Origin of the sequence: Leclercia sp. 1548 (assembly GCF_050435045.1) — a bacterium.
Taxonomy (GTDB): domain Bacteria; phylum Pseudomonadota; class Gammaproteobacteria; order Enterobacterales; family Enterobacteriaceae; genus Enterobacter; species Enterobacter adecarboxylatus.
The window spans coordinates 57,672-284,065 of the sequence record NZ_JBNDJP010000005.1; the positions used below are offsets into that span (position 1 = coordinate 57,672).

General features: G+C 55.2%; 224 protein-coding genes, 3 tRNA genes, 1 other RNA gene, 1 pseudogene and 1 riboswitch (2 of these 230 cut by a window edge). Of the genes and pseudogenes, 99 read left to right on the forward strand and 130 right to left on the reverse strand.

Translation table 11 applies throughout. The features are described 5' to 3' along the window. The 3 genes in view from cpdA to nudF are tightly spaced (at most 27 nt apart) and all read right to left on the reverse strand, a layout consistent with a single transcriptional unit that may run on beyond the window. A protein-coding gene (cpdA, locus tag ABIE02_RS14755; protein WP_032614179.1) for a 3',5'-cyclic-AMP phosphodiesterase crosses the window boundary here: on the reverse strand, positions 1-820 show its 5' portion. The gene continues 8 nt to the left of window position 1, outside the view; 820 of the gene's 828 nt are visible here — the first part of the coding sequence; it begins with the start codon at positions 818-820; its stop codon lies beyond the left edge, outside the window. A gap of 27 nt (positions 821-847) precedes the next feature. Further along, the gene (locus ABIE02_RS14760) at positions 848-1,270 is read right to left on the reverse strand and encodes a DUF1249 family protein (protein WP_032614182.1); all 423 of its coding nucleotides are present in this window, start codon (positions 1,268-1,270) and stop codon (positions 848-850) included. Further along, on the reverse strand, positions 1,267-1,899 hold the full coding sequence (nudF, locus tag ABIE02_RS14765) for an ADP-ribose diphosphatase (RefSeq protein ID WP_032614184.1): 633 nt from the start codon (positions 1,897-1,899) through the stop codon (positions 1,267-1,269). Before nudF ends, ABIE02_RS14760 begins: the two co-directional genes overlap by 4 nt. Before the next feature lie 202 nt (positions 1,900-2,101). On the opposite strand from nudF, the gene tolC reads away from it, so the two are divergent. The 3 genes from tolC (at position 2,102) to ABIE02_RS14780 (ending at position 5,564) form a co-directional block, all read left to right on the forward strand. Further along, positions 2,102-3,550, forward strand: coding sequence for an outer membrane channel protein TolC (gene tolC / locus ABIE02_RS14770; protein WP_148569627.1), 1,449 nt, complete (start codon positions 2,102-2,104; stop codon positions 3,548-3,550). Positions 3,551-3,726: 176 nt separating this feature from the next. Further along, positions 3,727-4,401: a DUF1190 family protein gene (locus tag ABIE02_RS14775; RefSeq protein ID WP_336994978.1), complete on the forward strand. Its 675-nt coding sequence runs from the start codon at positions 3,727-3,729 to the stop codon at positions 4,399-4,401. A 2-nt stretch (positions 4,402-4,403) separates the two neighbouring features. Then, complete coding sequence (locus tag ABIE02_RS14780; protein WP_163604271.1) at positions 4,404-5,564, forward strand: glutathionylspermidine synthase family protein; 1,161 nt, start codon at positions 4,404-4,406, stop codon at positions 5,562-5,564. A 106-nt stretch (positions 5,565-5,670) separates the two neighbouring features. Here ABIE02_RS14780 and ygiD read toward each other — a convergent pair whose 3' ends face one another. After that, positions 5,671-6,459 carry a 4,5-DOPA dioxygenase extradiol gene (ygiD, locus tag ABIE02_RS14785; RefSeq protein WP_336994977.1) on the reverse strand — a complete coding sequence of 263 codons (789 nt, stop codon included), beginning with the start codon at positions 6,457-6,459 and terminating at the stop codon, positions 5,671-5,673. 196 nt (positions 6,460-6,655) lie between these two features. Here ygiD and zupT point away from each other — a divergent pair, with 196 nt between their 5' ends. From zupT to ABIE02_RS14810, 5 genes are all read left to right on the forward strand, one after another. Continuing rightward, entirely contained in the window at positions 6,656-7,429 is a 774-nt protein-coding gene (zupT, locus tag ABIE02_RS14790; protein WP_032614195.1) for a zinc transporter ZupT, read from the forward strand. Between the two features lie 420 nt (positions 7,430-7,849). Continuing rightward, on the forward strand, positions 7,850-8,425 hold the full coding sequence (locus ABIE02_RS14795; RefSeq protein ID WP_144883373.1) for a fimbrial-like protein: 576 nt from the start codon (positions 7,850-7,852) through the stop codon (positions 8,423-8,425). 162 nt (positions 8,426-8,587) lie between these two features. Further along, the gene (locus ABIE02_RS14800; RefSeq protein ID WP_419720660.1) at positions 8,588-11,029 is read left to right on the forward strand and encodes a fimbria/pilus outer membrane usher protein; all 2,442 of its coding nucleotides are present in this window, start codon (positions 8,588-8,590) and stop codon (positions 11,027-11,029) included. Positions 11,030-11,044: 15 nt separating this feature from the next. Next, entirely contained in the window at positions 11,045-11,779 is a 735-nt protein-coding gene (locus tag ABIE02_RS14805) for a fimbria/pilus periplasmic chaperone (protein WP_032614201.1), read from the forward strand. Further along, the gene (locus ABIE02_RS14810; protein WP_373407756.1) at positions 11,749-12,843 is read left to right on the forward strand and encodes a pilus assembly protein; all 1,095 of its coding nucleotides are present in this window, start codon (positions 11,749-11,751) and stop codon (positions 12,841-12,843) included. Before ABIE02_RS14805 ends, ABIE02_RS14810 begins: the two co-directional genes overlap by 31 nt. A 54-nt stretch (positions 12,844-12,897) precedes the next feature. Here ABIE02_RS14810 and ribB read toward each other — a convergent pair whose 3' ends face one another. Continuing rightward, a complete protein-coding gene (gene ribB, locus ABIE02_RS14815; protein ID WP_032614205.1) occupies positions 12,898-13,551 on the reverse strand; it encodes a 3,4-dihydroxy-2-butanone-4-phosphate synthase in 654 nt (217 codons plus the stop codon). Positions 13,552-13,655: 104 nt separating this feature from the next. After that, a riboswitch (FMN riboswitch) is annotated at positions 13,656-13,805 on the reverse strand. 120 nt (positions 13,806-13,925) lie between these two features. Between ribB and ubiK the strand changes: the two genes are divergently transcribed. Beyond that, positions 13,926-14,222 carry a ubiquinone biosynthesis accessory factor UbiK gene (gene ubiK, locus ABIE02_RS14820; protein ID WP_032614207.1) on the forward strand — a complete coding sequence of 99 codons (297 nt, stop codon included), beginning with the start codon at positions 13,926-13,928 and terminating at the stop codon, positions 14,220-14,222. A 129-nt stretch (positions 14,223-14,351) separates the two neighbouring features. On the opposite strand, the gene hldE is transcribed toward ubiK, so the two are convergent. From hldE to ABIE02_RS14835, 3 genes are read right to left on the reverse strand one after another with little or no spacing between them, the layout of a single operon-like run. After that, the gene (gene hldE, locus ABIE02_RS14825; protein WP_059307199.1) at positions 14,352-15,782 is read right to left on the reverse strand and encodes a bifunctional D-glycero-beta-D-manno-heptose-7-phosphate kinase/D-glycero-beta-D-manno-heptose 1-phosphate adenylyltransferase HldE; all 1,431 of its coding nucleotides are present in this window, start codon (positions 15,780-15,782) and stop codon (positions 14,352-14,354) included. A 40-nt stretch (positions 15,783-15,822) separates the two neighbouring features. Then, positions 15,823-18,681: a bifunctional [glutamate--ammonia ligase]-adenylyl-L-tyrosine phosphorylase/[glutamate--ammonia-ligase] adenylyltransferase gene (gene glnE / locus ABIE02_RS14830; RefSeq protein ID WP_151586435.1), complete on the reverse strand. Its 2,859-nt coding sequence runs from the start codon at positions 18,679-18,681 to the stop codon at positions 15,823-15,825. A gap of 18 nt (positions 18,682-18,699) precedes the next feature. Further along, positions 18,700-20,001, reverse strand: coding sequence for an inorganic triphosphatase (locus ABIE02_RS14835; RefSeq protein ID WP_336994975.1), 1,302 nt, complete (start codon positions 19,999-20,001; stop codon positions 18,700-18,702). A 238-nt stretch (positions 20,002-20,239) separates the two neighbouring features. On the opposite strand from ABIE02_RS14835, the gene ABIE02_RS14840 reads away from it, so the two are divergent. Together ABIE02_RS14840 and ABIE02_RS14845 are read left to right on the forward strand one after the other, a co-directional pair. Beyond that, positions 20,240-20,860, forward strand: coding sequence for a TIGR04211 family SH3 domain-containing protein (locus ABIE02_RS14840; RefSeq protein WP_032614215.1), 621 nt, complete (start codon positions 20,240-20,242; stop codon positions 20,858-20,860). Positions 20,861-20,921: 61 nt separating this feature from the next. Beyond that, positions 20,922-22,163: a multifunctional CCA addition/repair protein gene (locus tag ABIE02_RS14845; protein WP_165718351.1), complete on the forward strand. Its 1,242-nt coding sequence runs from the start codon at positions 20,922-20,924 to the stop codon at positions 22,161-22,163. Between the two features lie 10 nt (positions 22,164-22,173). Here ABIE02_RS14845 and bacA read toward each other — a convergent pair whose 3' ends face one another. Together bacA and folB are read right to left on the reverse strand one after the other, a co-directional pair. After that, positions 22,174-22,992: an undecaprenyl-diphosphate phosphatase gene (bacA, locus tag ABIE02_RS14850; RefSeq protein ID WP_032614219.1), complete on the reverse strand. Its 819-nt coding sequence runs from the start codon at positions 22,990-22,992 to the stop codon at positions 22,174-22,176. 106 nt (positions 22,993-23,098) lie between these two features. After that, on the reverse strand, positions 23,099-23,467 hold the full coding sequence (gene folB, locus ABIE02_RS14855; protein ID WP_336994974.1) for a bifunctional dihydroneopterin aldolase/7,8-dihydroneopterin epimerase: 369 nt from the start codon (positions 23,465-23,467) through the stop codon (positions 23,099-23,101). A 107-nt stretch (positions 23,468-23,574) separates the two neighbouring features. Here folB and plsY point away from each other — a divergent pair, with 107 nt between their 5' ends. The 11 genes from plsY to ABIE02_RS14910 all read left to right on the forward strand — a co-directional run bounded on the left by plsY (position 23,575) and on the right by ABIE02_RS14910 (position 32,975). After that, the gene (gene plsY, locus ABIE02_RS14860; RefSeq protein WP_032614221.1) at positions 23,575-24,189 is read left to right on the forward strand and encodes a glycerol-3-phosphate 1-O-acyltransferase PlsY; all 615 of its coding nucleotides are present in this window, start codon (positions 23,575-23,577) and stop codon (positions 24,187-24,189) included. A 110-nt stretch (positions 24,190-24,299) separates the two neighbouring features. After that, on the forward strand, positions 24,300-25,766 hold the full coding sequence (locus tag ABIE02_RS14865; protein ID WP_270735355.1) for an MFS transporter: 1,467 nt from the start codon (positions 24,300-24,302) through the stop codon (positions 25,764-25,766). A gap of 766 nt (positions 25,767-26,532) precedes the next feature. Next, positions 26,533-27,360, forward strand: coding sequence for an urease accessory protein UreD (locus ABIE02_RS14870; protein WP_165718353.1), 828 nt, complete (start codon positions 26,533-26,535; stop codon positions 27,358-27,360). 10 nt (positions 27,361-27,370) lie between these two features. Then, positions 27,371-27,673, forward strand: a complete 303-nt coding sequence (locus ABIE02_RS14875; RefSeq protein WP_032614226.1) for an urease subunit gamma — start codon at positions 27,371-27,373, stop codon at positions 27,671-27,673. An 11-nt stretch (positions 27,674-27,684) separates the two neighbouring features. Then, positions 27,685-27,999 (forward strand): urease subunit beta, encoded by a 315-nt coding sequence (locus tag ABIE02_RS14880; RefSeq protein WP_165718354.1) that lies wholly within the window; start codon positions 27,685-27,687, stop codon positions 27,997-27,999. Beyond that, a complete protein-coding gene (ureC, locus tag ABIE02_RS14885; protein WP_336994973.1) occupies positions 27,992-29,695 on the forward strand; it encodes an urease subunit alpha in 1,704 nt (567 codons plus the stop codon). The genes ABIE02_RS14880 and ureC overlap by 8 nt, the downstream gene beginning before the upstream one ends. 9 nt (positions 29,696-29,704) lie before the next feature. Then, positions 29,705-30,175, forward strand: coding sequence for an urease accessory protein UreE (ureE, locus tag ABIE02_RS14890; RefSeq protein WP_032614233.1), 471 nt, complete (start codon positions 29,705-29,707; stop codon positions 30,173-30,175). A 9-nt stretch (positions 30,176-30,184) separates the two neighbouring features. Continuing rightward, positions 30,185-30,724 (forward strand): HupE/UreJ family protein, encoded by a 540-nt coding sequence (locus tag ABIE02_RS14895; RefSeq protein WP_165718355.1) that lies wholly within the window; start codon positions 30,185-30,187, stop codon positions 30,722-30,724. After that, positions 30,724-31,395 carry an urease accessory protein UreF gene (locus ABIE02_RS14900; protein ID WP_144838445.1) on the forward strand — a complete coding sequence of 224 codons (672 nt, stop codon included), beginning with the start codon at positions 30,724-30,726 and terminating at the stop codon, positions 31,393-31,395. The genes ABIE02_RS14895 and ABIE02_RS14900 overlap by 1 nt, the downstream gene beginning before the upstream one ends. 9 nt (positions 31,396-31,404) lie before the next feature. Further along, complete coding sequence (gene ureG, locus ABIE02_RS14905; protein ID WP_429211309.1) at positions 31,405-32,022, forward strand: urease accessory protein UreG; 618 nt, start codon at positions 31,405-31,407, stop codon at positions 32,020-32,022. A gap of 305 nt (positions 32,023-32,327) precedes the next feature. Then, positions 32,328-32,975 (forward strand): LuxR C-terminal-related transcriptional regulator, encoded by a 648-nt coding sequence (locus tag ABIE02_RS14910; RefSeq protein ID WP_032614242.1) that lies wholly within the window; start codon positions 32,328-32,330, stop codon positions 32,973-32,975. Positions 32,976-32,992: 17 nt separating this feature from the next. Here the strand turns inward: ABIE02_RS14910 and tsaD are convergent, their stop codons facing one another. Further along, complete coding sequence (tsaD, locus tag ABIE02_RS14915; RefSeq protein ID WP_032614244.1) at positions 32,993-34,006, reverse strand: tRNA (adenosine(37)-N6)-threonylcarbamoyltransferase complex transferase subunit TsaD; 1,014 nt, start codon at positions 34,004-34,006, stop codon at positions 32,993-32,995. A gap of 236 nt (positions 34,007-34,242) precedes the next feature. On the opposite strand from tsaD, the gene rpsU reads away from it, so the two are divergent. From rpsU to rpoD, 3 genes are all read left to right on the forward strand, one after another. Then, positions 34,243-34,458, forward strand: a complete 216-nt coding sequence (rpsU, locus tag ABIE02_RS14920; protein ID WP_001144069.1) for a 30S ribosomal protein S21 — start codon at positions 34,243-34,245, stop codon at positions 34,456-34,458. A gap of 158 nt (positions 34,459-34,616) precedes the next feature. Then, positions 34,617-36,362, forward strand: a complete 1,746-nt coding sequence (gene dnaG, locus ABIE02_RS14925) for a DNA primase (RefSeq protein WP_032614246.1) — start codon at positions 34,617-34,619, stop codon at positions 36,360-36,362. Positions 36,363-36,469: 107 nt separating this feature from the next. Next, entirely contained in the window at positions 36,470-38,356 is a 1,887-nt protein-coding gene (rpoD, locus tag ABIE02_RS14930) for an RNA polymerase sigma factor RpoD (protein ID WP_336994995.1), read from the forward strand. 349 nt (positions 38,357-38,705) lie between these two features. Here rpoD and mug read toward each other — a convergent pair whose 3' ends face one another. Continuing rightward, entirely contained in the window at positions 38,706-39,212 is a 507-nt protein-coding gene (gene mug, locus ABIE02_RS14935; RefSeq protein WP_032614250.1) for a G/U mismatch-specific DNA glycosylase, read from the reverse strand. Positions 39,213-39,337: 125 nt separating this feature from the next. On the opposite strand from mug, the gene ABIE02_RS14940 reads away from it, so the two are divergent. Continuing rightward, positions 39,338-39,413 (forward strand) — tRNA-Ile (locus ABIE02_RS14940). 133 nt (positions 39,414-39,546) lie between these two features. Here the strand turns inward: ABIE02_RS14940 and ABIE02_RS14945 are convergent. The 14 genes from ABIE02_RS14945 to ABIE02_RS15010 form a co-directional block, all read right to left on the reverse strand. After that, positions 39,547-39,765 carry an ogr/Delta-like zinc finger family protein gene (locus ABIE02_RS14945; RefSeq protein WP_071886516.1) on the reverse strand — a complete coding sequence of 73 codons (219 nt, stop codon included), beginning with the start codon at positions 39,763-39,765 and terminating at the stop codon, positions 39,547-39,549. 68 nt (positions 39,766-39,833) lie between these two features. Then, positions 39,834-40,934, reverse strand: coding sequence for a phage late control D family protein (locus tag ABIE02_RS14950; RefSeq protein ID WP_059307188.1), 1,101 nt, complete (start codon positions 40,932-40,934; stop codon positions 39,834-39,836). Continuing rightward, complete coding sequence (locus tag ABIE02_RS14955) at positions 40,931-41,416, reverse strand: phage tail protein (RefSeq protein WP_059307187.1); 486 nt, start codon at positions 41,414-41,416, stop codon at positions 40,931-40,933. The genes ABIE02_RS14950 and ABIE02_RS14955 overlap by 4 nt, the downstream gene beginning before the upstream one ends. After that, on the reverse strand, positions 41,413-44,487 hold the full coding sequence (locus ABIE02_RS14960; protein WP_059307186.1) for a phage tail tape measure protein: 3,075 nt from the start codon (positions 44,485-44,487) through the stop codon (positions 41,413-41,415). The genes ABIE02_RS14955 and ABIE02_RS14960 overlap by 4 nt, the downstream gene beginning before the upstream one ends. Continuing rightward, positions 44,480-44,599, reverse strand: coding sequence for a GpE family phage tail protein (locus ABIE02_RS14965; protein ID WP_007848878.1), 120 nt, complete (start codon positions 44,597-44,599; stop codon positions 44,480-44,482). Before ABIE02_RS14965 ends, ABIE02_RS14960 begins: the two co-directional genes overlap by 8 nt. 14 nt (positions 44,600-44,613) lie before the next feature. Beyond that, on the reverse strand, positions 44,614-44,916 hold the full coding sequence (locus tag ABIE02_RS14970) for a phage tail assembly protein (protein WP_059307185.1): 303 nt from the start codon (positions 44,914-44,916) through the stop codon (positions 44,614-44,616). 54 nt (positions 44,917-44,970) lie between these two features. Next, the gene (locus ABIE02_RS14975; protein ID WP_059307184.1) at positions 44,971-45,486 is read right to left on the reverse strand and encodes a phage major tail tube protein; all 516 of its coding nucleotides are present in this window, start codon (positions 45,484-45,486) and stop codon (positions 44,971-44,973) included. A gap of 9 nt (positions 45,487-45,495) precedes the next feature. Further along, complete coding sequence (locus ABIE02_RS14980) at positions 45,496-46,668, reverse strand: phage tail sheath protein (protein WP_059307183.1); 1,173 nt, start codon at positions 46,666-46,668, stop codon at positions 45,496-45,498. Positions 46,669-46,872: 204 nt separating this feature from the next. Next, positions 46,873-47,289: a tail fiber assembly protein gene (locus tag ABIE02_RS14985; protein ID WP_059307182.1), complete on the reverse strand. Its 417-nt coding sequence runs from the start codon at positions 47,287-47,289 to the stop codon at positions 46,873-46,875. A gap of 1 nt (position 47,290) precedes the next feature. Next, entirely contained in the window at positions 47,291-50,233 is a 2,943-nt protein-coding gene (locus tag ABIE02_RS14990; RefSeq protein ID WP_059307181.1) for a phage tail protein, read from the reverse strand. Positions 50,234-50,238: 5 nt separating this feature from the next. After that, positions 50,239-50,760 carry a phage tail protein I gene (locus ABIE02_RS14995; protein ID WP_059307180.1) on the reverse strand — a complete coding sequence of 174 codons (522 nt, stop codon included), beginning with the start codon at positions 50,758-50,760 and terminating at the stop codon, positions 50,239-50,241. Then, a complete protein-coding gene (locus ABIE02_RS15000; protein ID WP_059307179.1) occupies positions 50,753-51,661 on the reverse strand; it encodes a baseplate assembly protein in 909 nt (302 codons plus the stop codon). Before ABIE02_RS15000 ends, ABIE02_RS14995 begins: the two co-directional genes overlap by 8 nt. Then, entirely contained in the window at positions 51,648-52,007 is a 360-nt protein-coding gene (locus ABIE02_RS15005) for a GPW/gp25 family protein (RefSeq protein WP_059307178.1), read from the reverse strand. The genes ABIE02_RS15000 and ABIE02_RS15005 overlap by 14 nt, the downstream gene beginning before the upstream one ends. After that, positions 52,004-52,582: a phage baseplate assembly protein V gene (locus ABIE02_RS15010; protein WP_059307177.1), complete on the reverse strand. Its 579-nt coding sequence runs from the start codon at positions 52,580-52,582 to the stop codon at positions 52,004-52,006. The genes ABIE02_RS15005 and ABIE02_RS15010 overlap by 4 nt, the downstream gene beginning before the upstream one ends. Positions 52,583-52,660: 78 nt before the next feature. Between ABIE02_RS15010 and ABIE02_RS15015 the strand changes: the two genes are divergently transcribed. After that, positions 52,661-53,689: a DUF5677 domain-containing protein gene (locus tag ABIE02_RS15015; RefSeq protein WP_059307176.1), complete on the forward strand. Its 1,029-nt coding sequence runs from the start codon at positions 52,661-52,663 to the stop codon at positions 53,687-53,689. Between the two features lie 3 nt (positions 53,690-53,692). Here ABIE02_RS15015 and ABIE02_RS15020 read toward each other — a convergent pair whose 3' ends face one another. From ABIE02_RS15020 to ABIE02_RS15075, 12 genes are all read right to left on the reverse strand, one after another. Further along, the gene (locus ABIE02_RS15020; RefSeq protein WP_059307175.1) at positions 53,693-54,139 is read right to left on the reverse strand and encodes a phage virion morphogenesis protein; all 447 of its coding nucleotides are present in this window, start codon (positions 54,137-54,139) and stop codon (positions 53,693-53,695) included. Further along, the gene (locus tag ABIE02_RS15025) at positions 54,132-54,563 is read right to left on the reverse strand and encodes a phage tail protein (RefSeq protein ID WP_059307174.1); all 432 of its coding nucleotides are present in this window, start codon (positions 54,561-54,563) and stop codon (positions 54,132-54,134) included. Before ABIE02_RS15025 ends, ABIE02_RS15020 begins: the two co-directional genes overlap by 8 nt. Next, positions 54,526-54,774 (reverse strand): Rz1-like lysis system protein LysC, encoded by a 249-nt coding sequence (gene lysC / locus ABIE02_RS15030; protein WP_223610369.1) that lies wholly within the window; start codon positions 54,772-54,774, stop codon positions 54,526-54,528. Before lysC ends, ABIE02_RS15025 begins: the two co-directional genes overlap by 38 nt. Then, entirely contained in the window at positions 54,659-55,084 is a 426-nt protein-coding gene (gene lysB, locus ABIE02_RS15035; RefSeq protein WP_059307173.1) for an Rz-like lysis system protein LysB, read from the reverse strand. The genes lysC and lysB overlap by 116 nt, the downstream gene beginning before the upstream one ends. Next, positions 55,084-55,461, reverse strand: coding sequence for a DNZ54_00345 family protein (locus ABIE02_RS15040; RefSeq protein WP_059307172.1), 378 nt, complete (start codon positions 55,459-55,461; stop codon positions 55,084-55,086). Before ABIE02_RS15040 ends, lysB begins: the two co-directional genes overlap by 1 nt. Before the next feature lie 4 nt (positions 55,462-55,465). Further along, positions 55,466-55,975 carry a lysozyme gene (locus ABIE02_RS15045; RefSeq protein WP_059307171.1) on the reverse strand — a complete coding sequence of 170 codons (510 nt, stop codon included), beginning with the start codon at positions 55,973-55,975 and terminating at the stop codon, positions 55,466-55,468. Continuing rightward, positions 55,956-56,171, reverse strand: coding sequence for an HP1 family phage holin (locus ABIE02_RS15050; protein ID WP_059307170.1), 216 nt, complete (start codon positions 56,169-56,171; stop codon positions 55,956-55,958). Before ABIE02_RS15050 ends, ABIE02_RS15045 begins: the two co-directional genes overlap by 20 nt. Before the next feature lie 3 nt (positions 56,172-56,174). Continuing rightward, on the reverse strand, positions 56,175-56,378 hold the full coding sequence (locus tag ABIE02_RS15055; RefSeq protein WP_059307169.1) for a tail protein X: 204 nt from the start codon (positions 56,376-56,378) through the stop codon (positions 56,175-56,177). Continuing rightward, complete coding sequence (locus ABIE02_RS15060; RefSeq protein ID WP_059307168.1) at positions 56,378-56,842, reverse strand: head completion/stabilization protein; 465 nt, start codon at positions 56,840-56,842, stop codon at positions 56,378-56,380. Before ABIE02_RS15060 ends, ABIE02_RS15055 begins: the two co-directional genes overlap by 1 nt. Before the next feature lie 93 nt (positions 56,843-56,935). Continuing rightward, the gene (locus ABIE02_RS15065) at positions 56,936-57,586 is read right to left on the reverse strand and encodes a terminase endonuclease subunit (RefSeq protein WP_059307167.1); all 651 of its coding nucleotides are present in this window, start codon (positions 57,584-57,586) and stop codon (positions 56,936-56,938) included. A 3-nt stretch (positions 57,587-57,589) separates the two neighbouring features. Then, positions 57,590-58,651: a phage major capsid protein, P2 family gene (locus ABIE02_RS15070; RefSeq protein WP_059307166.1), complete on the reverse strand. Its 1,062-nt coding sequence runs from the start codon at positions 58,649-58,651 to the stop codon at positions 57,590-57,592. Positions 58,652-58,667: 16 nt separating this feature from the next. After that, positions 58,668-59,501: a GPO family capsid scaffolding protein gene (locus tag ABIE02_RS15075; protein WP_059307165.1), complete on the reverse strand. Its 834-nt coding sequence runs from the start codon at positions 59,499-59,501 to the stop codon at positions 58,668-58,670. 142 nt (positions 59,502-59,643) lie between these two features. Here ABIE02_RS15075 and ABIE02_RS15080 point away from each other — a divergent pair, with 142 nt between their 5' ends. Both ABIE02_RS15080 and ABIE02_RS15085 read left to right on the forward strand, forming a co-directional pair. Continuing rightward, positions 59,644-61,410 carry a terminase ATPase subunit family protein gene (locus ABIE02_RS15080; RefSeq protein WP_059307164.1) on the forward strand — a complete coding sequence of 589 codons (1,767 nt, stop codon included), beginning with the start codon at positions 59,644-59,646 and terminating at the stop codon, positions 61,408-61,410. Continuing rightward, a complete protein-coding gene (locus ABIE02_RS15085) occupies positions 61,410-62,438 on the forward strand; it encodes a phage portal protein (RefSeq protein ID WP_059307163.1) in 1,029 nt (342 codons plus the stop codon). The genes ABIE02_RS15080 and ABIE02_RS15085 overlap by 1 nt, the downstream gene beginning before the upstream one ends. A 29-nt stretch (positions 62,439-62,467) precedes the next feature. Here ABIE02_RS15085 and ABIE02_RS15090 read toward each other — a convergent pair whose 3' ends face one another. From ABIE02_RS15090 to ABIE02_RS15145, 12 genes are all read right to left on the reverse strand, one after another. Continuing rightward, positions 62,468-64,120, reverse strand: a complete 1,653-nt coding sequence (locus ABIE02_RS15090; protein ID WP_059307162.1) for a P-loop NTPase fold protein — start codon at positions 64,118-64,120, stop codon at positions 62,468-62,470. Positions 64,121-64,344: 224 nt separating this feature from the next. Further along, positions 64,345-64,602, reverse strand: a complete 258-nt coding sequence (locus ABIE02_RS15095; RefSeq protein WP_059307161.1) for a hypothetical protein — start codon at positions 64,600-64,602, stop codon at positions 64,345-64,347. A gap of 69 nt (positions 64,603-64,671) precedes the next feature. After that, entirely contained in the window at positions 64,672-64,905 is a 234-nt protein-coding gene (locus ABIE02_RS15100) for a DinI-like family protein (RefSeq protein ID WP_059307160.1), read from the reverse strand. A gap of 10 nt (positions 64,906-64,915) precedes the next feature. Next, positions 64,916-65,104 (reverse strand): hypothetical protein, encoded by a 189-nt coding sequence (locus ABIE02_RS15105; RefSeq protein ID WP_059307159.1) that lies wholly within the window; start codon positions 65,102-65,104, stop codon positions 64,916-64,918. Between the two features lie 156 nt (positions 65,105-65,260). Then, positions 65,261-67,654, reverse strand: coding sequence for a replication endonuclease (locus ABIE02_RS15110; RefSeq protein WP_059307158.1), 2,394 nt, complete (start codon positions 67,652-67,654; stop codon positions 65,261-65,263). Further along, the gene (locus tag ABIE02_RS15115; RefSeq protein ID WP_059307157.1) at positions 67,651-68,505 is read right to left on the reverse strand and encodes a DNA adenine methylase; all 855 of its coding nucleotides are present in this window, start codon (positions 68,503-68,505) and stop codon (positions 67,651-67,653) included. Before ABIE02_RS15115 ends, ABIE02_RS15110 begins: the two co-directional genes overlap by 4 nt. Next, positions 68,502-68,729, reverse strand: coding sequence for a TraR/DksA family transcriptional regulator (locus ABIE02_RS15120; protein WP_059307156.1), 228 nt, complete (start codon positions 68,727-68,729; stop codon positions 68,502-68,504). The genes ABIE02_RS15115 and ABIE02_RS15120 overlap by 4 nt, the downstream gene beginning before the upstream one ends. Continuing rightward, the gene (locus ABIE02_RS15125; RefSeq protein WP_059307155.1) at positions 68,729-68,962 is read right to left on the reverse strand and encodes a DUF2732 family protein; all 234 of its coding nucleotides are present in this window, start codon (positions 68,960-68,962) and stop codon (positions 68,729-68,731) included. The genes ABIE02_RS15120 and ABIE02_RS15125 overlap by 1 nt, the downstream gene beginning before the upstream one ends. A gap of 67 nt (positions 68,963-69,029) precedes the next feature. Further along, positions 69,030-69,371, reverse strand: coding sequence for a DUF5347 family protein (locus tag ABIE02_RS15130; protein ID WP_059307154.1), 342 nt, complete (start codon positions 69,369-69,371; stop codon positions 69,030-69,032). Continuing rightward, on the reverse strand, positions 69,335-69,535 hold the full coding sequence (locus ABIE02_RS15135) for a phage filamentation protein Fil family protein (protein WP_071886414.1): 201 nt from the start codon (positions 69,533-69,535) through the stop codon (positions 69,335-69,337). The genes ABIE02_RS15130 and ABIE02_RS15135 overlap by 37 nt, the downstream gene beginning before the upstream one ends. A gap of 7 nt (positions 69,536-69,542) precedes the next feature. Further along, positions 69,543-70,052 (reverse strand): phage regulatory CII family protein, encoded by a 510-nt coding sequence (locus tag ABIE02_RS15140; protein WP_059307153.1) that lies wholly within the window; start codon positions 70,050-70,052, stop codon positions 69,543-69,545. A 34-nt stretch (positions 70,053-70,086) separates the two neighbouring features. Continuing rightward, complete coding sequence (locus ABIE02_RS15145; protein WP_059307152.1) at positions 70,087-70,323, reverse strand: hypothetical protein; 237 nt, start codon at positions 70,321-70,323, stop codon at positions 70,087-70,089. 88 nt (positions 70,324-70,411) lie between these two features. Here ABIE02_RS15145 and ABIE02_RS15150 point away from each other — a divergent pair, with 88 nt between their 5' ends. The 3 genes from ABIE02_RS15150 to ABIE02_RS15160 are packed head-to-tail and all read left to right on the forward strand — an operon-like array spanning position 70,412 to position 72,627. After that, positions 70,412-71,062 carry a phage repressor protein CI gene (locus tag ABIE02_RS15150; protein ID WP_071886413.1) on the forward strand — a complete coding sequence of 217 codons (651 nt, stop codon included), beginning with the start codon at positions 70,412-70,414 and terminating at the stop codon, positions 71,060-71,062. Between the two features lie 3 nt (positions 71,063-71,065). Beyond that, positions 71,066-71,605, forward strand: a complete 540-nt coding sequence (locus tag ABIE02_RS15155) for a hypothetical protein (protein ID WP_059307151.1) — start codon at positions 71,066-71,068, stop codon at positions 71,603-71,605. A 2-nt stretch (positions 71,606-71,607) separates the two neighbouring features. Further along, positions 71,608-72,627: a phage integrase gene (locus ABIE02_RS15160; RefSeq protein ID WP_059307150.1), complete on the forward strand. Its 1,020-nt coding sequence runs from the start codon at positions 71,608-71,610 to the stop codon at positions 72,625-72,627. Positions 72,628-72,664: 37 nt separating this feature from the next. On the opposite strand, the gene ABIE02_RS15165 is transcribed toward ABIE02_RS15160, so the two are convergent. Continuing rightward, complete coding sequence (locus tag ABIE02_RS15165; RefSeq protein ID WP_059307149.1) at positions 72,665-74,014, reverse strand: hypothetical protein; 1,350 nt, start codon at positions 74,012-74,014, stop codon at positions 72,665-72,667. Positions 74,015-74,622: 608 nt separating this feature from the next. Between ABIE02_RS15165 and ABIE02_RS15170 the strand changes: the two genes are divergently transcribed. From ABIE02_RS15170 to ABIE02_RS15180, 3 genes are read left to right on the forward strand one after another with little or no spacing between them, the layout of a single operon-like run. Then, a complete protein-coding gene (locus ABIE02_RS15170; RefSeq protein WP_117386370.1) occupies positions 74,623-75,114 on the forward strand; it encodes an Hcp family type VI secretion system effector in 492 nt (163 codons plus the stop codon). A 9-nt stretch (positions 75,115-75,123) separates the two neighbouring features. Beyond that, complete coding sequence (locus ABIE02_RS15175) at positions 75,124-75,519, forward strand: polymorphic toxin type 44 domain-containing protein (protein ID WP_117386369.1); 396 nt, start codon at positions 75,124-75,126, stop codon at positions 75,517-75,519. Then, a complete protein-coding gene (locus tag ABIE02_RS15180) occupies positions 75,497-75,934 on the forward strand; it encodes a hypothetical protein (protein WP_059307148.1) in 438 nt (145 codons plus the stop codon). The genes ABIE02_RS15175 and ABIE02_RS15180 overlap by 23 nt, the downstream gene beginning before the upstream one ends. Here the strand turns inward: ABIE02_RS15180 and ABIE02_RS15185 are convergent. The 9 genes and pseudogenes from ABIE02_RS15185 to ABIE02_RS15225 form a co-directional block, all read right to left on the reverse strand. Beyond that, positions 75,872-76,090, reverse strand: a pseudogene (locus ABIE02_RS15185) (hypothetical protein); the annotation flags it as partial. The gene ABIE02_RS15180 and the pseudogene ABIE02_RS15185 sit on opposite strands and share 63 nt — an antisense overlap. 110 nt (positions 76,091-76,200) lie before the next feature. Next, entirely contained in the window at positions 76,201-77,190 is a 990-nt protein-coding gene (locus ABIE02_RS15190) for a glycosyl hydrolase family 8 (protein ID WP_059307147.1), read from the reverse strand. Positions 77,191-77,199: 9 nt separating this feature from the next. Next, positions 77,200-77,667, reverse strand: a complete 468-nt coding sequence (gene bcsD / locus ABIE02_RS15195) for a cellulose biosynthesis protein BcsD (RefSeq protein WP_032614257.1) — start codon at positions 77,665-77,667, stop codon at positions 77,200-77,202. Next, positions 77,667-81,533: a cellulose biosynthesis protein BcsC gene (locus ABIE02_RS15200; RefSeq protein ID WP_336994972.1), complete on the reverse strand. Its 3,867-nt coding sequence runs from the start codon at positions 81,531-81,533 to the stop codon at positions 77,667-77,669. Before ABIE02_RS15200 ends, bcsD begins: the two co-directional genes overlap by 1 nt. 13 nt (positions 81,534-81,546) lie before the next feature. After that, the gene (bcsB, locus tag ABIE02_RS15205) at positions 81,547-84,030 is read right to left on the reverse strand and encodes a cellulose biosynthesis cyclic di-GMP-binding regulatory protein BcsB (RefSeq protein ID WP_336994971.1); all 2,484 of its coding nucleotides are present in this window, start codon (positions 84,028-84,030) and stop codon (positions 81,547-81,549) included. Then, positions 84,027-86,147: a UDP-forming cellulose synthase catalytic subunit gene (gene bcsA / locus ABIE02_RS15210; RefSeq protein ID WP_103792815.1), complete on the reverse strand. Its 2,121-nt coding sequence runs from the start codon at positions 86,145-86,147 to the stop codon at positions 84,027-84,029. Before bcsA ends, bcsB begins: the two co-directional genes overlap by 4 nt. Before the next feature lie 20 nt (positions 86,148-86,167). Then, on the reverse strand, positions 86,168-86,974 hold the full coding sequence (gene bcsQ / locus ABIE02_RS15215; protein WP_032614263.1) for a cellulose biosynthesis protein BcsQ: 807 nt from the start codon (positions 86,972-86,974) through the stop codon (positions 86,168-86,170). Next, positions 86,965-87,660: a cellulose biosynthesis protein BcsO gene (gene bcsO, locus ABIE02_RS15220; protein WP_230431033.1), complete on the reverse strand. Its 696-nt coding sequence runs from the start codon at positions 87,658-87,660 to the stop codon at positions 86,965-86,967. The genes bcsQ and bcsO overlap by 10 nt, the downstream gene beginning before the upstream one ends. Before the next feature lie 407 nt (positions 87,661-88,067). Continuing rightward, complete coding sequence (locus tag ABIE02_RS15225) at positions 88,068-88,370, reverse strand: hypothetical protein (RefSeq protein WP_336994970.1); 303 nt, start codon at positions 88,368-88,370, stop codon at positions 88,068-88,070. A gap of 238 nt (positions 88,371-88,608) precedes the next feature. On the opposite strand from ABIE02_RS15225, the gene ABIE02_RS15230 reads away from it, so the two are divergent. Further along, complete coding sequence (locus ABIE02_RS15230; RefSeq protein ID WP_117386364.1) at positions 88,609-89,778, forward strand: DNA repair protein; 1,170 nt, start codon at positions 88,609-88,611, stop codon at positions 89,776-89,778. Here ABIE02_RS15230 and ABIE02_RS15235 read toward each other — a convergent pair whose 3' ends face one another. Beyond that, positions 89,779-90,543, reverse strand: a complete 765-nt coding sequence (locus ABIE02_RS15235) for a siderophore-interacting protein (RefSeq protein ID WP_144883270.1) — start codon at positions 90,541-90,543, stop codon at positions 89,779-89,781. Between the two features lie 237 nt (positions 90,544-90,780). Between ABIE02_RS15235 and ABIE02_RS15240 the strand changes: the two genes are divergently transcribed. After that, positions 90,781-91,326 carry a PadR family transcriptional regulator gene (locus tag ABIE02_RS15240; protein WP_336994969.1) on the forward strand — a complete coding sequence of 182 codons (546 nt, stop codon included), beginning with the start codon at positions 90,781-90,783 and terminating at the stop codon, positions 91,324-91,326. Here the strand turns inward: ABIE02_RS15240 and ABIE02_RS15245 are convergent. Both ABIE02_RS15245 and ABIE02_RS15250 read right to left on the reverse strand, forming a co-directional pair. Next, on the reverse strand, positions 91,323-92,882 hold the full coding sequence (locus tag ABIE02_RS15245; RefSeq protein WP_032614275.1) for a methyl-accepting chemotaxis protein: 1,560 nt from the start codon (positions 92,880-92,882) through the stop codon (positions 91,323-91,325). The genes ABIE02_RS15240 and ABIE02_RS15245 overlap by 4 nt on opposite strands. A gap of 337 nt (positions 92,883-93,219) precedes the next feature. Continuing rightward, positions 93,220-94,740, reverse strand: a complete 1,521-nt coding sequence (locus tag ABIE02_RS15250) for a methyl-accepting chemotaxis protein (protein WP_103792811.1) — start codon at positions 94,738-94,740, stop codon at positions 93,220-93,222. A gap of 430 nt (positions 94,741-95,170) precedes the next feature. Between ABIE02_RS15250 and ygjG the strand changes: the two genes are divergently transcribed. Next, positions 95,171-96,550 (forward strand): putrescine aminotransferase, encoded by a 1,380-nt coding sequence (ygjG, locus tag ABIE02_RS15255; protein ID WP_186371766.1) that lies wholly within the window; start codon positions 95,171-95,173, stop codon positions 96,548-96,550. A gap of 89 nt (positions 96,551-96,639) precedes the next feature. Here ygjG and lsrG read toward each other — a convergent pair whose 3' ends face one another. The 6 genes from lsrG to lsrA are packed head-to-tail and all read right to left on the reverse strand — an operon-like array spanning position 96,640 to position 102,326. Next, on the reverse strand, positions 96,640-96,933 hold the full coding sequence (lsrG, locus tag ABIE02_RS15260; RefSeq protein ID WP_032614283.1) for a (4S)-4-hydroxy-5-phosphonooxypentane-2,3-dione isomerase: 294 nt from the start codon (positions 96,931-96,933) through the stop codon (positions 96,640-96,642). Beyond that, a complete protein-coding gene (gene lsrF / locus ABIE02_RS15265) occupies positions 96,930-97,817 on the reverse strand; it encodes a 3-hydroxy-5-phosphonooxypentane-2,4-dione thiolase (protein ID WP_032614286.1) in 888 nt (295 codons plus the stop codon). Before lsrF ends, lsrG begins: the two co-directional genes overlap by 4 nt. Positions 97,818-97,828: 11 nt before the next feature. Beyond that, entirely contained in the window at positions 97,829-98,830 is a 1,002-nt protein-coding gene (gene lsrB / locus ABIE02_RS15270) for an autoinducer 2 ABC transporter substrate-binding protein LsrB (protein ID WP_059307137.1), read from the reverse strand. Beyond that, positions 98,827-99,810: an autoinducer 2 ABC transporter permease LsrD gene (gene lsrD / locus ABIE02_RS15275; protein ID WP_077226332.1), complete on the reverse strand. Its 984-nt coding sequence runs from the start codon at positions 99,808-99,810 to the stop codon at positions 98,827-98,829. Before lsrD ends, lsrB begins: the two co-directional genes overlap by 4 nt. Then, the gene (lsrC, locus tag ABIE02_RS15280) at positions 99,811-100,842 is read right to left on the reverse strand and encodes an autoinducer 2 ABC transporter permease LsrC (RefSeq protein ID WP_077226331.1); all 1,032 of its coding nucleotides are present in this window, start codon (positions 100,840-100,842) and stop codon (positions 99,811-99,813) included. Beyond that, positions 100,839-102,326, reverse strand: coding sequence for an autoinducer 2 ABC transporter ATP-binding protein LsrA (lsrA, locus tag ABIE02_RS15285; protein WP_336994968.1), 1,488 nt, complete (start codon positions 102,324-102,326; stop codon positions 100,839-100,841). The genes lsrC and lsrA overlap by 4 nt, the downstream gene beginning before the upstream one ends. Before the next feature lie 214 nt (positions 102,327-102,540). Between lsrA and lsrR the strand changes: the two genes are divergently transcribed. From lsrR to ABIE02_RS15300, 3 genes are all read left to right on the forward strand, one after another. Further along, complete coding sequence (gene lsrR / locus ABIE02_RS15290; protein WP_032614299.1) at positions 102,541-103,512, forward strand: transcriptional regulator LsrR; 972 nt, start codon at positions 102,541-102,543, stop codon at positions 103,510-103,512. 32 nt (positions 103,513-103,544) lie between these two features. Continuing rightward, on the forward strand, positions 103,545-105,128 hold the full coding sequence (lsrK, locus tag ABIE02_RS15295; protein ID WP_336994967.1) for an autoinducer-2 kinase: 1,584 nt from the start codon (positions 103,545-103,547) through the stop codon (positions 105,126-105,128). Between the two features lie 659 nt (positions 105,129-105,787). Then, positions 105,788-107,809, forward strand: coding sequence for an NADPH-dependent 2,4-dienoyl-CoA reductase (locus tag ABIE02_RS15300; protein ID WP_204231515.1), 2,022 nt, complete (start codon positions 105,788-105,790; stop codon positions 107,807-107,809). Between the two features lie 234 nt (positions 107,810-108,043). On the opposite strand, the gene rlmG is transcribed toward ABIE02_RS15300, so the two are convergent. Then, on the reverse strand, positions 108,044-109,180 hold the full coding sequence (gene rlmG, locus ABIE02_RS15305) for a 23S rRNA (guanine(1835)-N(2))-methyltransferase RlmG (protein ID WP_144838469.1): 1,137 nt from the start codon (positions 109,178-109,180) through the stop codon (positions 108,044-108,046). Between the two features lie 210 nt (positions 109,181-109,390). Here rlmG and ABIE02_RS15310 point away from each other — a divergent pair, with 210 nt between their 5' ends. The 4 genes from ABIE02_RS15310 (at position 109,391) to sstT (ending at position 113,676) form a co-directional block, all read left to right on the forward strand. Beyond that, positions 109,391-109,879 carry a YgjP-like metallopeptidase domain-containing protein gene (locus tag ABIE02_RS15310; protein WP_032614308.1) on the forward strand — a complete coding sequence of 163 codons (489 nt, stop codon included), beginning with the start codon at positions 109,391-109,393 and terminating at the stop codon, positions 109,877-109,879. Between the two features lie 70 nt (positions 109,880-109,949). Next, positions 109,950-110,948 (forward strand): Gfo/Idh/MocA family protein, encoded by a 999-nt coding sequence (locus ABIE02_RS15315; RefSeq protein WP_077226326.1) that lies wholly within the window; start codon positions 109,950-109,952, stop codon positions 110,946-110,948. A 278-nt stretch (positions 110,949-111,226) separates the two neighbouring features. Next, on the forward strand, positions 111,227-112,195 hold the full coding sequence (locus ABIE02_RS15320; RefSeq protein WP_032614312.1) for a TerC family protein: 969 nt from the start codon (positions 111,227-111,229) through the stop codon (positions 112,193-112,195). 239 nt (positions 112,196-112,434) lie between these two features. Then, on the forward strand, positions 112,435-113,676 hold the full coding sequence (gene sstT, locus ABIE02_RS15325; RefSeq protein ID WP_059307129.1) for a serine/threonine transporter SstT: 1,242 nt from the start codon (positions 112,435-112,437) through the stop codon (positions 113,674-113,676). Between the two features lie 76 nt (positions 113,677-113,752). Here the strand turns inward: sstT and ABIE02_RS15330 are convergent, their stop codons facing one another. Together ABIE02_RS15330 and uxaC are read right to left on the reverse strand one after the other, a co-directional pair. Further along, complete coding sequence (locus ABIE02_RS15330; protein ID WP_148569606.1) at positions 113,753-115,240, reverse strand: UxaA family hydrolase; 1,488 nt, start codon at positions 115,238-115,240, stop codon at positions 113,753-113,755. Between the two features lie 18 nt (positions 115,241-115,258). Next, on the reverse strand, positions 115,259-116,671 hold the full coding sequence (gene uxaC / locus ABIE02_RS15335; protein ID WP_032614318.1) for a glucuronate isomerase: 1,413 nt from the start codon (positions 116,669-116,671) through the stop codon (positions 115,259-115,261). 479 nt (positions 116,672-117,150) lie between these two features. Here uxaC and ABIE02_RS15340 point away from each other — a divergent pair, with 479 nt between their 5' ends. The 11 genes from ABIE02_RS15340 (at position 117,151) to ABIE02_RS15390 (ending at position 124,511) form a co-directional block, all read left to right on the forward strand. Next, positions 117,151-118,449, forward strand: coding sequence for an MFS transporter (locus ABIE02_RS15340; protein WP_032614319.1), 1,299 nt, complete (start codon positions 117,151-117,153; stop codon positions 118,447-118,449). A 175-nt stretch (positions 118,450-118,624) separates the two neighbouring features. Further along, a complete protein-coding gene (gene exuR / locus ABIE02_RS15345; RefSeq protein ID WP_059307127.1) occupies positions 118,625-119,401 on the forward strand; it encodes a transcriptional regulator ExuR in 777 nt (258 codons plus the stop codon). Positions 119,402-119,752: 351 nt separating this feature from the next. Continuing rightward, positions 119,753-120,415, forward strand: a complete 663-nt coding sequence (yqjA, locus tag ABIE02_RS15350) for a DedA family general envelope maintenance protein YqjA (RefSeq protein ID WP_059307126.1) — start codon at positions 119,753-119,755, stop codon at positions 120,413-120,415. A gap of 4 nt (positions 120,416-120,419) precedes the next feature. Beyond that, positions 120,420-120,800 (forward strand): EnvZ/OmpR regulon moderator MzrA, encoded by a 381-nt coding sequence (mzrA, locus tag ABIE02_RS15355; RefSeq protein ID WP_032614323.1) that lies wholly within the window; start codon positions 120,420-120,422, stop codon positions 120,798-120,800. A 155-nt stretch (positions 120,801-120,955) separates the two neighbouring features. Continuing rightward, positions 120,956-121,324 (forward strand): DUF1090 domain-containing protein, encoded by a 369-nt coding sequence (locus tag ABIE02_RS15360; protein ID WP_103792803.1) that lies wholly within the window; start codon positions 120,956-120,958, stop codon positions 121,322-121,324. 28 nt (positions 121,325-121,352) lie between these two features. Continuing rightward, a complete protein-coding gene (locus ABIE02_RS15365) occupies positions 121,353-121,658 on the forward strand; it encodes a DUF883 family protein (RefSeq protein ID WP_032614327.1) in 306 nt (101 codons plus the stop codon). 2 nt (positions 121,659-121,660) lie between these two features. Continuing rightward, entirely contained in the window at positions 121,661-122,059 is a 399-nt protein-coding gene (locus ABIE02_RS15370; RefSeq protein WP_032614329.1) for a phage holin family protein, read from the forward strand. Further along, positions 122,056-122,370, forward strand: coding sequence for a YqjK-like family protein (locus tag ABIE02_RS15375; protein WP_032614331.1), 315 nt, complete (start codon positions 122,056-122,058; stop codon positions 122,368-122,370). Before ABIE02_RS15370 ends, ABIE02_RS15375 begins: the two co-directional genes overlap by 4 nt. A gap of 222 nt (positions 122,371-122,592) precedes the next feature. Beyond that, positions 122,593-122,985 carry a DoxX family protein gene (locus ABIE02_RS15380; protein WP_032614333.1) on the forward strand — a complete coding sequence of 131 codons (393 nt, stop codon included), beginning with the start codon at positions 122,593-122,595 and terminating at the stop codon, positions 122,983-122,985. 65 nt (positions 122,986-123,050) lie between these two features. Then, positions 123,051-124,037: a glutathione S-transferase family protein gene (locus tag ABIE02_RS15385; RefSeq protein WP_336994966.1), complete on the forward strand. Its 987-nt coding sequence runs from the start codon at positions 123,051-123,053 to the stop codon at positions 124,035-124,037. A gap of 108 nt (positions 124,038-124,145) precedes the next feature. Then, positions 124,146-124,511: a DUF805 domain-containing protein gene (locus tag ABIE02_RS15390; protein ID WP_032614337.1), complete on the forward strand. Its 366-nt coding sequence runs from the start codon at positions 124,146-124,148 to the stop codon at positions 124,509-124,511. A gap of 39 nt (positions 124,512-124,550) precedes the next feature. On the opposite strand, the gene yhaJ is transcribed toward ABIE02_RS15390, so the two are convergent. After that, the gene (yhaJ, locus tag ABIE02_RS15395) at positions 124,551-125,447 is read right to left on the reverse strand and encodes a DNA-binding transcriptional regulator YhaJ (RefSeq protein WP_032614339.1); all 897 of its coding nucleotides are present in this window, start codon (positions 125,445-125,447) and stop codon (positions 124,551-124,553) included. A gap of 104 nt (positions 125,448-125,551) precedes the next feature. On the opposite strand from yhaJ, the gene ABIE02_RS15400 reads away from it, so the two are divergent. Continuing rightward, positions 125,552-126,253: a pirin family protein gene (locus ABIE02_RS15400; protein ID WP_103792800.1), complete on the forward strand. Its 702-nt coding sequence runs from the start codon at positions 125,552-125,554 to the stop codon at positions 126,251-126,253. A gap of 38 nt (positions 126,254-126,291) precedes the next feature. On the opposite strand, the gene ABIE02_RS15405 is transcribed toward ABIE02_RS15400, so the two are convergent. From ABIE02_RS15405 to garP, 15 genes are all read right to left on the reverse strand, one after another. After that, positions 126,292-127,596, reverse strand: coding sequence for a serine dehydratase subunit alpha family protein (locus ABIE02_RS15405; protein WP_117386356.1), 1,305 nt, complete (start codon positions 127,594-127,596; stop codon positions 126,292-126,294). A 21-nt stretch (positions 127,597-127,617) separates the two neighbouring features. Further along, positions 127,618-128,949, reverse strand: a complete 1,332-nt coding sequence (locus tag ABIE02_RS15410; protein ID WP_032614345.1) for an amino acid permease — start codon at positions 128,947-128,949, stop codon at positions 127,618-127,620. A gap of 344 nt (positions 128,950-129,293) precedes the next feature. Further along, on the reverse strand, positions 129,294-131,588 hold the full coding sequence (pflB, locus tag ABIE02_RS15415; protein WP_077226321.1) for a formate C-acetyltransferase: 2,295 nt from the start codon (positions 131,586-131,588) through the stop codon (positions 129,294-129,296). A gap of 15 nt (positions 131,589-131,603) precedes the next feature. Beyond that, positions 131,604-132,812: a propionate kinase gene (gene tdcD / locus ABIE02_RS15420; protein WP_336994965.1), complete on the reverse strand. Its 1,209-nt coding sequence runs from the start codon at positions 132,810-132,812 to the stop codon at positions 131,604-131,606. Between the two features lie 30 nt (positions 132,813-132,842). Next, the gene (gene tdcC / locus ABIE02_RS15425) at positions 132,843-134,174 is read right to left on the reverse strand and encodes a threonine/serine transporter TdcC (RefSeq protein WP_077226319.1); all 1,332 of its coding nucleotides are present in this window, start codon (positions 134,172-134,174) and stop codon (positions 132,843-132,845) included. Positions 134,175-134,185: 11 nt separating this feature from the next. Next, on the reverse strand, positions 134,186-135,175 hold the full coding sequence (tdcB, locus tag ABIE02_RS15430) for a bifunctional threonine ammonia-lyase/L-serine ammonia-lyase TdcB (protein ID WP_032614354.1): 990 nt from the start codon (positions 135,173-135,175) through the stop codon (positions 134,186-134,188). Positions 135,176-135,275: 100 nt separating this feature from the next. Next, positions 135,276-136,214, reverse strand: a complete 939-nt coding sequence (tdcA, locus tag ABIE02_RS15435) for a transcriptional regulator TdcA (RefSeq protein WP_032614355.1) — start codon at positions 136,212-136,214, stop codon at positions 135,276-135,278. A 762-nt stretch (positions 136,215-136,976) separates the two neighbouring features. Further along, a complete protein-coding gene (locus ABIE02_RS15440; protein WP_071886411.1) occupies positions 136,977-137,240 on the reverse strand; it encodes a CPCC family cysteine-rich protein in 264 nt (87 codons plus the stop codon). Between the two features lie 5 nt (positions 137,241-137,245). Beyond that, positions 137,246-137,500 (reverse strand): DUF7683 domain-containing protein, encoded by a 255-nt coding sequence (locus ABIE02_RS15445; RefSeq protein WP_032614356.1) that lies wholly within the window; start codon positions 137,498-137,500, stop codon positions 137,246-137,248. Next, positions 137,497-139,035 (reverse strand): S-type pyocin domain-containing protein, encoded by a 1,539-nt coding sequence (locus tag ABIE02_RS15450; RefSeq protein WP_072010748.1) that lies wholly within the window; start codon positions 139,033-139,035, stop codon positions 137,497-137,499. The genes ABIE02_RS15445 and ABIE02_RS15450 overlap by 4 nt, the downstream gene beginning before the upstream one ends. A gap of 511 nt (positions 139,036-139,546) precedes the next feature. Then, an RNA gene (gene rnpB / locus ABIE02_RS15455) (RNase P RNA component class A) lies at positions 139,547-139,924 on the reverse strand. A gap of 32 nt (positions 139,925-139,956) precedes the next feature. After that, complete coding sequence (gene garK, locus ABIE02_RS15460) at positions 139,957-141,102, reverse strand: glycerate 2-kinase (RefSeq protein WP_032614357.1); 1,146 nt, start codon at positions 141,100-141,102, stop codon at positions 139,957-139,959. Positions 141,103-141,162: 60 nt separating this feature from the next. Continuing rightward, positions 141,163-142,053, reverse strand: a complete 891-nt coding sequence (gene garR, locus ABIE02_RS15465) for a 2-hydroxy-3-oxopropionate reductase (RefSeq protein ID WP_103792797.1) — start codon at positions 142,051-142,053, stop codon at positions 141,163-141,165. A gap of 24 nt (positions 142,054-142,077) precedes the next feature. Continuing rightward, positions 142,078-142,848, reverse strand: coding sequence for a 2-dehydro-3-deoxyglucarate aldolase (gene garL, locus ABIE02_RS15470; RefSeq protein ID WP_032614360.1), 771 nt, complete (start codon positions 142,846-142,848; stop codon positions 142,078-142,080). A gap of 15 nt (positions 142,849-142,863) precedes the next feature. Next, positions 142,864-144,198 carry a galactarate/glucarate/glycerate transporter GarP gene (garP, locus tag ABIE02_RS15475; protein WP_032614362.1) on the reverse strand — a complete coding sequence of 445 codons (1,335 nt, stop codon included), beginning with the start codon at positions 144,196-144,198 and terminating at the stop codon, positions 142,864-142,866. Between the two features lie 413 nt (positions 144,199-144,611). Between garP and garD the strand changes: the two genes are divergently transcribed. The 8 genes from garD to ABIE02_RS15515 all read left to right on the forward strand — a co-directional run bounded on the left by garD (position 144,612) and on the right by ABIE02_RS15515 (position 152,649). Beyond that, positions 144,612-146,183 (forward strand): galactarate dehydratase, encoded by a 1,572-nt coding sequence (gene garD, locus ABIE02_RS15480; RefSeq protein ID WP_336994964.1) that lies wholly within the window; start codon positions 144,612-144,614, stop codon positions 146,181-146,183. 176 nt (positions 146,184-146,359) lie between these two features. Next, positions 146,360-147,214, forward strand: a complete 855-nt coding sequence (locus ABIE02_RS15485) for a tagatose bisphosphate family class II aldolase (protein WP_336994963.1) — start codon at positions 146,360-146,362, stop codon at positions 147,212-147,214. 22 nt (positions 147,215-147,236) lie between these two features. Then, the gene (gene gatZ, locus ABIE02_RS15490) at positions 147,237-148,508 is read left to right on the forward strand and encodes a tagatose-bisphosphate aldolase subunit GatZ (RefSeq protein WP_186371767.1); all 1,272 of its coding nucleotides are present in this window, start codon (positions 147,237-147,239) and stop codon (positions 148,506-148,508) included. Positions 148,509-148,521: 13 nt separating this feature from the next. After that, complete coding sequence (gatA, locus tag ABIE02_RS15495) at positions 148,522-148,989, forward strand: PTS galactitol transporter subunit IIA (protein WP_336994962.1); 468 nt, start codon at positions 148,522-148,524, stop codon at positions 148,987-148,989. Between the two features lie 27 nt (positions 148,990-149,016). After that, complete coding sequence (gene gatB, locus ABIE02_RS15500; protein ID WP_032614370.1) at positions 149,017-149,301, forward strand: PTS galactitol transporter subunit IIB; 285 nt, start codon at positions 149,017-149,019, stop codon at positions 149,299-149,301. A 4-nt stretch (positions 149,302-149,305) separates the two neighbouring features. After that, entirely contained in the window at positions 149,306-150,679 is a 1,374-nt protein-coding gene (locus tag ABIE02_RS15505; RefSeq protein WP_148569599.1) for a galactitol-specific PTS transporter subunit IIC, read from the forward strand. A gap of 42 nt (positions 150,680-150,721) precedes the next feature. Further along, a complete protein-coding gene (gatD, locus tag ABIE02_RS15510; RefSeq protein ID WP_103792792.1) occupies positions 150,722-151,765 on the forward strand; it encodes a galactitol-1-phosphate 5-dehydrogenase in 1,044 nt (347 codons plus the stop codon). A gap of 110 nt (positions 151,766-151,875) precedes the next feature. After that, positions 151,876-152,649: a DeoR/GlpR family DNA-binding transcription regulator gene (locus tag ABIE02_RS15515; protein ID WP_336994961.1), complete on the forward strand. Its 774-nt coding sequence runs from the start codon at positions 151,876-151,878 to the stop codon at positions 152,647-152,649. Between the two features lie 81 nt (positions 152,650-152,730). Here ABIE02_RS15515 and rsmI read toward each other — a convergent pair whose 3' ends face one another. Next, positions 152,731-153,594, reverse strand: coding sequence for a 16S rRNA (cytidine(1402)-2'-O)-methyltransferase (gene rsmI, locus ABIE02_RS15520; protein WP_032614379.1), 864 nt, complete (start codon positions 153,592-153,594; stop codon positions 152,731-152,733). A gap of 62 nt (positions 153,595-153,656) precedes the next feature. Between rsmI and ABIE02_RS15525 the strand changes: the two genes are divergently transcribed. Genes ABIE02_RS15525 through dolP form a run of 4 tightly spaced genes read left to right on the forward strand, consistent with a single transcriptional unit; the run spans position 153,657 to position 157,357 of the window. Further along, positions 153,657-155,807, forward strand: a complete 2,151-nt coding sequence (locus tag ABIE02_RS15525) for a penicillin-binding protein activator (RefSeq protein WP_429211314.1) — start codon at positions 153,657-153,659, stop codon at positions 155,805-155,807. After that, positions 155,765-156,160, forward strand: a complete 396-nt coding sequence (locus tag ABIE02_RS15530; protein ID WP_032614383.1) for a YraN family protein — start codon at positions 155,765-155,767, stop codon at positions 156,158-156,160. Before ABIE02_RS15525 ends, ABIE02_RS15530 begins: the two co-directional genes overlap by 43 nt. Positions 156,161-156,181: 21 nt before the next feature. Continuing rightward, positions 156,182-156,772: a DnaA initiator-associating protein DiaA gene (gene diaA / locus ABIE02_RS15535; protein ID WP_032614385.1), complete on the forward strand. Its 591-nt coding sequence runs from the start codon at positions 156,182-156,184 to the stop codon at positions 156,770-156,772. Between the two features lie 9 nt (positions 156,773-156,781). Continuing rightward, positions 156,782-157,357 (forward strand): division/outer membrane stress-associated lipid-binding lipoprotein, encoded by a 576-nt coding sequence (gene dolP, locus ABIE02_RS15540; RefSeq protein ID WP_032614388.1) that lies wholly within the window; start codon positions 156,782-156,784, stop codon positions 157,355-157,357. Positions 157,358-157,394: 37 nt separating this feature from the next. Here dolP and ABIE02_RS15545 read toward each other — a convergent pair whose 3' ends face one another. Continuing rightward, complete coding sequence (locus ABIE02_RS15545; RefSeq protein WP_059307119.1) at positions 157,395-158,039, reverse strand: NAD(P)H-binding protein; 645 nt, start codon at positions 158,037-158,039, stop codon at positions 157,395-157,397. A gap of 126 nt (positions 158,040-158,165) precedes the next feature. Here ABIE02_RS15545 and ABIE02_RS15550 point away from each other — a divergent pair, with 126 nt between their 5' ends. Next, positions 158,166-158,684 (forward strand): type 1 glutamine amidotransferase domain-containing protein, encoded by a 519-nt coding sequence (locus ABIE02_RS15550; RefSeq protein ID WP_032614390.1) that lies wholly within the window; start codon positions 158,166-158,168, stop codon positions 158,682-158,684. Here ABIE02_RS15550 and ABIE02_RS15555 read toward each other — a convergent pair. Further along, on the reverse strand, positions 158,670-159,098 hold the full coding sequence (locus ABIE02_RS15555) for a YhbP family protein (RefSeq protein ID WP_032614393.1): 429 nt from the start codon (positions 159,096-159,098) through the stop codon (positions 158,670-158,672). The genes ABIE02_RS15550 and ABIE02_RS15555 overlap by 15 nt on opposite strands. Before the next feature lie 55 nt (positions 159,099-159,153). Between ABIE02_RS15555 and ABIE02_RS15560 the strand changes: the two genes are divergently transcribed. Further along, positions 159,154-159,453 carry a GIY-YIG nuclease family protein gene (locus tag ABIE02_RS15560; protein WP_059307118.1) on the forward strand — a complete coding sequence of 100 codons (300 nt, stop codon included), beginning with the start codon at positions 159,154-159,156 and terminating at the stop codon, positions 159,451-159,453. Here ABIE02_RS15560 and ABIE02_RS15565 read toward each other — a convergent pair. Together ABIE02_RS15565 and ubiT are read right to left on the reverse strand one after the other, a co-directional pair. Then, on the reverse strand, positions 159,440-159,943 hold the full coding sequence (locus ABIE02_RS15565) for a GNAT family N-acetyltransferase (protein ID WP_032614397.1): 504 nt from the start codon (positions 159,941-159,943) through the stop codon (positions 159,440-159,442). The two genes, ABIE02_RS15560 and ABIE02_RS15565, sit on opposite strands and share 14 nt — an antisense overlap. Further along, positions 159,937-160,461 (reverse strand): ubiquinone anaerobic biosynthesis accessory factor UbiT, encoded by a 525-nt coding sequence (ubiT, locus tag ABIE02_RS15570; protein WP_059307117.1) that lies wholly within the window; start codon positions 160,459-160,461, stop codon positions 159,937-159,939. The genes ABIE02_RS15565 and ubiT overlap by 7 nt, the downstream gene beginning before the upstream one ends. Before the next feature lie 221 nt (positions 160,462-160,682). On the opposite strand from ubiT, the gene ubiU reads away from it, so the two are divergent. The 3 genes from ubiU to ABIE02_RS15585 all read left to right on the forward strand — a co-directional run bounded on the left by ubiU (position 160,683) and on the right by ABIE02_RS15585 (position 163,661). Beyond that, a complete protein-coding gene (gene ubiU, locus ABIE02_RS15575; protein WP_336994959.1) occupies positions 160,683-161,678 on the forward strand; it encodes a ubiquinone anaerobic biosynthesis protein UbiU in 996 nt (331 codons plus the stop codon). 8 nt (positions 161,679-161,686) lie between these two features. Continuing rightward, entirely contained in the window at positions 161,687-162,565 is an 879-nt protein-coding gene (locus tag ABIE02_RS15580) for a U32 family peptidase (protein WP_262658800.1), read from the forward strand. An 88-nt stretch (positions 162,566-162,653) separates the two neighbouring features. After that, entirely contained in the window at positions 162,654-163,661 is a 1,008-nt protein-coding gene (locus tag ABIE02_RS15585) for a luciferase-like monooxygenase (protein ID WP_032614405.1), read from the forward strand. Positions 163,662-163,735: 74 nt separating this feature from the next. On the opposite strand, the gene mtr is transcribed toward ABIE02_RS15585, so the two are convergent. The 12 genes from mtr to ABIE02_RS15645 form a co-directional block, all read right to left on the reverse strand. Next, positions 163,736-164,980: a tryptophan permease gene (gene mtr / locus ABIE02_RS15590; RefSeq protein ID WP_204231522.1), complete on the reverse strand. Its 1,245-nt coding sequence runs from the start codon at positions 164,978-164,980 to the stop codon at positions 163,736-163,738. A gap of 142 nt (positions 164,981-165,122) precedes the next feature. Next, positions 165,123-167,039: a DEAD/DEAH family ATP-dependent RNA helicase gene (locus ABIE02_RS15595; protein ID WP_032614409.1), complete on the reverse strand. Its 1,917-nt coding sequence runs from the start codon at positions 167,037-167,039 to the stop codon at positions 165,123-165,125. Beyond that, positions 167,032-167,112 (reverse strand): protein YrbN, encoded by an 81-nt coding sequence (gene yrbN / locus ABIE02_RS15600; RefSeq protein ID WP_098946273.1) that lies wholly within the window; start codon positions 167,110-167,112, stop codon positions 167,032-167,034. The genes ABIE02_RS15595 and yrbN overlap by 8 nt, the downstream gene beginning before the upstream one ends. A gap of 106 nt (positions 167,113-167,218) precedes the next feature. Then, positions 167,219-168,103, reverse strand: coding sequence for a lipoprotein NlpI (gene nlpI, locus ABIE02_RS15605; RefSeq protein ID WP_032614411.1), 885 nt, complete (start codon positions 168,101-168,103; stop codon positions 167,219-167,221). Between the two features lie 110 nt (positions 168,104-168,213). Further along, a complete protein-coding gene (gene pnp / locus ABIE02_RS15610; protein WP_077226313.1) occupies positions 168,214-170,346 on the reverse strand; it encodes a polyribonucleotide nucleotidyltransferase in 2,133 nt (710 codons plus the stop codon). 241 nt (positions 170,347-170,587) lie between these two features. Further along, positions 170,588-170,857, reverse strand: coding sequence for a 30S ribosomal protein S15 (gene rpsO / locus ABIE02_RS15615; protein ID WP_032614416.1), 270 nt, complete (start codon positions 170,855-170,857; stop codon positions 170,588-170,590). 151 nt (positions 170,858-171,008) lie between these two features. Continuing rightward, positions 171,009-171,953 carry a tRNA pseudouridine(55) synthase TruB gene (gene truB, locus ABIE02_RS15620; protein WP_032614417.1) on the reverse strand — a complete coding sequence of 315 codons (945 nt, stop codon included), beginning with the start codon at positions 171,951-171,953 and terminating at the stop codon, positions 171,009-171,011. Next, positions 171,953-172,354 (reverse strand): 30S ribosome-binding factor RbfA, encoded by a 402-nt coding sequence (gene rbfA, locus ABIE02_RS15625; RefSeq protein WP_032614418.1) that lies wholly within the window; start codon positions 172,352-172,354, stop codon positions 171,953-171,955. Before rbfA ends, truB begins: the two co-directional genes overlap by 1 nt. A 103-nt stretch (positions 172,355-172,457) precedes the next feature. Further along, entirely contained in the window at positions 172,458-175,154 is a 2,697-nt protein-coding gene (gene infB, locus ABIE02_RS15630; RefSeq protein WP_032614419.1) for a translation initiation factor IF-2, read from the reverse strand. Positions 175,155-175,178: 24 nt separating this feature from the next. Further along, on the reverse strand, positions 175,179-176,666 hold the full coding sequence (gene nusA / locus ABIE02_RS15635) for a transcription termination factor NusA (protein ID WP_032614421.1): 1,488 nt from the start codon (positions 176,664-176,666) through the stop codon (positions 175,179-175,181). A 27-nt stretch (positions 176,667-176,693) separates the two neighbouring features. Continuing rightward, a complete protein-coding gene (gene rimP, locus ABIE02_RS15640) occupies positions 176,694-177,146 on the reverse strand; it encodes a ribosome maturation factor RimP (RefSeq protein ID WP_032614627.1) in 453 nt (150 codons plus the stop codon). 207 nt (positions 177,147-177,353) lie between these two features. Then, positions 177,354-177,430, reverse strand: a tRNA-Met gene (locus tag ABIE02_RS15645). Between the two features lie 286 nt (positions 177,431-177,716). Here ABIE02_RS15645 and argG point away from each other — a divergent pair. Next, a complete protein-coding gene (argG, locus tag ABIE02_RS15650; RefSeq protein ID WP_032614424.1) occupies positions 177,717-179,063 on the forward strand; it encodes an argininosuccinate synthase in 1,347 nt (448 codons plus the stop codon). A 194-nt stretch (positions 179,064-179,257) separates the two neighbouring features. Here argG and ABIE02_RS15655 read toward each other — a convergent pair. The 6 genes from ABIE02_RS15655 to rlmE form a co-directional block, all read right to left on the reverse strand. After that, positions 179,258-179,344, reverse strand: a tRNA-Leu gene (locus ABIE02_RS15655). Between the two features lie 13 nt (positions 179,345-179,357). Next, positions 179,358-179,690: a preprotein translocase subunit SecG gene (secG, locus tag ABIE02_RS15660; protein WP_032614427.1), complete on the reverse strand. Its 333-nt coding sequence runs from the start codon at positions 179,688-179,690 to the stop codon at positions 179,358-179,360. Between the two features lie 220 nt (positions 179,691-179,910). Next, positions 179,911-181,248: a phosphoglucosamine mutase gene (glmM, locus tag ABIE02_RS15665; RefSeq protein ID WP_336994958.1), complete on the reverse strand. Its 1,338-nt coding sequence runs from the start codon at positions 181,246-181,248 to the stop codon at positions 179,911-179,913. Then, positions 181,241-182,089 (reverse strand): dihydropteroate synthase, encoded by an 849-nt coding sequence (folP, locus tag ABIE02_RS15670; protein ID WP_032614432.1) that lies wholly within the window; start codon positions 182,087-182,089, stop codon positions 181,241-181,243. Before folP ends, glmM begins: the two co-directional genes overlap by 8 nt. A 96-nt stretch (positions 182,090-182,185) precedes the next feature. Continuing rightward, positions 182,186-184,120 carry an ATP-dependent zinc metalloprotease FtsH gene (gene ftsH / locus ABIE02_RS15675; RefSeq protein WP_032614434.1) on the reverse strand — a complete coding sequence of 645 codons (1,935 nt, stop codon included), beginning with the start codon at positions 184,118-184,120 and terminating at the stop codon, positions 182,186-182,188. A 102-nt stretch (positions 184,121-184,222) separates the two neighbouring features. Next, positions 184,223-184,849 carry a 23S rRNA (uridine(2552)-2'-O)-methyltransferase RlmE gene (rlmE, locus tag ABIE02_RS15680; RefSeq protein ID WP_032614435.1) on the reverse strand — a complete coding sequence of 209 codons (627 nt, stop codon included), beginning with the start codon at positions 184,847-184,849 and terminating at the stop codon, positions 184,223-184,225. Between the two features lie 122 nt (positions 184,850-184,971). On the opposite strand from rlmE, the gene yhbY reads away from it, so the two are divergent. Continuing rightward, positions 184,972-185,265 carry a ribosome assembly RNA-binding protein YhbY gene (yhbY, locus tag ABIE02_RS15685; protein WP_032614629.1) on the forward strand — a complete coding sequence of 98 codons (294 nt, stop codon included), beginning with the start codon at positions 184,972-184,974 and terminating at the stop codon, positions 185,263-185,265. Between the two features lie 152 nt (positions 185,266-185,417). Here the strand turns inward: yhbY and greA are convergent, their stop codons facing one another. Then, positions 185,418-185,894 carry a transcription elongation factor GreA gene (greA, locus tag ABIE02_RS15690; protein WP_032614436.1) on the reverse strand — a complete coding sequence of 159 codons (477 nt, stop codon included), beginning with the start codon at positions 185,892-185,894 and terminating at the stop codon, positions 185,418-185,420. 246 nt (positions 185,895-186,140) lie between these two features. Here greA and dacB point away from each other — a divergent pair, with 246 nt between their 5' ends. From dacB to pmrB, 3 genes are read left to right on the forward strand one after another with little or no spacing between them, the layout of a single operon-like run. Further along, positions 186,141-187,574, forward strand: coding sequence for a serine-type D-Ala-D-Ala carboxypeptidase (gene dacB, locus ABIE02_RS15695; RefSeq protein WP_032614438.1), 1,434 nt, complete (start codon positions 186,141-186,143; stop codon positions 187,572-187,574). A 2-nt stretch (positions 187,575-187,576) separates the two neighbouring features. Continuing rightward, positions 187,577-188,239 (forward strand): two-component system response regulator PmrA, encoded by a 663-nt coding sequence (gene pmrA / locus ABIE02_RS15700; protein ID WP_032614441.1) that lies wholly within the window; start codon positions 187,577-187,579, stop codon positions 188,237-188,239. Beyond that, positions 188,236-189,279, forward strand: a complete 1,044-nt coding sequence (pmrB, locus tag ABIE02_RS15705; RefSeq protein WP_130588176.1) for a two-component system sensor histidine kinase PmrB — start codon at positions 188,236-188,238, stop codon at positions 189,277-189,279. Before pmrA ends, pmrB begins: the two co-directional genes overlap by 4 nt. Before the next feature lie 36 nt (positions 189,280-189,315). On the opposite strand, the gene cgtA is transcribed toward pmrB, so the two are convergent. From cgtA to rplU, 4 genes are all read right to left on the reverse strand, one after another. After that, positions 189,316-190,491 carry an Obg family GTPase CgtA gene (cgtA, locus tag ABIE02_RS15710; protein ID WP_032614446.1) on the reverse strand — a complete coding sequence of 392 codons (1,176 nt, stop codon included), beginning with the start codon at positions 190,489-190,491 and terminating at the stop codon, positions 189,316-189,318. 15 nt (positions 190,492-190,506) lie between these two features. Next, positions 190,507-191,472 carry a DMT family transporter gene (locus tag ABIE02_RS15715; protein WP_032614449.1) on the reverse strand — a complete coding sequence of 322 codons (966 nt, stop codon included), beginning with the start codon at positions 191,470-191,472 and terminating at the stop codon, positions 190,507-190,509. Positions 191,473-191,568: 96 nt separating this feature from the next. Further along, entirely contained in the window at positions 191,569-191,826 is a 258-nt protein-coding gene (gene rpmA, locus ABIE02_RS15720) for a 50S ribosomal protein L27 (RefSeq protein ID WP_007673187.1), read from the reverse strand. A 19-nt stretch (positions 191,827-191,845) separates the two neighbouring features. Continuing rightward, the gene (gene rplU / locus ABIE02_RS15725) at positions 191,846-192,157 is read right to left on the reverse strand and encodes a 50S ribosomal protein L21 (RefSeq protein WP_015960603.1); all 312 of its coding nucleotides are present in this window, start codon (positions 192,155-192,157) and stop codon (positions 191,846-191,848) included. Between the two features lie 256 nt (positions 192,158-192,413). Here rplU and ispB point away from each other — a divergent pair, with 256 nt between their 5' ends. Together ispB and sfsB are read left to right on the forward strand one after the other, a co-directional pair. Beyond that, a complete protein-coding gene (gene ispB / locus ABIE02_RS15730; protein ID WP_059307108.1) occupies positions 192,414-193,385 on the forward strand; it encodes an octaprenyl diphosphate synthase in 972 nt (323 codons plus the stop codon). A gap of 229 nt (positions 193,386-193,614) precedes the next feature. Continuing rightward, on the forward strand, positions 193,615-193,899 hold the full coding sequence (gene sfsB / locus ABIE02_RS15735; protein ID WP_032614453.1) for a DNA-binding transcriptional regulator SfsB: 285 nt from the start codon (positions 193,615-193,617) through the stop codon (positions 193,897-193,899). 62 nt (positions 193,900-193,961) lie between these two features. On the opposite strand, the gene murA is transcribed toward sfsB, so the two are convergent. The 7 genes from murA to mlaF all read right to left on the reverse strand — a co-directional run bounded on the left by murA (position 193,962) and on the right by mlaF (position 198,747). Then, positions 193,962-195,221 (reverse strand): UDP-N-acetylglucosamine 1-carboxyvinyltransferase, encoded by a 1,260-nt coding sequence (murA, locus tag ABIE02_RS15740; protein WP_059307107.1) that lies wholly within the window; start codon positions 195,219-195,221, stop codon positions 193,962-193,964. Between the two features lie 51 nt (positions 195,222-195,272). Next, the gene (gene ibaG / locus ABIE02_RS15745; RefSeq protein WP_032614457.1) at positions 195,273-195,527 is read right to left on the reverse strand and encodes a BolA family iron metabolism protein IbaG; all 255 of its coding nucleotides are present in this window, start codon (positions 195,525-195,527) and stop codon (positions 195,273-195,275) included. A gap of 126 nt (positions 195,528-195,653) precedes the next feature. Continuing rightward, positions 195,654-195,947: a lipid asymmetry maintenance protein MlaB gene (gene mlaB, locus ABIE02_RS15750; protein ID WP_032614460.1), complete on the reverse strand. Its 294-nt coding sequence runs from the start codon at positions 195,945-195,947 to the stop codon at positions 195,654-195,656. Then, on the reverse strand, positions 195,944-196,582 hold the full coding sequence (gene mlaC, locus ABIE02_RS15755; RefSeq protein WP_032614462.1) for a phospholipid-binding protein MlaC: 639 nt from the start codon (positions 196,580-196,582) through the stop codon (positions 195,944-195,946). The genes mlaB and mlaC overlap by 4 nt, the downstream gene beginning before the upstream one ends. A gap of 3 nt (positions 196,583-196,585) precedes the next feature. Next, positions 196,586-197,140, reverse strand: coding sequence for an outer membrane lipid asymmetry maintenance protein MlaD (gene mlaD, locus ABIE02_RS15760; protein WP_032614464.1), 555 nt, complete (start codon positions 197,138-197,140; stop codon positions 196,586-196,588). Between the two features lie 4 nt (positions 197,141-197,144). Next, entirely contained in the window at positions 197,145-197,927 is a 783-nt protein-coding gene (gene mlaE, locus ABIE02_RS15765) for a lipid asymmetry maintenance ABC transporter permease subunit MlaE (protein ID WP_032614466.1), read from the reverse strand. A gap of 7 nt (positions 197,928-197,934) precedes the next feature. Further along, positions 197,935-198,747, reverse strand: coding sequence for a phospholipid ABC transporter ATP-binding protein MlaF (gene mlaF / locus ABIE02_RS15770; protein WP_032614468.1), 813 nt, complete (start codon positions 198,745-198,747; stop codon positions 197,935-197,937). 229 nt (positions 198,748-198,976) lie between these two features. Here mlaF and ABIE02_RS15775 point away from each other — a divergent pair, with 229 nt between their 5' ends. From ABIE02_RS15775 to npr, 11 genes are all read left to right on the forward strand, one after another. After that, a complete protein-coding gene (locus ABIE02_RS15775) occupies positions 198,977-199,954 on the forward strand; it encodes a calcium/sodium antiporter (protein ID WP_032614470.1) in 978 nt (325 codons plus the stop codon). A 13-nt stretch (positions 199,955-199,967) separates the two neighbouring features. Continuing rightward, positions 199,968-200,954: an arabinose-5-phosphate isomerase KdsD gene (gene kdsD, locus ABIE02_RS15780; protein ID WP_144838499.1), complete on the forward strand. Its 987-nt coding sequence runs from the start codon at positions 199,968-199,970 to the stop codon at positions 200,952-200,954. 14 nt (positions 200,955-200,968) lie between these two features. After that, positions 200,969-201,535 carry a 3-deoxy-manno-octulosonate-8-phosphatase KdsC gene (gene kdsC, locus ABIE02_RS15785; protein WP_032614474.1) on the forward strand — a complete coding sequence of 189 codons (567 nt, stop codon included), beginning with the start codon at positions 200,969-200,971 and terminating at the stop codon, positions 201,533-201,535. Continuing rightward, positions 201,532-202,107, forward strand: a complete 576-nt coding sequence (gene lptC, locus ABIE02_RS15790; protein WP_032614475.1) for an LPS export ABC transporter periplasmic protein LptC — start codon at positions 201,532-201,534, stop codon at positions 202,105-202,107. Before kdsC ends, lptC begins: the two co-directional genes overlap by 4 nt. Next, on the forward strand, positions 202,076-202,651 hold the full coding sequence (gene lptA / locus ABIE02_RS15795; protein WP_032614476.1) for a lipopolysaccharide ABC transporter substrate-binding protein LptA: 576 nt from the start codon (positions 202,076-202,078) through the stop codon (positions 202,649-202,651). Before lptC ends, lptA begins: the two co-directional genes overlap by 32 nt. Before the next feature lie 6 nt (positions 202,652-202,657). After that, positions 202,658-203,383 carry an LPS export ABC transporter ATP-binding protein gene (lptB, locus tag ABIE02_RS15800; RefSeq protein WP_032614478.1) on the forward strand — a complete coding sequence of 242 codons (726 nt, stop codon included), beginning with the start codon at positions 202,658-202,660 and terminating at the stop codon, positions 203,381-203,383. 47 nt (positions 203,384-203,430) lie between these two features. Next, positions 203,431-204,864: an RNA polymerase factor sigma-54 gene (gene rpoN, locus ABIE02_RS15805; RefSeq protein WP_032614481.1), complete on the forward strand. Its 1,434-nt coding sequence runs from the start codon at positions 203,431-203,433 to the stop codon at positions 204,862-204,864. A gap of 22 nt (positions 204,865-204,886) precedes the next feature. After that, positions 204,887-205,174, forward strand: a complete 288-nt coding sequence (hpf, locus tag ABIE02_RS15810) for a ribosome hibernation promoting factor (RefSeq protein WP_032614483.1) — start codon at positions 204,887-204,889, stop codon at positions 205,172-205,174. Positions 205,175-205,256: 82 nt separating this feature from the next. Further along, positions 205,257-205,748, forward strand: coding sequence for a PTS IIA-like nitrogen regulatory protein PtsN (gene ptsN, locus ABIE02_RS15815; RefSeq protein ID WP_032614485.1), 492 nt, complete (start codon positions 205,257-205,259; stop codon positions 205,746-205,748). Between the two features lie 45 nt (positions 205,749-205,793). Further along, the gene (gene rapZ, locus ABIE02_RS15820) at positions 205,794-206,648 is read left to right on the forward strand and encodes an RNase adapter RapZ (protein ID WP_032614487.1); all 855 of its coding nucleotides are present in this window, start codon (positions 205,794-205,796) and stop codon (positions 206,646-206,648) included. Beyond that, positions 206,645-206,917, forward strand: coding sequence for a PTS phosphocarrier protein NPr (npr, locus tag ABIE02_RS15825; protein WP_032614489.1), 273 nt, complete (start codon positions 206,645-206,647; stop codon positions 206,915-206,917). The genes rapZ and npr overlap by 4 nt, the downstream gene beginning before the upstream one ends. Here the strand turns inward: npr and mtgA are convergent. The 5 genes from mtgA to lptF all read right to left on the reverse strand — a co-directional run bounded on the left by mtgA (position 206,914) and on the right by lptF (position 213,168). Further along, positions 206,914-207,639 carry a monofunctional biosynthetic peptidoglycan transglycosylase gene (mtgA, locus tag ABIE02_RS15830; protein WP_155167431.1) on the reverse strand — a complete coding sequence of 242 codons (726 nt, stop codon included), beginning with the start codon at positions 207,637-207,639 and terminating at the stop codon, positions 206,914-206,916. The two genes, npr and mtgA, sit on opposite strands and share 4 nt — an antisense overlap. Further along, on the reverse strand, positions 207,636-208,289 hold the full coding sequence (gene elbB, locus ABIE02_RS15835) for an isoprenoid biosynthesis glyoxalase ElbB (RefSeq protein ID WP_151586562.1): 654 nt from the start codon (positions 208,287-208,289) through the stop codon (positions 207,636-207,638). Before elbB ends, mtgA begins: the two co-directional genes overlap by 4 nt. Positions 208,290-208,517: 228 nt before the next feature. Beyond that, entirely contained in the window at positions 208,518-210,851 is a 2,334-nt protein-coding gene (gene arcB / locus ABIE02_RS15840) for an aerobic respiration two-component sensor histidine kinase ArcB (protein WP_059307105.1), read from the reverse strand. Between the two features lie 134 nt (positions 210,852-210,985). Next, a complete protein-coding gene (gene lptG, locus ABIE02_RS15845; RefSeq protein ID WP_151586564.1) occupies positions 210,986-212,068 on the reverse strand; it encodes an LPS export ABC transporter permease LptG in 1,083 nt (360 codons plus the stop codon). Further along, a complete protein-coding gene (gene lptF, locus ABIE02_RS15850; RefSeq protein WP_032614497.1) occupies positions 212,068-213,168 on the reverse strand; it encodes an LPS export ABC transporter permease LptF in 1,101 nt (366 codons plus the stop codon). Before lptF ends, lptG begins: the two co-directional genes overlap by 1 nt. 266 nt (positions 213,169-213,434) lie before the next feature. Here lptF and pepA point away from each other — a divergent pair, with 266 nt between their 5' ends. From pepA to ahr, 5 genes are all read left to right on the forward strand, one after another. After that, the gene (pepA, locus tag ABIE02_RS15855; RefSeq protein ID WP_032614499.1) at positions 213,435-214,946 is read left to right on the forward strand and encodes a leucyl aminopeptidase; all 1,512 of its coding nucleotides are present in this window, start codon (positions 213,435-213,437) and stop codon (positions 214,944-214,946) included. Between the two features lie 119 nt (positions 214,947-215,065). Next, complete coding sequence (gene holC, locus ABIE02_RS15860; protein WP_059307104.1) at positions 215,066-215,509, forward strand: DNA polymerase III subunit chi; 444 nt, start codon at positions 215,066-215,068, stop codon at positions 215,507-215,509. Continuing rightward, the gene (locus ABIE02_RS15865) at positions 215,509-218,364 is read left to right on the forward strand and encodes a valine--tRNA ligase (protein ID WP_059307103.1); all 2,856 of its coding nucleotides are present in this window, start codon (positions 215,509-215,511) and stop codon (positions 218,362-218,364) included. Before holC ends, ABIE02_RS15865 begins: the two co-directional genes overlap by 1 nt. Positions 218,365-218,487: 123 nt before the next feature. Next, positions 218,488-218,991, forward strand: coding sequence for a GNAT family N-acetyltransferase (locus tag ABIE02_RS15870; RefSeq protein WP_032614505.1), 504 nt, complete (start codon positions 218,488-218,490; stop codon positions 218,989-218,991). Between the two features lie 83 nt (positions 218,992-219,074). Next, the gene (ahr, locus tag ABIE02_RS15875) at positions 219,075-220,094 is read left to right on the forward strand and encodes an NADPH-dependent aldehyde reductase Ahr (RefSeq protein ID WP_032614507.1); all 1,020 of its coding nucleotides are present in this window, start codon (positions 219,075-219,077) and stop codon (positions 220,092-220,094) included. Positions 220,095-220,189: 95 nt separating this feature from the next. On the opposite strand, the gene ABIE02_RS15880 is transcribed toward ahr, so the two are convergent. Then, positions 220,190-221,827: a dihydroxyacetone kinase subunit DhaK gene (locus tag ABIE02_RS15880; RefSeq protein ID WP_150872568.1), complete on the reverse strand. Its 1,638-nt coding sequence runs from the start codon at positions 221,825-221,827 to the stop codon at positions 220,190-220,192. Between the two features lie 137 nt (positions 221,828-221,964). On the opposite strand from ABIE02_RS15880, the gene ABIE02_RS15885 reads away from it, so the two are divergent. Further along, on the forward strand, positions 221,965-223,467 hold the full coding sequence (locus ABIE02_RS15885) for a helicase HerA-like C-terminal domain-containing protein (protein WP_150872570.1): 1,503 nt from the start codon (positions 221,965-221,967) through the stop codon (positions 223,465-223,467). A 17-nt stretch (positions 223,468-223,484) separates the two neighbouring features. Here the strand turns inward: ABIE02_RS15885 and ABIE02_RS15890 are convergent, their stop codons facing one another. Continuing rightward, positions 223,485-224,435 (reverse strand): TIGR01212 family radical SAM protein, encoded by a 951-nt coding sequence (locus ABIE02_RS15890; protein WP_150872874.1) that lies wholly within the window; start codon positions 224,433-224,435, stop codon positions 223,485-223,487. A 683-nt stretch (positions 224,436-225,118) separates the two neighbouring features. Between ABIE02_RS15890 and gltB the strand changes: the two genes are divergently transcribed. Further along, positions 225,119-226,394, forward strand: the 5' end (the start) of a protein-coding gene (gltB, locus tag ABIE02_RS15895) for a glutamate synthase large subunit (RefSeq protein ID WP_234548603.1). Its footprint extends 3,185 nt past the window's final position; only the first 1,276 of its 4,461 coding nucleotides appear in the window; it begins with the start codon at positions 225,119-225,121; its stop codon lies beyond the right edge, outside the window.

Below are 226,394 nucleotides of genomic sequence, written 5' to 3' on the forward strand. Positions count from 1 at the left end.
CTTCTGACGCCGTATCCGGGCGGAACTGCGTGCCTTGCAGGCGGCAGACTTCGGTCGTTACCGAGCCGTCGGCATGCAGGTCCAGCCAGCGCCAGCCAGGGGCAATGGTGTCTAAGGTAAAGTTCGCGCAGTGCGGTTTGAACTGTACGCAGGTGGACGGCGTAGCCAGCAGACGACGGCCGTTCCAGTCGAGATCCAGCTCCTGGTGAATATGGCCGCAGAGTAAATGTTTGACCCGCGGGAATTTCTCCAGCACCTGATCCAGCGCGGCAGAGTTGCGCAGGCTGTGCTGATCGAGCCAGCTGCATCCTGCCGGCAGGGGATGATGGTGCAGTAAAAGCAGGGTATGGCGATCAGGCTCTGCCTCGAGCCGGGCTTCAAGCCACTCCAGCTGAAAGTCGCTCAGCTCGCCGTGCGGCACGCCGAAAACCTGGCTGTCGAGGAGCAGGATTTGCCAGCTGTCACCCGAGTGAACCCGCTTCGCAGGCGAAATGCCCGCATCCTGCAGCGCGCTGTACATTGAAGGCTGAAAATCGTGATTACCGGGTAACCAGACGCAGGGCGCGTTAAAGCTCGCGATACCTTCAGCAAAATGCTGATAAGCCGCGGAGGTTTGATCTTGTGCCAAATCGCCCGTGGCGACAATCAGATCGCATTGGCGATTCTGAGCATGAATGGCTTCCAGAACAGCCTGATAACTCTCCCAGGTATTTACACCTAACAGGGTTTCATGCTTATTGGCAAACAGGTGAGTATCAGTAATTTGCAATACCCTGACTGGCGCCCCACCAGCAACAGTCAGGTTCAACAGGCTTTCCAAATGGTGTCCTTAGGTAGGTTTACGACGCTAACAAACCGGAATCGCCATCGCTCCATGTGCTAAACAGTATCTTAACCAATCGGCCAGAAACTGATTAATTTGATGCTTTTCGTCACGTTGATGCAACTTTTTATTTGGGTAATCATACCGCGCTTTGAAGCGGAAGATCTGCTGACTTGAACACACTTCAGCGACCATCGCGTCATGATAAAGCCGCACCGTCATTGACGGGAGGCTCCAGTAGCTGATGGACGGCGCGGTTTGCTCAATTTCCACCAGTGTGGTGTAACGGGTTGATTCAACAATGGTTAACCGATACTGCGCGTTGCTCACCTGATAGCTCACTGTTTCACCGACCGCATCGTTACGCGGCAGTAGTCGGCGCAATTGTGCGAAATTGGTCTCGCACAGGCGCATCATTTCAGGGAAGTCAGGTGTATAACGCTTCATTTTTTCCACTCGTTTCGTAAGTCCTGATAATGCAGCTGGAGCCATTGCAAAGCGATGACAGAAGCCGCGTTGTCGATTTTCCCCTCCTCTACCCATTGATAAGCCTGCTCCCGACTTACCACATGAACACGAATATCTTCGTTTTCATCAACCAGACCGTGAATCCCTTGTGCGGTCGTGGCGTCCACTTCGCCAACCAAAACGGAAAGGCGCTCGCTGGTGCCCCCAGGACTTGCCAGATAGCTGGTGATCGGTTTTGTGCGACCGACATTAAGCCCGGCCTCTTCCATCGCCTCGCGGCGGGCGACATCGTCCGGCGTCTCGCCCTCTTCCACCATCCCGGCCACCATCTCCAGCAGCCACGGGCTTTCGCTGGTATCCAGCGCGGCAATGCGAATCTGCTCTATCAGTACCACTTCGTCGCGCACTGGGTCAAAGGGTAGCAAGACTGCAGCATGCCCGCGCTCAAAAATTTCGCGTCTCACTTCGCCACTCATTTCGCCGTTAAACAGACGATGGCGAAAACGGTATAATTCCAGTGAAAAAAATCCGCTGTAGAGCGTTTCTCGTGCAATAATTTCTACATCGTTTTTTGTGAAAGTCACTGGCAAATTTTCTGGTTTATCCATTTTTGCATCCTGGTATAAATGGTGGCGTTAGGGTGAAATTCAATTCTGCTCAACTGCGGTTTCTACTACAGTATGGTAAATTGGTGCAAGTTACTGCCGCATGGCACGGAACGCCAACCTTTTGCAGTGGCGAAGTCTGCTAGAATCGGTAGATATTTTTAATTAGATCAGCGCTAACTAAGCTTCACAACAAGGAAAGCAAATGAAGAAATTGCTCCCCATCCTCATCGGCCTGAGCCTGACGGGTTTCAGCGCGGTGAGTCAGGCAGAGGACCTGATTCAAGTTTATAAGCAGGCACGTCTGAGCAACCCGGAACTGCGTAAGTCCGCTGCCGATCGTGATGCTGCCTTTGAAAAGATCAATGAAGCACGTAGCCCTTTATTACCACAGCTGGGTTTAGGTGCAGACTATAGCTATAACAACGGTTACCGTGATGCTAACGGCGTTGACTCCAATGTCACCAGCGGTTCACTCCAGTTAACCCAGACGCTGTTCGATATGTCTAAATGGCGTAATCTGAGCCTGCAGGAGAAATCTGCCGGTATCCAGGATGTCACCTTCCAGACCGACCAGCAGACGTTGATCCTCAACACCGCAACGGCCTACTTCCGCGTGCTGAGCGCAATCGATACGCTCTCCTACACCGAAGCGCAGAAACAAGCTATCTATCGTCAGCTCGATCAGACCACCCAGCGTTTCAACGTGGGCCTGGTTGCCATCACCGACGTGCAGAACGCCCGTTCACAATACGACAGCGTGCTGGCGAACGAAGTTACCGCGCGTAACGACCTGGATAACGCCGTTGAACAGCTGCGTCAGGTCACCGGTAACTACTACCCGCAATTGGCATCGTTGAACGTGGATCGCTTCAAAGCTGAAAAGCCGAAGGCGGTGAATGCCCTGCTGAAAGAAGCTGAAAACCGTAACCTGAGCCTGTTGCAGGCCCGTCTGAACCAGGATCTGGCTCGCGAGCAGATCCGTCTGGCACAGGATGGTCATCTGCCAACCCTGAGCCTGAACGCCTCCAGCAGCCTCTCTAACACCAGCTACAGCGGTTCCAGAACCAGCGGAGCCGCCGCCGGTCAGTACAGCGATAGCGATGTTGGCCAGAACAAAATCGGCCTGAGCTTCTCTCTGCCGATCTATCAGGGCGGCCAGGTCAATTCACAGGTGAAACAGGCGCAGTACAACTTCGTGGGTGCCAGCGAGCAGCTTGAAAGCGCGCACCGCAGCGTTGTGCAGACCGTACGCTCCTCGTTTAACAACGTGAACGCCTCTGTCAGCAGCATCAACGCTTACAAACAGGCCGTTGTCTCTGCCCAAAGCTCACTGGATGCGTCGGAAGCCGGTTATTCCGTAGGTACCCGTACCATTGTTGATGTGCTGGACGCGACCACCACGCTGTACAACGCCAAACAGCAGCTCTCCAACGCCCGTTACAACTACCTGATTAACCAGCTGAATATCAAATCAGCGCTGGGTACGTTGAACGAGCAGGATCTGGTGGCGCTGAATGCCGCGCTGGGTAAACCGATCTCCACGACGCCGGAATCCGTGGCACCAGAAAATCCACAGCAGGACGCCTCTGCTGACGGTTATAACGGCAATACTCTGACTCAAGCTTCGGCGCTTACCCCTGCCCGTAACTGATGCGAATACCCGGCCTGGGTTCTCCAGGTCGGGTTTATAAACGAGCAGCCCGACAAAAAAACGTAAGCCAACGTAAATATCCCCCTGTTTCGCCTCCGTCGCTTCAATTTCCACCACTCATCCTCTATTCTGAGCGTTATTTGCTGTGTTTTACCACTGGGTCCTGGAAGACAATTATGAAACGGACAAAATCCATTAATCACGCCTCGTTCCGCAAAAGCTGGAACGCGCGTCATTTCACCCCTGTCGCCCTGGCGCTGAGCGCCGCGTTTATGCTGGCAGGCTGTGAAAAAACCGACGAAACGGTTTCTCTCTATCAGAATGCCGATGACTGTGCGGCTGCTACCGGCAAAAGCGCGGAGTGTACAGCCTCGTACAACAACGCTCTGAAGGAAGCGGAACGTACCGCGCCGAAATACGCCAGCCGTGAAGACTGCGTGGCAGAGTTCGGTGAAGGCCAGTGCCAGCAGGCTCCGGCCCCGGCGCAGGCTGGCACCGCGCCAGCAGAAAACCAGGCGCAGGCGCAGTCCAGCGGTAGCTTCTGGATGCCACTGATGGCGGGCTACATGATGGGCCGCCTGATGAGCGGCGGCGCGGGCTATCAACAGCAGCCGCTGTTCAGCTCGAAGAACCCGGCCAGCCCGGCTTACGGCCAGTACACCGATGCCAGCGGCAAAGGTTATGGCGCAGCCCAGCCGGGCCGCACCATGAACGTACCTAAGACCGCGATGGCGCCAAAACCGGCCACCACCAGCACCGTGACCCGCGGCGGCTTTGGTGATTCTGTTGCCAAACAGAACACCATGCAGCGTAGCGCGACCGGCGCTTCATCACGCTCTATGGGCGGCTGATAATGGAACGAGTCAGTATTGTTGAGCGCCCGGACTGGCGCGAAAAAGCCACCGAATACGGTTTCAACTTTCACACCATGTACGGCGAGCCGTACTGGTGTGAAGATGCCTATTACAAACTGACCCTCGCCCAGGTTGAAAAGCTGGAAGCGGTGACGGCAGAACTGCATCAGATGTGCCTTAAGGTGGTGGAGAAAGTCATTGCCAGCGATGAGCTGCTGACCAAATTCCGCATTCCGAAGCACACCTGGAGCTTTGTACGTCAGTCATGGCAGACGCATCAGCCGTCGCTCTATTCGCGCCTCGATCTGGCGTGGGATGGCACCGGCGAGCCGAAGATGCTCGAGAACAACGCCGATACACCAACCTCGCTGTACGAAGCGGCCTTCTTCCAGTGGATCTGGCTTGAAGATCAGCTGAACGCCGGCCATCTGCCAGAAGGCAGCGATCAGTTCAACAGCCTGCAGGAAAAGCTGATTGAACGTTTCGCTGAACTGCGCGAGCAGCACGGTTTTAGCCTGCTGCATTTTGCCTGCTGTCGTGACACAGTCGAAGATCGCGGCACGGTGCAGTATTTGCAGGATTGCGCAGCCGAAGCCGAGGTTGCCAGCGAGTTCCTCTATATCGAAGATATCGGGCTGGGCGAAAAAGGTCAGTTCACCGACACCCAGGATCAGGTTATCAGTAATCTGTTCAAGCTCTACCCCTGGGAATACATGCTGCGCGAAGTGTTCTCCACCAAGCTGGAAGATGCGGGTGTGCGTTGGCTGGAACCGGCATGGAAAAGCATCATCTCCAACAAGGCCCTGCTGCCGATGCTATGGGAGATGTTCCCTGACCATCCGAACCTGCTGCCAGCGTACTTCGCGGAAGATGACTATCCGCCGATGGATAAGTATGTCAAAAAGCCGATTTTCTCCCGCGAAGGTGCCAACGTGGCGATTATCGAAAACGGTAATACCGTGGAAGCGGTAGAAGGGCCGTATGGCGAAGAAGGGATGATCGTCCAGCAGTTCTATCAACTGCCGAAGTATGGCGATAGCTATATGCTGATTGGCAGCTGGCTGATCAACGATCAACCAGCCGGGATCGGTATTCGCGAAGATCGGGCGCTGATCACCCAGGATCTGTCACGCTTCTATCCGCATATTTTTGTGGAATAAGCCATGGTGCCGGGTAGCGACTTCGCCTGCCCGGCCTACCAGTCGGGGTTTGTGCAGCCTGATGCCTTTACCTCACCCCTCTCCCACACGGAGAAGGGGCATCTCCTCACCCCACCTGCACCGACAACATACTCAAACTGCCCATCTCGATGCCATCCACCGGCGTGGTAACTGGTTCCTGACCATCCCACGCGCCCAGGATATAGAGCAGCGGCAGGAAGTGTTCCGCCGTCGGGTTCGAGAGCGAGCCGCCTTCGTGTTCCAGATAGTTGACCAGAGGATGTTCCTCTGCGGGCCCCTGCCAGGTCAGGTTCATCTTCACGTAATCATTGAATGCCGTCGCCCACGGATATGGCGTGTTTTCCCCGTGCCAGCGCGCTGTACGCAGGTTATGTACCACGTTGCCACTGGCTACCAGCATAATGCCCTCATCGCGCAGAGACGCGAGCTTACGGCCCATTTCCAGATGCCACGCCGCTGGTTTGGTGCTGTCGATGCTAAGTTGCACCATCGGGATGTCGGCATCCGGGTACATCTTGATCAACACGCCCCAGGAGCCATGGTCAAAGCCCCATGCCTCTTTATCGAGGGTGACAGGGACAGGCGCCAGCAGATCCACCAGCTGCTGCGCCAGTGCTGGCGAGCCGGGTGCCGGGTAGTGCGTATCGTACAGCGCCTGCGGGAAACCGCCGAAATCGTGGATCGTTTTCGGGGTTTCCATTGCGGTAACGCCGGTGCCACGGGTAAACCAGTGTGCGGATACCACCACGATAGCTCTCGGACGCGGCAACGTCTCTCCCAGATGACGCCAGGCGCGAGTATAGACGTTATCTTCCAGCACGTTCATGGGGCTACCATGACCCAAAAACAGCGCTGGCATACGAGGAGAAGTCATGATGATATCCTTACATAAGGTGTCGATTTGATAGCTTTACCTTATCCGTTATCTGGCTAAGATGAACTCAGATAACCATGATGAAGATCATCAGGAAATTTGAATGTAAGGGATCTGTAAAGGCTTCTGTACCCACTCGCATTGTGCGCATTTAGCCTTTAATATGAATGAGAATCATTATCATAAGGAGAGGTGAATGTCAGTTCCCCTGATTCTGACTATTCTTGCAGGCGCCGCCACTTTTATCGGTGCGATGCTTGGCGTACTGGGCCAGAAGCCCTCTAACCGGGTGCTGGCCTTTTCCCTCGGCTTTGCGGCCGGCATCATGCTGCTCATCTCCCTGATGGAGATGTTGCCCGCCGCCCTCGGGACGGAAGGGATGTCGCCCGTACTTGGCTACGGAATGTTTGTGTTTGGCCTGCTGGGCTACTTTGCGCTGGACAGAATGTTACCCCATGCGCATCCGCAGGATCTGATGCAAAAAGGGAGTCAGCCGCTACCCGGAAACCTCAGACGCACCGCGCTGTTGTTGACCCTGGGGATCAGCCTGCATAACTTCCCGGAAGGCGTCGCCACCTACGTGACTGCCAGCAACAATCTGGAGTTAGGTTTTGGTATTGCGCTGGCAGTGGCGCTGCACAATATCCCGGAAGGTCTGGCGGTGGCTGGCCCGGTCTATGCGGCCACCGGATCCAAACGTAAGGCGGTATTCTGGGCGGGCATTTCCGGTATGGCGGAGATCCTCGGCGGGGTGCTGGCGTGGTTGATTCTTGGCAGTCTGATTTCACCGGTGGTAATGGCAGCCATTATGGCGGCAGTGGCCGGGATTATGGTGGCGCTGTCGGTTGATGAGCTCATGCCGCTTGCCAAAGAGATCGACCCTAATAACAACCCGAGCTATGGCGTGTTATGCGGTATGTCGGTGATGGGGTTGAGCCTGGTCTTATTACAGTCTGCCGGTATCGGTTGATTGATTGCGCTCCGCTTGTCAGGGGAGCGCAATTTTTATTATCTGCACAAAGTCAACCATCACCATTCTCTATATTAGGGTAAGAAATCGGACTTCTTGCCGTCCATAAATTCATATAAAAAATATTAATGGCAATTATTATCTGCGAAATAATTAATGCTTCATTTACTTAAAAAGATTCAAAGTTTAAGTATTAATCACAATTCTCGATACGCATTTCTGGAATAAAAAAATACCCTCGAGCGAAATCATCACCAGATAATATTCATTAATAATTACTACAAATCCCCTATAGCAACGCTGTCGGGATTATTGATATTGCGGCTGATATATTTTGCCCGCTCCAATGTTTAAAAAGTGTTGCAATGTGAATTGCCGCCGTTATTGCATCATCATTTTCATATAAAGGATTATCTCTCTATGTTTAACAAGACTACCCTTGCAGTCGCAATGACCGCATTACTTTCTGGTCTGACATTTACGGCTTCTGCAGCGGATAACCAGGGCTCAGGTAAAATTACCTTCACTGGCGAAGTAATCAGTTCACCCTGCTCTATCAAACCCGGTGACGAAAATCAGACGATTGAATTAGGTGAAGTTGCCGACAGCGTACTGAATAGCGGTAAAAATGCTCTCCCTGTAGATGTTAATATCCACCTTCAGGACTGTGTTCTTTCGCAAACGACCGGGCAAGGCACCACCACCATCAACAAAGTGATGGTCACCTTTACCTCCGCAAGCACTGATAGCGGTGATACCAGCCTGATGAAAAACACCCTGGATGGCAATATCGGTGGCGCAACAGGTGTTGGCGTTCGCTTACTGGATAGCGGCAGTAATAAAGTGACTTTAGGTCAGACAATTGATGTGCCATTCCCAACCGCAAATGCCTATCAGGAGCTAAACTTTAAGGCCCGTATGGAGCCAATTCCTGGCAAAACGGCTACACCAGGTAATGTTCAGGCTCAGGTGAATTATATTCTCGCATACCAGTAATCCCTTTCTTATCGCCTTTAATAATAGCCGATGAAGGATTCATCGGCTATTACGTATTCTTTTACTAAAGCGAAACGGATTATGCTCAGCCATTCAGCACTTCAATTCAATAAACTCCCTGCCCTGATAAGACATTCGCTGAGTGCGACGCTTTATTCAGTAATGCTCGTGCTGCCCGTTTCAGCGGTTGAATTCAACACTGATATGATTGATGTTGAAGATCGTAGCAATATTGATATTTCCCAGTTTGAAAAGAAGGGGTATATCACCCCTGGTCACTATCTTGTTCGCATCCAGGTGAATAAGAATATCCAGCCTCAACCCGCGACGATGGAATGGATTGCAACAGATAATGAAAGCGGTTCGTTGGTGTGCGTAAATGCAAAACAATTAACCCTTTTTGGACTGAATACGGACTTTATTTCTCAGCTCCCGTATTTACCGGGGGGCAAGTGCCTTGACCTCTCTACCCGGCCAGAACTGGTATTTACCTTAAACAAGGGAACGATGTTGCTTTCTGTGACCGTTCCTCAGGCATGGATGAAATATCAGGCTCAAAACTGGACGCCCCCCGAATTCTGGGACGACGGCATTGCTGGCGTTTTGCTCAATTACAATCTCTATGCCAGCCAGTATGATCCGAAAGAGGGCGACGCAAGCCAGAATATCAGTGCCTATGGCACGCTCGGGTTCAACCTGGGCGCATGGCGTTTACGTTCAGATTATCAATACAATCAAAACTTCCGTAACGGTGAGTCGATGGGTAGCGACAGCAGTCTGGCGCGAACCTATCTCTATCGCCCTGTGCCTTCCCTGTCGTCAAAAATCACGATGGGGCAATATGATTTACGTTCCGATCTCTTTGACACCTTCCACTTTACCGGTGCATCGCTGGAAAGTGACGAGAGTATGCTACCGCCAGATTTGCAGGGTTACGCTCCGCAGATTACCGGCATCGCGCAAACCAATGCGAAAGTGACCGTCTCTCAGTCTGGCCGGGTGCTTTATCAAACAACCGTCGCGCCGGGTCCTTTTACCATTTCAGATCTGGGTGAAACATACCAGGGGCAGTTAGACGTGGTGGTGGAAGAAGAAGATGGCCGCAAAACGTCCTTCCAGGTCGGTTCAGCCTCAATTCCCTTCCTGACCCGAAAAGGCCAGGTACGCTATAAAACGTCCATCGGTAAGCCCACCGCAACGGATCATAACGATATCAATAATCCACTTTTCTGGACTGGCGAACTCTCCTGGGGTTGGTTAAGTAACGTGTCACTGTATGGCGGTGCCATGCTGACGGCAGATGACTATCAGGCCATGACCACCGGGTTAGGTTTCAATCTGCATTCCTTCGGTTCGTTATCCTTTGATGTGACAGGGGCCGAGGCGACACTGCGTCAGAAAAAAAATGACCCACAGCGCGGTCTCAGCTATCGCGCAAACTACGCGAAGCGCTTTGAGGAAACCGGCAGCCAAATCACGTTTGCGGGCTATCGTTTCTCGGATAAGGAGTACGTCTCGATGAGCGAATACCTCGCCTCACGGGATGGCAACACCTCCATGACAAATGAAAAAGAGAGCTATGTCATCTCGTTCAACCAGTATCTTGATTCTGCTGCGCTGAACACCTATCTCAACGTTACGCGCAACACCTACTGGGATAACAGCAGCAACACCAACTACTCCTTCTCGCTGAGCCGTAATTTCGATATCGGAACGCTCAGAGGTTTATCTGCTTCCCTGGCGTTGAGCCGCGTGCACTGGGATGACAGCGACGAAAATCAGATCTATTTCTCGTTCACCCTCCCGCTGGAGCAGAGTCGCAACATCATGTACAGCTACCAACGTTCAGGCGGTGACAGTGCGTCTCATATGGCCTCTTACTATGACTCCTCCGATCGTAACAATACCTGGAATATGTCGGCATCGACCACTGAGGAGGACTTACGCCAGGGTGAACCTTCCCTGCGCGGCGGCTACCAGCATTATTCGCCTTATGGGCGTCTGAACCTGTCCGGCAGCGCTCAGCCCAATCAATATCGTTCCCTCAGCGCAGGCTGGAACGGTTCACTCACCGCCACGCGTCACGGTATGGCGCTGCATGACTACAGCCCGGCAGATAACGCACGCATGATGATCGACGCCAATGGCGTCGCAGGGGTTGAAGTCAACAGTTCGCGCACCCGCACTAACGCATTTGGTATTGCGGTGGCACCGTCGCTGAATAACTACATCACCTCTACCCTTCGTGTGAACAGCAACAACCTGCCTGATGGGGTAGATATCGAAAACTCCGTCATTCGTACCACGCTGACGGAAGGGGCCATCGGTTACAGCAAACTCAACGCCACCACCGGATACCAAATTGTCGGCATTGTTCGACAGGATAACGGGCAGTATCCACCGCTGGGCGTCAGCATCGTCGATAAAGCCTCCGGCAAAGAAGTCGGGCTGGTTGCCGAAGAGGGGTTCGTGTACCTCAGTGGGATTCAGGAAAACAGTACGTTACGCCTGAACTGGTCGGATAAAACCTGCGAAATCACGCCGCCGAACCAAAGTAACCTCAGCGGTAAAGCCATCTTATTACCCTGTAATACAGTGCATTAATTCAGGAAGAACGCCATGAATCTCTCTTTCATTTCAAAGGGAATTGTCTGTCTGTTGAGTCTCGGCAGTGTCGCGCACGCTACCGTTTCACCCGACAGGACCCGTATCATTTTCAACGCCTCTGCAAAGAGTGTATCGGTCAAACTGACGAACCAGAGTAAAACCGATCCCTATCTGGCTCAGTCATGGATAGAAGATAAAACCGGTAAGAAAACGCGCGAGTTTATTTCCCCTCTTCCCCCTTTGTTGCGTCTCGAGCCTGACGAACAGGCGCAGGTACGCCTGATGGCACAGCAAAGTCTTTTACAGCTTCCTACCGATCGGGAGACCTTGTTCTATTACAACATGCGTGAGATCCCGCCCCGGGCTGAACAGAAGAATGTCATGCAAATTGCCATGCAAAGTCGCCTGAAGCTGTTCTGGCGACCAAAAGCCATTGAGCTAAAAGAAGGCCAGTACGTTCCACTGGATAAAGTGGTCATATCCCGCACCGCCAGCGATCTGGTTTTAAAAAATAACAGCCCTTACTACATTACCGTGGGGTATATCGGCATCAATGGCAAAACCTTATTGCCGGGTGCGGAGAGCCTGATGGTTGAACCTTTCGGCCAGGCCAACCAGAAACTGGCGAATCTGCCGGCAGAATTTCACATCGGTTATATCAGCGACTATGGCGGGCTGGAAATGTTCAAAGTGAGCTGTAACGCGGTGCAGACCACATGCCAGAGCAAACCGGTGAAAAAAGGATGATGATGAAGAGGATCTTTTTCGCAGCGATCGCCATTTTTTGTCTGTTTTCAACGCCCGCCTGGGCTTTGGAGTGCTACAAAAGTACACACGGGGGAGCAAGCATGGTCACTACCACGCTTCCTTCATTTAGCGTTCCTGCAAACGCCCCTGCCGGACAAAAAATCTGGGAAAGCGGTGATTTATTGGTGACGGTTTACTGCGACAATGCCACTCGTTCCCATGACTTATCCGTTGAACAGGATCCCTGGAGCGAACATGTGTACGCCTATATCCTGGACAGTTTTCACAACACGGATAGCCTGGTGGTGAGTAATCCTTATCTGGCCTTTGGTGTTACCTATAATGGCGTCGATTACGATACACCTGATTTCAAAATTGATACTGGCGCCTGCCTCGATAGAAAAGACGATTATGATGGGAGTTACGGCCAACCCGAGTGCAACGGTACAGTCCTTCAGGAAAATGTCACCTTCACGGTACGCTTTCGTCTCTACGTCAAACTGAAAGCGGTGCCAGCAGAGCGATTTGAATATACTCTTCCTGCCGTGACCGTACTCACCTTTGATGGTGATGGCGGGATAAATGTCATAGCGGGTGCTCACAATTTACACTACAACATTGACGGGTTTTCTAATATCCATTTTCTGAACTGTGGTGTGAATATTCGAATCTTTCCCGATAACCAGATTGTGAACTTTGGTCGATTTACGGAAAGTGCGATAGACGAAAAAGCCATTTCATCACCGTTCAGCATATCGACTATCAAAGATGCGACAGCGGGTTGCACGGAACAATTTGATGTAACGACCAGCTTTTACACCACCGATACCCTGTATGACGACACGCATCTGGATATGGGAAATGGCCTGCTCATGCGCCTCATTGATAAAACGCAGGGCGAAGTGACTTATAACCAGTATCTGCCGTTTGCCACGTATTCCCCTCATGACCAGGAAACGACGCTGACTCACGATTACACGGCTGAATTAAGCCGGAAGCCTGGCACCCCTCTTACGATGGGGCCATTCAGCAAAGATATTATCGTCAAAATTAATTATCAGTGATTGCGTGACGTAAAAAAGCCGGGCATTGCCCGGCTTTTTTCATTTCAGCGCCAATCAGCTGGCTTTACGCTCATGCGCCTGACGGTATGCCACCAGATCTTCGATAGTGACCACAGCCATGTTGTGCTTACCGGCGAATTCAATGCACTCTGGCGCGCGCGCCATAGAGCCATCATCGTTGGTCAGTTCACACAGGACACCCGCAGGTTTGAAGCCTGCCAGCGTCACCAGATCGATGGTCGCTTCAGTGTGGCCACCGCGGGTCAGTACGCCGCCCGGCTGCGCGCGCAGCGGGAAGACGTGGCCCGGACGGTTCAGATCGGAAGGTTTTGCGCCATCTGCAATAGCGGCACGCACGGTGGTCACGCGGTCAGCGGCAGACACGCCGGTGGTCACGCCGCTGGCGGCTTCGATGGTGACGGTAAAACCGGTTCCGTAGGCGCTGGTGTTGTTTTCTACCATCATCGGCAGTTCCAGCTGTTTACGGCGATCTTCGGTGATGCACAGGCAAACGATGCCACTGCCGTGACGGATGGTCAGCGCCATCTGCTCAACGGTCATGGTTTCGGCGGCGAAAATCATATCGCCTTCGTTTTCACGATCTTCATCGTCAAGCACCATCACGCCGCGGCCTTCACGAAGCGCAGCAATAGCATGTTCTACACGTTCAGCAGAGGTGCCAAAAGAGGAAAGGAGCGTCTGATTCATGGTAAAAAAACCTCATTAAAATTATGGTTACCAGAATCAGGGCAGTCTTAGGAGCGCCGGTATACGGCAAAAAAATAACGTGAGCGGGCCTTACCCGACTGGTTCGTTACTCTCTCCCATCCGGACTTTAACCGTCGGCCCCGGAATTACACCGGATCTGCTGACCTTTAGGTTTGCACCCAAAGCGCTCGCGGGCTTTCAACGTACGTTGATTTACCGCCGGTGGGGAATTTCGCCCCGCCCTGAGAATAAGCGGAATAACTATAACGCTAATGATTATGTTCGGCAACGCATAAGCATCACACAATTCTGGTTAAAGGATCGCGGTTACGCGCTACAATGGTCATTAACACCTTTTCTTTAAGGGAACTACGATGATCGACCCAAAAAAAATTGAACAACTTGCCCGTCAGGTCCATGAATCAATGCCGAAAGGCGTGCGTGAATTTGGTGACGACGTTGAAAAGAAAATCCGCCAGGTGTTGCAGTCGCAGCTGATGCGTCTGGATCTGGTAAGCCGTGAAGAGTTTGACGTGCAGACGCAAGTACTGCTGCGTACTCGCGAGAAAATCGCCCTGCTGGAGCAGCGTCTGACCGAACTGGAAAACCGCGGCACTGCTGAAGAAGTGCGACCCGCCCCGGCCATTCCACCCGTTAACGACGTGGAATAATATTTCGCGGCGCTACGCTTGCGCGGGCCTGTGAAGTGAATGCAAAACGGCAACCTGGGTTGCCGTTTTTACTGTTTGCGCCCTCTCCCTGTGAGAGAGGGGTTCGATGAGGGCATCCGCCCGCACGAACTATTGACTGTCTTTCTGGATCTTCTTGATGATGTTGGTGGTTGAACACCCGTCCTCAAAGTTGAGCACCATCACTTCCCCACCGTTGGCCCAGACCTCTTCGCTACCGGCGATTTGCTCAGGCTTATAGTCCCCGCCCTTCACCAGCAGATCCGGCAGGATCCCGGCAATCAGGCGCTGCGGCGTGTCTTCCTCGAACGACACCACCCAGTCCACCGCTTCCAGCGCGCCAAGCACGATCATTCGTTGCTCAAGCGGGTTCACCGGACGGGTTTCGCCTTTCAGGCGTTTGGTGGAGGCATCACTGTTAACCGCCACAATCAGGCGATCGCCCAGCTTGCGCGCGTTCGCCAGATAGGAGACATGGCCCGCGTGCAGAATGTCGAATACGCCGTTGGTCATCACCACTTTCTCGCCACGCTTACGCGCGGCAGCGACCGCTACTTTCAGCTCATCTTCACTCATCACGCCAAAACCGGTTTCGGCCCGGCCACGCACCGCGTTTTCCAGCTCGATCGGTGAAACGGTAGACGTACCGAGTTTACCCACCACCACACCTGCGGCGGCATTGGCAAAGTAGCAAGCCTCTTCCAGCGTATTCCCCGCGGCAAGGGTAGCCGCCAACACGCCGATGACCGTATCGCCGGCACCGGTGACGTCATACACTTCCTGCGCCTGGGTTGGCATATGCAGCGGCGCTTTGCCCGGCTGCAGCAGGGTCATCCCCTGCTCGGAGCGGGTAACCAGCAGCGCGGAGAAGTCAAAGTCGGCAATGATCTTCATGCCGCGTTCAACGATCTCATCTTCGGTTTTGCATTTCCCGGCCACCGCTTCGAACTCGGACAGGTTCGGCGTAAGCAGCGTCGCCCCGCGATAGCGTTCGAAATCAGTGCCTTTCGGGTCGATCAGCACCGGCACACCAGCGCTGCGAGCCAGCTTAATCATCTGCTGAACGCTGGCCAGCGCCCCTTTGGCGTAATCCGAGAGCACCAGCGCGCCGATGTTGCCCAGCGCCTGGTTGATGCGCTCGTGCAGCGGCTCAGGATCCACGCCTTCAAAGCCCTCTTCAAAGTCGAGGCGGATCAGCTGCTGGTTACGCGACAGCACGCGCAGCTTGGTGATGGTCGGGTGCGTCGGAACAGAAACAAAGTCACATTTGACGTTCACATCCGCCAGGGTCTTGCTCAGCGCACGCGCCGCGTCGTCGATGCCGGTCAGCCCCACCAGACGCGAATGCGCGCCGAGGGAAGCAATGTTCATCGCCACGTTTGCCGCGCCGCCAGGACGCTCTTCAATGGTATCCACCTTCACCACCGGGACCGGGGCTTCAGGGGAAATGCGGCTGGTTGGCCCATACCAGTAGCGATCCAACATCACATCGCCAACCACCATAACTCCAGCACGTTCAAACTCTGGCAGTGTTACTTTCATTCCTGACTCCAGAAAGATTCACAATTTGCGCGCGATAATATCACACTTGTTTTGTTACGCACGGTTCCACCAGCCACTTCTGCCAGCAGGCACGCACCAGCTCTCGCTCGGCGTTAAAACAGTCGAGCGGCAGATGGCCGGGCTGCTCCTGCAAGGCCAGATGGTGCAACTCATCGCGCAGCGTGGTGTAGGCGCGGGTCAATGCCAGCGCCTCGTGTTCGTCCATAATGTCGTTTTGCGCCAGCAGCTCCAGAATGCGCACGTTATCCGACCAGCGGGTTAGCTTCGGCTTGCTGTGCGCATCACGCAGCACCAGATATTGCGTAATAAATTCAATGTCGGTGATGCCGCCCTCGTCGGCCTTGATATCAAAGCGATCGCGGTGTTTATTCCCCAGATGGGCGCGCATCTTCTCGCGCATCTCCCGAACTTCGGTTTGCAGCGTCGCGCCCTCACGCGTGGCGGTGAGCACGTCGCGACGAATGGAATCGAACTGCGCTTTCAGCTGCGGATCGCCATACACCACACGGGCGCGTACCAGCGCCTGATGCTCCCAGGTCCACGCCTCGTTCTGCTGATAGTCCGCGAAAGCGTCGGTGGAGGTGACTAACATGCCCGCCGCCCCGGACGGACGCAGGCGGGCATCCACTTCATACAAAATGCCGGACGACGTGCGCGTGCTGAACAGGTGCATAATGCGCTGGGCGAGGCGCAGGTAGAACTGACGGCCATCTATTTCACGCTCGCCGTCGGTCATTACATCTACCGGGCAGTCGTGAAGGAAAATCAAATCCAGATCGGAGCTGTAGCCCAGCTCCCAACCCCCTAGTTTGCCGTAACCTACCACTGCAAAACCGCGTCCTTCGCGATCGGCCAGGTGCTTCGGCTGGCCGTAACGCGCCACCATCTGCACCCACGCCTGATGGACAACGGCATCGATGATCGCTTCTGCCAGCCAGGTTAAGTGATCGCTCACTTTCATCACCGGCAGCGTTCCGGCAATGTCTGCCGCCGCTACGCGCAGCATCTGCGCCTGCTTAAACTGGCGCAGCGCCTCGAGCTGTTGCTCTTCGTCCTCTTCCGGCACGCGCAGCAGATACTGACGCAGCTCATCCCGGTAGGCATCGGTCGCCGTCGGCTGGTAGAGGGTGTTGGGATCGAGCAGCTCGTCCAGCAGTAACGGATAACGCGCCAGCTTGCTGGCAATCATCGGCGAGGCGGCGCAGAGCGAAATTAGATGTTTGAGCGCGCCGGGGAACTCACTGAGCAACTCAAGATAGGTGGTACGGGTGATGATCCCGCTCAGCAGCGGGGTCAGGCGCGACAGGGGCACCGGGGCATCGGCGCGGGAGCAGACGTCGCTGAGCAGATGCGGCATCAGGTGATCCAGCACCTGCCGGCCGCGCGGGCCAATGGCGCGCTTGTTCAGCTCAAGGCGGAAATCGGCAATCAGCGCCACTACCCGATGGCGATCGTCATCGCTGAGGTGGGTCAGCACCGGGGTGGTGTCGTCTTCCTGTAACGCATCCTGCCACAGCTCGCGCCAGTGCTCGGACAGCTCATCGTCCGGCGATTCGCTCTCATCGTCGCCAATCAGATCGTTAAAAATGCGGCGCACCGCCGCCATGTGGGCATCCAGCGCGTCGGTCAGCGTCTGCCAGTTTTCCACACGCATCCCCCAGGCGAGACGGGCGCGATTAAGCTCATCCCCCGGCAGGGTCTGGGTTTGTTCGTCATTAATGCTCTGCAGCAGGTTTTCCAGCCGCCGCAAGAAGAGATAGGCCTCGCGCAGGATCCGGTCATCGCCTTCCGGCAGCAGGTTCAGTTGGGCGATGGCGGCCAGGGTTGGCAGCAGGGAGCGGGACTGCAGCGAGGGTTCACGTCCCCCACGAATCAGCTGGAACACCTGGACGATAAACTCGATCTCGCGAATACCGCCTGCCCCCAGCTTGATATTGTCTTTCAGGCCGCGACGACGCACTTCCCGGGCAATCATCCCTTTCATGTTACGTAGCGACTGGATGACGCTGAAATCAATATAGCGACGGAACACGAACGGCCGCAGCATGGCGCGCAGCTCGTTGGCATACACATCGTCGTTATCGCCCATGATCCGCGCCTTGACCATCGCGTAGCGTTCCCAGTCGCGCCCCTGCTCCTGGTAGTAATCTTCCAGCGCAGCAAAGCTCAGAACCAATGGGCCGCTGTCACCGAACGGGCGCAGGCGCATATCCACGCGATAGACGAAACCATCCTGGGTGGGTTGATCCAGCGCTTTAATCAGCCGCTGTCCCAGCCGGGTGAAGAACTGGGCATTATCCAGCTCGCGGCGTCCCCCGCGGGTGGCCCCTTTCTCCGGCCAGGCGAAGATCAGGTCGATGTCCGAGGAAAAATTGAGTTCGCCGCCGCCCAGTTTGCCCATGCCTAAAATCATCAGCGGCTGCGGGGTGCCGTCTTCACTGCACGGGGTGCCCCACTCGCGGCAGCAGGCGTCGTACAGCCAGTCGCGGGCAGCGACAATCAGCGTCTCCGCAAGGTGACTTAATTGCTGCAAGGTGCTCTCTTCACTCACCAGCATCAGCGCCTGCGCCCAGGCGATGCGTACCATCACCCGGCGGCGGAACTGGCGCAGCGTGCGCATCAGCGCCGCTTCATCGCTGATATCCACCAGCGCATCCTGGAGCCACTGCGCATAGTGCTGCCACTCGTCGGCCTGGGGTGGCGAAGCCTCAAGCTCTGCCAGCCAGTCAGGGTGCGCGGTGACGCTCTCCTGCACAAAGTCGCTGAAGGTCAGCACCTGCCGGGCCTGCTCGCTTAATGACGAGGCGGGTAATGCTTCCGGCAGACGCTCACATACCGTCTGCCACTGCTGCTGTAAGGGTGAAGAAAGCGGCATCATGGGGGTTCCTTGCCTGCGTTAACGTTTTCCGCTGTGCAGCCAGAATGGCTCCTGCGAAATGGCTTCGTTGCGGAAATGCTCAATTTCAATGTGCTGACGGGTCTTAATGGCATACAGCAACCCTTGCCAGTTCTCCAGCCATGCGCGGGCCTGCGGGCCGTCATAGGCTCCTGACAGCAGAAGAATGCTGTCGATGTTACGCGCCAGACGAATCAGCTGATCGCCATACTGATCCCCCAGCGGATGGCCGAAGATGGTTTTCAGTTCAGCGGCGTGGCGGGACAAGTGGACATCCGCAAAACGCTTAAAGGAGTCGTCGATTTTGCCCTGTGCCTTCGCATCAAGGAAGGTGCGCCAGCCGCGGGTAACCAGAAACTCGGTCAGGGTCAGTTTTGCTGTCGCGGTTTGCGGGCTGTAGATCGCCGTCTCGGCAGACACCTCAGAGGCCATCAGGGCTTCGACCTGGGTCAGCAGATCGCGTAAGTGGGCGCTTGCTTTACGCGGCACGATGCCGCCAAACAGGGTGAGGCTGTGACGCACCAGCGCCATCGCTGCCAGCACCTCGGCTTTCGCCCCCTTCACGCCGCGGACCCATAGCTCCTCGTGGTATTGCCACTGGCTCAGCGCCAGCTCCAGCGAGGCTTCAAAGCCCTGCTCGACTGAAGATTTCGGCGCGATGCGCATAATCTCGGTCGGTCTCAGCAGACGCGGCTCGTTGCCCTGGGCCAGATGATAGCCGCGGGCGGCTTTACTCAGGCTGCCCTGACGCAGGCCGCTCTGGGTAACCAGCTTACGGGCCAGCTTCAGCACGTCTTCGGCGTGGCCTTCCAGCAGCTCCAGTTCCAGCTCGCAGATCGGCTCCTGAAACTCACCGGCTTTCACTTCGCCCAGGTCGAGGGCGATTTCGATTCGGCTTTTACCTTCATTTACCAGCCACTTTTCACGCGCGAAATCGGTGCTGAATAGCGGCTTAACGCGCTCTGCCAGCCCGTCTGGTAAGGTGCCTTCTGGCCACACTTCCGTCGGGAACCGCTCCAGCTCCAGCTCAGGCTGGTTGATATCAATATTGTATTCCGGGCGCTGATGCAGGCCGCCTACCACGCGACCACCGATTTTCATGGTCATCTCGTAACGCCCGTTAACGCCACGGATGCGCAGGCCACGGTCATGACGGCGCAGCCACAGGTCCTGCGTTTCGTAATAGATGTTTTGCAGTTGCACCGGCGCATGATGCTCACCGGTCAGCTGATGCAGATGAGTTCGCAGCGCATCAACACTGCCGCTTTCAACGATAAACTTTAATTCGATTTCCTGAGCCATGGCCTTGTTCTTTTGATTGCAACATTGCGGGGTAAATTACGGCGAACTTACTCGCCACATTTTTGTCAGTAGATAGTATTTTGCGCCAGATTGCCACGCAATGGGCAATTTGACGGGCGTAAAGTTTGCTACAGTGGCCGTCAAAGCCCAGAGGAATCCGAATGCTGACGAATCCTTTGCGCCTGAAGACCGTAACCACTAATATCGTTCCACTTTTTATGAAAATAACGACTGACTGATGCTTAAATTACGCCTGATCGGACTGACATTACTTGCCTTTAGCGCCGCGACAGTAGTCCACGCTGAAGAGAAACGCTACGTTTCTGACGAACTGAATACCTGGGTACGCAGCGGTCCGGGTGACAATTATCGCCTCGTGGGCACGATTAATGCCGGCGAGGAAGTGGTGCTGTTACAGAGCAACGCGGAATCCAACTATGGCCAGGTCCGCGACAGCAGCGGCCGTACCGCCTGGATCCCCCTGAAAGAGCTTAGCACCGACCCGAGCCTGCGCACCCGCGTGCCGGATCTGGAAAACCAGGTCAAAACCCTGACCGATAAGCTGACCAATATCGACGCCACCTGGAACCAGCGCACCGCTGAAATGCAGCAGAAAGTGGCGCAGAGCGACGGGGTGATCAACGGTCTCAAAGATGAGAACCAGAAGCTGAAAAACGAGCTGATCGTCGCCCAGAAGAAGGTAAGCGCGGCCAATCTGCAGCTGGATGATAAACAACGCACCATCATCATGCAGTGGTTTATGTATGGCGGCGGCGTGCTGGGTATGGGTCTGCTGCTGGGTCTGGTGCTGCCGCATCTGGTGCCGAGCCGTAAACGTAAAGACCGTTGGATGAACTAAGTCGCCATCTCTGCCACACTTACGTATTATTTTGCCAATATTTGATACGGGAGAGTGTGGCGTGAAGATTTATCTGGTCGGTGGTGCGGTTCGTGATGCGTTGTTAGGTCTGCCGGTCAAAGATAAAGACTGGGTGGTGGTGGGCGCCACCCCCCAGGCAATGCTCGACGCGGGTTACCAGCAGGTAGGCCGCGATTTTCCTGTGTTCCTGCATCCGCAAAGCCGCCAGGAGTATGCTCTGGCGCGTACCGAACGCAAATCCGGCGTCGGCTATACCGGTTTTATCTGCCATGCCGATCCTGACGTTACCCTCGAAGACGATTTGCAGCGCCGCGATCTGACCATTAACGCCCTCGCGCAAGATGAACAAGGCCATATCGTCGATGTTTACGGCGGTAAACAGGATCTGCAAAACCGCATCCTGCGCCATGTGTCCCCGGCTTTTTCTGAAGATCCGCTGCGCGTGCTGCGCGTGGCGCGCTTTGCTGCCCGCTATGCCCATCTGAACTTCCGCATCGCTGACGAAACCATGGCGCTGATGACATCCATGACCGACGCGGGCGAGCTGGAGCACCTCACGCCGGAGCGCGTGTGGAAAGAGACCGAGAATGCACTCACCACCCGCAATCCACAGGTTTACTTTCAGGTGCTACGCGACTGCGGGGCGCTGAAGGTACTGTTCCCGGAAGTGGACGCGCTGTTTGGCGTGCCCGCCCCGGCAAAGTGGCACCCGGAAATCGATACCGGCATCCATACCCTGATGACCTTAAGCATGGCGGCGATGCTCAGCCCGGAAGTGGACGTGCGCTTCGCCACCCTCTGTCACGACCTCGGCAAAGGCTTAACGCCCCCTGAACTGTGGCCGCGCCATCACGGCCACGGACCGGCGGGCGTCAGACTGGTTGAAAAGGTCTGTCAGCGCATGCGGGTGCCGAACGAGATCCGCGATCTGGCGAAGCTGGTCGCCGAGTTTCATGACCTCATCCACACGTTCCCGATCCTTAAACCGGCCACCATCGTCAAGCTGTTCGACAACATCGACGCCTGGCGCAAGCCGCAGCGCGTGGAACAGATCGCCCTGACCAGCGAAGCCGACGTGCGCGGGCGCACCGGGTTTGAAGCCAGCGATTACCCGCAGGGGCGACTGCTGCGTGAAGCCTGGGAGGTGGCAAAAGCGGTGCCGACAAAGGCGGTGGTCGAGGCCGGATTTAAAGGAGCAGAGATTCGGGAAGAGTTAACCAAACGACGGATTCAGGCGGTAGCCGACTGGAAAGAACAGCGTTGCCCCCAGCCAAAAGACTGAGGGCAACCCGTCAGAAGAAGACCACGTAGACCGCGGCCGCCACGATAAAGCGATAGATGGCGAACGGGATAAACGAGATGCGCTTGATCAGCTGCAGGAAGGTTTTGATAGCCACCAGCGCCACGATAAAGGCGGTGATAAAGCCCACGGCAAACATCGGGATGTCGCCCGCGGTCAGGAAGTGGTAGCTCTTGTAGAGATCGAGCGCGGTCGCACCCATCATCATCGGCACTGCCAGCAGGAACGAGAACTCAGAGGCCGCATAGCGGCTTACGCCCATCAGCATCCCACCTGAAATGGTCGCCCCGGAGCGGGAGAAGCCCGGCCACAGCGCCAGACACTGGAAGCAGCCAATCATAAACGCCTGACGGTAGGTCATATCGTCCAGACCTGGCGCGCGCGGCTCCTTTGGCTTCAGCAGTTCGGCGGCAATCAACAGAACGCCACCAACTACCAGCGCGTACATGACGTTTATCGGGTTAAACAGTGATTTGATGGTGTCGTGCAACACCAGCCCCAGCACCACCGCCGGGATCATCCCGAGCAGAATGTGCAGCAGGGTTAACCGCCCTTTGCCGGATCCTTCATGCGGCGGGTGGCCAAAGTGAATGCCAATCAGCCCGAACAGACGGCGCCAGAACATCACCACCACCGCCAGAATGGATCCTAACTGGATCACCACCTCAAAGGTTTTCGCCGTTTCGCCCTCAAACCCCAGCAGATGGCCCACAATAATCATGTGGCCCGTACTGGAAACTGGCAAAAACTCTGTCAATCCTTCGACCACACCCAGTATTGCTGCCACCAGCAGGGAGTGCATATCGCTCATCAATAAACCCCTAAAAAGACAGAAAAAAACGGGTTACCCAAGGGGTAACCACAGAAGGAACAGCTGTAAGACTGATTTAACAGGAAATGGTTTAACTATTATACCGTTAAATGTTTTCTTTCAGATTTTTGCTACGCTCAATGATGACGCCCACATTCGCCGCCCGCGCCACCGCGCCCGGCTTGCTGACCTTGATGCGCACCCACGGGGAATTAAAGCGGCTGAGCAGCAGTTCTGCCACCTCTTCCGCCACGCGCTCCACCAGCGCAAAACGCTGGCCTTCCACGTGGCTGATGACCGCTTCACTGACGTCGGCGTAGCTCAGACAGTCGTTCACATCATCGCTTTTTGCTGCGGCGGCGTTATCCCAGCCCATTTCGATATCGAACACTAACTTCTGTTCGATGGTCTGTTCCCAGTCATACACCCCGATAGTGGTGATTACCGAAAGTTGCTCTATAAATACTATATCCATCACGACCTGCCTGGTTTTTGGCTAAACCGGATACCACTCCCGGCGAATTATGCGTATTATCCACAGATGCTAAGTACAAAACGATATTTTCAAAACGGAACAGCGTTATGAGTGCAATCGCGCCTGGAATGATCCTCCTTGCTTACCTTTGCGGCTCAATTTCCAGCGCCATTCTGGTCTGCCGTATCGCTGGCTTACCCGATCCACGTGAGAACGGATCCGGGAATCCGGGGGCGACCAATGTACTACGAATTGGCGGCAAAGGAGCAGCCGTAGCGGTTCTGATTTTTGACGTCCTGAAAGGCATGCTTCCCGTCTGGGGTGCGTATGCACTGGGCGTTACGCCGTTCTGGCTGGGGCTGATTGCTATCGCTGCCTGTCTGGGCCACATCTGGCCAGTATTCTTTGGTTTCAAAGGCGGTAAAGGCGTGGCCACCGCATTTGGTGCCATCGCCCCCATTGGCTGGGATTTGACCGGCGTAATGGCCGGCACCTGGCTGCTCAGCGTGTTGCTCAGCGGCTACTCCTCTCTTGGCGCTATCGTCAGCGCGCTGGTTGCCCCGTTTTATGTCTGGTGGTTCAAACCGCAGTTCACCTTCCCGGTGTCGATGCTCTCCTGCCTGATCCTGCTGCGTCATCATGACAACATCCAGCGCCTGTGGCGTCGTCAGGAGACCAAGATCTGGGCCAGGCTGAAGAGAAAAAAGAAAGAGCCGCAGTAAAGCCCCTTGCGCCTCAACCCCTTAGTTATGCCTTATAACCAAATGTGATTTAGATCGTTTTCTTGCTGTGAGTACTCTTTTTGTTCGTACAGCCAACACAACATAAGAAAATGACAGAGATCACTGATTCAACTTCGCTTGCAACGGCAGGAAAAGCTCCCGACGGGGAGATCAAATGGGTCCGTAACGCAGCGGACGTCACCCAACTGGTCAATGAAGGCTCACAGGGCCGGGCCAATGCCCGCATCGTCATCGGCATTGCGCTGGGCGGTATCTTTCTGGATGCCTACGACCTGGGGGCGCTGGCGTTCGGCATCAAAGACATTACCCGCGAATTTAACCTCACGCCTGCCGGTACCGGCATGGTGGCCTCGGCAATCACCTTCGGTGCCATTGTCGGGGCGCTGATTGGCGGCTACCTGACGGATAAAATCGGTCGTTACCGGGTCTTTATGGCCGACATGGTCTTCTTTGTGGTCGCGGCTATCGCCTGTGCGTTTGCCCCAAACGAGTACGTGCTGGCTGGGGCGCGCTTTGTCATGGGGCTGGGGGTGGGGATCGATCTTCCTGTGGCGATGGCCTTCTTAAGTGAGTTCGCCAGGCTGAAAGGCCCCGGCAACAAAGCCGCCAGCGTCGCGATGTGGTGTCCCACCTGGTATGCCGCCATCAGCATCTCTTATCTGCTGGTGCTCTTCTTTTATGCCGTGCTGCCAGAAACGCACAGCGACTGGCTGTGGCGGATTATTCTCGGCTTCGGGGCGATCCCCGCGCTGGTGATTATCGCGATCCGCAGCAAGTATATGAGCGAGTCACCGGTATGGGCGGCGAATCAGGGCAACCTGAAAGAGGCTGCATCCATTCTGCGCAAGGCTTACAACATTAATGCCCACGTGCCGCAGGAGGCGCTCAACCAGCCCGCGCCGGTGGTGAATAAAGCCAGCTGGAGTAACTATCTGAATCTGTTCCGCGGGGTCTATCTGCGCCGCACTACGCTGGCCACGCTGCTGTCGATTGTGTCGTCCTTCGCCTATAACGCGGTGGCCTTTGGCCTGCCGGTGATTATCTCCAGCTTCTTTGTGCAGTCGATGCTGACCACCATTCTGATCTCGCTGGCCCTGAACTTGCTGTTCGCGTTTGTCGGTGGTCTGCTGGCGGTGCGGCTGGTTCCGCGCTTTGGCGCATGGCGGATGTCGCTGGCGGGTTATGCCTGTCAGCTGACCGCCCTGCTGGGGCTGGCGATTATTGGTCGCCCGGAAGGCGTTGCGGAAGGGGTTACGGCAGTGGCAATGCTGGCGCTGTTCCTGTTCGGCCAGGGCTTTGGGCCGGGGGCGCACACCATGGCGTTTGCTTCGCTCAGCTACCCGACCTCGCTGCGCGGTGTCGGCGTGGGGCTGAACCAGACGCTGATGCGCAGCAGCTCGACGCTGTCGCTGTTTATGTTCCCGCTGCTGGTGGCCTCAATGGATACCGCTGTTTTCTGGATAATCGCCCTTGCGCCGCTGATTGGGTTGGTTTCGCTGCTGGCGATCCGCTGGGAGCCATCCGGGTATGATATTGATGCTGAGGATTATCGGTAGGTTACCCTTTTAAATCGGGAAGTATTTTATTTTAAATTAACTGTTTGTTTTAAGGTAATTTGTCTTTTAAAGGAGTGGAATCGTTCCGTTCACTTTCACTCCTCTGCTTTATGTGTAATCCGCTGCGGTGAACGTGTTAAGGGGGCTGCCGCCGCCCCCTTAACAATCCCGGCTCCCGGCAAAGAAAATCGTCGCTTCGCGATGCCTTCGGCTTATTCCCTTCGGCTATCGGGTCGGGCGTGATCCTACATCCCTGTAGGTCACGCCCTCTTGGCGCATCCCTGCGCCTCGCCCCGGCCTGCGGTCAACGCCTCAGCGATTTTCAGCCGGACTTTCGCTCCCTCAACCTTCTCTGCGGTTTGAATGTGGCACGGGTGTTGAGTCCCCGCTGAAACCGGCGAACCGGAGACCGGATGACAAGGGCTGGACGCCAGGGATGGCGGCCAGAGGCGAATCGAGACAGGATGTCGAGTTGAGCCGACCGCAGGCAGCCGGTCGGGAGGTGAGCGTAGTGCGAAGCACCGATTTCGTCGCGGGGCCGCGGGGATTGCAAAGGGGGCGGCGGCAAGCCCCCTTTGCACGTTCACCGCAGCGGGGTGTACATAAACCAGAAGAGTCATAGTGAACGGAACCCTTCCACCATTCTCCCAAAATTATTCAACACAGTTAGCAAACAGCCCCCCATCCATAAGTGACTCATATGACAGCCTTCATTTCCGCCAGGGCATACTAAAAAACACCCCGATGGCGAGCAGATGGATGAAGCATGTCAGCAACTCAGATGGTGGATAAAACAGTCAAAGGCTGGCAGGCATCGCTTGCTTTGCAGTTTTGTCACACCCCTGAAAAAACCCTCCTTCACTCTGCCCGCCATGTTGGGCCGCTCACCGTACAACGCCCGTTCTATCCCGAAGAGGAAACCTGCCACCTCTACCTGCTCCACCCGCCGGGTGGCATTGTCGGCGGGGATGAACTGACGATCGACGTCCATCTTGCAGCCGGCAGCCACGCGCTCATCACCATGCCCGGTGCCAGCAAGTTCTATCGCAGCAACGGCGCGCTGGCGCGGCTCGATCAGCACTTCACCCTGGATGAGCACGCAATCCTGGAGTGGCTACCGCAGGACACCATTTTCTTTCCGGGTGCCAATGCCGCGCTGCGCTCGGTGTTCCATTTGCAGCGCAGCAGTACCCTGCTGGCCTGGGAGCTGTTTTGCCTCGGCCGCCCGGTGATCAACGAAACCTTTAGCCATGGGCGCATTGAGAGTCGCCTGGAGGTCTGGATCGAGGGCGAGCCGCTGCTGATCGAGCGCCAGCACCTGGCCGATGGCGATCTGACGCCCGTGGCGGAACACCCGTGGGTCGGCACCCTGCTCTTTTACCCGGCAACCGAACCGCTGCTGGATACGGCCCGTGAAGCACTGGCCCCGCTGGAGCACTTCGCGGGGGCCACCCTCACCGACGGCTTGCTGTCGGTCCGTTTTCTGGCCCATGACAACCTGATTTGCCAGCAGGCAATGCGCGAGATCTGGCAGCGCCTGCGCCCGCAACTCACCGCCAAAGCCCCCTGCTCGCCCCGAATCTGGCACACCTGAGAGACGCACGATGGAACTGACCCCCAGAGAAAAAGACAAGCTATTGCTGTTTACCGCCGCGCTGGTGGCCGAGCGCCGTCTCGCCCGCGGTGTGAAGCTCAATTACCCGGAATCGGTGGCCCTGATCAGCGCCTTCATTATGGAAGGCGCGCGTGACGGGCAGACAGTGGCAGAGCTGATGGAAGCCGGTCGCCACGTCCTGAACCGCAGCCAGGTGATGGAGGGCGTGCCGGAGATGATCCCGGACATTCAGGTGGAGGCCACCTTCCCGGACGGCTCCAAGCTGGTCACCGTTCACAATCCGATCCTGTAAGGGGGCACAACATGATCCCAGGCGAATATCAAATCCAACTCGGACAGATCGTGATTAATGCCGGGCGCAACACCCTGACCACGATCGTCGAGAATCACGGGGATCGTCCGATCCAGGTCGGATCCCATTACCATTTTTACGAAGTAAACCCGGCGCTGAAGTTCGATCGTGAACCCACCAAAGGCTACCGGCTGAACATTGCCGCCGGTACCGCCGTGCGCTTTGAACCCGGACAGAAACGCGCCGTGACGCTGGTACAGGTAGCGGGCGCCCAGCGGATTGTCGGCTTTCGCGGCGAGGTGATGGGCGAGGTGAACAATGGCTGAGATCTCGCGTCAGGCCTATGCCGACATGTTTGGCCCTACCACTGGCGATAAAGTGCGGCTGGCCGATACCGACCTGTGGATCGAGGTGGAACAGGATCTGACGATCTACGGCGAAGAGGTCAAATTCGGCGGCGGCAAAGTGATCCGCGACGGCATGGGCCAGGGGCAGATGACCGCCCGGGACTGCGTGGATCTGGTGCTGACCAACGCCCTGATCGTCGATCACTGGGGGATCGTCAAAGCCGATATCGGCGTGAAGGACGGCAGGATCGTTGCCGTCGGTAAAGCCGGTAACCCGGATATTCAGCCCGGCGTGACCATCTCCATTGGCGCGGCCACCGAGGTGATTGCCGCCGAAGGCAAGATCGTCACCGCAGGCGGAGTGGATACCCACATTCACTGGATCTGCCCGCAGCAGGCCGAAGAGGCGCTGGTCTCCGGCGTGACCACCATGATTGGCGGCGGTACCGGTCCCGCCGCAGGCACCCACGCCACCACCTGCACGCCGGGGCCATGGTACATCGCACGCATGTTACAAGCCGCCGACACGCTGCCGGTCAATATTGGCCTGCTGGGCAAAGGCAACGGTTCAAATCCCGATGCCCTGCGCGAACAGGTGGCCGCCGGGGCTATCGGGCTGAAAATTCATGAGGACTGGGGATCAACCCCTGCGACAATCGACTGCTCTCTGACGGTGGCGGACGAGATGGATATCCAGGTGGCGCTGCACAGCGACACCCTTAACGAGGCAGGGTTTGTCGAAGACACCCTGGCGGCCATCGCCGGGCGCACTATTCATACCTTCCACACCGAGGGGGCGGGCGGCGGCCATGCGCCGGATATTATCACCGCCTGCGCGCACCCCAACATTTTGCCCTCCTCCACTAACCCGACGCTGCCGTACACCATCAACACTATCGACGAACATCTGGACATGCTGATGGTTTGCCACCATCTCGACCCGGATATTGCTGAAGACGTGGCCTTCGCCGAATCACGTATTCGCCGCGAGACCATCGCCGCCGAGGACGTGCTGCACGACATCGGTGCCTTCTCGCTCACCTCGTCGGATTCGCAGGCGATGGGCCGGGTAGGCGAAGTGATTATCCGCACCTGGCAAGTGGCGCATCGCATGAAGGTGCAGCGTGGCGCGCTGCCTGAAGAGCGTGGCGATAACGATAACCTGCGGGTGAAGCGCTATATCGCCAAATACACCATTAACCCGGCATTGACCCACGGCATCGCCCACGAGGTCGGATCGATTGAGGCCGGGAAGCTGGCGGATCTGGTGGTCTGGTCCTCCGCCTTCTTTGGCGTCAAGCCCGCCACCATCGTCAAAGGCGGGATGATCGCCTGCGCGCCGATGGGCGACATTAACGCCTCGATCCCCACCCCGCAGCCGGTGCACTACCGGCCCATGTTTGGTGCGCTGGGCGCTGCCCGCCATGCCACCCGCCTGACGTTTCTCTCGCAGGCCGCCGCCGATAACGGCATCGCGCAGCAGTTGAACCTGCAGAGCGCCACCGCGGTGGTCAAAGGCTGCCGGACGGTGAAAAAGGCCGACATGATCCACAACGGCCTGCAGCCCAATATTACCGTCGATGCGCAAACCTACGAGGTGCGCATTGATGGGGAACTGATCACCAGCGCACCGGCAGAGGTTCTGCCGATGGCGCAACGCTATTTCCTGTTCTGAGGAGGATTCATGATCACCTTAACCCAACGCCTCGACCATCCCCATCCCGTTACCGCAAGCGTGACGCTGCCGATTGATGTGCGGGTAAAAAGCCGTGCCCGCGTGGTTCTGGACGACGGGCGCGATGCGGGGCTGATATTGCCGCGCGGTTTGCTGCTGCGCGGCGGCGACCTGCTCACCAGTGAAGACGGGCGTGAGGTGGTGGAGGTGATTGCCGCCGCCGAGCCGCTGTCGGTGGTGCGCTGCGCCGATCCGTTCCTGCTGGCGCGCGCCTGCTATCACCTGGGCAACCGCCACGTGCCGCTGCAAATTCTGCCCGGCGAGCTGCGCTATCACCACGATCATGTGCTGGATGAGATGCTGCACCTGTTCGACCTGGAGGTGACCTTCGCCAGGCTGCCCTTTGAACCCGAAGCGGGCGCATACGCCAGCGAAGGGCATTCGCATTCACATTCGCACTCTCACGCTCATTCACATTAAGGATCCCTCATGCGTAAGTTCTTACCCCTGCTGCTGCTGGCATTTTCGCTGCCCGCGCTGGCCCATCCCGGTCACGGTGCTGACAGTTTTCAGGCAGGCTTTTTCCATCCCCTGACCGGTCTTGACCATCTGCTGATGCTCACCGGGGCGGGCGTTCTTGCCGCGTTGAGTGGCCGCCAGCTGCTGATGCCCTTTGCCACCCTCGGCATGATGTTAACCGGTGCTATCGCGGGTAGCCTGCTGGGCGATTTTGGCGGGATGGAGATGCTGATCATCGCCTCGCTGGCGGTATGCGGCGTGATGATGTTCAAAACTGAAAACCGCCTGCTGCTGGCCGTTCCGGCGCTGGCGATGTTCCACGGCTGGGCACACGGCGTTGAGATGGCAGGCCACAGCTTCTGGCTGTTCACCAGCGGCTTTATGCTCGCCAGCGCCGCCGTGCTGTGCGTCAGCTTTGCTGCGGGTAGGCTGCTGCGCCGTCATGATGGGCTGCGTAAAATCTTTGGCGGCGGGCTGATCGCCTCTGCCCTGCTGGCGTTGATGAGCTGATGGAACCCTCCCGCCAGCTGCGTCTGATGCAGCTTGCCAGCAGCAGCCTGCCGGTGGGGTCGTTTACCTGGTCGCAGGGGCTGGAGTGGGCAACGGAAGCCGGCTGGATCACCACCCCGGAAGCGTTCAAAGCCTGGCAGTGTCAGCAGATGGAGCAGAGCTTTTTCTGCGTCGACCTGCCGCTGTTTTCACGTCTGTATCACGCCTGCGAGCAGCAGGATATCGCTGCGGCCTCACGCTGGACGGCATACCTGCTCGCCTGCCGTGAAACCCGCGAGCTGCGAGAAGAGGAGCGCAACCGCGGCGCGGCGTTTACCCGTCTGATTAAAAGCTGGGAGACGGACTGCCCGCCCGACTGGCTGCCGCTGTTTTCGCAAAGCCAGCTGTGCGGCATGGCCTGGCTCGGCGTGCGCTGGGGCATTCACCTGCGCGAGATGGCGTTAAGCCTCGGCTACAGCTGGATTGAGAGCGCGGTAATGGCGGGCGTTAAGCTCGTGCCCTTTGGCCAGCAGGCGGCCCAGCTGTTGATCATCGACCTCTGCGATTATTTTGCCGACGGGCTGGAGCAGGCGCTTTTGCGCCGCGATGACCAGTTGGGGGCGGCCACGCCGCTCTCTGCCATCGCCTCGGCGCGTCACGAAACCCAATATTCACGGTTATTCCGTTCCTGAGGAGTCTCTATGTCTGAGTACAAACATCCCCTGCGCGTGGGCGTCGGCGGCCCGGTGGGTTCGGGTAAAACCGCGCTGCTGGAAGCGTTATGTAAAGCGATGCGCGACCAGTATCAGCTGGCCGTGGTGACCAACGATATCTACACCAAAGAAGATCAGCGCATCCTCACCGAAGCGGGCGCCCTGGAGCCGGAGCGCATTGTCGGCGTGGAAACGGGCGGCTGCCCGCATACCGCGATCCGCGAAGATGCCTCAATGAACCTGGCGGCGGTGAAAGCGCTGAGTGAAAAATTTGGCAATCTGGATCTGATCTTTGTCGAGAGTGGCGGGGATAACCTGAGCGCCACCTTCAGCCCGGAGCTGGCGGATCTGACGATCTATGTGATCGACGTGGCGGAAGGGGAAAAGATCCCGCGTAAGGGCGGGCCGGGGATCACCAAATCTGATTTTCTGGTGATCAACAAAACCGATCTGGCCCCCTATGTCGGCGCTTCGCTGGCGGTAATGGAGAGCGACACCAACCGTATGCGTGGCGAACGGCCATGGACGTTTACCAACCTGAAAGCGGGCAACGGTCTGGCGACGATTATTGCCTTCCTGGAAGAGAAAGGGATGCTGAAGATGTAAACAAGCCTGGCGCAATGCCAGGCTGTTGCGCTGAGTTATGGCGGCGTCCTGCTCATCAGGTGCCGCCAGCGATCGCCCCGGTATGACGGATGTAAAGATCCAACGTATAGCCGGTAATGTGCCGTCCAAATAATTCGACTGCCAGGTCTTCTCCCCGGGATCAACGTCATTGGCGGCACGTTAATATGAAATATGTCAAATCCCTGTGGCGGATAAAAATATTGCTTCCCGTGCAATCCAGCCGAAGTCACGCCATATAAAATCGCCTTCTGCGCAAATAATTAATACCGCTTAAGGAAAATCCAATGACAATGAAAATGGTGATCGCGGATGAGTACACCGTGATTCGCCGGGGTGTCCGCGCCATGATCAGCAACAACGCCTCTCTGACGCTCTCTTTTTGTGGAGAAGCGGACTCGGTCGGCGAGCTTCTGGCGTTGCTGGCACGCGAAACCCCCGACATTTTGTTGCTGGGCTATACGCTGCGGGATCCGCAAAACGGCATGGAGGGGCTGGCGCTGGTGAAGTGGTTAACCCGCCATTATCCGGCGCTGCAGGTGATGATGCTCTCGCCCGACACCAATCCGCTGATGATCCGCCTCGCACTGGAAGCAGGGGCGAAAGCCTGGCTCAGCCGCCACAGCGATGAAAAAATCCTCAGCCAGGCGCTACAGTCGGTGATCGATGGCGAAGTGTACGTCGAGCGCACCCTGATGAATGCCCTCTTTAAAGGCGGGAAAATGATGAACGAGACGCTGTCCGTCCGGGAGACCGATGTGCTGCGCTTGATTTGTCGGGGGCTGAGCCTGACGGATATCTCGCGGCGTATGCATTTGAGCATTAAAACCGTGAGCGCCCATAAAATGCGGGCCATGGAAAAGTTGGGGGTGAAGAACAGCTGCCAGCTCTATTGTCTGTTAGCGAAAACCCGGATGTTTGATATGGCGCTTTAACATCCGGGTTTCTTCCATCAGGCGGCCGGCAGTTCAGCCAGTGGCCAGCGTGGACGTACAGAGACGCTCAGATCCGCCGTGGCATCGGGCTTCAGGCGCACCATCCCGGCATAGGCGATCATCGCCCCGTTATCGGTACAAAATTCCGGGCGGGCATAGAACACTTCACCGCGACGCTTTTGCATCATCTCTGCCAACTTCGCGCGCAGGGTACGGTTGGCGCTAACGCCACCCGCCATCACCAGACGCTTAAAGCCCGTCTGATCCAGCGCGCGCTTGCACTTGATCATCAGGGTATCCACCACCGCATCTTCAAAAGCACGGGCGATATCCGCGCGAGTCTGGTCGTCGTCGGCATTATTACGGATGGTATTCGCCGCGAAGGTTTTCAGCCCGGAGAAGCTGAAATCCAGACCCGGACGATCGGTCATCGGACGTGGGAAAACGAAGCGCCCTTCCGTCCCCTGCGACGCCATTTTTGACAGCATTGGGCCGCCCGGGTAATCAAGCCCCAGCAGCTTGGCGGTTTTATCGAAAGCTTCGCCCGCCGCATCGTCAATGGATTCGCCCAGCAGTTCATACTGACCAATGCCGGTGACGCTGATCAGCTGGGTATGGCCGCCGGAAACCAGCAGCGCCACGAACGGAAATTCCGGTGGATTCTCTTCCAGCATCGGTGCCAGCAGATGCCCTTCCATATGGTGAACCGGGATTGCCGGTACATCCCATGCGAATGCCAGCGAACGGCCAATGGTGGCACCAACCAGCAGCGCGCCGACCAGCCCGGGACCGGCCGTGTAGGCCACGGCATCAATATCCTTAGCCGTTAAGCCCGCCTCTTTCAGCGCCGCCTGAATCAATGGCACCGTTTTACGCACATGGTCGCGGGAGGCCAGCTCCGGCACCACGCCGCCGTAGTCAGCGTGTAATTTCACCTGACTATACAGTTGGTTGGCGACCAGCCCTTTTTCATCGTCGTAAATCGCGATGCCGGTTTCATCGCAGGACGTTTCAATACCCAGTACACGCATGACTTGTTTTACCTCACTCAGATATCGCGCAGTGTAGAGCCTGGGCGGGTTGATGTAAAACTTTCCTCACCCCTGGAGTTCTCTTCGTGTATACTCCTCACCCTTATAAAAGTCCCTTTCAAAAACGGCCGCGGTGCTTTACAAAGCAGCAGCAATTGCAGTAAAATTCCGCACCATTTTGAAATAAGCTGGCGTTGATGCCAGCGGCAAACCGAATTTATAAAGGTGAGAGTTACATGCCGGTAATTAAAGTACGTGAAAACGAGCCGTTCGACGTAGCACTGCGTCGCTTCAAGCGTTCATGCGAGAAAGCAGGTGTTCTGGCTGAAGTTCGTCGTCGTGAGTTCTATGAAAAACCAACGACTGAACGTAAGCGCGCTAAAGCTTCTGCTGTGAAACGTCACGCGAAGAAACTGGCTCGCGAAAACGCACGCCGTACTCGTCTGTACTAATCTTTTGAGGACGCACGTCCTCAATTGTCAGACAGAGTAGTAGTCGTAAGGCCGTGCTTCCGGAAGGAATGCGCGGCTTGTTTTCGTTTATGAATCAGAATTTACACAAAATCATTCACACTGTATCAGTTGAAGGATGAAGTGTAATCACGGGGCCTATGGCTGGACGAATCCCACGCGTTTTCATCAATGATCTGCTTGCCAGAACCGACATCGTCGATCTCATCGACGCGCGGGTAAAGCTGAAGAAGCAGGGCAAGAACTACCATGCGTGCTGTCCATTCCATAACGAAAAAACCCCCTCTTTCACCGTAAACGGTGAAAAACAGTTCTACCACTGCTTCGGCTGTGGCGCGCACGGCAACGCCGTCGACTTTTTGATGAACTACGACAAGCTCGAGTTCGTTGAAACCGTCGAAGAGCTGGCAGCCATGCACAACCTTGAAGTGCCGTATGAAGCAGGCAGTGGGCCAAGTCAGATAGAGCGTCATCAACGACAAACGCTGTATCAGCTGATGGACGGCCTGAACGCATTTTACCAACAGTCTCTCAAGCAACCTGCCGCTGAGCCTGCGCGTCAATATCTGAACAAGCGCGGACTGAGCGACGATGTTATTGCGCGTTTCGCTATTGGTTACGCCCCTCCCGGCTGGGATAACGTGTTAAAGCGTTTTGGCGGCAATAGCGAAGATCGTAAATCCCTCATCGACGCGGGCATGCTGGTCACTAATGACAAGGGACGTAGCTATGACCGCTTCCGCGAACGGGTGATGTTCCCCATTCGTGACAAGCGTGGCCGGGTTATTGGTTTTGGTGGCCGCGTGCTGGGCGATGCCCTGCCGAAATACCTCAACTCCCCGGAAACCGATATTTTCCATAAAGGCCGCCAGCTGTATGGCCTGTATGAAGCCCAGCAGGATAACGCTGAACCGCAGCGCCTGTTGGTGGTCGAAGGCTATATGGATGTGGTGGCGCTGGCGCAGTTCGACATTAACTATGCCGTTGCGTCTTTGGGTACCTCTACCACCGCCGACCATATTCAGCTGCTGTTCCGGGTGACCAACACCGTGGTCTGCTGTTACGACGGCGACCGGGCCGGACGCGAAGCCGCCTGGCGCGCGCTGGAGACGGCGCTGCCTTATATGACCGACGGACGCCAGTTACGCTTTATGTTTCTGCCCGACGGCGAAGACCCCGATACGCTGGTGCGTAAAGAGGGCAAAGCGGCATTTGAAGCGCGGATGGAGCAGGCTCAGCCGCTCTCCACGTTTCTGTTTAACAGCCTGATGCCGCAGGTGGATTTGAGTACCCCGGATGGCCGCGCTCAGCTGAGCACCCTGGCCTTACCGCTGATTACTCAAGTGCCCGGCGAAACGTTGCGCATCTATCTGCGTCAGGAACTGGGTAAGAAACTCGGCATCCTGGATGACAGTCAGCTTGAACGTTTAATGCCAAAGCAGGCGGATGGCGGAGCAGCTCGCCCCGCGCCTCAGCTAAAACGCACAACCATGCGTATACTGATAGGACTGCTGGTACAGAACCCGGAACTGGCGCCAAAAGTGCCATCCCTGGCGGGTCTGGATCAGGAAAAGCTGCCTGGACTTGGCTTATTTGCAGAACTGGTCAACACTTGTCTTTCTCAGCCAGGTCTGACCACCGGGCAACTTTTAGAGCACTATCGCGGAACAAAAGCGTCCGCAACCCTTGAAAAACTGTCGATGTGGGACGATATAGCAGATAAAGATATCGCTGAAGAGACCTTCACCGACTCGCTCAACCATATGTTTGATTCGATGCTTGAGCTACGTCTTTCCGAATTGATCGCGCGCTCGCGAACCCACGGGTTAACGCCAGCCGAACGCGAAGAGGTGCGTGTGATTACTGAAGCACGTGCCCGAAAATGAATTTAACGGCTTAAGTGCCGAATACCGTTCGGGTAGATCCCGACAGCCGCACTGAGAGGCAGCGGCAAAAATACAAGTACGCCCTCGCTTTAAAGGTTGGCAGCCGTATCGCCGACACCAATCAAACGAATAAGTGTGGATACCGTCTTATGGAGCAAAACCCGCAGTCACAGCTGAAACTTCTTGTCCAACGTGGTAAGGAGCAAGGCTATCTGACCTATGCCGAGGTCAATGACCATCTGCCGGAAGATATCGTCGACTCCGATCAGATCGAAGACATCATCCAAATGATCAATGACATGGGTATTCAGGTGATGGAAGAAGCCCCTGATGCCGATGATCTGTTGCTTGCTGAAAACTCAAACAACACCGACGAAGATGCAGAAGAAGCTGCTGCACAGGTTCTGTCGAGCGTTGAGTCTGAAATCGGCCGCACGACAGACCCGGTGCGCATGTACATGCGTGAAATGGGTACCGTTGAACTGTTGACCCGCGAAGGCGAAATTGACATCGCTAAACGTATCGAAGACGGGATCAACCAGGTTCAGTGCTCTGTTGCCGAGTACCCTGAAGCCATCACCTATCTGCTCGAGCAGTACGATCGTGTGGAAGCAGAAGAAGCACGTCTGTCCGATCTGATCACCGGCTTTGTCGATCCGAACGCGGAAGAAGACATGGCGCCTACGGCGACGCACGTCGGCTCTGAACTGTCTCAGGAAGAGATGGACGATGACGAAGACGAAGACGAAGAAGAGAGCGACGACAGCAGCGACGATGATAACAGCATCGACCCTGAACTGGCGCGCGAGAAGTTCGCTGAACTGCGTACGCAGTATGAAGTGACCCGCGACACCATTAAAGCCAAAGGCCGTAGCCATGCTGCCGCTCAGGAAGAGATCCTGAAGCTTTCTGAAGTGTTCAAACAGTTCCGCCTGGTGCCAAAACAGTTCGATTACCTGGTTAACAGCATGCGCGTCATGATGGACCGCGTCCGTACCCAGGAACGCATCATCATGAAGATGTGCGTTGAACAGTGCAAAATGCCGAAGAAGAACTTCATCACCCTGTTCACCGGCAACGAAACCAGCGAAACCTGGTTCAACGCGGCTATCGCGATGAACAAACCGTGGTCTGAAAAACTGCGTGATGTGGCTGAAGACGTACACCGTGGTCTGCAGAAGCTGCAACAGATTGAAGAAGAGACCGGCCTGACTATCGAGCAGGTAAAAGACATTAACCGTCGTATGTCCATCGGTGAAGCGAAAGCCCGCCGTGCGAAGAAAGAGATGGTTGAAGCGAACTTGCGTCTGGTTATCTCTATCGCCAAGAAATACACCAACCGCGGCCTGCAGTTCCTGGATCTGATTCAGGAAGGTAACATCGGTCTGATGAAAGCGGTTGATAAGTTCGAATACCGTCGTGGTTACAAGTTCTCCACCTACGCAACCTGGTGGATCCGTCAGGCTATCACCCGCTCTATCGCGGATCAGGCGCGCACCATCCGTATTCCGGTGCATATGATTGAGACCATTAACAAGCTCAACCGTATTTCTCGCCAGATGCTGCAGGAGATGGGCCGCGAGCCGACGCCAGAAGAGCTGGCCGAGCGCATGCTGATGCCGGAAGATAAGATCCGCAAAGTGCTGAAGATCGCCAAAGAGCCAATCTCCATGGAAACGCCAATCGGCGATGATGAAGATTCGCATCTGGGTGATTTCATCGAGGATACCACCCTCGAGCTGCCGCTGGACTCTGCAACCACCGAGAGCCTGCGTGCCGCCACGCACGACGTACTGGCTGGCCTGACCGCCCGTGAAGCGAAAGTCCTGCGTATGCGTTTCGGTATCGATATGAATACCGACCACACGCTGGAAGAAGTGGGTAAACAGTTCGACGTGACCCGCGAACGTATCCGTCAGATCGAAGCGAAGGCGCTGCGTAAACTGCGCCATCCGAGCCGCTCTGAAGTGCTGCGTAGCTTCCTGGACGACTAATTGTCCTGAACGTAAAAAAGCTCCCTTCGGGGAGCTTTTTTGTTTCTTCTCCCCATGAAAATGGAAGAGGCTCGTTTTTCTTCCTTTCCCTATGGGAGAGGACTCGTCTTTCTTTCTCTCCCTATGGAAGGGGGCTCGTCTTCCCCCTCTCCCATTAAAGAGGCTCATCTTTCCGCTCTCCCCATGAAAGAAGACTCGTCTTCCCCCCCCCGTGGAAGAGGATTCGTCTTTCCCCCTCTCCCCATAGAAGAGAACTCGTCTTTCCGCCGCTTCCCGTGGAAGAGGGCTCGTTTTTCTCCCTCTCCCTGTGGGAGAGGGTCAGGGTGAGGGCATCAGGCCGCAGAGGGCTTCACAGCCCCCGTGTCACCAGCGCCTGATCCAGCTCCCGATACGCCTCTACCAGCTTATCCAGCGTCGCCCTGTTCAGCCCGCTCGGATTGGGCAGCACCCATACCTGCGTCACGCCGATGGTAATCTTCTGCTTTCCCCACTGCACCCCACGCTGGCTGAATGCCTGCTCGTAGGCCTGCTTGCCCAGAATCGCCAGCGCCGCAGGCTGGTAGTCCTCAATCTTCTTAATCAACTCGCGCCCGCCGCTGCGCAGCTCATGCAGATTCACCTCGCTCGCCTGCACCGTGGGCCGTTCCACCAGCATGGTGATGCCACAGCGCGTATCCAGCAGCTGTTGCTCCTCTTCCGGCTTCAGCAGCTTGTCGGTAAACCCCGCCTGATAGATCACCTTCCAGAAGCGATTTCCGGGATGAGCAAAGTGAAAACCGGTGTGGGCGGAGGACTTACCCGGGTTGATACCGCAGAACACCACCCGCAATCCTGGTGCAAGGATATCGTTGATCATGATTACTCCTGCTTAATGGTTCAGGCTCTAAGTATAAGAGATTGAAAATGGGTTGTTTATAAAAACAGCAGGCAGGTGGGTATGGCTGGATTGCAGCGAGGAGTTACTTTATAATCCTCCGCCACGGCCCCTTAGCTCAGTGGTTAGAGCAGGCGACTCATAATCGCTTGGTCGCTGGTTCAAGTCCAGCAGGGGCCACCAAATTTTAGCTTTAGAATCATATAATTAAGCCACTCTAACGAGTGGCTTTTTTGTTTTCTCAATCCATGTTGGCAGCAAAATGGCAGCAGTTTTTTTTCAGTGCCATTAAAAAACCCGCCGTAGCGGGTTTCTCTCAAAAGCTCATGTGCCCTTGACCGGCACTTGTAGGATGAGGCGGAGCCTGGTTTATCAGGTTTGGAGCTGCGATATAACGTACAACCGTTTCATGCGTCACAAAGGTGGTCCCACAGTTTATATTCTGGCACTGACAGTAGCGCTCCTTTGTCTGATCAGATACCCGAAAGCTACTCCGGGTATGTGCCGCGTGTCCGCATTTCGGGCAATTCATCATTTCCGCTCTCTCCGCTCCGTCCCCTGCAATCACACAATGATACACTAACTTCCATTTTGTGAACAAACTCATTCCATTTCTAAATCATCTATTTTCACTTCGAGTTCCAGGCTTGTAACAAAGCCGTTATCCGGGCCGATGGTATGGGTCAGCGTGGTTATGGTCCATTCAGCATCATCTATTGGCTGTTTAAAGCCGCTGACCTTTACCGGCATTTCCGTATAGAGATCGGCCCGGCCTTCTGCGAGCTGCAGCGAGAATGAAGCCACCCCGCGCTGCAGCCGTTCCCACTGCATTTTTGCAGCCCGTTCAGCATTAGCCCTGTTTGCATAGGTCCGGTTGAGTACCAGCACATTTTCATCCGTCCCCACCAGGTAATCCCCCGATTTCGCCTCCGGCTCCTTTGGTTTCGTGGCCCTCCTGCGGCGGCGCTTAACTTTCGTCATTTCCTTTTTCTTTGGTTCCCTGGTATGCAGCCAGCTGGCAATGACGCCGGTATAAGCGCCACGATCTGCCAGGGTAAAACGGTGGCCGTCACCCTCCTTTCGCGTGATGGTCACAACCGGCAGCGGCTTTCCGCTTGCCGTTCTCCCCTGCCCCTGCCGGATAAACAGCAGATTGCCGCTTTTGACTGACGCTATAGCACCGTACTGACGCGCCAGTTTCATCAGAAAGCTCGCGTCGCTTTCGTTCGTCTGGTCCAGGTGATCCAGCGACAGGCCTGACAAGTCCTGCCCTAATGCCATTTTGAGATTATGGCGGGTGGCGATTTCTCTGATAACGTCCCCCACGGTTGTCTGATGCCAGGACTTTTCACGGCGGATATTCAGGGTTGCCCGGAAATCAGCACTGCGGGCGCGAATCGTGAGGCGATCAGGTGCCCCGCTGTGCTCAATTTCATCGACGGTAAATGCCCCTTTAGGGAAAAGCGGCTGGCCTTCCCACCCCAGCGCAAACTGAATAACCGCACCGCGACGCGGCAGGACAATCTGCCCGTCCGCGTCATCCAGTTCCAGATCAAGCTGGTCCGCTTCAAAGCCCCGGTTATCAGTGAGCGTCACGCTCATCAGGCGCTTGTCCAGTGTTGTTGTTACGTCCTTACCTTCGATGACGATGTTAAAGGCCGGACTTTTGCCGTACAGACTGAGGAGTTCAGAATTGAAATTCACTGCAGCAGTCCTCCAACCGTATTAGTAATATTCCCTATCGCGGACGATGCGGAGTCTTTCAGGTTACTGAGCTGATCACTCAGGCTGCCAAACATATTGGACAGCGATTCATCCACCCGTTTGAGCGTCAGCGTGAACTCAATCCGCCGCGCCATCCCGCTTTCGAAAAACTCCGTCTTTGTCTGGTTCAGGCTCTCGATCACGAACATGCCATAAATAGTCCCGCTCCCCTCAATCAGCGGCCATGCCTTGCCCTGTTCTGCCATCTGCTCCAGGGCCAGCAGTGACAGCCTGCCGCCGGTAATTTCCGGCAGCAGGACACCGGAAAGCGTCAGCGAATCGTTATCCGGGCCAAGAAACTGCATTGACGGCCGGCGATTGATGCGGCTGTTCACCGCGTGCCGCCAGTTGCGCTGATACTGCAGTTCCTGATAAGGCACCGTGCGCAGCATGAAAACGTATAGCCCCAGCACCATCATCATGATTCATATCCCCCCTGGTCACTGTAATTGCTGCGCGCCTTCGCGCGGGTGCGGCGTTCCCGCTCGTCGAGCTGGCGGGCAACTTCGCGCGCAATATCCTGCGGGTTCTGCCCTGGCTGCGCATAAATTGTGATCGGCGCGTGCGTTTCAAAGTGCATTACTGCCGGTGCGCGCTCCACCTTTGCGGGCTGGCTCTGTTTGTATGCCGTTGCGGGAAGGCTGAACGGATGCAGGGGCGCGGCCTCTGCAGGTGTTACCGCCATGCCCAGGGTTCCGGCCACAACCGATGCCAGCGCTGCCGTGCGCCGCCTGCTGGTCACATTTGCCGGGCCGTTCACAATTTCGGGGCCATTCTCGCCGACTATGCCAAACTGGCCGCGCGGGATAGCGCCCCCGTTGTCGTACATGCCCGCAAAACCCATCGCAGAGAATCCGCCTGGCGGCAGTACCACTTTGCCGTCACTGTTCACCGTGGCGGACTGCTGCCGCACTACCTGGTCCGGCAGCTTCGCTTTCGCAGCCTCCTGGCTGACAATTCCCAGCTTCTCCAGAAGCCACGTTACGCCCGATTTCAGAGACTCCAGCGGCTGCATGACCATGCTCAGGCCTTCAGCCAGTGCCTCACCAAACCTTTTCCCCATGGCGGCCGCGTTGTTCAGCTCCTCCGCCGTGGATTTAACCGGCGTCAGCAGATCCCGGAACCATCCCCATAACGCCTGTACTTTATCCCCTATCCACTGGAATAAAGGCCGGACAGGCTCAAAGGCTGCGCTGATGGGAGCGGCCGCAGCCCTGAACCCTTCCACCACGCCGCCCAGAAAAGCGCCGATTGGCTGCCAGTATTTCCAGATGACCAGTGCCACACCCGCAAGTGCAGTAACTACCAGCCCGACAGGGCTGAGTAGCGCGCCCAGCAGTCCCGAAATACCGAAAAGTGCACCACGAAGTAAGGTGAGCGGACCGGATACCAGAAAGCGCAAAACTCCCCCGGCAGCGGTCAGCCCTCCACGAAGCGCCGCCAGGGGGTTCATCACTGCAGCTATCACGCTGCGTACTCCGGTCATTCCGGCGCGAAATACTGCCACCGGCGCGCCCGCCACCGCTTTCAGTGCATTGCCCGCAATTCCGGCTGAGCGATGCAGAGCATTCAGCGGGGCAGTAAGCAGGCCAGTGCTACTACCCGTGGAAGCCATTCCGCGTCGAACCAGGGAAAGTGGTGCATTTGCCAGCCATGTCAGCGCGCTGCCGGTGCGAGTAACCGCCGTGAATACAGACGGCAGCGCTTTTACGCCGAGCATGGATAAGCCAAACCGCAAGATCGCCAGCGGCCCCAGCACAGCCGCTACAACAACGGCTAACGTACCAAGCCCAAGGGTGATCGCGGCAGTAGCGGCTGCCACTTTCATCAGCGTGCCCGCAAGCTGCGGGTTAACTTCAATCCAGCGGCGCAGCGCCCCGGTTACGCTTTTCACGTAATCCATAATATCCATCAGTGGCTGGCGCAGCGTTTCGCCCAGACTGCTGAAAGCGTTCTGCGCCCCCGTTTTTACCAGCATCCACTGCGCAGAAAGTGAATCCCGGTTGATGTCGGACTCTTTCTGCATTGAGCCATTGGCGCCACTACCGGCAGTGAGCTGCAACTGGCGGCGCAGCTCCGGTAGGTTATTAGCCAGTTTTGCCGCATCATCGCCATATTCCTTGCCAAACAGCATCGTCATGGCGGACAGGCGTTTGTCCTGCGGCAGCTTTTCCACCTTTTCCATCACCTGCAGAATGGTGCCCATGGCATCCTTCGTCATCTGCTTCTCAAGCTGTTCAGGCTTGAGCTTCAGCATATCCAAGCCATCCATAAAGCGGTCACTTTGCATGGTGGCAATGGACAGCTCACGCACCATAGCGTTTGCAGCGCTGGCTGCCACCTCCGGTGCTGCGCCAAGTGACAGGAACGTGGAGCCAAGCGCGGCTGCCTTGCGGAAGTCCAGCCGGTCAGCCACGCCACCCATGCGCTGCAGCACGTCGATAATGTCCGCGCCCTTTGACATGGCGTTATCGTCCAGGTAGTTCAGCGCATCGCCCAGCTGCTCAATGTTGCGGGTTGGCACCTTATAGAGACTGGCGATTTTCCCCAGGCCTTCGGACAGTTCATCGGCGGGCAGTTCAAAGGCAGTTGCCGCTTTGGCTGCCGTACTGGCAAAGGCCAGAAGGTCACGCTTCTGGTCTTCCCATGAGTCATTCGGGTTCGCCACGTTCATACGTGCGCCTCCCTCGACCAGGGCGGCGTAGTCCACCGCGCCATTTTCCATGGGCAGCTGTTCACTGGCAGCCTTGATCGCATCCTGCATTTCATAGAACCGGGCGGTCCGGTTGCCATCATCGTCACGCAGTCCATTGACCTGCTTTGCCACACCTTTCATGGCATCTTCCATGCTGGCATAGCTTTTCACCGCCGCCACGACCGGCGCGCCCATTGCCAGCCCTGCGGCTGAGGTTGTGGCCCCTGCTCCGGCGATGCGATCCCGCACTTCCAGGCTTCGGGAATACTGCTCCCTGACGGCATTAACCCTGGCCTGCTGCTCACCGAGTCGTTTAAGGGACTTCTGCTGACGGTCCAGTGCCTGCCTGGTTTCGTCCGCATTCTGGCGCAGCTCGCGCTGGGCGCTGCTGAGCTTCCGGGTATCCATTCCGGCCTCGTTCAGCGCAAGGCGTTGCTTCTGCACCGACTGACGCAGGCCGTTGTATTTGGTCTGCAGTTCCGACACGGAGTTTCTGGCCTGCTCAAGCAGGCGGGCTTGCGCCGCCGTCGGGCGGTTTGTATCGGTAAACTGCGTGGCGAGCCGGGCCGCTTCTTCGCGGGCAGCCTTAAGGTTGTTACCGGTGACGGCCAGCTGCGCGCTGGTTTTACGAAAGCCTTCAATTTTCCCCGCCTGAGCGTCCAGCTCTTTCAGCCTGGCGCGGCTCTGTTGAATGGCGGTAGCCAGCTCTTTAGAGCTGGCCTGCGCAGTACGAAATGGGCGGGTGAGTTTATCAACCGCATTAAGAATCACCTGCAGACGCAGGTTAGTGTCACTCATCGCTGGCCCCGCTTCTCTGAATCGCTTTATGCCGCCACTCCAGCACTTCGGTCAGCGGCATAACGTCAGTGACGGACGGCGGCCAGTGAAAAATGGTGGCAATATCTGCCACCAGATCGTCAACCGTCAGGCTGTCGGTAAACCGGCAAGAACCGACTTCTTCAACAAAAAAGTCACCACCTCAACCGACAGCGCGGTGAGATCGGCGGGGTCCAGTTCTGCCATTTCCTGTGCCGTCAGGGTCGGGGTGGAGATACGCGGAATGACGGTCATCATTGCACCCACATCCATATCCATAATGGCCTGCAGGCGGGTGCCTCGCAGTGCGCCGGACTGGGGTTTACGCAGCACAATTTCCGTGATTTCACTGTTACCGCGCTTGATAGGGGTATCCAGCTGTACGGTCTTTTCGGTCAGCTTGTCGGTCATGTTCTTTTCCTGTTAATGGGTTACTGGCGCGGCTACCCGCGCCGTTAAGGTTAATCAGAGGCCCAGCGCGTTACGGTGCGCTTCCATCAGGTCCACGCCGTCAACGATTTCAATCATGTTGACCAGATCGACCTCATAGAGCACTTCGCCGTTAATGGTCAGCTTCGCGTAGCTGTTGGTGCTGCTGACTTTGGTGGTGTTGCTTTCGCCGGTCTTCCACTCCCCGGAATCCAGCTCCTTATGACGTCCGCGCACGACCAGCTCCACGGCCTGCACTTCCCCGGTGTCGTCACGTTGAATGGAGCCGGTAAAGCGCAGCTGAATACCGTCAACAGTCGTTGACCCCATCTGCTTGAATAACAGCAGTTCGGTGCCGCCAACCGTAAATTCCGTGTCCAGTGCGCCGTCATCCAGCCCCAGATCAATATCCACCGAGCCGGGCATACCACCGCCGCGATACTTATCAAACTTGCGCGTGAATTTCGGCAGGGTTACGGACTCAACGATCCCCTGCCAGTTGTTACCCGCGTTGAACAGGTTCAGGTGTTTTAACTTGCGTGGTAAAGCCATGGGGTCCCCTTACGCGCTGACCCGGCTGGAGAAATCCAGCAGGTATTGATCGGTGATGCGCTGGCGCAGCATCAGGTTTTCTAGCGGCGGCACCGGCGTGTAGTCGTAATCGATAGTGAGCTTCCCGGCTTTCAGGGAGTCCTTATCGTTCACGGACTCATCCAGCCAGCAGTCTGCGCCGATGATGTAGCCCTGCGTTTTCAGGTTGCGCAGTTTGGCGCGGATACCCTCGATAATGTCGCGGGCCAGTGACGGGTTAAGCACACCATCCACCGCCCACATGTGCGCTTCTGCAATGGTGTCAGCCAGCACCTGCGCCGTGCGGGTGTAGTTTTCAAAGGCAAACAGCGGATCGTCGCTGAGGCAGCGGGAACCCCAGAAGCGGAAGCCGTCTTTGCGGATCAGCGTGGTCACATCGTTCTGGTTCAGCAGTCCCGCATCGGTGGCCGGGTCCTGCAGATCCCAGAACACATCTGCAGAAAGGCCGGTGACGCCGTTCACGCCCACGTTGGACAGGGTTTTGTGCCAGCCGGTCTGTTCGTCAATTTTGGCGCGCAGGCCGAGCGCACGGGCGGAGGCGTAAGCCTTCGCATCTGCATTCAGCACGGTGTCAAAGTTGATAAAGTCAGGCCAGATCAACATCCCTTCGCGCTGGCTGAAGTTATCGCGATAAGCAATAGCCTCCTCCACCGTTTTGCAGCCATAGGCGGACAGGTAGGCAAACCCGCGCAGGCTCTGCGCCACGCTGAGCAGCTCAGTGGCAACCGCCTGCGTGTCATGCCCTGGCGCACCGAGAATGCGAGGCTTAACACCGAGCTGCGATTGCGCCGAAAGCAGAGCCTTCATACCGGTTTTTTTACCGTCAGCGGTCACGCCGCCGATAATGTTGGAGGTGGTTTCCGCTTCGGTTTCGCCCTGCGCCACACGCACGACAACCGTCACAGGTTTTGCCTGGTCTGCAATCGCATCCAGCGAGCGTGCCAGCGTGCCGGACTCGCCCGCCTTGCCGCTGGCAGTCAGCACATCGGTCAGCAGGACCGGCTTGTTGAGGGGGAACATGGACGCATCTGCATCGTCGCCGGTGCAGACCATGCCCACGATAGCGGTGCTTACCGTGGTAATGGATCGGGTGCCGTCGTTGACTTCAACAACGCGCACGCCGTGGTGGTAATCCTGAGCCATAAGGCAGTCTCTCCGGTTTACAGGGGGTACGCCTATGTTCTGGTTGATATGCGCGCGGCGCACGCGGCGGGCTTTGTCTGGGGAATGGCACAACGAAAGGGTTAAAAAATTCCCGCAAGCGTGGGGGCTAAATCACCATGTTTCCTTTGCATCACCTGCCGGAATAAGGAGGCAAAAAAAAGAGGCCGCATAAGCGGCCTTTTGTCACAGCGGTTTATCGGGATAGATTGGGTTTTCAGGGTCAACCTTTGTCAGACTGTAGCGATACTTCTGCCATTCCGTCAGCCTGGGTTTATCTGTCTCGTCAATATAACCCCCCTCTGAGGCATCTTTCAGGGGGGCTATCACCGAATCCGCTTCTTTGCGCAAGGCTGTTAACCTCAGAATCGCCGCCGCTTTTAGCTGCTCTGGCGTGGGCGGTGGAATATCCTCCCAGCAGGGCATTCCATTTTCCCCTGCGGCCCGTTGTTTACCAGGGGGAGGATCACCCATAAATTCGGCAGCAGTCTCAATATCCACCTCCACCCCGTCGAACGGCCATGTTCCGGCCTGCTCGTAGGAATCCCTCAGAGAGTTGGGGAAAAACGCATTCTCATATGCACTATAAACATATTCACTCATATTACCTCCCGAAAGAAATCCACTGACCACCTTCCTCAGAGACGTTCACGTGTGCAGTGAAGCCAATCGGCTGTTGTTCGGTCGCGCCCCACATATTTCCACCACCCCATCCCGCATCTGAAACGATCACCTGGTCAACCTTTGTGGGGTATCGGATTGGGAAGTTGATTGTTTTGGTTGTTGTATTCGTAAAATCTATTGTTCCGTACTGGATCAGCAGATCGCCGAGCTTATACCAGCCAGGGCCGGTTAGGATGTTCAAATCTGCCCGTACCAGCGCCGCGCTGTTGCGTGAAAGTAAGGTTCTGGCAAAGGCTGTGAAATCGGACAGGACAAGCAGATCCTTGCCGACAAAATACGGCAGCTTATCGGCAGCGCCAGTAAGTCCAGATAAAGACGTTAACGCCGCATTAATGGGTTGCTTACCGGATAACGCATTCAGCACTGTTGTAGAGAAATTAGCATCACCCCCCAGGGCGTCTGCCAGTTCCTTAAGCGTATCCAGTGCCGCGGGAGAGCCATTAACAAGCGCGGCGAGGGCAGCTTTTACGAAAGCTGTTGTTGCTATCTGCGTGTTGTTAACTGTCTGGGCTGGCGTGGGTGCAGTTGGTATACCCGTTAAGGCGGGGCTGACCAGCGGTGCGCCTCCAAGATTGGCAAGGCCACCTGCCTGTGTAGACGAGCCGGTGCCGCCGTTGGCTATTGGGATTACAGTTGATGGGTCGTCATTAAATTTCTGAGTAACAAATAGAGTCCTGGCACCTTTAGCACCATTAACAGAAACCAAGTACTCTCGCCTATTACCTGCTGAGCTTGTCATTGGCGTCAGCCTGACAAGAAAGAAGTTAGGCCTCGCCTGAATGGTTTCTATGCTAATGGTAGTGGATGCTGAGTACGTCACTCCTGATGGAGGGTTAACCCAAGCTGAAAAAGTTGCGACCTGAATTGAGCCAGTTAAAAAGTCTGCTTGCTGCCAGTCGAATGAAGATAATAAACCACTACTGGCAAGACCAATTCCCATATCCTCAAAGCCTAGCGTTTTGCGCCCACCCTCTGGCGTGGTTGCGCCAAGACCACCGTTAGTAAGTGGAATGACAGTTGAAGAATCACTATTGTAACTTCTGACCACATTAAAAGAACGAGAGCCAACAGCCCCTGTCACCACGATAATATATTCACTCCTGTCACCATTTGAAGCTGACAGAGAGTTAAGTTTTATAACCGCTGCGTTGGAGTTTCTCTGAATCGTTGTCGCCGTTACCGTTGTATTCGTGTTGTAGGTTACGCCTGATGGTGGATTTAATGATGATGAAAACACAAAGGTTTGCATTGAACCGGTCAGAAAATCAGCTTGCTGCCAGTCGAACGACGTGATGCGTGAGGATGCAGTAAGGCCATAGCCCAAATCATTAAGCGCCCCTGTCCCCTGCAAATCCCATGATGACCATGTAGAACCGGAAAGGGTGCGCGTCCACGTTCTATTTATGAATGCGGCATTGGTTACAATTGAGGTGAAAGTCTGAACAACTGAGTCCGTGCTTGAACGCAACTCGACCTTGCATATACCGGTCGGCGTTGCAGTCTGTCCGGCTGGAATTGGCCCGTTTGTAACCGCATTGGTTATCGACCAGATCCCAGGAGTTAATAGCGTATTCATATCGCCAGTGAAATAACCCGGCATTGAACAAAAACCAACGGGCAACCAGACACCCCAAGGGCCATCTGTACCATTCCAGGTGCCAACAAGAGGGCGCATATAAATATTGCCGTTTCTGGTTACGGTATAACGCTGCGTTCCGCCAAATGGCCCGCCTGGAATGACTTCCAGCACACCAACCGCGTTATCTTCCGGGAACCCGTTCACGATTTGCGCATTGGTTGCCGAGTTTTGCGCCCATATACCAATAAAATCTGGCACTGGCCCGTAATTGTTCAGATTGGCATTATTCGGCAGGTTGCCCCGCATCAGAATTGCGGGTGCCACCGCGCGGGTGACAAATTCGGTTGTCGCCAGCTGCTTATCATTTGACGCCTGCGGTGCCGTGGGTGCTGTCGGCTTTCCGGTCAATGCAGGACTGGCAAGCGGCGCCTTGGCCGCCAGGGCATTGAGCATGGTAGTTGCAAAGTTCGGATCGTTTCCGAGAGCCACCGCCAGTTCTCCCAGCGTATCAAGTGCGCCAGGCGAGGAGTTAACCAACGCAGCGATTGCTGTCATCACAAACTGTGTATTTGCGAGCTGCTGCGAATTATTACCTGCCGTCGCCGTCGGTGCCGTCGGCGTGCCGGTCAGCGCCGGGCTTGCAAGTGGCGCTTTAAGTTTGGCCTCATCCATGACGGTTTTTACCGCTTTCGGGGTGGCGGCCAGCGTTTCTGATGTACTGGTTGTCGAGCTGCTGAGCTGCGTAAACCCTTTTGCAGCCAAGGTGGCGTCCGGGTGGTTGCGGGATTTTGCATGCTTGTCGATTTCACTATCAACATAATCCTGCGTGGCCATCACGGTTGACGTGTCCATGGTGATGGTGATCGCGTTGACCTCGCTGACCGCAATCACCATGCGAATCACCATCTTTCGCCCGGCTCCTTCGCTTAATGACGGCTTGTAAGTTTCTGCCATGTTGCCGACGGCCAGAAGTGTTCCGGCGGCATCATACAACGCCATTTCACGGATCCAGAATCCACTCGTTTCCGGTTTTTCCGGTGGAATCACCAGTTCAACAACAATATTTTTCGTATCGCTGGCATCAATACTCGCTCTGTTAATCGGCGCGCGGTAAACCTCCCTGACCAGTTTTGTCTGGGCAGGGTTCGGAGTGGGCAGCGTGCCGCCGCCATCACCCACGGCCATTTTTGCGGTATTGTCCAGAACAATGCTGGCGGTGCCAGCCAGAACCGCCGCGATTTTTGCGGCACCTGCTGTGGTGATAATAGTTTTAAATTTCGCCATGATAGTTACCCTGGATAAACCGTAATAATGTCGCCGTCATAGATGGCCCCGCCGGTATACAGATAACCCGGCACTTCCTGCACAATATTGATTGAGCAGTGACGACTGACGGGCCTGGCATCACTGATCAGTCGGTCCATTTCGATATTCATATTTGGCGTCATGCCGCTTTCCGGCACTCCTATGTCCAGTTCGAACGTGCCAGGCGTGGCATTGTTTTCCCACCATTCCGTAATACCGATGATTCGCCCAAGCGGGCCAACCGCACTGCGGATAGCGGCAAGCGTCCCTTTGCGGCGGTGAATGAAAAAGGCGTCACTGACAGCCTGGCGCTTGACGTTCTCTGCCCAGGCTTCATCCCAGCGGTCAACCGAAAACGCCCACGCCAGATAGGGCAGAAACTTCACCGGGCATTTCCATGGGTTCCACAGGTCACGCAATGGCACATCAAGGTTGCTGATATCACTGCAGGCCTGCGCCAGTCGGCGCTTAAGGACAGACGATCCCGGAGGAAGCAGACTATTCATCCGTTCCCCCGATGGTTACGGTTGCTGCTGTGCAGTAAGCCGCTTTTGATTTATCCAGCACCACATCAACTGCAGGCGCAGTCAGCTCTACACGCTGGACCCCTTCCACATGGAGCGCACCGTAAATGGCAGATCTGCGGATATCACGTCCCAGCCGTGCCTGGGCTTTAATGTAGGATTGCAGCCGCTCAATAGCGGCCGCTTTAATAGGCTCCGCCTCCGGCCCCGGATAGAGATAGAGCTGGGCATTAATCGTGTAATTCACGATGGAGGCAGACTGCACTGTTACCCGGTCAGCCACCGGGCGCACACTTTCATCATTGAGTGCGGCAGCCACAACAGCGAGCAGGTCTGCTGCTGCCGTTCCATCTCCTTCACGGGAAAGTATGGTAACGGTGACATTTGCCGGTGTCGGGCTGATAGCTGACGCATCAGCCACACGGCCATCAGCACTCCGCGCGTGAAATTCATAGGCAGCAGATGGGCCAGCAACGCTCAAACCCTCCATTGCCGCCGGTATGCGCTGGCGTAAATCATTATTAGACTCCATCACCGCCTGAACCGGCGGAATCGCCGTCGGGTCTCCGGGAATGATCGTAAGTCGTTTTACGTTATTAATGGCTGCCAGCTGATCGAGATCACTACCCATGGCATAAGCCACCATGACCGCCTGCGCAGCCTCATTGATTCGCTGACGCAGCAGGATTTCCCGGTATGTGTTTTCCTGCAGTAATTTGGTGACGGGTTCAGATTCCAGCTCAAGTGTGCGCCGCACCGCGTCCTGTTCATCCACCGGATGAAGGGCCACAAAAGCTGCCTTGCGCTCAGCAAGCAGCGCCTCAAAGTCCGGCACCTCAATAATCTGCGGGGCCGGGAGCTGGGAAAGGTCAATTACTGCCATTATCTGCTCCTGTTGGCACTGAAAGGGATACAGACGCGCCGTTATTGCGCTTCCCGGTTAGCTCAACCACCATTGAGCCGTCAAAGCTGCTGCTGATAGTGATGGAATCCAGCGTAAGCCGTGGCTCCCATCGGCTCAGGGCTACGTAGACCGCAGACATGATCTGCAGACGCAGCGCCGGGTTCTGTGGCTGGTCTATCAGGGCAGACAGCAGGGAGCCGTATTCGCGGCGGGCAATTCGGCTCCCTTGCGGGGTCAGCAGAATATCCCGTACTGACTGGCGCAGGTGTTCCGTATCAGTGATAGCCCTGCCGTTACCCTGACTCATGCCGATATACAGCGTCATACCGGGCCTCCCGAGGTATCGCCGCCTTTCATAACTTTGATATGGGCATGGTTATCCACCACGATCCCGTTAGAACTCATGGCACCACCGCCCTGAGTGACGCCACCATTGATCACCACCTCGCTGTTTATGCGCGTGTTGCTTGCTTCCACAACAAACTCACCTGTTTTCAGGGTGATATTGTCAGCCGCCTCTATCACCATTGATTTGATACCTTTGACGTGCCAGCGCCCGGTGGCGGGTTCGTACTCAAACCAGCCTCCGTCCGGGTATTCCGTCACGCAGCCGTCCACGGAATCCGACGGCGGTGCAAACTGATTGGAGTAAATGGCGGGCAGCGCAAAGGCGGTTTCCAGATTGCCGCCCAGGCTCAGCACCACCACCTGTTCATCCGGTGACGGACACCACCAGGTGCGACCGCCGCCGGCACGCAGTGTCAGCCAGTTAATCCAGTTGGTTTCAAGCTCGCCCACCTTTACCCGGCACAGCCAGTTTTCCCGGTCCACTTCGGTCACGGTGCCGGTGCGGATCAGGTTGGTGATAAGGCGCATGATTTCTGTTAAGTTTTTGTCCATACACTTAGGGTGTACCAAGACAAATTGGCGTTCATCAAAACAAAAATGTGTCACTGATGGCACAACTGGGAGATTCGGATGAGTTCTTTTGATAGATTTTATAAATGGGTTGAGTCAAACGGGCATATCGTCGAAGAATGCAATGATGAAGAAATCCAACATCTTTTCATGCAGTACATTGAAGAACTGACAATCACCGCACTTGATTCCTATAATTTAGAAATCCCTAAAATCATTCAACGCAATAAAAAGGAACATGATAACTTTGTGCAAAAACATATCACTCATTGGGAGGATGCTTTAAATCACTTAGAACTCCTAATAGATATTTGCATTAGTTCCGGCTCAGATTTCAGTGAACACCGTAAGATCGAAAGCGACTCTGCAAATGAAATTAAAACAGGCCTTCTGATAAGACTACATGCAAAAGCTTGTTCAATATCCAACGAAATTTTACTGTTACTAAAAAATGGTTACGCTGATGGTGCTCATGCTCGATGGAGATCGCTTCACGAGGTAAATGTTACTTTACAATTTATTAGCTCAAACAGTCCTGTTTGCGCAGAGAGATTTCTGGCGCATGAAATCTATGATAGCTTTTATGGGATGAAATCCCATAAAAAACATGAGCATCGACTGCAAGAGAAGGGTCCTACAGATGAAGAATGCGCTATTATAACGCGAGCATTCAAAGACAAATTAAAGAAATACGGCAAGGACTTTGATTCACAATATGGATGGGCAACTCCTTTTCTGCCTGAGAATAACAGAGCACCTGGATTCCAGAGTTTAGAAAAGGCTGTTAAATTAGACCATATGAGACCATACTTCAAATGGGCAAGCCAAAATATACACCCAAACATTAAGACAATCACCAAAAGCTTGACATTACCAACTTTCGAAACAAGCATTATTAACATTGGCCCAAGTAATTTTGGACTTACAGACCCAGCTCAGAATGCTGCGCTTAGTTTAACGCAAGCAACCGCAACAATTTTAACAATTATTGAAAATGAGAAAAACATAGTAACAATCAATTCATTAACTAAACTCACGGAAGCTATTGGAAAAAAATTCTTAGAAACAGCCAGAATATTTAACAGTTGAAATTCACCTAACTAAATAGCCGAACAATTGCTCTTCTATTAAATTAATTGTCGTATTGTCGAAGCCCAGCAATTGCCTCTTCGCATAACGTATTTCTGGCCCTTTGCGACTGACGCGATCACGCAGGCCGTAATGGTGAACCCGGGCAATACGCTGCACTGAGCCGTCAAACTGAACGCTGGCGGAATCCGCACTGGCAGCGGTTTTCAGGTATTTAGTGGTGCGAAGTTTCGCAAACATCTGGCGCTTAATTCGCCCCTTCTTACTGCGTGCCGTGACCCGGCGCGGCTCATAGCCACTTCCGTCGGGATTGCGCTGCAGCCTGATGTTTTGTTGCTGCGTGCGGCGCAGCTCCTGCGCCAGCTGCCGCATCATGCGGCTGCGCGCGGCAGGCTCAAGATTCGCCAGCAACGCTGCCAGCCAGTCATCCACCCTCTGCAGCTCACCCATGTTTCACCGTCCACATTTCTTCCGCTACGTCCGGTTCCGGCACCGCCTCAACGCTCGACATGCCCCCGTCAGTGCTTACCAGCACTCGCTCCGTCAACTGCAGGTTCAGACTGATATCGCACACATCATTGCGCAGGATATCCACATCAAAGGTGAACAGCTTTTCGCGCAACTCACGGTTATTGATAGCGTCAGGCTGATTGGCAGTGAGCCACAGCAGAACGGGGGCCATCAGCAGATTCTGGTTCCCGCTGAAATCCTCGATCACCACGTTCAGGGTGTAGCGGTATTCCCATGACATGGAGCTGGCACCGGTTGCCACCAGTGAGCCGTTATCCACAAACAGGTGCAGCTTGTCCGGGTTATTGCGGACATAAGGCACAGCCTCATTCAGGGCGTTGCGTAAAGACTGCGGCTTGTTCATTGTCTCGCTCCTGGCACGCAATTATCGTGTCCACTTTGTCAGCACACGCCGCCCAGGCGGCCTCCGTTTCATCCAGCGCTGCATTCAGATCGCCGTTACTGCGCGGCGCTGACCTTTCCAGGCGGCACTGCGTCACTCTGGGACAGCCACTCACGGTAAGCTGCACCTCCGGCGAGGGCCGGACGTTCCCGCAGCCGGATAATGTCAGCAGGCAAAGGAGCATCAGCCCAGCGGCGCAAATCCTCATTTTCACGTTTCAGTTCCTCTATCCGGTGCTGTCGGCTGCGCAGCAGAGCGGAGGTCTGTTCCGCCGCCGCATAAAGCCGCGTCTGCTCCCGGCTATTGGTTTCGTTCAGAATGGACAGGCCGATCAGCTGGCTGTTTTTCTTCGTCAGTTCCTGCGATTTACTTTTCAGCGCCGCAACCTGCGTCTCGATGGTATGGCTTGCATTGTTAAGCCGCCATGACTGCCAGCCCAGCAACGCAAGCGCCAACGCCAGCACTGCCGCCATCGCACGCATCAGACTGTCGCCGCCTCTGAAAACTGAGAACGGACAACCCGATAAACCAACACCGTCAGCACATAAATCACCAGGGTTAACACCCAGCCGGACCATGCCAGGCAGACAATAACCAGGATTTTCATTAACCAGCTGAGCAAAGGCTTATCCGGGGTGGTAAAGAATTTTTTGAGGGATTCTTTGATGGCATGCCTTGCTGCACCTCCGGCAATTACTCCAGCCACTCCGCAGAGGGACAGCACCCAGGTTAAAATGCTCATGATCCAGATGGCGGCAACGACCAGGACCGGGGCGATGCTGCGTGGATAAAACAACGCGGCCATTAACAGCGCCACCCAGGCGATCTGAAACAACACGTTCATGATTTTGTTTTTCATTGCGTTACGCTCCTTTTAAGCACCAAGCCATTTCCCGCTCACGGCGGTTATCCAGCCCCTGATTAAACACACCTTTTACATACACCCAGCGTGGCAGTTGATGGCAGGCGTCTGCCCAGCGCCGCTGGTTCAGCAACTTAACCAGCGTGGAGCTGCAGGCATTGCCGGTGCCCACGTTGAAAGCAAACGACACCACAGCGTCATAGACCTTTTGCGGCATCTGCTGCACCACACATTTTTCCAGCGCCCGCTCCACGCGCAGTACGTTGGTGATAAGTCCCTGCGCCGCCTGCCGTTCCGTGATGGTTTTGCCCGGCATCACACCGGACGTATTACCGATCCCGTCAGTCCAGACACCCGCGCTGCACTGGTAAGGCTGCAGGCGGCATCCCTCGTAATCGGCAATCAGTTTCAGCCCCTCAACAGAGGTATGAAGTGACTGATAACCGGGCAGCGTGGCGGCGATAGCCAGCACCGCCACGACAAGGCAGCGCTTAACGATTGAAGGATTCATACTCCCCCCGCGTGATTTGCCCGCTGCGCAGCAGCTGGTAGGTTTTGTGTTTGTAGTACCAGTTGATCGCCAGCATCAGCACACCTATCAGCACGCCACCAACTGTTGACGCATCCTTAAGTGACAGATCGCCCAGGTATGCCAGCAGCAAGGCGATGCAGTAAGTGATAAAGGCGCTGATTCGTTCAAGCGTCATATTTCAGTCCCATAGCTGGACGGTCTGCGCCGTGGTTGATGCCGGTATATCCGGCATTTCAACCTGCAGCCCGTGCGGTAAAAAAGGGCCATGCTCAGCCAGCCCCGGATTTGCCTGCAGAACCTGCTCAGTGACACCCTGCGTGCGCCCGTAATGACGCCAGCAAAGCGCGTCCACCGTGTCATACTGGTGCGCACGCACTTTCATCAGATAAGCTCCACCGTGCAGTGCGGTGCATCCTGCACTCGGCTGATAGCCCAGCGGGCATCCCGCCACAGATCGCCGCTGGCCTCCGCCAGCTCCTCCCCTCGTTTCACTCCTGATCCCGTGGCGTCATAATCCTGATAACGCTCATTGAGCACGGCACGCGCCCAGCAATAAACGGCGTTAAGGTAGTGCTGAATGCGCTGACTTCTGCCGTCCAGCATTTCTGACGGCACATCAGCCAGGGCTTTACAGCCCAGCATTTGCTGGCGGTTGCGGAAGTCGTACAGTTCAGCGTTAACCTCAGAAATTGCTGTTAGTGCAACCTGCCTTAGACGTGGCTGCGTCACCGTGCCGTCAGTGCGCATCACGCTACGAAATTCAGACAGATCCACATCAGGCCAGAACGGCGTATTTTTAATAACGTCCGCCTGTTCGGGTGCCTGCTCTGGCGCAATAAACTGCATTCGGCTTTCTCCTGAAATAGTGGGCGGTGGACGGGGTTTTGATGTGGCAATGCCTTTCGCCACCCCGTGCCGCCCGTGCGCGGGGCACGTTCTTTAGCGGCTGTCACTACGCAATTTGCGCTCCAGCTGCTGCTTTTCTTTTTTCACGCCGCATCGGGGATCGAGCTGCAGCGCATGGGTAAGGTGATTCAGGGCAGAAGCCGGGTTGCTTTCGCTCAGTACCGCGCCGATGGCTTTATGCAGGCGCGCCCGGGACTGGTCCGGCATATCCAGATCGCTTGTCAAATCCAGCGTCTGCAGGAGCAGATCGGCATCAAAACCGGTGGCGGCCAGCAGGGCGCTTTGTGCGGTGTCCGCCATTTCTTCCGCCAGGACGGTCTGAACGTTGCGGTTTCCCAGCGGCATCACCCAGCCATGGCGCAGCGCATGACGCCCTATTTCCAGCGCACCGGCATAATCACCGGCATCGATACGCCACAGCATCACGTACATCAGCACGTCATCCTGCTGCGCACCTCCGGCAGCCAGCACGCCCTCCGCCCAGGCGGCATACTTCGGCAGAAGCTCCACCTTGATTGCAGCCTTTTTCACGGTGGACTGGACGCCCTTGAGGCGGCGGCGGTCTTCTGCGAGCTGGAGCAGCATCAGGTCATAGCCGGACGCATGGCGAACACTGCCGCCCTCCCGGGCGGCCTGTTCGGCCTGAATGCGCAGGCGGTGCTGCCGTGCGGGACTCAGGCTCATGCGTTACTCCCCACCTTCCGGCGCAGCTGGCGCGGTGTAATCACCGATTTCGATGTTTTCGACCAGTGCCGCGCAGCGATAGTCTTCAATCACATACGCTTCGTTGACGGACTCAAAGTTTTCGATCCGGTCACGTTTCGGGTTGTCGATAACAGAACGACGGCGGGTGTCCTCCTGCCAGTAGATGGACAGGTTATCCAGGCGGGTGATCAGCAGGGCATTCGCCGGGAAGAAAGGCGCGCGCACCGCCTGCAGGCCGCCCATGCGTTTCTGGCTGATAATCAGATCGGCAGCGATTTTTTCGCTGTTCTCCTGCTCTTTGTTAACCAGCGGGAAATACTTGTCAGACAGCAGTTCACGGCCGCAGATAACAACCAGCTCGTCATCGTCCTGATAAACCACATCGATTAGCTCGTTAACCGCATCCATCACCACGGCGTCCAGGTTGGCATAGTCGCCCCCCTTCCCCACCTTCACCGCACCTGCGGTGGTGGTGCCGTTCTGGGTGGTACTGCCCATAACGTGGTCCGGCGCGTCTTCGCGGATTTTCTGCAGCCAGCCCTTATTCACATCCTGCAGCAGCGGGTTTTCTTCGCGGTTGGAGGTTTTGGCGCGCTTCACGCCGTTGAAGCCGATCATGATGCGGTCCAGTGCCTGGCGCTTGACGATGGCATTGCGCACACGCACCTGGAAGTCCTGGTATTTCGCCCAAAGGTCCAGCTTTGCGTAGGTCAGCACCGTGTCAAAGTTGGTCTGTTCGCATTTATATTCCACATCCTCCATCAGCATCGGATCGGTAGGTTCGCGCTCTTTGGTGGTGGTGTCGGTGGTTCCGGCAATGGTGGAACCTACGCCCAGTCCAAGCAACTGCCCGGACTGCTCCGCAACCGGCGTGATGTTAATCAGCGTCAGGAAAGCGGCGGACTGCTGGATCTGGTCTTCCAGCGTCTGCTGCACGGACGGCTCTACGGTGAATTTGCTGGAAAGCTCTTCAACTTCCACACCGTTCAGACGCGCCAGCTGCTGCAGGTAAGCGTTAAAGGCAAAGCGGGTATTCTTTTTCATCGGGTTTTATGCTCCATCAGCAATTGGTCAGGGTGCCTGCCGGTACGTCACCGCCCGGCGCGCGCTGGCGGTAATCTTTACGGCTGTCTTCACGGCTCAGCTGCTGCTGAAGTTCGGCAAAGGCGGACTGCTGCTCCTGCAGCGAAGTTTCAAGCTCAGAAATGCGCGCGTCCTGGTCGGACAGGGATTTATCAGTGCGCTCGCTCAGGTTCTGCTGTTCAGTGGCGACCAGCTCAACGGCTTTATGCACGTCTGAGAAACGCGCATCATCGGTCTGCTCTTTTTTGGTGAACAGGGCAGTGACGCGGGCAAAGAGGGACGGTTTTTCTTCCTGGGTTTCTTCCAGCTCGATCAGCGTTTCTGTAGCGGCAGTAAAAAGGTTTTCAGGATTCTGCTTGCGGTTAGCCAGCGGGTTTCGTGCGGCGCTGGCACTGAAGGTCAGCATTTCGGTGCCCAGGCTCGCCGGATCGTCAGTGGCGGCCAGGCCTACAAGATAGGCTTTGCCGGTGTCGGCAAACTTCGGGCTGACTTCCATAGAGGTGAATAGCTTCTGACCTTTCTTGACCAGTTCAACGAGTGAGCTGGTCGGCTCCACGTCGGCATACAGGGCCATTTTCCCCTTCAGCGGCCCGTCCTGAATTTCATCTGCAATTAACGTCGTTACTCTGCCGTAGCGGTTAAAGGCGCTGTCCGGTGAATATGACTTGATGTGTTCAAGATTAATCAGCGCGGTGTAGACCGCCGGGTTGTAGCTGGCTGCCATTTGCTCCAGCCATTCACGCTGGATTTCGCGTCCGTCGGTGGTGGCACCTTCCACCCCGATACAGAAACGCTTTGCTTTCACTGTCATGAGCCGTGCTCCGTTAGAAAAAACTTACTGGAGCCTTATGGTTGCGGTGATGTGGGGAGTGAAACAACGCGCAGCGCTTGTGCGGTCGGCCATACAAACCGCAGCCGGGGAAAGCGCACTGTTAAGGCCGTAGGCTTGTGCCATGAACACAACACTGACCCCCGCAGACCTCGATCCCCGTCGGCAGGCCATGCTGCTGTACTTTCAGGGATACCGCGTAGCCCGCATTGCTGAAATGCTGGGCGAGAAAGTTGCAACCGTTCACAGCTGGAAGAAGCGCGACAAGTGGGGCGACTATGAGCCACTGGATCAGATGCAGCTCACTACCGCCGCGCGTTACTGCCAGCTCATTATGAAGGAGCAGAAAGAAGGGAAAGACTTCAAGGAAATTGACCTGCTGGCGCGCCAGTCAGAGCGCCACGCCCGGATCGGTAAATTCAACGACGGCGGGAACGAGGCGGATTTAAACCCGAACGTAGCCAACCGCAACAAAGGTCCACGCCGTCAGCCTGAAAAGAATGTTTTCACCGACGAACAGATCGAGAAGCTGCAGGAGGTTTTTCACGGCTCGATGTTCGCCTACCAGCGCCACTGGTATGAGGCAGGCAACCGCCACCGTATCCGCAACCTGCTTAAATCGCGCCAGATCGGGGCGACCTTCTTTTTTGCCCGGGAGGCGCTGATTGACGCCATCACCACCGGCCGCAACCAGATTTTCCTCTCAGCCAGTAAGGCGCAGGCACACGTCTTTAAACAGTACATCATCGACTTTGCAAAAGAGGTTGATGTGGAACTGAAAGGCGACCCGATGACGCTCAGCAACGGCGCGTGCCTGTACTTCCTCGGCACCAATGCCCGCACGGCGCAGAGCTACCACGGCAACCTGTACCTGGATGAATATTTCTGGATTCCGAAATTCCAGGAGCTGCGCAAGGTTGCGTCCGGTATGGCCATTCACAAAAAATGGCGGCAGACCTATTTTTCCACGCCATCCAGCCTGACCCACAGCGCCTATCCATTCTGGTCCGGCGCACTGTTCAACCGGGGCCGCAACAAAGCAGACAAGGTGGATATTGACCTGACTCACGGCAGCCTGGCCCCCGGCCTCCTCTGCCCTGACGGTCAGTACCGCCAGATCGTCACCGTGGAGGATGCGGTGCGCGGCGGCTGTAACCTGTTCGACCTGGACCAGTTGCGCATGGAGTACAGCCCGGACGAGTACCAGAACCTGCTGATGTGCGAATTTATTGACGATCTGGCGTCGGTGTTCCCGCTCAGCGAGCTGCAGGCGTGCATGGTGGACAGCTGGGAGGTCTGGTCCGATTTTCAGGCGCTGGCGTTGCGCCCGTTTGGCTGGCGCGAAGTCTGGATCGGCTATGACCCGGCGAAAGGTACGCAGAACGGCGACAGCGCCGGATGCGTGGTGATGGCTCCGCCAGCCGTGCCGGGCGGCAAGTTCCGCATTCTTGAGCGGCACCAGTGGCGCGGAATGGACTTCCGCGCGCAGGCTGACGCGATCAAAAAGCTAACGCAGCAGTACAACGTGACCTATATCGGCATCGACTCGACCGGCGTCGGCCACGGCGTTTATGAAAACGTTAAAGCGTTCTTCCCGGCGGTACGGGAGTTTGTCTACAACCCCAATGTCAAAAACGCCCTGGTACTCAAGGCCTACGACATTATCAGCCACCGCCGCCTGGAGTTTGACGCCGGGCACACCGACATTGCTCAGTCTTTCATGGCTATCCGCCGTGCTACAACCGCCAGCGGTAACCGCCCCACCTACGAAGCCAGCCGCAGCGAGGAAGCCAGCCATGCTGATCTGGCCTGGGCAACGATGCACGCACTGTTTAACGAACCGCTGCAGGGCGAAGCCGCCAATACCAGTAACATTGTGGAGATTTTTTGATGGGCAAGAGGAATAAAAACCGCGCTGCAGCTAAACAGAGCGTTCAACCGAGCAGCGGCGTATCTACAGAAGCATTCAGCTTTGGCGACCCGATCCCGGTACTGGACCGCCGGGAGTTGCTGGACTATGTGGAATGCGTGCAGATGGATAAGTGGTATGAGCCTCCCGTGAGCTTTGACGGCCTGGCCCGCACCTACCGCGCCGCCGTGCATCACAGCTCACCGATTGCCGTTAAGCGCAACATTCTGACCAGCACGTTTATCCCACACCCGCTGCTGAGCCAGCAGGCATTCAGCCGCTTCGTGCAGGACTATCTGGTATTCGGTAACGCCTATCTGGAGAAACGGACGAACCGGCTTGGCGGCATTCTGTCGCTGGAGCCGTCACTGGCGAAATACACCCGTCGGGGCGTCGATCTAGATACCTACTGGTTTGTGCAGTACGGCATGACCACGCAGCCGTATGAATTCACCAAAGGCAGCATCTTTCATCTGATGGAGCCGGATTTAAACCAGGAGATTTACGGCCTGCCGGAATACCTTTCCGCCATCCCTTCAGCCCTGCTGAACGAGTCCGCCACGCTGTTCCGCCGCAAGTATTACATCAACGGCAGCCATGCGGGCTTCATCATGTACATGACCGACGCCGCGCAGAACCAGGAGGACGTGAACAACATCCGCCAGGCCATGAAAAGCGCCAAAGGGCCGGGCAACTTCCGCAACCTGTTTATGTACTCGCCCAACGGCAAAAAGGACGGGATTCAGATCATCCCGCTGTCAGAAGTAGCGGCAAAGGATGAGTTCCTGAACATCAAGAACGTGAGCCGGGATGACATGATGGCAGCGCACCGCGTGCCGCCGCAGATGATGGGGATTATGCCTAGCAATGTTGGGGGGTTTGGGGATGTGGAGAAGGCGAGTAAGGTTTTTGTTAGAAATGAGCTTATTCCGCTACAAAAAAGATTAGTTGAAATTAACACTTGGCTAAATAAAAAGATAATAACATTTAATGATTATTCATTAAATTAAAAAAAGAGGGGTAAATTACCCCTCTAAAATCACAAATACCGTTTTACACGTATTTTATTAATATTTGACTCGCTTCCGATTCTTATTAAAGCGTTTTTAGCCTTTTCACCAATACGATTCATTCTATCTGAACCATTGCTATAAGTACCAAATTTAAGAGCAGTAGCTATTATTGAGTCACTGCCATTAGTAATAACATCTTTGAATAACTTATAATAGTCCTCTTCTGATGCACTATCTAGAGTGACTTCGTGCCTTTCAGCCCAGCCATTCTGACCTGACAATTTTGCGAGCACATCCCCTATAGATTCTTCCAAGTCTAGACTATTAGCATACTCTTTAATTTTTGACGACAACTCAGAATCTTTTACAGGATGAACATTCATGTAAATAGACTGGACATATTCCTTGAGTGCATCATTAGCGTAAGTAATAAAGCTATTTATTAAATTCTTTGCTTTAATATCTTCATCAAAATCTCTAAACAATCCAACAACGCTATCTAAATCTCCAGGAGTTACATACTCCATTCCATCTAGCACAGCCTGGGATAGCTTTTCAACAACCTCGGTTTGATTATCATCAAATGAATTATGAAAATACTTCCATGCTTCAAACAGAGAACCACGCTTGTTATCACGTATTATTTCATCATTTCTTATTCCAATCTGTATTTGAAAACGATTTGTATCTATATACCCATACTTAACCATATCAATTAGTGCTTCATCAAGCTCATTCGTTCTTTTATAACCGTACTTAAGCAAAGTATTAAGCCATCTTTTTTTCTGTTCCTCCTCCTTGTCATCATACATATAGACATTTCGTATACTGCTAATATATTCCAACGAGGGTACATCTCCATCTGCTGAAAACGCATAATGACTCCAACAATACAAAGTTAAAGAATGCGCTACTTCGTTTGAGATTGTCTTAGCATCTCCATTAATTTTAGGAATCAAAGCTAAGAGGAAACGTTCTATTTTTTTAAGTATTCGAATATTTTTAATTCCTAGCGAGATGGTGTACTTGCTTAACAATTCATGAAGATTAATATCATAACCATAAGCTATAGAGGCGCATTCTTCTGGTGTAGGATTATAAGTAATCTCTCTATCAATGACTTTCTCTTTATAAGTGGAATAATCTCCCATACCATTTGAACCATTGTTAAGCAAAAGAACAACCTTGCAATCTTTTTGCTCTTTCAAAAGAGAGACCAATCCTAATACATCTTTAACCTCTAAGTTTTTACCACGCCTCTCTAAGTCATCTATTACTACAATCATTTTAGAAACCGTCATAAATGACATCGTTTCAAGAGTCGAAGTAAAATTTTTTAAAACTGGCACTTCTTTTAACACACCAGCGAATTTTCGAGAAAACATTTCTACAACCCCAGTTGCATTGGTTGTAGCTGTTTCTAAATCTGGTTTAGTTCCAATGTATTCCGTTGTAATTGTATTTTCAAAAATAGAGTACTTTAAAGAATCAAGAGAGTTGATACCAAAAAGAGATACATAACTATATCGATTAAATAAAATACTATCTTTATTATCTTTTAAAAAAGAATTCCATGTATATGTTTTCCCTATACCCCACTCACCCTGTATAGCCATTACTTCAGGTTCTGTCGATGAAATAAAATCTGATAACTGTTCTTTAACAAATTCCAATGACATATGTATTCTCCGAAAAAGATAGCCAGCCATATTGTAGCCTAGATGCTATCAAAGTAATGAGCGCGCGCTCGTATCCCCGCCACGCCTGCCCGCTTTATGTAGTGGTTTTCATGCAGGTGCATGACACAAGCAAAAGCCCGCCAGAACTGGCGGGCCTGCGTCAAAACGATCCTTAATCGATCATGCGATCTCATGCGGCATAGTCATGCACTCGCACGTTTCGATCAGAACAACGAAAAATTATCATCAAACTCGTTACTTCTGGCCTCAACTTTCTCGTAATGAAGGAGATAAACCACGCCATCATGCAGCGAAATTGGGAATTCAAGTTCGAGCCAGAAAAGGTCATCATAGGTGCGGCCTAACCAGTAACCGCCGCCGCATTCTTTAGGCCGCTGAAAGAATACCCACCCTCCCGGGTGATACTTTGCAAGACGTTCCCCGCGATAAACTATCTGGTAGTTGTCATCCTTCTTTCCCATAGCTAACGCCTCGTTTCACTCGTTGTTCAACCTTACCCCCATCAGAATGAATTCTTTCGGGGGCAACGTTCAGTGTAACCAGCTGTCGTCCTCCCAGACCTGCTGCAGAATTTCCATTACACGTTCTTTATCTTCAGCCTGTCTTACCCCGCTAAGCTCAATACCATTGGCACTGCCCTTGCGGATTCGGATAGCTGTTTTTGGGAAGAGGGGGCGCAAATTTCGGTAAAGTTCGGATTCAAGTGCTTCTAATAGCGCCTGGCTAATTTTCTGCTCTTTATCGATCATTATTTCAATGCGCATAAATTTTCCCCTAGCTGGTAGCGTCCATTATGCGGCTGTATTCATGGTTGCGAATTTTCGCCATCAGCTCGTCCGTCAGCTCAGAAACCCACTGGATAGCCAGTCGCTTTTCTTCTTCGCTGCACTCACTTGCCGCTACCAGTTTTATGAAAAAATCAATGCGCTGAAGTTTCAATGACTCCAAAAGATAATCCTGCATTTTCCCTCCTATTACGGCCACTTACACAAATTAACTGTATATATATCCACTGTTTATACATACAGTATAGTACCGATTTCAAAATGTAAAACGGTTTTTAAACCTCCATAACAAAGCCCTGATATGGGTCAAAAACATGAAAATATATCCGTACCGTCAGTAATACTGACGCCATTTGTCATCTTCGCGTAGACGCTCGTTCCGGTAAAAGACTCGTAACCCACCACCTGACGGAAGGCTGCCACCGCGCAGAAGCAGATTTATTTCATACTCGCTGCCATCGAACCCACGGGACTGCAGTTCATACTCAAGCTGCAGACGCTGCTGATCAGATATGCTCTGTTTGTATTCCTTTTTCCGCTTCGGTTTAACGAGTCTCAGCCTGGCGGTCAGATCACGGCGTTCTTTCCTCCCCATGCTGTGCAGGTACTCATGCAGCTCCTTGTCATTCATGGACGTAATATCCTGTACTTCACCCCCTGTCTGGTTCAAATTTTCAACAGGGGGACAGTTATTGCCACGAGTCCAAGGGGCGCTAGCGCCCTGGTCGGCTACCGCCTCCTGAAGGTCAACGGCTTTACGAACCATTTTCCACTTCACTGCATGAGTGCAGATCCGGCCCTCAATGATCGGGGACCAGATGCCATAAATACGAACACCGTGATCGCCGTATGCGCTTGGTTCGTCGTTCAGCTCATAAGCAGTTCTGACAAGGTGATGTTTGCGGGGAACTAGGACGCCGCCCTGCTTCATGATGTAAGTGGCAAAACAGCCAGCATCAGCTGCAGCCAGTACAGCATCCAGACGCGGGTTTTCCAGTACCGGCGCGCCAGCTTTCTTGTCGCCCTGTACTCTGGCAGCCTGACCGGCCAGCAGGCGCAACTCGCGGTATGCCTGACGGCCAGGGATGCCAAAGAAGCGGAATTGCTGAACACGATGCAGTGATGCCCAGGCGTTTACGTTCTCAGCGTTATCGCGGAGTGATCTGCCCGTTTCTTTGCTGATTTCCTGCGCCAGCCCGCGCCCGTCGATATTCTTGCTGATGTATTTAGCGATATAACTTGTAGGCGTGCCCTTACGTGGGTTGATAAGCTCAGACTTGAAGCGCGGCACGGTATTGGCGCCCAGCTCCTCCCGGTCCTCACGAATGGCAAAATTACGCAGCAGCGCGGTGATGGATTTACGTTCTTTTTTTCGCATGAAGCACAGCAGGTGCCAGTGTACGGTGCCGTCATGGTGCGGTTCTGCAACGCGGACGCCATACCAGCGCAGCCCGGCTTTGTGCATTGCCTTACGGAAAGCTGCAAACATGTTTACCAGGTAATCGCTGCTCTGCCGGACCGTTGCGCTGTTCCATTTCGGGTTTGGCCTGCCGTTGTTGAGGGTTGCATGGAAGCGTGACGGGCAGGTGATGGTATAGAACACCGCGCACTCCCCGCGCATTTCTGCAATTAGTTCCAGTCCCTTAACGCAGGCCATCATTTCGTTGCGGCGGTGCGCCGGATTGCTGCTGCTGGCGTTTACCACCTCTTCCATATCCAGCGTGTCACCGTCAGCGTTAACCAGCTCATGAGATCGGAAAAACTCCAGCGATTTGCGGCGCTGTTCACGTTTGTGGATCACGGCTTCATAGCTGACATACGGGGACGCCTTTTTGTTAACCAGGCAAACAGCACGTAGCTGCTCTTCCCGCCATTCACACCGCATCTGCCACAGCTTGCGATACCACCAGTCCGCACAAAGCATACGGGCAAGTGAACCCGGAATAAGCTCATACGGGACCGGGTTACGGCGGTTCTTTTTACGGCGAAGCTGTTCAAATGCAGGTGGGATAACATCAAGGCGCATAGCTTCAGCGGCGACCCTTTCCCATGACCGGCGGATCTCTTCCGGCATAACGTCTTCATCAGTAAACAGCTCACTGCAGGCCGCATCCAGACACATGCTCATGTGCGCAGCTACCAGGGTAGACAAACGCTTAACCTGCTCCTGATTCATTTCTGGCAGAACCAGCAAGCCCTCCATTCCGTCCTGGCTCGCCATAAAACGGAAAGAGGCAGAAACCTGACTAATGCGCACTTGTTCCAGCCGTTCAAGGCACGGCCTGATGGTTTCTCGCAGATAACGGGAGTACGCCTTTGGTTTTCCCAGGCTCTGGAAATATTTAATCCTTTCGAGCAGTGGCTTGCTGATGTGCGCCGGTTGGGCGCTCACGTCAGCAATAATGACCAGATCGGGATTGAATTGCTGCTGTTCGCGGGCCATTTTGGCGCGACTGATCAGCTGGTCCTGCTCCATTTCGCGCTGAACAGGATCACGGGATTCATTGTAAAAATAGTGTTCCCAAACCTTATCGCTCAATGCCCCGCGGCGCAGCTGCTCCTGCTCGTTGTCCGCAGCGTAAAGAGCGATCAGGTTTGAAAGCTCAGAAACCGGCGCAACTTCCGCCGGGTCCAGATATGGGTTAATTGCCTCTTTAGGCACATTCCAGTTAAAAGCAGCGGCGGCATTATCTGCACCGCCGTGCTTTTTAACGTCGTGATGGCTCACGCGCGCACCTCATGCACGACGTAGAAATCAGGTCCACTCGCTAAATCAAAACCTACCCACACTTTCGGCTTAAGCACCGCAATGAGTTCGTCAGCCGCTTTCCCTTCGCCTGCAGCAACGCCAATGCTGCGTTTTGCGCTAATGCGGTGAAGGGTGAAGTTTCGATACAACGAACGAATCAGGCGGGTGTCGCTATTGGACACGATGACCGGATGGCCTTCTGATGCCCGGCGTTCAAGAATAGAGGCCAAATCATACTGTTCATCATCAGCGAACCCGGCGGTGTGATAACCGCTAAATGTGCCGTCATATGGCGGATCGCAATAGACCACATCACCCGCCTGCAGCATTGCCAGTGTCTCGTCATAACTGGCGCAGATGAACGTGGCACGCACAGCCTTTTCAGCAAAGGCGCGTATTTCATCAACGGGCAAATAAGGCTTTTCATAATTACCATATGGCACATTGAAAAGGCCGCGCTTGTTATAACGGCATAAACCACGATAACAATGACGATTGAGGAAAAGGAAATAAGCTGCCTTATCAATTGGCTCCAAGGGCACAGTGTTAAAATAATGGCGGAATTTATAATAATCTTCTTCTGTGGTGAACTTTGAGAAAACACGCTCAGCCAGATTAATGAAGCCGTTAACGTCTTCTTTAATAACCTGATAAAGGTTAATCAGGTCAGGGTTAATATCCGCAACAAGATAATGAGGATAGTCTGTTGCCATCATCACAGCGCAGGAACCCGCGAAAGGTTCAACCAGTCGCGGGCCAGCAGGAAGGTGTTTAATTAATTCAGGCATGACGGCTGTTTTATTGCCTGCCCATTTCAGGATGGTGCTCATACAGCACCTCCGTTGTAATGTTTGCCTTTCAGCTCACTGATGGTCTGACAGGTAAAACAAAGATCGCAGCCCGGCACAGCGGCGCGGCGTTCTTCGGGGATAACAATCCCGCAGCCTTCGCATTCAATAGAGAAAGCCCCAGCGTTACGGCTGCGGGCATTGTGAATGTGGCGCTGGAGTTCTTCTTCAACGCGCTGCTGTACAAGGTCCATAGAATCAGCCATCAGTGGATCTCCTGCGCTTCGTTCTGAATCTTCATCGCTTCTTCACGCAGCAGTTCCGCCGCTTCCGTGTGATTGAGCTGGCGCGACACAATACGGGCAGCAATGGATTCCATGCGGGCCGCCATTACATCGGCACGGCCACGGCGTTCTTCTTTGCGCGCTTCGATCAGCATCTGGTTCAGGCCAGCATCATCTGGTCCGGTTTTAGTGGTGCGGGTTTCGATATTTCTCATATTCATTACTCCTGAATTTGGGCAAAAAAATGCCCGGCGGGTTTACGCCATTAATTTCTGTTGTGGGTTAATTCGGCATGGTTAGCCGTTTGGGAAATAAGCTCACCACTGCACGAAAATGATTCATTGCTATAACCAGCTCCCGCTTTTCGTCAGTAGTCAGATCACTAATATTGACGCCGTGACGTTCTGCCGGAATTTTTGCCATAAAGAATATGGCTGCCAGTGCCCGCTCATTTTGTTTATGGTTTATATCGCGACGGTCACGCATATCCTTAACAAACCTTTCAAGCTCTGGCTCAATATTCAGACCAAACACATTCGCCCTTAACTCCGCTATACGGTTCAACCCTTCCAGACGTTGACCCGGGCTTAATGGAACAGTCGCCGCAGCGCCTTCAATAGCCATGGTTTCCCCTGTTTGGTAGTGGTCAGCCCTGCCAGCAGTTCGTCCTGAGAGAGGGACGGGTGCCAGCGCTTGCCATCTTTCCCGATAATCCAGCCATGTCCGCAGTGCATTGCCGGGCTTTGTTTAACTAAAAGCGATGCGAATGAGGGTTCTTTAGTCAACATGATCACCTCAGATGATGCCGAACGAAGCGCCAAGGCCCGTTACGGTGTCCATTGCGCTTGCCATCGCTGGGTTTGCCTGCAGGCGCGCCTGAATGGAAATTGCGGCCAACGCCATGAGGCGCGAAACTGAATTAATACTGGTGATAGCGTCACGGCGACCGTTAGCGGTTTTCACATCACCAGATAAAGCACCGGCAGCAACACGCCCGATCTCCGCTGTTGCACTCATTACGTAATGCGGCAACTTCTCTTTTGCTACTTCATTTAGTGGCACGCACGGCAGGCAGTGAATTTGTGCCAGGAAGCCGTCAACCAGTGTTGAGTCCTCAGTCAGATCGGTAAGCAACCAGATTTCAGGCGGCGTGAACTGATGCGGTTGGTCCGGGTTCAGCTTGTTGCGCAGCGTCTGGACGTTCATTCCCGCACGTTCCGCGAGCTTCGCCATATTGTGACGTTGAGCGAAAGCCCGGCAGGCCTCTTCGAAATGCGGATGTTTGGAAACGCGATAATCAAACATGATGGAAATCCTTTTGTATCCCAAAATGGAACTATCAGGCCTGCATTGAGACTTCACAGCCCTGGGCTGCTTCCATCGTCAAAGCGAACATGTTGATTTCGATGAGGCTGTTAACTCCGGCCTTTTTCCTGATAGGCAGGCGGTTTTCACGGATCATTTGGCGGACATAGCTGGGCTTGTAACCAGTACGGCGGCAGAACTCATCCAGGGTAATGAATGGTTCAGACACCACAAGATTGATGCTGGGGCGCATTGATAATTTACGATTCATGATGCACTATTCCTCAGTTTGAGACGTTCTCTACACTATTCGAGAGCGTTTAACACTATTCAACAACAACTCACATTGCGTAAATACTATGATCCAAAATTGGAATGGTCAACAGAAAGATTTCACGAATCGTAAGTCAATACAGTTACCGGATGGTGGTAAAGACCCAATAGAGAGGATCTGTCATGCCTACGGCTTCACCTCAAGGCAGGCTCTCTGCAGACACCTTGATGTGTCTCAAAGCACTATGGCTAATAGAGTTACGCGCGGGAACTTCCCTGCTGACTGGGTTTTGATATGCGCCATGGAAACAGGAGCATCACTGGAGTGGTTGGTTTATGGACGTGGCGAGCCACCTAAAGGGACAACCCAAAATGAAAGGGATTCAGGTATTGATGAACCCAATATTGAAGTCCAACTTCAATATGAAATCATCCAAAATGGGATTTCACATCCCCAAGGAACTATCACGCTTTCACTTGAGTTACTGCCAAGCGGGACCAAAAATCCACATCTGGTCAATGCCGATGGTGTGATCTGGATTATTGATGACTTCTCTGGGGAGCTGGTTGATGGTTTTTGGTTAATTGAAATGGATGGCGTAACCAGCATTCGCGAAATGTATCGGCTGCCGGGCGGAAAGGTCAGAGTCGAAAATGGCAAGGCGTCCTTTGAGTGCAATGCCGCTGATGTGAATGTTTTAGGTAAAGTTATCGGCAAAACAGAGTTTATGGATTGACACATGCTTATAACACTTGAGTTAGTCCTAATCATTCTTTGCGGCCCAGCCGTAGCAAAAAGTATCGGCAAAGAAAAAAGCACATGCAGTTCAATCATTGATAGCCTTATTGTTGCTGCTTTTTTTGTCGGTATATTTCTGTTGTTGAAATCCATACATATCATTACCGCGCATATTTTCACGGCGTTTGTTTTATTCGCCACTTTAGGGATCATTCTTGAAAAAAAGGAAAAACCTTACGCAGCGCCGTCTAAGCCTACAACAACAGCCGGTCCCTCACTTTCTTCGATTCCTCCAGTTCCTTCTGACTATCAATTCGTTTCATTCAGCTACATCAGCGCATCGAACGAAGAAACGTTAAGAGAAGTAGACGTGAAAGAAGTGGATGAAGTCCATATAACTGGCTATTGCCATTTACGCAGGCAGTTGCGCACATTTCGAATTGATAGGATTAAAGATCAAGAAATTGTAATCCGTGACTCTGGCGAAGTTATCAACGTGTATGACTGGATTACGCTGCTTTACCCGCTTCCAGAGGTGTAACAATGGCAGTAAGTAAATTAAGTAACGGCAAGTGGCAGGCCCAAGTTTTCCCGAACGGTAGGGACGGGCGGCGTATACGCCGCCAGTTCGCCACTAAAGGGGAAGCCCTGGCATATGAACGGCACGTTAAAGAACAATCCGAGGATAAGCCCTGGTTGGGCGAGAAAGCAGACAAGCGGCGCGTTAAGGATTTAGTAACTGCTTGGTATAACGCGCACGGTGTAACACTTGCAGATGGCGAGAAGCGAAAAAGCGCCATGGAGTTTGCCTGCCTCGCCATGGGTGATCCGCTCGCTACTGAATTTAACGCAAAGCTTTTCTCTACTTACCGCGAACAGCGGTTAAGCGGAAAAATAACGCGCTCTGACCGAGTGAAGACCGTAACCCCTCGAACAGTAAACCTTGAGCTGGCTTATTTCCGGGCTATGTTCAACGAGCTGAAACGACTTGATGACTGGACCGCGCCCAACCCTCTTGAAAACGTCAGAGAGTTTAAAATTGCTGAGGTGGAGCTGGCCTGGCTGACGGTTGAAGAGGCAACACGTTTGCTTGAGGAATGCGAGAAAAGCAAAGCGGAAGATTTAACCACCATCGTTAAGATTTGCCTGGCGACCGGCGCGCGGTGGGGAGAAGCTGAGAATTTAACGGGTAAACAGATCAGCCCGGGCAAGATCACTTTCATTAAAACGAAAGGTAAGAAGAACCGCGCAGTACCAATCAGTGATAAACTGTATGAGATTCTCCCCAAATTAAGAACATCAAAACCAGTATTTACTAAATGTTATTCTGCATTTCGTGGTGCCATTGAACGCGCTGGTATCGACCTACCAGACGGACAACTTTCGCATGTTTTAAGGCATACATTCGCCAGCCATTTTATGATGAGAGGCGGTAACATTTTGGTGTTACAGCGAATATTAGGACACACTGATATTAAAGTTACTATGCGCTACGCTCATTTTGCGCCAGATCATCTGTCAGAAGCTGTGAGTTTGAACCCACTGAACCTTATAATCGATTAAAATCAGGGCATTTAAAATGCCCTTCTTAAAATTTACATCAAAAGAAATTTTTTTCGAAGTCTTCAGCATTCCCAAGATCTGGCCTAATTCTTTCTATTACCTCTTGGCTGGCAGCCTCATCCTCAAGAAGAGCTTTTAGAGCTTTCTCTTTAACTTTTGGTATGTTATTGAATTTTCCTTTCATCATACCTTCAGCCCCATATGCTCCCCAAATTCCTGCTTCACATACCCTGATAATTAACTCTAAGCATTCCATATTGCTCAACAGATGGGACAAGTCTTCATCATAAGCACTTGCACTTCTTGCGAATGAATTAGCTTCGTCAAAGGTTGAAGACCCGGCTTTTTCAAAAATCAAGTTGATAACTTTTCTTTTAGCCCAATCTTTATTTTTTACTATTTGCATTAATAACGGACTTAGTTTATATACTTCAAAAACATCATCGATACTTTTCTTAAAGAATTTATTAATTACCTCTTCGTCTAACTTAAGTAAACTCTTAGAAATTTGAATAGGATGTTTCAAATATGTATGTTGATCAGATGTTTTTGTGGATATAATTCTATCCTCAAACATTTTATTAAGTCTTAAGTATACAATTTCATCTAACCCATTCAGCAATTCGTAGTTGGTAGCTATGCACTCCATTATAAGCTGAGACTTGTTATCATCGGAACAACAGTCAATTATTATATTTTTTTTAATTTGTTGTAAAACATCATGATTCAATGGTTTAAATGATAAACCAAGTAGATACCGCTTAGCATTCGTTTTTATTTGTTCATTAGTATTATCTAAAGATCCAATCAATTTTAATAAAAGATATGAGTAGCCATCACTATGCAAATTTTTAACCCCATCATTTACAACCGCTGAATGATCACTAATATTGGTTGTAGGGAACAGATAGGCATTTGTTAACTTAGAAAGGATTTGGTCTGCAACTTGCGTAGTTGAAAGTACTGGTTTAGAAAGAAATCGATTGATTGTTTCAGAATAAACATATCTCGCTTCCTCTGCAGTAGGTTTGTGTCCTGAAGGATGTGCAGCTTTATTCCTGAGAGTTTTCAATACTGTCAAAAAATCCGCATCAATTTCAGTTATTATTTTCTCAGACTTCAATTTGTTGAGCAGATCATTTTCATAGACTTTTTGCTCATCTCTTTTTTTACTAATCTCAGTAAATATGTCCCTTGCTGTTCTATTTGTTGTTGCCATCCCATCTAATTTTTTTAATAAATCCTCAAAAATAGCAATGAATGATAGCACTACACACGCACGATGCGCTCCAGTCATGTAACATGTCAGTGCTTCACGCATATATTCTTTAAGTTCAACATCAACAATATCACTTATAAGCTCTTCCATATCTCTCAAATTTGACACAGTATCTCCTTGTTTATACTATTAACACTCATTTAAAAACATTATTCTAATCGGCAATGATGGAACAAAGTTTAGTGTTTTTTGGTCAAGTCGAAAACCTTTGCCGTTCAGCAAGACCTCAACATCCTTGAGATGGCAGCAAAATGGCAGCAAACCTATCTACTATGCTGGCATATTCTCCATTATTCGACTTCTCAAGCAGTTGAAATTAAAGTAAATAATTGTTTTACTTAACTTAAGTTTCGGACTCATAATCGCTTGGTCGCTGGTTCAAGTCCAGCAGGGGCCACCAAATTTCAAGGGCTTAGACAGGTAACTGGCTAAGCCCTTTTCGTTTGAGTTGATGTGTGAACATGCCGTTCTATCCCCTCATCAGCAAACCAAAACAAAAACATTCTTTTTCTCTCGCCGACTCACCACTGTTCCTGGCTTTTTAAACGCTTATCGCCTCTTTAAGACATTATAAATACATATAAAAATCAAATTACCTGGCTGTAATCATTATAGAAATCTATCAAGGTAACTGCTGAGATATAAAAAATTACATTCTGTAAGATTGCGTCATCGTAATGTCTATTTAATTCCCCACCTAAATGGAGTTAATTAGAATGGCTATACCAGCATACTTATTTTTAAAAGATGATGGCGGTGCCTTAATCAAAGGCTCGTCCGATGTAAGAGATCGTGAAGGGAGTGTAGAGGTAATTGGTTTCAGCCACCGTTTATATACCCCAACCGATAACAATACGGGTAAGATTACAGGCAATCGAATCCATGGTTCTTTCATTATTGAAAAAGAGTTTGATAGCTCATCAACGTACCTCTACAAAGCAGTGGCTACCGGACAAACTTTGAAGTCTGCAGAGTTAAAATGGTACAAAATCAATGATGCCGGGCAAGAAGTTGAGTACTTCAACATGCTGCTGGAGAACGTTAAAGTTGTATCCGTTGCACCAATAATGCATGACTGCAAAGATCCCACCACTCTCCACCAAAACCATATAGAGCAAGTCGAGTTCCGTTACGAAAAAATCACCTGGAAGCATTGTGATGGGAATCTAATTTTTTCGGATTCATGGAGCGAACGTAAAACGGCATAAGGATATGCGATGGCTATTATTCCGATCATGCCTCCCAGCGGCTTTTCTTTACTGCGTAAAAACATAATGGAAGCCAAAGCACTGGGAATGAGCAAAGGAATGGCAACCCCAACCACGTATTACTGGTTTTATAATAAAGTCAGAAATGGGGGTCCGTGGGATTACAAACAGAAAAATAGGTTATGGGCAGATTTCGGGAATTTTAATTACGGGGCTACGGGTTATGTAAGCGGAATACCCCCTGCAATTTTGTTAAAAGGAGCGGGATTCGCGCAGTCCAGGGCTGGCACATCCAATGTTGAAGAATGGGGTCACTGGTGGAAAACACCTCCATATGGAGATGATCCAGAAGACCAAAAATGGATAAAGCAAGGTATTGATTATGCGATACAGCACGGTTATTAAAACCCTACACCGTACTCTGACTCTTGTTCTGCTTCTGCTGGTGGTATGTTTCGCCATCTACCAGTATATGCTCGGCAAGCCTTACGACGATCGCTTGTACGCATCAAAACAACTGAATGAAAACACCTGGCTTTATGTCACGCAATATCAGGGAGGAAACGCGACCGTATCTGATGTCTTTCGTTATTACTTATCGGGAGAGCTTTCAGGCGATCCCCTTAAAGCCGTGGGTGAAATGAAACCCTTTTTAACGGCAGATACAGGTACAGCCGTCGTAACAAAAATTGGGCGGCTGGTTACGGTTCACGTGAAAGGTAAGATCTACAACTTTACTAACTCAGTAATGTATACATCAAAGGATACAGCTGTATTTCCGGTCATAGAACTGTATGCCAGCGGGGAGTGGCAGCGCTGACAGGGTCAGGAACCGGAACTCAACGGCAATCGGCCAGCCTTTCGGCTGCTCCGCCAGCGCCACCATAATCTTATCGGGGCGCTGGCAGGACACCAGAAAGTGAATCTGGGTCACCTTGTACTGGATCGGGTTCCTATGCCCGGCTGCAGTTTCTCCTGCAACGCGCTGACTCTACGCCCTGCTCTCCCCCACAGAAAGCAAAAAGCGCCACCGCAATTCAGTCTTGCGAGGCGCTTTCCAGAATCCCGACAACGGCAGGATAAAAACTACTTCGCCAGCGACACCAGCATCTTCAGACTCGCAGAATAGTAATCCTCCTGCGCCGTGATCTGCGGCTCGCCTGCCGGGAGTTGCCCCATCGCCAAATCACGCACCGCCAGCAGGCCGCCTTCCATCATATAAGGCGCCGGATCGTTGGTGGTGATGTTCACCCACGCAGGTGTCTGGTTACGGGCAAAACGTCCCCAGTAGGCGGTATAAGGCGCCATTAACGGGCTGGTCGGCTGGTACCACTTCACATACAGCGGCACGCGGATCGCATCGTAGCTGAAGCGTGCAGGCCACTCTTTCGCCGGGGTCACGTGCCCGTCGGCATACAGAGAAACCCAGTCCGCCGGCAGTTGGGTATTGCCAAAGCGCATTTTCACCAGCAGCTTCTGCCCGTCATTAATCAGGTCACGCCACACCGTCAGATGACTGCGTTTCGCGAAATCTTCCCATGCCGGAAAGATAAAATAGGACGGGTTAAGGTTCACGTAGCTGTTGAGGTTAAAGCCTTTCGCCCCCGGCAGCATCACGCGGTAACCGGCAAAGCTGATGACGTTGCGGGCCAGCAGCGATTTGGTGATCGCGTCCGAGGCGTTCAGATAATTGTTGTCATTCCACTGAGTACCCGCCTTTAACAGCGCCCAGGCGATAAAGGTATCGCCGTCGGTGGCATTGTTTTTATCCATAATCGGATCGGCGGCCACCGGGTTAAAACGCCAGTAAAACAGCCCCGTCTGTGGGTTTTGCAGGTTCTTTTTCGTCCAGTTCCAGATTTTGTCAAAACCGGCGCGATCGTTATTGCGCACCGCCATCATCATGGCGAAGCCCTGCCCCTCAGTGTGGCTCACACTGTTGTTGCCGGTATCAATGATGCGACCATCCGCCATCAAAAATCGCGCTTTGTAGCTGTCCCAGGCGCTGCCTGCCAGAGCCTGATAACTCATCAACAGCCCCAGCACCAGAATCAGGGTTTTACTTCGCTGCCACATGGCCGATCCTTATTGATTATTTTGATATCTGAAATGGATAACCGTAGCCGAGGGGGATGCCTCCCGCCACAGTGATACGTGTGATTTTCCGCCCTGCTCGCGCAGCCAGCGGGCGTACAGCCCCTCCAGCACCGCACTGAAAGCGTGGTTCCACGCCATCTGCTTTGACTCTTCTGGCGGAATCGGTAACGCGGTATGCGCGATGCGGATCGCCGTCTCGCTGGCATCAATATCAATATAGCCCCAGTTAAAGGCTGCGAGCCGGGCATTGATCTGCGCTTCAAGCTCCCCCACCGTGTGGGCCAGCGCCAGCGGGAAACGCTCGCCCAGCGAGTCGCCCATCTGCACGAGGAACGAGCGGCTCTGCGCTTCGCCGACGTTCGCTACCATACTCTCAATCATCACGTGGATCAGCGAAAACCAACCGGACTGCGTCTGTTGATGCTGGTAATACTGCAAAAGCTGTTGGTCATTCATCACTTATTCCCCAGAAGATAACGGAAGTAGAGGCTCGCGGTACTTTCGTTGTAATCACCAAAGGTGTCATACCCCACCTGCCCGCCGATGGTCATGTCTTTATTCAGTTTGTAATCCGTTGACGCGCGCAGGGTATATCCCAGGCCGTTCTCGCTGCTGCCTTTGTAATGGTCCTCTTTGGCGAACCCACGGGCCACGTAATCTTCCAGCTGGTTCTGCATGGCCTTATCCGTCGGGAAGTACGGGCTCTCATCCTGCGAATAGGACTGATACCCCACCGACGCGCCTAAGCCCAGCTTCCAGTTGTCGAACTTCTGGGTGTAATCCACCGGGAAGGAGACGCTGATATAGTCTTGCGGGCTGAAATAGCCCCCCTGACCGTAGCTGAAGTAGCTCAGGTTTTTGTCGAAGTTCATGTAGTTCATGTTGATGCCGGCTTTTAACTCGCGATCGGCAGCATAGAACGGACGGAAATAGACCCCCGCCGAGCCGTTGACGCTGGTGTTGCTCGGCACGTTCTCACCGATGTAGTCATACACGCCAAATCCGGCGTAGAAGCCTGCATCGGTATTGTCGTAGCTCAGTTGGGCGCTACCGCCGTTTTTGGTGACCTGGCCCCACTTCTTGCCGCTGTATTTGTCTTCCACCCCGACATACGACAGCAGGCTGTCCACCACCGCGCGACGCTCGCCGGTTAGTATCAGCTTGAGGTAATCCGTCAGCTGCGGCGACCACTGTACGCCGCCCACCAGGGTGTTCAGATCCTGGCCCAGCGGCGTGGAGCCGACATCAATTTTGTACTGCTCGCCGGTAAGCGCCATCGCCACTTCAACGCCCTGCGCACTTTGCGAGCCTTGTGACGGCACCTTGATTTTGTCGATGTTCGGCAGCTCAGGCGGCGTGGTGGTGGAGGCGTTATACAGCTCCTCGGCCACGACGCCCTGAATCAGCGCCCCGGTACCAAACCGACGGCTGGATTCATCGGACGAGGTTCCGGCATCGAGGCTGATCGGCGTCACGTTAACATCCAGACGCGAATCGCCAAACGGCACGGTGGACCACTGCAGCGGCGCCTTGATCTCGGTGAGCTTGCTCAGCCCCTCTTCGCCGTCACGCGCGCGCAGGGAGGTGGATCCCCGCGCCCAGGTGGCGGTTTTATCGACCAGCATCTCCATCATGTTATCCACCTGACGCAGCGTGCCCGCCTGAGCAGTCTCTACCGGCAGATCGGTACGCATAGTGCCCGGTGGGGCGGTCTCTGGATTACGTGCCAGCTGCGCCACCTGCCACGGCATGGCCTGGCCGTAGAGCGACGGCGACGCCTCGCCCGTACTGGACGTGCCGACAAACGGGTTGTCGGCCAGGGCCAGACCACCCAGCATCGGCGCCGTTTCGCCGTTGTTGTTCTGCAGGCCAAGCAGCTTGCCGCGCGCGGTGCGCAGATAGCTCATCGCCTGCTGGTGGTTGCCTTCGGCCTCGGAGACACGGGCCAGCAGCAGCAACCGTTCCGGGGTGCTGTCGTTGGTCAGCCCGGCGGTCAGCTGCTTCGCTTTATCCACGTTGTTGCTGGCCAGCGCCACATCGATTGCCCCGGCACGCGCATCCTGCTGCGGCGTATCGCGGGTCATCAGGTAGTCGTAGACCACCCCGGCCTCTTTGTTCATCTTGCCGGACTGATACACGCGGGCCATGGCAAACATCAGATCGGTATTCTGCGGATCGTTTTGCATGGCGCGAATCAGCTTGTCATAGGCCGCCGCGTAGTTGCCCTGCACGCGCAGGCGATCGGCTTCGTTGATCACGTAACCGTTGCGAATGCTCGCCAGTTGGGTCGGGGTGCTGCGCGACTGCAATTCCGGGCTGGCAAGCCAGGCCTGGGCTTCGCTGCCCAGTCCGGCCTGGTTCAGGACCGCAACCTGATCGGCATAATCCCCGGCGTTACCCTGCACGCCGCGGCGCATGTTGTCGTGCACCACGCTCACCGCGGTGGTGACATCGCCGCTCTGGGCCAACATTCGCGCCAGCTTGCCGGCATCCGCCGGGCTTAGTGGAGGACGCGCCGCCAGCGCTTTCAGGGTGTTAGCCGCCGCGGTCCGGTCGCCCTGCGCCAGATAGCGCTCCGCAACGTCCATCTGCAGGTTGTAATTCACCCGCTGCGACAGCTCACGCATATCGCCGTTCTGGCTGGAGGCCGGAATGCGCGACAGTAGCGTTTGCGACTGCTGCCAGGCGTTGTTTTCGCTGGCGAACAGAGCAGCAGCGTAGAGTTCACTGTTGCTGGCGTTCGGCCGGAACGCTGGCATCATCACGTTGGCCGCCTCTGCGCTGCGCCCCTGCTTCTGCAGCAGACGGGCTAAATCCAGGCGCAGCCAGGGATCGGACGGATAGCGGGCCGTACCCTGCTGTAACAGGGCGATGGCACGCTGCGCATCGCCGTTGGCCGCCGCCTGCTGTGCCTGACGACGCAGCGGATCGGTCGGGTTACCGCCAGAGACACGCGGCTGCAGCCTCGCCTGCAGGCTGGCGGGCAGGGTCTGCAACATCGCCTGGGCTTCGGCGGTTTTGTTCTGCTCGCGCAGGACGTAATAGAGGTTTTCCCGCGCCGAGCCGTTATTCGGTTGCTCGTTCAGCAGGCCGCGCAGCGTCTGTTCTGCCGCGGTGTAGTCTTTGTTATGTCGCTGGACGTCGGCCCGGAACAGCTTCGCCGCTGCCCCTTGCTCGCCGCTGCGCTGGGTCAGGGGTGCGCTCAGAGCCAACGCCTGGCTGACGTTGCCTTGCTTGTAGGCCGCCTGCGCCTGCGCCAGCTGGCCGTAGAATTCGGCGTCCTGCGCCTGCTGCTTGCGCTCCTCAGAGGCCGTTCCTCCCAGGCTGGCCGCGCGGTTCAGGTACTGCGCGCCTGCGGCGTAGTCGCCCTTGCGCAAGGCCACATAACCCATCCCGGCCAGGGCATCAGCATCTTCCGGGTTAGCCTTCAGCACCTGCTCAAACTGGCTGCGGGCGGTATCGGTATTGCCGCTGTTCAGCGCCACATAGCCTTCACCTTTAGCCGCGCCGCCGATGCTCTTGCGGTAGTAATCCTGCACCGCGGTATCGTTCGGATGGCGCTGGAGGTAGGTCTGGTAATAGGCTTCGTCGCCCGCCTGCGGCCCCAGCCACAGCAGGGCCTGACGCAGGGATTTATCCGCGTCCTGACTGCCGCTCGCCAGATCCTGCAGGATGTTCATCCCCTCGCGACGGGTGCTTTCCTGATAGGTCAGCACTTTGCCCAGCGCGATTTTGACGTTGTTATCCTGCGGATACTGAACGCGCAGCTGGCGCAGCTCACTCACCGCCTGCGGATAGAGGGACTTATCCCCCGCCATGGTGAGATAGTATTCCGGGGCCAGGCTCGGTGGCGGCTGGTTGCCGGTAAACAGGCTCTGCCAGGTGGCCAGCGCGGCGGGAACATTGCCGCTACGCGCCTGCTGACGGGCCAGCTCCAGCTGACCGCGCGGCACCTGCTGCATCTGTTTGGCGTTATCCAGCGCCTGCAAATTCGCATCCTGCGGCGAGACCGCCGTCAAGCGCTCGCGCCACTGGGCCGCCCCTTTGATGTCGCCAGCCTGCTGCGACCAGAGCGCCATCAGGTACAACGCCTGGGTGTTGTTGGCATCCACCATCAGCACTTTTTTCAGCGATTCCATCGCCAGATTGTCGTGAGACTTTTCGTGCCAGTAGTTGGCCTGATCGAATAACGCTTTCAGCGCCGGGTTATTGGCCGACTGCGCGGCATCCGCCGCCTGGGCACCCTGGATGCCCCCGATCGCCAGCCCGCTGAACAGGCAAATTACAGGCAGATGTCCGGCGGTTTTGTTTTTATTTTGCATAGTGTTACCACCCTTACTCACGATCTGAATCCTGTGGGTTAAGACGTTTGTACGCGCGTTTTTTCAGTAACGAGTAGAGGCTCAGGCCAATAATCGTCGCGAACAGCAGTCCAAAAATCGCCAGCATGGCGGAGTGCTGCGTGGCATACCACACCACCATCATGTACCAGGGCATCTGGCCGCTCGGGAACTGCGGGCCGACGCGGAAGCTGCGCACGCCGTTCTCATCGGTGATGATCGCGGTATCGCCGCGGATCCCGGCGTTGATGCGGGCGGAGTTAAGATCGGTATGCAGACGCGAAAGCTGAGCGTCGTCGCTGCCAATCGCCATCACCACCAGGCGTTCCGGGTTCCACTGGGAGCGGAAGCTGACAAAACCGCGCCAGGATTCGTTCGACGAGAAGTAGCGGTCGGCATCGACGCCCGACGCATTCCAGTCGCCCTCCAGCAGACGTTGCGCTTTTTCCCACAGTTTGGGTTCGCGCACGCCAAAGGTGTGCTCGTTGCTGACGAACGGCGACTGGGCCAGCAGGGCGCGGTTAAAGGCGGTTTGATCCAGCGAGGAGACCGCCAGCACGTCGCTTTGGCTCAGGCGCAGCAGGTTCGCCCCACCGGACGGCAGGCCAAACATCACGCGGTTGTTGTTCAGCGCGGTGCCGGTGGCGTTCCCGGAGCGAGCAGAGAGATCCAGCAGCGTGCTGATCTCGCTTTCGCTCGGGTTCTCCGGCAGCAGCAGCACCGTCTGCGAGAAGTCTGCCAGACGGGTGAACGGGAACGAGGCGCCGACGAAATAAGAGAGATTCGGCAGCAACGTAAAGTGGCGCGTTTTGCTCAGGTCGATGCTTGAGTCTTCGTCGATACGGCTCTTGATGTTGTTATTGAGCAGCACGCTGCACGGCGCGGCCTCTTTGGTCTGGATGTTGAAATAGAGCTGCAGCTGGTTGTCGCCGTAAATCAGGTACGGCTCCAGCGGCACCTCGACATTCTCCTGACGCGCATCACCGCCGAGCTTATGCCACAGGGATTCGAGCAGCCCCTGTTTGTTGACCGGCAGGTTGCGCAGGAACGCGCCGTTGAAGGTCATCGACAGGTACGAACGCTGCTCGTCAATCCAGCTTTCAGTCGGGAAGCGATAGCCCACTTTCAGCGGAATGGTGTCGCCATCCCACATAAACAGATCGGGCGCGGCACGGAATGCCAGGGTCAGCGGTTCGTGCCAGATGCCGGTTACCGTCAGGCTTTGATCCTTACGCATCAGCTCGCTCAGCAGCACCGGACGATCGGTCGAGATCCAGCGCGGGGCATCATAAGGTTTGCTGACCGGGATATTCTGCGCTTCAACCGGCAGGCTGGTGGTCTGGGCGGTGAACTGTCCGCGGGTCAGACGCCACGCGGCGCTTTTCAGTTGCTGTTCGTTATTGCCCACCACCAGCAGCAGCTTGTAGATCGGGTTGGCCGGGTTATCGACGACCTGCAGCGTAGCCCCGTTCGAGGCTGGCAGGGTTAACCCGCCGATGGACTCGCCCGGTTTACCAAACAGGATGCCGTTTTTCTCGGGAAGCTGGTCATGTAACGCATCGAAGGCGATGCCGCGATAATCCGCTTCGATACCCAGCCAGGAGGCGATCAGCGCCGCGGCGCCAACCTGCTCCGGCAGAGTTTTGGCCGGGAACGCGAAGGTCAGCGTGGTCGGCGTCATCTGCATTTCATCAAGGAACGGGCGCGGGAAATGGCTCAGATCCGCAGCAATGTTCAACTGCTGCGCCTCCAGATCCAGCCGCGTGTTCGGCATGATGGTGACCTGATAGCTGTCGGACAGATCGCGCTGGCACAGCAGCGCATCGCCGTCGTTGATTTTAAAGCTGATGTTGTTGCGTGATACCACCATCGCCGCCGGAACATCCAGCTGATAGCTTGAGACATTGCTGTCGGCGGAGCCGAGCGGCACCGTCCCCAGCGGCTGGCCGTTGAGCATCAGCTGCAGGGTGGTGTTGCGGGCCGCCATCGCCGGGGAGACCTTCAGGTTCAGCTCCAGCTGCGCGTTGGTGATCACCTGGTCTGCCGAGAGGGTAAAATCGATCCCGCCCTGCAACTGGCCGCCGCTCAACACCACGCCGTTCGGCTGCCCCATCTGGGCAACGGTGATGCTGCTGGTGGTGCCGGGGGTGATACCCGTCGGGGCCGCTGGCGCGGCCTCGGGTACTGGCGTGGCCTCGGGTGCTGGCGTCGTTTCCGCGACCGGCGGAGTCTGGAACGCGGGCAGCGTGTCGGGAGCCGGCAACGTGGCCGGGGCCGCGTCGGCCGCAGCAGGCGCTGCAGGCGCTGCATCAGCAGCGGGTACCGCATCCGCAGCGGGCTGCGATGCATCCGTCACCGGCGGCGGGAGATCCACCGGCAGCAACGATTCCACGGTGGTCTGTTCTTCCGCCGTCACTGGCTGCACCAGCACGCCAAACATCAGCAGCATCTGCAGTGCTTTACGGGTCATCCCTTTCATACAGCAGTATCCTCGTTGGCTTTATTCGCGCGGCGTGCGTTCTCATGGCGATGACGACGCTTTTCACGACGGTCTTTCCAGGTCAGCCAGAACAGATCGAATACGCTGCGAACAATGATAAACAACGAGCGGAACGGGTTGTCCTGCGGTTTTGGCGGGTTGATCCATGCATCGGCACGGGCCAGTACCACGCGCACCAGTTCGCGACGGCGGTCCAGCGGGATTTCGTCAAACATCAGGCGAATGTATTGCTCATCGTACGCAATCACGCTTACCGGAATACTGATGGCCCCGGACTGTAGCTGCAGCTCAATCTCTTCGATTTCATCGGTCTTGTGACGCTCGTCCACCACCGCAATACGGCAGCCGCCCATGGATAAATCCAGGGTATGGCTGCGCGAGGAGATCCCGCTGGCGTAGTGGATCACCACCGGCACGTTGGCATCAATACGGATGGTTTTACGCGTCTGGCGCGTCTCCCGCGCCACGGCAATGGCGGCCAGCAGGAAGATCAGGCTGTAGACACCCCAGCCGACGTTAAGGGCGATAACCATCGGGTCCACCCCGAAGTAGTCATGACCCACGGCACGCACAATACCGGCAATCACACCTGCTGCCAGCAACACGGCAATGATCAGATGCGGACGAACGATACTGAAATCGAAATAGCCCACGTCCAGCAGCGCGCCTTTATCGGTTACGTTGAACTTGCCGCGTTTCGGGAAGATCAAGGTAATTACCGTCGGCAACACCAGGTGGAAGGCCAGCACCAGATCGTAGATCTCCCCCCAGAAGCTGTAGCGGAAACGCCCGTTGACCCGCGAGTTCACATAAATACAGAGGAACAGGTGCGGCAACATATAGGCGAAAATCAGACTCGCCGAGGAGTGAATAATGTTCAGGTTAAACAGCAGGTAAGCCAGCGGCGCAGTCAGGAACGCCACGCGCGGCAGCGCAAACTGGAACGAGAGCATGGCGTTCAGATAGCAAAGACGCTGCTGCCACTTCAGGCCACGGCCAAACAGAGGGTTATCGACACGCAAAATCTGCGTCATGCCGCGCGCCCAGCGGGTACGCTGAATGACGTGTACCACCAGACGCTCGGTGGCCAGCCCTGCCGCCAGCGGGATATTGAGATAGGCCGACTTCCAGCCCAGACGCTGCATCTTCAGCGCGGTGTGGGCATCTTCGGTTACGGTTTCTACCGCAAAGCCGCCAATCTCTTCTAACGCGCTGCGACGGATCACCGCACAGGAGCCGCAGAAGAAGGTGGCATTCCAGTTATCGTTACCGCGCTGGATCTGTCCGTAGAACAGCTGGCCTTCGTTAGGAATATCGCGGCCCGCAGAGAGGTTACGCTCGAACGGATCGGGCGAGTAGAAATAGTGCGGGGTCTGCATCAGCGCCAGTTTTGGATCTTGCAGGAAGGCCCCTACCGTCGCCTGCAGGAAGATACGGGTCGCCACGTGGTCGCAGTCAAAGACGCAGATCAGCTCGCCTTTGGTGAGCTTCATGGCGTGGTTGAGGTTACCCGCTTTGGCGTGGGAGTTGTCGTTACGCGTGATGTACCCTACCCCGACGTTAGCAGCAAACACCGCGAATTCGTTGCGCTTACCGTCATCGAGCAGGTAGATCTTGAGCTTGTCTGCCGGGTAGTCCAGGCACTGCGCAGCCAGCACGGTATCGCGCACCACGTCCAGACTTTCGTTGTAGGACGGGATATAGATATCCACCGTCGGCCACAGCGACATATCCTCGGGCAGCGGCACAATCTTGCGCTCAAGAGGAAACAGGTTTTGCAGATAACTCAGAATAATGACTATCCAGATGTAGAGTTCGGCAAGAAATAACCCGATCCCCAGTATGGCCTCTATTTCGGAATTAAAGTGCAGTGTCTGCGTGGCACGGAACCAGATATATCGGGTGGACATTAATACCGCCACCACCATCATTATTATTGATACCCGGTGATGCTTGCTAAAGCTCAAAAGCAGCAGCGCCCCAATGCTGATTAAGCCGAAGATATACTGCTTCTGGCTATCCATTGGGGTGATAATAATTAATACGGCGATGGGTGCTAAGACCAATAGCAGTAGATAAAACAGCGCCTTTTTCATAGGACGTCCTGAAATTGTCGTCAGAAACCGGAGGTTCTCAGATTGGCGTGCACGGCACCGTCCCCTACCTGGATACCCAAAATACCTGCGATACGCTTACTCACCAGCTCGATATCAAACGCCGCCGCTGAGGTGGCACTGAAATCCAGTATCGATTGCTGTGAGGCATTGGCCTCAGGCACGCTTTCATCCCGGTTGATCACACCAAGCAGGCGGTCACCGAGGCGTTGCTGTAAGAAGGCAGTGACGTCACGGCTGATATGCCGCCGGTTGTCACTCTGGTTCACCAGGAAATAGTATCCGGCCTTGTTATTTGGCGGTTCGCCGCCGGTCAGCCGGTGGTTTTCAATGTGGGGCAGCAGGGACAGTGAAGCCGTGTCGGCAAGCAGGGTCACCAGATGCATATCGGCCAGCGGGGAGATCGCCTTCAGCGCCGGGTTCGGCCCTGGAGGGAAATCGGCCAGGATGATAAGCCCCGGATAGTTCAGCAGGGAGCTTAAGCCTCGCGCCAGGAAATTGCTGTCACTGGTGAGGTTATGCTCAAAGATCAGGCGCTGCTCTTCCGTCACTTCGCCATAGGGCAGGACGAACATATTGCTGCCCGCCGTCAACACCGACTGGCTCCAGTCTGCCGACTCATTGGCACGCGCAACGTAGCCGCGCCCGTCAGACAATGGCACGCCAAAATGCAGACGCAGTGCGTTCTGCACATCGAAGTCAATGGCCAGCACTTTATTGCCGGAACGTGCCAGAGCATAAGCGAGGTTGGCCGTGACCGTGGTTTTCCCTACTCCGCCTTTTGGCGAGCAAATACACACTAACGGCATGAAGCGATTTTCTCCAGGAGCGGTTGTAACGGAAGATCTTTCACCGGATGGCTGGCGCGCCCGGATGTTTTGGTCGCGAACAGCTGATCAAAGCGCACCGGCTCCGCCGGTTTCGGCGGGATCACTGCTTCAGCAGGCGCTTGCGCTGGTGCTGACGCATGCAGCGGGGCCACTGCTTGAGCAGGTGCTGGTGCTGACGCATGCAGCGGGGCCACTGCTTGAGCAGGTGCTGGTGCTGGCGCGAGCGCAGGTGCGGGATGGAATGCGGAAGGTGCCGCCGCAACAGGCGTCTCTTTCATGCTCGCGTGGGGCGTCACCTCCGGGTGCAGCTGTTCAAACAGAGAAGGAGCCGCCGGATGACGCTGCGTCTGCGCCGCGTTCTCTGCCTTGTCATGACTCAGGCTTTGCAGGATAGACGGGGCTGAACCGACAGGCTCTGCCGCAGGCGTCTTCGTCAGGCTGGCAAAAGCAGCATCCAGTTCGCCGGGTTTCATGGCCTGCGGCACGGGCACCGCAACGCTGCCAGCCTTAGCCAGCGCCGCATCACTGTCCACACCTGCGAGCTGGTTGATAATCGCCCAGCCGCTGTTCGACACCTGTTTGTTTTGCGCCGACAGGTCCTTGAAGTTAATGTCACCCGTGCGCGTTTTATCCTTAAAACGCTGCAAATCATCATAATTTTTCATGGTATTACTCGTGATTCACAAGTCAGTATTTTTGTTTCCTGCATGACTTTGCCAGGGACAACAGTGTTGTGGGAGTAGGAACACGCAAAAGGAGTGAGTGGTTACTAACCATCATCCCCCTTTCCCCCTCTCGCCTTAGCTGACGCTAATATTTGTTTATTGAATATTCTAATGCATATTACGTAGAGCTAATACTATCTACAAGCTTATCGACAGATAACGCAATTTCTCCACTTTTCGCCATTAGCCACCTACAACTTAGACATAAAATTTCATTTTATGTTACTTAAGCGAAATATTTGACCACAAAAGATAATTCAGAATCGTTAAAATACCGTTGAGTAACTATAAGCAGGATTTATGAAAAACTGCGAAAAGTAGTAGTTCAGGGGGGCGGAGGCGTGACGCTACTGCAACAGGTTCAGAAGCGTTTTCGTCAGATGAGCAGCATCGTGTTTATAGTCGGAGTCCCACTGCGCTTTCCAGTTAACAGGGCACCCGTCCTCTTCCCACTGGGATAAAGCCAGAGCATTAAGGATTTCCAGCTCGAACCAGACCTGCTGATATTCTGCTTTGTGGTTATCACCTTCAAATAACGTGTCTGACTGAGTAAGAACTTCCGCATAACTCACGAACCAGGCAAAGGCCGTTATGTTTTCCAGGGCATGAGCGGCGTATTCACGAACAGCTGTTGTTTTAGATGAGATCATATTTAACTCTCCGGGGGCGTTATTAAGCTCCGCCGGACCCGACGCCCGAGACGCGGTTGCTCCCCAGTTTCCATTTTCTCCAGAGTGGTTATTCAAATATATGAGGTCATCGCCTCCTCATATACATAATTAACGCATTCCCCCGTCGCGCCATTCATCAGACATGTGTATTATTCCCTGTTGTTTTCCTGACAACTATCCTTAACTCAAATACTTAAGCGCAAAAGCGAAAAGCATCATGAGCACACCGATCAAACGGCTGGAAATCATTAAAAATGCCATTGAACTGGAAGATGACGACATCATCGAGAGTCAGCTGGCACGGTTAAAAAGCGAAGCCTTTGACGATGAGCTGCTGGCGATCGTCGTGGCGCTTGAGCAAAAAAACTACACCCGGGCGATGGCGGCCATTACTGCATGGCTGCAAAGCCAGCGTGCCGTCACCCCCTGGCGCGATCCACAGCTGGCCGCCAGCAAGCTGGAGCTGAAAGCGCTGGAAGAGCGCCTGCGCGATCTCATCGATCGCCGTAACGCCCGCGTTCAGCAGCTGGATGAATTCAACGACCTTTATCTCACCCGTCTCGGCCCGCTGATGAGCCACATCCTCGCTCTGCGTAAAACCCTGGCGGAGCTGAATCTGCGCCGCCAGCAGGCAGAGGCGCGCCGTCGGGAAGCGGACTATCGCCGCTGCCAGCAGTATGTCGCCCAGGCGGTGGAGGTGCTGACCACCCTGACCCGACACTGGCGCGATCTGCCCGCCGACTCGGTGCAGGCCGCCACGGCGCGCAAGCATCTGCAGCAGCAAAGCAACCTGATTGCCAACCTGCTGGCCGAAGCCCAGGAGCTGGAGACGGGCCTGACCCGCGAAGAGGAGCCTGCCCGTCAGGCGCGGGACGAGGCCAATGAGGAGTACGAAAAATACCGCGAGCAGCAGCATGAAGCGGAGATCCGCCTGCGCAAGGGCAAAGACCTGTCCGAAGAGGATCAGAACGAGTTAAAACGGCTCTGGCGCCAGGCGAGCAAGCTCTGTCACCCGGATCTGGTGGCTGACGATCTGAAGGAAGAGGCGAACGCCATGATGGTGCAGTTGAACCAGGCGAAGCAGCGTGGCGACGTGAAAGCGATTCGCTCGCTGGTGGCCCGTCTGCATCAGGGGCTGGAGCCGATGATGGCCAGCGACAGGCTGAACGATCTGACGCGAATTCGCAAAAAGATGGCCCAGGTTCGCGAACAGATCGACACCCTGGTGAGCGAGCTGGCGGAGCTGGAAAAAGAGGAGTCCTGGCTGCTGGTCTCCTCACTGAGCAATATGGAAGCCTACTTTGCCCAGCAGGAGAAGGCCCTGCACGAGGTGCGCGCCTCGCTCGAACATCAGGTCAGCGAAGCGCAGCTCGACGACGTGGCCTGATTATTTGGCGTGCCAGTAAGCGCTGGCACGCACCAGCTTCTGATCGATGGCGTCGGTTTCAAACAGGCGACTCAGGTTTTTCACCACCTTCCCTTCCCCGGTCAGCCAGATGAAGTAATCCTCCGCCGGCACGCTGAGCGTCGCCAGATGATCTGCCACCGCCTGCTCGTTATGTCCCACCACCCAGGTGATGTTGAACTCGCTTAAATGCGCCAGGTAGTCCTGACAGGCGGCATCGCCCACGGTGACTACGGCATGCACCTCCGGGCGCACCGGCAGCGCGCGCAGGGCCTCCAGACGGCGGCGCAGCGCGGGCATACCCGACTCATCGCAGACGTACAGCTGCCAGGCGTAATCTTCCGGCACCACCAGCGAACCGCGCGGGCCGCCGATAGAGAGCGTATCGCCCGGCTTTGCGTCCACAGCCCAGTTGCTGGCTACCCCACCATCGTGAATAAAGAAATCGAGTATCAGCTCATGGCGGGCCGCGTCATACAGCGGGGTGTAATCCCGCGCCTGCGGACGCACGCCGTTACCCCAGTCCACGCCCTCATCCGTGACCACCGGTGGAACAAAGGTTGACCCCTTTTCCGGGAAAAAAACTTTGGAATGGTCGTCGAAGCCGCGGGAGCTAAAGCCCTCCAGTGCCTCGCCGCCTAACACGATACGCTGAAAACCGGCACTCACGCGCTCAACGCGAAGCACGTTTAGCTCGCGGAAGCGCAGGTCGTTACGGACACGTTGGGGGTAGCGGGAAGTTGTCATAATTAGCCTTCGTGAAAGTGAAAACGATATATCTAAAATGAAAGTCAAATGATAATGATTGCTATTAAACCGGATTGCAAGAATTTTTTTGATATAGTCTGCGATTGCGCACGCCGGGGATAAATGCGATATTTAAATCGTTTAATATCATCAATTTAAATAAATAAACCCTGTCAGCATTGCTACTTAACGAATTTTAGATATAAATTAGATATATCAAAAATACGGAGAAAGACGATGCGACACTCTCATGGCAGCGACAACCATCATCACGCGCACCGCGGACGGGGCGGCGAACACCATCATGGCGGCGGACGCCGTCAGCGTTTCTTTGGTCACGGCGAATTACGGCTGGTGATCCTCGATATCCTGACCCGCAACGCCAGCCACGGTTACGAGCTGATAAAGGCGATCGAGACCCTGACTCAGGGCAACTACACCCCCAGTCCGGGCGTGATCTATCCGACGCTCGATTTTTTGCAGGATCAGCAATTCATCACCCTCGCGGAAGAGGAGAACGGCCGTAAAAAGATTGAGATAACCCTTGCCGGGCAGCAGTGGCTGGATGAAAACCTGGAGCATCTGGAGCACATTCAGGAGCGCGTCAAAGCGCGCTGCGTGGGGTTCCAGCTGCGTAAAAACCCGCAGATGAAGCGGGCGCTGGATAACTTCAAGGCCGTGCTGGATTTGAAGGTGAATCAGGAAGAGACCAGCGACGCGCAGATCAAACAGATTATCGGCGTGATCGACCGCGCGGCGCTGGAAATATCCCAGATGGATTAAGCGGTGGCTTCTGCGCGAACGCGGAACACTTTCACCAGATCTTTCAGGTTCAGCGCCTGTTCATTCAGGGATGAGGCCGCCGCAACAGACTCTTCCACCAGGGCGGAGTTCTGTTGGGTGGTGGCGTCAATCAGGCCAATCGCACTGTTGATCTGCGAGATGCCTTCCGTCTGTTCATGGCTTGCCTGGCGGATCTCCCGCAGGATGACATCCATCTCCTCGACGTTACCCACCATGCCATTAATCAGTCCGCTGGCTTTTTCCACCAGCGCCATCCCGTCCTGGGTCTGGCTGGTGGAGCTTTCAATCAGCTGGCGGATTTCACTGGCAGAGGTGGCGCTCTTCTGGGCCAGCTGGCGAACTTCACCGGCCACGACCGCAAAACCACGACCATGTTCACCCGCACGAGCCGCCTCTACCGCCGCATTCAGCGCCAGAATATTGGTCTGGAAGGCAATGGAGTCGATCAGGTTGATGATGTCGGACATCCGGTTGGAGGTTTCGTTAATCAGGCGCATTTTGCTGGTCACCTGCTTCATCATCTCGCCGTTATTTTTAACCACTTTGGCCGCATCCGCAGAGAGGCTGGTGGCTTCACCGGTGTGCGAGGCGGTATTTTTCACCGTCGCGGTGATCTGCTCCATCGACGCTGCTGTCTGTTCCACGGAGCTGGCCTGCTCTTCCGTTCGTGCAGCCAGATCCTGGTTACCCGCCACAATCTGCGCCGCCGCGGTTGAGATATTTTCCGAGCCGAACTGCACCTGCTGCACAATCTCCAGCAGACGGTTTTTCATCTCCATCAGCGCAGTGAGCAGCTGACCGGTTTCGTCTTTACCGTGTGACGCGATGCTGCCGGTGAGATCGCCATCAGCAATGGACTGGGCAATATTGACCGCCTGGCCCAGCGGACGGGTAATCGAGCGCACGATAAACCACCCCATCAGGCTGCCTACCGCCACGCTGAACAGGGTGATCAGGATCAGCAGCAGGCGGTTGCTTCTGAAATCGCCGTTCACCTCCACGCCTGCGCGCTGCATCTCTTTGTCCTGAATGGCAATCAGCTCCTGCACTTTTGCCTTGTAGGCCTGCTGCAGGCTGAGGGTGTTGGTCATCATCTCCTGAATCGCCCCCGCCCGATCGTTGTTCTGCACCGCCTGCAGGATGCGATAGCGGGAATCGAGATATTGCTGGCGTACCCCGCTGATATCGGACAATACCTGCTGGGACGCTTTATCCTGCAAGGCCTTGTTCAGATCGCCGAGGATCAGGGTGATACGCTCGCTGATCGTCTTCAGCTTCTGCTCTGACTGCTCCCGGTACTTGCCCTGGTCATCCAGCAACATGAGCTGTTGGGTGCCAATAAATTCCTGGAAGTTTTCAATTAACTGGTTCGCTTTTACCGTTGTTGGATAATCGCTGGTGATAATGGATTGCATCCCGTTATTCGCCCGGTTAAGGCTCAACAGAGATAAACTCGCGCTTATCCCCATCAGGACAATAAAGAACCCAAACGCCAGAAATAATTTCGTGCCGATCTTTACGTCATGCAAGAACATATTTACTCCATCGATGTGATTATTTCTCAGACGATCAGCGTTATCGGTAACTTTAGGGCTAACTTTATGAGTTTGATCGCTTTTTTCTTTCGTGAAAGAAACTATGGATAGGCGCAGACTATTAATTTCTGCTCATCGATCGTTATGTAACCCTCTGAAGCGGTATTTTTGACGGCTCATTGGGGAAAACTAACGCAGGCGGGGATAATTACCTGATCTGTTTTTTTAATTATTTAATATTAAATTAACACTCAGCCATATAAATAATTACAAATTAACAAATAAAAAAGCCGCTCACTCCGGCGGGAGCAAACGGCTTTTCTGGAACGTTACTGACTCAGTGAAGCACGGTGACGGCATCTTCCAGACGTTTCGCCCGGTGTTTCACCATCGCAGAGACCTGGGCGCTCGTTTCGACCAGCGCTGCGTTTTTCTGGGTAATAGAGTCCAGCTCGGCCACGGCACGGGTCAGCTCCGACAGCCCGGAGGCCTGCTCCGACGTCGAGTGGCTGATCTCGGCGATCAGCCGGGTGACGTTCTGTACCTTCTCCACGATATCGTCCATTGTGCGTCCGGCGGCATGCACCTGCTCGGAACCCGACATCACTTTGCTGGCGCTGGCGTCGATGAGCTTGCGGATATCGTTGGCGGCACTGGCGCTGCGGCTGGCCAGATGGCGCACTTCCCCGGCGACCACGGCAAAGCCTTTCCCCTGCTCGCCCGCTCTGGCCGCTTCCACGGCCGCATTCAGCGCCAGGATGTTAGTCTGGAAAGCGATGTCGTTAATCAGCTTGGTGATAGAGCCGATACGCTGGGTGCTGTCGGCAATTTCGTCCATGGTGTTCACCACGGTTTGCATCGCGTGCCCGCCCTGGGTGGCCGCATCGCTGGCGGCAATGGAGAGCTTATCGGCATCGACGGCGGTACGGGTGTTGTTCTGCACCGTCATTGCCAGCTGATTCATCGTCTCAACGGTCTGCTTCACGTTCGATACCGTCTGGTGGGTACGATCGTTAAGGTCATCATTCCCCTTCGCCAGCTGGTCGCTGCCGTCACGCACATTAATGACCTGGCTGGAGACATCATTGATTAGCCAGCGGCACATTAGCCCGAGTTGCCCGACGGCGCGCAGGGTCAGCCCCAGCTCGTCGCTGCGGTTAAGATGTTCAACGCTATTACGCTCGCCGGTCGCCACCTTCAGCGCCTGACGGGCGACGTTTTCGACCGGACGCACAATCTGTTGCTCAAACAGCAGGGTTCCCAGCAGCATGACTAACGCGCTGACGCCCAGCGCCGCCCAGCTCGCACCGGTGGCGAACAGCGCGCCCGCCAGCACCAGGAAGAGCGCGGCCATCACGCTACGTACCCGCCAGCGCAGCGGCATCGCGGGCAGCTTGCCGGTCCAGCCTTTCGCCACTACCAGCCCTTTATGCACCCGTTTTTTGCTGCGCCCTTCGTTGAGTGCCTTATAAAGAGGTTCGGCTGCGGCAATCTCGTCCGGGGTGGCTTTCACGCGGATGGACATATAGCCGGTGGTCTGGCCGTTGCGTACCATCGGCACCGCGTTCGCGCGCACCCAGTAGTGGTCGCCATTTTTCCGCAGGTTTTTCACGATCCCGCTCCAGGGTTCGCCCTGTTGCAGGGTGTACCACATGTCGGCGAAAGCGGCTTTTGGCATGTCAGGGTGGCGAACGAGGTTATGCGGCTGACCCACCAGTTCATCCAGGGAGTAACCACTTACTTGGACAAAGGTGTCATTGGCCTGGGTAATGTAGCTGTGCAGATCGGTGGTGGACATGAGCGTGGTGTCATCTTTCAGCGGGTACTCACACTGTGTGACAAATTGTTGAGGCGACATAGGCATCCCTTGCAGGTTACTTGAATGTTATTTTTTTGACTTAACGTTTTTTCGGCGTTAATGGTTTTATCTTTAGTTGTTAAACATGCCTCAGATCGCAAAACGCAACTAAACCGCATTTTTTGTGTGTTTTCCTAATGTATTGATATTAAATGGTTTCGCTGTGAAACTACTCCCAAAGGAGGATCGCCCGCTCCGCCTGCTTAACGTCCTTTCGCACTAAAACAGGGCGAATGCACTGCAAAAGCGCATTCTGATATGACAAAGCTCCATCGCGTTATCGCAGAAACCCCGTTTCGCATGATTAAATATTGTGTAACATTATTTTAACCTGGCGTTTATCCCGATTTTTGCCCCCTCACCGGATGTGGCGCAAAGCCTGCAATACTTAATCCAGTATCATGTGATACGCCATTCCCGGGAGCACATCTTGAACAGGTTACCCTCCAGCGCATCGGCTCTTGCCTGTACCGCGCACGCACTGAATCTCATTGAGAAGCGAACGCTTGATCATGAGGAGATGAAACAACTTAACCGCGAGGTGATTGATTACTTCAAAGAACATGTGAATCCCGGGTTTTTGGAATACAGAAAATCTGTAACAGCAGGCGGGGATTACGGAGCCGTAGAGTGGCAGGCGGGAAGTCTTAATACGCTTGTCGACACTCAGGGACAAGAGTTTGTAGATTGCCTGGGTGGATTTGGTATTTTCAACGTGGGGCACCGTAATCCAGTAGTGGTTTCCGCCGTACAAAATCAGCTTGCAAAACAACCCCTTCATAGCCAGGAACTGCTGGATCCCCTGCGGGCGATGCTGGCAAAAACGCTGGCGGCACTGACGCCGGGTAAACTCAAATACAGTTTCTTCTGTAACAGCGGCACGGAATCGGTGGAAGCGGCGATCAAACTCGCCAAAGCCTACCAGTCGCCGCGCGGGAAATTCACGTTTATTGCCACCAGCGGCGCCTTCCACGGCAAGTCGTTAGGTGCGCTCTCTGCAACGGCAAAATCTGCCTTCCGTAAACCCTTTATGCCGCTGCTGCCGGGCTTCCGTCACGTGCCGTTCGGCGACATCAACGCCATGCGCTCTGCGCTTTCTGAATGCCGTAAAACCGGCGACGACGTGGCGGCGGTGATCCTCGAGCCTATCCAGGGCGAAGGTGGGGTGATCCTGCCACCAGCGGGCTACCTGCCTGCGGTGCGTCAGCTGTGCGATGAGTTTGGCGCGCTGCTGATCCTGGATGAAGTACAGACCGGCATGGGGCGTACCGGCAAGATGTTTGCCTGCGAGCACGAGAACGTGCAACCGGACATCCTCTGTCTGGCCAAAGCGCTGGGCGGCGGCGTAATGCCAATCGGCGCCACGGTCGCCACCGAAGAGGTGTTCTCGGTGCTGTTCGACAATCCTTTCCTGCACACCACCACCTTTGGCGGCAACCCGCTGGCCTGCGCCGCGGCGCTGGCAACCATTAACGTGCTGCTGGAGGAGAACCTGCCCGCCCAGGCGGAGCAGAAAGGCGACATGCTGCTGGATGGCTTCCGCCAGCTGGGACGTGAATACCCGGATCTGGTGCAGGACGCGCGCGGCAAAGGGATGCTGATGGCGATTGAGTTTGTCGATAACGAAACCGGCTACAGCTTCGCGAGTGAGATGTTCCGCCAGCGAGTCCTGGTGGCAGGCACACTCAACAACTCGAAGACCATTCGCATTGAACCGCCGCTGACGCTGACCATTGAGCAGTGTGAGATGGTGCTGAAAGCGGCCCGTCAGGCGCTGGCTGCGTTGCGGGTGAGTGTGGCTGAAGCATAAAAGACGCCGGGCGGCGCTGCGCTTGCCCGGCCTACGTGATCCAAAAGGGTCTGTAGGTCCGGTAAGCGCAGCGCCACCGTGCGTCGTCCCTACTCCGGCATCAATCCGACAAAACAGCGTTTTTTACGCGGCTCCGACATCAGATCTTCAAGCTTCTCCACGCACGCCTTGTAATGCGGGGTCTGCTTATGCGCCAGCACCGCCTCTTCATCTTTGTAAGCTTCGTAGATAAAGAACCGGGTTTTCACCCGCGGATCCTGAAGCACGTCGAAACGCAGGTTGCCCGGCTCCCGGATCGCCCCTTCATGGTTGGCACGAAACACCTCCAGGAACTCGTCCACCCGATCCGGTTTAATGTTGATCTCCACTAACGTCACGTTCATTGTGTTTCTCCCTGTTTTTCCTCCTGCCAGAACTGATACGCCTCGCGGGCGCTCATCTTCTCGTGTACCACCTTCTTCACCGCCTTAAGCATCGCCAGCGGGGCACTGGACTGGAAGATATTGCGCCCCATGTCCACGCCTGACGCCCCCTGGTCGATGGCGCGGAAACACATCTCCAGCGCCTCGTGTTCCGGCAGTTTTTTGCCCCCGGCGATAACAATCGGCACCGGACAGCTGGCAGTCACTTTCTCGAAGCCCTCTTCCACAAAATAGGTTTTGACGAACTGCGCCCCCATTTCGGCGGCGATGCGGCTGGCAAGCGAAAAGTAGCGCGCATCCCGGGCCATCTCTTTACCGACCCCGGTCACCGCCAGGGTTGGGATGCCGTAGCGGTTGCCCGCATCCACCAGCTTGATGATGTTGTTGATCGACTGGTGCTCATATTCGCTGCCGATATAGACCTGCGCCGCCACCGCGCAGACGTTCAGGCGCAGGGCATCCTCCATCGCCACCGCCACGCACTCGTTGGAAAGCTCCCCGAGCATCGAGTTGCCACCCGAGGCGCGCAGCACCACCGGCTTGTTGGTCGCGGGCGGCACGGTGCTGCGCAGAATGCCGCGGGTACACATCAGCACGTCGGTTTCGGCAAACAGCGGCGCAATGGAGAGATCGATACGTTCCAGCCCGGTGGTCGGCCCCTGAAAGTAGCCATGATCGAAAGCCAGCATGACCGTGCGATTGCTGGCGGGGTTGAAGATGCGCGCCAGCCGCGACTGCATCCCCCAGTCCAGCGCCCCACAGCCCTTCAGCGTAAAGGGCACATTCTGCTGCGGTCGGTCGAGGCCAAAGTTCTTACCCTCTTTGATGTCGTCTAAATCAGCCATGTTCCCCCCTGTCAGAAATCGTAGTTATTGATGTTCTCTTTGGTGAACACCACCCGCTCCGGCAGCAGCACAATGCCATTGCCTTTCGCTTCATACTGATAGCCCTGCACGCTGTTTGGCTCGACCTTCAGGGCACCGATATCTTTGACCTCCACGCTGTCACCCACGTTAAGATCGCCTTTTTTCAGCAAACGATCGGCGACATTGACCGCAATTTTGCCCTGTTGCACCACGTCCCACAGGCCGAAGGCTTTCACCGTGCCGCGCTCTACGTACGGGCGCATCACGTTAGGCGTACTGAAACCAACAATCGCCACCCCTTCGCGCTTCAGGTTCTCGGCGGCCTGGGCTGCCGCTGGCAGGGCGTTGGCGTCCGGGGCGATGATCGCATCCAGATCCGGGTAGGCTTTTAAGATCCCTTCGGCGGTCTGCAAGGATTTGGTGGCATCGTTATAGCCAAACTGGGTGGTGACGATCTGCCACTGAGGATGATCTTTGGCGATTTTGGCTTTCGCCTCTTTCACCCACTGGTTCTGGTCGGTCACGGTCGGGCTGGAGTAGAAGAACGCCACTTTGGCGGCCGGTTTGGTCACCTGCTTCGAGGCCATATCCACCAGCAGGCCGCCAAGCTGTTCCGGGGTGCCCTGGTTGATGTAGATGCTGCGGCACTCTGGTTTGGTGTCGGAGTCCCAGGTCAGCACTTTGACCCCGCGCTGCATGGCGCGTTTCAGGGCCGGACAGAGGCCGTCGGGGGAGACCGCTGAAACAATAATGGCGTTATAGCCCTGGTTGACGAAGTTATTGATCAGTTGCACCTGCCCGGAGACGCTCGGCTCGGTCGGGCCATCGTAGGTGACATCGGTTCCCAGCTCTTTACCCGCCTCTTTCGCGCCGTTACCGCCGCTGGTAAAGAAGCCGACCCCCACCAGTTTCGGGATAAACGCGATGCGATCCGCCGCCTGCGCCGTCGCCACGCTTAACGCCACGGCCAGCACTATCAGTTTTATTTTCATCTTACGCTCCGGGTATTTTTTGTGAGAAGAGAACGCACCCATTCACGGTGCAAACTCAGCGAACGCCCCATGACCACCACAACCAGCAGCGCCCCTGACAGCGCGCTCGACACCTGGTTGGGAATGCCGACCATCTGTAACCCCTGCTGTAAGTACCCCACCAGCAACGCCGCCAGCGCCGTACCCACAACCGAACCTGAACCGCCGTAGATATTCGCCCCGCCGAGCACCGCGGCGGTAAGCGCGGGCATCAGCAGATCGCGCCCTAAATCAGAACGCGCCGAGCCGAAATAGGAGACCATCACCAGGGCGGCAATCGCCGAGGCCACGCCCACCAGGCCATACAGCGCATAGGGCATGCCGTTGACCGATAACGCGGCATAGCGTGCCGCGCGCGGGTTTTGTCCAATCAGAAACAGGTGGCGGCCAAAGCGCCCGCGGTGGACGATCAGCCAGAAGAAGAAGGTGATCACCGCGAACAGCACCAGGGGGATCGGCAGCCCCAGCAGCGTCAGATTGGCAAAGGCGGTGAAGCTCTCCGGGAAGCCGCCAATCCCTTCGTAGCCGGTTGCTCCAGCCATTCCCGAGAGCAGCAGCGCCCCGCCACCGTACAGGTACAGCGTGCCGAGGGTGATCACCAGCGGGCTGATGCCGGTGTAGTGGATCAGCGCCGCGTTGAACAGGCCGCACAGCAGCCCGAGCAGCAGTGTGAGCGGGATCGCCGCCGCCATCGGCACGCCGGACTGCATCATCACCCCCAGCGCGATGGCGCACAGACCGATGGTGGAGCCGAGCGAGATGTCGATCCCGCCGCTGATGATCACCAGCGTCAGCGGCAGTGCCACAATGCCGATGCAGATAAAGTCGCTGGTGCTGAACAGCAGCATATTGATGTCGAGCATCCGCGGATTGAGGGTGCCAAACAGCAGGATCTCCAGCACCAGTAACAGCAGCAGCGCCCACTCCCAGTTAAGCTTCATCTACGCCACCTCTTTGTTGCGTTTGCGAAACGGGGTGACGTGCTTCCCCCCTTTGTTGCCCGGCTGAAAGCGGCTGTACTTCAGCGCCCGCTGATGACGCGCCAGCGCCTGGCGCAACCGTCCGTCGAGCACCAGCACCCCCAGCAGCACTAATCCGGCGATAAAGTCGTTCCACCAGGCCGGGAGGCGGAACAGCACCAGCACGGTGTCGATTTGGGTCAGGAAGAAAGCGCCCAGCAGCGCGCCGATTAACGTGCCCGTACCGCCGAGCAAAGAGATGCCCCCGAGCACGCAGGCGGCGATGGCCTTCATCTCCAGCCCGCTGCCGGTCTGGTTGGGCACAAAGCCAATCTGCGCGGCAAACACAATCCCGGCGCAGGCCGCCAGCACGCCGTTGAGGGTAAAGGCCGCCATTCGGGTACGGTTGACCGCCACGCCTAACTGGCGGGCCGCAGCGAGGTTATCCCCGACGGCGTAAAAATCGCGGCCAAAGGCGGTGCGCGACAGGGTCCACGCGCCGAGAGCGGCAATGACCAGTACCACAATGCCGAGCGGCGATATACCAAGCGCGACCGGCTCCGACAGAGATTTCAGGCTCGACGGCAGCCCTTCTATCCACTTCCCGCCCGTCCACAACAGCATCGCCCCACGCCATAGCCCCAGCGTGCCGAGGGTGGCGACAATCGCCGGAATGCGCAGCCCCACCACCAGCAGGCCGTTGAAGGCACCCGCCACCGCCCCGATAGCCAGCGCAAACAAAATGGCCACCGGCAGGCCGTAGCCATTATTTAGCGCCACTCCGACGGCTATGGCGCACAGCCCAACGATGGAGCCGACCGACACGTCGATGTTACGGGTCAGCATCACCAGCCCGGCCCCGAGCGCCAGCAGGATCAGGATTTGCGCGCTGGCAAAGATCATCCCCAGCGTCTGCAAACTGAGATAGGCCGGGTTAAGGGCCACCAGCACCACAAACAGGGCCAGGATCGCCAGCAATGCACTCAGTTCGCGGTTTTTGAGCAGTGTTTTCATGCCTGTCCTCCGAAGGCCAGGGCCATCATCCGGTCAAGAGTGACGGCGTGGCGCGGCAGTTCTCCGCTGAGCACCCCCTGATGCATGACCAGCACCCGATCCGCCAGACCCGGGAACTCATCCATGTCGCTGGAGATCATCAGCACCGCCACGTTTTGCGCCGCCACGCTTTTGATGAGCTGGTAGATATCCGCCCGGGCCGAGACATCCACCCCGCGGGTCGGTTCATCGACGATCAGCAGCAGCGGATTGGCCTCCAGACAGCGCGCCAGCAGCACCTTCTGCTGATTGCCGCCCGACAAGGTGCGTACCGTCTGATCCGGGCCGTTGAGTTTGATCCCCAGCGCGCGATGATAACGCTCCACGACTGCGGCCTCGCGTTTACGCTGCTGCCAGAGCGAGGGTTCGTTCAGCGCCACCGTATTCCAGCGTACCGGCGCATCAAGGAACAGGCCGGACACCTGCCTGTCCTCCGGCAGATAGACCAGCCCTTTCTCCAGCCGGGTGCTGACCGGATCGTTGTCGATCTGCTGGTTTTCGAGCCAGATCTTCCCTCCGCGCGTCGGGCGCAGGCCGTACAGCGTTTCGGCAAACTCGGTGCGCCCGGATCCCACCAGCCCGGCCAGGCCGACGATCTCCCCGGCGTAGATCTCAAGGCTGAGATCGATAAACCCTTCTCCGGTGAGGCTCTCCACCCGCAACACCGGGAAATCCTGGGCCTGGGTGCGGCGATTGCCCGGCAGCGCCAGCCACAATTTTTGCGTATCGCTCAGGCCCTGATCGCGGCTGACCGGGGTCATCGCGGCGATCAGCGCGTTGTCATCAAACTGCGCGGTTTCGCCACTCAGCACGATGGCCCCGTCGCGCATCACCGAGACGTGGCTGGCGAGCTGGCGGATTTCTGGCAGTTTGTGGGAGATAAAGACGATGCCAACTCCCGTGGCCTGTAAGGCGCGGATCTGGCGAAACAGGCGCTCCGTTTCACCCGGGGTCAGCGAGGCGGTCGGTTCATCGAGGATCAGGATTTTCGCCTCGCGCATCAGCCCGCGCAGAATCTCCACCATCTGCTGATCCGCCACCTCCAGCGTGCTGGCAGCGGCCTCTAAATTGAGCTGGCACTGGAGCTGTTCCAGCTTATCGGCAAGGCGCTGGCCGGTGGCCTGCCCGCGTGGTAAACGGAAGAGAATGTTTTCCCTTACGCTGAGATTCGGAAACAGCATCGGCTCCTGCGGCACCAGATAGATGCCCAGCTGGTGCGCCTGCCCCGGCTTGAGGCGAGCAAAAGGCTGCCCGGCGATAGCAAGTTCACCGCCGTCGGGGGTTTCGACGCCGGCGACGATCTTCATCAGGGTCGATTTCCCCGCGCCGTTGCCGCCCATCAGGGCATGCACCTGTCCTGCAAGCAGAGTGAAATCAATGTTTTTCAATACAGGAACGCCGGAAAACTGTTTCTGGATCCCGCGCGCCTCGATAAGTGCTGTCATTATCGCTCCGCTATTGAACAAATGATTTTTGAAATTAATAATGTTCAAAAGCGTAGACGGTGAACTATATTTACAACCGTGCAGGGATCACAGTTTTACGGATGGGATCCCGATAATGCTGAAACATTCCTGAATATCCGTTTTGCCGCGTGGCTCACAGATTCAACCTGCGGCGAGGCGAACATATGATCTAAATTTTGATAAGAGTTCAAATATGGGCGAGAAACGCGTTGCCGAAGAGGGACGATTTGCCGGACTGGCACTGACGGAAGAGGAACTGGTCGCGCGCGTGGCGTGGTGCTACTACCACGACGGCCTGACGCAGAACGATATCGGCGAACGGCTGGGATTACCGCGGCTCAAGATTTCCCGGCTGCTGGAAAAGGGCCGACAGTCCGGGGTGATCCGCGTGCAGATCAACTCCCGCTACGAAGGCTGTCTGGCGCTGGAGACCGAGCTTCAGCAGCGCTTCGGCCTGCGGCTTGCCCGCGTGCTGCCAGCCCTGAACACCCCGCCGATGAGCGTGCGCTTAGGCATTGGCGCCGCGCAGTCGTTAATGGGTGTACTGGAACCCGGTCAGTTGCTGGCGGTGGGATTTGGTGAAACCACCATGAGCTGCATTCAGCACTTAAGCGGTTTTATCAGCTCTCAGCAGGTGCGGCTGGTAACGCTTTCCGGCGGCGTCGGGCCTTACATGACCGGTATTGGCCAGCTGGATGCCGCCTGCAGTATCAGCATGATCCCCGCCCCACTGCGGGTGTCATCGCCGGAAGTGGCTGGCATTTTAAAGCGGGAAACCAGCGTGCGGGATGTGATCCTCGCCGCCACCGCCGCCGACGTGGCCGTGGTCGGGATTGGCGCGGTGAACCAGCGCCGCGACGCCACCATACTGCGATCCGGCTATATCAGCGAAGGGGAACAGCTGATGTTTGCCCGTAAAGGGGCGGTGGGCGACATCCTGGGTTATTTCCTCAATGCCGACGGTGAGCGGATAGACGAGCTGGAGATCCACCGGGAATTACTGGGCGTCACCCTCGATGAACTGGCGCAACTGCCCGTCATTGTTGGCGTCGCCGGAGGAGAAGAGAAAGCCGATGCGATTTATGCCGCACTGAACGGTCGCCGTATCAATGGCCTGGTGACGGAAGAGACGACAGCCCGCGCGGTGCTGGCTCTGGCGAAATAAGAGCCGCCCTGCGCCTGACACGAGGCAAGCTCATGAGTTACCTTTTAGCGTTAGATGCAGGGACAGGCAGCGTTCGCGCCGTGATTTTCGACTTATCCGGCAACCAGATTGCCGTCGGCCAGGCGGAGTGGAAACACCTGAGCGTGGAGAACGTCCCCGGCTCGATGGAGTTTGACCTCGACACTAACTGGCGGCTGGCCTGCCAGTGCATTCACCAGGCGCTCGAGCGGGCGCAGCTGAGCGCGGCGGATATCCAGTCTGTCGCCTGCTGCTCAATGCGCGAAGGCATCGTCCTGTATGACCGCAACGGCGAGGCGATCTGGGCCTGCGCCAACGTTGATGCCCGCGCCAGCCGTGAAGTGGCCGAGCTGAAAGAGATCCACAACTTCCGTTTTGAATCCGAAGTGTATGACGTGTCCGGCCAGACCCTGGCCCTGAGCGCCATGCCGCGCCTGCTGTGGCTGGCGCACCATCGCCCGGATATCTACCGCAAAGCGGCAACCATCACCATGATCAGCGACTGGCTGGCGGCGAAACTGTCGGGCGAGCTGGCCGTCGATCCTTCTAATGCTGGCACCACCGGCATGTTAGATCTGTTTTCCCGCGACTGGCGTCCGGCACTGCTGGATATGGCCGGGCTGCGGGCTGACATCCTCTCCCCTGTTAAAGAGACCGGTACTGTGCTGGGGGCCATCACCAAAGCGGCCGCCCAGCAGAGCGGCCTGCGCGAAGGCACGCCCGTCGTGATGGGTGGCGGCGATGTGCAACTCGGTTGCCTCGGACTGGGGGTGGTCCGCGCCGGACAAACCGCGGTGCTGGGCGGGACCTTCTGGCAGCAGGTCGTCAACCTGCCGCTGGTGCGTACCGATCCGCAGATGAACATCCGCGTGAACCCGCACGTTATCCCTGGCATGGCTCAGGCGGAGTCGATCAGCTTCTTCACCGGATTAACGATGCGCTGGTTCCGCGACGCCTTTTGCGCCGAAGAGAAATTGATCGCCGAGCGGATGGGGATGGATACCTATGCGCTGATGGAAGAGATGGCCAGCCGCGTTCCGGCAGGCTCCCACGGCGTTATGCCGATCTTCTCTGACGCGATGCACTTTAAGCAGTGGTATCACGCCGCGCCGTCGTTTATTAACCTCTCCATCGACCCGGAAAAGTGCAATAAAGCCACCCTGTTCCGCGCCCTGGAAGAGAATGCGGCCATCGTCTCGGCGTGCAATCTGGCGCAGATCTCGCAGTTTTCCGGCGTCAATTTTGACAGCCTGGTGTTTGCTGGCGGCGGCGCGAAAGGGGCGCTGTGGAGCCAGATTTTAAGCGACGTCACCGGCCTGCCGGTGCGGGTACCTGAGGTGAAAGAAGCCACGGCGCTGGGATGCGCCATTGCCGCCGGAACCGGTGCCGGGCTGTATGCCGACATGGCCGCGACGGGCGAGAAGCTGGTGAAGTGGAGCCGGGAGTTCACCCCGAATCCGGCGCACCGGGAGCTGTACGACGGCATGATGCAGAAATGGCAGGCGGTGTATGCCGACCAGCTCGGGCTGGTGGACAGCGGGCTGACCACGTCGATGTGGCAGGCACCGGGGCTGGTGCGGGCATCCCCCTCACCCTAACCCTCTCCCCACAGGGGAGAGGGAACTGTTCCCTGCGGTCTGTTCCTCCTCGCCGCTTTAGGGAGAGGGAGGTGCTCGGTGCGGTCTTTCCCCCTCACCCTAACCCTCTCCCCATAGGGGAGAGGGAACTGTCCCCTGCGGCCTTTTCCTCCTCGCCTCTTTAGGGAGAGGGAGCTGCCTGGGGCGGTCTTTCCCCCTTACCCTAACCCTCTCCCCATAGGGGAGAGGGAACTGTCCCCTGCGGTCTTTTCCTCCTCGCCTCTTTAGGGAGAGGGAACTGCTCGGTGCGGTCTTTCCCCCCTCACCCTAACCCTCTCCCCATAGGGGAGAGGGAACTGTCCCCTGCGGTTTTTCCCCCCTCGCCCCTTTGAGGTGAGGGAACTGCTCGATGCGGTCTTTTCCCCCTCACCCTAACCCTCTCCCCATAGGGGAGAAGGAACCGTCCCCTGCGGTCTTTTCCTCCTCGCCCCTTTGAGGTGAGAGAACTGCTCGGTGCGGTCTTTTCCCCCCTCGCCCCTTTGGGGAGAGGGCTGGGGTGAGGGGCAAAGTTCTTTGAGATCTATCACAATCATTCGATCCCGCTTTTACCTTTCTGCTGCTGCTGGCTAAATTAGTAACTCATCCGACCACATAACAATAAATTAACACTGGAAGAGACTATGAGCCGCTACCCGTCGCTATTCGCCCCCCTCGATCTGGGGTTTACCACGCTCAAAAACCGCGTGCTGATGGGCTCGATGCATACCGGGCTGGAGGAGCGCCCGGACGGCCCTGAGCGCCTGGCGGCGTTTTATGCTGAACGCGCGCGCCACGGCGTAGCGCTGATCGTCACTGGCGGCGTAGCCCCTGCCTCCTCCGGCGTGACGATGGAGGGCGGCGCGATGCTGAACGATGTGGCACAGCTGCCGCACCACCGGATCGTGACTGACGCGGTACACAACGAGGGCGGCAAAATCGCCCTGCAAATTCTGCATACCGGGCGCTACAGCTACCAGCCAAACCTGGTGGCCCCGTCGGCAATTCAGGCCCCCATCAACCGCTTTACCCCCCACGCCCTCACCCATGATGAAATCCTCGCCCTGATTGATGACTTTGCCCGCTGCGCTGCGCTGGCGCGTGAAGCCGGTTACGACGGCGTGGAGGTGATGGGGTCTGAAGGCTATCTGATTAACGAATTTCTCGCCGCGCGCACTAACCAGCGCGAGGACGAATGGGGCGGCGACTATGCCCGCCGGATGCGCTTTGCGGTAGAAGTGGTGCGTGCGGTGCGTGAACGCGTCGGCAGCGATTTTATTATTGTCTATCGTCTGTCGATGCTCGACCTGGTGGAAGGCGGCGGCACCTTCGAGGAGACCGTCCAGCTGGCGCAGGCCATTGAAGCCGCAGGTGCAACCATTATTAACACCGGGATCGGCTGGCACGAGGCGCGGATCCCCACCATCGCCACGCCGGTGCCACGGGCGGCATTCAGCTGGGTGACGCGCAGGCTGAAAGGCAAGGTATCGATCCCGCTGGTGACCACCAACCGCATTAACGATCCCCAGGTAGCAGACGATCTGCTGGCGAAGGGCGATGCCGATATGGTGTCGATGGCGCGGCCATTCCTCGCCGATGCGGAGATCCTCTCCAAAGCGCAAAGCGGTCGCGCGGATGAGATCAACACCTGTATAGGCTGCAACCAGGCCTGTCTGGATCAGATCTTCGTGGGCAAAGTCACCTCTTGTCTCGTCAACCCGCGCGCCTGCCATGAAACGAAAATGCCCGTCACGCCTGCCGTCACCCAAAAACGGCTCGCCGTGGTGGGCGCTGGCCCCGCCGGACTGGCGTTTGCGGTAAATGCCGCCGCCCGCGGGCACAGCGTGACGCTCTTTGATGCCCTGGCTGAGATCGGCGGGCAATTTAATATCGCCAAACAGATCCCCGGCAAAGAGGAGTTCTACGAAACCCTGCGCTACTACCGCCGGATGATTGACCTGACGGGCGTGGATCTTCGGCTGAACCATTTTGTGAAAGCATCGGATCTGATGACGTTCGATGAGGTGATCCTCGCCTCCGGGATCGCCCCGCGTACCCCGGCGATCGACGGCATCGATCATCCTAAGGTGCTGAGCTATCTCGACGTGCTGCGCGATAAAGCGCCGGTAGGTGACAAGGTGGCGATTATCGGCTGTGGCGGCATTGGGTTTGATACCGCCATGTATCTGAGCCAGTCGGGCGAGCCAACCAGCCAGAACATTGCGGAATTCTGCGAGGAGTGGGGTATCGACACCAGCCTGAATCAGGTGGGCGGTTTACGGCCAGAAGGGCCGCAACTGCCGAAAAGCCCGCGCCAGATAGTGATGTTGCAGCGCAAAGCCAGCAAACCGGGCGAAGGTCTGGGGAAAACCACCGGCTGGATCCACCGCGCCACCCTGCTCGCGCGCGGCGTGAAGATGATCCCGGGCGTGAGTTATCAGAAGATCGACGACGAGGGGCTGCATGTGCTGATCGGCGGTGAACCGCAGCTGCTGGCGGTGGATCATGTCATTCTGTGTGCCGGGCAGGAGCCGAAGCGCGATCTGGCTGAGCCGCTGCGCGAGGCGGGCAAGGCGGTGCATCTGATTGGCGGGTGTGATGTGGCGATGGAGCTGGATGCAAGGCGGGCGATTGCCCAGGGGACGACGCTGGCTCTTGAAATTTGATTTTTCCCCTCACCCCGGCCCTCTCCCCAAAGGGGCGAGGGGGAAAAGATAGCCCCGAGCCGTTTCCCCGCCCAGGAAAAAGGCGGCACCGAACGGTTTCCTCTCCCAGGAAAAAGGCCACACCGAACGGTTTCCTCTCCCCAGGAAAAGGCCGCACCGATCAGTCCCCTCTCCCCTCTGGGGAGAGGGTTAGGGTGAGGGGTAAAGGGTGAAGGATGAAGGGTAAAAACAATCTTACCGACGACGCCCCAGCTTCACCGCTTTCAGCACCACGAACTTACTGTTCGTCGCCACGGTGGTGCAGTTGCCGAAAATCTTCTTCAGCTTGTGGAAATAGTCCAGGTGGCGGTTGGCCACGATGTACAGCTCGCCGTTGATCTTCAGGCAGCGGCGCGCGTGGTGGAACATCTCCCAGGCAACGTTATCCGTCAGGGCGTGCTTCTGGTGGAACGGCGGGTTACAGAACACGGCGTTGAAGCGGAATGGCTCCACGCCGGAGAGCGCGTTGTTGATCATGAACTCGCAGCGATCCAGCGCCTCTGGCATGTTCGTTTCTACGTTCAGGCGGCTGGATGCCACCGCCATCGGCGATTCATCGCTAAAGACCACGCTGGCCTCCGGGTTCTTCGCCAGCAATGTCAGACCGATCACCCCGTTACCGCAGCCGAGATCGACGATCTCCCCTTCCAGGTTTTCCGGCAGATGTTCAATGAAGAAACGCGCTCCGATGTCCAGCCCGGTGCGAGAGAAGACGTTCGCGTGGTTGTGGATAGTCCAGTCGGTGCCTTCCAGCTTCCAGCTCAGGGTTTCCGGCGCGTCAGCCAGCTCTGGAGAATTAAACGTACAGTTGATCAGGCGCGCTTTTTTCCACGCCAGAGTGGTGGTGGTTGGCCCCAGCACTTTCTCGAACAGCGCAATCGTCGAGGTGTGGATATCGCGCGCTTTGGCACCGGCAATAATGCGCGTCTCTGGCGTTACTACCTTACGCAGCGCACGCAGTTGCTGCTCCAGCAGCGCCATGGTTTTTGGGATCTTAATCAGCACGACGCCCGGCGCCTGCGGGTATTCCGCGGTGCTGTCGAGGAACTTAACGCTGGATTCAGCGATATCGTTGTGGCGTAAATTCTCGCGCGTTGCCAGCTCGCTCAAATAGGAGTCACCGATGCTGTAGGGCGTATGTTCGGCCAGCGCACAACCCAATGCGCCAAAAGCATCATTCAGGATCAGAACCGGGCCGCTGATTTCAGTGTCATCCAACTGTTGCAGCAGATATTCATCCGCCGCTTCCCACGCCTGAAGCGGGTTAACGTCGTCCGTTTCCGGGAAACGTTTTAAGTCGAGTGAACGGAAACCGTTGTCTAAGTGGCTCATCGGCCCTCCTGAATGGTAAAATTTCGGCGTTATCCCTGAAAAGGGTGCGAGAGTATATACCCAAAATCATTCACGTTGCATTAAAGCAGCAAGTCTGAGGATCCCCGGGCGCTGACACAAGTCAGTGAAAGGGGTGAGCAGACGCAGCCAACACAGAGGCAATGTGAAGGATGAGGGGCATACCTGTTTTCACATTATTTTGGGGCGTTAATGAACCAGCTGACTTATCTCCAGGGCTACCCGGAGCATCTGCTTTCCCAGGTCCGCACCTTGATTGCCGAGCAAAAACTGGGGGCGGTGCTGGAAAAACGCTATCCGGGAACCCACGATTTCGCGACCGATAAAGCCCTCTGGCAGTATACGCAGGATCTGAAAAACCGATATCTGAAGAGCGCGCCCCCGATCAACAAGGTGATGTACGACAACAAAATCCACGTGCTGAAAAACGCGCTGGGTCTGCATACCGCCATCTCCCGCGTGCAGGGCGGCAAACTGAAAGCCAAAGCCGAGATCCGCGTGGCGACCGTGTTCCGCAACGCGCCGGAAGCCTTTTTGCGCATGATTGTGGTTCACGAGCTGGCGCATCTGAAAGAGAAAGAACACGACAAGGCGTTCTACTCCCTGTGCTGTCATATGGAGCCGCAATACCACCAGCTGGAGTTTGATACTCGCCTGTGGCTGACGCATTTATCGCTATAGCGCACAAGTTTTGTCATTATCACGTGCTACAGTGGCAACAGGTTCCCAGCAACGGAGTTCGTGAACGTTTATGATACGTTTCGCAGTCATTGGGACGAACTGGATCACGCGTCAGTTCGTCGATGCCGCCCATGAGACCGGCAAATATAAACTTACCGCAGTCTATTCCCGCAGCCTTGAACAGGCGCAGGCCTTTGCTAACGACTATCTCGTCGAGCATCTGTTTACCTCTCTGGAGGCGATGGCGCAAAGCGATGCCATCGACGCGGTCTATATTGCCAGCCCAAATTCACTGCATTTCCCGCAGACGACGCTGTTCCTCAGCCACAAAAAACATGTGATTTGCGAGAAACCGCTGGCCTCGAATATCGATGAGGTAGAAGCCGCCATTCAGCTGGCGCGGGAAAATCAGGTGGTGCTGTTCGAAGCTTTCAAAACCGCCAGCCTGCCCAATTTCCTGCTGCTGCAACAGTCGCTGCCCAAACTGGGCCGCATGCGCAAAGCCTTTATTAACTACTGCCAGTATTCGTCACGCTATCAGCGTTATCTCGACGGCGAGAATCCGAACACCTTTAATCCGGCCTTCTCTAATGGCTCGATTATGGACATCGGCTTCTACTGCCTGGCCTCGGCGGTCGCGCTGTGGGGCGAGCCGCACCGGGTTCAGGCTACTGCCAGCCTGCTGGAGAGCGGCGTGGATGCCCACGGTCTGGTGGTGCTGGACTACGGGGATTTCAGCGTCACGCTGCAGCACTCCAAGGTGAGCGATTCGGTGCTGCCGAGTGAAATCCAGGGCGAGAACGGCTCGCTGGTGATCGAGAAAATCTCCGAGTGCCAGAAGCTGAGCTACGTGCCGCGCGGCGGTAAAGCCCAGGAGCTGACGCAGCCTCAACATATCAACACTATGCTGTATGAGGCAGAGGTGTTCGCGCGTCTGGTTGAAACCCAGGAAGTGAACCATCCAGGCCTTGCGGTGAGCCGTACCACGGCGAAGCTGCAGACCGAGATCCGTCGTCAGACGGGGGTGGTATTCCCGGCGGATGGCCTGAACGCAGAAGTTACCGCGTAAAGCTGTGTAATGAATCCGTGCAGGCCATTGACGAAATCAATGGCCTGACATATTTTGTTACTTGCAAAGGGGAGTAACTTCCTTGCCGGTGGATCGTCATTACGATGCGTTTAATACCGCATCCGGTCGCCGGGCAACGAAAAAGGAATGCGATTAACGTATTCCTTTCTTGTTGTAAGTGAGACCTTGCCGGAAGGCGAGGTCTATGCATAAAAAACGCAACGGCTATCGTCTTCTGACCCTAGCCGTTTTTGTTTTTTACGCGTAAGGAAAATTGTATGAATACTGTCGGTACTCCGCTGATGTGGGGCGGATTCGCAGTCGTGGTCGTGATCATGCTGGCGATCGATCTCTTTTTACAGGGGCGTCGTGGCGCACATGGCATGACCATGAAACAGGCGGCCGCCTGGTCGCTGGTGTGGGTCTCCCTCTCCTTGCTGTTCTGTGCTGCCTTCTGGTGGTATCTCTCTGTCACTCAGGGTCGCGCGGTGGCCGATCCGCAGGCGCTGGCCTTCCTCACCGGCTATCTGATTGAAAAAGCCCTCGCGGTGGATAACGTCTTCGTCTGGCTGATGCTGTTTAGCTACTTTGCCGTACCGGCTGCTTTGCAGCGTCGTGTGTTGGTGTATGGCGTGTTGGGCGCGATCGTGCTGCGTACCATCATGATCTTCGCAGGTAGCTGGCTGATTTCGCAGTTCGAATGGCTGCTCTATATCTTCGGCGCCTTCCTTCTGTTTACCGGTGTGAAGATGGCGCTGGCGAAGGAAGACGAAACCGGTATTGGCGAGAAGCCGCTGGTGCGCTGGATCCGCAGTCATCTGCGCATGACCGACACCATCGAGAGCGAGCACTTCTTTGTGCGTAAGAACGGGCTGCTGTTCGCAACGCCGCTGCTGCTGGTGCTGATCATGGTTGAGCTGAGCGACGTGATTTTCGCGGTCGATAGCATCCCGGCGATCTTTGCGGTGACCACTGACCCGTTCATCGTGCTGACGTCGAACCTGTTTGCCATCCTCGGCCTGCGTGCCATGTACTTCCTGCTGGCGGGTGTAGCGGAGCGCTTCACCATGCTGAAGTACGGCCTGTCGGTGATCCTGGTGTTTATCGGTATCAAGATGATGATTGTCGATTTCTACCATATCCCGATCGCCATCTCGCTGGGCGTGGTGTTTGGCATCCTGGTCCTGACCCTGATTATCAACGCTTGGGTTAACCACCGGAACGATAAGAAGCAGCAGATGCAGTAAAGGGGGTTGGTGCGGTCTGATGCCGTCACCCCGGCCCTCTCCCACAGGGAGAGGGCGAACACACTTTTGTAACGCAGTAGTTAAAAAATATGATGTGACACGTAAAATCCAGCATTTTACTCTTCCGCCTTGCGCTGCTTTCCCTGATACTCAACCAGGCAAACAAATACTTACATCCGGACATAAATGTGACTAAGAGCACATCCAGGATGGAACGCAATTTCACTCAGGAATAACGTATGAGCACACAATCAAGCGGTCTGTTCGCGCGCCTGGCGCAAGGCAGCCTCGTTAAACAAATTCTGGTCGGGTTGGTACTGGGTATTCTGCTGGCTATGGTGTCAAAACCTGCTGCTGAAGCCACGGGACTGCTCGGCACCCTGTTCGTTGGCGCACTGAAAGCCGTCGCGCCGGTACTGGTGCTGATGTTGGTGATGGCGTCGATTGCCAACCACCAACACGGACAAAAAACTAACATTCGCCCTATTCTCTTCCTGTATCTTCTGGGCACCTTCTCTGCCGCGCTGACGGCGGTGGTATTTAGCTTCCTGTTCCCATCCACGCTGCATCTGACCAGCGCGGCCGGTGATATCACACCACCGTCCGGCATTGTGGAAGTGCTGCGCGGCCTGTTGATGAGCATGGTATCCAACCCCATCACGGCACTGATGAACGGAAACTACATCGGCATCCTGGTCTGGGCGATTGGTCTGGGCTTCGCGCTTCGCCACGGTAACGAGACCACCAAAAACCTGGTGAACGATATGTCCAACGCGGTGACCTTTATGGTGAAACTGGTGATCCGCTTTGCGCCCATCGGGATCTTCGGCCTGGTCTCCTCCACCCTGGCGACGACCGGTTTTGACGCGCTGTGGGGCTACGCGCAGCTGCTGGTTGTGCTTGTCGGCTGTATGCTGCTGGTGGCGCTGGTGATCAACCCGCTGCTGGTGTTCTGGCAGATCCGCCGCAACCCGTATCCGCTGGTGCTGACCTGCCTGCGTGAGAGCGGCGTGTACGCCTTCTTCACCCGCAGCTCTGCGGCAAACATTCCGGTGAACATGGCGCTGGCCGAGAAGCTGAACCTGGATCGTGATACTTACTCCGTCTCCATTCCGCTGGGTGCGACCGTCAATATGGCAGGTGCGGCGATCACCATCACCGTGCTGACCTTAGCGGCGGTGCATACCCTGGGTATCCCTGTGGATCTGCTTACTGCGCTGCTGTTGAGCGTCGTGGCATCGCTGTGCGCCTGTGGCGCATCGGGTGTGGCAGGCGGTTCGCTGCTGCTGATCCCGCTGGCCTGTAATATGTTCGGTATCCCGAATGAGGTGGCCATGCAGGTGGTGGCGGTGGGCTTTATCATTGGCGTGCTGCAGGACTCCTGCGAAACGGCGCTGAACTCCTCGACTGACGTGCTGTTTACCGCCGCGGCTTGTCAGGCTGAAGACGCGCGTCTGGCGAAAAACGCGCTGCGCAGCTAATAAAAAAGGCCCGGTCAGTGACCGGGCCTTTTACTATCGTAAGCCAGGCAAACGCAGTGCCGCCCGGCAAACACACTTACAGCGTTACACCACTCTTAAAGATCGCCAGCTCGCGGAAGTCGTTTTTCTCGTTGCAGGTCTGTTTGCCGTTGGCGATATCAACAATCACATCCACAAACTCCGTTAACAGCTGCGGCATGGCTTTGCCATGGATCAGCTGACCCGCGTCAAAATCGATCCAGTGCTTTTTCTTCGCAGCCAGCTCGCTGTTGGTGGCGATTTTCACCGTTGGCACAAAGCCGCCGTACGGTGTGCCGCGACCGGTGCTGAACAGCACCATATGACAGCCCGCACCCGCCAGGGCGCTGGTGGCGACAGCATCGTTGCCCGGGGCGCTTAACAGGTTCAGACCGTGGGTTTGCAGCCGCTCGCCGTAACGCAGCACGTCCACCACCTGGCTGGCGCCCGCTTTCTGGGTGCAGCCGAGAGATTTCTCTTCGAGGGTGGTGATCCCGCCCGCTTTGTTACCCGGCGATGGGTTTTCGTAAATCGGCTGGTTGTGCGCGATAAAGTACTGTTTGAAGTCGTTCACCATGGTGACGGTCTTTTCAAAGGTCGCTTCGTCGCGGCAGTGGCTCATCAGAATGCGCTCTGCACCAAACATCTCCGGCACTTCGGTCAGCACGGTAGTGCCGCCGTTGCTGATGACGTAATCGGAGAACTGACCCAGCATCGGGTTAGCCGTAATGCCGGACAGCCCATCCGAGCCGCCGCACTCCAGACCAAACTTCAGCTCGCTCAGCTTGCCCGCTTCGCGCTGGTCGTGGCGCATCACTTCATACAGCTGGTGCAGATGCTCCAGGCCCGCTTCCACTTCGTCGTCCTGATGCTGACACACCATGAAGTGCACACGTGCCGGATCGAAGTCCCCCAGCGTTTCGCGGAAGGCATCGACCTGGTTGTTCTCACAGCCCAGGCCAATCACCAGCACCGCCCCGGCGTTCGGGTGACGCACCATGTTTTGCAGCATGGTGCGGGTGTTGATGTGATCATCCCCCAGCTGAGAGCAGCCATAGGTATGACTGAACAGGTGGACGCCGTCCGTGCCCTCTGCCTGATTGGTCTCCTTCAGGAACCGGCTCTGGATCTGACGGGCAATGCCGTTGACGCAGCCGACGGTCGGCAGGATCCACAGTTCATTGCGGATCCCCACCTCGCCGCTGGCACGGCGGTAGATCTGGACATCACGATCTGCCGCCTGGCTGCCTTCAGCCTGCAACTCAGGTTGATAGCTGTACTCATCCAGATCGCTCAGATTGGTGCGCGTATTGTGAGAATGAATAAACTCACCCGCCGCGATATCCGCCAGCGCATGGCCGATAGGCAGACCGTATTTGACGACGTTCTCCCCTTTGGCAATGGGTTGCAGAGCGAACTTGTGCCCGCGCGCAACGTCCTGGCGCAGCGTGACGGTCTGGTTGTCAAACGTCACTTCCAGCCCTTCGCTCAGGTCGGCCAGCGCGACCGCTACGTTATCCAGCGAATGGATCTTGATGTATTGCATATCAACCCTCAGAAGGCCTTAGTTCAGTTCAATAGCGAAGTAGTCGCGTGCGTTGTTAAAGCAGATGTTTCTCACCATTTCGCCCAGCAGCTGGATGTCGGCCGGGGCTTCGCCCGCGGTGACCCAGCGGCCAATCATCTGGCACAAAATGCGGCGGAAATATTCATGGCGAGTGTAAGACAGGAAGCTACGGCTGTCGGTCAGCATCCCCACAAAGCGGCTCAGCAGACCGAGCTGCGCCAGCTGCGTCATCTGACGCTCCATGCCATCTTTCTGGTCGTTGAACCACCAGCCGGAACCAAACTGCATCTTGCCTGGCATCCCTTCGCCCTGGAAGTTGCCGATCATGGTGCCCAGCACTTCGTTATCGCGTGGGTTCAGGCAGTAGAGGATGGTTTTCGGCAGCAGGTTCTCTTCGTTCTGTTTGCTCAGCAGTTTTGACAGCTCTTCCGCCAGCGGACGGTCGTTGATGGAGTCGAAACCAACATCAGCACCCAGCAGTTTGAACTGGCGCAGGTTGTTATTGCGCAGCGCGCCGATGTGGTACTGCTGCACCCAGCCGCGACGGGCATATTCTGCCGCCAGCCAGACCAGTACCGCGGTTTTGAACTGCGCCACTTCGTGTTCGTTCAGGCTTTCACCTGCCAGACGACGCGCCAGAATGCTGTCCAGTTCGGCTTCGTTCGCTTCCGCAAACAGCACCACGTCCAGGGCATGGTCAGAGACTTTACAGCCGTGCGCCGCAAAGTGGTCCAGACGCTTCGTCAGCGCGGTTTGCAGATCGTTGAAACGGCGGATCTCGGTATCGGAGACTTCACTCAGCTTCGCCATGTAGTCGGCAAAGGTCGCCAGCTCAATGTTGAACGCTTTATCCGGGCGCCAGCTTGGCAGCACTTTGACGTCAAAAGAGCTGTCCTGGGCGACAACGGCGTGATGCTCCAGTGAGTCAACAGGATCGTCGGTGGTGCCGACCATCTTGACGTTCATCTGCTTCATGATGCCGCGGGCAGAGAATTTGTCCTGCGCCAGCAGTTCATTGCATTCGTTCCAGATCTCATCCGCCGTTGCCGGAGAGAGCAGCTTGCCGGTGATGCCAAACGGACGGCGCAGCTCCAGATGGGTCCAGTGGTACAGCGGGTTACCGATGGTGTGCGGGACGGTGGCGGCCCAGGCGTCGAATTTTTCGCGATCGGAAGCATCGCCAGTACAGAGGCGTTCCGCCACGCCGTTCGTGCGCATGGCGCGCCACTTGTAGTGGTCACCTTTCAGCCAGATGTCATACAGGTTTTTGAAGCGGTAATTTTCGGCAACCTGCTGCGGCGGAAGATGGCAGTGGTAGTCGAAAATCGGCTGGTCTTTTGCGTAATCGTGGTACAGGCGGCGGGCAAATTCGGTATCTAACAGAAAATCTTCAGTCATAAACGGGGTCATTATCGTCTTCCTCTTACGAGCTTACGAGTGCGTCAGAAAAGTGATGTTCAGATGCTGCAAAGTTATCACACCAATTTCCAGAGGCCGATGATTTTTTCGTGAGTTAGATCAATAAACGTCGACAAATAATATACGTCCAAAGTGGTAAATGTCGCTCAACACCGCGCCAGCTCTGGCCTGGCAGAGCGGAAACATTGACCTTACAAATATTGACACTTTTGTGATGTCACTCACCTTTTAAAGCTGTATGACAAGTTATCGTTTCGCCGTCGCAAATTATAAGCCGACGGATTGCGTTAACGGTGCCAAAGGCATCGGACTCAGCGGTAAGGATACCGACTTATGCACGTTTACTTATGGCAAGGTTCGGGCCGTTCCGGGAGTAATCCCGGTAACGCCCTCCCGTTGATAAACATCTCACGCCTGCCGTAGAGATGCCCGTACTCCGGTGCGGCAATAACATAACGATGAGGTTTTACATGCGTAAAATTAAAGGGTTACGTTGGTACATGATCGCACTGGTGACGCTTGGCACCGTGCTGGGCTACCTGACGCGTAACACCATAGCGGCGGCTGCGCCGACGCTGATGGAAGAGCTACATATCTCCACGCAACAATACTCCTACATTATCGCGGCTTACTCTGCGGCTTATACCATCATGCAGCCGGTAGCGGGCTACGTGCTGGATATTCTGGGGACGAAAGTTGGCTACGCGGTCTTCGCCGTCACATGGGCTATCTTCTGCGGCGCAACCGCACTGGCAGGTAGCTGGGGCGGCCTGGCGCTGGCCCGTGGCGCAGTCGGTGCGGCAGAAGCTGCGATGATCCCTGCGGGGCTGAAAGCGGCATCCGAGTGGTTCCCGGCGAAAGAGCGTTCTATCGCAGTGGGCTACTTCAACGTGGGTTCTTCTATTGGTGCGATGATTGCTCCGCCGCTGGTGGTATGGGCTATCGTGATGCACAGCTGGCAGTTGGCGTTCATCCTCTCCGGCGTGCTGAGCTTCGCCTGGGCTATGGCCTGGCTGATCTTCTACAAACACCCACGCGATCAGAAGAAACTCTCTAATGAAGAACGTGACTACATCATTGGCGGCCAGGAGTCTCAACACCAGACCAACAACGGCAAGAAGATGTCTGTCCTGCAGATCCTGGGTACCCGTCAGTTCTGGGGTATCGCCCTGCCACGTTTCCTGGCAGAACCAGCATGGGGTACTTTCAACGCCTGGATCCCACTGTTCATGTTTAAAGTCTACGGCTTTAACCTGAAAGAGATCGCCATGTTCGCCTGGATGCCAATGCTGTTTGCTGACCTGGGTTGTATCGTTGGCGGCTACCTGCCACCGCTGTTCCAGCGCTGGTTTGGCGTGAACCTGATCGTCTCCCGTAAAATGGTGGTGACCATGGGTGCCGTGCTGATGATTGGCCCAGGGATGATCGGCCTGTTCACCAGCCCATACGTGGCTATCGGTCTGCTGTGTATCGGTGGTTTTGCTCACCAGTCGCTGTCCGGTGCGCTGATTACCCTCTCTTCAGACGTCTTCGGCCGTAATGAAGTGGCGACCGCTAACGGCCTGACCGGGATGGCTGCCTGGACCGCCAGTACCCTCTTTGCTCTGGTGGTAGGTGCGCTGGCTGACACCATCGGCTTCAGCCCGCTGTTCGCAGTACTGGCTGTCTTCGACCTGATGGGTGCAGTGCTTATCTGGACGGTGCTGAAAAACAAATCTGCGGATGAGTTGCTGCAAGAGTCGGTTGGAAGGCCAGTCACACAGAGTTAGTCTGTAGTCTTTGCCCGGCGACGCTGCCGCTGACACGGGTAGATAAAACAGACAGACCGGGTCCGCCCGGCAATGAAAAGGCCGCCTCCGGGCGGCTTTTTTGCGGGTCAAATCTGGAGAGAAACAGCTAAAAGTGGTATAACAAATCATTAGCCATACCCTGCCTGGAGCGCATATGGAAATCAACGAACCCCGTCGCCTTTATCAGCAGCTGGCTGCTGAGCTGAAAGCTCGCATCGAGCAAGGCGTTTATCTGGTGGGGGACAAATTACCTGCCGAGCGTTTTATCGCGGATGAAAAGAGCGTAAGCCGCACCGTGGTTCGTGAAGCCATCATCATGCTGGAAGTCGAAGGCTATGTTGAAGTGCGTAAAGGATCGGGTATTCATGTCATCTCCAGCCAGGCAAAACACTCCCCGGTGCCGGACGAGAATCTTGAATTTGCCAACTATGGTCCCTTTGAGTTGCTCCAGGCCCGTCAGCTTATCGAAAGCAATATCGCAGAGTTTGCCGCCACCCAGGTGACCAAGCAGGACATCATGAAGCTGATGGAGATCCAGGATAACGCGCGTAAAGAAAAATGTTTCCGCGACTCCGAGTGGGATTTACAGTTTCATGTTCAGGTAGCCCTCGCCACCCAAAATAGCGCCCTGGCCGCAATCGTCGAAAAAATGTGGACTCAGCGCGTTCACAACCCGTACTGGAAAAAACTGCACGATCATATCGATTCTCGTACCGTGGATAACTGGTGTGACGATCACGACCAGATCCTCAAGGCGTTGATCCGTAAAGACCCGCATGCGGCAAAAGTGGCGATGTGGCAGCACCTCGAGAACACCAAGCAGATGCTGTTCAATGAAACCAGTGATGACTTCGAATTTAATGCCGACCGCTATCTTTTTGCCGAAAATCCGGTGGTTCATCTCGATACCGCGGTCAGTCAGGTAAAATAGTTTTCTTTTCCACGAGCAGGCGCTTCGCTGCGCCTTCCCGCTGAGGTGGGTAAGTAAACCTTTAGAGTGTCAGCGTTTGTAAAAGACCTCGCGTCCCCTCCCTGGGTTAAGCCAAAATCAATTCTGGAATAATGCAAATACTGTGACGGATCCCTTCTGGCTTTGTTACAATTAGATGCATTTAGCCGTTTAGTTTGTTAGTTAGTGCTTGCTTACTTTGCCACTTAACAGGGAACAGTTCTGGCCACGTACTCGTGTCCGCGAGCGACCATAATGAAATTATAAAAAATGTCGCCGTGCTGTTTGACCCGGTTGACAGGCGTGCCGTTAACCGATTTTCAGGAATACTGAATGGAACTTTTGACCCAACTACTGAATGCCTTATGGGCTCAGGATTTCGAAACGCTGGCCAATCCTTCCATGATTGGCATGCTCTATTTTGTCCTGTTTATGATTCTGTTTCTTGAAAACGGTCTGCTGCCTGCCGCTTTCCTGCCTGGCGATAGCCTGCTGGTGCTGGTGGGCGTGCTCTGTGCAAAAGGGGCAATGCAATTCCCGCAAACCGTTCTGCTGCTGACCATTGCGGCCAGCCTCGGCTGCTGGCTGAGCTATATCCAGGGGCGATGGCTTGGCAATACGCGCATCGTGCAAAACTGGCTTTCCCATCTCCCGGCACACTATCACCAGCGAGCGCATCATCTGTTCCACAAGCACGGGCTTTCCGCGCTGCTGGTCGGCCGCTTTATCGCTTTTGTGCGTACCCTGCTGCCAACCATTGCCGGGCTTTCCGGTCTCAGCAGCACGCGTTTTCAGTTCTTCAACTGGATGAGTGGCCTACTGTGGGTGCTGATCCTGACGACTCTTGGTTATCTGCTCGGCAAAACGCCGGTCTTCCTGAAGTACGAAGACCAGCTGATGTCCTGCCTGATGTTGCTGCCTGTGGTGCTACTGGTGTTCGGCCTGATTGGCTCGCTGGTAGTGTTGTGGAAGAAAAAACACGGAAGTCAGGGTTAAGGTGATGAACAATTCAACCCCGTCACTGCGCCGTCTCTCTTACGCCATCGTTGCGCTGATGATGTTCAGCGCCTTGTTGCTGGCCTGGGCGGCGCTGCAAAAGCAGGAATCGACGTTAGCTATCCGGTCCGTTAATCAGGGCACCACCATGCCCGATGGCTTCTCTATCTGGCATCATCTGGATGCAAACGGCATTCAGTTTAAGAGTATTACCCCGCAGAACGACGTGCTGCTGATCACCTTCGACTCCAGCGTGCAGAGTGCCGCAGCGAAGAAGGTACTCGACCGCAGCCTGCACGGTTATATCATTGCTCAACAGGATGATAATAATCAGGCAGTCCTCTGGCTCACGCGTCTGCGTGATACCTCGCGTCTGTTAGGCTAAATTTCCACTATTCTGAATCTTTTCACTCACTTTGGTGATATCACCGTTTACTTACTATGCTTAAGTACGCGGAGCACCTCCCACTCGTACTCCGCACGATTCTGGAAACCGACATTCCCGCTGGTTATGTCGAAAAACAATGGAAGGTTTTCATAATGAATTACCGCATCGCCCTGGGCCTCGCCCTTTTTTCTTTGAGTGCAGCATCGTTCGCGTCTTCTCTCTGTCTGGAGAAGGAAAAGGATATTCAACGCGAGATCAGCTACGCTGAAAAGCATAACAATCAGAATCGAATCAATGGGCTGAAGAAGGCTCTTAGCGAAGTTCAAGCTAACTGTTCAGACAGCAAGCTGCGTGCCGATCATCAGCGCAAGATTGCCGATCAGAAAGAGGAGATTGCTGAGCGCCGCCGCGATCTGGCGGAGGCAAAAGAGAAAGGCGATGCAGATAAGATTACTAAACGTGAGAATAAATTGCAGGAAGCCGAGCACGAGCTGAAAGCGCTGGAGTCTCGCGATTACTGATTTAACGACATCTTAACAGGAGAGAATCATGTCAAAAGATACTACGTCAGACCATTTACGCGCTGAACTAAAGTCCCTGGCGGATACCCTGGAAGAGGTGCTGAGCTCCTCGAGCAGTAAGTCGAAAGAAGAGCTGAGTAAACTGCGCAATAAAGCGGAGCAGGCCCTGCATGAGAGCCGCTACCGTCTGGGCGAAACCAGCGATGTGCTGGCGAAACAGACCCGTGAAGCCGCTGCGCGCGCCGATGAGTACGTCCGTGAAAATCCGTGGGCCGGGGTAGGTATCGGTGCTGCGGTGGGCGTCGTCATCGGCATGCTCCTGACGCGACGTTAATTATGGAAGATTCACGTCAACCACAAGGGCCCGCAAAAAACGTCCTCGGTATCGGACAGCGGATTTTAACCACTCTCGTCGGCATCGCGGAGACGCGTATTCGCCTGGCAGTGGTTGAACTGGAAGAAGAGAAAGCAAACCTCTTCCAGCTGCTACTGATGTTGGGGTTGACCATGCTCTTCGCCGCTTTTGGCCTGATGAGCCTTATGGTATTGATTATCTGGGCAGTCGATCCGCAGTACCGCCTGAATGTGATGATTGGCACAACCGTGGTACTGCTGCTTGCCGCCCTGATAGGTGGCATCTGGACGATGCGCAAAGTGCGCCACTCCACCCTGCTCCATCATACCCGTAAGGAACTGGCCAACGATCGGTCATTGCTGGAGGATGAGAAAAAGTGAGTAGAAGCAGATCAGAACGTCAGCGAGAGAAGGCATTTTTGCTGAGCAAAATCCAGCAGCAACGGATTGATCTGTCAGCGAGTAGCCGTGACTGGCTGGCGGTGACCCACGCTTACGATCGTGGCTGGAATACGTTCCTGAGCCTCCGTGCCTGGGCACTGGTAGGGAGCAGCATTCTGGCGGTGCGGGCAGTCCGACATCCGAACAGGCTGATCCGCTGGGCGCGCCGTGGCTTTGGTATCTGGAGTGCCTGGAAGCTGGTTAAATCGACCATCAGCCAGCAGCAGTTACGCAAATCCGACGCGCACTGACGTTACTCTCTGCCTCACCCGGTAAAGCGCCTTCTGGCGCTTTACTTTTTTTACGCCGCCCCTTCTTGCTCAATATCTTTGATAAAGATTGACAGTTTTCCTTGCTAACAATCGCCCTTCGCCCCGTTTATGATTCTCTCCATCGACAGCGAGACCGCGGCATACGCCCGATTTTGCACATAAAAGAGTATTTACAGCCCAAGTGGTTCCCTGGAGAGTAAGATGAAAAAATTAGAAGATGTTGGTGTATTGGTTGCGCGTATCCTGATGCCAATCCTGTTTATTACTGCTGGCTGGGGCAAAATCGGTGGTTATGCCGGGACGCAACAATATATGGAAGCAATGGGCGTTCCGGGGTTCCTGCTGCCGCTGACCATTCTGCTTGAGCTTGGCGGTGGTCTGGCGATTCTGTTCGGTTTCCTGACCCGCACCACGGCCCTGTTTACTGCAGGCTTCACCCTGCTGACCGCGTTCCTGTTCCACAGTAACTTTGCGGAAGGCGTGAACTCTCTGATGTTCATGAAAAACCTGACCATCGCAGGCGGTTACCTGCTGCTGGCCATCACCGGGCCGGGTGCATACAGCATCGACCGCGTTCTGAATAAGAAGTGGTAAGCACGCTATACTGAATCAAAAAGCGAGGAGATATCTCCTCGCTTTTGCTATCTAAGGAGGAAAAGATGGGACAACTCGTAGACGGCGTCTGGCAGGATACCTGGTATGACACCAAATCCACCGGGGGACGCTTTAAGCGCTCCGTTTCGGCCTTCCGTAACTGGCTTACCGCCGACGGCGCGCCTGGCCCGAGCGGCGAAGGTGGCTTTGCAGCAGAGAAGGATCGTTACCATCTCTATGTTTCGCTTGCCTGCCCATGGGCGCACCGCACACTGATCGTTCGCGCCCTGAAGGGACTGGAATCACTGATCCCCGTGTCAGTCGTGCATCCGTTGATGCTGGAAAACGGCTGGACCTTCGGCAACGATTTCCCGGCAGCCACCGGCGATTCGCTCTATCACCATGATTTTCTTTATCAGCTCTATCTGCGCGCCGATCCCCACTACACTGGCCGGGTCACCATTCCGGTACTGTGGGACAAAAAAAATCAGACCATTGTCAGCAATGAATCGGCAGAGATCATCCGCATGTTCAACACCGCGTTTGATGCTCACGGCGCCCGGGCCGGCGATTATTATCCGCCAGCGCTGCGCGAAAAAATTGATGATCTCAATAGCTGGATCTACGACAACGTTAATAATGGCGTCTATAAGGCCGGGTTTGCCACCAGCCAGGAAGCTTACGACGAAGCCGTGAACAACGTTTTTGCCTCGCTGGAGCGCCTGGAGCAGATCCTCGGTCAACACCGCTATCTGACCGGCGACCAGCTGACCGAAGCCGATATTCGTTTGTGGACCACCCTGGTGCGTTTTGACCCGGTTTACGTGACCCACTTCAAATGCGACAAACACCGGATCAGCGATTACCTCAACCTGTACGGTTTCCTGCGTGACATCTATCAGATGCCGGGGATTGCGGAGACGGTCGATTTTGACCACATCCGTAACCACTATTACCGCAGCCATAAAACCATCAACCCGACGGGCATCATCTCCATTGGTCCGTGGCAGGATCTGACTGAACCACACGGTCGCGACGCGCGTTTCGGCTAAACCCCCAAGGGCGCTTCTCAGGCGCCCTTTACCCCTCTTTTATTCCCGTCTATGCTTTATTTGATCCCTTAGAAAACAAGTGATTAATTGCTGCTGAGGCCTTGTAAAATGGACTGGTATCTCAAAGTACTGCGAAATTATGTTGGGTTTAAAGGTCGTGCCCGCCGTAAAGAGTTCTGGATGTTTACGCTGGTGAACTTCATTCTGATTTGCGTGCTGGGACTGATCGACAAAATGCTGGGCTGGGAGCGGGCTGGTGGCGAAGGCATTCTCACCACGGTGTATGGCCTGCTGGTGCTGATCCCGGGGTGGGCGGTGCTGTTTCGCCGGTTGCATGATACCGACAGGTCGGCGTGGTGGCTGTTGTTGGTGCTGATCCCGGTGCTCGGCTGGCTGGTTATCCTGATCTTCAACTGCCAGCGCGGAACCCCCGGTGAAAACCGTTTCGGGCCGGATCCGCTGCGAAATGAGTAAGAAATTGCCCGGCGGCGCTGCGCTTGCCGGGCGTAAAGATTACTTCTGAACGAACAGTTTCTGGATCTCACGCAGACACCAGGATTTGGCTTCACCCATGCTGTCACGACGCCACGCCATAATGATATCCACTTCACTGGTGTACTCCGGGCTAACCACCCGCAGTCGCCCTTCGGCAATATCTTTTTCCACAAAAGGATACGGCATGGTGGCCACGCCCAGTCCGGCCAGCAACGCCTGACGCTTGTCTTCCAGAGTACTGACGGTAAGACGTGGCTGCTTATCCAGCAACTGAACGGTTAACACCGGGCGTTCGCGGGCGGTATCCGCCACCGCCACGCCACGATATTTTACGCGGGTCACTTCCGACAGGGGTTCTGGCTCCTGGTGGATCGGATGATCCGGAGCCGCCACGTACACATTCAGCACTTTATAAAGCTTGCGGGAGTTGATCTCAGACGAGGAGCGGAAGTGCATGTCCGGCGCGATCACGATATCGGCCCGGCCCTGCTCCAGACGTTCCCACGCCCCGGCGAGCACCTCGGTGATGATCGACAGCTGAGTGTTGGCTTTCTCTGCCAGGCGATCCACCAGCGGATAGAGCGCAGTGGTGGGCACCAGCGCCTCGGTGACCAGCGTCAGGTGCGTTTCCCAGCCGCGAGCCAGCGCTTCGGCGTCGGTGGTCAGCTTATCTGCCGCTTCCAGCAGCACGCGACCGCGCTCCAGCAGCATTCGCCCTACGTTAGTGAATTTTGTTCGATGACCGGAGCGGTCAAACAGCACCACATCCAGCTCTTCTTCCAGCTTCTGCATGGTGTAGCTCAGGGCAGATGGCACGCGCCCAAGTTCATCTGCTGCTGCAGCGAAGCTACCGCGTCGATCGATTGCGTCCATCACCCGCAGTGCTTCAAGGGTCAATGCTCTCTCTTTAGCCATGGCGTTCTCATTCAGGAAATTTGAACATACCGGGCAGAATATCTGGCTAACAATGCAGCGTCCATACCTTTACCATTGTTTTAGTGTAAAGAGAGGTCAAGTTTATGATTACGACAAGAACAGCCAAACAGTGCGGAAAAGCCGATTTCGGTTGGCTGCAGGCCCGCTACACCTTTTCCTTTGGACACTACTTTGACCCGAAACTGCTGGGCTATGCCTCTTTGCGCGTACTGAATCAGGAGGTACTCGCACCCGGGGCCTCGTTCCAGCCGCGTACCTATCCGAAAGTGGATATCCTGAACCTGATTCTTGAAGGCGAAGCAGAGTATCGCGACAGCGAGGGCAACCATGTCCAGGCGAAAGCCGGTGAAGCATTGCTGATTGCCACCCAGCCAGGCATTAGCTATAGCGAGCACAATCTCAGCAAAGATAAGACGCTGACGCGGATCCAGCTGTGGCTGGATGCCTGCCCGGAGCGTGAAAATCCACCGCTGCAGAAGATCGACCTGCAGGATGGTAAGCAGCAACTGCTGGCCTCCCCAGACGGCAGCGCAGGGAGTTTGCAGTTACGCCAGCAGATTTGGCTGCATCATATCGCGCTGGATAAAGGGGAGCGTTTGAGTTTTCAGCTGCATGGCCCACGCGCCTATCTGCAGTCCATTCATGGTACGGTGCATGCGTTGACGCCAGCCGAAGAGCGGGAAGCCTTGACCTGTGGGGATGGGGCATTTATCCGCGACGAAGCAAATGTCACGCTGGTCGCCGATACGCCTTTGCGCGCATTGCTGATAGATTTGCCGGTGTAAAACGTCTCCTCTCTCTGTCAGGAGAGAGGAGCGTTATATCAGGACGCCTTCTGCGCCATGATTTCGATAATCTGCCGGTCGGTCGCCTGCATCGAACGGCACGCCAGTGAGCAAAGATTGGCAATGGACTGTTCAACATCCTGCGCCACGATCCCTTCGTTGCCGGTGACAGCTGAGTCATCGAGCGCCATCAACACTGCCTTCCAGGCGCTGCCCACGCTGGTTGATACCTTCATGGCACAGCTGTTAGACGCCCCGTCACAGATCATCCCGCTGACATCACCAATCATACTGCTTATCGCCATCGCGATAGCCTTATAACGGCCATCCAGTAGCCATGCCATGCCTGCTGCCGCGCCCATGGCGGCAGTGGTGGCCGCACACAGCGCCGACAAACGAGGAAGCTGGTAGTGGATGTAAATCGCCGACAGGTGCGAAAGCATCAGCGCCCGCGCCAGTTTTTCGTCATCAGCCTGAACATGCTCAGCCACCACCAGCACGGGCATGGTGGCCGTGATCCCCTGATTACCCGACCCGGAATTGCTCATGGCGGGCAGCGTCGCTCCGCCCATGCGGGCATCCGACGCGGCGCTGGTGCGGATCACAATCGCCGATCCTAACCCCTGAGCGACAAAGCCACGTGCCTGCTGTTTCTGCAAGGTCGCGCCGATATGTAATCCCCAGTTGCCGGTTAATCCCTCCCGGGACAGCGTATCGTTCAGGCGTGCCGCCTCCAGAATAAAACGGATCGCCGGGAACGGAACCTGCTCAACAAACTCCAGGATCTGCGACAGCGTGGTGCGCGACAGCACCGTCAGCGGATCGTCTGTGCGACATTCCGGTTGCTCATCGAGCCTGAAACGGGTTTCACCCTGGCAGTCGATCTGCACCACCCGGGTATGGCCTCCCGCAATGATGACGCTTGCCGATCTCTCCCCGGCATAAACACGGGCGCGGGAATAGAGGATCTCGTCGCAGGGTTCCTGCAATTTCACCTGCACCTTTCCGGCCGCGAGTAACGCTTTCGCCCGGGCGATGGCCGCGCCAGAGGCGTCTTTTAATACCTCCAGTCCGCCCCGGGCATTGCCACCGATTGCACCCAGCGCGGCAGCAATCGGCAACCCCACCATTCCGGTGCCAGGCACCGTCACACCCAGTCCATTTTTCATTAAATTGGGTGAAACCCACGCCTCGATATGCGTAACCTCACCGCTCAACTGTTCAGCCGCGATGGCGCAGGCCAGCGCCAGCGAGACAGGTTCTGTGCATCCTAATGCAGGTTTAACCTCTTCCTGCACCGCGTGAATTAACAGGTTCCATAAAGGATTCATTTGCTCAGACATCGTTACGACCTTCGTTGCGCCTCAGGAAAAAGCGAGGAAAGGAGAAACACAAAGCAGCAGTCCGGTGATGATGATAATCGCCAGCGAGACGCCTTTATATTTGTGCAGCGCAGGGACTTTGTAGACCAGCCACGCCGGAATTAAGCAGCCCACCATGCCAAAAATAGGGCTACAAATAGAGGTGAAGCTCAGCACCGGCGCGTTTAATACGATGGCGCTCCAGGCCAGCAGAATGGCGAAGACCATAATGCCGCGCTGTACGGTACGTTCATTGATTTTTTCGGCTGGCATTTTGCGACGCAGGATATTCATGACGATCCCCTGGGTGGCCTCACGAAAGCCGAGATAGACGCCAAAGAAGGCCGTCATCACCGCAAAAATATTCAGCACCACGCTGACGATTTTGACCCAGCCCGCGCCGTCACCGCTGATAAACTGCGCGGCGATCGCAAGGGCAGAGATATTTTGCTCATAGGCTTTGACTGCTTCGTCATGCCCCATCGCCAGGGTGAACGAAACCGCATAGAAAAAGACGGTCACAAACAGAATGCCAAACGCGATATTCATCGCCCGCAGGGCTTTGTACCGCGCCACTTCAATCGATTTTGAGCGTGAGCGGTAGGAGATCACCATCGGACTGAGGGTCTGGATGAACAGAATGGAGGTTAAGGTAAAGGGCAGCGTAATAATGGCGTTTTTGATCAGCAGCCCCATCGGCGGCAAGGTGCCTGTATTATAGAGATGCCACATGCCGATCATCGACAATCCTAACGCCGCCACCACCAGCAGTTTGGTGAGCACCATCAGGCTGGACACTTTGAACAGCATTTTTTCCCCGCGCGACGAGATCGCCACCAGGATACAGATCAGGAATAAGCCATAGAAGGGGTTCTCTGACAGCAGGCCGTCCGTGATGCCGAAGGTCTGTAGATAGGATGCGCTGTCGTTGGTGATGGCAGTGGAGTAGACGAACATCCAGATAACCAGCATCACAAAATAGAGCGCCCCTAATAGGATGCCCCAGTTTTTGCCTAAATAGCCGCTAATCACGCTGGGGTAATCTTTGCACTCCGGTGATTCCGCCAGCGTGTTAATAAACAACCGCTGGAACAGATACATGGCAGGGTAGCCGATAACAGATGAGAGAAGAAAAACCCATAGCCCCATCAGGCCAACCTGCACCGGAAGAAAAACAATGCCCGCGCCAATGGCCATACCAATACTCATGATGACCCAACCGGTGTCATTACTGTCGAATTTAATGGCCTCCTGCCATTCACGCTCACTCATTCCTGCCCGTCTTGCCGCCGGGGAGTCGTTCACAATCACGCTGCTGTTTGTCGCCGTATCCATTAGGCTCTCGCTTATTTTGTAGGGTAGACAGTTATTTTTATGGGTATCCGCTCATCAGCGATAATGAGTCAGAGAGGTGCAGGTGCGTGTAATTGGAATGGAAAGATCATAGCGAGAGAGGCGGAGAAAAAAGTCACAACATTAATCAGGTTTTTCTGAGGCGGAAGAAAAAATTACTCTTTATTAGAGGGAAATAATGGCCTTTATTCTCATTGTGACGCACTTCAAGAAATAAAAAACCCGCGACATGCGCGGGAAGAATTTTGGCCTTAACCCTAAATACCCCATTGCCTTGACGATTTGCGCCCGGCCCCCGGCATGCTGCTCCGGGGGCCGGGACTGGCTCACATCGTGTGGGTGAAGGTACGGGAGATCACATCCTGCTGTTGCTCGCGCGTCAGGGCGTTAAACCGCACTGCGTAGCCCGAGACGCGGATCGTCAGGTTCGGGTAGTTCTCAGGATGTGCAATCGCATCCATCAGCATCTCCCGGTTCATGACATTGACGTTCAGGTGCTGCCCTCCTTCGACAGACGCTTCATGATGGAAGTAACCGTCCAGCAAGCCCACCAGGTTGGTTTTGCGCACCCCTTCGTCTTTGCCCAGCGCCTGCGGCACAATGGAGAAGGTGTACGAAATACCGTCTTTGGCGTAGGTGAATGGCAGCTTCGCCACGGAGGTCAGTGAGGCCACAGCGCCCTTGCGGTCGCGCCCGTGCATCGGGTTGGCCCCTGGCGCAAACGGCGTGCCGCCACGACGACCATCCGGCGTGTTCCCGGTCTTTTGACCGTACACCACGTTGGAGGTAATGGTCAGGATCGACTGCGTCGGCACCGCATTGCGGTACGTCGGCAGGGCCTGGATCTTCTTCATAAAACGCTCAACCAGGTCGCAGGCAATACTGTCCACACGGTCATCGTTGTTGCCGTACTGGGGGTACTCGCCTTCGATGACGAAATCGACCGCCAGCCCCGTGTGGTCGCGCACCGGTTTGACGGTCGCGTATTTGATAGCGGACAGGGAATCCGCGGCCACGGAAAGGCCAGCCATGCCGCACGCCATGGTGCGATGCACATCGCGGTCGTGCAGCGCCATCAATGAGGCTTCGTAACTGTATTTGTCGTGCATATAGTGGATCAGGTTCAGGGCACTGACGTACTGCACTGCCAGCCAGTCCATAAAGTGATCCAGACTCGCCATGACGGTGTCGTAGTCCAGCACGTCGTCCAGCAGCGGCGCGGTTTTCGGGCCGACCTGGATTTTCAGCTTCTCATCTACCCCGCCGTTAATGGCGTACAGCAGCGTTTTGGCCAGGTTTGCGCGTGCGCCAAAGAACTGCATCTGCTTGCCGATCACCATCGGGCTGACGCAGCAGGCGATGGCGTAATCATCGCTGTCAAAATCCACCCGCATGAGATCGTCGTTTTCGTACTGCAATGACGACGTGGCGATCGACATCCCGGAGGCGTATTTCTTAAAGGCGATCGGCAGCCGTTCGGACCACAGGATGGTCAGGTTCGGCTCAGGTGCAGGCCCCATAGTGTGGAGCGTGTGCAGGTAGCGGAACGACGTTTTGCTGACCAGCGTGCGGCCATCCAGCCCCATCCCGCCGATCACCTCCGTCGCCCAGATCGGATCCCCCGAGAACAGCGTGTCGAACTCCGGGGTGCGCAGGAAGCGCACCATGCGGATCTTCATGATGAAGTGGTCGATCAGCTCCTGGGCCTGGATCTCATTCAGCCGCCCTGCCTGCATGTCGCGTTCAATATAGATATCGAGGAAGGTGGCCGTGCGGCCCAGCGACATCGCCCCACCGTTCTGCGATTTCACCGCCGCGAGGTAGGCAAAGTAGAGCCACTGCACCGCCTCCTGCGCGTTCATGGCTGGACGGGAGATGTCGTATCCGTAGCTTGCCGCCATCTGCTGGATTTGGAGCAGAGCGCGCTTATGCTCGGCTAACTCCTCCCGCAGGCGGATCGTCGCTTCCAGATCTTCCCCGCGCTCCAGGCGGGGCTGAAGATCGGCAAATTGCAGTTCACGTTCGCGCACCAGATAACTGATGCCGTACAGCGCCACCCGGCGATAGTCGCCGATGATACGCCCGCGACCGTAGCCATCCGGCAGGCCAGTGAGGACACCCGATTTGCGACAGCGCATCATCTCTGGCGAATAGACGTCAAAAACGCCCTGATTGTGGGTTTTACGCAGATGGGTGAACAGGTATTCGAACTGCGGATCCATTTCACGGCCATAGGCTTCAAACGAGCTGCGGATCATATTGATCCCGCCGTAAGGATGCAGCGCCCGCTTGAGCGGCTTATCCGTTTGCAGACCGACCACTTTTTCGCGTTCTTTATCGATATAGCCCGGCCCGTGCGCGGTGATGGTGGTTGCCACGTTGAGGTCAAAGTCCACTGGCGCATGGGTGGCATTTTCCTGACGGATGCCTTCCATTACCTTCTGCCACAGCGCCGTAGTGGCAGGCGTCGCCGGAGCCAGGAAGGCTTCGTCGCCTTCATAAGGGGTATAGTTGTGCTGAATGAAATCGCGCACGTTTATGCTGTTCTGCCAGTCGTTACCGCAAAAGCCGGCCCACGCGTCGCTGTAGGGGGCGACACGGGTATCAATCGTTACCTTCATGATGTTCTCTCTGTATCAGGCGTAAGCCGCTGCCAGACCAACCTCTCCCAGACGGAGGGCATCCAGCGCGATCATTTTTTCTTCGTTAGTGGGGATCACTGCGCAAACCACGCGGGAGGCCGCGGCGGTGATCACCCGCTCGCCTTCGCTGTTTGGCAGGGCATTTCGGGTACGATCCAGTTCGATCCCGAACACGTGCAGATGGTCGGTGACCAGTTGGCGGATGAGCACCGAGTTTTCGCCAATACCACCGGTAAAGACGATGCCGTCCAGTCGGTGCAGGGAGGCGGCATGCCCGGCGATGTGGCGCGCGATACGGTGGACAAAGACCTCAATCGCCAGCCGGGCGCGCGCATGGCCGTCGTGCCAGGCTTTTTCCAGCGTGCGCAGGTCAGAAGAGAGGCCGGAAATCCCGAGCAAACCGGACTCTTTATTTACGACGCGCTCAAGATCCTCGAGCGATTGCCCGGTTTGTTGGGCAATCCACGCCATCGCGCCAAAATCGACATCGCCACAGCGCGTGCCCATCATCAGCCCTTCCAGCGGGGTCATGCCCATTGAGGTATCGACGCTCTGCCCGTTGCGCACGGCACAGACAGAGGCCCCGTTGCCAAGATGGGCGATGACCAGGCCGCTGTCTTCCGCCGGGAGATCCAGCAGCGCCTGCGCCTGCCGGGCAACATAGCGGTGCGACGTGCCGTGGAAACCATACCGGCGCACGCCCAGCTCCTCGAAATAGCGGTACGGCAGCCCATACAGATAGGCCTGGGGCGGCAGCGTCTGATGAAAACTGGTGTCAAACACCGCCACCTGCTGTACGCCCGGAAATAAGTGCTGTGCTGCTTCTACGCCGCTGAGGTTGGCATAGTTGTGCAGCGGAGCCAGGGGGGAAACCCGCCGGATCTGTTCAATAACCGTTTCGGTGATGAGGGTGGACTCGCTGAAGAGGCTGCCGCCGTGGGCGATGCGGTGGCCAATCAAGGCCACGCTGCTCATCAGATCGCGCTTTTCCAGCTCGAGGGCGATGGCTGCCAGCGCCCCTTCGTAGTCCTTGCGAGCCAGATTCACTGGCTCGCCCCCATTCACGGAAATAAAGGCGTTCTCTGTGTTCACGCCGTCCGCCAGCCCCGTCACCAGCGCATCGCAGCTTGCCGCATCCAGCACCGAGAACTTCACCGAAGACGATCCACAGTTAATTACCAATACCACCGGAAATTCAATCATGTCATTACTCCGCTCTTCCTGAGCCTTAAATCAGAACAGTTTGTAGACGATATTCAGGATGGTCAGCAGCCCCACCAGAGTGACGAAGATGTTCTCGGTTCTGCCTTTGTACTTCGCCAGCGCAGGCGTTTTGCGGATGGCATACATCGGCAGCAGGCACAGCAGAGAGGCGATAATCGGCGCGCCCATGGCTTCGATCAGGTCGAGAATGTTCGGGTTGGCGTAAGCCACAATCCAGGTGGACCCCATGATGAAAATCATGCTGATGGTGTTCAGTTTGCCGACGGAGACTTTTTTCTTGTCGCCCTTGTAGCCAAACTTCAGTACCAGGCCGTTCAGCCCTTCCAGCGTGCCCAGGTAGTGGCCGAAGAAGGATTTAAAGATGGCCACCAGCGCGATGATCGATGCGCCGTATTCCAGCACGGTGGCGAAGGTTGATTTGGTGCCGGACAGCGAGGCAAAGTGGTTTGCCAGATAGGAGAGCACCGGAATGTTCTGTGCTTTGGCTTCCGCCATGTTCTGCGGAGAGAGGGTAAACAGGCAGCTAAAGGCGAAGAACATCACCACCGCCACCATCAGCATGCTGGCGCGGCCGATAATTTTGGAACATTTCTGCTCGGTAAAGTCTTTGCCGAACTCCCCTTCGTACTCTTCACGCTTCGAGACCACAAACGAGGAGACGATAGGTGAGAAGTTAAAGGAGAAGACCATGATGGAGATCCCCAGCCAGACGGTGACCAGGATGCCATCGTGGCCGGTAAAGGAGATGTCGCTCAGGTTCACCTGATCGATGACCGCAGAGTTCCAGTAGGGGATCAGCGACAGCGAAATCAGCACCAGACTGGCAATGAACGGGAACACCAGCCAGCTCATCACTTTCACCATCAGGTCTTTACCAAACCAGATAACGAACGCCATCAGCAGCAGCAGGAACAGGGCGACAAAGCCACGGTTCAACGCAGGCATCTGGAGTTGGTTTTCCCAGAAGGTCATAAAAGTGTTGGTAATAGTGACGCCGTAGATCCACAGCAGTGGGCAAATGGCAAAGAAGTAGAGGAAGGTGATCACCACCCCGCCGGTTTTACCGAAGTGCTCTTCCACCGTCTCGGTGATATTCCCGGACGGATTGCTGCCGGACAGGCACAAACGCGCCAGCGCCCGGTGGCAGTAAAAGGCGATAGGATAGGCCAGCACCAGCATCAGTAAAATGGGGATCAGGCCGCCAAAACCGGCGCGGATAGGGAAGAACAGCACCCCTGCGCCAATGGCCGTACCGAACAGCCCGAGGGTCCAGGTGGTATCGGATTTCCGCCAGGAGGCGGTTTTTGTCTGCCCAATGATAATGCTTTCAGTATTGCTCATAGGAGGTCCTTTCAGGCATCAACTAAGCCAGTGATGTGTGAAACGCGGGAGAGATCGATATTACCGCCGGAAATAATGCTCACGGTTTTGCGGCCCTGAATGTAGTGATCCAGCTTGCCGCTCAATAGCGCAGCGGTAGCCAGGGCACCTGCACCTTCGGTGACCACTTTGTTACGCTGGATGAGGGCGATCATGCTGTTGCGAATATCGTCTTCGCTCACCAGCACAATGTCGTCCACTAATTCCTGCACAATTTCGAACGTTAATTTACCCGGGCGGGAAACATCGCAGCCGTCGGCTAATGTCCCGGCGGTGCGGTGGTTCATGATTTCACCAGCAGAATAAGAAGAGGCCATACCGTGAACATTTTCAGCCTGCACGCCGATAATATTGATGGTTGGATTAATGGATTTAATGGCGGTGGCAATCCCGGCAATTAACCCGCCGCCGCCGATGGGCACAATGACATTATCCACGTCGTACAGATCTTCCAGAATTTCCAGACCAATAGTGCCCTGCCCGGCAATGACCAGCGCATCATCGTAAGGAGGAATGAAAATACGCCCTTCCATCTCGACAATTTCACTCACTTTGGCAATGGTGTCGTTGAAGTTGTCACCATGGAGCACCACTTCCGCCGAATAATCGCGGGTGGCCGCGACTTTGGATTTTGGGGCACCCTTCGGCATCACCACTTTTCCGTCGATACCCAACATGGCGCAGGAGAGCGAAACGCCCTGTGCGTGGTTCCCAGCGGAACAGGCCACTACCCCTTTGCGTCTTTCGGCCTCGGTCAGCGAACTTAATTTATTAAACGCGCCGCGGATCTTAAAGGAGCCGGTACGCTGCATATTTTCAAACTTCAGGTATATTTCGCCCTTACAACGTTCGCTTAAATAATTTGAGCGCGGCATACCGGTTTTATAAATTCGACCTGCAAGGCGTTTACGCGCGGTTTGTATATCTTCAAGCGTTACCGGGAGTTGATAAGTGATGTGCATAAAACCCTCTTAATAAGCGTTAATATTTTTAAGCAACGTTCAGCCGTGGACGAATGCGTTAACATTCGCCAGATGCGTAACAGTTAAATTGTTCGGTTAATTATTCAGCCATGATCGGCTGCTTTCGTCGTTCACTATTTTGTGCGGAATATTGCTTCGCTAATTCCACTAAGACCGACGCTGATTTTTTAATACGGTAATTTTTCGACCACACCGCCGCATAGCGTGCAATGGGTAATTCCTCTTCAACAGGCAGCACCACAAACTGATCCGAACCGAAGGGGGCAATCATGTCACGCGGGATCACCGTGAGGTAATCAGCATTCAGCACCAGGTTATAGATAGTGACCACGGAGTCGGTCTGGACAATGTTTTCAATACTGATGTGGTTGTTCTGGAGGGTCGTTAAGAGTTCTTTGTAGTAGCCCATATCGGTTTGCGGCATCACCCACTGTTCGTGCGTGAGTGATGCCAGGGTTGTCGGGCCGGTGCATGTTCGTGTTTTACTGGCCACCAGCACGAACTCGGATTCAAACAGCGGCTCCACGTGCAGATCCTGTAACAGCATCTCATCGCTCAACGTACCGATGGCGAAATCCAGCCGTCCGTCACGGATAGCGGGCAGGAAGGAGGAGAGCTGTGCTTCAAACATCGAGACACGGGCTTTGGGGAACACTTCCTTGAACTTTTTGATCATGCTGGAGAGGAACGTAAAGCCAATCAGCGACGGGTAACCGAAGGAGACGTCGATAACGGTGCTGAAGCTCAGGGTGTTCATTTCGCTGACCATATTCTTCATTTCGCGGGTAATGGATTCGGAGTAAGCGAGTAGGGTCTGCCCGGCGCTGGTTAAGGTCACACCCGTGTTCTTCCGCACAATCAGTTCAACGCCAAAGTAAGATTCGATATCGTTGATGATTTTGCTGACGGCGGGCTGCGTCAGGCCCAGTTGCCTCGCCGCAGATCCGATAGAGCCACTTTTAATGACTTCCTGAAATACGACGAGGTGCTGTGTCTTCGGTAGAATAATAGTGTTCATTATATTCTGCGCTTATTTCCTTATCCCGATGAAGAATTCTACCCATTATTGATAACGGGGGTATGTGCTGTTACTCACAAATTAATTTTCCACGTCCATTGCATCTTTAAATAAATCAAACAAACTATTTATAAAACATATAGTTAACTATAATTAAATCACGATATTGCCTGATATCGATCAACAAAAACCGACAAGATAACTTTATTTTATGGCGATAACCTAAGGTGCTTAAATGCAATTTTAAATCATAATAAAGGCGAACTTTCAGGCAATAAAAGCGTAATTATTCGCCATTTCCTTAATTAAAAAACGATGCAATTTTTAAAATAAAACAATAATCGAAGAGATATTCAGGGATAAAGGGTGCCGCGCATCACATTATTCATCTAGTGAATGTATTCAATATGAATATACGGTTAATGAATATTAAAAGAAGACACAAGCAGGCAACAAATAACTAACACTGCAAAACGTCTGCTTCATAGTGATTAATGTCACCTGTCAGGCAGCTCTTTTTGAGTGTGTAGTGGCATTTGGACAAAAAGCAGTGAAATGTGCTTATTGTCGCAAATTTAATAATTCGTTCTGCTTGCAGGGTTGCCTCAGAAAGCAAAAACCCCGCCGAAGCGGGGTTTTGTTGAAGAAGTTGAAGCTGACCGATAAGCCGGGTTCGTTCAAGCATACGTCAGGCATCTGCGGCGCTGGGATTGTCTTGTGCCACAGACTGTATCTCTCACTTTATGTAACAGATAAAACAGGTTAACAAGCAAAAGGAAGGGCGGAATTAAGCCCAGCCATTCGCTCACGGATAAGATCCATCAAAGCAGAGCTAACATACCTTTCAGCCTTGCCGGAATGCTCGCGCGCTTCGTTTAAACTCAAAACATTAGCCCCGCCTTTGTAGTCAGGTTCTTCAGCCTGAACAGGATCATCTTCCCAATTGAAAACCGGGCGAATCTCATAACTCTCCTTTCCGGGGAATTCATACTGACAGCAGCAAGGGCACGAGTGTTTATGAGCCATCAATTTTAAATTTCTCCACCTGAAATCTGAAAATCCAGATCTTCCTGATAGAATTTTTTACTTAAAATACCTTCAATAGCTCTAACCTTTTGGTCAGTAAGGTTCCAGCCTCCAAGCCCAGCCACAAAATCGTTATAGTCTTCTTCGGTCCACCCCATGACTTTACTAATCTCGGGAAGTTTTTCTTTAGGCACTTCAACCTCAAAAACAAGTAGTTCATCTACACGATCAAATGCATCAACAGTATAAATAATTGTCATTTCTCAACCCTTCTTGTTGGATCTGCCGGTTTGGTCTGCTCTCCTGATACAGGATCAAATTCCCCGAGATGATTTCTACCTGAACGATCATACATTTCAACTGTACCGTGCTGGGAATCCCACTCAAAAATGCGTCCTTTAGAATCCTTCCATCTTGAACGTAAAGTTCCCCCTCCTTTTACTGGTGTTCTTTTCTTAGCCGTTTTTGCATCTGGAAAAGCGGGTAATGGCGGAGTACCTCGTGGCGCTACATGGTATTTGTGATCCGCATTTAGATAGATATAAATCGGCGGGATGTCTGACACTGGCAGGATCAGAATGTAATCCGCGAAGCTCTTCTCATCCGGGGCCGGAGTGGTCGTTGTTGCGATGCGGCTATCATCCGGTAGCGGGTCAACAGGTATTGCCCCCGATAGCCTTGGCGGTGTCTGGTTGCCTGTGTTTGACGGCGTGTTGACGTCAGAATGATCTGGAGTCCAGATGATGGTTACCGACTTTTCTTCCTCAGTGGCAAAGGTGTACGCCTCATAGCGGCGGTCCCATTCCATCTTGCGGACACGCACCATATCCTTACCCGGTGGCGTGTGGTATCCATGCGGAACGGGATGTCCGTTGCTGCTATCCTCCCATGTAAAGCGGACACGCGAGGGAGCTTCACGCATCTGTGCAAGGCGCATACGGTCAATGAAGTCCTGTTCTCCTTCATTGAGTTTGCCGGGCATCATGCCTACCAGGAATCCGGCAACGGAGGCTCCAACGCCACCAGCGGCAATTTCCGTACCTTGTACCGCCCACGTCCCATAAGTAGCAAAACGTCCGGCAACCTGTTCAAGAACGCCAGCGCCTGCGGTGGCTGTCTGTGCTCTGCTCGCACTGGCAGCAGCTGCAACAGCGGCCTGATATTGTATCTCTTCATGATTGCCGTTTAACCACTTATACAGGGCGCTGCGCTTCTTCGGTTTTGAGATATCTTCGGGCGCTGGCGGCTTTTTCTTCGCCGTCTGTGCATGTTGTGGTGCATCAAAATCTATTGCGGCATCAGCAGCAGGTGCTGCCCGGAAAAGCCCCATTTCTGCAAAATTGGTGTGCGGCTCCTGCTGCTTTCCTGCATCAGTATTCCCTGTGCCGCGCTCGCGGGATTTAGCAAAGACAGGAACAGGTAATAGTGCAGCCCGGCTGACTACTGGCGACAAATGTGAGGAAACGACTGTCGATGGTGTCGTTGCTACCACCGGTGAAAACATTCTGGATTCGCTGAGCGAGTCATAGGCTTGTACGGTTATCTGCGGGATTATTTTTGCATTGCACGGGCAACTACTGAAACTGTGCAGACTGCCTGCAACAAGGCGACCATCCGTTTTAATCCATCCAATGCCACCGACTATGCGGTATATATTGCCATCTTTACCACACGATACCCGGTCACCCATCCGCGCAATAGAAGTGCCATTGGTTCGCCGGTTAGGTGCTCCGTCCAATATGCGTCCCCCACACGTGGTAGGATCGTACATATGGAGGATGTATCCCTTTGCCATAACTCCCTCTACTTAAAATGTATTAACGTTAATGTACTATTCATTGTATGAACAATAACCTTTCACAAAAATTGGCTTTTTCAGAAAATGAAACTTTATTTCAAATAATCTTTCTGTGAATGTTTTAGCGCAATTCATTCAGCTCGAAAAATATTAGGTTGTAGTCAAGAGCAGTCGGTGAGACGAAACCATGTTAAACAAACATGCTAACAGCAGAATGAAGTGGTACGCCGCTTCAGGATATGCACACGGCTACGCCTTTCCTGCCAAGTCTGAGGAGTGATAAGTGATATGTGTGGATGGAGACGAGAAATAATAAATCAACCGCGACGTGAACTATCCGTTCATAAAAGAGCAGCGGAAAATCTGGCGATCGGACAAACGAAAGTAGACATAATAAATGTCGTTACGGCGGAGTGTAGGGGGATGTTGCAACCGTTGGTGTATCCCATTAAGTATCCCAATTCTGCTTCTGAGCACCAGGGACACACCAACGTATTGTTTTAGAAGAAGTTGAAGCTGACCGATAAGCCGGGTTCTGTCGTTGAACAGTCATTCATCTAGGCCAGCAATCGCTCACTGGCTCAAGCAGCCTACCCGGGTTCAGTACGGGCCGTACCATTTGAACCCCTATTTGGCCTTGCTCCGGGTGGAGTTTACCGTGCCACGGACTGTTACCAGCCGCGCGGTGCGCTCTTACCGCACCCTTTCACCCTTACCTGATCCCACTTGCGTGGGCCATCGGCGGTTTGCTCTCTGTTGCACTGGTCGTGGGTTTCCCCCCCAGGCGTTACCTGGCACCCTGCCCTATGGAGCCCGGACTTTCCTCCCCTCCGCCCGTCTCCCCCGAAAGGGACGACGACGAAGCGGCGACTGTCTGGTCAGCTTCGGCGCGCAGTATAGAGAGTTTGTGCCCCGCTGTCACCCTTCGGTGAGCATCCCGACCTGCAGAGTGGCGGCGATATTGCGCGAGGCGCGGTAAATATTGTCAAACGCGCCGCGGAACGCCTCTTCCAGAGTGCTGATGCTGGTCAGAACGCTGAACACCGCGTCGATGCCGTACTGGTGCACAATACCGACATCGCTGGTCAGGCTGCCGGCAATGCCGATCACCGGTTTATGGTATTTGCTGGCGACGCGCGCCACGCCTACCGGCACTTTGCCGTGAATACTTTGACTGTCCAGACGCCCTTCACCTGTCACCACCCAGGTGCAGTCATGAATATGCTCTTCGAGATTCAGCGCCTGGGTAACAATTTCTATGCCGCTCTTTAGCTCCGCGCCGAGGAACGCCATCAGCGCAGCGCCCATCCCTCCAGCCGCACCCGCGCCAGGCACATTTTTGACATCAATACGCAGCGCGGTATTAATCACATCAGCGTAGTGGGAAAGATTCTTGTCCAGCTCCTGAATGGTGGCTTCCGTGGCCCCTTTCTGTGGGCCGAAGATATGGGATGCGCCCTGCTCGCCGATCAGCGGATTGCTCACATCACAGGCCACCCGGATCGCGCAGGTTTTAAGGCGCGGATCGAGGGCCGAAATATCGATATTGTTCAGTGCCATCAGACTGCCGCCGCCGTGGCCGATATCAGTCCCGTTGGCATCGGTCAGTTTTGCGCCCAGCGCCTGTACCATCCCGGCGCCGCCGTCGTTAGTGGCGCTGCCGCCAATACCGATAATGATATTGCGCGCGCCTTTATCCAGTGCAGCGAGGATCAGCTCGCCCGTGCCGCGGGAGGTGGTAACCAATGGGTTACGCTGGGCTGGCGGAACCAGAGCCAGGCCGCTTGCCGCTGCCATCTCAATAAACGCCGTTACGCCATCGCCGGAGATCCCCCAGCAGGCGTTAACGCTTTCGCCCAGTGGTCCCGTCACTACCGCGTGCTGCATCGTGCCGTTGGTGGCGGCAATCATCGCTTCAACCGTTCCTTCCCCGCCATCCGCCACGGGAACCGAAACATACTCTGCATCGGGAAAGATCTCCCGAAAGCCTTTTTCTATCGCCCGCGCTACCTCGGTGGCAGACAGGCTTTCTTTGTAAGAGTCAGGGGCGATTACGATTTTCATAGTTATAGCCTGTTACCGCTTAAGGCAAAAATAGCGGGCGCGTTCCCGCGCCCGTCTTTGTTAGCGAGAGACTTCGACTTTCGCCAGTTTTTCGTAATAGCAGGCAATGGCGCTGTGGTCGGCCGTGCCCATTCCGTCGGCACGCAGGGCCTGCATCATCTCCATTACCGCCGCAGTGAGCGGTAGTTGCGCGCCTACGCCGTGGGAGGTGTCCAGCGCGTTAGCCAGATCTTTAATGTGCAGATCGATACGGAAGCCGGGCTTGAAGTTACGATCCATCACCATCGGCGCTTTGGCATCCAGCACGGTGCTGCCTGCCAGGCCGCCACGGATCGCCTGATACACCAGATCCGGGTTAACACCCGCTTTGGTCGCCAGGGTCAGGGCTTCGGACATGGCTGCGATGTTCAGGGCCACAATCACCTGGTTTGCCAGCTTGGTGACGTTACCTGCGCCAATTTCACCGGTATGTACCACAGAGCCAGCCATCGCTTTCAGCAGATCGTAATATTTGTCGAAAATGGCCTTGTCGCCGCCCACCATCACAGAAAGGGTGCCGTCGATGGCTTTCGGCTCGCCGCCGCTCACAGGCGCATCCAGCATGTCGATGCCTTTTGCTTTCAGCGCTTCGCTGATTTCACGACTGGCCAGCGGTGCGATGGAACTCATGTCGATCAGCACGGTGCCGGGTTTAGCGCCTTCAATGATGCCGCCCTCGCCCAGCGCCACTTCTTGTACGTGCGGGGAGTTTGGCAGCATGGTGATGATCACATCGCACTGCTCGGCAATCGCCTTTGCCGTGGCCGCCGTTTCTGCGCCAGCGGCAATCACTTCGGCAATGGCTTCCGGGTTACGGTCTGCAACCACCAGTGAGTAACCTGCTTTGATGAGGTTTTTACTCATTGGTTTACCCATGATACCCAGGCCAATAAAACCAACTTTCAGTGTCATAACGTCTCTCTCTTTCTGTGGTGGTTATTTCTTAAAGGAATCAGCTAATTTCTGCGTTGCAGAGCGGAACACGCCGAGGTCGCTGCCGACGGCAACAAAGGTCGCACCCCATTCCAGATAGCGGCGGGCATCGGCTTCAACCGGTGCCAGAATGCCAGCCGGCTTACCATGTGCTTTGGCGCGGGCAAAGATGTGCTGAATGGCGCGTTGCACTTCCGGGTGGTTGGCATTGCCGAGATGACCGAATGCCGCAGCCAGGTCGCTTGGGCCGACAAAGATGCCGTCCACGCCGTCAGTGGCGGCGATAGCATCGACGTTGTCCACGCCCTGCTGGCTCTCGATCTGTACCAGGATGGTGATGTTCTTGTTTGACTGGGCCAGGTAATCCGGCACGGTGCCAAACATGTTGGCGCGATGGGAGACCGACACGCCGCGAATACCTTCTGGCGGATAGCGGGTGGAAGCCACCGCCTGCACCGCCTCTTCCTCGTTTTCTACAAACGGAATCAGGAAGTTGTAGAAGCCGATATCCAGCAGGCGCTTAATGATCACCGGCTCATTGGTCGGGACACGCACTACCGGCGCGCTGTGGCTGCCTTTCAGCGCCATCAGTTGCGGGATAAACGTAGTGATGTCGTTCGGCGCATGTTCACCGTCCAGGACCAGCCAGTCAAAACCTGCCAGCCCCAGCACTTCGGTGCTGATAGGACTTGCCAGCGCGGACCAGCAACCGATCTGAATCTGATGCGCCGCGAGGGCCGCTTTAAATTTGTTCGGGAAAATATCGTTACTCATCGCTTATACCTTTGCTTATTTCTGCAATTCCATACGTTTGATGTCACCCACTACGAACAGGTAGCAGAACATCGCCATCAGCGCGGAACAGCCTACAAATACCAGCGCCGCGTTGAACGAATGCAGCTCACTGACCAGATAGCCAATCACCAGCGGAGTGACGATTGACGCTACGTTGCCAAAGACGTTAAACACACCGCCACACAGCCCAACAATCTCTTTTGGTGCGGTATCGGAAATCACCGGCCAGCCCAGGGCACCAAACCCTTTGCCGAAGAAGGCCAGCGCCATCAGGGCCACCACCAGCGCGGTGTTATTGGTGTAGTTGCACAGAATGATTGAGGAGGCCAGCAGCATACCCAGCACAATCGGCAGCTTACGCGCCAGGGTAATCGACTTCCCTTTCTTAATCAGGTGATCCGAGAACACGCCGCCCAGTACGCCACCGGCAAACCCGCACAGTGCCGGAATCGACGCCACCAGGCCCACCTTCAGGATCGACATCCCCTTCTCCTGCACCAGATAAATCGGGAACCAGGTGAGGAAGAACCAGGTGATGGTATTGATAAAGTATTGTCCGAAAAATACGCCCAGCATCATGCGGTTGGACAATAACTGTTTGATGTAATGCAGCTTCGGACCGTTGGCCGCTTTATCGCCCGGCTTTTTATGGTCCATATCCACTACCGCGCCGCCGTCCTTAATAAACTTCAGCTCTTCGGCAGTCATACGTGGATGGTCGGTTGGATTATGAATCAGCTTCACCCACAGGCCGGTCAGCACAAAGCCAATCACGCCCATCACGGTAAAGACATGCTCCCAGCCCCAGGCGAAGGTCAGCCAGCCGAGCAACGGAGAAAACAGCGCCAGCGAGAAATATTGGGCGGAGTTAAAAATGGCCGATGCCGTACCGCGCTCTTTGGTCGGGAACCAGGCCGCCACAATACGGGCGTTGGCCGGGAAAGACGGTGCTTCGGAGAAGCCGAGCATAAAGCGCATAAAGAACATCGACACGCCAGCCCAGGCCAGCGGGAAGAGGTCAACAAAGCCCTGCAGGAAGGTAAACAGTGACCAGAAGAACAGGCTGTACGTATAAACCTTTTTCGAACCGAACTTGTCCAGCAGCCAGCCGCCGGGGATTTGCATCAGCAGGTAGGCCCAGCCGAAGGCGGAGAAGATATACCCCATCGACACGGCGCTTAACTGCAGTTCTTTGGCGACTTCCGTTCCGGCAATAGAGAGCGTGGCGCGGTCGGCGTAATTGACGGCGGTAACAATAAAGATAATAAGCAGTATTAAATAGCGGGTCGGAGCCACCTTTTTTGTTTCAACAGTAGTATCCAGCAACATTTGTATTTCCTCTGGTACATCAGTGAATTATTTTTATTATTTTAAGAAAGAGGTATTCCTGATTATTTCAGCAGTAGCAGGCAAACCCGGTTAATAAACCCGGAACCACGAAATCGTTAATGAGTATAATCAACCGCCCTCTGCCCCGCATTGTTGCATCGCTCAATTATGCAGTCTTAAATGAATATAATATTGAGCATATGCACAACACCTTGGGCGCTGATGCACAGATTTCGCCATTGCCCCCCTTACGCCTGGGCGCATGTCAAAAATGAGTGATCGACATCACATTTTTAATTTACCGCGCCTGACATTCTTTATTCCACTGAGCAGAGTCTTTATTTCCGATAACAAGAAAATATACGTACTCTTTGACAAATTAATTATCCCCACTCGCTGGAGAATACTGGACAATGGCCGACATCGAAATTCGACAAACGTCACCGGGCGCGTTTTATATTAAGGTGCACGACACCGATAACGTGGCGATTATTGTTAACGATCAGGGGTTAAAAGCCGGAACGCGTTTCCCGGACGGGCTTGAACTGATCGAACATATTCCACAGGGCCATAAAGTGGCGCTGGTCGATATCCCGGCGCAGGGCGAAATTGTGCGTTACGGCGAAGTCATTGGCTATGCCGTACGGGCGATCCCGCAGGGCAGCTGGATTGACGAATCCCTGGTTGCGCTCCCTGAAGCGCCGCCGCTGAACACCCTGCCGCTGGCAACCCGCGTGCCGGAGCCAATGCCAGCCCTGGAAGGCTATACCTTTGAAGGCTTCCGCAATCCAGACGGCAGCGTCGGCACCAAAAACCTGCTCGGTATCAGCACCAGCGTGCACTGCGTGGCGGGCGTGGTCGATTTCGTGGTGAAGATTATTGAGCGTAACCTGCTGCCAAAATACCCGAACGTTGATGGCGTGGTGGGTCTGAACCATCTGTACGGCTGCGGCGTGGCGATCAACGCCCCGGCGGCGATTGTGCCAATCCGTACCATTCACAATATCGCGCTAAACCCGAACTTTGGCGGCGAAGTGATGGTAGTGGGCCTCGGTTGCGAAAAACTGGTCCCGGAAAAACTGTTACAGGGCACGGAAGATACGCAGGCCATTCCTGTCGATAGCGCCAGCGTTGTGCGTTTGCAGGATGAGCAGCACGTCGGTTTCCGTTCCATGGTCGACGACATTTTGCAGGTAGCTGAGCGCCATCTGGCGAAGCTGAACCAGCGTAAGCGTGAAACCTGCCCGGCCTCTGAGCTGGTAGTAGGCATGCAGTGCGGCGGCAGCGATGCCTTCTCCGGCGTGACTGCTAACCCGGCTGTGGGTTATGCCTCGGACCTGCTGGTGCGCTGCGGCGCCACGGTAATGTTCTCGGAAGTGACCGAAGTACGGGATGCCATTCACCTGCTCACGCCGCGCGCCATCAACGAAGAGGTGGGCAAACGCCTGCTGGAAGAGATGGCCTGGTACGATAACTATCTCGACATGGGCAAAACCGACCGCAGCGCTAACCCCTCGCCGGGCAACAAGAAAGGCGGCCTGGCGAACGTGGTGGAAAAAGCCCTTGGCTCTATCGCCAAATCGGGCCAGAGCGCCATTGTTGAGGTGCTCTCGCCGGGTCAGCGTCCGACCAAACGCGGCCTGATCTATGCCGCCACGCCAGCCAGCGATTTCGTCTGTGGCACCCAACAGGTGGCCTCCGGGATCACCGTGCAGGTGTTCACCACCGGGCGCGGTACGCCGTACGGCCTGATGGCCGTCCCCGTCATTAAAATGGCGACCCGCACCGAGCTGGCTAACCGTTGGTTTGACCTGATGGATATCAACGCGGGCACCATCGCCACGGGCGAAGAGACGATTGAGGATGTGGGCTGGAAGCTGTTCCACTTTATTCTCGACGTGGCCAGCGGTCGCAAGAAAACCTTCTCGGATCAGTGGGGATTACACAATCAGTTGGCGGTATTTAACCCGGCTCCTGTGACCTGATAGTGCAGTAAACCTCTTTAGCATGGCTCCGGCCATGCTTTTTTTTTGCCTTTCGTTCTTTCGCAAACTTCCTTTCTCTTTCGCTTCTTTCGTTTTTACGATACCAATCACAAAAAAGCATTCCGAAACACTATATCTTCTTTCGAAGAAAACAAACGAAAGGTTTCGGAGGAAGAATGCACATCATTTCGACCAAAGCGATGCTCACGAAGGCTCAGCGAGAAGGTTACGCGGTTCCAGCTTTCAATATTCATAATCTCGAAACGCTGCAGGTTGTTGTCGAGACTTCCGCCGAGCTGCGCTCGCCGCTGATCGTTGCCGGAACGCCTGGCACCTTCAGCTATGCCGGGATCGGCAATATCGTGGCTATCGCGGGGGATCTGGCAAAAACGCATAACCAGCCGCTGGCGATCCATCTCGATCATCACGAAACGTTCGACGACATCGCCCAAAAAGTGCAGGCAGGCGTGCGCTCGGCAATGATCGACGGATCGCACCTGCCGTTTGCCGATAACGTGGCGCTGGTAAAACGGGTCACCAACTACTGCCATCGCTATGACGTCAGCGTGGAGGCGGAGCTGGGTCGACTTGGCGGTCAGGAAGATGACCTGGTGGTGGATAGCAAAGATACCCTTTACACCCATCCGCAGCAGGCCCGCGAGTTCGTGGCACTGACCGGCATCGACTCCCTTGCCGTCGCCATTGGCACCGCCCACGGCCTCTATACAGCCACGCCAAAACTCGATTTTGAACGTCTGGAAGAGATTCGCAGCCATGTGGACGTTCCGCTGGTGCTGCACGGCGCCTCGGGACTTTCTACCGCCGATATCCGCCGGGCTATTGGTCTTGGTATCTGCAAAGTGAACGTCGCCACCGAGCTGAAAATCGCCTTTTCCGACGCGCTGAAAAGTTATCTTGCGGAGCATCCTGAAGCCAGCGATCCCCGTCACTACATGATCCCCGCCAAAACCGCCATGAAAGAGGTGGTCCGCAAAGTCATTCATGACTGCGGCTGCGAAGGCAAACTCTGACCCCCACAACCCGGAGAAAACGGTGAAAAATATTATTGCCCGCCATAAAGCGGGAGAACATCTCGGTATCTGTTCCGTCTGTTCAGCGCACCCGCTGGTGATCGAAGCCGCCCTGCGCTTTGATCTGGCAAGCGGTAACAGTGTCCTCATTGAAGCCACGTCCAACCAGGTAAATCAGTATGGCGGCTATACCGGCATGAAGCCGGCCGACTTCCGCGATTTTGTTCTGAACATCGCCGAAAAGGTGGGCTTCCCGCAACAAAGGCTAATCCTCGGTGGAGATCATCTTGGGCCGAACTGCTGGCAGAATGAACCCGCAGAGACGGCGATGGAGAAAGCCGTCGAGCTGATTAAGGCTTATGTGGCTGCGGGCTTCAGTAAGATCCATCTTGATGCATCGATGTCATGCGCCGACGATCCCATTCCCCTGGATCCCGTGATAGTAGCCCAGCGTGCGGCGCGGCTGTGCCAGGCAGCGGAAGAGACCGCCAGCAACGCGCAGAAAATGGCGCTGACCTATGTCATTGGCACCGAAGTGCCGGTACCGGGCGGCGAGGCCAACAGTATTGACACTGTACATGTAACCCGCGTGGAGGATGCCGCGCGCACCCTCGAAACACATCAGGCCGCATTCCAGGCTCTGGGTCTGGATGAAGCAATGACCCGGGTCATTGCTATCGTAGTGCAGCCCGGCGTTGAGTTCGACCATACCCAGATCATCCACTATCAGCCGCAGGCCGCTGAAGCCTTGTCGGGCTGGATCCGCCAGACGCCGATGGTTTATGAAGCGCACTCTACAGATTATCAGTCCAGACAGGCGTACCGGGCACTGGTGAAGGATCATTTTGCGATCCTGAAGGTCGGCCCAGCCCTCACCTTCGCCCTGCGCGAGGCCATTTTTGCCCTGGCGCAGATGGAGACGGCACTGATCGCCCCGGAAGATCGCAGCCGCGTGCTGGAGGTGATCGACGAGGTGATGCTGAACGAGCCGGATTACTGGAAAAAATACTATCGCCCAACCTGGAGCCAGGCGATGGTGGACATTCACTTTAGCCTGTCAGACCGCATTCGCTACTACTGGCCGCACCCACGGATCCGTCAGAGCGTGGACAAGCTGCTCGCTAACCTGGACAGCCTGACCCTGCCGCTGGGGTTGATCAGCCAGTACATGCCTGTGCAGTTTGAACGCGTCACCGCACAAACCCTTGCCCCAACGCCCCAGGCGCTGGTCATCGACAGAATACAGGACGTTTTACGTGCGTACCGCTACGGCTGCGCGCCTGACGCTACTTAAGACTGGAGGATTCATGAGCAAACTGTTTGTCCGTACCGGCATTGATTTTGCCACTTGCCAGCAGGCGCTGGCTCATATCGGCGAGGAGATGCTGGCGAAGGGGGTCGTCCATCCTACTTATCCTGCCGCACTACTGGGGAGGGAAGCGGTGTTCCCCACCGGTATCGCCCTGGAAAAACATGCCGTGGCGATCCCGCACTGCGAGGCGATTCATGCCAGAGAACCGGCACTTTACCTGATCCGTCCTGACAATCCGGTTCATTTTCATCAGGCTGATGACGATACGGAGATCGCCGTGTCGCTGATTATCGCCCTGATAGTGGAAAACCCTTCAGCGCAACTTACCCTGCTGCGCCGGCTATTTAGTGAGCTGCAAAAACCAACTCTGATGGAGGCGTTGCTTACCGCGCCGGACCACCAGCTGGAGGCCCTGTTTGCGGAGGCCATCCTGATGACCGAACCCTGTAAGCAAGCCTCGTAACATACTGATAATAAGAAGGAGTACCCTATGAAACGTAAAGTTATCGTCGCCTGTGGAGGCGCGGTTGCCACCTCCACCATGGCTGCCGAAGAGATCAAAGAGCTGTGTGATGCCCACAACATCACCCTGGATCTGGTGCAGTGCCGGGTGACCGAAATTGAAACCTATATGGACGGCGCAGACCTGATCTGCACCACCGCAAAAGTCGACCGTACCTTTGGTGACATTCCGGTGGTCCACGGTATGCCGTTTGTATCGGGCGTCGGCATTGAAGCCCTACAGCAAAAAATCCTGACCATCCTCGAGGGGTAAGATCATGTTTACCGAAATCATGCGGTATATCCTCGATCTGGGGCCGACGGTCATGCTGCCCATCGTCATCATTATCTTCTCGAAGCTGCTGGGGATGAAGTTGGGCGACTGCTTTAAATCCGGTCTGCATATCGGGATTGGCTTTGTCGGGATCGGGCTGGTTATTGGCCTGATGCTCGACTCCATCGGTCCGGCGGCCAAAGCGATGGCGGAGCAGTTCCAGATTAACCTGCACGTGGTGGACGTGGGCTGGCCAGGTTCATCACCTATGACCTGGGCTTCGCAGATTGCGCTGGTGGCGATCCCAGTGGCGATTGGTGTCAACGTGCTCATGCTGGTCACCCGTATGACCCGCGTGGTGAACGTCGATATCTGGAACATCTGGCATATGACCTTTACCGGGGCGATGCTGCATCTGGCTACCGGCTCTTACTGGCTCGGGATCCTCGGCGTGGTAGTCCACGCGGCCTTTGTCTACAAGCTGGGAGATTGGTTTGCCAAAGACACACGCGACTTCTTCGGCCTGGAAGGGATTGCCATCCCGCATGGCTCCTCCGCTTACCTTGGTCCGATTGCGGTGCTGGTCGATACACTCATTGAGAAGATCCCCGGGCTGAAGCGCATCCACTTCAGCGCCGACGATGTGCAGAAACGCTTTGGCCCATTTGGCGAGCCGGTCACTGTCGGTTTTGTGATGGGGCTGGTTATCGGTTTGCTGGCTGGTTACGACACCAAAGGCGTATTACAACTGGCGGTAAAAACCGCTGCGGTGATGCTCCTGATGCCGCGCGTCATCAAGCCGATCATGGACGGCCTTACGCCGATTGCTAAACATGCGCGTAAGCGTCTGCAGGCAAAATTTGGCGGGCAGGAGTTCTTAATCGGCCTCGATCCGGCGCTGCTGCTGGGCCATACCTCGGTAGTTTCTGCCAGCCTGATCTTTATCCCGCTGACCATCCTGATTGCGGTACTGGTGCCGGGCAACCAGGTCCTGCCGTTTGGCGACCTGGCCACTATAGGCTTCTTCGTGGCGATGGCTGTGGCGGTGCATCAGGGCAACCTGTTCCGCACCCTCATCTCCGGCGTCATCATCATGAGCATCACCCTGTGGATCGCTACCCAGACCATCGGCCTGCATACAAAGCTTGCTGAGAATGCCGGGGCGCTGAAAGCAGGTGGGATGGTGGCCTCTCTGGACCAGGGCGGCTCGCCCATCACCTGGCTGCTGATCCAGCTCTTTACCTGGCAAAACGTGGTGGGTTTCCTGGTGATTGGTGTTTTCTACACTACCGGCGTGCTGCTCACCTGGCGCCGCGCCCGCGCCTGTAGCGCAGCAGAAAAACGCGCTGAGGCCCCACAGAGCCAGACGGCTTCTTAATATCCGGGGAGCGCTGCTCCCCTCTTTTTTCTGGAGTGAATCATGAAATCAGTGGTAATTCATGCTGAGGGCCAGGTGCGCGTGGAAGAACGCCCTGTCCCGGACATTCAGGCTGCAGATGACGTGCGCGTGCGCGTGGTCTGCTCGGGATTATGCGGTTCGGATATCCCGCGTATTTTTGCCAAAGCGGCTCACTATTACCCTATCACCCTGGGTCATGAATTCAGCGGCTACGTTGACGTCTGTGGCTCAGGCATCGACGATCTGGAGGCTGGCGATGCAGTCGCGTGCGTTCCGCTACTGCCCTGCTTCTCCTGCCCGGAGTGTAAAAAAGGCTACTTCTCGTTGTGTAAGCAATACCAGTTCGTCGGCTCCCGCAGCGAAGGCGGGAACGCTGAGTACATTGTGGTGAAGCGCGCTAATCTATTCCGTCTGCCTGCGGAGATGGCCATTGAAGACGGCGCCTTTATCGAGCCTATCACCGTCGGGTTGCATGCATTCCACCTTGCCCAGGGCTGTGAGGGCAAAAATGTGATTATCGTGGGGGCGGGCACTATCGGCCTGCTGGCCATGCAATGCGCGTTGGCGTTGGGTGCGGCAAGCGTGACTGCCATTGATATCAATGATGATAAGCTGGCGCTGGCGACCTCGCTAGGGGCAAACCGGGTATTCAACAGTAAAACCCTCAGTGCAGATGAGATGCTGGCGGCCCTTCACGAGACGCGTTTTGATCAGCTGGTGCTGGAGACGGCTGGCACACCGCAAACCGTCGCCCTTGCTATCGATATCGCCGGGCCACGCGCCCAGGTGGTGCTGGTAGGAACCCTGCACCATGACCTGAATTTATCTGCCGCGACCTTTGGCAAGATCCTGCGCAAAGAGCTGACCCTGCAAGGCAGCTGGATGAACTACTCTGCGCCATGGCCAGGGGTTGAGTGGGAGACCGCTGCCCGGTTGCTTTGCGAAAAAAAATTGCGACTGGAGCCACTGATCGCCCTGACCGGCGACAGCGAAAATTTTGCCCATGCCATTCAGGCACTAAATGGATCACCAATGCAGGGTAAAATCCTGCTGCGCCTGGAATAAACTCATGAGCCAGCAACCGGAGCTGGCTCACATTTACTTTCGAACGCTAGCGTTCACCTTTCGCATCCCTTCGATTAAACTGGAGTAAGTTAATTATCAGGCAAAACAAAATGAACTCATTTGAGCGAAGGAACAAAATCGTTGATCTGGTGAATGCTAACGGCAGCGTGTTAGTACTCGACCTTTCGAATTCTTTTGGCATCTCCGAGGTCACTATCCGCGCCGATCTGCGTTTGCTGGAAGAGAAAGGGCTAGTGACGCGTTTTCACGGTGGGGCGGCAAAGCCGGGCAGTAATTTGGGTGAAAATGAAAACCAGGAAGTACTGCTGGAAGATCGCTACAGTCTCGCCAGTGACCCTAAAAAACGTATCGCCCTGGCAGCAGTAACGATGATCGAAGAGGGGATGACGGTAATTTTAGACAGCGGCAGCACCACCATGCTTATCGCTGAAGCGCTGGCAAAGAAGGCTAATATCACGGTGATCACCAACAGCTTACCCGCTGCTTTCGCCTTATCGGACAACAAAGACATCACCCTGGTAGTGTGCGGAGGTACGGTACGCCATAAGACCCACTCCATGCATGGCACCATCGCCGAACGCTCGCTGGCGGGCATTAGCGCCGATCTGATGTTTGTCGGAGCTGACGGGATCGACACTACCAACGGCATCACCACCTTCAACGAAGGGTACTCGATCAGCAGCGTGATGGCGGCGGCTGCGCATAAGGTGATTGCTGTACTGGACGCGAGCAAGTTCAACCGTCGCGGGTTTAACCAGGTGCTGCCGATGGCGGAGATTGGCTGTGTGATTACCGACGAAGGGATCGGTGAGAAAGAGCTGGAGAGCCTGAAACAAACGTCAGTTGAGCTCATTGTGGTTTAAATGTGCCCGATGGCGATTCGCTTATCGGGCCTACGTGACGAGTTGTAGGCTGGGTAAGCGAAGCGCCACCCAGCAAAAGGCTTACTCCCCTTGCTGCTCCAGAGCATACTTATACAGCGCGTTCTTTTTCACACCGTGGATCTCTGCTGCCAGCGCAGCCGCTTTTTTCAAGGGCAGTTCGGCCTGCAGCAGCGCCAGGGTACGTAGCGCATCGGCAGGCAGGGCGTCCTCTTCAGCTTTATGCCCTTCGACAATCAGCACCATCTCGCCTTTACGGCGGTTTTCGTCCTCTTTCACCCATGCCAGCAGCTCGCCGACCGGCAGACCGTGGATGGTCTCCCAGGTTTTGGTCAGCTCGCGCGCCAGCACCACGTAACGCGCCTCACCCCAGACGGCGACCATATCTTCCAGACTCTCCAGCAGGCGATGGGTAGATTCGTAGAAAATCAGGGTACGCGGTTCGGCTTCGAGCGCCTTCAGTACGTCGCGACGGCCTTTGGATTTGGCGGGCAAAAAGCCCTCATAGCAGAAACGATCCGACGGCAGGCCCGCCGCGCTCAGTGCGGCAATAGCGGCACACGGCCCCGGCAACGGCACAACGCGAATGCCCGCTTCACGGCAGGTGCGCACCAGGTGATAGCCCGGGTCGTTGATCAGCGGCGTACCGGCATCGGACACCAGGGCGATGTTCTGTCCCTCTTTCAGTTTGGCCACCAGCATGGCGGCTTTTTGCTGCTCGTTATGATCGTGCAGGGCAAACAGGCGGGCGTTAATCGCAAAATGTTGCAGGAGCAGGCCAGTATGGCGGGTATCTTCAGCCGCAATAAGATCAACGCTTTGCAACACGGTGAGCGCACGTTGGGTAATATCAGATAAATTCCCGATAGGAGTAGGTACAATATAAAGCTGACCCTGAGAATTATCTGCCGTTTCGTGTTGTTTCATTGTTTCATCCGTATTGCCGATTTAATATTGAGCATTGCGTAAAAAATATCACTGGATACAGTATGGTACCCTTAACGTTTCTTCATAATAAAGTCACGCGCAGCCTTCCGCTGGTGCTGGCAGCCCTGATCTTTGCTGGCTGTGGTACGCAGGCGCCCGATCAAAGTGCTGCCCATATGGAGGGTACAGCGCAGGCTGACTCCGGTTTTTATCTGCACCAGATGGAGCAAAGCTCAGATGATACCCGGATCAACTGGCAATTACTCGCCATTCGTGCACTGCTGAAAGAAGGTAAAAACCAGCACGCCGCCGATCTGTTTAACCAGTTGCCGCAGGATCTGAGCGAGACGCAGCGCCGCGAGCAGACACTGCTGGCCGCTGAACTGAAAATTGCGCAGAACGATGTAGCCGGGGCGAAAAAGATCTTCGGAAATATCGACATCAGTACGCTGGATAAAAACCAGCAGGCGCGTTTCTGGCAGGCCGGCATTGCCGCGGAACAGGGACGCCCTTCCCTGACGCTGCTACGGGCGCTGATTGCCCAGGAGCCGCTGCTCGCTGGCGCTGAAAAACAGAAAAATATCGATGCCACCTGGCAGACGCTCTCCGCGATGAATCCCGATCAGGCCAATGCCCTCGTGATTAACGCCGACGAAAATGTCCTGCAGGGCTGGCTGGATCTGCAGCGCGTCTGGTTCGATAACCGCAACGATCCGACCATGCTGAAAGCCGGCATCAAAGACTGGCAGACCCGCTACCCGAATAACCCGGGTGCGACCCTGCTGCCTACTCAGCTGGTCAATGTGCAGAACTTCAAGCCCGCCTCTACCAGCAAAATTGCCCTACTGCTGCCGCTGGGTGGCCAGGCCGCCGTCTTTGGCCGCACTATCCAGCAGGGTTTTGACGCGGCGAGAAATGGCACCGCTGCCGTCACGGGTAATGCCGTTCCCGCTCAGGTCGCCCAGGCGGCCAACGCCGGTGATGTGGTAAGCCCGTCCAGTGCCGAAACCAACGACCTGACCACGGCTCAACCTGTTGCCGTGCAGGAAGGTACGATGCAGAATCCGGTCCAGGCCCCTCAGACCCGAGAACCTGTCGCCGCACCGAATAACACCGTGCAGGATCCGGCCCCGGCCCCTGAGACCACGGAACCTGTCGCCGCACCGAATGACTCCGTACAGGATCCGATGCAGGCACCTGCCACTGAGCAAGCGCCTCAGACCACGGCCATCGCCAACCCGGCCGCCGAGGTGAAAGTGTATGACACCAGCACCCAGCCGCTCGACCAGGTGCTGAATCAGGTGCAGCAGGATGGGGCCAGCATCGTCGTAGGTCCGCTGCTGAAAAACAACGTCGAAGAGCTGATGAAGAGCAGAACCCCGCTGAACGTGCTGGCCCTCAACCAGCCGGAGCAGGTGCAGAACCTCCCGAACGTCTGCTACTTCGCCCTGTCGCCAGAAGACGAAGCCCGCGATGCCGCGCGCCATATCCACGAGCAAGGTAAGCAGGCTCCTCTGCTGCTGATCCCACGTAGCCAGCTGGGCGATCGTGTCGCTACCGCCTTTGCCGAGGAGTGGCAACAGTTGGGCGGCGGCATTGTTCTGCAGCAAAAATTTGGCTCCAGCGCTGAACTGCGCGCGGGTGTTAACGGCGGAGCGGGTATTGCGCTGACCGGTAGCCCTGTCACGTCCAGCCTGCCGCAGCAGCAGGGCGTGACGATTGGCGGCCTGACTATCCCGGCACCGCCTACGGACGCGCAGATCAGCGGCGGCGGCAACGTCGATGCGGCTTACATCATCGCCACCCCTGAAGAGATCGGTTTTATCAAACCGATGATCGCTATGCGTAACGGCAGTCAGGCTGGCGTGTCGCTGTATGCAAGCTCGCGCAGCGCGCAGGGTACCGCTGGCCCGGACTTCCGTCTCGAGATGGAAGGCCTGCAGTACAGCGAAATTCCGATGCTGGCAGGCGCTAACCCGGCGCTGATGCAGCAGGCGTTGAGCAGCGTACGTAACGACTACTCGCTGGCGCGTCTGTACGCGATGGGCGTGGATGCCTGGGCGCTGGCGAACCACTTCACCCAGATGCGCCAGGTGCCAGGCTTTGAACTTAACGGCAACACTGGCGATCTCACCGCCACTCAGGACTGCGTGATTAACAGGAAGTTATCATGGCTCAAATACCAGCAAGGACAGATCGTTCCGGCCAGCTAACCCGTAAACAGACCGGCGACGCGCGCGAGTCAGAGGCGCGTCGCTGGCTTGAGCGCAAAGGACTGCGCTTTATCGCCGCGAACGTTCGCGCGCGCGGCGGGGAAATTGACCTTATTATGCAGGACGGCCCGACCATCGTGTTCATCGAGGTGCGCTACCGCCAGTCTTCTCATTATGGTGGGGCCGCCGCCAGCGTGACCCGGGCCAAGCAGCAAAAATTATTACTCACCGCCCAGTTGTGGCTTGCCCGGCATAATGGCAGCTTTGATACTGTGGATTGCCGGTTCGATGTGGTAGCCTTCACCGGAAACGCCATCGAATGGTTCAAAAACGCCTTCGGCGCAGACGCGTAAATCAGATCGTTAAGGGATACCGTGCTCGAAAGAATTAAGGTTTGCTTCACCGAAAGCATTCAGACTCAGATCGCAGCGGCAGAAGCGCTGCCGGACGCCATCTCCCGTGCGGCGATGACGCTGGTCCAGTCCCTGCTTAACGGCAACAAAATCCTCTGTTGTGGCAACGGCACCTCGGCCGCCAACGCACAGCATTTTGCTGCCAGTATGATTAATCGTTTTGAGACAGAGCGTCCCAGCTTACCTGCCATTGCACTTAATACCGATAACGTGGTCTTAACAGCGATTGCTAACGATCGTCTCCATGATGAGATCTATGCCAAACAGGTGCGTGCGTTAGGACACGCCGGTGATGTGCTGCTGGCTATCTCTACGCGCGGCAACAGCCGCGACATCGTCAAAGCCGTTGAAGCCGCCGTCACGCGCGACATGACCATCGTCGCACTGACCGGTTACGATGGCGGCGAGCTGGCGGGGCTGTTAGGTCCTCATGATGTTGAGATCCGTATTCCTTCTCACCGCAGCGCCCGCATCCAGGAGATGCACATGCTGACGGTGAACTGTTTATGCGATCTGATCGATAACACGCTTTTCCCTCACCAGGATGATTAAGGAGTATACATGAAGGCACTTTCGCCCCTCGCAGTCCTTATTTCTGCGCTGCTGCTTCAGGGATGTGTGGCTGCAGCGGTAGTGGGTACCGCGGCAGTGGGCACCAAAGCCGCGACTGACCCGCGTTCCGTGGGCACACAGGTAGATGACGGCACCCTAGAGTTGCGCGTGAACAGCGCACTGTCCAAAGACCAACAAATTAAGAAAGAAGCGCGCATCAACGTTACGGCTTACCAGGGCAAAGTCTTGCTGGCAGGCCAGGCGCCAAATACCGAACTTGCCGCCCGTGCGAAGCAGATCGCGATGGGTGTAGAGGGCGCCACTGAGGTGTTTAATGAAGTGCGCCAGGGTCAGCCGATTGGCCTGGGTGAGGCCTCAAACGATACCTGGATCACCACGAAAGTGCGCTCCCAGCTGTTGGGTAGCGATCAGGTAAAATCCTCTAACGTGAAGGTGACCACCGAGAACGGCGAAGTGTTCCTGCTCGGCCTGGTAACTGACCGCGAAGGTAAAGCGGCGGCAGATATCGCCAGCCGGGTGAGCGGCGTGAAACACGTCACCACCGCGTTTACCTATCTGAAGTAGTTATCCCCTGCCCTCTGCTGCCATCAGCAGAGGGCCATTAGCCTTGCCCCTGCGCCATCTCCCTGATCTTCGCTGACGTAATAATATTGACGCCACCCGGCGACGCACCAAGCGCCTCCTGCAGCATCACCTGCGCCACATCCCGGGCCTCGACCGATTTCCAGTTGCCGGGCAACAGGCTAAACAGCGGCGCAAACAGTGATTCACTGAAGCGATGCTTCTCTCGTTCGCCCAGCAACATTGAGGGCCGCACGAGGGTCAGTCGCTCCCACTTCTGGGCGATCAGGGCCTCTTCCATTTTGCCTTTCACTTTGTTGTAGAAGAACGGCGAGTGCGCGTTGGCTCCCATCGCACTGACCACCAGCAGATGCTTCGCCCCGAGCCGTTTGCCGGTCAGGGCCGTATCCACCACCAGGGTATAGTCGGCATGGATAAAGGCCTCTTTGCTGCCTGCTTCACGCCGCGTGGTACCCAGACAGCAAAAAACGGTATCCACCGGATCCTGAACCTGAGCCAGGGCATCGGTTAGCTGCGGATCGTGTGGATTGAACACACCTTCGATATCCCCCAGCGGGCGACGTGTCGGGGCGGCGATATAGTTAACTCTCCGATCCTGAATCAGCATACGCAGCAGGTGCCCACCCACAAGACCAGTCGCGCCGGTAATTAAAACCTGACTCATTATTCCTCCTTTGCAGATTAGTCCGTATGCGATTTCATGCTCTTCAACCACACTTAGTAGTCTCAATGCTAAGTATTTACCACAAGCGAAGAAAAAGCTGTCTGAAGCCAAAACAACGGAGGAAGCATGAGCAAGAAAATTGCAGTCTTGATCACCGACGAGTTTGAAGATTCAGAATTCACCTCGCCTGCTGAGGCGTTCCGCAAAGCGGGACATGAGGTGATCACAATCGAAAAACAGGCGGGAAAAACGGTGAAAGGCCATAAAGGCGAAGCCAGCGTTTCCATTGATAAAGCTATCGACGAAGTGCAGCCCGCAGAGTTTGACGCCCTGCTGCTACCCGGCGGCCACTCCCCGGATTCACTGCGCAGCGACTCGCGTTTCGTGACCTTTACCCGTGATTTTGTCGATTCCGGCAAACCGGTCTTCGCCATTTGTCACGGCCCGCAGCTGCTGATCAGTGCCGAAGTGGTGCGCGGTCGTAAACTAACGGGCGTGAAATCGATCGCCATTGATCTGAAAAACGCCGGGGCGGATTTCCACGATCAGGAAGTGGTGGTTGATAAAGATCAGCTTGTCACCAGCCGTACGCCGGAAGATCTGATCGCGTTTAACCGCGAGGCGCTGCGCTTACTCGGCGCGTAGCCAGTGATGTTTTTTACCAAAGCCTAACGTGTTGTCAGTGAACTTAAGTTCATCCAGACGGATTTCCCATACGGGAGCTGGCATTGCGGCGGCAACCGGAAAGCGACGAAGGTAGTGCTTACGCATGGCGTCGCTTTCCTCCCCTTCCAGGCGACGGATCTCCCCTTTAAATTGCACCCCGCGAATCAACGCCACATTCTTCGGCTGTCCGTTGACGGTGCCCGCGACCCTGGCTTGCCTGCCGCTCATCTGGGCATGACGGGTTTTATCCTCGCTTAAGACATAGAACGCCACCCGCTGTGGATCGTAGTAGTAAAAGGCATTGGCGCACCACAGCTCATCGTCATGATGCACACACCAGGTGACCACATGCTGCTTCGCCAGCCAGCGGTTGATAGCGGCCAGAGTTTCCATTTCGCTTCTCTCTCGTGCTAAGGTGCGTTCACCTTAACATACTGAATCTTTCGCCGTGTGCTGGTTTCTCTATCTGGTTCGAACTGCTGATAATGCGCTCTATACGGGGATCACTACCGATGTCCCGCGCCGCTTCCTGCAACATCAGACAGGAAAAGGGGCGAAGGCGTTACGCGGCAAAGGAGAACTGACGCTGGCGTTTTCCGCCGTCGTGGGGGATCGGTCGCTGGCGCTACGGCTGGAGTACCGGATCAAACAGCTGACGAAGCGCCAGAAAGAGCGCCTCGTCAGTGGGGATGGAACCTTTGAGGCGCTACGGGAGAGCCTGCAAACGCCGCTGATTAAAAGCGGTTGAAGTGGTCGTGGTATTCGACCAGGCCGCTGACGCCGTTAAGCGCATCGTCTGCCAGACCGTGCAGCTGGAAAGCCGACTCGGTGCCCGGCCAGCGGCAGCGCAGATCGTAATGCGCTGCTTTCTCGAAGCCTAAACGGCTGTAGAACGCCGGATCGCCCAGCGTGACCACCGCGGCATAGCCAAACTCGTTGAGTGAATCCAGCCCTTCGTAGACCAGCTGACGCGCCAGGCCCTGGCCGCGGTAGTTTTCATCCACCGCCAGCGGTGCCATGCCGACCCACTGCAACTCTTCGCCCTGCACGGTGACCGGGCTAAAGGCGACGTAGCCTACAACCTGCCCCTCATCGTCCGTAGCCACCAGGCCCAGGGTAATCAGGCCATCTTCACGAAGGTCCTGAACCAGTTGCGCTTCACCGTCTCCGTCGAAGGCCCGGCGTAATAAGGCATCAATACCCGGCGCATCGATCCCAATCTCTACTCGAATCAACATGGCTCACCTACAGAAGTGTGTTTACTTTCCGGCGGCGTTTTCAGGCCCGCCTCGACAAAATCGGCCAGTTGCAGCAGCGCCACGCGCAGCGGCTTCGGCATCTGCTCCAGTTCAATGGCATCCATCAGGTTTTTAACATACAGGCCTAACTCGGTATCGCCCTCAATCACCAGACGGCGCTGGAAAAAGAGCGTGTCAGGATCCTGTTTACGCGCCGCGATCATCAGCAGATCGCTGGCGTCAGCGCTGAAGCTGACATCCGCCTCAGCAGATTCACGTACCACCAGCTGTTCATTTTCAACGGAAGTGTACCAGCGCAGGCCGATGTCCCGCACCTCGATACTTAACCAGCGTCCTTCCAGAAATTCCAGCTCGCCCTCCGCCAGCGCCTGGCGAAACTGCCAGCTTAGTACCTGCTCCAGCACCTGGCGCTTCAGCGCAAAGGGCGCCAGCTTCACCGGCACGCTCAGCAGCGATGGGCCAAATTGTACGAGACGTGAACGCAGTTTATCCAGCACGAGCAATACTCCCTGATATCTATAGTCCTGATATTTTGCCATATCCAGTCGTTGGTATAGCGGCGTAAATCAACAAACTGGCGTCCGGCATAATCCATTATTGGTGCCATCAATACGCCATTAGCTGCCTTAAATCAAAAATTGTCGCCGGATGGTTAACTAAAATCGCTGCTCGATAACAATTTTGCATCCCTCTGGGGCTGCGAACGTCAGGATAAATTATGGAGCTGCTCTGCCCTGCTGGAAATCTACCGGCGCTTAAGGCGGCCATCGAAAACGGCGCCGATGCGGTTTATATCGGGCTGAAGGACGATACCAATGCCCGTCACTTCGCTGGTCTCAATTTTACTGAGAAAAAGCTACAGGAAGCGGTGAGCTTCGTGCACCAGCACCGCCGCAAGCTGCACATCGCCATTAATACCTTTGCCCACCCCGACGGCTATCAACGCTGGCAGCGCGCGGTGGATATGGCGGCACAGCTGGGCGCCGATGCGCTGATCCTTGCCGACCTCGCCATGCTGGAGTATGCCGCCGAACGCTATCCCCATATTGAGCGCCATGTCTCGGTTCAGGCATCGGCCACCAATGAAGAAGCCATTCGCTTCTATCATCGTTACTTCGACGTTGCGCGCGTGGTGCTGCCACGTGTGCTTTCTATTCATCAGGTTAAGCAACTGGCGCGCGTCACGCCAGTTCCGCTGGAAGTTTTTGCCTTTGGCAGCCTGTGCATTATGGCCGAAGGTCGCTGCTACCTCTCCTCCTACTTAACCGGCGAATCCCCTAACACCGTGGGGGCCTGCTCGCCGGCCCGCTTCGTGCGCTGGCAACAAACTCCCCAGGGGCTGGAGTCGCGTCTGAACGAGGTGTTGATTGACCGTTATCAGGACGGCGAAAACGCGGGTTATCCGACGCTGTGCAAAGGCCGCTATCTGGTGGATGGCGAGCGCTATCATGCGCTGGAAGAGCCTACCAGTCTCAATACCCTGGCGCTTTTGCCGGAACTGCTGGCCGCCAATATTGCCTCGGTCAAAATCGAAGGCCGCCAGCGCAGCCCGGCTTACGTCAGCCAGGTGGCAAAAGTGTGGCGCCAGGCGATCGATCGCTGCATGGCAGATCCCAAGCAATATGCCCCGCAACCCGCATGGATGGAGACCCTGGGCGCAATGTCCGAAGGCACTCAGACCACGCTGGGCGCGTATCACCGTAAATGGCAGTGAGATAACGCATGAAATATTCATTAGGACCGGTGCTCTATTACTGGTCAAAAGAGACGCTGGAAGATTTTTACCAGCAGGCCGCAACCAGTCAGGCCGATGTGATTTATCTCGGTGAGGCGGTATGCAGTAAGCGCCGGGCCACTAAAGTGGGTGACTGGCTGGATATGGCAAAAAGCCTGGCAGGCAGCGGCAAACAGGTGGTGCTCTCCACCCTGGCGCTGGTGCAGGCCTCGTCTGAACTGAACGAGCTGAAACGCTACGTGGATAACGGCGAGTTTCTGCTGGAAGCCAGCGATCTCGGCGTGGTGAACCTGTGCGCCGAGCGCAAACTGCCGTTTGTCGCCGGGCATGCGTTGAACTGCTACAACGCCGTAACCCTGCGTCTGTTGCTTAAACAGGGCATGACCCGCTGGTGTATGCCGGTGGAGCTTTCCCGTGACTGGCTGGTCAACATACTGGCGCAGTGCGACGAACTGGGGATCCGCAATCAGTTTGAAGTAGAAGTACTCAGCTATGGCCATCTGCCGCTGGCCTACTCCGCACGCTGCTTTACCGCGCGCTCAGAGAACCTACCGAAGGATGAGTGCGAGACCTGCTGCATCAAATATCCGAACGGGCGCAGCATGCTGTCGCAGGAGAATCAGCAGGTGTTTGTCCTGAACGGAATTCAGACCATGAGCGGGTACGTTTATAACCTCGGTAACGAACTGGCGTCGATGCAAGGGCTGGTGGATATGGTGCGTCTGTCGCCGCTGGGCAAGGAAACCTTCGCCATGATTGACGCCTTCCGCGCCAACGAGCAGGGCGCTGCCCCGCTGCCGCTGACGGCAAACAGCGAGTGCAACGGCTACTGGCGACGGCTGGCCGGGCTGGAGCTGCAGGCGTAAAGATGAAATGTAAAAGCTCACTTTGTTAACAACGGTTATTAAATTTTGATGCAGTATTAAAGATTCACCGTCGACAAAGTGAGCTGTTATGACTGATAAATCCATTCCGTTTTCGGTGCTGGACCTGGCGCCGATACCTGAAGGCTCCTCGGCCCGGGAAGCGTTTACCCACTCTCTGGATCTCGCTCGCCTGGCTGAACAGCGCGGCTATCATCGCTACTGGCTGGCGGAGCACCACAACATGGTTGGGATCGCCAGTGCGGCCACCTCGGTGCTGCTCGGCTATCTGGCAGCCAATACCACTACCCTCCATTTAGGCTCGGGCGGCGTGATGTTGCCGAACCATTCTCCGCTGGTGATTGCCGAACAGTTTGGCACCCTGAATACCCTCTACCCTGGCCGAATCGATCTGGGGCTGGGGCGTGCACCGGGCAGCGATCAGCCCACCATGCGCGCGTTGCGCCGTCATATGGGTGGCGATATCGACAACTTCCCGCGCGATGTGGCGGAACTGGTGGCCTGGTTCGACGCGCATGACCCGAACCCACAGGTACGCCCGGTGCCGGGTTACGGGGAGCAGATCCCGGTCTGGCTGTTGGGTTCCAGCCTGTACAGCGCCCAACTGGCCGCGCAACTGGGGCTGCCGTTTGCCTTCGCCTCACACTTTGCGCCGGATATGCTGCACCAGGCGCTGCATCTTTATCGCACCAACTTCAAACCCTCATCACGGCTCGAAAAACCGTACGCGATGGTGTGTATCAATATCATTGCCGCTGACAGCAACCGCGATGCGGAGTTCCTGTTTACCTCCATGCAGCAGGCGTTTATGAAGCTACGCCGCGGCGAAACAGGGCAACTGCCACCGCCGGTGGAGAATATGCATCAGCTGTGGTCCGCTTCAGAGCAGTATGGCGTCCAGCAGGCGCTGAGCATGTCGCTGGTGGGTGATAAAGCGAAAGTCCGCCATGGACTGGAAGCGGTGCTGCGTGAAACCCAGGCCGACGAGATCATGGTGAATGGCCAGATTTTCGATCACCAGGCGCGATTGCATTCGTTCGATCTGGCGATGCAGGTGAAAGAGGAACTCGTGGGGTAATGTTTGCCGGGCGGCGCTGCGCCTGCCCGGCCTACGATCATCTCCCTCTCCCTTTGGGAGAGGAGTGAGGAGAGTTACTGGTAGACAGGCAACAGGTTAAAGCTCGACAGTACGTGTACCAGGGCGTTACCTATCCCGAATACCAGAATCAATGCAATCATCGGTTTGCCGCCCCAGACGCGGAATTTTGGACTACCGAAGCGTTTACGTGATTTACGTGCCAGCAGTGCGGGCACAATCGCCGCCCAGATGGTTGCCGCCAGCCCTGCATAGCCAATGGCATACAGGAAACCGTTTGGCCACAGCAGGCCGCCAATGACCGGTGGCAGGAAGGTCAGCAGCGCGGTTTTCAGACGGCCCAGCGCGGAATCATCAAAGCCACAAAGATCGGCCAAATAATCAAACAGGCCCAGTGTCACGCCGAGGAAAGAGCTGGCCACAGCAAAATTAGAGAAAATCACCAGCAGCAGATCCAGACTGCGGCTGTTCAGCACCCCGCTCAGAGCCTGCACCAGCACATCGATGTTACCGCCCTTCTGCGCAATGCCGATAAATTCCGGGCGAGGGATGTTGCCCATGGTTCCCAGCAGCCAGATCACATACAGCCCCAGCGCCAGCAGCGTGCCATAGACCAGGCAGCGGGTAATGGTGCGCGGATCTTTGCCGTAGTACTTCATCAGGCTCGGCACGTTGCCGTGATAGCCAAACGACGCCAGGCAGAACGGCAGCGTCATCAGCAGATAGGGAGAGTACGAGGTATTGCTCTCCGCCACATTAAACAGCGTCGCAGGCGTAACGTGCCCCAGTAGGCTGCCGAAGGTCAGGAAAAAAGTAATGACTTTCGCGCCCAGCACAATGGCCGTCATGCGGCTCACCGCTTTGGTGCTCATCCAGACAATGAACGCCACGCCCAGCGCGAAGCACAGCCCCGCCAGCCGCGCAGGCACGTCCAGAGACATCTCCGAGAAGGTGTGGTGCAGAATCGAACCGCTTGCCGAGATATAGGCGTAGGTCAGAATGTAGAGCACAAAGGCAATCGAGATGCCGTTGACGATGTTCCAGCGCTTGCCGAGCAAGTCGCGGGTAATAGTGTCAAAGCTCGAACCAATGCGGTAGTTAAGGTTAGCTTCGAGGATCATCAGGCCAGAGTGCAGCATACAGAACCAGGTGAAAATCAGCGCCGCCAGCGACCAGAAGAACCACGCCCCGGACATCACCACCGGCAAAGAGAACATCCCTGCGCCGATAATGGTACCGCCGATGATCACCACACCGCCAAGCAGTGAGGGTGACGTTTGGGTGGTGGTTAGTGTCGCCATACAGCCTTTTCTCCAGTCAATAATTTGGGACCTGCATCTTAATGTGCTGCACTGTACCAGTACAGTAGTACAAAGGGAATAAAAAAAGCCCCGATAACAATATCGGGGCTGTATATTTTACTTTACGACTGAAGCGTAAGGCTTACGCGTCACGGCGACGGGCAGGAGCACTGCCATCTTCGCGACGTGGGCCACGGCTTTCACGGCGTTCACCACTGAAACGACCTGCACCTGGCGCAGCGCCTTCACGACGAGGACCACGACCGCCTTCACGACGTTCGCCGCCACCGAAGCCACGGCCAGCAGGACGATCGCCATCACGACGCGGACCACGGTCCGGGCGTGGCTGAGCATCACCCAGCAGCTGCATGTTCATCGGCTTGTTCAGGATGCGGGTGCGAGTAAAGTGCTGCAGTACTTCGCCCGGCATGCCTTTTGGCAGCTCAATGGTAGAGTGGGAACCAAACAGCTTGATGTTACCAATGTAACGGCTGCTGATGTCGCCTTCGTTAGCGATAGCACCAACGATGTGACGAACTTCAACGCCATCATCACGGCCCACTTCAATGCGGTACAGTTCCATTTCGCCTGCGTCACGACGTTCGCGACGTGGACGGTCTTCACCACCACGCTCTGGACGGTCGCCACGCGGGCCACGATCGTTGCGGTCGCCACGACGTTCGAAACGATCGTCACGGTCACGGAATTCACGCTTAGGACGCATTGGCGCATCAGGTGGCACGATCAGGCTACGTTCGCCCTGAGCCATCTTCAGCAGAGCGGCAGCCAGCGTTTCCATATCCAGCTCTTCGCCTTCAGCGGTTGGCTGGATCTGCGCCAGCAGCGCACGGTACTGATCCAGGTCGCTGCTTTCCAGCTGCTGCTGTACTTTCGCGGCGAATTTTTCCAGACGGCGTTTGCCCAGCAGATCTGCGTTAGGCAGGTCGGCTTCTGGAATGGTCAGCTTCATGGTGCGTTCGATGTTACGCAGCAGACGACGCTCGCGGTTCTCAACGAACAGCAGCGCACGACCCGCACGACCTGCACGACCGGTACGGCCAATACGGTGAACGTAAGACTCAGAGTCCATCGGGATGTCGTAGTTAACAACCAGGCTGATACGCTCAACGTCCAGACCACGTGCTGCCACGTCGGTTGCAATCAGGATATCCAGACGACCGTCTTTCAGACGCTCCAGAGTCTGCTCACGCAGGGCCTGGTTCATGTCGCCGTTCAGCGCGGCGCTGTTGTAGCCGCTACGTTCCAGGGCTTCAGCCACTTCCAGGGTCGCATTTTTGGTACGAACGAAGATGATCGCCGCATCAAAATCTTCTGCTTCCAGGAAACGCACCAGCGCTTCGTTTTTACGCATACCGTATACAGACCAGTAGCTCTGGCTGATGTCCGGGCGCGTGGTTACGCTGGACTGGATACGCACTTCCTGCGGATCCTTCATGAAGCGACGGGTAATACGACGGATCGCTTCTGGCATGGTTGCAGAGAACAGAGCGGTCTGATGACCTTCCGGGATCTGCGCCATGATGGTTTCTACGTCTTCGATGAAGCCCATGCGGAGCATTTCGTCAGCTTCATCCAGTACCAGACCGCTCAGTTTAGAGAGATCCAGCGTACCGCGTTTCAGGTGATCCAGCAGACGACCCGGCGTACCGACGACAATCTGTGGGCCTTGACGCAGGGCGCGTAACTGCACGTCATAACGCTGGCCGCCGTACAGGGCAACCACGTTTACGCCGCGCATATGTTTAGAGAATTCAGTCATCGCTTCCGCAACCTGAACAGCCAGTTCACGGGTCGGAGCGAGTACGAGGATCTGCGGCGCGCGCAGGTCAGGATCAATGTTGTTCAGCAGCGGCAGCGAGAACGCTGCAGTTTTACCGCTACCAGTCTGGGCCATGCCCAGCACGTCACGACCAGAGAGCAGATGTGGGATACACTCTGCCTGGATCGGAGATGGTTTTTCGTAACCCAGATCGTTAAGGGATTCAAGGATAGGAGCCTTCAGGCCCAGATCTGCAAAAGTGGTTTCGAATTCAGCCATGTAGTACAAGTGCCTCGATATTAATGGCGGCCAGTCTACATAACTCATCGTGAAAATTTTCGGTAATTTTCATTGAAAGTGTGAACCGGCTCAAAGTAGGTGTATTGACGAACAACAACGCCCTCACCGGTTAAGATGATGGCAATCAAAAGATTACGGGCTGATGTTTATGTCGTCAGCTATTGCTGGTCCGATTCTGCCAGGTCGTCGTGCTCCTGGCCCAAGAGCGATAATTCCAACAATGCATAACGGTGCTCAACATAGTTGTGTACGTTGTTAGCAACCGCTAATTTGAACAGTGCCGTAGCGCTGTCCATATCCCCCAGACTTAGGTAGTACTTACCTAAATAGAAGTTGGTTTCACTGAGATGCTCAGCGAGCGAGGTGTTATCCGTTGCGTCTGCCTTGAGCCTTTCCATCAGCGTTGCTTCGCTGATGTTGCCCAGGTAGAACTCGACAATATTCCATCCCCACTGCTCCTTGTCCGATTTTTCGAAGCGTTGGTTTAACGCGTCTTTGGCCTGCTTTGCATCGAGCTTCTGCTCAACAATGTAAAGCCACAGGCTACGGAAAGGATCGTTAGGATCGTCTTGATAAAACGCCAGCAGATCATCTTGCGCTAACTTGTCACGACCGCCGTAATACAGGGCGATCCCGCGATTCAAGTGCGCGTAGTTGTAAGTTGGATCAAGCTCAAGTACAGAATCAAACGCTTCATAGGCAGCATCAAAATTGCCTGCCTGCGTTAAATAAATACCTAAGTAATTGAATACTTCAGGCATATCCGGTCGGATCGCCAACGCTTGTGAAAAATCGTTTCGCGCTAGTGCCCTCAGACCGAGACTATCATACAACACTCCGCGCTCATATAAAAGCTGTGCGCGTTCGTCATCGGTTAAAGCCCGACTGGCAAGAATTTGTTCCATGCGTGCCAGAATCACTTCCTGCTGCAAAGTCGGTTGCAGTGGCACTGCGAGGACTTCACTTTTACGCCAGGCAGAGTTGCTGCATCCTGCCAGCGTCAAAGCTGTCGCAACGAAACACCAGCGCAGAAAAGGCTTCATTTCCCACTCCCGAAGACAACTATTGGATGAACGTCCTGTCCCCCGGCGGCTCAACAAGGCGTCCTGCCTGATAACAAGCCCCCCGCTTACGCGGAGGGCAAACGGCAACCTTACTCGCCCTGTTCTGCTGCCGGAGCTTCCGGTGCAGCGGCAGATGACTGCTCGGTCGCTTCTTTAATGCTCAGACGGATACGGCCCTGGCGGTCAACTTCCAGAACTTTAACCGGAACTTCCTGACCCATCTGCAGGTAATCGGTCACTTTCTCAACGCGCTTGTCAGCGATCTGAGAGATGTGTACCAGACCTTCTTTACCGCCACCGATGGCAACGAATGCGCCAAAGTCAACGATACGGGTCACTTTACCGCTATAGATACGGCCCACTTCGATCTCTGCGGTGATCTCTTCGATACGACGGATAGCGAATTTCGCTTTCTCACCGTCGGTCGCTGCGATCTTCACAGTACCGTCATCTTCGATTTCGATGGTGGTGCCGGTCTCTTCGGTCAGAGCACGGATAACGGAACCGCCTTTACCGATAACGTCTTTGATCTTGTCCGGGCTGATCTTGATGGTGTGGATACGTGGTGCGAACTGAGAAATGTCGCCACGTGGCGCGTTAATCGCCTGTTCCATCACGCTCAGGATGTGCAGACGTGCACCTTTCGCCTGGTTCAGCGCAGCATGCATGATCTCTTTGGTGATGCCTTCAATTTTGATATCCATCTGCAGGGCAGAGATACCTTCGCGGGAACCCGCAACTTTGAAGTCCATATCACCCAGGTGATCTTCGTCGCCCAGGATGTCAGACAGAACAACGTAGTTGTCGCCTTCTTTCACCAGACCCATCGCGATACCCGCAACAGCTGCTTTCACCGGAACACCCGCGTCCATCAGTGCCAGAGAAGCACCACACACGGAAGCCATAGAAGAGGAGCCGTTAGATTCGGTGATTTCAGAAACCACGCGAACGGTGTACGGGAATTTATCAGCATCTGGCATAACAGCCAGAACGCCGCGCTTCGCCAGACGACCGTGACCAATTTCACGACGCTTCGGCGAGCCAACCATACCGGTCTCCCCCACGGAGTACGGAGGGAAGTTGTAGTGGAACAGGAAGCTGTCAGTGCGCTCGCCCATCAGTTCGTCGATGTTCTGTGCGTCACGGGCAGTACCCAGGGTCGCAGTTACCAGCGCCTGAGTTTCACCACGGGTGAACAGCGCAGAACCGTGAGTACGTGGCAGCACGCCAGTACGCACATCCAGACCACGGATCATGTCTTTTTCACGGCCATCGATACGTGGCTCGCCTGCCAGAACGCGGCTACGAACAACGTTTTTCTCGATCGCGTGCAGAATTTCGCTCAGTTCGTTAGCGTCCAGGGAGTCATCTTCTGCCACCAGCGTAGCGATGGTTTCAGATTTGATGACGTCAACCTGAGCATAACGCTCCTGCTTGTCGGTGATGCGGTAAGCATCGCTCAGACGAGATTCAGCCAGTGCAGCAACGCGCGCGTTCAGCGCTTCGTTAACCGCTTCTGGCTGCCAGTCCCAACGTGGTTTACCGGCTTCTTTCACCAGGTCGTTGATGTTCTGGATAACGATCTGCTGCTGCTCGTGGCCAAACACCACCGCGCCCAGCATCTGGTCTTCGCTCAGCAGTTCTGCTTCGGATTCAACCATCAGTACCGCAGCTTCGGTACCGGCAACAACCAGGTCCAGCTTGCTCTCTTTCAGCTCGTCCTGAGTTGGGTTCAGAACGTACTGGTCATTGATATAACCTACGCGAGCAGAACCGATTGGACCGTTGAATGGAATACCAGACAGAGACAGGGCTGCAGATGCGCCGATCATCGCAACGATGTCCGGGTTAACCTGTGGGTTAACGGAAACAACGGTGGCGATAACCTGAACTTCGTTAACGAAGCCTTCCGGGAACAGCGGGCGAACCGGGCGGTCAATCAGACGCGCAATCAGGGTTTCGCCTTCGCTTGGACGGCCTTCACGACGGAAGAAACCACCCGGGATTTTACCGGCAGCGTAGGTACGCTCCTGGTAGTTAACGGTCAGTGGGAAGAAGTCCTGACCTGGTTTTGCTTTTTTCTGGCCAACCACGGTTACGAATACCGCGGTGTCATCCATGCTTACCATAACAGCAGCAGTGGCCTGACGCGCCATCATGCCGGTTTCCAGCGTGACGGTATGCTGACCGTACTGGAATTTACGAACGATCGGATTCAGCAAGATTCTGTCCTTTCTTAAATGAATGACAGCACACCAGAGGCGTGCTGACGTTTAACCGGACCTTCTTCGCATCCTCGCGACTAATGACAACCGACACCCCCATGGGTGAAGCCTCTCATTAGCCGCGCGAACCTCTGCAATGAAGATCATTTATAGCAACAATACATTAGTTTCCAGTGAATTGCTGCGGTCTGGTTGAAAAAAGGGGCCATAAGGCCCCCTTTTCTGAAACTCGCAAGACTTAGCGACGCAGACCCAGACGCTCGATCAGCGCGGTGTAGCGTGCAACATCTTTACGCTTCAGGTAGTCGAGCAGTTTACGACGCTGAGAAACCATGCGCAGCAGACCACGACGGCTGTGGTGATCTTTTTTGTGCTCTGCAAAGTGACCCTGCAGGTGGTTAATCTGTGCAGTCAGCAGTGCAACCTGAACTTCGGTAGAACCGCTGTCGTTAGCATCACGACCAAACTCAGAAACGATTTTAGCTTTAGCTTCAACGCTTAGAGACATTTTAAAACTCCAAAGTATAAAGAATGAAAGGATGCCGATCTCTAATTCAGCTATCCCATGTATAACGCTTGCCAATTGTTAAACAATTTACCAGACGTTAAGCGGCAATATTCTACCCGCCTCCCCTGCTTATCGCAAGGTGAGGCGTCAGTTATGCCGGATATTCGACCACCAGACGGCGTGGTGCAACACGACCTTCGTCGTCAATTTCGCCCATGCCGATAAAGGTATTGTCATCGCCTTCCGTCACGCGCACTAACCCCTGGTGAGGAACGCCAGTGGTGCGCACCGGGTTGCCGTTTTTAAAGTAAACGGACGAGGTCAGCGGCAGATTGACCACCGGATAGTCCGAAGCTGGACTGTCCATAGGCATCAGCAGCGGATCCAGCAAATCGGCAGCATCAATACCTTGCTCCTGGGCCTGCTCAACCAGCGCCTGGAGCTGCTCCAGCGTCACCATCCGTTCTGCCGGGTATTTACTCACCGCCAGACGGCGCAGATAAATCACGTGCGCGCCACAACCCAGTTTTTCACCCAGGTCGTCAATGATGGTACGGATGTAAGTGCCTTTTGAGCAGTGAACTTCCAGCTCCAGCTCATCCCCTTCGTGGCGAATGAACAGCAGTTCATACACCGTAATCGGGCGGGCTTCGCGTGGCACCTCAATACCCTGGCGCGCGTACTCGTAGAGTTTTTTGCCCTGGTATTTCAGTGCTGAATACATCGACGGCACCTGCTGGGTGTCGCCGCGGAAACTCTCCAGCGCAGCCGCAAGCTGTTCAGCGCTGAACGCCACCGGACGTTCTTCGACCACCTGGCCATCCGCATCGGAGGTGTCCGTGCGCTGGCCCAGCCTGGCAATCACGCGGTAGCGTTTGTCGGAATCCAGCAGATACTGGGAAAACTTCGTCGCTTCACCCAGGCAAACCGGCAACATCCCGGTCGCCAGCGGATCAAGCGCACCGGTATGTCCGGCACGGTTCGCGTTATAAATACGCTTAACCTTTTGCAGCACGTCGTTGCTGGAAGCACCCTGGTGCTTATCCAGTAGCAGCACGCCGTGTACGTCGCGACCGCGACGACGAGGACGACTCATTAGTCCTCCTTGTTATCGTCCGGGTTCACACGACGCTCATCATCCTGCTTCACCACGCTGGTGACCAGGTTGGACATGCGCATCCCTTCAACCAGTGAGTTGTCGTAGAAGAAGGTCAGTTCCGGCACGATACGCAGGCGCATAGCTTTGCCCAGCAGAGAGCGGATAAAACCAGAGGCATCCTGCAGGGCTTTGATGCCCAGCTTAACTGCCGCTTCGTCATGGTCATTCAGGAAGGTCACAAACACCTTGGCATAGGCCAGATCGCGGGACACTTCTACACCAGATACCGTCGTCATCATGCCCAGGCGTGGATCTTTAATTTCGCGCTGCAGGATGATTGCGATCTCTTTTTGCATCTCCTGAGCTACGCGCTGCGGGCGACCAAATTCTTTCGCCATAATAAATTCTCCAGACAAAAAAGGGGCTTTTAGCCCCTTTTGATAATTCTTGCCGGGTGGCGCGAGGCGATCCCGGCTTACATGTGGACTGATCCGCAGGGGATTAGTCGATGCTGCGTTGGATCTCGATGATCTCGAACACTTCGATCATATCGCCTACGCGAACGTCGTTGTAGTTCTTCACGCCGATACCACATTCCATGCCGTTACGGACTTCGTTAACGTCATCTTTGAAGCGGCGCAGGGATTCCAGCTCGCCTTCATAGATAACCACGTTGTCACGCAGAACGCGGATTGGGTTGTGACGCTTAATGTTGCCTTCGGTAACCATACAGCCCGCGATCGCACCGAATTTCGGTGATTTGAACACGTCACGTACTTCAGCCAGACCGATGATCTGCTGTTTCAGCTCTGGAGACAGCATACCGCTCATTGCCGCTTTCACTTCGTCGATCAGGTGATAGATGACGGAGTAGTAGCGGAGATCCAGGCTTTCTGATTCGATCACGCGACGCGCAGAAGCATCGGCACGGACGTTGAAGCCAACCAGAATCGCGTTGGATGCTGCAGCCAAGGTTGCGTCGGTTTCGGTGATACCACCTACGCCAGAACCGATGATCTTCACTTTCACTTCGTCGGTAGACAGTTTCAGTAAAGAGTCGGAGATCGCTTCCACAGAACCCTGCACGTCTGCCTTCAGAACGACGTTCACTTCGTGAACTTCGCCTTCGGTCATGTTGGCAAACATGTTCTCGAGTTTAGATTTCTGCTGACGAGCCAGTTTAACTTCACGGAATTTGCCCTGACGGTACAGCGCAACTTCACGCGCTTTTTTCTCGTCACGAACAACGGTCACTTCATCACCGGCAGCCGGAACACCGGACAGACCGAGGATTTCCACAGGAATGGACGGACCTGCTTCCAGTACTTCGCGACCCAGTTCGTCACGCATTGCGCGAACACGGCCATATTCGAAGCCACACAGCACGATGTCGCCTTTGTTCAGGGTACCTTCACGTACCAGAACAGTCGCAACCGGGCCACGACCTTTATCCAGGAAGGATTCGATCACCGCACCGCTCGCCATACCATTGCGAACCGCTTTCAGCTCCAGAACTTCAGCCTGCAGCAGGATAGCGTTCAGCAGGTCATCAATACCGGTACCCACTTTTGCAGAAACCGGGATGAACTGAGACTCGCCGCCCCACTCTTCTGGCATAACACCGTACTGGGACAGTTCGTTTTTAACGCGATCCATATCCGCTTCTGGCTTATCGATTTTGTTCACTGCAACGACCAGAGGCACCTGCGCCGCTTTCGCGTGCTGGATAGCTTCGATAGTCTGCGGCATCACGCCATCGTCTGCTGCAACCACCAGAACAACGATATCCGTCGCCTGCGCACCACGAGCACGCATAGAGGTAAACGCGGCGTGGCCCGGGGTATCCAGGAAGGTGATCATCCCGTTGTCGGTTTCTACGTGGTAGGCACCGATGTGCTGGGTAATGCCGCCTGCTTCGCCGGAGGCCACTTTCGTGGAACGAATGTAGTCCAGCAGAGAGGTTTTACCGTGGTCAACGTGACCCATGATGGTCACAACCGGTGCGCGCGGCTCAGCGGCTGCGCCCGTGTCACGGTCGCTCATTACCGCTTCTTCCAGCTCGTTTTCACGACGCAGGATAACTTTGTGGCCCATCTCTTCGGCAACCAGCTGTGCGGTTTCCTGGTCGATAACCTGGTTGATGGTCGCCATCGCGCCCAGCTTCATCATCGCTTTGATGACCTGAGAACCTTTAACGGCCATCTTGTTCGCCAGTTCGCCAACAGTGATGGTTTCACCGATGATAACGTCACGGTTAACAGCCTGAGCTGGCTTCTGGAAGCCTTGCTGCAGAGCGGAACCTTTACGCTTGCCACCTTTACCACCGCGACCCGCGGCACGCGCTTCTTCGCGATCGGCTTTAGATTCGGCGTGTTTGTTACCCTTCTTCTGAGGGCGGGCAGCTTTTGATGCAGTACGGGTACGGCCACGACCACCTTCAACCTCACGGTCGTTTTCGTCTTCGGCCTGGCGCGCATGCTGAGAAGTGGTGACGTGATAATCGCTCTTATCCTCATCACCTTTCGCTTTCTCTTGCTCAGCCCAAACACCTGCGTTTTCTTCTGCCATACGACGTGCTTCTTCAGCAACACGACGTGCGTCTTCTTCCAGCTTGCGACGAGCTTCTTCTTCGGCTTTACGCTTCAGCTCGGCAGCTTCATTTTCACGACGGGCTTTTTCCGTCTGGGCAGTTTTGGTCATTTCGTCAGTCTGTTGATTGCTCACTTTGTCTTTTTCCGCAGCGTCACGCTTCGCTTTTTCACTGGCATCGCGCTTCGCTTTTTCTGCGGCCTCACGTTCAGCTTTTAATTCTGCCTCACGTTTGGCGGTTGCTTCCGCCTCACGCTGAGCTTGTTCTTCCGCTTCACGCTGCGCCTGCTCTTCCGCGGCAAGGCGTTCAGCCTCTTGCGGATCACGTTTTACAAAGGTGCGTGTCTTGCGGACTTCGATTTGTACCGATTTGCTTTTTCCACCGGTACCAGGAACATTTAACGTACTGCGCGTTTTACGCTGTAACGTCAGTTTATCAGGCGCCGAGCCGTGTTCACGGTTCAGGTGCGATAATAAAGTTTGTTTCTCTTGCGCGGTCACTGAGTCATCAGCAGACTTCGGGATCCCTGCATCAGCAAATTGCTGTACCAGGCGGTCCACGGAAGTCTGAATTTCAGCAGCCAGCGTTTTTACAGTTACATCAGTCATGCTGTTCCTTCCTGCTACAGTTTATTACGCTTCGTCGCCGAACCAGCAAATATTACGTGCGGCCATGATGAGCTCGCCGGCTTTCTCGTCGGTTAAACCTTCGATATCAGCCAGGTCATCAACGCCTTGTTCAGCGAGATCTTCCAGCGTACAAACACCACGGGCAGCCAGCTTGAACGCAATCGCACGATCAAGACCTTCCAGATTCAGCAGGTCATCAGCCGGCTTGTTATCACCAAGGCTTTCTTCCTGAGCCAGTGCCAGGGTGGTCAGTGCGTTTTTAGCGCGGTCACGCAGGGCTTCAACGGTGGCTTCATCCAGGCCGTCGATTTCCAGCAGTTCTTTCATTGGCACATAGGCCAGTTCTTCCAGCGTTGAGAAACCTTCTTCAACCAGAACGGTGGCGAAATCTTCGTCAATGTCCAGATGCTTAGTGAAGGTATCAATGGCCGCATGGGCTTCAGCCTGATGCTTAGCCTGCAGGTCATCAACGGTCATTACGTTGAGTTCCCAGCCGCTCAGCTGTGAAGCCAGGCGGACGTTCTGACCGTTACGGCCGATAGCCTGCGCCAGATTGCCTGCTTCCACGGCGATATCCATGGTGTGTTTGTCTTCGTCTACCACGATAGACGCAACATCAGCCGGTGCCATCGCGTTGATCACGAACTGCGCCGGGTTGTCGTCCCACAGAACGATATCAATACGCTCGCCGCCCAGTTCAGTCGAAACTGCCTGAACACGCGCGCCACGCATACCGACGCAAGCACCAACAGGGTCGATACGCTTGTCGTTGGTTTTCACCGCGATTTTCGCACGGGAACCCGGATCGCGGGCAGCGGCTTTAATCTCGATCACTTCTTCGCCAATTTCTGGCACTTCAATGCGGAACAGTTCGATCAGCATTTCAGGTTTAGAACGGGTCACGAACAGCTGAGCGCCACGCGCTTCTGGACGCACGGAATAGAGTACGCCGCGAATACGGTCACCCGGACGGAAGTTCTCACGTGGCAGCATATCTTCACGCAGAATCACTGCTTCAGCGTTGTTACCCAGATCCAGGGAGATGTTGTCGCGGTTAACTTTCTTCACCACGCCCGTGATGATCTCACCTTCATGCTCGCGGAACTGGTCAACGACCATAGCGCGCTCAGCTTCACGAACTTTCTGTACGATAACCTGTTTAGCAGTCTGGGTGGTGATACGGTCGAAGGTGACAGATTCGATCTGATCTTCAACGTAATCGTCGATGTTCAGGCTCTCATCTTCGTAACGTGCCGCTTCGAGAGTGATCTCTTTCGTTGGCTGGGTCACTTCTTCCACGATAACCCAACGACGGAAAGTATCGAAGTCGCCGCTCTTGCGATCGATTTCTACACGAACATCGATCTCTTGCTCGTATTTTTTCTTGGTTGCCGTAGCCAGTGCACTTTCCAGCGCTTCGAAAATCTTTTCACGCGGCAGTGATTTTTCGTTGGAGACGGCTTCAACAACAGCCAAAATTTCTTTGTTCATCGCGGGCTTTTCACCTCATCCAGACTGTTAAAAGTGGGGAACCAGGTTCGCCTTCTGGATATTACTCAGCGCGAACACTTCATCTTTGCCTTCGACTGTTACTGTGATCATCTCACCGTCAACGGCCTTAATAACGCCCTGCCATTTACGGCGGTTTTGTACAGCCATACGCAGGACGATAGCCGCTTCTTCACCAATGTAGTGGGTGTAGTGTTCAGCAGTAAACAGCGGGCGATGCAGACCAGGCGAGGAAACTTCCAGGTTATAGGCGACGGTAATAGGATCTTCAACATCAAGAACCGCACTCACCTGGTGGCTAACATCAGCACAATCATCAACATTGATGCCATCTTCACTATCAATATAGATGCGCAGCGTGGATGTACGGCTGCGAATGAATTCGATGCCGACCAGTTCGTAGCCCAGTGCTTCGACTGGTGCTTTAATCATCTCTGTTAATTTTTGGTCTAATGTGGACAAGCCCACCCCCAAGACGTAAAAAAAGGGCATAAAGCCCAGTTATTCTGTAGTCAGATAACAAAAAACCCCGATAAATCGGGGCTTTAGATAACTGAACCCTATAGCCACAACAGTGGCCTGGAGCACTTTCAAAAAGAATTTTTTCAAATCCAGCTACGAAGGCGCTAAGTCTTCACAGTATATTTGAAAAAGGACTTTATAGGAAAGTGGTTGCGGGGGCCGGATTTGAACCGACGACCTTCGGGTTATGAGCCCGACGAGCTACCAGGCTGCTCCACCCCGCGCCTGAAACGTGGCAAATTCTACTCTCTGTGGGTAAAAAATGCAAATAATGCTGGGATTTGGTACCGAGGACGGGACGTAAAATCGGCGTTTAGTATATTGATAGCGCGCCCCCTCTGTCAACCCTGCTAACCGCAGCGATTAAGGCGGGAAATTTTTACAAAAAATACACGAATCTCTTTCGGTACTTGCCAAAAGATGATTAAATGAAAACTCACTTATTCTGCATAAAAATGCATTTAGGGTGAAAGCGATCACTCACCAGTCAATCAAGCAGGGTTTTATTTTATGACGACGATTCTCAAGCATCTTCCGCAAGGACAACGTATTGGCATCGCTTTTTCAGGCGGCCTGGATACCAGCGCTGCACTGCTGTGGATGCGCCAGAAGGGAGCGGTTCCTTATGCATATACTGCGAACCTGGGTCAGCCAGATGAGGACGATTATGAAGCGATCCCTCGTCGTGCCATGGAGTACGGTGCAGAGAACGCACGCCTGATTGACTGCCGTAAGCAGCTGGTTGCCGAAGGTATTGCTGCCATTCAGTGTGGCGCTTTCCATAATACCACCGGCGGCCTGACCTATTTCAACACTACCCCGCTGGGCCGTGCGGTTACCGGCACTATGCTGGTTGCCGCCATGAAAGACGACGGCGTCAACATCTGGGGTGATGGTAGCACCTATAAAGGCAACGACATCGAACGTTTTTACCGTTATGGCCTGCTGACCAATGCCGAACTGCAGATCTACAAGCCGTGGCTGGACACTGACTTTATCGACGAGCTGGGCGGCCGTCACGAAATGTCCGAATTTATGATCGCCTGCGGCTTTGACTACAAAATGTCAGTCGAGAAAGCCTACTCTACCGACTCCAACATGCTGGGTGCGACACACGAAGCAAAAGACCTGGAGTTCCTGAACTCCAGCGTGAAGATCGTTAACCCAATCATGGGCGTGAAGTTCTGGGACGAAAACGTCAAAATCCAGGCGGAAGAAGTGACCGTGCGTTTTGAACGCGGCCACCCGGTTGCCCTGAATGGCCAGACCTTCTCTGACGATGTGGAACTGATGCTGGAAGCCAACCGCATCGGCGGGCGTCACGGTCTGGGAATGAGCGATCAGATTGAAAACCGTATCATCGAAGCCAAGAGCCGTGGCATCTATGAAGCCCCGGGGATGGCGCTGCTGCACATCGCTTACGAGCGTCTGCTGACCGGTATTCATAACGAAGACACCATCGAGCAGTATCACTCCCATGGCCGTCAGTTGGGCAAACTGCTGTATCAGGGCCGCTGGTTCGATCCGCAGGCACTGATGCTGCGTGATGCCCTGCAGCGTTGGGTAGCAAGCGCCATTACAGGTGAAGTGACCCTGGAGCTGCGTCGTGGCAATGACTACTCCATTCTGAACACCGTGTCTGACAACCTGACCTACCAGCCAGAGCGTCTGACCATGGAGAAAGGCGATTCCGTCTTCTCGCCTGACGATCGTATCGGCCAGCTGACCATGCGTAACCTGGATATCACCGATACCCGTGCCAAGCTGTTCACCTATACCGAGAATGGCCTGCTCTCTGTCTCAACAGGTAATGGTCTGCCGCAGGTTGAGAATCTGGAAAACAGCGATAAGCAGTAATCACTGTACCGAAATGCAAAAGGCGCCTGAAGGCGCCTTTTTTGTTTCTGAGGTTTCGTAGTTCCGGCAAGCATTACGCTGGCGGGCAAAACAGTGGTTGGCGCTGCGCTTACCCGCCCTACACCCTTACAAACCACGGACATAAACGACAGACGAAAAAAAAGACGTCTTGCGACGTCTTTTCTTCGGAATATTGGTACTGAGGATGGGACTCGAACCCACAAGCCCGTTAGGGCACTACCACCTCAAGGTAGCGTGTCTACCAATTCCACCACCTCAGCACTGATACTACTATTACTGCGGGATATCGCTGGTCGGCTTAGCCGGTGCAGCTGGCTGAGTCTGCTCGGATTTCGCCGGTGCGCTCAGATTTTCCCACTCGCTTCCTTTACTGGTCTTATTGCTGTTGATATTGCCAAGCGCCAGGCTGATGATGAAAAACAGCGTTGCCAGAATCGCCGTTGCGCGGGTCATGAAGTTACCAGAACCACTTGAACCGAACAGCGTACCAGAAGCGCCTGCTCCAAAAGAGGCCCCCATATCAGCGCCTTTACCTTGCTGCAGCATGATCAACGCTACCAGAGCGATGGCTACAATAAGGAAAACTACTAAAAGAGCTTCGTACATAATCAACCTGTTCCTTGCGGAGTTGCCGCATACCAATGCTTCGACCAATAAGCAGGAGTTTTGCTTTCCCACTGAAGCGGGTGTGAATACTAACCAAAGCGAATGACCTTCGCAAGGGCAATTTCAGCTCATTGTATCAAGTGCGGAAAAAAACAGCAAAACCGCCACTAATGAACAAAACAAAGGCGGCAAGCGCCGCCTTTTTAAGCACTTAACGGCGTTACGCCGCTTTTACGGCATCAGCGATGCGATGGGCAAACTTAGTCACCTGCGCTTCGTCTTCACCTTCCACCATCACGCGGATCAGTGGCTCGGTACCTGATTTACGCAGCAGGACGCGGCCACGCGAACCCAGCGCCGCTTCGACTTCAGCCATCACTGCTTTCACGTTGTCGTTTTCCAGCGGATCGCCTTTACCGGCTGTGAAGCGAACGTTAACCAGGATCTGCGGGAACATTTTCATCCCGCTACACAGATCGTGCAGGGACATATGGTTACGCACCATTGCCGCGACCACCTGCAGGCTTGCCACAATGCCGTCACCGGTGGTGGTTTTGTCCAGCAGGATCACGTGGCCGGAGTTTTCCGCACCAATGCGCCAGCCTTTCTCCTGCAGTTTTTCCAGTACGTAGCGATCGCCCACTTTCGCGCGTGCAAACGGAATACCCAGCTGTTTAAGTGCCAGCTCCAGACCCATGTTGCTCATCAGCGTACCGACGGCACCGCCGCGCAACTGCCCCTGACGCAGACCTTCACGAGCAATGATATAGAGGATCTGATCCCCGTCGACCTTGTTACCTTCATGGTCAACCATGATCACGCGGTCGCCGTCGCCGTCATAGGCGATGCCGAGATCGGCCTTCTCTGCCAGCACGCGCGCCTGCAGAGCGCGAACATCCGTTGCGCCCACTTCGGCATTGATGTTCAGCCCGTTCGGTTCACAGCCAATGGCCACAACCTGCGCACCCAGTTCGCGGAAAACGTTAGGAGCAATGTGGTAGGTGGCACCATTCGCACAGTCGACCACGATTTTAAGATGACTCAGGCTCAGCTCGTTCGGGAAAGTACCTTTACAGAATTCGATGTAGCGACCTGCCGCATCGACGATACGGCTGGCTTTACCCAGCTCAGCGGAGTCAACGCAGGTCAGCTCTTTTTCCATTTCCGCTTCGATGGCTTCTTCAACATCATCCGGCAGTTTGGTGCCATCGATTGAGAAGAATTTGATGCCGTTATCGTAGAAGGGGTTATGCGAGGCAGAGATTACAATCCCTGCTTCTGCACGGAACGCACGGGTGAGATAAGCAACGGCTGGCGTCGGCATTGGCCCCGTAAAGGAGGCAGAAAGCCCCGCGGCAGAAAGACCGGCTTCCAGCGCCGACTCAAGCATATAGCCAGAGATACGTGTATCTTTGCCAATGATGATTTTGCGTGAGCCGTGGCTGGCCAGTACCTTCCCTGCTGCCCAGCCTAACTTCAGCACAAACTCAGGTGTAATTGGCGCATCGCCCACGCGTCCACGAATGCCATCAGTGCCAAAATATTTACGATTACTCATAGTGGTTATTTCCCTTAGCTGCCAGTGTGGCTTCCACCACTCGCATGGCTTCTGTTGTCTCTTTTACGTCATGGACGCGAATAATATGCGCTCCCTGCATCGCTGCAATGACCGCGCAGGCCAGACTCCCGCTCAGGCGGTCGGATGGCCCAACGTTAAGCAACTGACCTATCATTGATTTTCGTGACATCCCGACCAGCAGCGGCAGGCCAAAATGGTGAAACTCAGATAAGCGCGCAAGAAGCTCGTAGTTATGAGAGAGATTTTTACCGAAACCGAATCCCGGGTCGAGCAGCAATTTCTCTTTTGCGATACCGGCACGTTCACAACGCGCAATATGCTCAACAAAGTAGCGATTCACATCAGCAAACACGTCATTGTACTTTGGCGCATCCTGCATGGTTTTCGGCTGGCCTTGCATATGCATCAGACAGACCGGCAACCCGGTCTCGGCCGCAGCCTCCAGCGCGCCCGGCTCGGTAAGGGAGCGAATGTCATTAATAATGTGAGCGCCTACTCTTGCTGATTCGCGAATCACCTCGGGTTTAGAGGTATCCACCGAAATCCAGACCTCGAAACGCTGCGCAAGGGCTTCGACCACCGGAATAACCCGGGACAACTCTTCATCAACGCTGACATCCGCTGCGCCCGGTCGCGTTGACTCCCCACCCACGTCGATGATGGTCGCCCCGGCGTTGATCATCAGATTCGCATGTTTGACCGCATCAATCAGCGTGTTATGCGTACCGCCATCGGAGAAGGAGTCTGGCGTGACGTTCAGGATCCCCATCACATGGGGATGAGTCAGATCGAGATAAGAATCCTGGGCGAAGAGTTTCATGGCAAATCCCTGATTTTTTTTAATTAAGCAGACAAGAAAAACCCCGGGGCAAGCCCCAGGGTTTCAGGTAAAGAGAACATCATCTACAGCGGTGACTTATTTGTCGCCCAACTGTTCTGACATGGTGTTGCCCGGGTTTGGCGTACGCGGTTCATCGACCGGACGCGGCGCACGTGGCGTGCCATTGTTGTCAGAGTTGTTGGAGGTACCTGGATCTTCCCAACCCGCTGGCGGACGCACATCACGGCGTGCCATCAGGTCGTCGATCTGCGGCGCATCGATGGTTTCATATTTCATGAGCGCATCTTTCATTGCGTGCAGGATATCCATGTTCTCGTTCAGGATCTGACGCGCGCGACCGTAGTTACGTTCAACGAGCGATTTCACTTCCTGGTCGATGATACGTGCGGTTTCGTCGGACATGTGCTTCGCTTTCGCGACGCTGCGGCCGAGGAACACTTCACCCTCTTCTTCTGCATACAGCAGCGGACCGAGTTTGTCGGAGAAGCCCCACTGGGTCACCATGTTACGTGCCAGGTTTGTCGCGACTTTAATGTCGTTGGACGCACCGGTCGAAACATGTTCCACACCGTAAATAATCTCTTCCGCCAGACGACCGCCGTACAGGGTCGAAATCTGGCTTTCCAGTTTCTGTCGGCTGGCGCTGATCGCATCGCCTTCCGGCAGGAAGAAGGTTACGCCCAGCGCACGACCGCGCGGAATAATCGTCACTTTATGCACCGGATCGTGTTCCGGTACCAGGCGACCGATAATCGCATGGCCTGCTTCGTGGTAAGCCGTGGACTCTTTCTGCGCTTCTGTCATCACCATGGAGCGGCGTTCCGCACCCATCATGATTTTGTCTTTCGCTTTCTCGAACTCCACCATCGAAACCACACGCTTGTTGCCGCGAGCAGCAAACAGGGCAGCTTCGTTCACCAGGTTAGCCAGATCCGCACCGGAGAAGCCCGGCGTACCACGTGCAATAATTGCCGCATCGATGTCCGGGGACAGCGGTACGCGACGCATGTGCACTTTCAGGATCTGTTCACGACCACGAACGTCTGGCAGACCAACTACAACCTGACGGTCGAAACGACCTGGACGCAGCAGCGCAGGGTCAAGAACGTCCGGGCGGTTAGTTGCCGCGATAACGATAATACCTTCGTTACCTTCGAAGCCGTCCATCTCAACCAGCATCTGGTTCAGCGTCTGCTCACGTTCATCGTGACCGCCACCCAGGCCTGCGCCACGCTGGCGGCCTACGGCGTCGATTTCATCGATGAAGATGATGCACGGTGCGGCTTTCTTGGCCTGTTCGAACATGTCACGCACACGGGATGCACCGACACCAACGAACATTTCCACGAAGTCAGAACCGGAAATGGTAAAGAACGGAACCTTCGCTTCACCGGCGATGGCTTTCGCCAGCAGGGTTTTACCGGTACCCGGAGGGCCGACCATCAGGACGCCTTTCGGGATCTTACCGCCCAGTTTCTGGAAACGGCTCGGTTCACGCAGGTATTCAACCAGCTCACCCACCTCTTCTTTTGCTTCGTCGCAACCAGCAACGTCAGCAAAAGTGGTTTTGATCTGGTCTTCCGTCAACATACGCGCCTTACTCTTGCCGAACGACATGGCACCTTTGCCACCGCCGCCCTGCATTTGACGCATAAAGAAGATCCAGACGCCGATCAGCAGCAGCATCGGGAACCAGGAAATGAAGATAGAAGCCAGCAGGCTTGGCTCTTCCGGCGGCTCACCTACCACCTTGACGTTTTTAGTCAGAAGGTTATCAAGCAGCTTAGGATCGTTCACCGGAATGTAAGTCGTGTAACGGTTACTATCTTTCTTGGTAACGTTGATCTCACGTCCGTTGATACGCGCTTCGCGAACCTGATCCTGGTTGACCTCTTGCAGGAAGGTAGAGTAGTCCACCTTACGGCCATTAGACTCGCTGGGCCCAAAGCTCTGGAATACTGACATCAGCACAACGGCAATGACCAGCCAGAGTATTAGGTTTTTCGCCATGTCACTCAAGGGATTAACCTCTTATTACAACTGTGTTAAAAACAGCGTCAGGATACTCAGTATCCGATTCATTTCAAACTTTCGTCTGGAATTCACCGGCTATCATTTTCGCCCGGTCGCTACAATATACACTTCACGTGAACGAGCACGCGAAGAGTCCGGCTTACGAACTTTGACCTTCGTAAACAGGGAGCGAATTTCCTTCAGATACTCCTCGAAACCTTCGCCCTGGAACACCTTCACTAAAAAACTACCACCCGGCGCTAATACATCACGGGACATTTCTAACGCCAGTTCTACCAGATACATGGAGCGAGGGATATCCACCGCCGGTGTTCCGCACATATTTGGCGCCATATCGGACATGACAACCTGAACTTTACTGTCACCTACACGTTCAAGTAACGCTTTCAGTACTAATTCATCACGAAAATCGCCCTGAAGGAAGTCCACACCAACGATGGGATCCATAGGTAAAAGATCGCAGGCGATGATTCGGCCGGTTCCGCCGATTTGTGTCACCGCATATTGCGACCATCCTCCGGGCGCTGCACCGAGGTCGACTACTGTCATCCCCGGCTTAAAGAGTTTGTCACTTTGCTGTATTTCATCAAGTTTAAACCAGGCACGGGAACGTAACCCCTTTTTCTGTGCCTGTAGAACATATTTATCGCTAAAGTGTTCCTGGAGCCAGCGGCTCGAGCTTGCAGAACGCTTTTTACCTGTCATTTAACTTTCCGTCCTGGTTCATCGTAGCCAGCGGTGTAAATTTCCACATAGCAATTTGGCGATATTAGGGAGATGGCGGTAGAATGAACCGTTTTCAATCCCAACGTAAGCAAAAATATACGATGAATCTGAGTACTAAACAAAAACAGCACCTTAAAGGTCTGGCACATCCGCTCAAGCCTGTAGTTATGCTTGGCAACAATGGTTTGACCGAAGGGGTACTGGCCGAGATTGAACAAGCGCTGGAGCACCACGAATTAATCAAAGTGAAAATTGCCTCTGAAGACAGAGACACTAAGACTTTGATCGTGGAAGCAATCGTGCGCGAAACCGGCGCCTGTAACGTACAGGTCATCGGTAAAACGCTGGTGCTCTACCGTCCATCTAAAGAGCGTAAAATCTCGCTGCCACGCTAAGATTATCCTGAATTGAACACATTTTCTGTGTAAAACGAGGGGTTTTTCATTAGCAGGTGAGCAAAATGCCATGCTCCTTGAGTTGATAAAAGGCCGCTATGCGGCCTTTTTCCTATCTTTACAATGTATCAACATCTGGCGGGAGAAGCGAATTACAGGTAATCAACCTTGATAATTTCGAACTCCACTTCCCCACCCGGGGTGCGGATGGTGACCACATCGTCCTGCTCTTTGCCAATCAGACCGCGGGCAATCGGCGAGTTTACTGAGATCAAATTCTGCTTAAAATCTGCCTCATCATCACCCACGATGCGGTAAGAAACTTCTTCATCGTTATCCAGATTGATCACGGTAACGGTGGAACCAAAAATGACACGCCCGTTGTTTGGCATTTTGGTGATATCAATCACCTGCGCATTCGACAGCTTGGCTTCGATATCTTTGATACGCCCTTCGCAGAAACCCTGCTGCTCACGCGCTGCGTGATACTCGGCATTCTCTTTCAAATCGCCATGCTCACGCGCATCCGCAATGGCCGCAATGATTTCAGGGCGGCGAACAGATTTCAGAAAATCCAGCTCTTCACGCAGTTTTTCAGCCCCACGTAAGGTCATCGGAATAGCTTGCATTTGTTATACCTCTTTGACATTCCTGTTGGGTACGGGGAACCGACCCGACGACTGGCCCCGCAGGCATCACAGCCTGACACAGGTCAGAAGCAAAAGAAAACTGACCCGGAAACAAAGTTCCAGGTCAGCAGCAATTTTTCAATTTGATACGTATTTTAACGCGAAGTTCAGTATGGGTCATCGTTTACTTTACAGGGCGTTGGGTCGTAGTATGGCGGTTTGTTTCCGGGTTGTTAGCGCGAGATTATGCGATTTTCCAGATTTATCATCGGATTGACCACCACTATTGCGTTCACTGTCCAGGCAGCGAACGTTGACGAGTATATCAATCAGCTGCCCGATGGCGCCAATCTCGCCCTGATGGTGCAGAAGGTCGGTGCCCAGGCCCCTGAGATTGATTACCACAGCCAGCAGATGGCCCTGCCCGCCAGTACGCAAAAAGTGATTACGGGGCTGGCTGCCCTGCTGCAGTTGGGGCCTGACTTTCGCTTTACCACCACGCTTGAGAGCAAAGGCAACGTCGAAGATGGCGTGTTGAAAGGCGATCTTATCGCCCGTTTTGGCGGGGATCCCACATTTAAGCGTCAGGATATTCGCAACATGGTCGCCGTGCTGAAGAAGTCTGGCGTACAGCGCATTGAAGGGAATGTGCTTATCGATACGTCCATCTTTGCCAGCCATGATAAAGCCCCCGGCTGGCCGTGGAACGACATGACCCAATGCTTTAGCGCGCCGCCTGCAGCCGCGATTGTTGATCGCAATTGCTTCTCCGTCTCGTTGTACAGCGCGCCAAAAGCCAATGATTTAGCCTTTATCCGGGTGGCGTCCTACTATCCGGTTAATATGTTCAGCCAGGTACGTACCCTGGCGAAAGGGTCGCCGGAAGCGCAATACTGCGAACTGGATGTGGTTCCAGGCGATCTCAACCGCTATACGCTGACCGGTTGCCTGACGCAACGCGCCGATCCGCTGCCGCTGGCCTTCGCTATCCAGGATGGCGCTGGTTATGCCGGGGCGATCCTGAAGGACGAACTGAAGCAGGCCAAAATCACCTACAGCGGCACGCTGTTACGCCAGACACAAAGCAACGAGCCGGGTACCGTGATTGCCAGTAAGCAATCGGCACCACTGCACGATCTGCTGAAGATCATGCTGAAAAAATCCGACAACATGATCGCTGACACCGTGTTTCGCATGATTGGCCATGCCCGCTTCGGCGTACCAGGCACCTGGCGTGCCGGTTCTGATGCGGTCAGGCAGATCCTCCGTCAGCAGGCCGGTATTGATCTGGGGAATACCATCGCGGTCGATGGCTCCGGTCTTTCGCGGCATAACCTTATCTCCCCTGCTACTATGATGCAGGTCCTTCAGTACATTGCTCAGCATGACACTGAACTAAACTTTATCTCGATGTTGCCGCTCGCCGGTTATGACGGTTCCCTGCAATACCGGGCCGGTCTGCACGCCGCGGGTGTCGATGGCAAAGTCTCCGCGAAGACTGGCTCGCTACAGGGGGTTTATAACCTTGCCGGCTTTATTACCACGGCCAGCGGGCAGCGGATGGCATTTGTACAGTATCTTTCAGGCTACGCGGTTGAACCTGCAGACCAACGCAATCGCCGTATTCCGCTGGTGCGCTTTGAGAGCCGGCTTTACAAGGATATTTACCAGAATAACTAGCGATGAAATTACTCATTGTCGAAGACGATCTGTTGCTGCAGGAAGGGCTGGCTATGGCGCTCACTGCCGAGGGCTATACGCTCGATTGCGCGGGTACTGCCGCCGAGGCTGATGGCCTTATCCAGAGCGGCGAGTACAGCCTGGTGATCCTCGATCTTGGCCTGCCGGATAAAGATGGAGCTACCCTGCTCAGCCAGTGGCGTCGTCGCGGGGTGAACAATCCAGTGCTGATCCTGACGGCGCGCGATGCGCTGGTAGACAGGATCAACGGCCTGGACTCCGGCGCCGACGACTATCTGGTAAAACCCTTTGCCCTGGGGGAACTGCAGGCTCGGGCCAGAGCTTTGATCCGGCGTTATCAGGGACACAGTGATAACCTGCTCAGTGACGGCGATCTGACGTTGAATTTGCAGACACAGCAGGTGTTACAGCAGTCCCGGCCGGTTGAAGTGACGCCGAAAGAGTTCGCCCTGCTGACACGCCTGATCATGCGTACCGGCCAGACGGTTCACCGAGAAACCCTTCAGCAGGATATCTACTCCTGGCAGGACGATCCCGGCTCAAACACGCTGGAGGTCCATATCCATAACCTGCGCCGTAAGCTGGGTAGAGACCGAATCAAAACCGTGCGCGGCGTGGGCTATCGTCTTGAGAGCCAAAAATGAACAGCATGCGCCGTCGTCTGATGGTGCTGTTGGCCGTTATTCTGCTGTTCTGTCAGCTGGTCAGCGTCATCTGGCTCTGGCATGAAAGCCGGGAGCAAATTAGCTTCCTGGTCAGCGAGACGCTTTCCGCCAAAGCGCGCAACCAGCATGTAGAGAAAGAGATCCGAGAGGCGATAGCCTCGTTGCTGGTGCCTTCGCTGGTAATGGTCGGTTTCACGCTGCTGTTCTCCTTCTGGGCCGTCACCTGGATCACCCGTCCCCTCAATCAGCTCCGCGCCAGCCTGGCAAACCGCTCTGCCGACAATCTCACCCCCCTGCCGATGTATTCTGACATGGAAGAGATTGGCGCCGTCACGACCTCTCTGAACCAGCTTCTTGCCCGGCTGGATCAAACCATTAAGCAGGAGCGCCTGTTCACTGCTGATGCCGCACACGAGCTGCGTACGCCTCTGGCAGGCATACGCCTTCACCTTGAGCTGATGGCGCAGTCAGGCTCGCCTCAGGCGACGACGCTGATTGCCCGTATCGACCAGCTGATGCATACCGTTGAGCAACTTCTGATGCTGGCCCGCGCGAGCCAGGCTCTGGCCAGCGGGCATTACGACACGGTGAACTGGCGGGATAACATCTTTGCACCGCTGGCGCTGGAGAATGAAACCAAAGATCACACCCTGATCTGGCCGCTGACGGGCTCCTTGAGCGTCCAGGGCGATGCAACATTATTACGTCTGATGCTGCGCAATTTGCTGGAAAACGCGGTGCGTTACAGCCCGGCGGGGACAACCATTGAAGTCAGAATGCAGGAAGTGGATGATGGCACGCTGGTGAGCGTTTGCGATCAGGGCCCTGGCATTGATGAGGCCCATCGCCAGTCCATTACCGAGCCGTTTCGCCGTATCGATCAACGCTACGGTGGCAGTGGGCTGGGGTTAAGCATCGTGCAACGTATCGTGCAGCTCCACCGCGGCAAACTGACGCTGGAAAACCGTCCCGAAGGTGGGCTGACGGTCGGCTGCTGGATACCGACAAAATTGAACTAAAAAAAAGCCCCCTTCATAAGGGGGCCATTGACGGTCTTAACGCTTGTAGATGAATTCGACGCCTTCTTCGTCGTCTTCGTCCCAGTCGTCATCCCAGTCTTCATCGTCTTCTTCAACCACCTGCTCTTCAAGCTGCTGACGGTGGTAGTCATCCCACATGAATTCGACTTTTTCAGGCTGCTTCGCTTCTTCTGCCTGAGTCACCGGGTTCTCGATGATAAAGGTCATCACGTCCCAGCACAGATCTTTCACGCCCATCTGGCTTGCAGCGGAGATGAGATAGTATTTATCTTCCCATCCCATCGCTTCGGCGATAGCTTTCGCTTTGGCTTCGGCTTCTGCTTTGTCCATCAGGTCGATCTTGTTGAAGACCAGCCAGCGTGGCTTCTCAGCCAGCTTCTCGCTGTATTTTTCCAGCTCGCCAACAATGATGCGGGCGTTTTCCACCGGATCGGAACCGTCGATTGGATCGATATCGATGAGGTGCAGCAGAACGCGACAGCGCTCAAGGTGTTTCAGGAAGCGAATCCCCAAACCAGCCCCTTCTGCAGCGCCTTCGATCAGGCCCGGGATATCCGCAACAACGAAGCTCTTCTCGGTATCCATACGCACCACGCCCAGGCTTGGTACCAGGGTGGTAAACGGATAGTCAGCCACTTTCGGCTTGGCCGCAGAGACCGCACGGATGAAGGTGGATTTACCGGCATTTGGCATCCCCAGCATCCCGACGTCTGCCAGCAGCATCAGCTCAAGCTGCAGATCGCGCTTGTCACCCGGTGTACCCATCGTTTTTTGACGCGGGGAACGGTTGACGGAGGATTTGAAGCGGGTGTTGCCCAGACCGTGCCAGCCGCCTTTTGCCACCATCAGGCGCTGACCGTGTTTGGTCATATCACCCATGGTTTCACCCGTACCCTGGTCGATAACGCGCGTCCCGACTGGCACTTTCACGCTGACATCTTTGCCGCGCTTACCGGTACAGTCACGGCTCTGGCCGTTCTGGCCACGCTCTGCGCGGAAAGCTTTTTCGAAACGGTAGTCGATCAGGGTGTTAAGGTTTTCGTCGGCTTCAAGCCATACGTCACCGCCGTCACCGCCGTCGCCGCCATCAGGGCCGCCACGCGGAATGTATTTTTCACGGCGGAAGCTTACGCAACCATTACCGCCATCACCTGCCACGACCAGGATCGTTGCTTCATCAACAAACTTCATTTTACTCTCCATAAATCATTCGCCTGAGCGGGGGACAACTACAACCGCTTCACTTTTGCGCCAACGTCCCCAAAGACGATGACCAATGGCGGAATACATCGCGCCCGCAACCACGACAAACGCACCGAGATAAGCCAACAGGTTTAACATCGGTTTGACGAAGAAATCGGGCCAGGCCATTGATAATAAATCTGAAAATAACAGCGTAAACAGCGGGGTAAGCGTAATCAGTGCGCTCACCTGTGCTGCCTGCCAGCGCGCCATCGCTTCTGCCAGCGCGCCATAACCTACTAACGTGTTCAGACCACAAAAGATCAGACACGCCAACTGCCAGTCGCTTAACTGGGTAATAACTCCCGGTTTCGCCAGCGGCAGCAGTGCAATAGTACATAAAGTGTACAGCAAAAACAGGATCTGCTGTGACGCCAGACGGCGTAATAACACCTTTTGCGCGACGCCGTAACTCACCCACACCGCCGCGGCACCCACGCCGAAAATCACACCCCAGGTGTAATCCGTCAGCCGGGTAAAGATCTCTATCAGGCTGGTATTGAAGAACAACACCAGACCGCAGAGCAGCATTATTGCCCCAATCACCTGCGTGCCGCGCATTTTCTCTTTGAGAATAACGACACTGGCGATCATCATGCCAACCGGTGACAGCTGGCCAATAACTTGCGAGGCGGTAGGGCTAAGATACTGCAGGGAAGAGCTGAACAAGATGAAGTTACCGAACAGACCGCCTGTCGCAATCGCCAGCACAATAAGCCAGCGCGGCTTGCGGAAGATGCGCATCGGCGGCAGCTTACCCTTGATTGCCAGGATAGCCCCCAGACCAATACCGGCCATCAGAAAGCGGTAGAACACCACCGTGGGTGGCTCCATCACTTCCAGCACCTGCTTCATTGCAATGGGCAATGCTCCCCAGCACATCGCTGTGATAAGTGCCAGGAGAATACCAATGCCGGCCTGCTGCTTCATGCCCGTTTTCCCTACAGAAAAAATTACCGGGTTTCCAATGTAAAAAGCCCCGCAACACGTTGCGGGGCTTTAATCCGTTACCGGACCGAGAAAACCTTACTCAGCAACAATGCTGATGTATTTACGGTTGTTCGGGCCTTTAACTTCAAATTTCACTTTACCGTCTGCTTTAGCAAACAGAGTGTGGTCACGACCGCAACCTACGTTGTTACCAGCGTGGAATTTGGTGCCACGCTGACGAACGATGATGCTACCCGCCAGAACAGTTTCGCCACCGAAACGCTTAACGCCAAGGCGTTTAGCTTCTGAATCGCGACCGTTACGTGTGGAGCCGCCAGCCTTTTTATGTGCCATTTAAATCTCTCCTCAGGTCTTAGGCGCTGATGCCAGTAATTTTCACATCAGTGAACCACTGACGGTGGCCCTGCTGCTTACGGTAGTGTTTACGACGACGAAACTTAACGATTTTAACTTTCTCGCCACGACCATGAGCAACAACTTCAGCTTTGATAACGCCGCCATCAACGAAAGGAACGCCGATTTTGACTTCTTCACCGTTTGCGATCATCAGAACTTCAGCGAACTCAACAGCTTCGCCAGTTGCGATGTCCAGCTTTTCCAGGCGAACGGTCTGACCTTCGCTTACTCGGTGTTGTTTACCACCACTTTGGAAAACCGCGTACATATAAACTCCGCTTCCGCGCACATCCTCGTGTGATTCAGAGTGCGCTATAAATATTCACAATAGGGCGCGAATATTACGCAAAACGCGAGCCTTTGACAAGTGCTACCGTCAATACATGAAGAAAAAAAACACAACACGTACGGTAACGTTTATCTGGGGCGTTTTTTCAGTACAATCAGCGCTACTATTGATAAACCGAACCCTACGTTAACCCATTTGAAATGTGGAAAACAGGACTATAAGCCCGGCTTTTGCGATGAATTTAGAAAAAATCAATGAGTTAACCGCGCAAGATATGGCGGGTGTGAATGCAGCGATCCTGGAACAGCTCGACTCTGACGTTTCCCTAATCAATCAGTTGGGTTACTACATCGTCAGCGGTGGGGGCAAACGCATCCGTCCGATGATCGCAGTACTGGCCGCTCGCGCGGTAGGTTATGAGGGTAATGCGCACGTCACGATCGCGGCGCTGATCGAATTTATCCATACCGCCACGTTGCTGCATGATGACGTTGTGGATGAGTCGGATATGCGTCGTGGTAAAGCCACTGCCAACGCGGCGTTTGGCAATGCTGCCAGCGTGCTGGTAGGTGATTTTATCTATACACGCGCCTTCCAGATGATGACCAGCCTGGGCTCGCTGAAGGTGCTCGAAGTGATGTCCAAAGCGGTGAACGTGATCGCGGAAGGTGAAGTTCTGCAGCTGATGAACGTCAACGACCCGGACATCACCGAAGAGAACTACATGCGGGTGATCTACAGCAAAACGGCGCGTCTGTTTGAGGCGGCGGCCCAGTGCTCCGGCATTCTTGCTGGCTGCAGTGAGGAACAGGAACGTGGCCTGCAGGATTACGGGCGCTATCTCGGCACCGCCTTCCAGCTGATCGACGACCTGCTCGATTACAGCGCCGATGGCGAAACGCTGGGCAAAAATGTCGGTGACGATCTCAATGAGGGCAAACCGACGCTCCCGCTGCTGCATGCCATGCGTAATGGCACTCCTGAACAGGCGAGCCTCATCCGTGAAGCCATCGAGCAAGGAAACGGCCGACATCTTCTGGAACCTGTACTGGAAGCAATGGCGAACTGTGGTTCCCTGGAATGGACGCGTCAGCGTGCCGAGGAAGAAGCCGATAAAGCCATAGCCGCACTTCAGGTCATCCCTGACAGCCCATGGCGAGATGCCCTGATTGGTCTCGCGCATATTGCTGTTCAGCGCGATCGATAACGGCCAGGGGAACTCTCTTTTTTCTGACAAGAGAGTTCCTGTAAGCTCCAAATATTATCCATAACATTGCTAAAGAATCCGCTTACAGGCCGCATGATTAAAGCCCTGGCAAAATCTGAATGTTGCTTCCAGTAACGCGAACTTTTTAGAACCGCTGTTCGAAGAAGGTATAGTAACTACGTCATTTAATGGAAATGACGGGAATGTACCAGAACAGAGGGATCGCTGAATGGATAAGAAGTTTATCGACTGGCACTCGGCCGATATCATTGCCGCGCTGCGTAAAAAGGGAACATCACTGGCGGCGGAATCCCGTCGTAATGGTCTGAGTTCATCCACCCTGGCAAACGCGCTGACGCGCCCCTGGCCGAAGGGAGAACTGATCATTGCCACGGCATTAGGTACCGATCCCTGGGTCATTTGGCCATCACGCTATCATGACCCGATAACCCATGAGTTTGTCGACAGAACGCGCATGATGCGCCAGAGAAGACAACAAAAAGAGCGCCAATAATGACGCTCCTTTAAACGGGATAGCAACCCCCCAGTCGACATGGCAGGGGGCTGCCTTAACGATTACTCGCCTTTCACACGCTCAATATTTGCACCCAGCGCGCGCAGTTTATCTTCGATGCGTTCATAGCCGCGATCGATGTGATAAATACGGTCTACCAGCGTTGTACCTTCCGCAATACAGCCCGCCAGCACCAGGCTCGCAGACGCACGCAGATCCGTTGCCATTACCTGCGCACCGGACAGTTTTTCTACGCCATGGCAGATCACCGTGTTGCTTTCGATCTCCGCATGCCCACCCATACGGATCAGTTCCGGTACGTGCATAAAACGGTTTTCGAAGATGGTTTCGGTAATGAAGCCCGTCCCTTCTGCCACCAGGTTCAGCAGGGTGAACTGCGCCTGCATATCGGTCGGGAATGCCGGGTGCGGAGCAGTACGTACGTTCACGGCCTTAGGACGCTTACCGTGCATATCGAGGCTGATCCAGTCTTCTCCGGTTTCGATATCTGCACCGGCATCACGCAGCTTAGCCAGGACCGCATCCAGCGTATCGGGCTGTGCGTTACGGCAGACGATCTTACCGCCGGAAATAGCCGCGGCCACCAGGAAGGTCCCGGTTTCGATACGGTCGGGCAGAACGCGATACACACCGCCACCCAGGCGTTCAACGCCTTCGATGGTGATACGGTCGGTACCCTGGCCGGTGATCTTCGCCCCAAGCGTATTCAGGAAGTTCGCCGTGTCCACGATCTCCGGCTCGCGCGCGGCGTTCTCGATGATGGTGGTGCCTTCTGCCAGCGTAGCCGCAGACATGATGGTGACAGTGGCGCCAACGCTCACCTTATCCATCACGATATGCGCGCCCTGCAGGCGACCATTAACGGAGGCTTTGACGTAGCCCTCTTCCAGTTTGATTTCAGCGCCCAGCTTCTCGAGGCCAAAAATATGCAGATCGACCGGACGCGCACCAATGGCGCAGCCGCCCGGCAGTGAAACCTGACCCTGACCAAAACGAGCCACCAGCGGACCCAGCGCCCAAATAGAGGCACGCATGGTTTTCACCAGGTCATACGGCGCGGAGAAGTTATTCACGTTGCTGGCGTCGATCCACACGGATCCGTTACGCTCAACCTTGGTACCCAGCTGGCCAAGCAGCTTCATGGTGGTATCAATGTCTTTCAGTTTCGGGACGTTCTGGATCTCTACCGGCTCTTCCGCAAGCAGTGCGGCGAAGAGGATCGGCAGCGCGGCGTTTTTGGCGCCGGAAATTGTGACTTCGCCCTGGAGACGCGTAGGCCCCTGAACACGAAATTTGTCCATGATTTACTCTCTGTATGAATTCAACCGTGCTGCGGGCAAATCACCCTCAGCTCAAAAACCGTTTAGTTTGCGATCGCGTGCCCACTCAGTTGGGGTGAACGCCTTGATCGACAGGGCATGGATGCGATTATCCGCGATATATTCCATCAGCGGCGCATAAACAGCCTGCTGTTTTTTCACGCGGCTCATGCCGTCAAAGATTTCTCCCACAGCAATAACCTGAAAGTGGCTGCCGTCGCCGGAGACGTGGGCTTCCTGGAGGGCAAGTGCGTTCATCAGCACGGTCTGGATTTCATGATTTTCCATGGGATCTATATCATCTGGTAGTGAAAACAAGCCCAACATCTTAGAGCAAAGTGGCGCGGTCTTAAACAAGCAAAAAGCCCCGACGATGAAACAGTCGGGGCTTTTGATAGTAACGTACTGAAAAAATTAACGCGGCAATACGTCTTCCGGCAAATTATAGAGCTGGGCCAGGGTGATAACGTTATCGCTAACGCCCGAGAGCCTCACCTGCTTGCCCTGCCCTTTGCCTGTTGCAACCAGATGAACCAGCAGCGCAACGCCAGCCGTATCCACGCGGGAAATGCCGCCGAGGTCGATACAGGAAACGCCCTGCATGGCTTCATGACGTGCATCCCACAGAGAATTCAGATAATCCTGATCCAGCTCGCCAGTGAGTAATAACGTCTCACCCTCACGGGACCAGCTGAGCTGCGACATCATTTTTTGCTCTCATCCAGGGTAATTTTCTGACGTGAGATGCTGTTCAGCTGTGCAGTCAGGCCATCAATGCCCTTGGTACGCAGCAGGTCGCTCCACTCGTTCTGCTTGGTGGTGATCATGCTGACGCCTTCAGCAATCATGTCGTACGCCTGCCAGTTACCGCTCTGGCTGTTTTTACGCCACTGGAAATCCAGACGCACTGGCGGACGACCATTCGGATCGACGATGGTCACGCGAATAGGCAGGATGGTGGCAGAGCCAAGCGGCTGTTCCGGCGCAATCTGGTAGGTCTGACCGTGGTACATCGCCAGCGCCTGACCGTAGGCCTGCTTCAGGTACTCACGGAACGCAGCAAAGTAGGCTTCACGCTGCGCGGGTGATGCGTCTTTATAGTAACGTCCCAGCACCAGTGCCCCGGCATATTTTACCTGAACATAGGGCAGCAGCTCCTGATCAACGATATCGCGCAGGTAGTCGGGATTGGAACGAATTTTCGGCTGCTCGTTTTTAAGGCGATCGAAGGTTTTCTTAGCCGCCTCATTCATCTGTTGATAGGGATTGCTCTGATCGGCTGCGTTAGCGGCAGTCAAAGGGGCAATCATCAGCATGGCAACCATTAACAGTCGTTTAATCATGAATTACTTCTCCTGAGATGAATTCGTCGTGCCAACAGGCGGCGTAATGTCACTCTGCGCAGGTGTCTGAGCAGCTTGATTCTCGTCACCCCCTTTACTGTTGTAAAGGAACTGACCAATCATGTCTTCCAGCACCATGGCTGACTTCGTATCCTGAATCACGCCACCGTCTTTAAGGATAGTCGTTCCCAGTTCCGGGTCTTCAAAACCGACGTTCAGCGCCAGGTATTGTTCCCCTAACAGGCCAGAAGTGCGGATAGACAACGAGCTGGTATCCGGGATGTGGTTGTAGCGCTCTTCAATATCCAGCGCAACGCGCGGCAGATAGGTTTTCTCGTCGAGGGTGATATCGGCAACACGCCCTACCACTACCCCGCCAATACGCACCGGAGAACGGCTTTTCAGGCCGCCAATATTATCGAAGGTGGCATAAATACGGTATGTCGGCTCGGTGCGGATTGTGGTGACATCCGCCACTTTGAAGCTCAAAAACAGTGCGGCCAGCAGCGCCAGCAAAACAAATATACCTACCCAAATTTCTACTTTTTTCGTTTGCATGAACTCATTTCCCAAACATCAGTGCGGTGAGCACAAAATCCAGAGCCAGTATGGCCAGCGACGAATGAACAACAGTGCGGGTGGTGGCCCGGCTGATACCGGCAGACGTCGGGATGGCATCGTAGCCATTGAACAGCGCTATCCAGGTGATCGTCACGGCAAATACCGCGCTTTTTATCAGGCAGTTAACCAGGTCCAGACGCCAGTCAACCGCACTTTGCATCGCTGACCAGAAGAAACCGGCATCGATCCCTTTCCATTGCACACCAACCATCGAACCGCCCCAGATCCCGACGGCAACAAAGAGGATAGTCAGCAATGGCAGAGAGATCATGCCCGCCCAGAAACGCGGCGAGATCACCCGACGCAGCGGATCCACGGCCATCATCTCCATACTGGAGAGCTGCTCGGTGGCGCGCATCAGGCCGATTTCCGCCGTCAGCGCCGAACCGGCACGCCCTGCGAACAGCAGCGCAGCAACCACCGGCCCCAGCTCACGCAGCAGGGAGAGCGCCACCAGCATACCGAGGCTGGTCTCCGCGCTATAGGTGGTGAGGACAAGATACCCTTGCAGCCCCAGCACCATCCCGATGAAGACGCCGGAAACGATGATAATGAGCATCGACAGCACGCCGACATTATATAGCTGGCGAACCAGCAGAGGGGCATGTTTGCGGAATTCCGGTTTCCCGACCAGCGCATTGAATAACATCAACCCGGCACGCCCGAACGTCCTGATGGTTTTTATGCCACGGTGTCCGAGAGCGGCCAACGCATTTAACAGCATGAGTGGCTTAACTCCCTATTCCCAATAAATCTTTATGATAATCGCCGGCCGGATAACGGAACGGCACGGGGCCATCGGCAATGCCGTCGAGGAACTGACGGACACGCGCATCGCTGTTGCTCTGCAAGGATTGTGCGCTACCGTGCGCCACAATTTTTTTATCCGCCACGATATAGGCGTAATCGGCAATGCTCAGCACTTCGGGTACGTCGTGAGTCACCACGATACAGGTCACACCCAGCGCGCTGTTCAATTCAGAGATCAGTTTGACCAGCACACCCATAGTGATGGGATCCTGACCGACGAACGGCTCATCGAACATGATCAGATCCGGTTCCAGCGCGATCGCACGCGCCAGCGCCGCACGGCGGGCCATACCGCCAGAGAGTTCGGAAGGCATCAGTTTGGCTGCGCCACGCAGGCCGACGGCTTCGAGCTTCATCATGACCGTGCTTTTCAACAGTTCTGGCGGCAGATGAGTATGCTCGCGCAGCGGATAAGCGACATTATCAAAGACGTTCATGTCAGTAAAAAGTGCCCCGGACTGAAAAAGCATGCTCATGCGTTTACGTACGGTATAGAGGCGCGAGCGGGACATCGCCGGGATATTTTCGCCGTCAAAGAGGATCTCGCCCTGGCTCGGCGGGATCTGCCCACCAATCAGACGCAGTAACGTCGTTTTACCAATGCCGGAAGGCCCCATGATGGCGGTAATTTTACCGCGAGGCACGGTGAGAGAGATGTTGTCAAAAATGACCCGGCTACTGCGCGTGAAGCTGACGCCGCGGACATCGACTATATTCGCCCCATTCAGGCTCATGTACATTTCCTTTCTGTTGCCGGTTCAGGATCGGCTTGATGCCTGATTTTGGCGCAAAACCAACATTTTTACAGAATATTATCTCTGCGACTAAGCGAAAGCTGGCATTTGTTTTACTTTTACAACGCATAAAGTCAAAATTAGGAACACGTTACGTCTACAGACAGTATGCAGCGGCAGAGATTTTTTCTCGGTGGACCGGCGAGTATACCTGAAGAAAGGACTTTTGATGCTTCTTGCAACGGCACTGTTAATAATTGGTTTACTTTTGGTGGTCTACAGTGCCGACCGTCTGGTGTTTTCCGCATCAATTCTGTGTCGTTTATTTGGCGTTCCCCCCCTGATTATTGGGATGACGGTGGTCAGCGTTGGCACCTCTCTGCCAGAGATCATCGTCTCTGTCGCCGCCTCGATGCACGATCAGGTCGATCTCGCCGTGGGCACGGCCATTGGCTCCAACATCGTTAATATCCTGCTCATCCTGGGGCTTGCCGCGCTGCTGCATCCATTTCGCGTGCATTCTGATGTTCTGCGGCGCGAATTGCCGCTAATGTTAATTGTCAGTTTGCTGGCCGGTTATGTGTTATATGACGGGCAGTTAACCCTCAGCGATGGCATTTTCTTACTGGCGCTGGCGGTCATCTGGTTGTTTTACATTGTTAAGCTGGCCCGGGCGGCAGAAAAGCAGGGCAATGACTCCCTGACCCGCGAGCAGGTAGCAGAGCTACCGCGTGAGGGGAACTTACCCGTTGCGCTACTCTGGCTGGGTGTGGCGCTTATTATCATGCCAATGGCGACGCAGATGATCGTGGATAACGCCACGGTGCTGGCCAATTACTTCGCCATGAGCGAGCTCACCATTGGCCTGACGGTGATTGCCATTGGCACCAGTCTGCCTGAGCTGGCCACGGCGATTGCCGGTGCGCGTAAAGGCGAAGATGACATGGCGATTGGCAATATTATCGGTTCCAATATTTTCAATATTGCTATCGTGCTGGGCCTGCCGGCCCTAATCGCCCCTGGCGCGTTTAATCCGCTCGCGTTCAGCCGCGATTATGGCGTGATGGTGTTAGTCAGCGCCATCTTCGCCCTGCTCTGCTGGCGGCGTAAAAGGCAGATTGGTCAGGGCGTTGGTGCGCTGCTGACGGTGGGATTTGTCGTATGGATGGCGATGCTGTACTGGCTCTCGCCGCTTCTCTCTGGGTAAACGGAAACGCATTATGTCGCAAATAGAATTGCAGCCGGGTTTTGACTTTCAGAAAGCAGGAAAAGAAGTTCTGGAGATAGAACGTGAAGGTCTGGCGCAGTTAGATCAATACATTAATCAGGATTTTAGCCTCGCGTGTGAGAAAATTTTCCACTGCACCGGCAAAGTCGTGGTGATGGGAATGGGTAAATCCGGCCACATTGGCCGTAAAATGGCGGCCACCTTCGCCAGTACCGGCACCACTGCTTTTTTCGTTCATCCCGGAGAAGCAGCGCACGGTGACCTGGGAATGGTGTCGGCACAGGATATTGTCATCGCCTTATCGAATTCTGGCGAATCGAATGAAATCCTGGCGCTGATCCCGGTATTGAAGCGGCTTCACGTTCCCCTCATCTGTATTACCAGCCGCCCTGAGAGTAGCATGGCGCGCGCCGCGGATATCCATCTGTGCGTCAAAGTGCCAAAAGAGGCGTGCCCGTTGGGTCTGGCCCCGACTTCCAGTACCACCGCTGCGCTGGTGATGGGTGATGCGCTGGCTGTCGCCCTGCTCGAAGCCCGCGGTTTTACCGCCGAAGACTTCGCCCTTTCCCATCCGGGTGGTGCGCTGGGACGTAAATTGCTGCTGCGGGCGAATGACATCATGCACACCGGGGATGAAATTCCGCACGTCAGCAAAGACGCCTCTTTGCGCGATGCGCTGCTGGAGATTACCCGTAAAAATCTCGGCATGACTGTCATCTGCAACGACCAGATGACGATCGAAGGAATCTTTACCGACGGCGACCTACGCCGCGTCTTTGATATGGGAGTCGATGTCCGTAAGTTGGGTATCGCCGATGTGATGACGGCCGGAGGGATCCGGGTGCGTCCCGGTACACTGGCTGTCGAAGTGTTAAACCTGATGCAGTCCCGCCATATCACCTCCGTTATGGTTGCCGATGGCGACCAGTTGCTGGGTGTGATACATATGCATGATCTGCTGCGCGCAGGCGTAGTGTAATGAAGGATAAGACAATGAGTAATACGGGTGCATCCCTTGCAACCTGTTATGGCCCGGTCAGTGCGCAGATGATGTCGCAGGCCGAAAACATTCGCCTGCTGATCCTGGATGTGGATGGCGTGCTCTCTGATGGCCTGATTTATATGGGCAACAATGGTGAAGAGCTGAAGGCCTTTAATGTCCGTGATGGCTATGGCATTCGCTGTGCGCTCACTTCTGGCATAGAAGTTGCCATTATCACCGGGCGTAAGGCTAAACTAGTAGAAGATCGCTGCGAAACGCTGGGCATCACCCATCTCTATCAGGGACAATCCGATAAGATGGTCGCTTTCAGGGACTTACTTGGTAAACTTGCCATCGCCCCGGAAAATGTCGCCTATGTCGGAGATGATCTCATTGACTGGCCAGTGATGGCGGAAGTGGGCCTGAGCGTCGCCGTGGCCGATGCCCATCCACTTTTGATCCCGCGCGCTGACTACGTCACCCGTATCAACGGTGGCCGCGGCGCAGTGAGAGAAGTCTGCGACCTGCTGCTGCTGGCGCAAGGTAAGCTTGATGAGGCCAAAGGGCAATCGATATGAGTAAAACCAGACGTTGGGTTATTATTCTGCTTTCGCTGGTAGCACTGGTACTGATTGGCGTGAATCTCGCTGACAAGGACGACGAACAAGCGCCGACGGTCAATACTAACGATCCAACATACAAAAGCGATCACAGCGATACCGTGGTGTACAGCCCGGAAGGGGCGCTGAATTACCGCCTTATCGCTCAACATGTTGAGTATTTTTCCGAACAGGGCGTCTCATGGTTTACCCAACCGGTGATGACCACGTTTGATACCAATAAAGTTCCAACATGGTCGATTAAATCAGACCGGGCAAAACTGACGAATGACCGTATGCTTTATCTGTATGGTCATGTTGAGGTGAATGCGCTGACCGCAGACGCACAGCTGCGCAAAATCACAACCGATAACGCACAGATTAACCTTGTGACTCAGGATGTAACGTCGCAGGATCTGGTTACGTTATACGGCACCACATTTAATTCCAGCGGTCTGAGAATGCGCGGGAACTTACGCAGCAAGAACGCAGAGCTGATTGAAAAGGTTAGAACCTCCTATGAAATTCCAAGCAAACAAACTCAGCCTTAATGTTGTTATTGCCAGCGCGCTGCTGGCCGTCAGCGTGCCTGCGCTTGCTGTGACGGGTGATACCGAGCAGCCGATTCATATCGAATCCGATACGCAGTCGCTCGATATGCAGGGCAATGTAGTGACCTTTACCGGCAATGTTGTGGTGACTCAGGGCACTATCAAAATCAACGCCGATAAGGTGGTGGTAACACGTCCTGGCGGGGAAGACGGTAAAGAGATTATCGATGGCTACGGCAACCCGGCCACCTTCTACCAGATGCAGGACAACGGCAAGCCGGTGAAAGGCCACGCTTCCCAGATGCACTACGAGCTGGCGAAAGACTTTGTGGTGCTGACCGGGAATGCGTACCTGGAGCAGCTCGACAGCAACATCAAGGGCGACAAGATCACCTATCTGGTGAAAGAACAAAAAATGCAGGCCTTCAGTGAAAAAGGCAAACGCGTGACGACCGTCCTGGTCCCATCGCAGCTGCAGGACAAAAACAGCACTCAGGCTCCGGCACAGAACCCTCAGGCCCCGGCACAGAAAAAGAGTAACTAATTCGTTATGGCAACATTAACTGCAAAGAATCTCGCCAAAGCCTACAAGGGCCGTCGCGTAGTGGAAGATGTCAGTTTGACCGTCAACTCCGGCGAAATTGTCGGCCTGTTGGGTCCTAACGGTGCAGGTAAAACCACCACCTTTTATATGGTGGTAGGGATTGTGCCGCGTGATGCGGGTAACATCATTATTGATGACGAAGACATCAGCCTGCTGCCCCTCCACGCGCGTGCGCGTCGCGGTATCGGCTACCTGCCGCAGGAAGCCTCGATCTTCCGTCGTCTGAGCGTCTTCGACAACCTGATGGCGGTACTGCAGATTCGTGACGATTTGACCTCTGAGCAGCGTCAGGATCGCGCCAACGAGCTGATGGAAGAGTTCCATATCGAACATCTGCGCGACAGCATGGGCCAGGCGCTCTCCGGTGGTGAACGCCGCCGTGTGGAAATTGCCCGCGCGCTGGCCGCTAACCCAAAATTCATTCTGCTCGATGAGCCTTTTGCGGGCGTTGACCCGATTTCGGTTATCGACATTAAACGGATTATTGAGCATCTGCGCGACAGTGGTCTGGGCGTACTGATCACCGACCACAACGTTCGTGAGACGCTGGCAGTCTGTGAACGTGCTTACATCGTCAGCCAGGGCCATCTTATCGCCCACGGTACACCGCAGCAGATCCTCGAAGACGATCATGTTAAGCGCGTGTATCTTGGGGAAGACTTCAGACTCTGATAGGGTAGAAGTTCAGTCTCGCCTAAACGGAGAAAAATGCTCTGAACATGAAGCAAGGTTTGCAATTAAGGCTCAGCCAACAGCTGGCAATGACGCCGCAGTTACAACAGGCCATTCGTCTGTTGCAGCTGTCGACGCTAGAACTTCAGCAGGAGCTTCAGCAAGCGCTGGACAGTAATCCCCTGCTTGAGCAAACCGATCTTCACGACGAGGTAGAAACCCAGCAAACGCAGGATAACGAAACGCTCGACAGCGTCGACGCGCTGGAGCAAAAAGAGATGCCTGACGAGCTTCCTCTTGATGCCAGCTGGGATGAGATCTACACCGCCGGTACGCCATCCGGTACGCGCGCCGATTACCAGGATGATGAGTTACCGGTGTATCAGGGCGAAACCACCCAGTCCCTCCAGGATTACCTGATGTGGCAGGTGGAGCTAACACCGTTTTCCGATACCGATCGCGCCATTGCCACCTCCATTGTCGATGCCGTCGATGAGACCGGCTATTTAACCGTGCCGCTGGACGACATTCTGGAAAGCATCGGTGATGATGAGATCGATCTTGAAGAGGTCGAAGCGGTCCTGAAGCGCGTGCAGCGTTTTGATCCGATTGGCGTTGCGGCACGTGATTTACGTGACTGCCTGCTGATTCAGCTTTCGCAGTTCGTCAAAGAGACGCCGTGGCTGGAAGAGGCTCGTCTGATCGTCAGCGAGCATCTGGATCTGCTGGCCAACCACGACTTCCGCTCGTTGATGCGCGTGACGCGATTGAAAGAAGAGATCCTGAAAGAGGCGGTCAATCTTATTCAGTCGTTGGATCCGCGTCCGGGGCAATCCATCCAGACAAGCGAGCCTGAGTACGTTATTCCCGATGTACTGGTACGCAAGCATAACGGCCTGTGGACCGTGGAGCTGAATTCCGACAGCATCCCGCGCCTGCAAATTAATCAGCAATACGCCTCGATGTGCACCAGTTCGCGCAACGACTCGGATAACCAATTTATCCGCAGCAACCTGCAGGAGGCGCGCTGGCTGATCAAAAGCCTCGAGAGCCGCAATGATACGCTGCTACGCGTGAGCCGCTGCATCGTAGAGCAACAGCAGGCCTTCTTTGAACAAGGTGAAGAATTTATGAAACCGATGGTGCTGGCGGATATCGCCCAGGCCGTCGAGATGCATGAATCAACGATTTCCCGCGTGACGACGCAGAAGTATCTGCACAGCCCGCGCGGTATTTTTGAGCTTAAGTATTTTTTCTCCAGCCATGTCAATACCGAAGGCGGTGGCGAAGCTTCTTCTACAGCCATCCGGGCGCTGGTGAAAAAATTGATCGCCGCGGAAAACCCCGCGAAACCACTGAGCGACAGTAAGTTAACCACCATGCTGTCCGATCAAGGTATCATGGTGGCACGCCGTACTGTTGCGAAGTATCGAGAGTCTTTATCCATTCCGCCGTCCAACCAGCGTAAACAACTGGTCTGACACAACCGATAAGGAAGACACTATGCAGCTCAACATCACTGGACACAACGTCGAAATTACTGAGGCCCTGCGCGATTTTGTGAACACTAAGTTCGCCAAGCTTGAGCAGTATTTCGAGAGGATCAACCAGGTCTACATTGTGTTAAAAGTGGAGAAAGTGACGCATATCTCGGATGCGACCTTGCACGTTAACGGAGGCGAAATTCATGCCAGTGCGGAAGGACAAGACATGTACGCGGCTATCGACGGCTTGATTGACAAGCTGGCACGACAGCTAAACAAACATAAAGACAAACTGAAACAACACTAATTGTCCGGGCAGTTAACGGGTGCAGGTTGGCCTGTTGTGAAACACAACGGGCCCTTTGTACAGTTAGCGCTTAGGTGAAATTATGATGAATAACGATTCAACTCTACAACTGAGCAGTGTCCTTAATCAGGAATGTACCCGCAGTGCCGTCCACTGCCAGAGCAAAAAACGTGCGCTGGAGATCATCAGTGAACTGGCTGCAAAACAGCTGAGCCTGCCGCCGCAAGTGGTGTTTGAAGCGATCCTGACCCGTGAAAAAATGGGCAGTACCGGCATCGGCAACGGCATCGCCATTCCCCATGGCAAACTTGAAGAGGATACGCTGCGCGCTGTAGGCGTGTTTGTTCAGCTGGAAACACCTATCGCCTTTGATGCCATTGATAACCAGCCTGTCGATTTGCTGTTTGCCCTGCTGGTGCCAGCCGATCAGACCAAAACACATTTGCACACCCTCTCGCTGGTGGCCAAACGTCTGGCGGATAAAACCATCTGTCGCCGTTTGCGCGCGGCACAGAGCGATGAGGAGCTTTATCAAATCATTACGGAAACGGAAGGCAGTCAGGATGATGCGTAATCGGGTGATGGCTTTGACATCTGTAGTCCTGAGGAGAAACGGTACATGGTGCTGATGATCGTCAGCGGTCGTTCGGGATCCGGCAAATCGGTTGCCCTGCGTGCGCTGGAAGATATGGGCTTTTACTGCGTGGATAACCTGCCGGTGGTGCTGCTGCCTGAGCTGGCGAGATCGCTGGCGGATCGACAGATCTCCGCCGCGGTCAGCATCGACGTGCGTAACATGCCTGAATCGCCGGAGATCTTTGAGCAGGCGATGAGCAATTTGCCAGAGGCGTTTTCACCTCAGTTGCTGTTCCTTGATGCCGATCGCAATACACTGATCCGTCGCTATAGTGATACCCGCCGTCTGCATCCGCTCTCCAGCAAAAATCTGTCGCTGGAAAGTGCCATCGACCAGGAAAGCGATCTGCTGGAGCCGCTGCGCTCTCGTGCCGATCTGATCGTTGATACCTCTGAAATGTCCGTGCATGAGCTGGCGGAGATGCTGCGTACCCGTCTGCTGGGCAAACGCGAGCGTGAGCTGACGATGGTGTTTGAATCCTTCGGCTTTAAGCATGGTATTCCTATCGATGCAGACTATGTGTTTGACGTGCGTTTCCTGCCGAACCCGCACTGGGATCCGAAGCTGCGTCCAATGACCGGCCTCGATAAACCTGTTGCCGCGTTCCTTGACAGGCATACGGAAGTCCACAACTTTATCTATCAGACGCGCAGCTACCTTGAACTCTGGTTGCCGATGCTGGAAACAAACAATCGCAGCTATTTGACGGTGGCGATTGGCTGTACCGGGGGCAAACACCGTTCGGTCTATATTGCTGAGCAACTGGCTGACTATTTCCGCTCGCGCGGCAAAAATGTGCAGTCCCGTCATCGTACGCTGGAAAAACGTAAAACATGACCGTAAAGCAGACCGTTGAGATCACCAATAAGCTGGGCATGCATGCACGCCCGGCGATGAAGTTATTTGAACTGATGCAGGGGTTTGACGCGGAAGTTCTGCTGCGTAATGACGAAGGCACTGAAGCCGAAGCCAATAGCGTGATTGCGCTGCTGATGCTGGACTCCGCCAAGGGCCGACAGATCGAAATCGAAGCGACCGGCCCACAGGAAGTCGAGGCGCTGGCGGCGGTGATTGCATTGTTCAACGCCGGGTTTGATGAAGATTAATGCAGCTTATGGGCCTGCATAAACCATTCCCCGCCCAGTTGACGCATCTGGCGCAGGATCCACGCCTGACGGCTGCGAACATAGCCTGAAGGCGCACTGGCCTTAAAGCGAATGGGGTTCGGTAACACGGCGGCCAGCAGCGCGGCCTCTGATGCTGACAGTCGGCTCGCAGGTTTATGGAAATAGCGCTGGGCAGCGGCTTCAACACCAAACACCCCTTCGCCAAACTCTGCGATATTCAGGTACACCGTCAGGATGCGTTTTTTACTCCACACCGTTTCGATCCCCAGCGTCAGCCCGGCTTCAAACCCTTTTCTCATCCAGCTACGTCCGTCCCACAAAAACAGGTTTTTCGCCGTCTGCTGAGAAAGCGTCGATGCGCCGCGAATACGGCTCTCATTGCGCTCGTTATGCGCTAACGCCTTCTCTATCGCCCCAACGTCGAATCCCCAGTGGTCCGGGAATTTCTGATCTTCAGCAGCAATAACGGCCAGTCCCATCCACGGCGAGATCTCATCCATGCTCACCCAGTCAGAGTGGGCAACGTAGCTGAAATCCCCTCGCAGCCAGCTCCCCAGCTGACGTTCAATCATCACTGCGGAAAACGGCACCGGCACGAAGCTGAACAGGGTGATACCGCCGCCCCAGAAGACCGCCAGCACCAGCAGAACGCGGATGACGATCCGTCTTACCCAGCCACATCGGGGACGCTTCAATCTCATTCAGCCAGCACCAGCACACGGGTAACCAGCTTCTCGATACCGGTCGCGGCTTCCGCAATGTTCTGCGCCAGCATGTACGCAGGGGTAGTCACGATCCTGTTATCTTCGTCGACCACGATATCGTCCACCGGGCAAGGGATGTGCTCGCCGCCCATATCCTCAATGGCCTCGGCAGTATCAATGTCAGTGCCGATGGTCAGACGCAGCGGGATATCGAAGATGGCGGGCAGCATAGCCGGAGCGATACAGATAAAGCCCAAGGGTTTACCGGCCTCATGCATCTGCAGCGCCAGGGTTTTTAAATCGCTCTCTACCTGGCAGGCGCTGCCTTCATGGGCAAAATTGCTCAGGTTTTTTGCGGCACCAAAACCGCCCGGTACAATCAGCGCATCCAGTTCGGCGGCACGCGCTTCACTGAGTGGGCGGATCTGGCCGCGTGCAATTCGCGCCGCCTCAATCAGGACATTTCGGCTTTCCGCCAGCGGCTCACCGGTAAGGTGATTAATGACATCAGACTGGGCTTTGTCCGGGGCGAAACAGACCGCTTCTGCGCCGTTGCGCGTCAGCGCCAGCAGCGTCAGAACCGCTTCATGAATTTCAGAACCATCGTAAACCCCGCAACCGCTCAGTACCACGCCAACCTTTTTCATCCTGCGATCCCTCTCGAAAAATGTTACATGCACATTAAAAATTCTGATTAAAATGGTGTGCTTCACACATTTAACTGATTCATGTAACAAAGTATTTAAGTTTTGCTATCTTAACTGCGTGCGGCCTAAATTTTCCGGCTACGCCATTATCTTAAAAAAACATCTTCAGGCGCAGCCACGATTTCCCTGGTGTTGGCGCAGTATTCGCGCACCCCGGTTTAGCCGGGGTCATTTTTTTCTGCTTTCCACCCAGGCTTTCAGAACGGCCACATCGTTTTGCCACTCCTGCTTCATCTCTTCAACCCATTCACCCACGTTATCTTCCCACGCTGGTAAATCCGGGGACTGGATCTGCTGACCAAGCTGCTGCAGATGACGCAAACCGACCGAGCCGGCCGCACCTTTGATCTTATGGCCCTCTTCTACGATACCTTTCCGATCCCGCGCCGTCAGGTTGGACTCCAGCACGTTCAGATAACCCGGCATCATCTTTTCGAAAATGGCCAGGCCGTCGGTAATCAACTTCGGCCCCACCAGATCGATGTACTGCTCAAGCATGTCGATATCCAGCAAAGACTGCGCTTTTTCCGTATCTACCGTCGTCATGGTGCTCTCCTCTTCGTCACAGGTGTCCCAGTACTTCTTAATCATGGCGGTTAAGGCCGGCACCGCCAGCGGTTTGCTCAGTACATCGTCCATACCGGCATCCAGATACTCTTTCTTGTCTTTCAGCACGTTGGCGGTGAGTGCCACCAGCGGCGGCAGTTCATCACTGGCATAACGGCTGGTGAGTTCACGCGAGATGTCCAGGCCGGTCATGTCCGGGAGCTGGATATCCAGCAGCACCAGGTCGTATTCTCCTGGGGTGAACATCTCCAGCGCAGCCTTGCCGGTCATGGCGACATCCACGCTGCTGCCGAGTTTCTCCAGCACCGACCGCGCCACAATCACGTTCAGCTCAATATCTTCCACCAGCAGCACATGCAGGGCAGGCAGCGGCATCGCGTCGTGGTCGAAGGTGTCTTCGACCTCCTCCGCAACCGCCGGGGCACGAACGCTCAGTTTAAAGACGGAGCCGTGACCTGGGTTGCTGCTCACCGTGATGTCGCCCCCCATGCTCTTCGCCAGGCGGCGCGATACCGCCAGGCCAATACCGGTTCCGGTGGCGGGCTTGCCGCCGTGGCTATCTTTAACCTGATAATACATGGCGAAGATTTTGTCCTGCTCCTCCTGCGGGATACCGATACCGGAATCCTCTACCTCGAAGTGCAGCATCTCGCCCTCGCCGTAACGCACGCGAACCGCAACCTGGCCGCTCTGGGTGAACTTGACCGCGTTGCTGATCAAGTTCCACAGGATCTGACGCAGGCGTGTGCCGTCAGTCACCACCTTATGCGGCAGTGGCAGCGTTGGCTGCATCACAAAGCGTAGCCCTTTCTGCTGGGCCTGCAGGCCGGAGAGGTTCTCCAGATCGGCAAGGAAACCGGTGAAGTCCACCGGCTGGTTATCCAGCTGAACCTTACGTCGTTCCATCTTATCCATATCAATAATATCGTTGAAGATATTGCCGAGCGTGACCGCTGAAACATGGATCGTTTTCAGATATTTCTCCTGCTCGGTCGTGAGTTCGGTATCGAGCAGAATGCGGCTTAGCCCCACGATGCCGTTGAGCGGGGTACGCAGCTCATGGCTGATGGTAGAGATAAAGGTGGTTTTATCGCGGCTGGCGCGCTCCAGGGCATCCTGATAGCGCTTACGCTCGGTAATATCACGCCCGAAGCCCATCAGCCCGTGGCGTTTACCGACGCGATCGTAGTAAGGCACTTTGCGGATTTCGAAGCAGGCTTTGCGCCCGTCCGGGTAGTCGAGCCACTGTTCGTAGGTCAGTGAGACGTTATGCCGGAAGACCTTCTCGTCAGTTTCGATAACTTTGGCTGCCGCCTCGGGTGAATAGACATCCTGCGGGCGCAGGCTGACGAGCTGCTTTTCGCTCTTGCCGGTCAGTAGCTCCATCGCCCGGTTACAGCCGGAGAACTCTTTGTCTTCATTGCGGTAGAAGACCAGATCCGGGGAGGCATCGAGGAAAGAGCGCAGGAACGACGATTGCTGCTCGAGCTGAATTTGCGTCTGCTCGCGCTCTTTCATTTCAATTTTCAGCTGTTCCAGCGTGGTCTGGCGCTCGGCCTCGGCTTTTTCACGATCTGAAATCTCCTGGTTCAGCTGAGCAATGTTGTCTTTTAACTGCACGTTGAGCTTCAGGTCGCGCTCGCGCATCTCTTCCAGCTTTTCCACCAGCCGGGTCAGCCGCTGGCGCGACTCTTCCAGCTGTTCAACCACGACGGAGAGGAAATAGACCGCCCAGGGGGTGATCAACAGGCCAAAGAAAATCGACCGAATAAGGTCAATGCTCTCAACCTGACCGTGCAGCACCATGGTAATAGCCATCTGCACCACAATCGCCAGAACCACCAGCGCCAACGCCAGCAACAGGGAGAAGCGTACCAGGCCGAGCTTCATCATCAGATCGACATAATATTGCGCCAGTAACCGAATTTGCTTCATAGGGGATCTCTTCACGACGTCATCGCACAATAATACTCAAATTTCAGGCAAGACGTTGAAGGTTGTGCAAAAAAGTGAGGGGTAAAACAGAGGATACACCTCACCTCCCAAAGAGGGAGATGAGGTGTCAGGGGTCAGGAGCGCTTCAGGAGCATCCAGAGGCTGATCAGGAAGAAGGAGGCGCTCGGCAGCAACGCACCAATAACTGGCGGGATACCGTAAACCAGAGTCAGCGGACCGAAGATCTGATCGAGAACGTAGAAGACAAAGCCGAAGCTGATACCGGTTACGACACGTACCCCCATGGGAACGCTACGCAGTGGGCCGAAGATAAATGACAGCGCCATCAGCATCATGACCGCCACGGAGAGCGGCTGAAAGATCTTGCTCCACATATTGAGCTGGTAACGTCCGGCGTCCTGGCCGCTCGACTTCAGGTACTTCACGTAGTTGTGCAGGCCGCTGATGGAGAGCGCATCAGGATCCAGCGCCACCACACCGAGCTTATCGGGGGTCAGGTTGGTTTTCCAGGTGCCAGTGACCGTCTGCGAACCGGTGATCTGTTTCGGATCCTGCAGGTTGGACTCGTCCACCTGAGACAGACGCCAGACTTTTTTCTCGGTATCGAAGGTGGCCGACGTGGCATAACGTACCGCCTGCAGACGACGCTGATCGTTAAAGCTGTAGATACTCACGCCACCGAGCGTGTTATCGCCCGTCACACGTTCGATATAGACAAAGTTAGTGCCATCTTTCGCCCACAGACCCTGCTGGGTCGAGAGCAGCGAGCCGCCATACATCATCTGTGCGCGGTAGTTACGCGCCATCTGCTCGCCCTGCGGTGCAATCCACTCGCCCATTGCCATGGTCAGAAATACCAGCGGGATCGCCGTTTTCATCACCGACAGGGCAACCTGCATACGGGTAAAGCCCGACGCCTGCATCACCACCAGCTCACTGCGCTGCGCCAGCATCCCCAGCCCCAGCAGCGCGCCTAACAGTGCCGCCATCGGGAAGAAGATTTGCACATCTTTTGGAATACTGAGCAGGGTATACATGCCCGCGCCCATTGCATCATAGTTCCCCTGCCCGGCCTTTTTCAGCTGGTCGACAAACTTGATGATGCCGGAGAGCGACACCAGCATGAATAACGTCATCATGATGGTGGTAAAAATAGTTTTACCGATATAGCGGTCAAGAACGCCAAACGCCTGCATTACACCGCTCCTTTACGCGTAAACCTGGCTCGTACACGGCGCATCGGCACGGTATCCCACAGGTTGAGGATGACGGCCAACAGCAGGTAGAGTCCGTTAATCACCCAGGTCCAGATAACCGGGTCGATTTTTCCTTTACCGCCATTCGATTTGATCGAGGTCTGCAGCAGGAAGAACACCAGATAAAGCAGCATCGCGGGCAGCATAGAGAGCACCCGGCCCTGACGTGGGTTTACCACGCTGAGCGGCACGACCATCAACGCCATCATAAATACGGTGAATACCAGCGTGATTCGCCAGTGCAGCTCCGCACGGGCGCGATTGGTATCGGTATTAAGCAGCGTACGCATGCTCATCTGCTCAGTATCGGTAGGATCCAGCGCCACCGTTTGATGACCAATAATCGCCTGATAGTTCTGGAAGTCGGTAATGCGGAAATCACGCAGCAACGCTGTGCCTTCGAAGCGGGTGCCTTTGTTCAGGGTCACGATCTGCGAACCGTCTTTACCCTGGGTGAGCTGACCGGAATCGGCCACGACCACGGATGGGCGGGCATTACCTTTGGGGCGGAGTTGCGCGAGGAAGACGTCGTTAAAGCGGCTGCCATCCACGCTTTCAATAAACAGCACGGAGTTACCGTCGGTCGCCTGCTGGAACTGCCCCTGCGCCAGTGCGGCCATGCCGGGGTTCGCTTTCGCTTCAGCCAGCACCTCATCCTGATGACGCGAGGAGACAGGCCCGGCCCACATCACGTTCACCGCGGCCACGATGCCGGTAAACAGCGCCAGAACCATGGCGGCTTTAATCAGTACCGCTTTGCTCAGACCGCATGCATGCATGACGGTGATTTCACTTTCGGTATAAAGCTTACCGAGCGTCATCAGCAGTCCGAGGAAAAGGCTTAATGGCAGGATAAGCTGCGCCATTTCAGGCACGCCTAACCCGAGCAGAGAAAGCACCAGATTTGTGGGAATTTCGCCGTCGACAGCCGCGCCGAGGATCCTCACCAGTTTCTGACAGAAAAAGATCAGAAGCAGGATGAAGAGTATCGCCAACTGGCTTTTTAGCGTCTCCCGCACCAGATATCTTATGATTATCACATTAAATACGCCCGTAAAAACCCGTCTCTTTGCAGGAAAATCGCTTGTTTCATGGCTTAAACGTCATTTATTCTCTTGAGTCGTCGAAATCATCGCTAAGATTACAACACCCGGCGGATTCGCGCTTCAGCAGTTGTTATGACGTGTCGAAACCGTAATAACGTAAGATTAACACGAAGTCACCGCAACAGCGGGCATGAGTTACGAAAGGTTTCAATTCTATCCGTAGCTGCCGCTGTTGTCTTTAAGATTCAGGAGCGTAGTTCATGGAGTTCAGTGTAAAAAGCGGTAGCCCGGAAAAACAGCGGAGTGCCTGCATCGTCGTCGGCGTGTTTGAACCCCGCAGACTCTCTCCGATCGCAGAACAACTCGATAAAATCAGCGATGGCTACATCAGCGCCCTGCTGCGCCGTGGCGAGCTGGAGGGCAAACCAGGACAGACGCTGTTGCTGCATCATGTGCCGAACGTATTGTCCGAGCGCATCCTGCTGATTGGCTGTGGCAAAGAGCGCGAGCTGGATGAGCGCCAGTACAAACAGGTTATTCAGAAAACGATTAATACGCTGAATGATACTGGCTCAATGGAGGCCGTGTGCTTCCTGACCGAACTGCACGTCAAAGGCCGCAACACCTACTGGAAAGTGCGTCAGGCCGTTGAAACAGCGAAAGAGACGCTGTACAGCTTCGATCAGCTAAAAACCACCAAAAGCGAACCTCGCCGTCCGCTGCGTAAAATGGTCTTTAACGTACCAACCCGCCGTGAACTGACCAGCGGCGAGCGCGCCATTCAGCATGGTCTGGCGATCGCTGCCGGTATCAAAGCCGCGAAAGACCTCGGCAACATGCCGCCAAACATCTGTAATGCCGGTTATCTCGCCTCCCAGGCGCGCCAGCTGGCGGACTCCTACAGCCAAAACGTCGTCACCCGCGTGATTGGCGAGCAGCAGATGAAAGAACTGGGTATGCACTCCTATCTGGCGGTCGGCAACGGTTCACAAAACGAATCCCTGATGTCAGTCATTGAGTACAAGGGCAACCCGTCTGAAGACGTGCGTCCAATTGTGCTGGTCGGTAAAGGCCTGACTTTCGACTCCGGCGGTATCTCCATCAAACCGGCCGAAGGCATGGATGAGATGAAGTACGACATGTGCGGTGCAGCGGCGGTCTACGGCGTGATGCGCATGGTCGCGGAACTCCAGTTGCCTATCAACGTAATTGGCGTACTGGCAGGCTGTGAAAACATGCCGGGCGGCCGTGCTTATCGCCCTGGCGACGTGCTGACCACCATGTCCGGGCAGACTGTTGAAGTGCTGAACACCGATGCTGAAGGCCGTCTGGTGCTGTGTGACGTGCTGACCTACGTTGAACGCTTCGAGCCAGAAGCGGTTATCGACGTGGCCACCCTGACTGGTGCCTGCGTGATTGCGCTGGGCCATCACATCACCGGCCTGATGTCGAACCACAATCCATTGGCACATGAGCTGATCGGCGCCTCTGAACAGGCGGGCGACCGTGCCTGGCGTCTGCCAATGGCCGATGAGTACCAGGAGCAACTGGAGTCCAACTTTGCGGATATGGCTAACATCGGTGGGCGTCCTGGCGGTGCAATTACTGCAGCCTGCTTCCTGGCGCGCTTTACCCGCAAATACAACTGGGCGCACCTGGATATCGCCGGTACGGCATGGCGTTCCGGTAAAGCCAAAGGCGCCACTGGCCGCCCTGTGGCCCTGCTCTCGCAGTTCCTGCTCAATCGTGCCGGGTTTAACGGCGAAGAGTAATGTAAAACGCCGGGGGGCGGCTTCGCCTTACCCGGCCTGCAAACGGCATTTAACCGTAGGCCGGGTACGCGCAGCGCCACCCGGCTTTGCATTTAAATCCACCACAAGAAGCCCCATATATGAAAAACGCAACGTTCTATCTTCTGGACAATGACACCCAACAGGATGGCTTAAGCGCCGTTGAACAGCTGGTGTGTGAGATTGCCGCAGAACGTTGGCGCGCAGGTCTTCGCGTGCTGATTGCCTGCGAAGATGAGCAGCAGGCCATCCGTCTGGATGAAGCCCTGTGGGCACGACCGTCTGAAAGCTTTGTTCCGCATAATCTTGCGGGAGAAGGACCGCGCGGTGGCGCGCCGGTGGAGATCGCCTGGCCGCAAAAACGCAACAGCAGCCCGCGGGATATTTTAATCAGCCTGCGCATCGGCTTTGCAGATTTTGCCACCGCTTTCACAGAAGTGGTAGACTTTGTCCCTCACGAAGATTCTTTGAAACAACTGGCGCGCGAACGCTATAAAGCGTACCGCCTGGCTGGTTTTAACCTGAATACGGCAACCTGGAAATAATGGAAAAGACATATAACCCACGCGATATCGAACAGCCGCTTTACGAGCACTGGGAACAGCAGGGCTATTTCAAGCCTAACGGCGATGAAAGCAAAGAGTCCTTCTGCATCATGATCCCGCCGCCGAACGTCACCGGCAGTTTGCATATGGGTCATGCCTTCCAGCAGACCATCATGGATACCATGATCCGTTACCAGCGCATGCAGGGTAAAAACACCCTCTGGCAAGCGGGGACGGACCACGCGGGTATTGCGACCCAAATGGTGGTTGAGCGTAAAATTGCCGCTGAAGAAGGTAAAACCCGCCACGACTACGGTCGCGACGCCTTTATCGACAAAATCTGGCAGTGGAAAGCAGAATCCGGCGGCACCATTACCCGTCAGATGCGCCGTCTCGGCAACTCCGTGGACTGGGAGCGCGAGCGCTTCACCATGGACGAAGGCCTTTCTAACGCCGTTAAAGAAGTATTTGTCCGTCTGTATAAAGAAGATCTGATTTACCGTGGCAAGCGCCTGGTAAACTGGGATCCGAAACTGCGCACCGCCATCTCAGACCTGGAAGTGGAAAACCGCGAGTCTAAAGGCTCCATGTGGCATATCCGCTATCCGCTGGCCGACGGCGCGAAAACCGCAGACGGTAAAGATTATCTGGTCGTCGCTACCACGCGTCCAGAAACTCTGCTGGGCGATACCGGCGTGGCCGTGAACCCGGAAGATCCGCGTTATAAAGATCTGATTGGTAAATTCGTGGTGCTGCCGCTGGTTAACCGCCGCATTCCGATTGTGGGCGATGAACACGCCGACATGGAAAAAGGCACTGGTTGCGTGAAAATCACCCCCGCGCACGACTTTAACGACTATGAAGTTGGCCGTCGTCACGCCCTGCCGATGATCAACATCCTGACCTTTGATGGCGACATCCGTGAAAGCGCGGAAGTGTACGACACCAAAGGCGAAGAGTCCGACGTTTACTCAAGCGATATCCCGGCTGAGTTCCAGAAGCTGGAACGTTTTGCCGCGCGTAAAGCAGTGGTTGCCGCTGTTGATGCCCTGGGCCTGCTGGAAGAGATCAAACCTCACGATCTGACCGTTCCTTACGGCGACCGTGGCGGCGTGGTGATCGAGCCGATGCTGACCGACCAGTGGTACGTCCGTGCTGACGTGCTGGCGAAACCGGCTGTAGAAGCGGTTGAGAACGGTAGCATTCAGTTCGTGCCAAAGCAGTACGAAAACATGTACTTCTCCTGGATGCGCGATATTCAGGACTGGTGTATCTCCCGTCAGCTGTGGTGGGGTCACCGCATCCCGGCGTGGTACGACAACGACGGCAACGTCTACGTTGGCCGTACTGAAGACGAAGTGCGTCAGGAAAACAACCTGAGCGCTGACGTGGCGCTGCGTCAGGACGAAGACGTGCTGGATACCTGGTTCTCCTCCGCGCTGTGGACTTTCTCCACCCTCGGCTGGCCAGAAAACACCGACGCGCTGCGTCAGTTCCACCCAACCAGCGTAATGGTGTCCGGCTTCGACATTATTTTCTTCTGGATCGCCCGCATGATCATGATGACCATGCACTTCATCAAAGATGAAGATGGCAAGCCGCAGGTTCCGTTCCATACCGTCTACATGACCGGTCTGATCCGCGACGACGAAGGCCAGAAGATGTCCAAGTCCAAGGGCAACGTTATCGACCCGCTGGACATGGTGGACGGTATCTCCCTGGAAGATCTGCTGGAGAAACGTACCGGCAACATGATGCAGCCGCAGCTGGCTGAGAAGATCCGCAAGCGCACCGAGAAGCAGTTCCCGGACGGTATCGAGCCACACGGCACCGACGCCCTGCGTTTCACCCTGGCAGCGCTGGCCTCAACCGGCCGCGACATTAACTGGGACATGAAACGTCTGGAAGGTTATCGCAACTTCTGTAACAAGCTGTGGAACGCCAGCCGCTTTGTGCTGATGAACACCGAAGATCAGGATTGCGGCTTTAACGGCGGCGAAATGACCCTGTCGCTGGCAGACCGCTGGATCCTGGCTGAATTCAACCAGACGACCAAAGCGTTCCGCGAGGCGCTGGATAGCTATCGCTTCGATATCGCGGCAGGCATCCTGTACGAGTTCACCTGGAACCAGTTCTGTGACTGGTACCTGGAGCTGACCAAACCGGTAATGAATGGCGGATCTGAAGCGGAACTGCGCGGTACGCGCAACACCCTGATCACCGTTCTGGAAGGTCTGTTGCGCCTGGCGCACCCGATCATCCCGTTCATCACCGAAACCATCTGGCAGCGCGTGAAGGTGATTGCTGGCATTAATGCCGATACCATCATGCTGCAGCCGTTCCCGGCCTTCGATGCCGCGCAGGTTGATGAAGCCGCGGCTGCCGATACCGAGTGGCTGAAGCAGGCGATCGTTGCCGTGCGTAACATCCGTGCCGAGATGAACATCTCCCCGGGTAAACCACTGGCGCTGCTGCTGCGCGGTTGCAGTGAAGCTGCGGTGCGTCGCGTGACCGAGAACAACACCTTCCTGCAGACTATGGCCCGTCTGGAGAGCATCACCGTGCTGCCTGCGGATGATAAAGGTCCGGTCTCCGTGACCAAAATCATCGACGGCGCCGAGCTGCTGATCCCGATGGCTGGCCTGGTTGATAAAGATGCTGAGCTGGCGCGTCTGGCAAAAGAAGTGGCCAAAGTCGAAGTCGAAATCGGTAAGATCGAAAGTAAACTGTCTAACGAAGGCTTTGTTGCCCGCGCCCCGGAAGCGGTCATCGCCAAAGAGCGTGAACGTCTGGTTGGTTTCGCGGATGCTAAAGCGAAGCTGATTGAGCAGCAGGCGGTTATCGCCGCGCTGTAAAGCGTTACCCCCTTACGCTTCAGGGCGTAAGGGGGATTCTTCCTGAAAACTCCTCGCTTGCACTCCCCTTTCTGCGATGCTATTAACAGCAGATGTGTGTCAATTTTTGTCATGAGTAATGCTATGAGCGTGATTACCCCCGCTGCGACCGCCATGCGTCGTATCTCTCAACAAGACAACAGTGCGATTGCGACCGTTATCCGCACAGTGTCTGCCGAATACGGTCTGACCGCCGACAAGGGCTACACGGTTGCCGACCCAAACCTGGACGAGCTGTTTCAGGTTTACAGCCAGCCGGGCCACGCCTACTGGATCATCGAACAAAACGGCAGCGTTGTCGGCGGCGGCGGTGTTGCCCCCCTGAGCTGCAGCGAACCGGATATTTGCGAACTGCAAAAGATGTATTTCCTGCCCTCCGCACGCGGAAAAGGTCTGGCGAAAAAGCTGGCGCTGGTTGCTCTCGACCACGCGCGCGCCGAAGGCTTTAAACGCTGCTACCTCGAAACCACTGCCTTCCTCAAAGAAGCTATTGCCCTGTATGAGCACCTTGGCTTTGAACACATTGACCACTCCCTGGGCTGCACCGGACACGTGGACTGCGAAGTGCGGATGTTGAAAACATTGTAATTCCTTTCCTGCCCCCTTCTGTTAAGCGGTTGTAAACTGAATGCTCTACACTCTCAGTTCCACACCATCAGGGGGTAAATATCATGTCAAAGATAAAAAGCTACGCCGCACCGCAGGCGGGTGCAGAACTTGAGCTGTACGAATACGATGCGGGCGAGCTGAAAGCAGAAGACGTCGAAGTCCAGGTCGATTACTGCGGGATCTGCCATTCCGATCTGTCGATGATCGATAACGAATGGGGCTTTTCGCAATACCCACTGATTGCCGGGCACGAAGTGATTGGCCGCGTGGTTGCTCTGGGCAGTGCTGCCCAGGATAAAGGGCTGAAGGTTGGTCAGCGCGTGGGCATCGGCTGGACTGCACGGAGCTGTGGGCACTGCGATGCCTGTATCAGCGGCAACCAGATTAACTGCCTTGAAGGGGCTACCCCAACCATTCTGAACAACGGCGGTTTCGCTGACAAACTGCGCGCCGACTGGCAGTGGGTCATTCCTCTCCCTGAACAGATGGATATCGAATCTGCCGGTCCGCTGCTGTGCGGCGGGATCACAGTCTTCAAACCGCTGCTGATGCACCATATCACCGCCACCAGCCGCGTGGGGGTAATCGGTATTGGCGGTCTGGGCCATATCGCCATCAAGCTTCTGCATGCGATGGGCTGCGAAGTGACGGCGTTCAGCTCCAACCCGGCGAAAGAGCAAGAAGTGCTGGCGATGGGAGCCGACAAGGTAGTGAACAGCCGGGATCCTGAGCTGTTGAAAGCGCTGGCCGGTCAGTTTGATCTGATCATCAATACCGTTAACGTCGATCTCGACTGGCAGCCGTACTTTGAAGCGCTGGCCTACGGCGGTAATTTCCATACCGTGGGTGCCGTCCTGAAGCCCCTGCCGGTTCCAGCCTTCACGCTGATCGGCGGCGATCGCAGCGTGTCAGGTTCTGCGACGGGCACACCGTATGAGCTGCGCAAGCTGATGAAATTTGCCGGCCGCACCAAAGTCGCCCCGACCATCGAGACGTATCCGATGTCGAAAATCAACGAAGCCATCCAGCACGTTCGTGACGGCAAAGCCCGTTACCGCGTGGTGTTAAAAGCAGATTTCTAAGCCGCTAAAGCACGATGGCACTGCGCCTGTAACATTCAAAACGGTAACGGTTGTTACCGTTTTGCTTTCACCCCGCCGCCACCCGATGTTTTCACCTACCGCATAAATGCAGCAAACACCTCGGCCACCGCTACTGCGCCAGGATCGGTCACCCCGTGCAGATTCTCTTTGTTGACATAGGATGAACGTCCGGCCCCGGCCTTGCCCATGCTTGCCGTGGCATCGGCCCCCTGTTGCGCTGCGCTGGCGGCGGCCTGAAGATCCCCTGTCTGCAACGCTTCCAGCGCGGGCTGGAGCGCATCGATCAAGGTACGATCGCCGCGATCTGCCCCACCATAATGTTTCATTTGCGCAAGCCCGGTCAGTAAGGCATCGGGTAAGGATTTACCGCTACGCAGCGCCTGTCCGGCGGCAGTAAAGAAGATCGACATCAACACGCCGCTCGATCCCCCCATCACCGTCGCCAGCCGTTCACCCACCACCAGCAACAGCTGCGGCAGATCGTTCAGCGGCAACCGATCCTCCTCCAGCCATTGCGCAATGTCCCGCGCACCTTGCGCAAAGGTCGATCCTGTATCGCCATCCCCCACTTTCGCATCCAGCGCGTTAAGGCGATTTTCCAGGGCGATTAAGCAGCCCGTTGCCGCGGCGAGATACCGGGCGACGTTTGCATTCGCTGACGGGGTAAACTCCACGCTGTCGTGCAGTGGGGTATGCGCCAGCGTGCGCAGCGGGGTAAAGGCCACGGGCTTTTGCCAGCCCAGCGTCTCTACCGGCGCGTTGAGCGCCTGTTCAAAAGCCGTATTCAGCTTCAGCAGGGATAAGGAAAAGCCCTTCATGTCCAGCGAACTCACCAGCGGTGCCGGGCCAATAAAATACGCGATCTGATTTTTCAGGGCCGAATGCGCCAGCTCTTTGGTCAGCAGCGCCATCTCCAGCGCCGAGACGCCGCCGAGGTTATTGATGAGCACGGCCAGCCGTCCTTCACCGGCCTGCGCCTGCAAGGGCTTCACCAGCGTCTCGATAATCGCCCTGCTGTTTTGCGTATCGACCACCGAAGCCCCTGGCTCGCCGTGGATCCCCAGTCCCAGCTCAACATGGCCTTTCCTGATACGCCCCTCTTCATCGTCGCTGCCCGGCAGATTGCAGGTCTGCATCGCCACCCCCAGACTCCAGAGGTTGTCGCAGGCCTGAAGGGCCATGTCCCGCACATCGTTGAGCGATTTCCCCTGTTCGGCGGCATACCCGGCAATTTTATGCACCAGCGCAGTTCCGGCAATGCCGCGCGGCTGCTTGTTATCCGGCAGAGCAATATCATCGGCCACAATCACCATCTCCACTTTGAGTCCGAAGCGCTTGGCTTTTTCCGCCGCGAGGCCAAAGTTGAGACGATCCCCGGTATAGTTTTTGACGATCAGCAGGCAGCCACGATCCCCTGTCACCGCCACGATAGCGTTCAGCACCGCCTCTACGCTCGGGGAAGCAAACAGATCGCCACAGACGGCAGCGGTAAGCATTCCTTTACCTACAAAGCCTGCATGCGCCGGTTCATGACCGGATCCGCCGCCAGAAATTACCGCCACGCGGCTTTTATCCCAGTCGGCACGCACCACCACACGGATAGCCGGATCGCTATCCAGTTTGACGAGATTGCCGTGTGGGGCAGAGATGAGCATACCTTCAATAGCATCATTAACCAGCTGTTTGCGGTCATTAAAGAAGAATCTGGACATAGCTTTCCAATATGTTGTTAACCCTATGCAAAAGCATAGTCCGTGCTGGATAACGCGCCGCAAAGTCGAAAACTGACACATCCACTTTACCGTCAGGTTGCCTATACTCCACGCAGGAATGAACGAGGAAGCCGATCATGAGTACACCCCTGCTGATTGCCCGGACGCTGGATAATGAATTGTCTCTCCTGCCCGCCGTGGCTAACCGACATGGCCTGATTACCGGTGCCACCGGCACGGGTAAAACGGTGACGCTGCAAAAGCTGGCTGAGTCATTTTCGCGTATCGGCGTGCCGGTATTTATGGCCGACGTTAAAGGCGATCTCAGCGGCATTGCCCGGGAGGGCATCGGCTCGGAGAAGCTTCTTGAACGGTTGAAAAATATTGGCGTTACCGACTGGCAACCCGAAAGTAATCCGGTGGTGGTCTGGGATATTTTCGGTGAGAGAGGTCACCCGGTGCGCGCCACGGTTTCCGATCTCGGCCCGCTGCTGCTGGCGCGTCTGCTCGACCTCAACGAGGTACAAACCGGCGTACTGAACATTATTTTCCGCATTGCCGACGATCAGGGATTGCTGCTGCTCGACTTCAAGGATCTGCGGGCCATTACCCAGTACATCGGAGATAACGCCAAATCTTTCCAGAATCAGTATGGCAACATCAGTAGCGCCTCCGTGGGGGCTATCCAGCGCGGATTGTTGACGCTGGAACAACAAGGCGCCGGGCACTTCTTTGGCGAACCCATGCTGGATATCAAAGACTGGATGCGTACCGACAGCAACGGCAAAGGCATTATCAACATCCTGAGTGCAGAAAAGCTCTACCAAATGCCGAAGCTCTACGCGGCCACCCTGCTGTGGATGCTCTCCGAACTCTTTGAGCAACTGCCTGAAGCGGGCGATCTGGAAAAACCGAAGCTGGTTTTCTTCTTTGACGAAGCCCATCTGTTGTTCAGTGATGCGCCGCAGGTTCTACTGGATAAGATCGAACAGGTGATTCGCCTGATCCGCTCCAAAGGCGTGGGCGTGTACTTTGTTTCGCAGAACCCGGCCGATATTCCCGACAACGTACTGGGCCAACTGGGCAATCGTGTCCAGCATGCTTTGCGCGCCTTTACGCCAAAGGATCAGAAAGCCGTGAAAGCCGCAGCGCAGACCATGCGCACCAACCCGGCTTTTGATACCGAAGCAGCCATCCAGGCGCTGGGTACCGGCGAGGCGCTGATCTCGTTTCTCGATGCCAAAGGCAGCCCGTCAATGGTGGAGCGCGCGATGGTCATCGCCCCTAACTCACGGATGGGGCCAATCAGCGACGATGAGCGTAACGGACTGATTAACCACTCGCCGGTCTACGGTAAATACGAAGATCAGGTGGACAGAGAATCTGCGTTTGAGATGCTGCAAAAAGCGGTGCAAACCCGTACGGCTCAACAGGAGGCCCCCACCGCGAAAGACCAGCCCGTGGCGGTCGATGACGGGATACTGGGCGGATTGAAAGACATCCTGTTTGGCAGCACTGGTCCGCGCGGCGGTAAACGCGACGGTGTCGTACAAACCATGGCGAAAAGCGCGGCGCGTCAGGTGACAAATCAGATTGTACGTGGAGTGCTGGGCAGCTTATTAGGCAGACGCCGGAAGTAAATCTTTTCTCTCAACCCTCAGCAAAGAGGGCTGGGGGTGAGCGGATCAGGCATTATCCATGCCCGTCCCAGCGCCGAACCCTGCCCTCCCAGCTCGTTCAGGTAGCGGTCCAGCTCCACCATCCCCGTCCAGCGGTTCTCACACCATAGCGGTGCCAGCAGCGTTGGACGGCGGGCGCTGGCGGAGATACGGTGATACACCACCTCCGGCGGTGTGTGACGGATCATCTCTCCGGCTGTCAGCACATACTCGTCCAGCTCGATGCCGTTGAGTCGCCCGGCTTCCCAGGCTTTGGCCATAATACTGCCCGTAACGATATGCAGCGGGTGCAGCTTGATGCCGTCAACGCCGGTCTCCACCACCTTATGCAGAGTTTCCAGTGCGTGGGCTTGCCCTTCTCCCGGCAGACCGACAATCAGATGAGTACAGACCTTAAGTCCGCGTTCGCGTGCCAGTCGGGTGGTGCGTTGATAGCAGGCGAAATCATGGCCGCGGTTGATGCGATGCAGGGTTTTATCGTGCGCGGTCTGTAATCCCAGCTCCAGCCAGATTTCATACCCCTGCTCTTTATATTCGCTGAGCAGATCGAGCACCGCCTCGGGCACGCAGTCAGGCCGTGTGCCGACACAAAGCCCGACGATGTTGGCCTGACTCACCGCCTGCTGATACATCGAGCGCAGCACCTGCACTTCCGCCCAGGTACTGGTATAGGCCTGAAAATAGGCCAGATACTGTTTCGCCCGGTTAACTAACGTCGACTGGTGAGCAAGCTGTGCAGCGATAGACTGATGCTGCTGTGATTCGTCAGCAAAGGAGGCCACATTACAGAAGGTACAGCCGCCGCGCCCGAGGGTGCCATCGCGATTGGGGCAGCTAAAGCCGCCGTGCAGCGACAGTTTATGGACCTTTTGCCCGTACCGGCGTGAAAGATCCCCACCAAACATATTGACTAATTTCTGTAACTGCATAATCTGATAGACCGCCCCGTAGAAAGGGGACAAGCCTGCCATTTTTAACCTCCGACGGCGATGACCTGGATCAATCGTCCCGGCGAGCTTTTATCCTTTGCATAATTAACCAGGATAATTGCAATTTCATTCATCGCCTTTCTAATTACTTTTCCTTATGTCCTGCCAGATTTTTTCATTTATATCGTCTGTGCTGAAAAACAGTGACATCATGCGGGCTTTATCGCCGTGGCGGCATTAAATCCTGCTTAAATCGCACTATTCAGCATGCTACAGCGATAATACCGCTTTCATATAGTGAGTCAGATCACACATCCCTAAAGCCCACAGCAAGGTTACAAGGATGTGAAACTGACTAAATAACTAATTAAATCAGACAAATAACCTTCCTTTAGCACATTTTTGTATAAATAAGATTGCCATTTGACCTGTGTACGGATTCCCGATAAGTTGGAAATCCGCTGGAAGCTTTCTGGATGAGCAGCCTGCTCATCATATTTATGCAGTAGTTGAGATTCCCTCTGAAGCAAGTCCTCAAACTTGTTTGACCTGTGTGAAAAGGATATTAAGAGGGCGAATGCGAGGTACGCGTATGAAACGCAAACCCCGTCGCCGCGCTCTTGCTGTGCCTGTGCGCCACGGTCCAGAGAGAAGTCCCGAAGAGCCTGGGGAGGTTCACTGATATGTTGTACGATAAATCCCTTGAGAAGGATAACTGTGGTTTCGGCCTGATCGCCCACATAGAAGGCGAACCTAGCCACAAGGTAGTGCGTACCGCTATACACGCACTGGCCCGTATGCAGCACCGTGGCGCTATCCTTGCGGATGGTAAAACCGGCGACGGTTGCGGTCTGCTGCTGCAAAAACCGGATCGTTTCTTTCGCATCGTGGCGGAAGAGCGCGGCTGGCGTTTAGCCAAAAACTACGCTGTCGGCATGCTGTTCCTGAATCAGGACGCAGAAAAAGCAGCCGTCTCACGCCGCATCGTCGAAGAAGAACTTCAACGCGAAACCCTGTCTATCGTTGGCTGGCGCGACGTGCCCACTAACGAAGGGGTACTCGGTGAAATCGCCCTCTCCTCGCTGCCTCGTATCGAGCAAATCTTTGTCAACGCGCCTGCGGGCTGGCGTCCACGTGATATGGAACGCCGTCTGTTTATCGCCCGTCGCCGCATTGAAAAACGCCTGCAGGACGATAAAGAGTTCTACGTTTGTAGCCTCTCGAACCTGGTGAACATCTATAAAGGTCTGTGTATGCCGGCTGACCTGCCGCGCTTCTACCTGGACCTGGCGGACCTGCGTCTGGAATCGGCCATTTGCCTGTTCCACCAGCGCTTCTCCACCAACACCGTACCACGCTGGCCGCTGGCTCAGCCGTTCCGCTATCTGGCGCACAACGGCGAAATCAACACCATCACCGGTAACCGCCAGTGGGCTCGCGCACGTACCTATAAATTCCAGACCCCGCTGATCCCGGATCTGCACGACGCTGCGCCGTTCGTCAACGAAACCGGCTCTGACTCCAGCTCAATGGATAACATGCTGGAACTGCTGCTGGCAGGCGGGATGGATATCGTTCGCGCCATGCGCCTGCTGGTTCCGCCAGCCTGGCAGAACAACCCGGATATGGATCCTGAGCTGCGGTCCTTCTTCGACTTTAACTCCATGCACATGGAGCCGTGGGATGGTCCGGCAGGTATCGTGATGTCTGATGGTCGCTTTGCGGCCTGTAACCTCGACCGTAATGGTCTGCGCCCGGCGCGCTACGTCATTACTAAAGACAAGCTGATCACCTGCGCCTCTGAAGTGGGGATCTGGGACTACCAGCCTGACGAAGTGGTCGAAAAAGGCCGTGTAGGGCCGGGCGAGCTAATGGTGATCGACACCCGCGGCGGTCGCATCCTGCACTCCGCGGAAACCGATAACGATCTGAAAAGCCGTCATCCGTACAAAGAGTGGA

What these genes read in the sequence shown, in the direction of transcription:
- dolP (WP_032614388.1), top strand. Translation starts at nt 156,782, where the DNA reads ATGAAGGCACTTTCGCCCCTCGCAGTCCTTATTTCTGCGCTGCTGCTT.
- ABIE02_RS15115 (WP_059307157.1), bottom strand. Translation starts at nt 68,505, where the DNA reads ATGAGCACCATCCTGAAATGGGCAGGCAATAAAACAGCCGTCATGCCT.
- lptB (WP_032614478.1), top strand. Translation starts at nt 202,658, where the DNA reads ATGGCAACATTAACTGCAAAGAATCTCGCCAAAGCCTACAAGGGCCGT.
- ABIE02_RS15330 (WP_148569606.1), bottom strand. Translation starts at nt 115,240, where the DNA reads ATGCAATACATCAAGATCCATTCGCTGGATAACGTAGCGGTCGCGCTG.
- ABIE02_RS15005 (WP_059307178.1), bottom strand. Translation starts at nt 52,007, where the DNA reads ATGACGCTGTATATCGGCATGAGTCAGGGTAACGGCAGGGCTATCACT.
- lsrR (WP_032614299.1), top strand. Translation starts at nt 102,541, where the DNA reads ATGGGCGAGAAACGCGTTGCCGAAGAGGGACGATTTGCCGGACTGGCA.
- ABIE02_RS15125 (WP_059307155.1), bottom strand. Translation starts at nt 68,962, where the DNA reads ATGAGAAATATCGAAACCCGCACCACTAAAACCGGACCAGATGATGCT.
- ABIE02_RS15150 (WP_071886413.1), top strand. Translation starts at nt 70,412, where the DNA reads ATGATCCAAAATTGGAATGGTCAACAGAAAGATTTCACGAATCGTAAG.
- ABIE02_RS14795 (WP_144883373.1), top strand. Translation starts at nt 7,850, where the DNA reads ATGTTTAACAAGACTACCCTTGCAGTCGCAATGACCGCATTACTTTCT.
- garR (WP_103792797.1), bottom strand. Translation starts at nt 142,053, where the DNA reads ATGACACTGAAAGTTGGTTTTATTGGCCTGGGTATCATGGGTAAACCA.
- ygiD (WP_336994977.1), bottom strand. Translation starts at nt 6,459, where the DNA reads ATGACTTCTCCTCGTATGCCAGCGCTGTTTTTGGGTCATGGTAGCCCC.
- ABIE02_RS15155 (WP_059307151.1), top strand. Translation starts at nt 71,066, where the DNA reads ATGCTTATAACACTTGAGTTAGTCCTAATCATTCTTTGCGGCCCAGCC.
- mug (WP_032614250.1), bottom strand. Translation starts at nt 39,212, where the DNA reads ATGATCAACGATATCCTTGCACCAGGATTGCGGGTGGTGTTCTGCGGT.
- ABIE02_RS14805 (WP_032614201.1), top strand. Translation starts at nt 11,045, where the DNA reads ATGAATCTCTCTTTCATTTCAAAGGGAATTGTCTGTCTGTTGAGTCTC.
- bcsO (WP_230431033.1), bottom strand. Translation starts at nt 87,660, where the DNA reads ATGAAAAATTATGATGATTTGCAGCGTTTTAAGGATAAAACGCGCACG.
- ABIE02_RS15870 (WP_032614505.1), top strand. Translation starts at nt 218,488, where the DNA reads ATGAGCGTGATTACCCCCGCTGCGACCGCCATGCGTCGTATCTCTCAA.
- mlaC (WP_032614462.1), bottom strand. Translation starts at nt 196,582, where the DNA reads ATGATTAAACGACTGTTAATGGTTGCCATGCTGATGATTGCCCCTTTG.
- rbfA (WP_032614418.1), bottom strand. Translation starts at nt 172,354, where the DNA reads ATGGCGAAAGAATTTGGTCGCCCGCAGCGCGTAGCTCAGGAGATGCAA.
- holC (WP_059307104.1), top strand. Translation starts at nt 215,066, where the DNA reads ATGAAAAACGCAACGTTCTATCTTCTGGACAATGACACCCAACAGGAT.
- ABIE02_RS15865 (WP_059307103.1), top strand. Translation starts at nt 215,509, where the DNA reads ATGGAAAAGACATATAACCCACGCGATATCGAACAGCCGCTTTACGAG.
- ABIE02_RS15075 (WP_059307165.1), bottom strand. Translation starts at nt 59,501, where the DNA reads ATGACAGTGAAAGCAAAGCGTTTCTGTATCGGGGTGGAAGGTGCCACC.
- rpoN (WP_032614481.1), top strand. Translation starts at nt 203,431, where the DNA reads ATGAAGCAAGGTTTGCAATTAAGGCTCAGCCAACAGCTGGCAATGACG.
- ABIE02_RS15140 (WP_059307153.1), bottom strand. Translation starts at nt 70,052, where the DNA reads ATGTTTGATTATCGCGTTTCCAAACATCCGCATTTCGAAGAGGCCTGC.
- ABIE02_RS15095 (WP_059307161.1), bottom strand. Translation starts at nt 64,602, where the DNA reads ATGGGAAAGAAGGATGACAACTACCAGATAGTTTATCGCGGGGAACGT.
- ABIE02_RS14810 (WP_373407756.1), top strand. Translation starts at nt 11,749, where the DNA reads ATGCCAGAGCAAACCGGTGAAAAAAGGATGATGATGAAGAGGATCTTT.
- ABIE02_RS14985 (WP_059307182.1), bottom strand. Translation starts at nt 47,289, where the DNA reads ATGAGTGAATATGTTTATAGTGCATATGAGAATGCGTTTTTCCCCAAC.
- plsY (WP_032614221.1), top strand. Translation starts at nt 23,575, where the DNA reads ATGAGTGCAATCGCGCCTGGAATGATCCTCCTTGCTTACCTTTGCGGC.
- arcB (WP_059307105.1), bottom strand. Translation starts at nt 210,851, where the DNA reads ATGAAGCAAATTCGGTTACTGGCGCAATATTATGTCGATCTGATGATG.
- ubiK (WP_032614207.1), top strand. Translation starts at nt 13,926, where the DNA reads ATGATCGACCCAAAAAAAATTGAACAACTTGCCCGTCAGGTCCATGAA.
- ABIE02_RS15320 (WP_032614312.1), top strand. Translation starts at nt 111,227, where the DNA reads ATGAATACTGTCGGTACTCCGCTGATGTGGGGCGGATTCGCAGTCGTG.
- ahr (WP_032614507.1), top strand. Translation starts at nt 219,075, where the DNA reads ATGTCAAAGATAAAAAGCTACGCCGCACCGCAGGCGGGTGCAGAACTT.
- ABIE02_RS15175 (WP_117386369.1), top strand. Translation starts at nt 75,124, where the DNA reads ATGGCTATTATTCCGATCATGCCTCCCAGCGGCTTTTCTTTACTGCGT.
- tdcD (WP_336994965.1), bottom strand. Translation starts at nt 132,812, where the DNA reads ATGATTGAATTTCCGGTGGTATTGGTAATTAACTGTGGATCGTCTTCG.
- ABIE02_RS15230 (WP_117386364.1), top strand. Translation starts at nt 88,609, where the DNA reads ATGAGCACACCGATCAAACGGCTGGAAATCATTAAAAATGCCATTGAA.
- mlaF (WP_032614468.1), bottom strand. Translation starts at nt 198,747, where the DNA reads ATGAGCCTGAATGGGGCGAATATAGTCGATGTCCGCGGCGTCAGCTTC.
- rlmE (WP_032614435.1), bottom strand. Translation starts at nt 184,849, where the DNA reads ATGACAGGTAAAAAGCGTTCTGCAAGCTCGAGCCGCTGGCTCCAGGAA.
- sstT (WP_059307129.1), top strand. Translation starts at nt 112,435, where the DNA reads ATGAGCACACAATCAAGCGGTCTGTTCGCGCGCCTGGCGCAAGGCAGC.
- ABIE02_RS14870 (WP_165718353.1), top strand. Translation starts at nt 26,533, where the DNA reads ATGTCAGCAACTCAGATGGTGGATAAAACAGTCAAAGGCTGGCAGGCA.
- ABIE02_RS14780 (WP_163604271.1), top strand. Translation starts at nt 4,404, where the DNA reads ATGGAACGAGTCAGTATTGTTGAGCGCCCGGACTGGCGCGAAAAAGCC.
- cgtA (WP_032614446.1), bottom strand. Translation starts at nt 190,491, where the DNA reads ATGAAGTTTGTTGATGAAGCAACGATCCTGGTCGTGGCAGGTGATGGC.
- ABIE02_RS15235 (WP_144883270.1), bottom strand. Translation starts at nt 90,543, where the DNA reads ATGACAACTTCCCGCTACCCCCAACGTGTCCGTAACGACCTGCGCTTC.
- ABIE02_RS15090 (WP_059307162.1), bottom strand. Translation starts at nt 64,120, where the DNA reads ATGTCATTGGAATTTGTTAAAGAACAGTTATCAGATTTTATTTCATCG.
- ABIE02_RS15025 (WP_059307174.1), bottom strand. Translation starts at nt 54,563, where the DNA reads ATGAACAAGCCGCAGTCTTTACGCAACGCCCTGAATGAGGCTGTGCCT.
- bcsQ (WP_032614263.1), bottom strand. Translation starts at nt 86,974, where the DNA reads ATGCCGTTAGTGTGTATTTGCTCGCCAAAAGGCGGAGTAGGGAAAACC.
- pflB (WP_077226321.1), bottom strand. Translation starts at nt 131,588, where the DNA reads ATGAAGGTAACGATTGATACCCGTGTCGCCCCCTACAGCGACGCGTGG.
- ABIE02_RS15380 (WP_032614333.1), top strand. Translation starts at nt 122,593, where the DNA reads ATGAAAAAATTAGAAGATGTTGGTGTATTGGTTGCGCGTATCCTGATG.
- ABIE02_RS15100 (WP_059307160.1), bottom strand. Translation starts at nt 64,905, where the DNA reads ATGCGCATTGAAATAATGATCGATAAAGAGCAGAAAATTAGCCAGGCG.
- ABIE02_RS15020 (WP_059307175.1), bottom strand. Translation starts at nt 54,139, where the DNA reads ATGGGTGAGCTGCAGAGGGTGGATGACTGGCTGGCAGCGTTGCTGGCG.
- ABIE02_RS14775 (WP_336994978.1), top strand. Translation starts at nt 3,727, where the DNA reads ATGAAACGGACAAAATCCATTAATCACGCCTCGTTCCGCAAAAGCTGG.
- ubiU (WP_336994959.1), top strand. Translation starts at nt 160,683, where the DNA reads ATGGAGCTGCTCTGCCCTGCTGGAAATCTACCGGCGCTTAAGGCGGCC.
- ABIE02_RS15015 (WP_059307176.1), top strand. Translation starts at nt 52,661, where the DNA reads ATGAGTTCTTTTGATAGATTTTATAAATGGGTTGAGTCAAACGGGCAT.
- nudF (WP_032614184.1), bottom strand. Translation starts at nt 1,899, where the DNA reads ATGGATAAACCAGAAAATTTGCCAGTGACTTTCACAAAAAACGATGTA.
- ABIE02_RS15300 (WP_204231515.1), top strand. Translation starts at nt 105,788, where the DNA reads ATGAGCCGCTACCCGTCGCTATTCGCCCCCCTCGATCTGGGGTTTACC.
- ABIE02_RS15170 (WP_117386370.1), top strand. Translation starts at nt 74,623, where the DNA reads ATGGCTATACCAGCATACTTATTTTTAAAAGATGATGGCGGTGCCTTA.
- rapZ (WP_032614487.1), top strand. Translation starts at nt 205,794, where the DNA reads ATGGTGCTGATGATCGTCAGCGGTCGTTCGGGATCCGGCAAATCGGTT.
- ABIE02_RS15315 (WP_077226326.1), top strand. Translation starts at nt 109,950, where the DNA reads ATGATACGTTTCGCAGTCATTGGGACGAACTGGATCACGCGTCAGTTC.
- rlmG (WP_144838469.1), bottom strand. Translation starts at nt 109,180, where the DNA reads ATGAGCCACTTAGACAACGGTTTCCGTTCACTCGACTTAAAACGTTTC.
- ABIE02_RS15360 (WP_103792803.1), top strand. Translation starts at nt 120,956, where the DNA reads ATGAATTACCGCATCGCCCTGGGCCTCGCCCTTTTTTCTTTGAGTGCA.
- bcsD (WP_032614257.1), bottom strand. Translation starts at nt 77,667, where the DNA reads ATGAATGACCAACAGCTTTTGCAGTATTACCAGCATCAACAGACGCAG.
- ABIE02_RS15890 (WP_150872874.1), bottom strand. Translation starts at nt 224,435, where the DNA reads ATGCAGTTACAGAAATTAGTCAATATGTTTGGTGGGGATCTTTCACGC.
- ABIE02_RS14840 (WP_032614215.1), top strand. Translation starts at nt 20,240, where the DNA reads ATGCTTAAATTACGCCTGATCGGACTGACATTACTTGCCTTTAGCGCC.
- mtr (WP_204231522.1), bottom strand. Translation starts at nt 164,980, where the DNA reads ATGGCGACACTAACCACCACCCAAACGTCACCCTCACTGCTTGGCGGT.
- elbB (WP_151586562.1), bottom strand. Translation starts at nt 208,289, where the DNA reads ATGAAAAAGGTTGGCGTGGTACTGAGCGGTTGCGGGGTTTACGATGGT.
- ABIE02_RS14995 (WP_059307180.1), bottom strand. Translation starts at nt 50,760, where the DNA reads ATGAATAGTCTGCTTCCTCCGGGATCGTCTGTCCTTAAGCGCCGACTG.
- ABIE02_RS15040 (WP_059307172.1), bottom strand. Translation starts at nt 55,461, where the DNA reads ATGAAAAACAAAATCATGAACGTGTTGTTTCAGATCGCCTGGGTGGCG.
- ABIE02_RS15050 (WP_059307170.1), bottom strand. Translation starts at nt 56,171, where the DNA reads ATGACGCTTGAACGAATCAGCGCCTTTATCACTTACTGCATCGCCTTG.
- ABIE02_RS15515 (WP_336994961.1), top strand. Translation starts at nt 151,876, where the DNA reads ATGAACTCATTTGAGCGAAGGAACAAAATCGTTGATCTGGTGAATGCT.
- ABIE02_RS15385 (WP_336994966.1), top strand. Translation starts at nt 123,051, where the DNA reads ATGGGACAACTCGTAGACGGCGTCTGGCAGGATACCTGGTATGACACC.
- pmrB (WP_130588176.1), top strand. Translation starts at nt 188,236, where the DNA reads ATGAACAGCATGCGCCGTCGTCTGATGGTGCTGTTGGCCGTTATTCTG.
- ABIE02_RS15060 (WP_059307168.1), bottom strand. Translation starts at nt 56,842, where the DNA reads ATGCAGTTTATTGCGCCAGAGCAGGCACCCGAACAGGCGGACGTTATT.
- ABIE02_RS15310 (WP_032614308.1), top strand. Translation starts at nt 109,391, where the DNA reads ATGAACCAGCTGACTTATCTCCAGGGCTACCCGGAGCATCTGCTTTCC.
- rpsU (WP_001144069.1), top strand. Translation starts at nt 34,243, where the DNA reads ATGCCGGTAATTAAAGTACGTGAAAACGAGCCGTTCGACGTAGCACTG.
- ABIE02_RS15145 (WP_059307152.1), bottom strand. Translation starts at nt 70,323, where the DNA reads ATGAATCGTAAATTATCAATGCGCCCCAGCATCAATCTTGTGGTGTCT.
- ABIE02_RS15485 (WP_336994963.1), top strand. Translation starts at nt 146,360, where the DNA reads ATGCACATCATTTCGACCAAAGCGATGCTCACGAAGGCTCAGCGAGAA.
- mzrA (WP_032614323.1), top strand. Translation starts at nt 120,420, where the DNA reads ATGAACAATTCAACCCCGTCACTGCGCCGTCTCTCTTACGCCATCGTT.
- gatB (WP_032614370.1), top strand. Translation starts at nt 149,017, where the DNA reads ATGAAACGTAAAGTTATCGTCGCCTGTGGAGGCGCGGTTGCCACCTCC.
- ABIE02_RS15370 (WP_032614329.1), top strand. Translation starts at nt 121,661, where the DNA reads ATGGAAGATTCACGTCAACCACAAGGGCCCGCAAAAAACGTCCTCGGT.
- ABIE02_RS15525 (WP_429211314.1), top strand. Translation starts at nt 153,657, where the DNA reads ATGGTACCCTTAACGTTTCTTCATAATAAAGTCACGCGCAGCCTTCCG.
- yhbY (WP_032614629.1), top strand. Translation starts at nt 184,972, where the DNA reads ATGAATCTGAGTACTAAACAAAAACAGCACCTTAAAGGTCTGGCACAT.
- bacA (WP_032614219.1), bottom strand. Translation starts at nt 22,992, where the DNA reads ATGAGCGATATGCACTCCCTGCTGGTGGCAGCAATACTGGGTGTGGTC.
- ABIE02_RS14880 (WP_165718354.1), top strand. Translation starts at nt 27,685, where the DNA reads ATGATCCCAGGCGAATATCAAATCCAACTCGGACAGATCGTGATTAAT.
- tsaD (WP_032614244.1), bottom strand. Translation starts at nt 34,006, where the DNA reads ATGCGTGTACTGGGTATTGAAACGTCCTGCGATGAAACCGGCATCGCG.
- secG (WP_032614427.1), bottom strand. Translation starts at nt 179,690, where the DNA reads ATGTACGAAGCTCTTTTAGTAGTTTTCCTTATTGTAGCCATCGCTCTG.
- lsrA (WP_336994968.1), bottom strand. Translation starts at nt 102,326, where the DNA reads ATGACAGCACTTATCGAGGCGCGCGGGATCCAGAAACAGTTTTCCGGC.
- ABIE02_RS15240 (WP_336994969.1), top strand. Translation starts at nt 90,781, where the DNA reads ATGCGACACTCTCATGGCAGCGACAACCATCATCACGCGCACCGCGGA.
- dnaG (WP_032614246.1), top strand. Translation starts at nt 34,617, where the DNA reads ATGGCTGGACGAATCCCACGCGTTTTCATCAATGATCTGCTTGCCAGA.
- ABIE02_RS15390 (WP_032614337.1), top strand. Translation starts at nt 124,146, where the DNA reads ATGGACTGGTATCTCAAAGTACTGCGAAATTATGTTGGGTTTAAAGGT.
- mlaE (WP_032614466.1), bottom strand. Translation starts at nt 197,927, where the DNA reads ATGCTGTTAAATGCGTTGGCCGCTCTCGGACACCGTGGCATAAAAACC.
- ABIE02_RS15130 (WP_059307154.1), bottom strand. Translation starts at nt 69,371, where the DNA reads ATGGCTATTGAAGGCGCTGCGGCGACTGTTCCATTAAGCCCGGGTCAA.
- kdsC (WP_032614474.1), top strand. Translation starts at nt 200,969, where the DNA reads ATGAGTAATACGGGTGCATCCCTTGCAACCTGTTATGGCCCGGTCAGT.
- ABIE02_RS15105 (WP_059307159.1), bottom strand. Translation starts at nt 65,104, where the DNA reads ATGCAGGATTATCTTTTGGAGTCATTGAAACTTCAGCGCATTGATTTT.
- ibaG (WP_032614457.1), bottom strand. Translation starts at nt 195,527, where the DNA reads ATGGAAAATCATGAAATCCAGACCGTGCTGATGAACGCACTTGCCCTC.
- yhaJ (WP_032614339.1), bottom strand. Translation starts at nt 125,447, where the DNA reads ATGGCTAAAGAGAGAGCATTGACCCTTGAAGCACTGCGGGTGATGGAC.
- ureG (WP_429211309.1), top strand. Translation starts at nt 31,405, where the DNA reads ATGTCTGAGTACAAACATCCCCTGCGCGTGGGCGTCGGCGGCCCGGTG.
- rpmA (WP_007673187.1), bottom strand. Translation starts at nt 191,826, where the DNA reads ATGGCACATAAAAAGGCTGGCGGCTCCACACGTAACGGTCGCGATTCA.
- ABIE02_RS14900 (WP_144838445.1), top strand. Translation starts at nt 30,724, where the DNA reads ATGGAACCCTCCCGCCAGCTGCGTCTGATGCAGCTTGCCAGCAGCAGC.
- sfsB (WP_032614453.1), top strand. Translation starts at nt 193,615, where the DNA reads ATGGATAAGAAGTTTATCGACTGGCACTCGGCCGATATCATTGCCGCG.
- rpsO (WP_032614416.1), bottom strand. Translation starts at nt 170,857, where the DNA reads ATGTCTCTAAGCGTTGAAGCTAAAGCTAAAATCGTTTCTGAGTTTGGT.
- bcsB (WP_336994971.1), bottom strand. Translation starts at nt 84,030, where the DNA reads ATGAAAGGGATGACCCGTAAAGCACTGCAGATGCTGCTGATGTTTGGC.
- garK (WP_032614357.1), bottom strand. Translation starts at nt 141,102, where the DNA reads ATGAAAATCGTAATCGCCCCTGACTCTTACAAAGAAAGCCTGTCTGCC.
- argG (WP_032614424.1), top strand. Translation starts at nt 177,717, where the DNA reads ATGACGACGATTCTCAAGCATCTTCCGCAAGGACAACGTATTGGCATC.
- garP (WP_032614362.1), bottom strand. Translation starts at nt 144,198, where the DNA reads ATGTTGCTGGATACTACTGTTGAAACAAAAAAGGTGGCTCCGACCCGC.
- gatA (WP_336994962.1), top strand. Translation starts at nt 148,522, where the DNA reads ATGAGCAAACTGTTTGTCCGTACCGGCATTGATTTTGCCACTTGCCAG.
- ABIE02_RS14990 (WP_059307181.1), bottom strand. Translation starts at nt 50,233, where the DNA reads ATGGCGAAATTTAAAACTATTATCACCACAGCAGGTGCCGCAAAAATC.
- pepA (WP_032614499.1), top strand. Translation starts at nt 213,435, where the DNA reads ATGGAGTTCAGTGTAAAAAGCGGTAGCCCGGAAAAACAGCGGAGTGCC.
- rplU (WP_015960603.1), bottom strand. Translation starts at nt 192,157, where the DNA reads ATGTACGCGGTTTTCCAAAGTGGTGGTAAACAACACCGAGTAAGCGAA.
- ABIE02_RS15445 (WP_032614356.1), bottom strand. Translation starts at nt 137,500, where the DNA reads ATGACAATTATTTATACTGTTGATGCATTTGATCGTGTAGATGAACTA.
- ABIE02_RS15545 (WP_059307119.1), bottom strand. Translation starts at nt 158,039, where the DNA reads ATGAGTCAGGTTTTAATTACCGGCGCGACTGGTCTTGTGGGTGGGCAC.
- greA (WP_032614436.1), bottom strand. Translation starts at nt 185,894, where the DNA reads ATGCAAGCTATTCCGATGACCTTACGTGGGGCTGAAAAACTGCGTGAA.
- ABIE02_RS15135 (WP_071886414.1), bottom strand. Translation starts at nt 69,535, where the DNA reads ATGTTGACTAAAGAACCCTCATTCGCATCGCTTTTAGTTAAACAAAGC.
- ABIE02_RS14800 (WP_419720660.1), top strand. Translation starts at nt 8,588, where the DNA reads ATGCTCGTGCTGCCCGTTTCAGCGGTTGAATTCAACACTGATATGATT.
- ribB (WP_032614205.1), bottom strand. Translation starts at nt 13,551, where the DNA reads ATGAATCAGACGCTCCTTTCCTCTTTTGGCACCTCTGCTGAACGTGTA.
- rsmI (WP_032614379.1), bottom strand. Translation starts at nt 153,594, where the DNA reads ATGAAACAACACGAAACGGCAGATAATTCTCAGGGTCAGCTTTATATT.
- uxaC (WP_032614318.1), bottom strand. Translation starts at nt 116,671, where the DNA reads ATGACCCCGTTTATGACTGAAGATTTTCTGTTAGATACCGAATTTGCC.
- tdcC (WP_077226319.1), bottom strand. Translation starts at nt 134,174, where the DNA reads ATGAGCAATACTGAAAGCATTATCATTGGGCAGACAAAAACCGCCTCC.
- ABIE02_RS15200 (WP_336994972.1), bottom strand. Translation starts at nt 81,533, where the DNA reads ATGCAAAATAAAAACAAAACCGCCGGACATCTGCCTGTAATTTGCCTG.
- ispB (WP_059307108.1), top strand. Translation starts at nt 192,414, where the DNA reads ATGAATTTAGAAAAAATCAATGAGTTAACCGCGCAAGATATGGCGGGT.
- nlpI (WP_032614411.1), bottom strand. Translation starts at nt 168,103, where the DNA reads ATGAAGCCTTTTCTGCGCTGGTGTTTCGTTGCGACAGCTTTGACGCTG.
- yqjA (WP_059307126.1), top strand. Translation starts at nt 119,753, where the DNA reads ATGGAACTTTTGACCCAACTACTGAATGCCTTATGGGCTCAGGATTTC.
- ABIE02_RS14760 (WP_032614182.1), bottom strand. Translation starts at nt 1,270, where the DNA reads ATGAAGCGTTATACACCTGACTTCCCTGAAATGATGCGCCTGTGCGAG.
- tdcB (WP_032614354.1), bottom strand. Translation starts at nt 135,175, where the DNA reads ATGCACATCACTTATCAACTCCCGGTAACGCTTGAAGATATACAAACC.
- nusA (WP_032614421.1), bottom strand. Translation starts at nt 176,666, where the DNA reads ATGAACAAAGAAATTTTGGCTGTTGTTGAAGCCGTCTCCAACGAAAAA.
- mlaD (WP_032614464.1), bottom strand. Translation starts at nt 197,140, where the DNA reads ATGCAAACGAAAAAAGTAGAAATTTGGGTAGGTATATTTGTTTTGCTG.
- ABIE02_RS15070 (WP_059307166.1), bottom strand. Translation starts at nt 58,651, where the DNA reads ATGAAAAAGAATACCCGCTTTGCCTTTAACGCTTACCTGCAGCAGCTG.
- zupT (WP_032614195.1), top strand. Translation starts at nt 6,656, where the DNA reads ATGTCAGTTCCCCTGATTCTGACTATTCTTGCAGGCGCCGCCACTTTT.
- lsrB (WP_059307137.1), bottom strand. Translation starts at nt 98,830, where the DNA reads ATGAAAATAAAACTGATAGTGCTGGCCGTGGCGTTAAGCGTGGCGACG.
- exuR (WP_059307127.1), top strand. Translation starts at nt 118,625, where the DNA reads ATGGAAATCAACGAACCCCGTCGCCTTTATCAGCAGCTGGCTGCTGAG.
- ABIE02_RS15440 (WP_071886411.1), bottom strand. Translation starts at nt 137,240, where the DNA reads ATGGCTCATAAACACTCGTGCCCTTGCTGCTGTCAGTATGAATTCCCC.
- ABIE02_RS14975 (WP_059307184.1), bottom strand. Translation starts at nt 45,486, where the DNA reads ATGGCTTTACCACGCAAGTTAAAACACCTGAACCTGTTCAACGCGGGT.
- kdsD (WP_144838499.1), top strand. Translation starts at nt 199,968, where the DNA reads ATGTCGCAAATAGAATTGCAGCCGGGTTTTGACTTTCAGAAAGCAGGA.
- lsrG (WP_032614283.1), bottom strand. Translation starts at nt 96,933, where the DNA reads ATGAACGTGACGTTAGTGGAGATCAACATTAAACCGGATCGGGTGGAC.
- hpf (WP_032614483.1), top strand. Translation starts at nt 204,887, where the DNA reads ATGCAGCTCAACATCACTGGACACAACGTCGAAATTACTGAGGCCCTG.
- ABIE02_RS15715 (WP_032614449.1), bottom strand. Translation starts at nt 191,472, where the DNA reads ATGAAGCAGCAGGCCGGCATTGGTATTCTCCTGGCACTTATCACAGCG.
- ABIE02_RS15085 (WP_059307163.1), top strand. Translation starts at nt 61,410, where the DNA reads ATGGGCAAGAGGAATAAAAACCGCGCTGCAGCTAAACAGAGCGTTCAA.
- ureE (WP_032614233.1), top strand. Translation starts at nt 29,705, where the DNA reads ATGATCACCTTAACCCAACGCCTCGACCATCCCCATCCCGTTACCGCA.
- ABIE02_RS14875 (WP_032614226.1), top strand. Translation starts at nt 27,371, where the DNA reads ATGGAACTGACCCCCAGAGAAAAAGACAAGCTATTGCTGTTTACCGCC.
- ABIE02_RS15450 (WP_072010748.1), bottom strand. Translation starts at nt 139,035, where the DNA reads ATGGCAAAGGGATACATCCTCCATATGTACGATCCTACCACGTGTGGG.
- pmrA (WP_032614441.1), top strand. Translation starts at nt 187,577, where the DNA reads ATGAAATTACTCATTGTCGAAGACGATCTGTTGCTGCAGGAAGGGCTG.
- folP (WP_032614432.1), bottom strand. Translation starts at nt 182,089, where the DNA reads ATGAAACTCTTCGCCCAGGATTCTTATCTCGATCTGACTCATCCCCAT.
- ABIE02_RS15225 (WP_336994970.1), bottom strand. Translation starts at nt 88,370, where the DNA reads ATGATCTCATCTAAAACAACAGCTGTTCGTGAATACGCCGCTCATGCC.
- ABIE02_RS15010 (WP_059307177.1), bottom strand. Translation starts at nt 52,582, where the DNA reads ATGGACAAAAACTTAACAGAAATCATGCGCCTTATCACCAACCTGATC.
- gatD (WP_103792792.1), top strand. Translation starts at nt 150,722, where the DNA reads ATGAAATCAGTGGTAATTCATGCTGAGGGCCAGGTGCGCGTGGAAGAA.
- ABIE02_RS15565 (WP_032614397.1), bottom strand. Translation starts at nt 159,943, where the DNA reads ATGTTGATTCGAGTAGAGATTGGGATCGATGCGCCGGGTATTGATGCC.
- garD (WP_336994964.1), top strand. Translation starts at nt 144,612, where the DNA reads ATGGCCGACATCGAAATTCGACAAACGTCACCGGGCGCGTTTTATATT.
- glnE (WP_151586435.1), bottom strand. Translation starts at nt 18,681, where the DNA reads ATGATGCCGCTTTCTTCACCCTTACAGCAGCAGTGGCAGACGGTATGT.
- ABIE02_RS15550 (WP_032614390.1), top strand. Translation starts at nt 158,166, where the DNA reads ATGAGCAAGAAAATTGCAGTCTTGATCACCGACGAGTTTGAAGATTCA.
- ABIE02_RS15190 (WP_059307147.1), bottom strand. Translation starts at nt 77,190, where the DNA reads ATGTGGCAGCGAAGTAAAACCCTGATTCTGGTGCTGGGGCTGTTGATG.
- folB (WP_336994974.1), bottom strand. Translation starts at nt 23,467, where the DNA reads ATGGATATAGTATTTATAGAGCAACTTTCGGTAATCACCACTATCGGG.
- ABIE02_RS15365 (WP_032614327.1), top strand. Translation starts at nt 121,353, where the DNA reads ATGTCAAAAGATACTACGTCAGACCATTTACGCGCTGAACTAAAGTCC.
- ABIE02_RS14910 (WP_032614242.1), top strand. Translation starts at nt 32,328, where the DNA reads ATGACAATGAAAATGGTGATCGCGGATGAGTACACCGTGATTCGCCGG.
- glmM (WP_336994958.1), bottom strand. Translation starts at nt 181,248, where the DNA reads ATGAGTAATCGTAAATATTTTGGCACTGATGGCATTCGTGGACGCGTG.
- lsrC (WP_077226331.1), bottom strand. Translation starts at nt 100,842, where the DNA reads ATGAAAACACTGCTCAAAAACCGCGAACTGAGTGCATTGCTGGCGATC.
- ABIE02_RS15250 (WP_103792811.1), bottom strand. Translation starts at nt 94,740, where the DNA reads ATGTCGCCTCAACAATTTGTCACACAGTGTGAGTACCCGCTGAAAGAT.
- ABIE02_RS15530 (WP_032614383.1), top strand. Translation starts at nt 155,765, where the DNA reads ATGGCTCAAATACCAGCAAGGACAGATCGTTCCGGCCAGCTAACCCGT.
- lsrD (WP_077226332.1), bottom strand. Translation starts at nt 99,810, where the DNA reads ATGAAGCTTAACTGGGAGTGGGCGCTGCTGCTGTTACTGGTGCTGGAG.
- ABIE02_RS14970 (WP_059307185.1), bottom strand. Translation starts at nt 44,916, where the DNA reads ATGACCGACAAGCTGACCGAAAAGACCGTACAGCTGGATACCCCTATC.
- ABIE02_RS15160 (WP_059307150.1), top strand. Translation starts at nt 71,608, where the DNA reads ATGGCAGTAAGTAAATTAAGTAACGGCAAGTGGCAGGCCCAAGTTTTC.
- lysB (WP_059307173.1), bottom strand. Translation starts at nt 55,084, where the DNA reads ATGCGTGCGATGGCGGCAGTGCTGGCGTTGGCGCTTGCGTTGCTGGGC.
- ABIE02_RS15505 (WP_148569599.1), top strand. Translation starts at nt 149,306, where the DNA reads ATGTTTACCGAAATCATGCGGTATATCCTCGATCTGGGGCCGACGGTC.
- ABIE02_RS15120 (WP_059307156.1), bottom strand. Translation starts at nt 68,729, where the DNA reads ATGGCTGATTCTATGGACCTTGTACAGCAGCGCGTTGAAGAAGAACTC.
- tolC (WP_148569627.1), top strand. Translation starts at nt 2,102, where the DNA reads ATGAAGAAATTGCTCCCCATCCTCATCGGCCTGAGCCTGACGGGTTTC.
- ABIE02_RS14835 (WP_336994975.1), bottom strand. Translation starts at nt 20,001, where the DNA reads ATGGCTCAGGAAATCGAATTAAAGTTTATCGTTGAAAGCGGCAGTGTT.
- lsrK (WP_336994967.1), top strand. Translation starts at nt 103,545, where the DNA reads ATGAGTTACCTTTTAGCGTTAGATGCAGGGACAGGCAGCGTTCGCGCC.
- murA (WP_059307107.1), bottom strand. Translation starts at nt 195,221, where the DNA reads ATGGACAAATTTCGTGTTCAGGGGCCTACGCGTCTCCAGGGCGAAGTC.
- ABIE02_RS15405 (WP_117386356.1), bottom strand. Translation starts at nt 127,596, where the DNA reads ATGTCTGAGCAAATGAATCCTTTATGGAACCTGTTAATTCACGCGGTG.
- ABIE02_RS15045 (WP_059307171.1), bottom strand. Translation starts at nt 55,975, where the DNA reads ATGAATCCTTCAATCGTTAAGCGCTGCCTTGTCGTGGCGGTGCTGGCT.
- ABIE02_RS15065 (WP_059307167.1), bottom strand. Translation starts at nt 57,586, where the DNA reads ATGAGCCTGAGTCCCGCACGGCAGCACCGCCTGCGCATTCAGGCCGAA.
- ftsH (WP_032614434.1), bottom strand. Translation starts at nt 184,120, where the DNA reads ATGGCGAAAAACCTAATACTCTGGCTGGTCATTGCCGTTGTGCTGATG.
- lsrF (WP_032614286.1), bottom strand. Translation starts at nt 97,817, where the DNA reads ATGGCTGATTTAGACGACATCAAAGAGGGTAAGAACTTTGGCCTCGAC.
- ABIE02_RS15775 (WP_032614470.1), top strand. Translation starts at nt 198,977, where the DNA reads ATGCTTCTTGCAACGGCACTGTTAATAATTGGTTTACTTTTGGTGGTC.
- ABIE02_RS15885 (WP_150872570.1), top strand. Translation starts at nt 221,965, where the DNA reads ATGAGTACACCCCTGCTGATTGCCCGGACGCTGGATAATGAATTGTCT.
- tdcA (WP_032614355.1), bottom strand. Translation starts at nt 136,214, where the DNA reads ATGAACACTATTATTCTACCGAAGACACAGCACCTCGTCGTATTTCAG.
- truB (WP_032614417.1), bottom strand. Translation starts at nt 171,953, where the DNA reads ATGAGTCGTCCTCGTCGTCGCGGTCGCGACGTACACGGCGTGCTGCTA.
- mlaB (WP_032614460.1), bottom strand. Translation starts at nt 195,947, where the DNA reads ATGATGTCGCAGCTCAGCTGGTCCCGTGAGGGTGAGACGTTATTACTC.
- ABIE02_RS14955 (WP_059307187.1), bottom strand. Translation starts at nt 41,416, where the DNA reads ATGATGATGGTGCTGGGGCTATACGTTTTCATGCTGCGCACGGTGCCT.
- ABIE02_RS14960 (WP_059307186.1), bottom strand. Translation starts at nt 44,487, where the DNA reads ATGAGTGACACTAACCTGCGTCTGCAGGTGATTCTTAATGCGGTTGAT.
- ABIE02_RS15400 (WP_103792800.1), top strand. Translation starts at nt 125,552, where the DNA reads ATGATTACGACAAGAACAGCCAAACAGTGCGGAAAAGCCGATTTCGGT.
- ABIE02_RS15000 (WP_059307179.1), bottom strand. Translation starts at nt 51,661, where the DNA reads ATGGCAGTAATTGACCTTTCCCAGCTCCCGGCCCCGCAGATTATTGAG.
- ABIE02_RS15340 (WP_032614319.1), top strand. Translation starts at nt 117,151, where the DNA reads ATGCGTAAAATTAAAGGGTTACGTTGGTACATGATCGCACTGGTGACG.
- ptsN (WP_032614485.1), top strand. Translation starts at nt 205,257, where the DNA reads ATGATGAATAACGATTCAACTCTACAACTGAGCAGTGTCCTTAATCAG.
- ABIE02_RS14980 (WP_059307183.1), bottom strand. Translation starts at nt 46,668, where the DNA reads ATGGCTCAGGATTACCACCACGGCGTGCGCGTTGTTGAAGTCAACGAC.
- ABIE02_RS14945 (WP_071886516.1), bottom strand. Translation starts at nt 39,765, where the DNA reads ATGATGAATTGCCCGAAATGCGGACACGCGGCACATACCCGGAGTAGC.
- ABIE02_RS15055 (WP_059307169.1), bottom strand. Translation starts at nt 56,378, where the DNA reads ATGAAAGTGCGTGCGCACCAGTATGACACGGTGGACGCGCTTTGCTGG.
- ABIE02_RS15580 (WP_262658800.1), top strand. Translation starts at nt 161,687, where the DNA reads ATGAAATATTCATTAGGACCGGTGCTCTATTACTGGTCAAAAGAGACG.
- lptA (WP_032614476.1), top strand. Translation starts at nt 202,076, where the DNA reads ATGAAATTCCAAGCAAACAAACTCAGCCTTAATGTTGTTATTGCCAGC.
- lptC (WP_032614475.1), top strand. Translation starts at nt 201,532, where the DNA reads ATGAGTAAAACCAGACGTTGGGTTATTATTCTGCTTTCGCTGGTAGCA.
- hldE (WP_059307199.1), bottom strand. Translation starts at nt 15,782, where the DNA reads ATGAAAGTAACACTGCCAGAGTTTGAACGTGCTGGAGTTATGGTGGTT.
- ABIE02_RS15080 (WP_059307164.1), top strand. Translation starts at nt 59,644, where the DNA reads ATGAACACAACACTGACCCCCGCAGACCTCGATCCCCGTCGGCAGGCC.
- ABIE02_RS15555 (WP_032614393.1), bottom strand. Translation starts at nt 159,098, where the DNA reads ATGGAAACTCTGGCCGCTATCAACCGCTGGCTGGCGAAGCAGCATGTG.
- mtgA (WP_155167431.1), bottom strand. Translation starts at nt 207,639, where the DNA reads ATGAGATTGAAGCGTCCCCGATGTGGCTGGGTAAGACGGATCGTCATC.
- ureC (WP_336994973.1), top strand. Translation starts at nt 27,992, where the DNA reads ATGGCTGAGATCTCGCGTCAGGCCTATGCCGACATGTTTGGCCCTACC.
- ABIE02_RS15245 (WP_032614275.1), bottom strand. Translation starts at nt 92,882, where the DNA reads ATGTTCTTGCATGACGTAAAGATCGGCACGAAATTATTTCTGGCGTTT.
- ABIE02_RS14865 (WP_270735355.1), top strand. Translation starts at nt 24,300, where the DNA reads ATGACAGAGATCACTGATTCAACTTCGCTTGCAACGGCAGGAAAAGCT.
- yrbN (WP_098946273.1), bottom strand. Translation starts at nt 167,112, where the DNA reads ATGAAAATTACCGAAAATTTTCACGATGAGTTATGTAGACTGGCCGCC.
- lptG (WP_151586564.1), bottom strand. Translation starts at nt 212,068, where the DNA reads ATGCAGGCGTTTGGCGTTCTTGACCGCTATATCGGTAAAACTATTTTT.
- ABIE02_RS14895 (WP_165718355.1), top strand. Translation starts at nt 30,185, where the DNA reads ATGCGTAAGTTCTTACCCCTGCTGCTGCTGGCATTTTCGCTGCCCGCG.
- ABIE02_RS15880 (WP_150872568.1), bottom strand. Translation starts at nt 221,827, where the DNA reads ATGTCCAGATTCTTCTTTAATGACCGCAAACAGCTGGTTAATGATGCT.
- dacB (WP_032614438.1), top strand. Translation starts at nt 186,141, where the DNA reads ATGCGATTTTCCAGATTTATCATCGGATTGACCACCACTATTGCGTTC.
- infB (WP_032614419.1), bottom strand. Translation starts at nt 175,154, where the DNA reads ATGACTGATGTAACTGTAAAAACGCTGGCTGCTGAAATTCAGACTTCC.
- bcsA (WP_103792815.1), bottom strand. Translation starts at nt 86,147, where the DNA reads ATGAAAAAGGCGCTGTTTTATCTACTGCTATTGGTCTTAGCACCCATC.
- ABIE02_RS15585 (WP_032614405.1), top strand. Translation starts at nt 162,654, where the DNA reads ATGACTGATAAATCCATTCCGTTTTCGGTGCTGGACCTGGCGCCGATA.
- ABIE02_RS15595 (WP_032614409.1), bottom strand. Translation starts at nt 167,039, where the DNA reads ATGGCTGAATTCGAAACCACTTTTGCAGATCTGGGCCTGAAGGCTCCT.
- ABIE02_RS15410 (WP_032614345.1), bottom strand. Translation starts at nt 128,949, where the DNA reads ATGGATACGGCGACAAACAGCAGCGTGATTGTGAACGACTCCCCGGCG.
- garL (WP_032614360.1), bottom strand. Translation starts at nt 142,848, where the DNA reads ATGAGTAACGATATTTTCCCGAACAAATTTAAAGCGGCCCTCGCGGCG.
- ABIE02_RS15180 (WP_059307148.1), top strand. Translation starts at nt 75,497, where the DNA reads ATGCGATACAGCACGGTTATTAAAACCCTACACCGTACTCTGACTCTT.
- npr (WP_032614489.1), top strand. Translation starts at nt 206,645, where the DNA reads ATGACCGTAAAGCAGACCGTTGAGATCACCAATAAGCTGGGCATGCAT.